Source organism: Glaciimonas sp. OK215 (assembly GCF_057787885.1).
Window position 1 is genome coordinate 6,148,961 of the sequence record NZ_CM173544.1, and the last position, 220,151, is coordinate 6,369,111.

The 220,151-nt window shown below is 56.4% G+C and carries 206 protein-coding genes, 1 pseudogene and 2 riboswitches (1 of these 209 cut by a window edge); of the genes and pseudogenes, 108 read left to right on the forward strand and 99 right to left on the reverse strand.

Features of this window, described 5'->3' with window-relative positions; translation table 11 throughout:
* The 9 genes from AC3CHX_RS28435 to AC3CHX_RS28475 all read right to left on the reverse strand — a co-directional run.
* Nucleotides 1–857, reverse strand: partial view of an MFS transporter gene (locus AC3CHX_RS28435; RefSeq protein WP_488631281.1) — the 5' portion only. It extends 427 nt beyond the left edge of the window; 857 of the gene's 1,284 nt are visible here — the first part of the coding sequence; its start codon is at nt 855–857; its stop codon lies beyond the left edge, outside the window.
* A 71-nt stretch (nt 858–928) separates the two neighbouring features.
* Nucleotides 929–1,879, reverse strand: coding sequence for a sugar kinase (locus tag AC3CHX_RS28440; protein WP_488631282.1), 951 nt, complete (start codon nt 1,877–1,879; stop codon nt 929–931).
* Nucleotides 1,880–1,926: 47 nt separating this feature from the next.
* Nucleotides 1,927–2,703, reverse strand: coding sequence for a sugar phosphate isomerase/epimerase family protein (locus tag AC3CHX_RS28445; RefSeq protein WP_488631283.1), 777 nt, complete (start codon nt 2,701–2,703; stop codon nt 1,927–1,929).
* 253 nt (nt 2,704–2,956) lie between these two features.
* Entirely contained in the window at nt 2,957–4,021 is a 1,065-nt protein-coding gene (locus AC3CHX_RS28450) for a LacI family DNA-binding transcriptional regulator (RefSeq protein ID WP_488631284.1), read from the reverse strand.
* A 146-nt stretch (nt 4,022–4,167) separates the two neighbouring features.
* Nucleotides 4,168–4,905, reverse strand: a complete 738-nt coding sequence (gene arsH, locus AC3CHX_RS28455; protein ID WP_488631285.1) for an arsenical resistance protein ArsH — start codon at nt 4,903–4,905, stop codon at nt 4,168–4,170.
* Nucleotides 4,871–5,302, reverse strand: coding sequence for an arsenate reductase (glutaredoxin) (arsC, locus tag AC3CHX_RS28460; RefSeq protein ID WP_488631286.1), 432 nt, complete (start codon nt 5,300–5,302; stop codon nt 4,871–4,873). Before arsC ends, arsH begins: the two co-directional genes overlap by 35 nt.
* 25 nt (nt 5,303–5,327) lie before the next feature.
* Nucleotides 5,328–6,395 (reverse strand): ACR3 family arsenite efflux transporter, encoded by a 1,068-nt coding sequence (arsB, locus tag AC3CHX_RS28465; RefSeq protein WP_488631287.1) that lies wholly within the window; start codon nt 6,393–6,395, stop codon nt 5,328–5,330.
* Between the two features lie 64 nt (nt 6,396–6,459).
* Nucleotides 6,460–6,795, reverse strand: a complete 336-nt coding sequence (locus AC3CHX_RS28470; protein ID WP_488631288.1) for an ArsR/SmtB family transcription factor — start codon at nt 6,793–6,795, stop codon at nt 6,460–6,462.
* 114 nt (nt 6,796–6,909) lie between these two features.
* Nucleotides 6,910–9,540: a PepSY domain-containing protein gene (locus tag AC3CHX_RS28475; protein WP_488631289.1), complete on the reverse strand. Its 2,631-nt coding sequence runs from the start codon at nt 9,538–9,540 to the stop codon at nt 6,910–6,912.
* A gap of 152 nt (nt 9,541–9,692) precedes the next feature.
* Between AC3CHX_RS28475 and AC3CHX_RS28480 the strand changes: the two genes are divergently transcribed.
* On the forward strand, nt 9,693–10,301 hold the full coding sequence (locus AC3CHX_RS28480; RefSeq protein WP_488631290.1) for a DNA-3-methyladenine glycosylase I: 609 nt from the start codon (nt 9,693–9,695) through the stop codon (nt 10,299–10,301).
* Nucleotides 10,302–10,410: 109 nt separating this feature from the next.
* Here AC3CHX_RS28480 and AC3CHX_RS28485 read toward each other — a convergent pair whose 3' ends face one another.
* Both AC3CHX_RS28485 and AC3CHX_RS28490 read right to left on the reverse strand, forming a co-directional pair.
* Nucleotides 10,411–11,844, reverse strand: a complete 1,434-nt coding sequence (locus AC3CHX_RS28485) for an NAD-dependent succinate-semialdehyde dehydrogenase (RefSeq protein WP_488631291.1) — start codon at nt 11,842–11,844, stop codon at nt 10,411–10,413.
* Nucleotides 11,845–12,177: 333 nt separating this feature from the next.
* On the reverse strand, nt 12,178–13,608 hold the full coding sequence (locus AC3CHX_RS28490) for a catalase (RefSeq protein ID WP_488631292.1): 1,431 nt from the start codon (nt 13,606–13,608) through the stop codon (nt 12,178–12,180).
* A gap of 286 nt (nt 13,609–13,894) precedes the next feature.
* Here AC3CHX_RS28490 and AC3CHX_RS28495 point away from each other — a divergent pair, with 286 nt between their 5' ends.
* Entirely contained in the window at nt 13,895–14,410 is a 516-nt protein-coding gene (locus AC3CHX_RS28495) for a BON domain-containing protein (RefSeq protein WP_488631293.1), read from the forward strand.
* A gap of 179 nt (nt 14,411–14,589) precedes the next feature.
* Nucleotides 14,590–15,306: a pseudouridine synthase gene (locus AC3CHX_RS28500; RefSeq protein WP_488631294.1), complete on the forward strand. Its 717-nt coding sequence runs from the start codon at nt 14,590–14,592 to the stop codon at nt 15,304–15,306.
* 82 nt (nt 15,307–15,388) lie between these two features.
* Here the strand turns inward: AC3CHX_RS28500 and AC3CHX_RS28505 are convergent, their stop codons facing one another.
* On the reverse strand, nt 15,389–15,772 hold the full coding sequence (locus tag AC3CHX_RS28505; protein WP_488631295.1) for a carboxymuconolactone decarboxylase family protein: 384 nt from the start codon (nt 15,770–15,772) through the stop codon (nt 15,389–15,391).
* Between the two features lie 53 nt (nt 15,773–15,825).
* Nucleotides 15,826–16,728 (reverse strand): acetylglutamate kinase, encoded by a 903-nt coding sequence (argB, locus tag AC3CHX_RS28510; protein WP_488631296.1) that lies wholly within the window; start codon nt 16,726–16,728, stop codon nt 15,826–15,828.
* A gap of 285 nt (nt 16,729–17,013) precedes the next feature.
* On the opposite strand from argB, the gene AC3CHX_RS28515 reads away from it, so the two are divergent.
* Entirely contained in the window at nt 17,014–17,208 is a 195-nt protein-coding gene (locus tag AC3CHX_RS28515) for a cysteine-rich CWC family protein (protein WP_488631297.1), read from the forward strand.
* Here the strand turns inward: AC3CHX_RS28515 and AC3CHX_RS28520 are convergent, their stop codons facing one another.
* The 3 genes from AC3CHX_RS28520 to AC3CHX_RS28530 are packed head-to-tail and all read right to left on the reverse strand — an operon-like array spanning nt 17,209 to nt 19,608.
* On the reverse strand, nt 17,209–17,934 hold the full coding sequence (locus AC3CHX_RS28520) for an SPOR domain-containing protein (RefSeq protein WP_488631298.1): 726 nt from the start codon (nt 17,932–17,934) through the stop codon (nt 17,209–17,211).
* Between the two features lie 19 nt (nt 17,935–17,953).
* Complete coding sequence (locus AC3CHX_RS28525) at nt 17,954–18,730, reverse strand: type III pantothenate kinase (protein WP_488631299.1); 777 nt, start codon at nt 18,728–18,730, stop codon at nt 17,954–17,956.
* A gap of 2 nt (nt 18,731–18,732) precedes the next feature.
* On the reverse strand, nt 18,733–19,608 hold the full coding sequence (locus AC3CHX_RS28530) for a biotin--[acetyl-CoA-carboxylase] ligase (RefSeq protein ID WP_488631300.1): 876 nt from the start codon (nt 19,606–19,608) through the stop codon (nt 18,733–18,735).
* A 108-nt stretch (nt 19,609–19,716) separates the two neighbouring features.
* Between AC3CHX_RS28530 and AC3CHX_RS28535 the strand changes: the two genes are divergently transcribed.
* From AC3CHX_RS28535 to AC3CHX_RS28580, 10 genes are all read left to right on the forward strand, one after another.
* Nucleotides 19,717–20,847: an MlaE family ABC transporter permease gene (locus AC3CHX_RS28535; RefSeq protein ID WP_488631301.1), complete on the forward strand. Its 1,131-nt coding sequence runs from the start codon at nt 19,717–19,719 to the stop codon at nt 20,845–20,847.
* Nucleotides 20,847–21,644, forward strand: coding sequence for an ABC transporter ATP-binding protein (locus tag AC3CHX_RS28540; protein WP_488631302.1), 798 nt, complete (start codon nt 20,847–20,849; stop codon nt 21,642–21,644). Before AC3CHX_RS28535 ends, AC3CHX_RS28540 begins: the two co-directional genes overlap by 1 nt.
* A gap of 21 nt (nt 21,645–21,665) precedes the next feature.
* Complete coding sequence (locus tag AC3CHX_RS28545; protein WP_488631303.1) at nt 21,666–22,613, forward strand: MlaD family protein; 948 nt, start codon at nt 21,666–21,668, stop codon at nt 22,611–22,613.
* 19 nt (nt 22,614–22,632) lie between these two features.
* On the forward strand, nt 22,633–23,250 hold the full coding sequence (locus AC3CHX_RS28550) for an ABC-type transport auxiliary lipoprotein family protein (RefSeq protein WP_488631304.1): 618 nt from the start codon (nt 22,633–22,635) through the stop codon (nt 23,248–23,250).
* Nucleotides 23,251–23,363: 113 nt separating this feature from the next.
* Entirely contained in the window at nt 23,364–24,491 is a 1,128-nt protein-coding gene (locus AC3CHX_RS28555) for a VanZ family protein (RefSeq protein ID WP_488631305.1), read from the forward strand.
* Nucleotides 24,492–24,544: 53 nt separating this feature from the next.
* On the forward strand, nt 24,545–24,901 hold the full coding sequence (locus AC3CHX_RS28560) for a (2Fe-2S) ferredoxin domain-containing protein (RefSeq protein ID WP_488631306.1): 357 nt from the start codon (nt 24,545–24,547) through the stop codon (nt 24,899–24,901).
* Nucleotides 24,902–24,905: 4 nt separating this feature from the next.
* On the forward strand, nt 24,906–25,541 hold the full coding sequence (locus AC3CHX_RS28565) for an alpha/beta hydrolase (RefSeq protein WP_488631307.1): 636 nt from the start codon (nt 24,906–24,908) through the stop codon (nt 25,539–25,541).
* Nucleotides 25,542–25,776: 235 nt separating this feature from the next.
* Complete coding sequence (locus AC3CHX_RS28570) at nt 25,777–26,931, forward strand: D-alanyl-D-alanine carboxypeptidase family protein (protein WP_488631308.1); 1,155 nt, start codon at nt 25,777–25,779, stop codon at nt 26,929–26,931.
* Nucleotides 26,932–27,156: 225 nt separating this feature from the next.
* A complete protein-coding gene (locus AC3CHX_RS28575; protein ID WP_488631309.1) occupies nt 27,157–28,005 on the forward strand; it encodes a D-amino acid aminotransferase in 849 nt (282 codons plus the stop codon).
* Between the two features lie 75 nt (nt 28,006–28,080).
* Complete coding sequence (locus AC3CHX_RS28580; RefSeq protein ID WP_488631310.1) at nt 28,081–28,362, forward strand: DUF493 family protein; 282 nt, start codon at nt 28,081–28,083, stop codon at nt 28,360–28,362.
* A 60-nt stretch (nt 28,363–28,422) separates the two neighbouring features.
* Here the strand turns inward: AC3CHX_RS28580 and gcvA are convergent, their stop codons facing one another.
* Nucleotides 28,423–29,337: a transcriptional regulator GcvA gene (gene gcvA / locus AC3CHX_RS28585; protein WP_488631311.1), complete on the reverse strand. Its 915-nt coding sequence runs from the start codon at nt 29,335–29,337 to the stop codon at nt 28,423–28,425.
* Nucleotides 29,338–29,522: 185 nt separating this feature from the next.
* On the opposite strand from gcvA, the gene AC3CHX_RS28590 reads away from it, so the two are divergent.
* A complete protein-coding gene (locus tag AC3CHX_RS28590; RefSeq protein ID WP_488631312.1) occupies nt 29,523–29,843 on the forward strand; it encodes a DUF2917 domain-containing protein in 321 nt (106 codons plus the stop codon).
* Nucleotides 29,844–29,891: 48 nt separating this feature from the next.
* On the opposite strand, the gene AC3CHX_RS28595 is transcribed toward AC3CHX_RS28590, so the two are convergent.
* Complete coding sequence (locus AC3CHX_RS28595; protein ID WP_488631313.1) at nt 29,892–30,488, reverse strand: IMPACT family protein; 597 nt, start codon at nt 30,486–30,488, stop codon at nt 29,892–29,894.
* A gap of 111 nt (nt 30,489–30,599) precedes the next feature.
* On the opposite strand from AC3CHX_RS28595, the gene lipB reads away from it, so the two are divergent.
* The 4 genes from lipB (at nt 30,600) to AC3CHX_RS28615 (ending at nt 33,486) form a co-directional block, all read left to right on the forward strand.
* On the forward strand, nt 30,600–31,247 hold the full coding sequence (lipB, locus tag AC3CHX_RS28600; protein WP_488631314.1) for a lipoyl(octanoyl) transferase LipB: 648 nt from the start codon (nt 30,600–30,602) through the stop codon (nt 31,245–31,247).
* Nucleotides 31,248–31,275: 28 nt separating this feature from the next.
* Entirely contained in the window at nt 31,276–32,292 is a 1,017-nt protein-coding gene (gene lipA / locus AC3CHX_RS28605; RefSeq protein WP_488631315.1) for a lipoyl synthase, read from the forward strand.
* 72 nt (nt 32,293–32,364) lie between these two features.
* The gene (locus tag AC3CHX_RS28610) at nt 32,365–32,763 is read left to right on the forward strand and encodes a hypothetical protein (protein ID WP_488631316.1); all 399 of its coding nucleotides are present in this window, start codon (nt 32,365–32,367) and stop codon (nt 32,761–32,763) included.
* Between the two features lie 51 nt (nt 32,764–32,814).
* Nucleotides 32,815–33,486: an N-acetylmuramoyl-L-alanine amidase family protein gene (locus tag AC3CHX_RS28615; protein ID WP_488631317.1), complete on the forward strand. Its 672-nt coding sequence runs from the start codon at nt 32,815–32,817 to the stop codon at nt 33,484–33,486.
* On the opposite strand, the gene pxpA is transcribed toward AC3CHX_RS28615, so the two are convergent.
* The 10 genes from pxpA to AC3CHX_RS28665 all read right to left on the reverse strand — a co-directional run bounded on the left by pxpA (nt 33,487) and on the right by AC3CHX_RS28665 (nt 42,469).
* Complete coding sequence (gene pxpA / locus AC3CHX_RS28620; RefSeq protein ID WP_488631318.1) at nt 33,487–34,347, reverse strand: 5-oxoprolinase subunit PxpA; 861 nt, start codon at nt 34,345–34,347, stop codon at nt 33,487–33,489.
* An 11-nt stretch (nt 34,348–34,358) separates the two neighbouring features.
* On the reverse strand, nt 34,359–35,351 hold the full coding sequence (locus AC3CHX_RS28625) for a 5-oxoprolinase subunit C family protein (protein WP_488631319.1): 993 nt from the start codon (nt 35,349–35,351) through the stop codon (nt 34,359–34,361).
* Nucleotides 35,348–36,028 (reverse strand): 5-oxoprolinase subunit PxpB, encoded by a 681-nt coding sequence (gene pxpB, locus AC3CHX_RS28630; RefSeq protein ID WP_488631320.1) that lies wholly within the window; start codon nt 36,026–36,028, stop codon nt 35,348–35,350. Before pxpB ends, AC3CHX_RS28625 begins: the two co-directional genes overlap by 4 nt.
* A 116-nt stretch (nt 36,029–36,144) precedes the next feature.
* Nucleotides 36,145–36,672 carry a TlpA disulfide reductase family protein gene (locus tag AC3CHX_RS28635; protein WP_488631321.1) on the reverse strand — a complete coding sequence of 176 codons (528 nt, stop codon included), beginning with the start codon at nt 36,670–36,672 and terminating at the stop codon, nt 36,145–36,147.
* A 105-nt stretch (nt 36,673–36,777) separates the two neighbouring features.
* The gene (locus tag AC3CHX_RS28640; RefSeq protein WP_488631322.1) at nt 36,778–38,739 is read right to left on the reverse strand and encodes a M48 family metalloprotease; all 1,962 of its coding nucleotides are present in this window, start codon (nt 38,737–38,739) and stop codon (nt 36,778–36,780) included.
* Nucleotides 38,740–38,790: 51 nt separating this feature from the next.
* The gene (locus AC3CHX_RS28645) at nt 38,791–39,381 is read right to left on the reverse strand and encodes a LemA family protein (RefSeq protein WP_488631323.1); all 591 of its coding nucleotides are present in this window, start codon (nt 39,379–39,381) and stop codon (nt 38,791–38,793) included.
* 156 nt (nt 39,382–39,537) lie between these two features.
* Nucleotides 39,538–40,179 (reverse strand): BON domain-containing protein, encoded by a 642-nt coding sequence (locus tag AC3CHX_RS28650; RefSeq protein ID WP_488631324.1) that lies wholly within the window; start codon nt 40,177–40,179, stop codon nt 39,538–39,540.
* Nucleotides 40,172–40,768 carry a phosphoheptose isomerase gene (locus AC3CHX_RS28655; RefSeq protein ID WP_488631325.1) on the reverse strand — a complete coding sequence of 199 codons (597 nt, stop codon included), beginning with the start codon at nt 40,766–40,768 and terminating at the stop codon, nt 40,172–40,174. The genes AC3CHX_RS28650 and AC3CHX_RS28655 overlap by 8 nt, the downstream gene beginning before the upstream one ends.
* Nucleotides 40,769–40,880: 112 nt before the next feature.
* The gene (locus tag AC3CHX_RS28660) at nt 40,881–41,303 is read right to left on the reverse strand and encodes a YraN family protein (protein ID WP_488631326.1); all 423 of its coding nucleotides are present in this window, start codon (nt 41,301–41,303) and stop codon (nt 40,881–40,883) included.
* A 17-nt stretch (nt 41,304–41,320) separates the two neighbouring features.
* A complete protein-coding gene (locus AC3CHX_RS28665) occupies nt 41,321–42,469 on the reverse strand; it encodes a penicillin-binding protein activator (RefSeq protein ID WP_488631327.1) in 1,149 nt (382 codons plus the stop codon).
* A gap of 11 nt (nt 42,470–42,480) precedes the next feature.
* Between AC3CHX_RS28665 and rsmI the strand changes: the two genes are divergently transcribed.
* Entirely contained in the window at nt 42,481–43,395 is a 915-nt protein-coding gene (gene rsmI / locus AC3CHX_RS28670; protein WP_488631328.1) for a 16S rRNA (cytidine(1402)-2'-O)-methyltransferase, read from the forward strand.
* A 58-nt stretch (nt 43,396–43,453) separates the two neighbouring features.
* Here the strand turns inward: rsmI and AC3CHX_RS28675 are convergent, their stop codons facing one another.
* Both AC3CHX_RS28675 and AC3CHX_RS28680 read right to left on the reverse strand, forming a co-directional pair.
* Nucleotides 43,454–44,899, reverse strand: a complete 1,446-nt coding sequence (locus AC3CHX_RS28675; RefSeq protein ID WP_488631329.1) for a sigma-54 dependent transcriptional regulator — start codon at nt 44,897–44,899, stop codon at nt 43,454–43,456.
* A gap of 349 nt (nt 44,900–45,248) precedes the next feature.
* Entirely contained in the window at nt 45,249–45,545 is a 297-nt protein-coding gene (locus AC3CHX_RS28680) for a hypothetical protein (protein ID WP_488631330.1), read from the reverse strand.
* Nucleotides 45,546–45,587: 42 nt separating this feature from the next.
* Between AC3CHX_RS28680 and AC3CHX_RS28685 the strand changes: the two genes are divergently transcribed.
* Nucleotides 45,588–47,486, forward strand: coding sequence for a potassium transporter Kup (locus tag AC3CHX_RS28685; protein WP_488631331.1), 1,899 nt, complete (start codon nt 45,588–45,590; stop codon nt 47,484–47,486).
* 72 nt (nt 47,487–47,558) lie between these two features.
* Here the strand turns inward: AC3CHX_RS28685 and trmB are convergent, their stop codons facing one another.
* Together trmB and AC3CHX_RS28695 are read right to left on the reverse strand one after the other, a co-directional pair.
* Nucleotides 47,559–48,239 (reverse strand): tRNA (guanine(46)-N(7))-methyltransferase TrmB, encoded by a 681-nt coding sequence (gene trmB / locus AC3CHX_RS28690; RefSeq protein WP_488631332.1) that lies wholly within the window; start codon nt 48,237–48,239, stop codon nt 47,559–47,561.
* A gap of 108 nt (nt 48,240–48,347) precedes the next feature.
* Nucleotides 48,348–48,605, reverse strand: a complete 258-nt coding sequence (locus tag AC3CHX_RS28695) for a BTH_I0359 family protein (protein ID WP_488631333.1) — start codon at nt 48,603–48,605, stop codon at nt 48,348–48,350.
* A 402-nt stretch (nt 48,606–49,007) separates the two neighbouring features.
* Here AC3CHX_RS28695 and AC3CHX_RS28700 point away from each other — a divergent pair, with 402 nt between their 5' ends.
* Nucleotides 49,008–49,634, forward strand: coding sequence for a tRNA-uridine aminocarboxypropyltransferase (locus AC3CHX_RS28700; protein WP_488631334.1), 627 nt, complete (start codon nt 49,008–49,010; stop codon nt 49,632–49,634).
* 16 nt (nt 49,635–49,650) lie between these two features.
* Here AC3CHX_RS28700 and AC3CHX_RS28705 read toward each other — a convergent pair whose 3' ends face one another.
* From AC3CHX_RS28705 to AC3CHX_RS28715, 3 genes are all read right to left on the reverse strand, one after another.
* On the reverse strand, nt 49,651–51,189 hold the full coding sequence (locus tag AC3CHX_RS28705; RefSeq protein ID WP_488631335.1) for a YifB family Mg chelatase-like AAA ATPase: 1,539 nt from the start codon (nt 51,187–51,189) through the stop codon (nt 49,651–49,653).
* A 22-nt stretch (nt 51,190–51,211) separates the two neighbouring features.
* Nucleotides 51,212–51,454 (reverse strand): accessory factor UbiK family protein, encoded by a 243-nt coding sequence (locus AC3CHX_RS28710; protein WP_488631336.1) that lies wholly within the window; start codon nt 51,452–51,454, stop codon nt 51,212–51,214.
* A 135-nt stretch (nt 51,455–51,589) separates the two neighbouring features.
* Nucleotides 51,590–52,048 carry a GNAT family N-acetyltransferase gene (locus AC3CHX_RS28715; protein ID WP_488631337.1) on the reverse strand — a complete coding sequence of 153 codons (459 nt, stop codon included), beginning with the start codon at nt 52,046–52,048 and terminating at the stop codon, nt 51,590–51,592.
* A gap of 345 nt (nt 52,049–52,393) precedes the next feature.
* On the opposite strand from AC3CHX_RS28715, the gene AC3CHX_RS28720 reads away from it, so the two are divergent.
* The 14 genes from AC3CHX_RS28720 (at nt 52,394) to AC3CHX_RS28785 (ending at nt 69,171) form a co-directional block, all read left to right on the forward strand.
* Nucleotides 52,394–53,209, forward strand: coding sequence for a TorF family putative porin (locus tag AC3CHX_RS28720; protein ID WP_488631338.1), 816 nt, complete (start codon nt 52,394–52,396; stop codon nt 53,207–53,209).
* Nucleotides 53,210–53,220: 11 nt separating this feature from the next.
* Nucleotides 53,221–53,559 (forward strand): P-II family nitrogen regulator, encoded by a 339-nt coding sequence (locus tag AC3CHX_RS28725; RefSeq protein WP_488631339.1) that lies wholly within the window; start codon nt 53,221–53,223, stop codon nt 53,557–53,559.
* Nucleotides 53,560–53,575: 16 nt separating this feature from the next.
* Entirely contained in the window at nt 53,576–55,117 is a 1,542-nt protein-coding gene (gene amt / locus AC3CHX_RS28730; RefSeq protein WP_488631340.1) for an ammonium transporter, read from the forward strand.
* 403 nt (nt 55,118–55,520) lie between these two features.
* Nucleotides 55,521–56,819, forward strand: coding sequence for a glutamate--cysteine ligase (gene gshA, locus AC3CHX_RS28735; RefSeq protein WP_488631341.1), 1,299 nt, complete (start codon nt 55,521–55,523; stop codon nt 56,817–56,819).
* A 31-nt stretch (nt 56,820–56,850) separates the two neighbouring features.
* Entirely contained in the window at nt 56,851–57,801 is a 951-nt protein-coding gene (gene gshB / locus AC3CHX_RS28740) for a glutathione synthase (protein ID WP_488631342.1), read from the forward strand.
* A 163-nt stretch (nt 57,802–57,964) separates the two neighbouring features.
* Nucleotides 57,965–58,369, forward strand: coding sequence for a PTS sugar transporter subunit IIA (locus AC3CHX_RS28745; protein WP_488631343.1), 405 nt, complete (start codon nt 57,965–57,967; stop codon nt 58,367–58,369).
* A 76-nt stretch (nt 58,370–58,445) separates the two neighbouring features.
* Nucleotides 58,446–58,715, forward strand: a complete 270-nt coding sequence (locus AC3CHX_RS28750; protein ID WP_488631344.1) for an HPr family phosphocarrier protein — start codon at nt 58,446–58,448, stop codon at nt 58,713–58,715.
* 165 nt (nt 58,716–58,880) lie between these two features.
* Complete coding sequence (ptsP, locus tag AC3CHX_RS28755; protein ID WP_488631345.1) at nt 58,881–60,641, forward strand: phosphoenolpyruvate--protein phosphotransferase; 1,761 nt, start codon at nt 58,881–58,883, stop codon at nt 60,639–60,641.
* Nucleotides 60,642–60,952: 311 nt separating this feature from the next.
* The gene (metX, locus tag AC3CHX_RS28760; RefSeq protein WP_488631346.1) at nt 60,953–62,140 is read left to right on the forward strand and encodes a homoserine O-succinyltransferase MetX; all 1,188 of its coding nucleotides are present in this window, start codon (nt 60,953–60,955) and stop codon (nt 62,138–62,140) included.
* On the forward strand, nt 62,137–62,739 hold the full coding sequence (gene metW, locus AC3CHX_RS28765; protein ID WP_488631347.1) for a methionine biosynthesis protein MetW: 603 nt from the start codon (nt 62,137–62,139) through the stop codon (nt 62,737–62,739). The genes metX and metW overlap by 4 nt, the downstream gene beginning before the upstream one ends.
* 110 nt (nt 62,740–62,849) lie before the next feature.
* Entirely contained in the window at nt 62,850–64,097 is a 1,248-nt protein-coding gene (locus AC3CHX_RS28770; RefSeq protein WP_488631348.1) for an AmpG family muropeptide MFS transporter, read from the forward strand.
* Between the two features lie 210 nt (nt 64,098–64,307).
* The gene (locus AC3CHX_RS28775) at nt 64,308–66,230 is read left to right on the forward strand and encodes a PrkA family serine protein kinase (RefSeq protein ID WP_488631349.1); all 1,923 of its coding nucleotides are present in this window, start codon (nt 64,308–64,310) and stop codon (nt 66,228–66,230) included.
* A 137-nt stretch (nt 66,231–66,367) separates the two neighbouring features.
* The gene (locus AC3CHX_RS28780) at nt 66,368–67,633 is read left to right on the forward strand and encodes a YeaH/YhbH family protein (RefSeq protein ID WP_488631350.1); all 1,266 of its coding nucleotides are present in this window, start codon (nt 66,368–66,370) and stop codon (nt 67,631–67,633) included.
* Nucleotides 67,630–69,171, forward strand: a complete 1,542-nt coding sequence (locus tag AC3CHX_RS28785) for a SpoVR family protein (RefSeq protein ID WP_488631351.1) — start codon at nt 67,630–67,632, stop codon at nt 69,169–69,171. Before AC3CHX_RS28780 ends, AC3CHX_RS28785 begins: the two co-directional genes overlap by 4 nt.
* A 72-nt stretch (nt 69,172–69,243) precedes the next feature.
* On the opposite strand, the gene guaD is transcribed toward AC3CHX_RS28785, so the two are convergent.
* The 4 genes from guaD to xdhA all read right to left on the reverse strand — a co-directional run bounded on the left by guaD (nt 69,244) and on the right by xdhA (nt 75,686).
* Nucleotides 69,244–70,572, reverse strand: a complete 1,329-nt coding sequence (gene guaD / locus AC3CHX_RS28790) for a guanine deaminase (protein ID WP_488631352.1) — start codon at nt 70,570–70,572, stop codon at nt 69,244–69,246.
* Nucleotides 70,573–70,691: 119 nt separating this feature from the next.
* Nucleotides 70,692–71,762, reverse strand: coding sequence for a xanthine dehydrogenase accessory protein XdhC (xdhC, locus tag AC3CHX_RS28795; protein ID WP_488631353.1), 1,071 nt, complete (start codon nt 71,760–71,762; stop codon nt 70,692–70,694).
* A 28-nt stretch (nt 71,763–71,790) separates the two neighbouring features.
* Nucleotides 71,791–74,160, reverse strand: coding sequence for a xanthine dehydrogenase molybdopterin binding subunit (xdhB, locus tag AC3CHX_RS28800; protein WP_488631354.1), 2,370 nt, complete (start codon nt 74,158–74,160; stop codon nt 71,791–71,793).
* A gap of 29 nt (nt 74,161–74,189) precedes the next feature.
* Nucleotides 74,190–75,686 carry a xanthine dehydrogenase small subunit gene (xdhA, locus tag AC3CHX_RS28805; protein WP_488644960.1) on the reverse strand — a complete coding sequence of 499 codons (1,497 nt, stop codon included), beginning with the start codon at nt 75,684–75,686 and terminating at the stop codon, nt 74,190–74,192.
* Between the two features lie 363 nt (nt 75,687–76,049).
* Here xdhA and AC3CHX_RS28810 point away from each other — a divergent pair, with 363 nt between their 5' ends.
* The gene (locus AC3CHX_RS28810) at nt 76,050–77,351 is read left to right on the forward strand and encodes an NCS2 family permease (RefSeq protein ID WP_488631355.1); all 1,302 of its coding nucleotides are present in this window, start codon (nt 76,050–76,052) and stop codon (nt 77,349–77,351) included.
* 39 nt (nt 77,352–77,390) lie between these two features.
* Here AC3CHX_RS28810 and AC3CHX_RS28815 read toward each other — a convergent pair whose 3' ends face one another.
* Nucleotides 77,391–78,608, reverse strand: a complete 1,218-nt coding sequence (locus AC3CHX_RS28815; RefSeq protein WP_488631356.1) for an RNA-guided endonuclease InsQ/TnpB family protein — start codon at nt 78,606–78,608, stop codon at nt 77,391–77,393.
* A gap of 21 nt (nt 78,609–78,629) precedes the next feature.
* On the opposite strand from AC3CHX_RS28815, the pseudogene tnpA reads away from it, so the two are divergent.
* Nucleotides 78,630–79,057 (forward strand): annotated as a pseudogene (gene tnpA, locus AC3CHX_RS28820) (IS200/IS605 family transposase).
* A gap of 107 nt (nt 79,058–79,164) precedes the next feature.
* On the opposite strand, the gene AC3CHX_RS28825 reads toward tnpA, so the two are convergent.
* The gene (locus AC3CHX_RS28825) at nt 79,165–79,848 is read right to left on the reverse strand and encodes a Crp/Fnr family transcriptional regulator (protein WP_488631357.1); all 684 of its coding nucleotides are present in this window, start codon (nt 79,846–79,848) and stop codon (nt 79,165–79,167) included.
* 169 nt (nt 79,849–80,017) lie between these two features.
* Here AC3CHX_RS28825 and AC3CHX_RS28830 point away from each other — a divergent pair, with 169 nt between their 5' ends.
* Nucleotides 80,018–81,655 (forward strand): acyl-CoA synthetase, encoded by a 1,638-nt coding sequence (locus AC3CHX_RS28830; protein WP_488631358.1) that lies wholly within the window; start codon nt 80,018–80,020, stop codon nt 81,653–81,655.
* 61 nt (nt 81,656–81,716) lie between these two features.
* Here AC3CHX_RS28830 and metH read toward each other — a convergent pair whose 3' ends face one another.
* The 3 genes from metH to rocD form a co-directional block, all read right to left on the reverse strand.
* Entirely contained in the window at nt 81,717–85,475 is a 3,759-nt protein-coding gene (gene metH / locus AC3CHX_RS28835; protein WP_488631359.1) for a methionine synthase, read from the reverse strand.
* Nucleotides 85,476–85,692: 217 nt separating this feature from the next.
* On the reverse strand, nt 85,693–86,550 hold the full coding sequence (locus AC3CHX_RS28840; protein ID WP_488631360.1) for a dimethylarginine dimethylaminohydrolase family protein: 858 nt from the start codon (nt 86,548–86,550) through the stop codon (nt 85,693–85,695).
* Nucleotides 86,551–86,585: 35 nt separating this feature from the next.
* Nucleotides 86,586–87,821 carry an ornithine--oxo-acid transaminase gene (rocD, locus tag AC3CHX_RS28845; protein ID WP_488631361.1) on the reverse strand — a complete coding sequence of 412 codons (1,236 nt, stop codon included), beginning with the start codon at nt 87,819–87,821 and terminating at the stop codon, nt 86,586–86,588.
* A 129-nt stretch (nt 87,822–87,950) separates the two neighbouring features.
* On the opposite strand from rocD, the gene AC3CHX_RS28850 reads away from it, so the two are divergent.
* From AC3CHX_RS28850 to AC3CHX_RS28860, 3 genes are all read left to right on the forward strand, one after another.
* Nucleotides 87,951–88,418 (forward strand): Lrp/AsnC family transcriptional regulator, encoded by a 468-nt coding sequence (locus AC3CHX_RS28850; RefSeq protein ID WP_488631362.1) that lies wholly within the window; start codon nt 87,951–87,953, stop codon nt 88,416–88,418.
* A 109-nt stretch (nt 88,419–88,527) separates the two neighbouring features.
* Nucleotides 88,528–89,166, forward strand: a complete 639-nt coding sequence (locus AC3CHX_RS28855; RefSeq protein WP_488631363.1) for a cysteine hydrolase family protein — start codon at nt 88,528–88,530, stop codon at nt 89,164–89,166.
* A gap of 2 nt (nt 89,167–89,168) precedes the next feature.
* On the forward strand, nt 89,169–89,558 hold the full coding sequence (locus AC3CHX_RS28860) for a tautomerase family protein (protein WP_488631364.1): 390 nt from the start codon (nt 89,169–89,171) through the stop codon (nt 89,556–89,558).
* 8 nt (nt 89,559–89,566) lie between these two features.
* On the opposite strand, the gene AC3CHX_RS28865 is transcribed toward AC3CHX_RS28860, so the two are convergent.
* Nucleotides 89,567–90,469 (reverse strand): LysR family transcriptional regulator, encoded by a 903-nt coding sequence (locus tag AC3CHX_RS28865; protein ID WP_488631365.1) that lies wholly within the window; start codon nt 90,467–90,469, stop codon nt 89,567–89,569.
* Between the two features lie 83 nt (nt 90,470–90,552).
* Nucleotides 90,553–91,566: a BMP family ABC transporter substrate-binding protein gene (locus tag AC3CHX_RS28870; protein ID WP_488631366.1), complete on the reverse strand. Its 1,014-nt coding sequence runs from the start codon at nt 91,564–91,566 to the stop codon at nt 90,553–90,555.
* A gap of 299 nt (nt 91,567–91,865) precedes the next feature.
* Between AC3CHX_RS28870 and AC3CHX_RS28875 the strand changes: the two genes are divergently transcribed.
* A complete protein-coding gene (locus AC3CHX_RS28875; RefSeq protein ID WP_488631367.1) occupies nt 91,866–92,633 on the forward strand; it encodes a class II glutamine amidotransferase in 768 nt (255 codons plus the stop codon).
* 47 nt (nt 92,634–92,680) lie between these two features.
* On the opposite strand, the gene AC3CHX_RS28880 is transcribed toward AC3CHX_RS28875, so the two are convergent.
* Nucleotides 92,681–93,454, reverse strand: a complete 774-nt coding sequence (locus AC3CHX_RS28880) for an exodeoxyribonuclease III (protein ID WP_488631368.1) — start codon at nt 93,452–93,454, stop codon at nt 92,681–92,683.
* A 374-nt stretch (nt 93,455–93,828) separates the two neighbouring features.
* On the opposite strand from AC3CHX_RS28880, the gene pyrE reads away from it, so the two are divergent.
* Nucleotides 93,829–94,494, forward strand: a complete 666-nt coding sequence (gene pyrE / locus AC3CHX_RS28885) for an orotate phosphoribosyltransferase (protein ID WP_488631369.1) — start codon at nt 93,829–93,831, stop codon at nt 94,492–94,494.
* Between the two features lie 41 nt (nt 94,495–94,535).
* Nucleotides 94,536–95,225, forward strand: coding sequence for a DUF4124 domain-containing protein (locus AC3CHX_RS28890; RefSeq protein ID WP_488631370.1), 690 nt, complete (start codon nt 94,536–94,538; stop codon nt 95,223–95,225).
* 62 nt (nt 95,226–95,287) lie between these two features.
* On the opposite strand, the gene gatB is transcribed toward AC3CHX_RS28890, so the two are convergent.
* From gatB to gatC, 4 genes are all read right to left on the reverse strand, one after another.
* Nucleotides 95,288–96,751 carry an Asp-tRNA(Asn)/Glu-tRNA(Gln) amidotransferase subunit GatB gene (gene gatB, locus AC3CHX_RS28895; RefSeq protein ID WP_488644961.1) on the reverse strand — a complete coding sequence of 488 codons (1,464 nt, stop codon included), beginning with the start codon at nt 96,749–96,751 and terminating at the stop codon, nt 95,288–95,290.
* 45 nt (nt 96,752–96,796) lie between these two features.
* On the reverse strand, nt 96,797–97,315 hold the full coding sequence (locus AC3CHX_RS28900) for a hypothetical protein (RefSeq protein WP_488631371.1): 519 nt from the start codon (nt 97,313–97,315) through the stop codon (nt 96,797–96,799).
* 20 nt (nt 97,316–97,335) lie between these two features.
* Nucleotides 97,336–98,802, reverse strand: a complete 1,467-nt coding sequence (gene gatA / locus AC3CHX_RS28905; RefSeq protein WP_488631372.1) for an Asp-tRNA(Asn)/Glu-tRNA(Gln) amidotransferase subunit GatA — start codon at nt 98,800–98,802, stop codon at nt 97,336–97,338.
* A 200-nt stretch (nt 98,803–99,002) separates the two neighbouring features.
* Nucleotides 99,003–99,305, reverse strand: coding sequence for an Asp-tRNA(Asn)/Glu-tRNA(Gln) amidotransferase subunit GatC (gene gatC / locus AC3CHX_RS28910; RefSeq protein ID WP_488631373.1), 303 nt, complete (start codon nt 99,303–99,305; stop codon nt 99,003–99,005).
* 377 nt (nt 99,306–99,682) lie between these two features.
* On the opposite strand from gatC, the gene AC3CHX_RS28915 reads away from it, so the two are divergent.
* The 6 genes from AC3CHX_RS28915 to AC3CHX_RS28940 all read left to right on the forward strand — a co-directional run bounded on the left by AC3CHX_RS28915 (nt 99,683) and on the right by AC3CHX_RS28940 (nt 106,879).
* Nucleotides 99,683–100,726: a rod shape-determining protein gene (locus AC3CHX_RS28915; protein WP_488631374.1), complete on the forward strand. Its 1,044-nt coding sequence runs from the start codon at nt 99,683–99,685 to the stop codon at nt 100,724–100,726.
* Between the two features lie 171 nt (nt 100,727–100,897).
* On the forward strand, nt 100,898–101,935 hold the full coding sequence (gene mreC / locus AC3CHX_RS28920; protein WP_488644962.1) for a rod shape-determining protein MreC: 1,038 nt from the start codon (nt 100,898–100,900) through the stop codon (nt 101,933–101,935).
* A complete protein-coding gene (gene mreD / locus AC3CHX_RS28925) occupies nt 101,932–102,444 on the forward strand; it encodes a rod shape-determining protein MreD (RefSeq protein ID WP_488631375.1) in 513 nt (170 codons plus the stop codon). Before mreC ends, mreD begins: the two co-directional genes overlap by 4 nt.
* Nucleotides 102,445–102,506: 62 nt before the next feature.
* Entirely contained in the window at nt 102,507–104,489 is a 1,983-nt protein-coding gene (gene mrdA / locus AC3CHX_RS28930) for a penicillin-binding protein 2 (RefSeq protein ID WP_488631376.1), read from the forward strand.
* Nucleotides 104,490–104,526: 37 nt separating this feature from the next.
* Nucleotides 104,527–105,639, forward strand: a complete 1,113-nt coding sequence (gene rodA, locus AC3CHX_RS28935) for a rod shape-determining protein RodA (protein WP_488631377.1) — start codon at nt 104,527–104,529, stop codon at nt 105,637–105,639.
* Between the two features lie 154 nt (nt 105,640–105,793).
* Nucleotides 105,794–106,879 (forward strand): septal ring lytic transglycosylase RlpA family protein, encoded by a 1,086-nt coding sequence (locus tag AC3CHX_RS28940; RefSeq protein WP_488631378.1) that lies wholly within the window; start codon nt 105,794–105,796, stop codon nt 106,877–106,879.
* A gap of 39 nt (nt 106,880–106,918) precedes the next feature.
* Here the strand turns inward: AC3CHX_RS28940 and AC3CHX_RS28945 are convergent, their stop codons facing one another.
* The 7 genes from AC3CHX_RS28945 to AC3CHX_RS28975 all read right to left on the reverse strand — a co-directional run bounded on the left by AC3CHX_RS28945 (nt 106,919) and on the right by AC3CHX_RS28975 (nt 113,137).
* On the reverse strand, nt 106,919–108,322 hold the full coding sequence (locus AC3CHX_RS28945) for a hypothetical protein (RefSeq protein ID WP_488631379.1): 1,404 nt from the start codon (nt 108,320–108,322) through the stop codon (nt 106,919–106,921).
* Between the two features lie 136 nt (nt 108,323–108,458).
* A complete protein-coding gene (locus AC3CHX_RS28950; RefSeq protein WP_488631380.1) occupies nt 108,459–109,280 on the reverse strand; it encodes a hypothetical protein in 822 nt (273 codons plus the stop codon).
* Between the two features lie 13 nt (nt 109,281–109,293).
* Nucleotides 109,294–110,049 (reverse strand): C39 family peptidase, encoded by a 756-nt coding sequence (locus AC3CHX_RS28955; RefSeq protein ID WP_488631381.1) that lies wholly within the window; start codon nt 110,047–110,049, stop codon nt 109,294–109,296.
* A 133-nt stretch (nt 110,050–110,182) separates the two neighbouring features.
* Nucleotides 110,183–110,995 carry a cell surface protein gene (locus AC3CHX_RS28960; protein ID WP_488631382.1) on the reverse strand — a complete coding sequence of 271 codons (813 nt, stop codon included), beginning with the start codon at nt 110,993–110,995 and terminating at the stop codon, nt 110,183–110,185.
* A gap of 125 nt (nt 110,996–111,120) precedes the next feature.
* Nucleotides 111,121–111,891 carry a cell surface protein gene (locus AC3CHX_RS28965; RefSeq protein WP_488631383.1) on the reverse strand — a complete coding sequence of 257 codons (771 nt, stop codon included), beginning with the start codon at nt 111,889–111,891 and terminating at the stop codon, nt 111,121–111,123.
* Between the two features lie 74 nt (nt 111,892–111,965).
* Complete coding sequence (locus AC3CHX_RS28970; RefSeq protein ID WP_488631384.1) at nt 111,966–112,598, reverse strand: hypothetical protein; 633 nt, start codon at nt 112,596–112,598, stop codon at nt 111,966–111,968.
* Entirely contained in the window at nt 112,595–113,137 is a 543-nt protein-coding gene (locus tag AC3CHX_RS28975) for a hypothetical protein (RefSeq protein WP_488631385.1), read from the reverse strand. Before AC3CHX_RS28975 ends, AC3CHX_RS28970 begins: the two co-directional genes overlap by 4 nt.
* 620 nt (nt 113,138–113,757) lie before the next feature.
* Here AC3CHX_RS28975 and phnC point away from each other — a divergent pair.
* The 5 genes from phnC (at nt 113,758) to AC3CHX_RS29000 (ending at nt 118,032) form a co-directional block, all read left to right on the forward strand.
* On the forward strand, nt 113,758–114,603 hold the full coding sequence (phnC, locus tag AC3CHX_RS28980; RefSeq protein ID WP_488631386.1) for a phosphonate ABC transporter ATP-binding protein: 846 nt from the start codon (nt 113,758–113,760) through the stop codon (nt 114,601–114,603).
* Nucleotides 114,604–114,691: 88 nt separating this feature from the next.
* Nucleotides 114,692–115,669: a phosphonate ABC transporter substrate-binding protein gene (gene phnD / locus AC3CHX_RS28985; protein ID WP_488631387.1), complete on the forward strand. Its 978-nt coding sequence runs from the start codon at nt 114,692–114,694 to the stop codon at nt 115,667–115,669.
* Between the two features lie 3 nt (nt 115,670–115,672).
* On the forward strand, nt 115,673–116,476 hold the full coding sequence (gene phnE / locus AC3CHX_RS28990; RefSeq protein WP_488631388.1) for a phosphonate ABC transporter, permease protein PhnE: 804 nt from the start codon (nt 115,673–115,675) through the stop codon (nt 116,474–116,476).
* Between the two features lie 113 nt (nt 116,477–116,589).
* Nucleotides 116,590–117,072 carry a GNAT family N-acetyltransferase gene (locus AC3CHX_RS28995; protein ID WP_488631389.1) on the forward strand — a complete coding sequence of 161 codons (483 nt, stop codon included), beginning with the start codon at nt 116,590–116,592 and terminating at the stop codon, nt 117,070–117,072.
* A gap of 93 nt (nt 117,073–117,165) precedes the next feature.
* Nucleotides 117,166–118,032 (forward strand): D-hexose-6-phosphate mutarotase, encoded by an 867-nt coding sequence (locus tag AC3CHX_RS29000; RefSeq protein WP_488631390.1) that lies wholly within the window; start codon nt 117,166–117,168, stop codon nt 118,030–118,032.
* Between the two features lie 37 nt (nt 118,033–118,069).
* On the opposite strand, the gene phnN is transcribed toward AC3CHX_RS29000, so the two are convergent.
* The gene (gene phnN, locus AC3CHX_RS29005; protein ID WP_488631391.1) at nt 118,070–119,377 is read right to left on the reverse strand and encodes a phosphonate metabolism protein/1,5-bisphosphokinase (PRPP-forming) PhnN; all 1,308 of its coding nucleotides are present in this window, start codon (nt 119,375–119,377) and stop codon (nt 118,070–118,072) included.
* A 186-nt stretch (nt 119,378–119,563) separates the two neighbouring features.
* Here phnN and phnG point away from each other — a divergent pair, with 186 nt between their 5' ends.
* The 7 genes from phnG to AC3CHX_RS29040 all read left to right on the forward strand — a co-directional run bounded on the left by phnG (nt 119,564) and on the right by AC3CHX_RS29040 (nt 125,478).
* The gene (gene phnG, locus AC3CHX_RS29010) at nt 119,564–120,040 is read left to right on the forward strand and encodes a phosphonate C-P lyase system protein PhnG (RefSeq protein ID WP_488631392.1); all 477 of its coding nucleotides are present in this window, start codon (nt 119,564–119,566) and stop codon (nt 120,038–120,040) included.
* Nucleotides 120,037–120,648, forward strand: coding sequence for a phosphonate C-P lyase system protein PhnH (phnH, locus tag AC3CHX_RS29015; RefSeq protein WP_488631393.1), 612 nt, complete (start codon nt 120,037–120,039; stop codon nt 120,646–120,648). Before phnG ends, phnH begins: the two co-directional genes overlap by 4 nt.
* Before the next feature lie 48 nt (nt 120,649–120,696).
* Entirely contained in the window at nt 120,697–121,860 is a 1,164-nt protein-coding gene (locus AC3CHX_RS29020) for a carbon-phosphorus lyase complex subunit (protein ID WP_488631394.1), read from the forward strand.
* Nucleotides 121,860–122,768 carry an alpha-D-ribose 1-methylphosphonate 5-phosphate C-P-lyase PhnJ gene (locus AC3CHX_RS29025; RefSeq protein ID WP_488644963.1) on the forward strand — a complete coding sequence of 303 codons (909 nt, stop codon included), beginning with the start codon at nt 121,860–121,862 and terminating at the stop codon, nt 122,766–122,768. The genes AC3CHX_RS29020 and AC3CHX_RS29025 overlap by 1 nt, the downstream gene beginning before the upstream one ends.
* Complete coding sequence (phnK, locus tag AC3CHX_RS29030; RefSeq protein WP_488631395.1) at nt 122,765–123,550, forward strand: phosphonate C-P lyase system protein PhnK; 786 nt, start codon at nt 122,765–122,767, stop codon at nt 123,548–123,550. Before AC3CHX_RS29025 ends, phnK begins: the two co-directional genes overlap by 4 nt.
* Nucleotides 123,551–123,558: 8 nt before the next feature.
* Nucleotides 123,559–124,284: a phosphonate C-P lyase system protein PhnL gene (phnL, locus tag AC3CHX_RS29035; RefSeq protein ID WP_488631396.1), complete on the forward strand. Its 726-nt coding sequence runs from the start codon at nt 123,559–123,561 to the stop codon at nt 124,282–124,284.
* A gap of 69 nt (nt 124,285–124,353) precedes the next feature.
* Nucleotides 124,354–125,478 (forward strand): alpha-D-ribose 1-methylphosphonate 5-triphosphate diphosphatase, encoded by a 1,125-nt coding sequence (locus tag AC3CHX_RS29040; protein ID WP_488631397.1) that lies wholly within the window; start codon nt 124,354–124,356, stop codon nt 125,476–125,478.
* Here AC3CHX_RS29040 and AC3CHX_RS29045 read toward each other — a convergent pair whose 3' ends face one another.
* Both AC3CHX_RS29045 and dsdA read right to left on the reverse strand, forming a co-directional pair.
* The gene (locus AC3CHX_RS29045; protein ID WP_488631398.1) at nt 125,479–127,791 is read right to left on the reverse strand and encodes a penicillin-binding protein 1A; all 2,313 of its coding nucleotides are present in this window, start codon (nt 127,789–127,791) and stop codon (nt 125,479–125,481) included.
* A gap of 35 nt (nt 127,792–127,826) precedes the next feature.
* Complete coding sequence (dsdA, locus tag AC3CHX_RS29050) at nt 127,827–129,155, reverse strand: D-serine ammonia-lyase (RefSeq protein ID WP_488631399.1); 1,329 nt, start codon at nt 129,153–129,155, stop codon at nt 127,827–127,829.
* A gap of 99 nt (nt 129,156–129,254) precedes the next feature.
* Between dsdA and AC3CHX_RS29055 the strand changes: the two genes are divergently transcribed.
* Nucleotides 129,255–130,196: a LysR family transcriptional regulator gene (locus AC3CHX_RS29055; protein ID WP_488631400.1), complete on the forward strand. Its 942-nt coding sequence runs from the start codon at nt 129,255–129,257 to the stop codon at nt 130,194–130,196.
* Nucleotides 130,197–130,215: 19 nt separating this feature from the next.
* Here the strand turns inward: AC3CHX_RS29055 and fmt are convergent, their stop codons facing one another.
* Complete coding sequence (gene fmt / locus AC3CHX_RS29060; RefSeq protein ID WP_488631401.1) at nt 130,216–131,169, reverse strand: methionyl-tRNA formyltransferase; 954 nt, start codon at nt 131,167–131,169, stop codon at nt 130,216–130,218.
* A 70-nt stretch (nt 131,170–131,239) separates the two neighbouring features.
* Nucleotides 131,240–131,770, reverse strand: a complete 531-nt coding sequence (gene def / locus AC3CHX_RS29065; RefSeq protein ID WP_488631402.1) for a peptide deformylase — start codon at nt 131,768–131,770, stop codon at nt 131,240–131,242.
* Nucleotides 131,771–132,032: 262 nt separating this feature from the next.
* Between def and AC3CHX_RS29070 the strand changes: the two genes are divergently transcribed.
* From AC3CHX_RS29070 to AC3CHX_RS29085, 4 genes are all read left to right on the forward strand, one after another.
* Nucleotides 132,033–133,106, forward strand: coding sequence for a LysM peptidoglycan-binding domain-containing protein (locus tag AC3CHX_RS29070; protein WP_488631403.1), 1,074 nt, complete (start codon nt 132,033–132,035; stop codon nt 133,104–133,106).
* 67 nt (nt 133,107–133,173) lie between these two features.
* Nucleotides 133,174–134,340, forward strand: coding sequence for a DNA-processing protein DprA (gene dprA, locus AC3CHX_RS29075; protein WP_488644964.1), 1,167 nt, complete (start codon nt 133,174–133,176; stop codon nt 134,338–134,340).
* 214 nt (nt 134,341–134,554) lie between these two features.
* On the forward strand, nt 134,555–135,034 hold the full coding sequence (locus AC3CHX_RS29080; RefSeq protein WP_488631404.1) for a Smg family protein: 480 nt from the start codon (nt 134,555–134,557) through the stop codon (nt 135,032–135,034).
* A 290-nt stretch (nt 135,035–135,324) separates the two neighbouring features.
* Nucleotides 135,325–137,973 carry a DNA topoisomerase III gene (locus tag AC3CHX_RS29085; protein WP_488631405.1) on the forward strand — a complete coding sequence of 883 codons (2,649 nt, stop codon included), beginning with the start codon at nt 135,325–135,327 and terminating at the stop codon, nt 137,971–137,973.
* A 94-nt stretch (nt 137,974–138,067) separates the two neighbouring features.
* On the opposite strand, the gene AC3CHX_RS29090 is transcribed toward AC3CHX_RS29085, so the two are convergent.
* From AC3CHX_RS29090 to AC3CHX_RS29100, 3 genes are read right to left on the reverse strand one after another with little or no spacing between them, the layout of a single operon-like run.
* Complete coding sequence (locus AC3CHX_RS29090; protein WP_488631406.1) at nt 138,068–139,105, reverse strand: L-idonate 5-dehydrogenase; 1,038 nt, start codon at nt 139,103–139,105, stop codon at nt 138,068–138,070.
* 13 nt (nt 139,106–139,118) lie between these two features.
* Nucleotides 139,119–139,904 (reverse strand): SDR family NAD(P)-dependent oxidoreductase, encoded by a 786-nt coding sequence (locus AC3CHX_RS29095; RefSeq protein ID WP_488631407.1) that lies wholly within the window; start codon nt 139,902–139,904, stop codon nt 139,119–139,121.
* A gap of 42 nt (nt 139,905–139,946) precedes the next feature.
* Entirely contained in the window at nt 139,947–141,299 is a 1,353-nt protein-coding gene (locus AC3CHX_RS29100; protein ID WP_488644965.1) for a GntP family permease, read from the reverse strand.
* A 418-nt stretch (nt 141,300–141,717) separates the two neighbouring features.
* Here AC3CHX_RS29100 and gntR point away from each other — a divergent pair, with 418 nt between their 5' ends.
* From gntR to AC3CHX_RS29115, 3 genes are all read left to right on the forward strand, one after another.
* Entirely contained in the window at nt 141,718–142,767 is a 1,050-nt protein-coding gene (gene gntR, locus AC3CHX_RS29105) for an HTH-type transcriptional regulator GntR (protein WP_488631408.1), read from the forward strand.
* A gap of 95 nt (nt 142,768–142,862) precedes the next feature.
* Complete coding sequence (locus AC3CHX_RS29110; RefSeq protein ID WP_488631409.1) at nt 142,863–143,273, forward strand: OsmC family protein; 411 nt, start codon at nt 142,863–142,865, stop codon at nt 143,271–143,273.
* A 13-nt stretch (nt 143,274–143,286) separates the two neighbouring features.
* Nucleotides 143,287–143,871 carry an NADPH-dependent FMN reductase gene (locus tag AC3CHX_RS29115; protein WP_488631410.1) on the forward strand — a complete coding sequence of 195 codons (585 nt, stop codon included), beginning with the start codon at nt 143,287–143,289 and terminating at the stop codon, nt 143,869–143,871.
* Between the two features lie 48 nt (nt 143,872–143,919).
* On the opposite strand, the gene AC3CHX_RS29120 is transcribed toward AC3CHX_RS29115, so the two are convergent.
* From AC3CHX_RS29120 to pip, 3 genes are all read right to left on the reverse strand, one after another.
* Complete coding sequence (locus AC3CHX_RS29120; RefSeq protein ID WP_488631411.1) at nt 143,920–144,432, reverse strand: methylated-DNA--[protein]-cysteine S-methyltransferase; 513 nt, start codon at nt 144,430–144,432, stop codon at nt 143,920–143,922.
* Nucleotides 144,429–145,982: a DNA-3-methyladenine glycosylase 2 family protein gene (locus AC3CHX_RS29125; RefSeq protein WP_488631412.1), complete on the reverse strand. Its 1,554-nt coding sequence runs from the start codon at nt 145,980–145,982 to the stop codon at nt 144,429–144,431. The genes AC3CHX_RS29120 and AC3CHX_RS29125 overlap by 4 nt, the downstream gene beginning before the upstream one ends.
* 66 nt (nt 145,983–146,048) lie before the next feature.
* Nucleotides 146,049–147,017, reverse strand: a complete 969-nt coding sequence (gene pip, locus AC3CHX_RS29130; protein ID WP_488631413.1) for a prolyl aminopeptidase — start codon at nt 147,015–147,017, stop codon at nt 146,049–146,051.
* A gap of 211 nt (nt 147,018–147,228) precedes the next feature.
* On the opposite strand from pip, the gene rbsD reads away from it, so the two are divergent.
* Nucleotides 147,229–147,621, forward strand: a complete 393-nt coding sequence (rbsD, locus tag AC3CHX_RS29135; protein ID WP_488631414.1) for a D-ribose pyranase — start codon at nt 147,229–147,231, stop codon at nt 147,619–147,621.
* 47 nt (nt 147,622–147,668) lie between these two features.
* A complete protein-coding gene (locus AC3CHX_RS29140; protein WP_488631415.1) occupies nt 147,669–147,887 on the forward strand; it encodes a DUF3717 domain-containing protein in 219 nt (72 codons plus the stop codon).
* A 13-nt stretch (nt 147,888–147,900) separates the two neighbouring features.
* Here AC3CHX_RS29140 and AC3CHX_RS29145 read toward each other — a convergent pair whose 3' ends face one another.
* Nucleotides 147,901–149,436, reverse strand: a complete 1,536-nt coding sequence (locus AC3CHX_RS29145) for a B12-binding domain-containing radical SAM protein (protein ID WP_488631416.1) — start codon at nt 149,434–149,436, stop codon at nt 147,901–147,903.
* A gap of 355 nt (nt 149,437–149,791) precedes the next feature.
* Between AC3CHX_RS29145 and AC3CHX_RS29150 the strand changes: the two genes are divergently transcribed.
* The 3 genes from AC3CHX_RS29150 to phaP all read left to right on the forward strand — a co-directional run bounded on the left by AC3CHX_RS29150 (nt 149,792) and on the right by phaP (nt 152,563).
* Nucleotides 149,792–151,033, forward strand: coding sequence for a patatin-like phospholipase family protein (locus AC3CHX_RS29150; RefSeq protein ID WP_488631417.1), 1,242 nt, complete (start codon nt 149,792–149,794; stop codon nt 151,031–151,033).
* A 14-nt stretch (nt 151,034–151,047) separates the two neighbouring features.
* Entirely contained in the window at nt 151,048–151,824 is a 777-nt protein-coding gene (locus AC3CHX_RS29155) for a M15 family metallopeptidase (protein WP_488631418.1), read from the forward strand.
* Between the two features lie 178 nt (nt 151,825–152,002).
* On the forward strand, nt 152,003–152,563 hold the full coding sequence (gene phaP, locus AC3CHX_RS29160; protein ID WP_488631419.1) for a TIGR01841 family phasin: 561 nt from the start codon (nt 152,003–152,005) through the stop codon (nt 152,561–152,563).
* Nucleotides 152,564–152,675: 112 nt separating this feature from the next.
* Here the strand turns inward: phaP and AC3CHX_RS29165 are convergent, their stop codons facing one another.
* The gene (locus tag AC3CHX_RS29165) at nt 152,676–153,593 is read right to left on the reverse strand and encodes a LysR family transcriptional regulator (RefSeq protein ID WP_488631420.1); all 918 of its coding nucleotides are present in this window, start codon (nt 153,591–153,593) and stop codon (nt 152,676–152,678) included.
* Nucleotides 153,594–153,841: 248 nt separating this feature from the next.
* Between AC3CHX_RS29165 and ygiD the strand changes: the two genes are divergently transcribed.
* Entirely contained in the window at nt 153,842–154,648 is an 807-nt protein-coding gene (gene ygiD / locus AC3CHX_RS29170) for a 4,5-DOPA-extradiol-dioxygenase (protein WP_488631421.1), read from the forward strand.
* A gap of 127 nt (nt 154,649–154,775) precedes the next feature.
* Here ygiD and AC3CHX_RS29175 read toward each other — a convergent pair whose 3' ends face one another.
* Nucleotides 154,776–156,386, reverse strand: coding sequence for an NAD(P)/FAD-dependent oxidoreductase (locus tag AC3CHX_RS29175; RefSeq protein WP_488631422.1), 1,611 nt, complete (start codon nt 156,384–156,386; stop codon nt 154,776–154,778).
* A gap of 270 nt (nt 156,387–156,656) precedes the next feature.
* Between AC3CHX_RS29175 and AC3CHX_RS29180 the strand changes: the two genes are divergently transcribed.
* Complete coding sequence (locus tag AC3CHX_RS29180) at nt 156,657–156,971, forward strand: YXWGXW repeat-containing protein (RefSeq protein WP_488631423.1); 315 nt, start codon at nt 156,657–156,659, stop codon at nt 156,969–156,971.
* 89 nt (nt 156,972–157,060) lie between these two features.
* Here the strand turns inward: AC3CHX_RS29180 and mnmC are convergent, their stop codons facing one another.
* The 3 genes from mnmC to AC3CHX_RS29195 form a co-directional block, all read right to left on the reverse strand.
* Complete coding sequence (gene mnmC, locus AC3CHX_RS29185) at nt 157,061–158,851, reverse strand: bifunctional tRNA (5-methylaminomethyl-2-thiouridine)(34)-methyltransferase MnmC2/FAD-dependent 5-carboxymethylaminomethyl-2-thiouridine(34) oxidoreductase MnmC1 (protein WP_488631424.1); 1,791 nt, start codon at nt 158,849–158,851, stop codon at nt 157,061–157,063.
* 150 nt (nt 158,852–159,001) lie between these two features.
* A complete protein-coding gene (locus tag AC3CHX_RS29190) occupies nt 159,002–160,417 on the reverse strand; it encodes a hypothetical protein (protein ID WP_488631425.1) in 1,416 nt (471 codons plus the stop codon).
* 129 nt (nt 160,418–160,546) lie between these two features.
* A complete protein-coding gene (locus AC3CHX_RS29195; RefSeq protein WP_488631426.1) occupies nt 160,547–161,557 on the reverse strand; it encodes a TraB/GumN family protein in 1,011 nt (336 codons plus the stop codon).
* Nucleotides 161,558–161,603: 46 nt separating this feature from the next.
* Here AC3CHX_RS29195 and AC3CHX_RS29200 point away from each other — a divergent pair, with 46 nt between their 5' ends.
* The 7 genes from AC3CHX_RS29200 to AC3CHX_RS29230 all read left to right on the forward strand — a co-directional run bounded on the left by AC3CHX_RS29200 (nt 161,604) and on the right by AC3CHX_RS29230 (nt 168,897).
* Nucleotides 161,604–162,335: a pyrimidine 5'-nucleotidase gene (locus AC3CHX_RS29200; protein WP_488631427.1), complete on the forward strand. Its 732-nt coding sequence runs from the start codon at nt 161,604–161,606 to the stop codon at nt 162,333–162,335.
* A gap of 36 nt (nt 162,336–162,371) precedes the next feature.
* Complete coding sequence (gene slmA / locus AC3CHX_RS29205) at nt 162,372–162,947, forward strand: nucleoid occlusion factor SlmA (RefSeq protein ID WP_488631428.1); 576 nt, start codon at nt 162,372–162,374, stop codon at nt 162,945–162,947.
* A gap of 82 nt (nt 162,948–163,029) precedes the next feature.
* A complete protein-coding gene (locus AC3CHX_RS29210; RefSeq protein WP_488631429.1) occupies nt 163,030–164,202 on the forward strand; it encodes an ABC transporter substrate-binding protein in 1,173 nt (390 codons plus the stop codon).
* Nucleotides 164,203–164,292: 90 nt separating this feature from the next.
* The gene (locus tag AC3CHX_RS29215; RefSeq protein ID WP_488631430.1) at nt 164,293–165,348 is read left to right on the forward strand and encodes a branched-chain amino acid ABC transporter permease; all 1,056 of its coding nucleotides are present in this window, start codon (nt 164,293–164,295) and stop codon (nt 165,346–165,348) included.
* Between the two features lie 23 nt (nt 165,349–165,371).
* The gene (locus AC3CHX_RS29220; protein ID WP_488644966.1) at nt 165,372–167,150 is read left to right on the forward strand and encodes a branched-chain amino acid ABC transporter ATP-binding protein/permease; all 1,779 of its coding nucleotides are present in this window, start codon (nt 165,372–165,374) and stop codon (nt 167,148–167,150) included.
* Nucleotides 167,143–167,901: an ABC transporter ATP-binding protein gene (locus tag AC3CHX_RS29225; RefSeq protein ID WP_488631431.1), complete on the forward strand. Its 759-nt coding sequence runs from the start codon at nt 167,143–167,145 to the stop codon at nt 167,899–167,901. The genes AC3CHX_RS29220 and AC3CHX_RS29225 overlap by 8 nt, the downstream gene beginning before the upstream one ends.
* Before the next feature lie 105 nt (nt 167,902–168,006).
* Nucleotides 168,007–168,176: riboswitch (FMN riboswitch) on the forward strand.
* Between the two features lie 184 nt (nt 168,177–168,360).
* A complete protein-coding gene (locus AC3CHX_RS29230) occupies nt 168,361–168,897 on the forward strand; it encodes a 6,7-dimethyl-8-ribityllumazine synthase (RefSeq protein ID WP_488631432.1) in 537 nt (178 codons plus the stop codon).
* A gap of 71 nt (nt 168,898–168,968) precedes the next feature.
* Here the strand turns inward: AC3CHX_RS29230 and AC3CHX_RS29235 are convergent, their stop codons facing one another.
* From AC3CHX_RS29235 to gpmA, 4 genes are all read right to left on the reverse strand, one after another.
* Nucleotides 168,969–169,718: a HesA/MoeB/ThiF family protein gene (locus AC3CHX_RS29235; protein ID WP_488631433.1), complete on the reverse strand. Its 750-nt coding sequence runs from the start codon at nt 169,716–169,718 to the stop codon at nt 168,969–168,971.
* 109 nt (nt 169,719–169,827) lie between these two features.
* Entirely contained in the window at nt 169,828–171,327 is a 1,500-nt protein-coding gene (locus AC3CHX_RS29240; protein ID WP_488631434.1) for a S41 family peptidase, read from the reverse strand.
* 3 nt (nt 171,328–171,330) lie between these two features.
* Entirely contained in the window at nt 171,331–172,815 is a 1,485-nt protein-coding gene (locus AC3CHX_RS29245; RefSeq protein WP_488631435.1) for a murein hydrolase activator EnvC family protein, read from the reverse strand.
* A 50-nt stretch (nt 172,816–172,865) separates the two neighbouring features.
* The gene (gpmA, locus tag AC3CHX_RS29250) at nt 172,866–173,612 is read right to left on the reverse strand and encodes a 2,3-diphosphoglycerate-dependent phosphoglycerate mutase (RefSeq protein ID WP_488631436.1); all 747 of its coding nucleotides are present in this window, start codon (nt 173,610–173,612) and stop codon (nt 172,866–172,868) included.
* Between the two features lie 127 nt (nt 173,613–173,739).
* On the opposite strand from gpmA, the gene AC3CHX_RS29255 reads away from it, so the two are divergent.
* The 5 genes from AC3CHX_RS29255 to AC3CHX_RS29275 all read left to right on the forward strand — a co-directional run bounded on the left by AC3CHX_RS29255 (nt 173,740) and on the right by AC3CHX_RS29275 (nt 176,695).
* Entirely contained in the window at nt 173,740–174,141 is a 402-nt protein-coding gene (locus tag AC3CHX_RS29255) for a rhodanese-like domain-containing protein (RefSeq protein WP_488631437.1), read from the forward strand.
* 18 nt (nt 174,142–174,159) lie between these two features.
* The gene (gene grxC / locus AC3CHX_RS29260) at nt 174,160–174,423 is read left to right on the forward strand and encodes a glutaredoxin 3 (protein ID WP_488631438.1); all 264 of its coding nucleotides are present in this window, start codon (nt 174,160–174,162) and stop codon (nt 174,421–174,423) included.
* 72 nt (nt 174,424–174,495) lie between these two features.
* Nucleotides 174,496–175,011 (forward strand): protein-export chaperone SecB, encoded by a 516-nt coding sequence (gene secB, locus AC3CHX_RS29265; RefSeq protein ID WP_488631439.1) that lies wholly within the window; start codon nt 174,496–174,498, stop codon nt 175,009–175,011.
* 95 nt (nt 175,012–175,106) lie between these two features.
* Nucleotides 175,107–175,541, forward strand: a complete 435-nt coding sequence (locus tag AC3CHX_RS29270) for an SH3 domain-containing protein (protein ID WP_488644967.1) — start codon at nt 175,107–175,109, stop codon at nt 175,539–175,541.
* A 155-nt stretch (nt 175,542–175,696) separates the two neighbouring features.
* A complete protein-coding gene (locus tag AC3CHX_RS29275) occupies nt 175,697–176,695 on the forward strand; it encodes an NAD(P)H-dependent glycerol-3-phosphate dehydrogenase (RefSeq protein WP_488631440.1) in 999 nt (332 codons plus the stop codon).
* Nucleotides 176,696–176,757: 62 nt separating this feature from the next.
* On the opposite strand, the gene hslU is transcribed toward AC3CHX_RS29275, so the two are convergent.
* The 9 genes from hslU to AC3CHX_RS29320 all read right to left on the reverse strand — a co-directional run bounded on the left by hslU (nt 176,758) and on the right by AC3CHX_RS29320 (nt 186,946).
* Nucleotides 176,758–178,110, reverse strand: a complete 1,353-nt coding sequence (gene hslU, locus AC3CHX_RS29280; RefSeq protein WP_488631441.1) for an ATP-dependent protease ATPase subunit HslU — start codon at nt 178,108–178,110, stop codon at nt 176,758–176,760.
* Between the two features lie 98 nt (nt 178,111–178,208).
* Nucleotides 178,209–178,745 (reverse strand): ATP-dependent protease subunit HslV, encoded by a 537-nt coding sequence (gene hslV / locus AC3CHX_RS29285; protein ID WP_488631442.1) that lies wholly within the window; start codon nt 178,743–178,745, stop codon nt 178,209–178,211.
* A gap of 304 nt (nt 178,746–179,049) precedes the next feature.
* The gene (locus AC3CHX_RS29290; RefSeq protein WP_488631443.1) at nt 179,050–180,282 is read right to left on the reverse strand and encodes an STAS domain-containing protein; all 1,233 of its coding nucleotides are present in this window, start codon (nt 180,280–180,282) and stop codon (nt 179,050–179,052) included.
* 956 nt (nt 180,283–181,238) lie between these two features.
* Nucleotides 181,239–181,643: an RNA polymerase-binding protein DksA gene (gene dksA, locus AC3CHX_RS29295; RefSeq protein ID WP_488644968.1), complete on the reverse strand. Its 405-nt coding sequence runs from the start codon at nt 181,641–181,643 to the stop codon at nt 181,239–181,241.
* Between the two features lie 324 nt (nt 181,644–181,967).
* Nucleotides 181,968–183,044, reverse strand: a complete 1,077-nt coding sequence (locus AC3CHX_RS29300) for a CobW family GTP-binding protein (RefSeq protein ID WP_488631444.1) — start codon at nt 183,042–183,044, stop codon at nt 181,968–181,970.
* 70 nt (nt 183,045–183,114) lie between these two features.
* Entirely contained in the window at nt 183,115–183,732 is a 618-nt protein-coding gene (locus AC3CHX_RS29305; RefSeq protein WP_488631445.1) for a Fur family transcriptional regulator, read from the reverse strand.
* A 110-nt stretch (nt 183,733–183,842) separates the two neighbouring features.
* Complete coding sequence (gene xerC / locus AC3CHX_RS29310) at nt 183,843–184,844, reverse strand: tyrosine recombinase XerC (protein WP_488631446.1); 1,002 nt, start codon at nt 184,842–184,844, stop codon at nt 183,843–183,845.
* 24 nt (nt 184,845–184,868) lie between these two features.
* Nucleotides 184,869–185,537 carry a DUF484 family protein gene (locus AC3CHX_RS29315; RefSeq protein WP_488631447.1) on the reverse strand — a complete coding sequence of 223 codons (669 nt, stop codon included), beginning with the start codon at nt 185,535–185,537 and terminating at the stop codon, nt 184,869–184,871.
* 206 nt (nt 185,538–185,743) lie between these two features.
* The gene (locus tag AC3CHX_RS29320; protein ID WP_488631448.1) at nt 185,744–186,946 is read right to left on the reverse strand and encodes a porin; all 1,203 of its coding nucleotides are present in this window, start codon (nt 186,944–186,946) and stop codon (nt 185,744–185,746) included.
* 534 nt (nt 186,947–187,480) lie between these two features.
* On the opposite strand from AC3CHX_RS29320, the gene AC3CHX_RS29325 reads away from it, so the two are divergent.
* Nucleotides 187,481–189,160 carry a tetratricopeptide repeat protein gene (locus AC3CHX_RS29325; protein WP_488631449.1) on the forward strand — a complete coding sequence of 560 codons (1,680 nt, stop codon included), beginning with the start codon at nt 187,481–187,483 and terminating at the stop codon, nt 189,158–189,160.
* A 66-nt stretch (nt 189,161–189,226) separates the two neighbouring features.
* Here the strand turns inward: AC3CHX_RS29325 and dapF are convergent, their stop codons facing one another.
* Genes dapF through AC3CHX_RS29340 form a run of 3 tightly spaced genes read right to left on the reverse strand, consistent with a single transcriptional unit; the run spans nt 189,227 to nt 191,878 of the window.
* Nucleotides 189,227–190,093, reverse strand: coding sequence for a diaminopimelate epimerase (gene dapF / locus AC3CHX_RS29330; RefSeq protein WP_488631450.1), 867 nt, complete (start codon nt 190,091–190,093; stop codon nt 189,227–189,229).
* A gap of 52 nt (nt 190,094–190,145) precedes the next feature.
* Complete coding sequence (locus AC3CHX_RS29335; RefSeq protein WP_488631451.1) at nt 190,146–191,015, reverse strand: LpxL/LpxP family acyltransferase; 870 nt, start codon at nt 191,013–191,015, stop codon at nt 190,146–190,148.
* Entirely contained in the window at nt 191,012–191,878 is an 867-nt protein-coding gene (locus tag AC3CHX_RS29340) for a lysophospholipid acyltransferase family protein (RefSeq protein ID WP_488631452.1), read from the reverse strand. Before AC3CHX_RS29340 ends, AC3CHX_RS29335 begins: the two co-directional genes overlap by 4 nt.
* Before the next feature lie 236 nt (nt 191,879–192,114).
* Between AC3CHX_RS29340 and metK the strand changes: the two genes are divergently transcribed.
* From metK to metF, 5 genes are all read left to right on the forward strand, one after another.
* Nucleotides 192,115–193,272, forward strand: a complete 1,158-nt coding sequence (metK, locus tag AC3CHX_RS29345; protein ID WP_488631453.1) for a methionine adenosyltransferase — start codon at nt 192,115–192,117, stop codon at nt 193,270–193,272.
* A 230-nt stretch (nt 193,273–193,502) separates the two neighbouring features.
* Complete coding sequence (locus AC3CHX_RS29350; RefSeq protein WP_488631454.1) at nt 193,503–194,582, forward strand: AI-2E family transporter; 1,080 nt, start codon at nt 193,503–193,505, stop codon at nt 194,580–194,582.
* Between the two features lie 123 nt (nt 194,583–194,705).
* Nucleotides 194,706–194,781: riboswitch (S-adenosyl-L-homocysteine riboswitch) on the forward strand.
* Nucleotides 194,782–194,807: 26 nt separating this feature from the next.
* Nucleotides 194,808–196,241 (forward strand): adenosylhomocysteinase, encoded by a 1,434-nt coding sequence (ahcY, locus tag AC3CHX_RS29355; RefSeq protein WP_488631455.1) that lies wholly within the window; start codon nt 194,808–194,810, stop codon nt 196,239–196,241.
* Between the two features lie 183 nt (nt 196,242–196,424).
* Nucleotides 196,425–196,769, forward strand: coding sequence for a phage holin family protein (locus AC3CHX_RS29360; protein WP_488631456.1), 345 nt, complete (start codon nt 196,425–196,427; stop codon nt 196,767–196,769).
* Nucleotides 196,770–197,609 (forward strand): methylenetetrahydrofolate reductase [NAD(P)H], encoded by an 840-nt coding sequence (gene metF, locus AC3CHX_RS29365; RefSeq protein WP_488631457.1) that lies wholly within the window; start codon nt 196,770–196,772, stop codon nt 197,607–197,609.
* A 101-nt stretch (nt 197,610–197,710) separates the two neighbouring features.
* Here the strand turns inward: metF and AC3CHX_RS29370 are convergent, their stop codons facing one another.
* A complete protein-coding gene (locus AC3CHX_RS29370) occupies nt 197,711–198,316 on the reverse strand; it encodes a 5-formyltetrahydrofolate cyclo-ligase (RefSeq protein ID WP_488631458.1) in 606 nt (201 codons plus the stop codon).
* Nucleotides 198,317–198,346: 30 nt separating this feature from the next.
* Between AC3CHX_RS29370 and AC3CHX_RS29375 the strand changes: the two genes are divergently transcribed.
* The 4 genes from AC3CHX_RS29375 to AC3CHX_RS29390 all read left to right on the forward strand — a co-directional run bounded on the left by AC3CHX_RS29375 (nt 198,347) and on the right by AC3CHX_RS29390 (nt 203,216).
* Entirely contained in the window at nt 198,347–200,323 is a 1,977-nt protein-coding gene (locus AC3CHX_RS29375; RefSeq protein WP_488631459.1) for a lytic transglycosylase domain-containing protein, read from the forward strand.
* Between the two features lie 73 nt (nt 200,324–200,396).
* Nucleotides 200,397–201,098, forward strand: a complete 702-nt coding sequence (locus AC3CHX_RS29380; RefSeq protein ID WP_488631460.1) for a glutathione S-transferase family protein — start codon at nt 200,397–200,399, stop codon at nt 201,096–201,098.
* A gap of 70 nt (nt 201,099–201,168) precedes the next feature.
* The gene (locus AC3CHX_RS29385; protein ID WP_488644969.1) at nt 201,169–202,410 is read left to right on the forward strand and encodes a multifunctional CCA addition/repair protein; all 1,242 of its coding nucleotides are present in this window, start codon (nt 201,169–201,171) and stop codon (nt 202,408–202,410) included.
* 89 nt (nt 202,411–202,499) lie between these two features.
* Nucleotides 202,500–203,216, forward strand: coding sequence for a GNAT family N-acetyltransferase (locus tag AC3CHX_RS29390; protein ID WP_488631461.1), 717 nt, complete (start codon nt 202,500–202,502; stop codon nt 203,214–203,216).
* Nucleotides 203,217–203,247: 31 nt separating this feature from the next.
* On the opposite strand, the gene AC3CHX_RS29395 is transcribed toward AC3CHX_RS29390, so the two are convergent.
* Nucleotides 203,248–203,763: an Lrp/AsnC family transcriptional regulator gene (locus tag AC3CHX_RS29395; RefSeq protein WP_488631462.1), complete on the reverse strand. Its 516-nt coding sequence runs from the start codon at nt 203,761–203,763 to the stop codon at nt 203,248–203,250.
* A gap of 164 nt (nt 203,764–203,927) precedes the next feature.
* On the opposite strand from AC3CHX_RS29395, the gene hppD reads away from it, so the two are divergent.
* From hppD to AC3CHX_RS29410, 3 genes are all read left to right on the forward strand, one after another.
* Nucleotides 203,928–205,043 (forward strand): 4-hydroxyphenylpyruvate dioxygenase, encoded by a 1,116-nt coding sequence (hppD, locus tag AC3CHX_RS29400; RefSeq protein WP_488631463.1) that lies wholly within the window; start codon nt 203,928–203,930, stop codon nt 205,041–205,043.
* Nucleotides 205,044–205,092: 49 nt separating this feature from the next.
* Nucleotides 205,093–205,986 (forward strand): phenylalanine 4-monooxygenase, encoded by an 894-nt coding sequence (gene phhA, locus AC3CHX_RS29405; protein WP_488631464.1) that lies wholly within the window; start codon nt 205,093–205,095, stop codon nt 205,984–205,986.
* Nucleotides 205,987–206,409: 423 nt separating this feature from the next.
* Nucleotides 206,410–210,048, forward strand: coding sequence for an indolepyruvate ferredoxin oxidoreductase family protein (locus AC3CHX_RS29410; protein WP_488631465.1), 3,639 nt, complete (start codon nt 206,410–206,412; stop codon nt 210,046–210,048).
* 156 nt (nt 210,049–210,204) lie between these two features.
* Here the strand turns inward: AC3CHX_RS29410 and queC are convergent, their stop codons facing one another.
* The 3 genes from queC to AC3CHX_RS29425 form a co-directional block, all read right to left on the reverse strand.
* A complete protein-coding gene (gene queC / locus AC3CHX_RS29415) occupies nt 210,205–210,906 on the reverse strand; it encodes a 7-cyano-7-deazaguanine synthase QueC (protein ID WP_488631466.1) in 702 nt (233 codons plus the stop codon).
* 123 nt (nt 210,907–211,029) lie between these two features.
* A complete protein-coding gene (locus tag AC3CHX_RS29420; protein ID WP_488631467.1) occupies nt 211,030–211,794 on the reverse strand; it encodes a DUF3108 domain-containing protein in 765 nt (254 codons plus the stop codon).
* A gap of 77 nt (nt 211,795–211,871) precedes the next feature.
* Complete coding sequence (locus tag AC3CHX_RS29425) at nt 211,872–212,957, reverse strand: DUF3108 domain-containing protein (protein ID WP_488631468.1); 1,086 nt, start codon at nt 212,955–212,957, stop codon at nt 211,872–211,874.
* 193 nt (nt 212,958–213,150) lie between these two features.
* Here AC3CHX_RS29425 and AC3CHX_RS29430 point away from each other — a divergent pair, with 193 nt between their 5' ends.
* The 4 genes from AC3CHX_RS29430 (at nt 213,151) to rfaE2 (ending at nt 217,158) form a co-directional block, all read left to right on the forward strand.
* Nucleotides 213,151–214,461: a branched-chain amino acid ABC transporter substrate-binding protein gene (locus AC3CHX_RS29430; RefSeq protein WP_488631469.1), complete on the forward strand. Its 1,311-nt coding sequence runs from the start codon at nt 213,151–213,153 to the stop codon at nt 214,459–214,461.
* A 131-nt stretch (nt 214,462–214,592) separates the two neighbouring features.
* Nucleotides 214,593–215,414 carry a PhaM family polyhydroxyalkanoate granule multifunctional regulatory protein gene (locus tag AC3CHX_RS29435; protein WP_488631470.1) on the forward strand — a complete coding sequence of 274 codons (822 nt, stop codon included), beginning with the start codon at nt 214,593–214,595 and terminating at the stop codon, nt 215,412–215,414.
* Nucleotides 215,415–215,706: 292 nt separating this feature from the next.
* Complete coding sequence (locus AC3CHX_RS29440) at nt 215,707–216,573, forward strand: ferritin family protein (RefSeq protein WP_488631471.1); 867 nt, start codon at nt 215,707–215,709, stop codon at nt 216,571–216,573.
* 105 nt (nt 216,574–216,678) lie between these two features.
* The gene (gene rfaE2 / locus AC3CHX_RS29445; protein WP_488631472.1) at nt 216,679–217,158 is read left to right on the forward strand and encodes a D-glycero-beta-D-manno-heptose 1-phosphate adenylyltransferase; all 480 of its coding nucleotides are present in this window, start codon (nt 216,679–216,681) and stop codon (nt 217,156–217,158) included.
* Nucleotides 217,159–217,265: 107 nt separating this feature from the next.
* Here rfaE2 and AC3CHX_RS29450 read toward each other — a convergent pair whose 3' ends face one another.
* Genes AC3CHX_RS29450 through AC3CHX_RS29460 form a run of 3 tightly spaced genes read right to left on the reverse strand, consistent with a single transcriptional unit; the run spans nt 217,266 to nt 219,038 of the window.
* Nucleotides 217,266–217,736, reverse strand: a complete 471-nt coding sequence (locus AC3CHX_RS29450; RefSeq protein WP_488631473.1) for a copper chaperone PCu(A)C — start codon at nt 217,734–217,736, stop codon at nt 217,266–217,268.
* 53 nt (nt 217,737–217,789) lie between these two features.
* Nucleotides 217,790–218,272, reverse strand: a complete 483-nt coding sequence (gene trmL, locus AC3CHX_RS29455; RefSeq protein WP_488631474.1) for a tRNA (uridine(34)/cytosine(34)/5-carboxymethylaminomethyluridine(34)-2'-O)-methyltransferase TrmL — start codon at nt 218,270–218,272, stop codon at nt 217,790–217,792.
* A 13-nt stretch (nt 218,273–218,285) separates the two neighbouring features.
* Nucleotides 218,286–219,038, reverse strand: coding sequence for a ComF family protein (locus AC3CHX_RS29460; protein WP_488631475.1), 753 nt, complete (start codon nt 219,036–219,038; stop codon nt 218,286–218,288).
* Nucleotides 219,039–219,174: 136 nt separating this feature from the next.
* On the opposite strand from AC3CHX_RS29460, the gene AC3CHX_RS29465 reads away from it, so the two are divergent.
* On the forward strand, nt 219,175–220,137 hold the full coding sequence (locus AC3CHX_RS29465) for a methyltransferase domain-containing protein (RefSeq protein ID WP_488631476.1): 963 nt from the start codon (nt 219,175–219,177) through the stop codon (nt 220,135–220,137).
* The last annotated feature ends 14 nt before the right edge of the window (nt 220,138–220,151 follow it).

Below are 220,151 nucleotides of genomic sequence, written 5' to 3' on the forward strand. Positions count from 1 at the left end.
AGCAACATGGCGATGATGGCGGCCAGATAGGGGACTGCCGATAGCCAGCCGGTTTCGACCATGCTGATGGCCGAAGCGTTTTTCAGGATGGATGGCAGCCACAGTACGAAGCCGTACACGCCGATACTCCAGCAGAAATACTGGGCGCACAGCTTCATCACTGCCGGCGACTTGAATGCCTCGGCGTAATTCCGTACCGGCTTCATCGCGGCCTGTTCGCGCTCGAGCGCTGCCTTGATGTCGGCTTTTTCCTGGGGCGATAGCCAGGTCGATTCGGCCGGTTTATCCTGCACCACAAACCACCAGATCACGGCCCAGACAATCGCCGGAACACCCTCGGCGATCATCATGTGACGCCAGCCGAAACTGTTCACCAGATAACCCGACAGGATCGACATCCACAGCACCGTGACCGGATTGCCGAGGATCAGAAAGGTATTCGCACGTGAACGTTCGGTTTTGGTGAACCAGTTGCAAATGTAGATCAGCATCGCCGGCATGACCGCCGCTTCGACCACGCCGAGCGTGAAGCGGATCGCCATCAGCATCGGAATGTTGCTGACCATCCCGGTCAGTGCGGCGCAAGCGCCCCACAGCACCAGGCTCCAGAAAATCATTTTCTTGACGCTGCCGCGCTGGGCATACATCGCGCCCGGAATCTGAAAGAAAAAATAGCCGAGAAAGAACAACGCACCGATCAGCGATGAGGTGCCATGCGTGATGCCAAGGTCGTTATTGATACCCGCAGCGGCGGCAAAGCCGTAATTGGCGCGATCCAGATACGCCAGGCTGTAGGTGATGAATATGATCGGCATGATGTACCACCAACGCCGTGCTGCTAATTTTTTTGTCTCCATGATTTTCTCTTGGTTGTGTTCGGTTATGTATAAACGCGAATGTTCCGATTTTTACTGCGTTGCCTGCTGCATCAGGCAACCAATAATTCTTCCTGCTCCAGCTTGGCCCGGGTCGGCAATCCTTCACTATCGCCAATCACTTGAATGGCCATGCCGCCGATGCGGTTGCCGCGCGCTACCGCAAACGCAATGTCGCGTCCTTCGAGCAAGGCGCTGACTACTCCGACCGCAAAGCCATCGCCCGCCCCTACCGTGTCCACCACCTTGGCGACCGGCTCTGCGGATATGGTGCTTTCATGTTCTGCCGTACGCACATAAGCGCCTTCCTTGCCCAGCTTGATGATCACCCCTTTGGCACCCAGCGCCAGATAGAAGCCGGCAATCTCGCGCGGCGTATTCAGTCCCGTCAGAATGCGCCCTTCTTCCAGTCCCGGCAGTACCCAGTCGGCGTACGAGGCCAGGGTATTCAAGCGCTCTATCATGAGCGCACGTGAGGCCCACAGCGTCGGCCGCAAGTTGGGATCGAAGCTGATGCTCTTGCCTGCCGCGTGCATTTGTTGCGCGATATACACGGCCAGTTCGAACGATGTGTCGGAGATCGCCGGCGCTACGCCGGACAAATGCAGATGACGTGCCGCGCCGAAATATTCGGCGTTGTAGTCGGCCAGCGACAGATGGCTGGCGGCCGAGCCCTGGCGAAAATATTCGATTTGGGGATCGCTGCCGTCGTCGCTGCGCGACTTCAGTTGAAAGCCGGTGCGATGGCGTGCATCGACGGTCACCGCGCCGGTATCGATGTTTTCGTCGGCCAGCGTTTTCAGCACAAAGCGGCCGAAGGAATCGGCACCGACCCGGCTGGCCCAGCCGACTTTAAAACCTAAGCGCGCCAGGCCGATGGCGACATTGAGTTCCGCACCGGCGGCGCGTTTGACGAAGGAAGTGACGTCGCCCAGATCGCCGGGTTCGGTGGCGACGAACAGCGCCATTGCTTCGCCATAGGTGACTACATCAAGTGCTTGCATATTGCTCTCCAACTTAATTTTAATAATGGAAATTCGCGGCACGCCACTCAGGCCGCGCGTAACGTACGTAATTGAGCGACATGCTGTCTTGCGCTGGGGCCAATACCCGCATCGGGCAGAGGATATTCAATCCCGCGCGGCGCGGCTGCCGAGAATACCGCCAGACAGCTGCGCCAGTAATCGAGCGTTCCTGCGTCCGGGGCCGCCGCAAAGCGGCGCATGCCCTCGCCCTGTACGCCCTTGCAGTGGATGTAATGCACATGTGCTGCCAGTTGTTGCGCAGCTTGCAACGGATCTTCGCCGGTCCATAGCCAGTTGCCGATATCGAATGTCATGCCGACTGGAATACGTGCGGCGCTGCAGAGGGCGAAGAAACCGGCAAAGTGGGCGATCCGGCCGCCGGACTGCAATTGTCCGTTTTCGACCAGCAAGGCGACCTTGGTCGTAGCCAGTGCGGCACGCAAGGCGTGGACGTCGAGATGACCCGGGTAGTGTCCGAGTTGCAGTTTGAGAAAGAGAGCGTTCAAGGAAGCAGCCTCAAGCAGCAGGTCGCCAAGTTCGGCCAGATTCAGCCGGCCGTCTTCGAGAAATAACGGTGCCGGTGCCGAATACACGGCATACAGTCGATGGCTGCGGATGGTAGCCGCCAATGCCTGCAAGGCAGCGACGCCATGGCACAGCGGATCGTGGAATAGCTCACGCCGGATCTCGATACCGTTGGCGCCCGCCGCCGCCGCCAGCGGCACTATCGCTGCATGGCCATGTTTGATGACGTGGTCTGCGCCGTAGGCCGAAGCTACGACAACAATGTTGGGTAATTGCAAAACTGTCTCCTGATTTGCCGGGCGGAACCGATTTGGCGCGCTGCGGCGGATGTTGCGGGTTTCTTTTTATTATTATTTACTGCCTGAAAGTCTTTTCATGTTGCCGTCACGGGGATTGGAACCGATTCCATAACGAGTTCCATATACTGCTGTGAATATTTCTATATTGTCGAATGTTTCATAGTTGAAATAAAGAAATATGCACGTAAATTGTTTGGAACCGGTTCCAAGATAGTCCGCAAAAAACCCTTCGTCAAGGTTTTTTTTGTGACGCCACGTCCAACGTCGAGCTCCGTACCTTTAACTCGCCGGGGAAACTCAGCACCCGCGCTGCCGGCGTGGCGCCGTCGATGCGCTGAATCAGGAATTCGACGGCGGCATGGCCGATATCGAAAGTCGGCTGGCGGATGCTGGAGATATCCGCGCCTGCCAGGCCGGCCCATTCCGGATCGTCAAAACCGAGCAGGCCGAGATCTTTTGGCCATTCGGCACCCAACTCGCGCAACGCCAGCGCTACCCGCAACAGCACGCGTCCGTTGCTGGCCAGAATGGCGGTACGGCGCGTAGCGGCGCTGGCCAGGCACAAGCGCAATGCGGTATCCAGCGTTGCCGCCTCCCTCAGGTCGACTTCCGAGGTCACGCTGATACATTTTCCGGCGCTGGCATCCACCAGTTTGCGCATCGCGCGCTGGCGTTCCAGGCGGCTGCTGATGAGGCCGATCGGTTCGGTGATGAAATGAATCGCGCCGTAGCCCTGATCCATCAGATGTTGCGTCGCCAGGCTGGCGGCCTGGTCATTGTCGAGCCCGACCATATCGCATTTGACGCGGTTGGCGCGCCGGTCGATGAGTACCAGCGGCACGCCGGTACGGCTGATCGCTTCCAGGTCTTCCTCCGGCAGCGCGATCGGGTTGACCACCAGGCCTTCCACCCGATAGTTGGTCAGCAATTCCAGGTAGCGCTGTTCCAGCTTGAGTTCATTGGCCGAATTGCACAGCATCAGCATGAAGCCGTGCTGCTGACAGGCTGCCTCGACGCCGCGCATGACTTCGACCGAATACGGATTGGTGATGTCTGCGACCACCATGCCGACCAGACGCGTGCGGCCGCGCTTGAGCCCGCGCGCCATTTGATTCGGCCGAAAGTCGAGCTGGTGAATGGCGCGTGCGATGCGCTTGTGCAACTCTTCCGACAGCGCATCCATTTCGCCGTTGAGGTAACGCGAGACACTGGTCTTGCCGACTTGTGCTTCGCGTGCAACATCGCTGATGGTGGCGCTACGGGGGCTGCCGGATGCGGCGCTGGATTTTTTGATCATGGTCTGGTGGGTGACGGCAGAACTGTTTTGCCGCGCCTATTATTCCATGCCTGCCTGCGCTTGTATGTAGCGACGGTGTGCCAGTTCGTTTCGGATGAGACTGGTCGTGGTGATGCGTGCAAATGCCCCCTTACCTGTTCCTATGCTCAGATTGCTTTTTGATTCACGCGCTTGCTTAACTCTTCCGCGCTTTCTTTGCGCTCGCTGTAGCGGTCCACCAGAAACGACGACACATCGCGGGTGAGCAAGGTGAATTTGAAAAGCTCTTCCATCACGTCGACCACGCGCTCGTAGTAGGCAGAAGGCTTCATGCGGCCCGCATCGTCAAATTCCAGAAATGCCTTGGCAACTGATGACTGGTTAGGGATGGTGATCATCCGCATCCAGCGGCCCAGTATGCGCATTTGATTGAGCGCATTGAACGACTGCGAGCCGCCGGAGACTTCCATCAGGGCCAGCGCTTTGCCCTGGGTCGGACGCACCGCGCCGATCGACAGCGGAATCCAGTCGATCTGGGCCTTCATGATGCCGGTCATGGCGCCGTGGCGCTCCGGCGAGCACCAGACCATGCCTTCGGCCCATTGCGCCAGCTCTCTCAGTTCCACGACCTTGGGATGGCTGTCCGGTTCGCCGTCCGGCAACGGCAAGCCGCGCGGATCAAAAATCCTGACTTCGCCGCCCATGGCCTCCAACAGGCGAGCGGCTTCCATCGTCAGCAAACGGCTATACGATTTCTCGCGCAACGACCCGTACAGCAGCAGGAAACGCGGTGCATGCGTCGAACGTGCGACATCAGAAAAATCGGCTGCGACCGGCTTGCGGAAGAGCTCAGCGTCTATGTTCGGCAATTTAAGCAGATGGTGTGACACGTTGTCCCTCCGCATTGATGACGACTTCGCCATCTTCTTTCGTGAACGGCCCCTTTTGCGGCAGCGGCAGGATATCGAGCACCAGCTCGGAAGGACGGCACAGGCGCGTGCCATTCGGCGTGACCACAAACGGCCGGTTGATCAGGATCGGATGGGCCAGCATGGCATCGAGCAGTTCGGCATCCGTCAGATCAGGGTTGTCCAGGCCCAGTTCTGCGTACGGCGTTCCCTTTTGCCGGATAGCGTCGCGTAGCGCCAGACCCGCATCCGCAATCAACCTGGCGAGCGTCGCTGGCGACGGCGGATGCTGCAGGTATTCGATGACTTCGGGTTCGACACCCGTATTGCGGATCAAGGCCAGCGTGTTGCGCGAAGTGCCGCAGGCGGGATTGTGGTAAATCGTTATTTTCATGGGTCGACTTTCTTAGAAATGTGGATCAGCGTCTTTCGTACCAACCTTGTGTCCGGTTCACGATGCCGACAATCAGCAGCATGACGGGCACTTCGATCAATACGCCGACAACGGTGGCGAGTGCTGCACCGGATTTAAATCCAAACAGGCTGATCGCCGCTGCCACCGCCAATTCAAAGAAGTTGGAGGCGCCGATCAGTGCCGAGGGACAAGCGATAGAGTGCTTTTCACCGACAACTTTGTTAAGCCAATAGGCCAGCGCGGAATTGAAAAAGACCTGTATCAGGATGGGAATGGCCAGCAACGCGATGACCAGCGGTTGTTCAATGATCGCATTGCCTTGAAATGCGAACAGCAGGACCAGTGTGAGTAACAGCGCCGCGACCGACCACGGCTGAATACGTTCCATCACCCGGTCGAAGCCGGCCTGTCCACGCCGCAGCAAGGCTTGGCGCCAGACTTGCGCGATGACTACGGGAACGACGATATACAGTATCACCGACGTCAGCAGCGTGGCCCACGGCACCGTGATGCTCGACACGCCCAGCAGCAGCGCGACCAGCGGTGCAAATGCGAACACCATGATCAAGTCGTTCAGCGCGACTTGCGACAGCGTGAAGTATGGATCGCCGCCGGTGAGGCGACTCCACACAAACACCATCGCCGTGCATGGCGCTGCCGCCAACAGAATCAATCCGGCCACGTAAGAATCCAGCTGCGCGGCCGGCAGGAACGGTGCGAACCAGTGCCGGATAAACAGCCAGGCGAGAAATGCCATCGAGAACGGCTTGACGGCCCAGTTGATGAATAAGGTGACCCCGATACCGCGCACATGCCCCCTTACCTGATTCCAGGCGGCGAAATCGATCTTCAGCAACATGGGAATGATCATCACCCAGATCAACAGCCCGACCGGCAGATTCACTTTGGCGATTTCCAGTACGCCGATGGCCTTGACCGCATTCGGAAAGCCCTGCCCGAGCAAAATGCCGGCAACAATACAGAGCGCTACCCACACGGTCAGATAGCGTTCAAAAAAATTCATGGATGCAGCTGCGGCGCGCTTGCCGGTCACTTCACATTGGGCGGACATAAGGCTTCACGAAAGAAAACGGGATAAAGGAGGAGGTACGGGTACGCAATATTTACGCTAGCGCTCAGACAGGGATTTCTGCCGGATGCCGACATGCGGCGGTCGGCGAACACACATTGCCGCCGCAGCAGTTTTCGGTAAGGAAGCCGACCAAGCCATTCATCGTGTCGAAATTGGCGGAATAGATCACGAAGCGTCCCTCATGGCGAGATCTCACCAGTTGCGCATGAGACAGTTCCTTGAGGTGAAACGACATTGAAGAGGGCGAGATAGACAACTGCTCGCCGATCTTGCTGGCCGCCATGCCTTCCGGGCCGACTTGCACCAGCAAGCGGAACACCGCCAAGCGGGACTCTTGCGCGAGCGCGGCGAGCGCGGAAATCATGTTCTTCGTTTCCATGGCAACCTTACATTACGATTTAACGATTCAATTATTATTTAACTGTTTGAATAATGCAAGCATCTCCACAAATATCTCTGTTGCTGTCCAGACCACATGATGGTTACTTATTTCTCAGTACACATCCCGCCGATAACGCCCGGCCGCAATCAAGTCATCCAGCGCGGCCTGACCGAGAATCTCGGTGAGCGTGCGGTCTATCCCCGCGGCCATGCCGTCCAGGCTGCCGCAGACATAAATGACCGCGCCCCGATGCACCCATTTGCGTAATTTATCCGCCGCTGACCGCAAGCGATCTTGCACATAGATCCGTTCCGGCTGGTCGCGTGAAAAGGCGAAATCCACCCCCGACAGGGTGCCGTCGGCCAGCCAGTTTTCGATTTCATCGCGATACAGAAAATCGTGCGCATGATTGCGTTCACCGAACAACAACCAGTTATTTTGCCGCTCCTGCTGCGCCCGCGCCCGCAAATGGCCGCGCAAACCGGCGAGACCGGAGCCATTCCCGATGAAGATGCAGGGTGCGTCGGAACTGACCAGTTCGAAGCCGGGATTCGGCAGCAGGCGCATTGCGATTTCGCTATCAAGTGGCGCATGTTCGGTAAGCCAGCCGGATGCCAGGCCGAGGCCGTCTTCGTGGCTGATCTGGCGCACCAGCAGATGCACGCGGCCATCTTCCGGAATCGAGGCGATCGAATAGCGGCGGGTGCCCAAGGGCTGTAATTGATCGGCCAGTTGTTGCGGCGTTGTTGGCAATATGCGCTTGCCGGGATGCGGCAGGATGCTACCTGCCAGCAACTCCGCCAGCGTCAATTGCCGGTCGCCATACCGGACCATTCTAGCGCCGTCCAGCGCCAGTCGTTGCAGGAAAAAGTCGATGCGCTCGGGCGCATGGCGCGGCGCGACTTCAACCAGTGCGCCTGACGGCCAGCTCGCCTGACTTTGATCCGGAGGAGAAAATTCAAGATGAAAAATCGGATCGCCCTGACTGCCGGGATTGCATAGTTGGCGCTTGCTCAGGCGCCACGGCTGATAGCTGGAGGGCGGATGGGGATAGTCGGGGCTTGAATGCAAAGTGATTGGCGTGCCAGTCAATCGGCCAAGGGCCTGTTGCCATCGCGTCAACGCAGCGCCGTCGCCATTGTCGACTTCTATCATCGGGAAAAATGTCTGTGCTCCCTGACTCTGGAACCAGTGATCAAGGGTATGGCCGAAACCGCAGAATTGCGGATAGTTGCGGTCGCCTAACGCCAGGATGCCGTACTGCAGATGCGCTAGCGCCGGGCCCGATTGTTGCGCCAACTGCCGCGCAAAGCGGCGCGCGCTATCGGGGGGATCGCCTTCGCCGAAGGTACTGACGACCAGCAGCACCCGATGGAAGTGGCGCAAGCGCTCTGGGTCCAGCGTCGTCAACGGCTGGATTGCAACCGGCACGCCAGCGGCTTGCAATGTGCCGGCACTGCGCAAGGCAATGCTTTCGCTCAGGCCGGACTGGCTGGCGAAGGCGATTAGCAGCGTGTCGCCCGCGCGCACACCGCCGGGGCCGAAAGCAAGCCCGGCACGTTCGGCTTGCACCGCGCGCTGTTTACGTCGCCGGTCGAGATACAGCAGCCAGCCGGTAATGCCGAACAGCGGCAGGCCAAGACTGGCGAGTGTCATGATGATGCGGCCGGGCAAACCGAAATACGACCCCATGTGCAGCGGGTAAACGCTGTCCAAGAGTTGGCCGCCGGCAGACTTGTCGGCATACCGTTCGAGCCGGGTAATTTTTCCGGTCAGCGGCTGCACCAGCATTTGATTGCGAGCGCGTTCGTGCGGCGGATTGGCGTCAAGATAGGTGATTTGCACCGGCTTGCCAGGCTGCTCGGGCAGGCGCAGGCGCGCGCTGCTGTAGCCGGCGGTTTTTGCCGTTTCCTGCAGAAATACTTGCCACGTCAGCACCAGGTCCGGCGCGGAAGTTGCCGTGTCGTCGGGTTTTGGGGCTTGTGCAGTGGTTTGATCCGCGCTATCCGCAGGTGCTTTCTTGTTGCCGGCCGCCTGCTTCGGCTGCATCTGTTGAGCCCGTGGCATTTCACCTGCCAGCCAATTTGCGCCATCCCTGAACCAGTCAAAGGTCCAATACAAGCCGGTCAGGCTGAGCAGCAGATACATGAGCAGCGCCCAGGTACCAAATACCGAATGCAGGCTCCACAAAAATGCGCGACCGGTGCGCGAGAAATCGAGTGTGATCCAGTTGCGCCATGCCAGCGGACGACGCGGCCAGCGCAAATAGAGTCCGGATAGCGCCAGCACGATCAGGCATAGCGCGGCACTCCCTGTCAGCACTTTACCGAGCTCCGAGGAGACGAGTAACCAGCGATGCAAGCGTTCGATGAACTGGAAGAAATCGTTGCCCTGCAATGGCGGCAGCAGGTCTCCGGTGAGCGGATCCAGGTAGCGCAGTTCACCGCGCCTGGCCCCGGCTGGCGGCGCAAAATTGACGCGTGCCGAGACCTGCGGATCGGCGAAGACGGTCAGCTGTGCAACGCTCCGGCCTGGTTGCGATGCTTGCAAGTGCCGGATCAGTTGATCAGGGCTAAGTGGCGTACCGGTCGCGGACGCCGTTGTCATCACACCGGGATTCAGCAGGTCCAGCAACTCGTCCCTGAAAGACAATATTGCACCTGATAGTCCAACAACCATGAGCACGGTGCCGGCCGTGATGCCGATGAACCAATGCAGTTGAAACAAGATTTTCTTAAACATGTTTGGCAAGGAAATAGAACGATATTTGTCCGCCATTATATGTGAGATGGGAATCATTATCATTCGTATTGGATGCCTGCACATACGGCATTGCTGTAATACGTTCAGTCATGCGTTAGCATTGACGGCTATTCCCGGCTATCCTCACAACCATGACGAACAAGAATTCAAAGCAACCAGGACCCATCGATAGCCCACCGCGTTGTGCGTGGGCCAATCTGAAGAATCCGCTGTACCTCGACTATCACGACGAAGAGTGGGGCGTGCCTTGTCACGATGAAATACGGCTGTTCGAGATGCTGAATCTGGAAGGTGCGCAAGCCGGTCTGAGTTGGGAAACCGTCCTCAACAAGCGCGCGAACTACCGGGTTGCCTTCGATGGCTGGGATGCCGCCAGGATCGCCCGCTACGATGCGCACAAGGTAGCCGAGCTGATGGCGAATCCCGGCATCATCCGCAATCGTCTGAAAATTGCGGCAACCATCAATAACGCCCAGGCTTATTTGCGCTTGCGCGATGAGGTCGGTGGGCTGGATGCTTTTTTGTGGGCTTACGTCGAAGGCAAGCCGTTGCAGGGCAACTGGTCCGGCGCCAATCCCAGCCCGGCGAAAACACCGTTGTCGGATCGCATCTCAAAAGATCTGCTGAAACGTGGTTTCAAGTTTGTCGGTTCGACGATTATTTATGCCTACCTGCAAGCGGTCGGCATCGTCGACGATCATACGATGGCGTGCTTCCGGCATCATGCAGGCTTGAAGTAACAAGCCGTCAATCCGACCGCAGCGAAACGCCTTCTTCGATGGAAAAAGGCTCCTCGCTGCGATTGGAATGATGACGAAATGGCTTGAGTCGATTAACTTATCAATCGATTCAAATATCCAGCTGCGAAACGAACTTGGTATTCAGATAAGCTTCGATTGCTTCCGAACCGCCTTCCGAGCCATAGCCGCTATCCTTGATGCCGCCGAACGGTACTTCCGGCAGTCCCAGGCCCATGTGGTTGATCGAGATCATGCCGCTGGCAACCCGCGCAGAAATCGCGTGTGCGGTTTTCTGCGAACCGGTGAACGCATATGCCGCCAGGCCATATGGCAGGCGATTCGCTTCGGCGATCACTTCATCCAGCGTGTCGAACGAGTTGATCAGCGCCAGCGGGCCGAACGGCTCCTCGTTCATCGCCCGCGCCTGCAGCGGCAGGTTGGTCAACACGGTTGGTTCGAAGAAATTGCCCTTGCTGCCGATGCGTTTGCCGCCGGTGCGCAGTTGTGCGCCGTGCTTGAGCGCATCGGCAATCAATTCTTCCATCGCGACCACGCGGCGGCTGTTTGCCAGGGGCCCCATCGTGGTGCCGGCGTCCATGCCATTGCCGACCTTGAGCGTGCTGGCTGCGCTGACGAACTTGTCGACGAAGCGTTCGAACACTTCTTTCTGCACCAGGAAGCGGGTCGGCGATACGCAGACCTGACCGGCGTTGCGGAATTTTGCCGCCGCCAGACTTTTCGCCGCGGTATCGATATCCGCATCGTTGAAAACAATTGCCGGACCATGACCGCCCAATTCCATCGTGGCCCGCTTCATGTGCTGACCGGCCAGCGCCGCCAACTGCTTGCCGACCGGGGTCGAGCCGGTAAATGAAATTTTCTGAATCACCGGATGCGGGATCAGGTATGCCGAAATTTCCGCCGGGATGCCATACACCAGATTGACGACGCCAGGAGGAATCCCTGCGTCGGCAAATGCACGGATTAATTCCGCCGGCGAAGCCGGGGTTTCTTCCGGGGCCTTGACGATGATGGAGCATCCGGCTGCGAGCGCCGCAGACAACTTGCGGACGACCTGATTCAGCGGGAAATTCCATGGCGTAAATGCCGCAACCGGACCGACCGGCTCCTTGATGACCATTTGATAGGCGCCGGGCACCCGCGCCGGAACCAGGCGGCCGTAAGCGCGCCGGCTCTCTTCGGCAAACCAGTCGATGATGTCGGCGGCACTCAGCGTTTCCATTCTGGCTTCGGCCAGCGGCTTACCTTGTTCGCGGGTCATCAATTCGGCGATTTCCGGCGCGCGCTGGCGCAGCAGATCTGCGGCCTTGCGCATGATTTTCGAGCGCTCGAAAGCGCTGGTGTTGCGCCACACCTCAAAGCCACGCTGGGCGGCGGCGAGCGCGGCATCCAGATCGGCATGATTGGCATGCGGAATACGACCGATCTCTTCATCGGTAGCAGGATCGATGACGGCTAACGACCGTCCGGATTGGCTGGGCAGCCATTCGCCGTCAATAAATAACAATACGTCTTTGTACATGACATTGCTTTCAAAAATTGGGGGAAAGGAATACAGCAGGGATTATGCAAAATACGGAACATCATGCAAACAAGCGGAAACGAAAGCAGGGCGCGCATGGTGCAGACTGCGACACCGGTCCGAGCCGACGATTCTATACCTGCTGAGCAAAGGCTGCCGGCCGGCCCGGTAAACCCTGAACTTTGCATGCGCCTTTTGAATTTGTGGCGTCCACGAACATTTTATGCAAACACCTTTTGTGCGTGTTTTCCGACAGATAAAAATCGCCTGTAACAGGTTTGCTACAGGCGATTTTTTATGAGCCCCTACGGGGCGATGCCTTCGTTGAATATCCTATTTCGCCAGCAGCGCCCTGGCAACCCCGGCACCGTAGGCCGGATCGGCCTTGGTACAGTTGGCAATATGCCGCTCCTGTATTTCTTTCGCAGCGCCACCGACAGAGCGTGCCGTGTTGTCGAATAAGACCTGCTGCTGGGCTGGCGTCATCAGGCGGAACAGCGCACCCGGCTGCGAATAATAGTCGTCATCGACCCGATGATTCCAGTGATCGGCCGCCCCTTCAAGCGCGAGCGGCGGTTCGGCAAAGTCCGGCTGTTCCTGCCATTCGCCCTGGCTGTTCGGCTCGTAGCCGATGGCGCCGCCGCTATTGCTGTCGACGCGCATCGCACCGTCGCGGTGATAGCTGTTGAACGGACACTTCGGCGCATTCACCGGGATCTGATGGTGATTCACGCCGAGCCGGTAGCGATGCGCATCGCCATACGAAAACAAGCGCCCTTGCAGCATCTTGTCGGGCGAAAAACTGATGCCGGGAACCACGTTGGCGGGAGAGAACGCCGCTTGCTCGACTTCCGCGAAATAGTTCTCCGGATTGCGGTTCAACTCCATCACGCCGACTTCGATCAATGGATAGTCCTTGTGCGGCCAGACCTTGGTCAGGTCGAAGGGATTGATGTGATAAGTGCCGGCTTCTTTTTCCGGCATGATCTGGATAAACAGTTTCCAGCGCGGGAAATCCCGCTTCTCGATACTGTCGAACAGATCGCGCTGCGCACTCTCGCGGTCCGACCCAACCAGTGCGGCGGCTTCTGCGTCGGTCATGTTTTCGATGCCCTGCAATGTCTTGAACGTGAACTTGACCCAGTGGCGCTGGTTTTGCGCATTGATGAAACTGAAGGTGTGGCTGCCGAAGCCATGCATATGCCGGTAGGAACGCGGCAGGCCGCGATCGCTCATCACAATCGTGACTTGATGCAACGCTTCCGGCAGCAAAGTCCAGAAATCCCAGTTGTTATCGGCACTGCGCAAATTGGTTTTCGGATCGCGCTTGACGGCCCGGTTCAGGTCCGGGAACTTCAGGGGATCGCGCAGGAAGAACACCGGCGTGTTGTTGCCGACCAGATCCCAGTTGCCCTCTTCGGTATAAAACTTCAGCGCGAAACCGCGGATGTCGCGTTCGGCATCGGCCGCACCGCGTTCGCCGGCGACGGTGGAGAAACGCGCAAACATCTCGGTTTTTTTGCCAATCTCGGAAAAGATCCTGGCTTTGGTGTATTGGGTGATGTCGTGGGTGACGGTGAAGCTGCCGTAGGCGCCGGAGCCTTTGGCATGCATGCGGCGTTCAGGAATGACTTCGCGGTCGAAATGGGCCAGCTTCTCGAGAAACCAGACATCTTGCAAGAGCGCCGGTCCGCGCGCTCCGGCAGTCTGGATATTCTGGTTGTCGACGACAGGTGCGCCGGCTGCAGTGGTCAGCTTTTTCATGGGATTCCTTTTTCAGGCAAGTTGGTTTAGGGAGCTGAAATAACAACTTGGCTTCCTTTCGCAAAGAACATGCCAGGCGGCAATATCCCGGGAAAACTGGCGTTAATTCTTTTAATGCCATTAGAAAATCAATTAATTCCCTTTAAAATCAGGCACTAACAACACGCATATCGATCCAGTTTGCATGTGTGGAATTTCGTTGATTCGGCTATTGGCACGTTACGTGTAACGTGACGCCAGGGAGCATCCCTCCTCCTCCTGGGAGCTTATTTGAAGGAATGCAAGGATGATGCAGCACCAAAGAATGTCGATATTGCCAGCCCTGGTGATGACGCTGGCGACGGTTGCGGCCGCCGCAGCGGACACAACGCTGAAAAACTGGTTCAACGACCCCTTCATCCAGGTACGGAATGCGATCCCCGCTTGTCCGCTCCCGCTCGGTCCGATGACGACCGCAGATGAAGCGCGCAAGGAGTCGCATTGGCGGGCCGAACGCGGCACCAGCTGCTGGTTGGCCGGACAGTGCAGCAAGCCGAATTCTTATGCTTACGATGACGGCATCGCCAAGTCTGTTGCGGCGCACTTTGCAGCAGACCCGGTGTTTGCCAGGAGCAGTTTGTGGCTCACGGTCCAGCGCCGTTTTGTCTGGGTGGAAGGGTGTGCCGACGATCCATCGATTACCGCTGGCGCGCTCGAAGCATTTGTGCGGGCGGAACCGGATGTGGAAAGAGTGATAGTCAACCTGATGCAGGTCGGCGCGGGTGACGGCCATGTCCCGTATCCGCTTGCGCCGCGGCCGTGAGGGATCTTTCGCCGCACGCTTCAAATTTGCAGTTGGTTATGGGGGATATGCAAATAATTTGCGGCTTCCTGTGTATGATCCAGGGTTCAATTTCTGAGCGCTAAACCAAACCTGCAATATCAGAAAAAATAGCTATTGGTATTTCTATAATTTATTTGCAGCAGGCTTCCATTACACGCATGAGCAAACTAACCCTAGACCGCATACTGCAATCGCAGGGTGTCGGCACCCGCAAATATTGCCGCACATTGATAGAAGATGACGAAATCACCATCAATGGCGAGATTGTTAACGACTACCGCTGCAAGCTCGATACGGACGGATTGATCTTCGTCCTGTTCGGTGAAGAATGGGTATATCGCGAGCGCGTGTATATCGCCCTGCATAAACCGCCGGACATCGAGTGCTCGCGCAAGCCGAGCCACCATCCGGGCGTGCTGAGTATTTTGCCGGAGGAATTCACCTGGCGCGAGTTGCAACCGGTCGGTCGGCTGGATCATGACACCACCGGCTTGTTGCTGATGTCGGATGACGGCACCTTTATCCATGCCCAGTCTTCGCCCAAGCGTCACGTCCCTAAAGTGTATGTCGCCACCACCCACGATCCGGTCACGCCGGAACTGGTGACGCAATTGTTGGGAGGCGTGCAATTGAACGATGAACCCGCCCCGTTGGCGGCGGTAAGCTGCAAGATGATCGACGACAAGCATATCGAGATCATCCTGGAACAGGGCAAATATCATCAGGTCAAGCGCATGCTGGCGGCAGCGGGAAATCACTGCGTAGCGCTGGAGCGCACTGCGATTGGCGGATTGACGCTGGCGTCGCTGGAACTGGAAGAGGGCGATTGGTGCTATCTGGAGCCGGAGCAACTGGCGTTGCTGGTGCCCGCATAAGGAAGGTTACGAGGAATTCATTCCTTGCCGCCATCTGGGAAATGCCAATCTCATGGCGGCCAGCCGCCATGCCGGATGGTGATTATATGGTTGATGGCAGGACATCCTTCAGAACCTCCTGGGCCGCACGGAACGCATCAACGGCGAGAGGTACTCCGCAGTAAACCGTTGCGTGCAGCAATACTTCCCGAATTTCCTCCATGGTGGCACCGTTGTTGAGTGCTCCACGCACATGCCCCTTGAGTTCCTGAGTGCGGCCCAGGGCGGTCAGCATGGCCAGCGTGACCAAGCTGCGGGTCTTGAAATCCAGCCCCTCCCGGCACCAGACGGTTCCCCAGGCATTGCGCGTGATGTACTCCTGCAGCGGACCAGTGAATGCATCGGCATTGGCAAAAGCCTTTTCCACGAATTCCTCGCCCATTACCTTCTTGCGTGCAGACAAACCATCTTCGAATTGCTGATCCATGGTGCATTCTCCAGTTCTTTTCGCCTAGGCCCTGCGCCGTTTAACCCATGCTATTAATGCGAACGTATCATGGTGCCGAACGCCTGTTCGCTCAATACTTCCAGCAACAGCGAATGTTCGATGCGGCCATCGATGATGTGGACCGCATTCACGCCCGATTTCGCGGCGTCGAGTGCCGAAGAAATCTTTGGCAGCATGCCGCCGGAAATGGTGCCGTCTTCAAACATTTCATCGATTTCCCGCGCCGACAGATCCGTCACCAGATTGCCCTGCTTGTCCTGGACACCGGCGATATTGGTCATCATGATGAGTTTTTCCGCGTGCAGGATTTCGGCAATCTTGCCGGCGACGACATCGGCATTGATGTTGTACGCCTGACCATCCGCACCGAAGCCGATCGGTGAAATGATGGGAATAAAGGCATCGTCCTGCAACGCTTTTACCACTGCCGGATTGATGGCTTCGATTTCGCCGACGAAACCGATATCCAGGAATTGTCCCGGATTCTGCTTGTCCGGCATCTTCATTCTGCGGGCGCGGATCAGGCCGCCGTCTTTGCCGGTCAAGCCGACCGCCTGGCCGCCGTAGTGATTGATCAGCATCACGATATCCTGCTGCACTTCACCGCCCAATACCCATTCAACCACTTCCATGGTTTCTTCGTCGGTGACGCGATGGCCCTGGACGAAAGTGCCTTGCTTGCCGATCTTTTTCAGCGCGTTTTCGATTTGCGGACCGCCGCCGTGGACCACCACCGGATTCATGCCGACCAGTTTCAGCAAGATCACGTCCCGCGCGAAGCCGTGTTTCAGGCGCTCTTCGGTCATCGCATTGCCGCCATATTTGACGACGATGGTTTTGCCGTGAAATTTTCGGATATACGGTAAAGCCTCGGCCAGAATTCCGGCTTTTACTTTTGGAGCAATGTTGGCGAGTTCATCGGTCAAGTCGAGCATGGCATGTCCTGCGAGAAAGTCTTGAAAGGGTGGACAGAGAACCGAGTGTAAGTGTGCGGCCAAAGCGGCCAAAGCAAAGCACAAATAGGAGCGCGGCGAATGGGCGCGATTTTACATGGAAAAGTCGCAGCTTGTTGGGTGCAACTTAGCAGCTTGTTTGGATAAAATGCAGAAACAGGATCCGGATCGGCTTGTGAACCCCCGGACTGGCGCTGCCATCTTAAGAAATGGCGATTCCGGCATTTCCATTCGACAACATTGTCGTTGATCCAAGGACCAGCTTTCATGGCGCAATGTCCCGCTTGCCAGCGGCAATTTATCTGCGGTGCCGAGTCGTCCAGCGCATCCGCCTGCTGGTGTCTTGCGCTGCCGCCGCTATTGCCGCTGCCGGCAGCAAGCCGGATGGCGGCACCAGCCGCCTGTTATTGCCCGGCGTGTTTGCAGAAATTGTTAATCTCAATGCAACATCAGGCTGAATAATTAGCCGCAGCTACGTATTTCCTGACGCGGGAAGCCGACTTTGATCTTGTCGAATTCAGCCTTGGCCTCCGCATTCAACGCACGCAACTGGAATGCGACTTTGCCGGCAGCCGAGTTACGCGCCGCTACCCGGGTTCCGCCCAGGCCTTTTTTTGCCAGCTTGGCGACCTGTGTATTGGCCGCTTCTTCGGTTTTGAAAATGCCTAGCGATATGCCGTAATGGATGGACGGCGCATCCTGCACCACAAAAAAGTCGGTGATACCGAGGTCGTGTAATTCTTCGGCCTTTTTGTCGGCAGCTTCTTTGCTGCCGAGCGAAGGCAGGTACACCATATAGCTGGCGACTTCCGGCACTTCGCGACGTCTGGCGCTGATCGCTGGCAGGAGCTCTGCCAGCTGGCTGGCAAATCTGCGCGCTTCGGCGGCACCGAAATTACCGATTTCGGTACAGGCCAATACCGGCGCTGCAGGTGCCGCCGGCGCAGTAGCGCTGCCTGCAGTTCCGGCCGGGGCGGGATCGCCGGCTGCGACCGCGGGTGGCGTCGGCGCGCTGCTGCGGCCGCCCGGTTCGGTGGCCGCCAGCAATTTGATTTTGTCCGCTTCCAGCTGATTGCCGAGTCGCCCCGGCTCTCTGCCTTCAGAGTAGATGCCGTCCAGATAGCCGCGTTGCAGCGCGAACAGGCCGGCATTCAATAACAACAGTAAACAGAAAATGAATTTCAACATGGATATGGTTAGCTCGGCGTTAGTTTTCTTCGGCAATGCTGCACCAAAGTCCGGTCAGGACCAAATGATTGATGGTCTCGCATGGCAGCGGCAGGTACGGCGCAATCACCCCGGCGCTACCGCCCGCCAGAATACATTTAATTTGTATTTCCGGATTGTGCTGGCGCTGTAAAGCCATCGCCTGGGTAATCGCACCAACTTGCGCGGCGATGCAGCCGCTGATAATCGCATCGTCGGTATTGTCGGCAAATGCCGCAGTGACGATGACATGATCGATGATCAGCGGCAATTGCGCGGTGCCGTGCGCCAATGCGTTCGCCATCAAGCCCAATCCCGGCAAGATCATGCCACCGATAAACAGCCCATCGGCGCTGATCGCATCAATGGTGGTCGCGGTACCGCAGGTTGCCAGCAATAGCACTTGTTGTGGAAATAGCCGATGGGCGCCGATCGCCGCGGCAAAGCGGTCGCAGCCAAGTTGTGCCGGATTGCGGTAAGCATTGCGTATCCCTGCCAGTTGCGGCAGCGAGGCAAACCATTCAGGCAGAACATTGTTGCCGAAGGCAGCCTGCAGCAGTTGCTGCAAACGTTCACCGACGATGCTGCCGGCGACGTTGGAAATCAGCACCCGCGCTACCTCAAGGCCGCGCCACAGGGCTTCCAGATCAGCCATTTCGGCATGCGCCACCGAACCGTATTCGCGCCAGACCGGCGCAGTTTGCGGGTCAGCGCCGGGCGCATCCGTCAGGGCCCATTTAATTCTTGTGTTGCCAGCGTCGATTAACAATATTCCCATTCTTACATTTCCTTTACGCGCAGCGAGATGTCGCCCGCCATGACGGCAATCGGTTGATCGTCATGTGCGGGTTGCAGCAAGAAACGACCGATCTCGTCGATCCCCAGCGCCGTGCCTTCATGCAAGACCCGGCCTTGATCCAGAATGACGACTTGCTGACCGGCATAGGCGTGAAGCTGGTTCCAGCGCGCGACAAACGGACTCAGGCCATGTTGCTGAAACTGTTGCAGGGCTTGCCTCAGGCCGCGCAGCAATTCAGCCATCAACACAGCGCGGTCAAAGTCGGCCGGAACCGGCAAATTGGCGACGCGGCGGCCGAGTTGCTGTTGCATCTCGGTTGGCAGCGCCAGATTGATCCCTACACCGATCACCGCCCATGCGCTTTTGTCGCTGTTGACGCCATTGGCGCTGGCGGTTTCGATCAGGATGCCGCCCAGTTTGTCGCCAGCCAGCAGCAAGTCGTTCGGCCATTTCAAGCGGATGCCGAGATCGGTCTCCATGCCCGCTGATGCCAGGCAGGCGTTTAACGCGGTGACAATCGCCACGCCGACTGCCAGCGGCAATCCGACCAGCTTTTGCAGCGGCTGGTCAAAGCGCCACGCCAGCGAAAACATCAACGCCGCCGACGGTGCCGACTGCCAGGTCCGGCCGGCGCGGCCACGGCCGGCGGTTTGCTGCTCGGCAATCAGCAGCGCCGGCGTGGTCAGCGTGTCGGCAGCCTGCGCCGTTTGTGCCGTTTGCGAGGTTTGCGAGGTTTGAATACGCGCCAGCAAATCGGCATTGGTCGAGCCGGTTTCGGCCACCACCTCAATCGTGATCTGATCGGGGTGCAATGCGGAAAATGCAAAGATACGCTCTGCGGAAAGTAAGGAAGTCATGCCGCGCATTGTAGCGGGATGCTTGCTGACTTGGCTGGATACAGGTCTTTTTTGTGTAAAAGTCATCGCTGGCGAGATTTTGTATCGATTCTCACATAAACTTGCGTGATGCCGAATCCCGATATCCCAGCCCCCGCTCTTGCGCTCACCGATGGTACGACGGTTATCGCCAGCGGTAACTGGCAGGTACATGCGCTGACGCAACCGGGCGTGATGCGGTCGCTGCAAGCGGCCTTCAAAAGACTGGCCAGCCAGGCCGGACAGCGCACCCTGCGCTGGGATTTGTCGCAAGTCAGCGCAATCGATCATATTGGCGCGCAAATGTTGTGGAATGCCTGGGGCAAGGCGCGTCCGGCCGAACTGACTGTTCCACGCCAGCAAAGGGATTTCTTCAAGCGACTGGAGGATGCCGGGCCGCTGGTGTTGCCACCCACGCCGCCATGGCGGCGCTTGTCTGTCGTCGTCTATGACTGGTGGTGCGTCGCGTTCGATCATGTGAGCGGTTTCATTATGCTGCTTGGTCAATTTGTGCTGGATGTGATGCGCATGCTGCGCCTGCCGCAGCGGGCTCCGTGGAAAGAAATTTCGGCACATATTTATCATGTCGGTTTTCAGGCGCTGGGGATTACCGCCATCGTCGGCTTTCTGATCGGCGTGGTGCTATCGTTTCTCTCAGCGCAGCAACTGCATACTTTCGGCGGCGACATCTATCTGGTGAATATCCTGGGGATGAGCATCATCCGCGAACTCGGGCCATTGCTGGCGGCGATTCTGGTGGCCGGCCGCTCGGGTTCCTCCATCACTGCGCAGCTTGGGGTAATGCGGGTGACGCAGGAACTGGATGCGATGGAAGTCATGGGTTTGGCGCACGGTTTCCGTCTGATTCTGCCGCGCGTGATGGCGTTATTGATTGCGATGCCGCTGCTGGTGATCTGGACCGATGCGATGGCGTTGCTGGGTGGAATGATGGCGGCGCAGTTGCAGCTGGGATTGTCGCCGAGCTACTTCCTGCAACAGTTGCCGGGAGCGGTGCCGTTGCCGAATTACCTGATCGGTCTTGGTAAAGGCGCGGTGTTTGGCGGACTGATTGGCATGGTCGCTTGTCATTTTGGCTTGCGCATCGAACCCAACACCGAGAGCCTCGGTCGTGGCACGACCACCTCGGTGGTGAGCGCGATTACCATCGTGATTCTGGCCGATGCAGTATTTGCGATCCTGTTTAGCGGCGTGGGGTTCTGATGACCAGGTTGCTGCACAATGCGCCAGCTGTACCAGCCGCGCCAGCGGTGATACAGGTTGAAAAACTCCGGGTGCAATTCGGGCAGAGCGTGATTCTTCAGGATCTGGATCTGACTGTCGCGCAGGGCGAAATCGTTGGAATAGTCGGTGGTTCAGGCTCTGGGAAAACCACGCTGCTGCGACAAATTCTGGGTTTGAATCGACCAAGCAGCGGCAAGATCTCGGTGTTCGGCACCGGTCTTGGCCGGGCCAATGTCGATCAGATGGCGGCGTTGCAAAACCGCTGGGGCATGTTGTTCCAGATGGGGGCGCTGTTTTCGGCGCTGACGGTGATGGATAATGTGGCGTTGCCGCTGCGTGAATTGCGCGCGTTGCCGGAAAACCTGATTAAGGATGCGGCGCTACTCAAATTGCAACTGGCTGGCATAGGTCCCGAGCACGCGCTGAAAATGCCCTCCGATATATCGGGCGGCATGATAAAACGGGTTGCCCTGGCGCGGGCCTTGGCGCTGGAACCGGAATTGTTGTTCCTGGATGAGCCGACTGCGGGTCTCGATCCAGCCTCCTCGGCGGCTTTTGTCGAATTGATTCTGTCGCTGCACAAGGATATGCGCCTGACCGTGGTGATGATTACCCATGATCTGGAATCGTTGCTGGCGATGTCGACCAGAATCGCGGTGCTGGCCGACAAGCATGTGCTTGCCTATGACACCCCGGAGCAGGTAATGAAGGTCAAACATCCGTTTATCGAAAATTTCTTCCTCTCGGCACGGCACGAGCAGGACACAGTGGGTTAGGGCGCAGCATGGAAACGCAGCATGGAAAATAAGGCACATGCATTAATGGCCGGCTTGTTTACCGTCGCCTTATTGGTGGCGGCGATCTTCGGCGTCATGTGGTTCAACAGCGACCGCGTGGCGCGCGTGCCGTATGAAATCGCCACCAAGTTGTCGGTGCCCGGACTCAATCCACAGGCCGATGTGCGGTATCGCGGCCTCGATGTGGGGAAGGTCGATGCCATCGTTTTCGATCCGAACAGCCCCGGACAGATTCTGATTCGCCTGAAAATCAATCCCGATACACCGATGACCCGTGCGACTTATGGTACGTTGGGATATCAGGGCGTGACCGGGATTGCGTACATACAGCTGGACGATGATGGCAGCAATCCGGCCAAGCTGTCGAGTAGTGCCAGTCAGCCGGCACGCATCGATCTGCATCCCAGTCTGTTCGACAACATCCAGACTAAAGGCGCGGCAATTCTATTGAAGGCGGAAGAAACCGTGGCCAAGCTAAATGGTCTGCTCGATCCCGCAAATCAAAAGATCATGGTGGCCGCGTTCAGCGATGTCAGTAAAACCGCCAACGCGTTCGAATCGATTCCACATCAGTTGCAGCCAACCCTGGCCAAGCTGCCGGCGATGACCGAGCAGCTGAACCAGGCGCTGACGTCGATTACCGCGCTGTCTGGCAACATGACCGTACTGAGCCGCAATCTGAATGCGCTGACCGCCCGGTTGCAGACCCCGGATGGTGCCGTCTCGACATTGTCGGGTACAGTTCAGAACGTTGGGTCGGTCGCGGATAGCGTTCAGTATGATGCACTGCCGCGCTTCAATACCCTGACTACGGAAGCGCGCTCGTCGATGCGCGCGTTGAACCAGACGCTGGATAACTTTAGCCAGCAGCCGCAAAGTATTTTATTCGGCAGCAAAGGATTGCCGCCTGGCCCGGGCGAAGCGGGCTTCACCGCGCCAACCGAATAAGACAGGGATAAGGAAACCTATGCAAAAGCGCAACAGACTTGGGATTTCAGCTACCGCCATCATCGTCGCAATCCTGCTGACCGGCGGTTGTGCCACTAAGGCTGGCTCGTACACGCAGTATGATTTCGGTCCGTTGCCGAGCGCCGCTGCGAATCCGGGTGGCGCGGCGTTACCGGCGGTGAGTCTGGCGGACGTCAATTCGCCGGCCTGGCTGGACAACACTATGATGATGTTCCGGTTGGCATATGCCAACGACTTGCAGCCGCGTCCGTATGCGACCACGCGCTGGACCATGCCGCCGGCGCAATTGTTCAGCCAGCGCCTGAAGGCCCGTATCGGTCAGGCCGGCGGTACTGTTGTGTCGGTTTCCGATGGCGCGATAAATATTCCGGTGCTGCGGATCGAGATGGATGACTTCAGTCAGACCTTCGACAGCGCCTCGCACAGTGTCGCGCAGGTGGCGCTCCGTGCGTCGTTGTTCAATGGCCGTAACTTGCTGGCCCAAAAGACCTTTAGTCGCCAGGTCGCTACGCCGACTGCGGATGCCGCCGGCGGCGCCCGTGCTTTTTCCAGTGCCAATGACGCATTGATCGATGACTTGATGCGTTGGCTGGCGAGCTTGCCGGTAAAGCAATAGCGACGCGCCACACAAGCTATCAATCAAGCGGCCAACGCCGCTCCGAACCACGCTAATCGAATGGTGCCTTATGCTGATGCAGTATGGTGTGATGGAATGAGGGCAGAACCATAATGACCGGTTCGCAGTTATCACCGCAGCGTCGCTCGTCGGCGTTTGCGCGTGTCAGTTTATTGATTTATCTGCTGTTGATTGTCTATGCCAGTTGGTATCCCTTCAGCGGTTGGCGCGATGTCGGACTGGCGCCATGGGCGTTCCTGTCGGCCCCGCTGCCGCACTACTGGACCCTGTTCGATGTCTGGACCAACGTTGCCGGTTACCTGCCGCTGGGACTGCTGACGGTACTGGTGCTGCCCCGCAAAATACCCGCTGTGGCGGCGGTCTTGCTGGCGACCTTGGCAGGCATCTTGTTGTCCGGCACGATGGAAGCGGTACAGACCTATCTGCCGACCCGGGTATCATCCAATCTTGACCTGTTGACGAATAGCTGCGGCGCGCTGTTGGGTGCCGTGTTGGGGGCTGTTTTTCGGAACCGTTTTGGTCCGGAGAGCAAGCTGCTGCAGCTGCGCGAGCGTTGGTTCAATCACGAAGCCAGCCATGGCATGGTCATGATTGCCCTCTGGCCGCTGGCGCAGTTGGCGCCATTGAGCCATTTGTTCGGCTTTGGGCAAATCACGACGATGTTGTCGAACTGGCTGACTGACTGGTTTGAGCAGCCGACTGATCTGGCCGCCTGGATGACCGGCGACGCGCAACTGACAGCCGGGCAATACTGGATGACGGAAGCGGCGATTACCGCCTGTGGCCTGACCGGCGCCGGCTTGACGCTGCTGATCCTGTTACGCAAAAGCGCCCCGAAAGTCAGTCTGACGGCGCTACTGATATTGACGACTTTGCTGGTCAAGACGTTTGCTTCGGCATTGCTGTTCACGCCTGCGAATGCGCTGGTCTGGCTGACGCCGGGCGCAGCTGCCGGCTTGTTGGCGGGTGTCTTCATCTTGATAGCGTTGGGGTTTGCAGCGCAGCGTCTGCAGCGCTGGATGGCCGGATTGGCGGTCACGATCAGCTTGCTGATCGTGAATGTGGTGCCGGACAATCCGTATTACACAGAAACGCTGCAAACCTGGTCGCTGGGTAAATTCCTGAATTTTAACGGTGCGGCGCAGTTTTTAGCGCTGTTGTGGCCGTTTTTCACGCTCTGGTTTTTATTCCATCCAATGCACCGCGTGAAACGAAAATGACACCGGTGTATGATTCCGGCTTACATTTTCAGTTTTCTTAAGCACATCCAGCCATGAGCGATACCCCAAGCGACAATGCCGGTGAGACTGCGTCCGCAGCACCGTTTTATAAACACCATGTCTTTTTTTGCCTGAACCAGCGTGCTCCCGGTGAGCGCACATGTTGTGCGAACCACGGCGCACAAGCCGCGCAGGAGCACGCCAAGCGCCGCATCAAAGCGCTTGGCCTGGCGGGCGAGGGCATGGTCAGAATCAATAAAGCCGGCTGCCTTGAGCGCTGCGAAGAAGGCCCGGCATTGGTGATTTATCCAGAGGGTGTTTGGTACACCTATGTCGACACCGAAGATATCGATGAAATCATCGACGTGCATATTGTCGGTGGAAAAATTGTCGAACGCCTCAAAATTTAATGCCATGAACGCTCAGACTCAATCTTTTCTTATCAGCGGCGCAGTTGGCCAGCTTGAATGCGCACTGGACCTTCCGGATGCCGAACGATTCCCCACGCCGCGCGGCCTGGCGCTGGTAGCGCATCCGCATCCCTTATTCGGCGGCAGCATGGACAACAAGGTCGCGCACACATTGGCGCGCGGGTTTCTGGCGCTGGGTTATGTCGCGGTACGGATGAATTTTCGCGGTGTCGGCAAGTCGGCCGGCGTCCATGACGAAGGTCGTGGCGAGACCGATGACATGGCCTTGCTGTTGGCGCATATGCGTCGGCAATATCCTGATTTGCCGCTGGCGCTGGGCGGTTTTTCGTTCGGCACATTCGTGCAGGCGCAGTTGCAGCAGCGTTTGCTGGCTGCCGGTACGGCGGCAGAACGGCTGGTGCTGGTCGGCGCTGCCGCCGGTAAATGGCCGATGCCGACGGTGCCGGCGAACAGCATTTTGATCCATGGCGAGCTGGATGAGACGATCCCGTTAAGTGCCGTGTTCGAGTGGGCGCGTCCGCAGGATATCCCGGTAATCGTGATTCCCGGTGCCGATCATTTTTTTCATCGCAGGTTGCAACATATCAAGAACTTGATGGTCGAAATGTGGCATCGCTGAGATGCCATTGGCGAAACCATCGTGTGCCGGGTTTGCTGCGCTTCTTGGCTGCATGGTTTGGGCTCAAAATAGTTGCTAAAGTTATATTGAGTAACTGGCGGGGCTATAATTCCGGCTTGGTTGTTTCGCGTGGTTCTTTGCTTACTGGTTCCGCTTCCCTTTTCATCCGCCCGATAGCTGCTGTTGCGGTCTGTCGTGCCAACGTCCACTAATTCGATTTCATCAATCCACATCCATGAAAAAAATATTCGCAGCGTTAGCTGCAACCCTCTTTTCCGCTACCGTTGCTTTCGCCCAGACGCTGCCATCGCCGACGGTCGCTGCCAAGTCCTGGTTACTGCTGGATACCACCAGCGATCAGGTAGTGGCATCGCAAGATCCGGATATGCGCGTCGAACCGGCGTCGCTGGCCAAGATCATGACGGCGTATGTCGTATTCGACGCCCTCAAGGACAAGAAACTGACGTTGAACCAGATGGTCAACGTTTCGGTACGGGCCTGGAAAGTCGATCCCAGCAGCTCGAAAATGTTTATCGATCCGGCTACGCCAGTGTCGATTAACGACCTGTTGTACGGCCTGATGGTGGTGTCGGGTAACGATGCCGCAGTGGCACTGGCCGAAGCGGTTTCCGGGACTGAAGATGCATTTGTGGTGCAGATGAATCGCGAAGCGCAACGCATGGGCATGAAATCCACGCATTTCGGCAATCCGCACGGTTTGCCTAGCGCCGACACCTATACGACTGCGCGTGATCTGGCGACGCTGGCAGCGCACGTGATCGTCGATTTCCCGGAATTTTACAAAATCGATTCGACCAAGAGTTTCACCTACAACAAGATCAAGCAGCCCAACCGGAATCGCCTGTTATGGCTGGATCCATCGGTTGATGGCATGAAGACCGGTCATACCAGCAGCGCCGGTTACTCCATCATTGCTTCCGCCAAGCGCCCCAACGGCACTGGCGAGCGTCGTTTCCTGGCAGTTGTGGTAGGAACCAATTCGGATCAGACGCGTACGCAAGAAGCGCAAAAATTGCTGAACTGGGGCTTCCAGAACTTTGACACCGTGAAGCTGTACGCCAAGGGCCAGGCGGTAGCAACACCGCAGGTCTGGAAAGGTGCGAAGAACGAGATCAAGGTTGGGTTCAACCGTGATATTTTCGTCACCGTACCGAAGGGCGTGGCGGAAAAAATCAAGCCGGTGCTGGAGCGTACCGATCCGTTGATCGCGCCGATCAACCAGAACAGCAAGGTTGGCACGTTGAAGGTCACGGTGGATGGCAAGGTCCTGACAGAGTTGCCGGTGCTGGCGCTGGAAGAAGTGAATCAGGCCAGCATTTTTGGCCGGATCTGGGATTCGATGCGCTTGTTCTTTAAAAAGAAGAGCTAAACAACTTGCTGGAGATGATGCCTTTCAATTAAGGAACGCCTGAATCTCTGTCAGGACCTGGTGCAGGCAAGCGATGCAGGAAAACGGCAGCTCAGGCTGCCGTTTTCTATGGCGCTGCGGTTTGTCGCGAGCGATCAACGCTGTCATTTCGCATACTTTTTTTGCATACTGTGTCTATCCTGCCTGTGCCAGAATTGCTGCTCATACTCTTTCAGGAAAGTTGCCATGCCAGATCCCCTCGTCTATTTGAATGGCGTCATGACGCCGCTGTCTGAAGCGCGCATCCCAGTGCTGGATCGCGGCTTTATTTTTGGCGATGGCGTGTACGAGGTGATTCCTATCTATGCGGGCAAGCCGTTCCGCGCCGCACATCATATAGCGCGGTTATTTCGTAGTCTGGCCGCGATCGGTATTCCAAATCCGCATAACCAGGAACAGTGGATGGCGTTGATCAACCAGGTTGTGACAGCGTTTGGGAATGCCGATCAGATGGTCTACATTCACGTCACGCGCGGCGTCGCCAAACGATCCCACGCATTCCCGAAAGAGCCGCTGACGCCGACGGTTTTCATCATGACCAATCCGCTGGTGCTGCCGAGCGCTGCCATGCGCGCCAACGGCGTATCATGCGTATCTATGGAAGATCAGCGCTGGCTGCATTGCGAAATCAAGTCGATTTCATTGCTGGGCAATGTGCTGGCGGCGCAGAATGCGGCTGAACACGGCGTGGCGGAAGCTATTCAGTTCCGCGATGGGTTTTTGACCGAAGCATCGTCGTCCAACGTCTGGATCGTCAAGCATGGCAAACTGATGGCGCCGCCGAAGGATAATCTGATTCTGGAAGGGATACGCTACGGTTTGATCGAAGAATTGTGCGCCGCAGGCGGCATTCAGTTCGAGGCGCGCCGGATTCCCCGTGCCGAAGTATTCGAGGCCGACGAAGTGCTGCTGTCGTCGGCGACCAAGGAAATTTTGCCAGTGACCGCAATTGACGGCAAAACTATTGGAAATGGCCAACCAGGCCCCATTTACAAGCAGTTATACCAGGCTTATCAAGGAGCGAAAGCGGCTTGACGAGGCCTGGTTGAAGCCTTCCCCAAGGCGGCATGCAGAATGTTCATGTCGCCTGATTACTATAGAGCGACAACCATGAACATGCCAACCATTCGTCCCGAAGACAGCCTGATCGTATACCCGAGCGATTTTCCCATCAAAATCATGGGACCCACGCACGACGCCTTTGCAGAAACTATCGTCGGCGTGGTGGTGCAACACGATCCGACGTTTCACATGGGCAAGCTGGAAGTGCGGCCATCGGCGAAAGGCAATTACACCGGGTTGACTGTTACGGTGTGGGCCACCAGCCGCGAGCAACTTGATAATTTATACCGTGAACTATCGGCACATCCGATGGTGAAGATTGTGATGTAGCTTTCGCGCTTGAAAACGTTATCGCAAAGTCAAAAGATAGGCGCAAAGCAGTTGGTCGGGTTATTCCGGCCAGCTGCTTTGTGCTTTAAATTGCGCTATTTCCTGCAGTAGCCAGCTGTGAAAGGCTTTCACCTGCGGCTTGTGCATCGCTTCTGGCGGGCAGGCAAAATAATACGAATTCGGACAGCGCACCACCACATCGAACAACCGCACCAGATCACCGGAGGCGATTTCCTGTAGCGCAATCGCATGCCGCGTCAAGGCGATACCCAGTCCGTCCGATGCCGAGCGCAGCAGCATCGATGCATCTTGAATTCTCAAGCCGCCGCTAGGTTCCGGCAGCGCAATGCCGGCTGCGGCAAACCATGGCTGCCAGGATTCCTCCGCATCCATGCGCAGCAGCGTGCATTGCCCCAGCTCTTGCGGCGATGCCGGCAAGCGGCCTTGCCGGTAATGCGGGCTGGTCACCGGATAATAGTAGTCGTCCATTAACTTTTCGACCATCATCCCCGGATAGCGGCCAACCCCAAAACGGATGCCGACGTCAATCTGCTCCCGCACCAGATCCTGCAACTGGCCGGATGATTGCAGGATCACTTCCGTATCCGGATGCAAATCGATAAATTTCCACAAGCGCGGTGCCAGCCAGCGCGCGGCAAACGACGGCAATGCCGAAATGGTCAGGCGCTTTTGCCTAGCGTCGACTTTCATGGCATCTGCGGCGAGCGCGATTTCGGTCAGCGCTTTGCGGATCGTGGTGGCAAAACGCTGACCCTGCTCGGTAATCGTAATGCGCTTGCCGTGGCGCGTGAACAACGTCACCCCCAACTCTTCCTCCAGCGCACGAACCTGATGGCTAATCGCCCCTGGTGTCAGGTGCACTTCCTCGGCGGCGCGCGAGAAACTGTCATAACGGGCTGCCGCCTCGAACGCGCGCAACGCAGAGAGATTCGGGAGTTTACGTAGGTCGGCCATGGCTCAGGGGTATTTCTATGTGAATAAAATTGGTAAGCAGAGGGAAAACTACTCGTTTTGTTCCGGGCTGACTGCCGACTAGAATGTGCTGGCAGGATCGGTATTTACTTTCATCCGTATTGTCGGATGGATGACTTGCCGAGCCCGTGTTTAGCAATATACCAGCAGTCCACCGGAGAAGCATAATGGGAAAATTATTCACTAAAGAGGTTAAGCAATCGCTGGCTATCGAGGCCGGCCAGGTGTTGTCCATACAGGCAGAAGTTGCAAAGACGTTGCAAATTACCTGCGGCCGCCTCTGGATCACCGTCTCTGGGCACAGTGATGATTACTGGCTGGGCGCCGGTCAGTACCTGAACGTTGCGGCCGGTAGCCATGTGGTGCTCGAAGCCGACCAGGGCCGCAGTGTGGTCGAAGTGCGACAACAGTCGCCAGGCGCCGTTGCTGCCGCACGGGCTGGTCATCGTCAGCCGGTCATGGTCTCCGGTAAGCTGCAATATCGCTAACCGTTACGCTTTTCCGCCCGACCAGACCCGGTGTGCCCAAGTCGGGATTTATTCGGCGTTGTCCTCTAGCCATGTCAGTGCGCCATGACAAGCCTCATTCGCTTCTCGCCGTAACGCATCCGCTGCGGCGAGTGGCAATGAAAAGCTGAGATTGACCATATCGCCATGCGCCACATCGCCCAAGGTTGCGCCGCGTTGTTGCAGCAAGCGGCGCAAGGTCCCTTCCAGCGCATACGGCAGCACCGCGCACAAGGTCGTGGTGGCGACCAATTCGATTTTTTCAGCGCCCAATAACGCCTGTGCCACCGCATCGGTGTACGCGCGCACCAGGCCGCCGGCACCCAGACGGATGCCGCCGTAGTAACGCACTACCACCGCCAGTACCTGTTCCAAATTATGATGACGCAATACATTCAACATCGGCAAGCCAGCAGTGCCGCCGGGCTCGCCGTCGTCCGACGCACCGGAATGACCGCCGGCCAGCAAGGCCCAGCAAACGTGGGCGGCATCCGGATGTTCAGCGCGCAAGCGGGCCACTTCGGCCAGCGCTTCCGGGCGTCCGCCGATGGCGCTGACAAAGCCGATGAAGCTGCTTTTCTTGATGTCGATTTTGCTATGCGCCGGTTGGGCTAAGGTGAATGCCATGTCGAATGCAAGTTGATAACGCCAGGAAAACGGCCGTCGTTGTTTTTGTGTCGCCCCGAATTTACGCCAAGATGACGACGGTGACTACTGATTTTCGGTACACTGCCACCTATGTCGTTCTCTACTTCTCCCCAAATCATTCAGCGCGGCGTCGAGCCGTATCAAGTCAGCTTTGATGCCATGCGCGCTTTTACCGACGCCCGCACTGCCGATACGCCCGATCAGCTGTGGATAGTCGAACATCCGCCGGTGTTTACGCTCGGCCTTGCTGCCGATCCCGGCCACGTGCTGGCACCCCACGATATTCCGGTTGTGCAGACCGATCGCGGCGGTGAAGTCACCTATCACGGTCCTGGTCAGGTGGTGATTTATCTGCTGATCGACCTGCGCCGCAAGCGCAGCGAAAGCCGCATATTTGCGCGCGAATTCGTGCAAAGTATCGAGCAGTCGGTGATCGAGACGCTGGCGGCGTATAATCTCGCCGGTGAGCGCAAGCCCGGCGCACCCGGTATTTACGTGACAGCAGGCCCGTGGCAAGGTGCCAAGATCGCGGCGCTCGGCTTGAAAATTCGCGCCAGCGGCTGCACGTATCACGGCGTTTCGCTGAATGTTGCCATGGATTTAAGTCCGTTTTCCTGGATTAATCCATGCGGCTACGAGGGCTTGGCGACTGTCGATATGAAAATGCTGGGCGTTGATGCCGCATTGCCTGCCGTGCAGTTGGCACTTGCTCACAAACTGATTGAACGCCTCAGCTGATGCTTCTCCACCGAAAATTGCTTAGACCATGACAACAGAAACCACTCCGCCGCACGCTGTCGAATCTGCCTCTCCCGCTGCCTACAATCCGCTGGAGAAACAAAAGGGTGCCAGCAAGACCGCGCGGATTCCAATCAAGATCATCCCCATCGAACGCCTGAAAAAACCGGACTGGATACGCGTCAAGGCCGCTTCGCCATCGACCCGATTCTACGAAATCAAGGACATCCTGCGCGCCAATAGTCTGGTCACGGTATGTGAAGAAGCCAGCTGCCCGAATATCGGTGAATGTTTCGGTAAAGGCACCGCGACCTTCATGATCATGGGTGACAAATGTACGCGCCGTTGCCCGTTCTGCGATGTCGGCCACGGTCGCCCGGACCCGCTGGATGTCAACGAGCCGGAAAACCTGGCGAAAACCATCGCTGAGCTGAGGTTGAGTTACGTCGTCATTACCAGCGTTGACCGCGACGATTTGCGCGATGGCGGGGCCGGTCATTTCGCCGAATGTATCCGACGCGTACGCGAATTGTCGCCGAACACCCGGATTGAAATCCTGACACCTGATTTCCGTGGCCGCATGGACCGTGCGCTGGAAATTCTGAACGCAGCACCACCGGATGTCATGAACCACAATCTGGAAACTGCGCCGCGCCTGTACAAAGAAGCGCGTCCCGGTTCGGATTACGAGTATTCGTTGAATCTGCTGAAGCGTTTCAAGGCACTGCATCCACAAGTACCGACCAAATCCGGCATCATGGTTGGTCTTGGTGAAACCGACGAAGAAGTGTTGCAAGTCATGCGCGACTTGCGTGCCCATGACGTCGACATGCTGACCATCGGCCAGTACCTGATGCCAAGCGGCAATCACTTGCCCGTGCGTCGCTACGTGCACCCGGACACCTTCAAGATGTACGAAGAAGAAGCTTACAAAATGGGCTTCGTCCACGCCGCAGTCGGCGCGATGGTACGCAGTTCGTACCATGCAGATGAGCAGGCGCATGATGTGCTGGCGTCGTCATCTGCGCAGGCATTGAGCAAATGAGCGTAGTGCGAAGTTGATGAAAATGCGCGCCGAAATATAAATTCCCATTTTCGGCGCGGGCAGTCTCTGAGAATGAAACTTGCTATGCGGACAGCACTCTCGCTTGCTTTCTTGTCGGTAACGCTATTGGCTGGGTGCGGAACCAGCCCAAAGAAAGCGGTTTTCACCACTATGACTTGTGATCAGCATGAGACCGTGGCACTGAGTTTCAATAGTGTTGCCGCGCAAGTGTTTGATACCGGTTACGCACATGCAGCCGAGCCGACGATGGCTTTGGCCCAGCTATTTCTTATAAAAAATGGCGGCCCCGATGACTACTCCATCAAAATAAATACTGCTGAAAAAGGCTATAGCGACAATCTTATCGCTGCCAACAGTAAGGGCTGTGATACCTCTGCCTATGCGATAGCGCCGATCAGCGAATTTGAAAAGCGCAGTAATGCGCTTGTCGCCGCGAAAAAGAAACCGTGATCTGAGCACCGGCGTCAGGTTGTGTGATCGGAAGTTGTTTCAAGGGACAGCATGCGCAAATGTATTGCCATCATAATATTTCTGATCGCATCCGGCAGTCTGTTTGCGGCCACCATCGTGCTGGATACCGGGCATACGGCGGCACAGCCGGGAGCGATTAGTTCGGGCGGTAAAACCGAGCATGATTACAATCGGCAACTGGTTGCCGCACTGAAACCGCTATTGGTGGCGCAAGGCTACCAGGTGATTGACGTTGCAGCGTCTGGCATGGATACCTCGTTGGCGGCGCGCACTGTTGCCACGTCAGCCGCCGAGTTGTTTATTTCGATCCACCACGACTCCATGCCGCAAGAGTGGATCAGCGCCGGGCGTGCTCGGGAGTTTTCCGGTTTTGCGCTGTTTGTCTCGGAGAAAAATCCGTTTCTCGAGAAGAGCCTGATGTGTGCCCAACGTGTTGGGGCGGCGCTGATTGCTGCCGGCGAACATCCGTCGCTGTATCATGCAACGCCGGTGAAAGGTGAGAACCGGCCGCTGCTGGATCGGCAGTCAGGCGTGCATCAATTTGATGATTTGGTCGTGCTACGGACGGCGCAATCACCGGCGATATTGCTGGAGGTCGGCGTGATCGCCAATCCGGACGAGGAACAACGTCTGGCACAACCTGAGTTTGCTCAGCGGATGGCCGCTGCCATCCAGCGCGGCATTCGTGATTGTGTCGATTGATTAACGCAGCAAAGGAAACAGCGAGAAACGGTCCGCAACAGATGGCGTCTCAGGTCCACCCCGGGCCGTGACGGCAATACCTTCCTGCTCCAGATGCGCGCGGATACGCCGAGCGAACGCCAGCGCATGCGCACCATCGCCATGCAGGCACACCGTGTGCGCTGTCAACGGGACCCAGCTACCGTCTATCGCCTGCACCTTGCCATCCCGCACCATGTTCATGGTTTGTGCCAGCGCGCGTTCTTCGTCTTCGATCAGGGCGCCGGGTGTGCCGCGTTTGACCAGACTGCCATCGGGGTTATATCCACGATCGGCAAAAACTTCTTCGACTGCGGTCAAGCCTGCGCGTCTTGCCGCGGCTGTCAGCGCGCTGTTGGCCAGGCCGAACAGCGCCAGCGAAGGGTCAAAATCGCGCACCGCAGCAACGATCACGTCGGCCAGTTTGGCGTCGCGTGCGGCCTGGTTATACAAGGCGCCATGCGGTTTGACGTGTGCCAGGCGTGCGCCCTGTGCCTGGGCAATCGCGGCCAGTGCGCCGATCTGGTACAGCATGCCGCTGTAGATTTCCTGCGCTGGCAACTGCATCTCGGTGCGGCCGAAATTGGCGCGGTCCGGAAAGCTGGGATGGGCGCCGATGGCGACGCCATGCTGTATCGCCCAGGCGACCGACTGTTGCATCAGCAAGGCGCTGCCGGCATGCCAGCCGCAGGCGATATTCGCCGAGCTGATCAGTGCCAGCAAGGCTTCATCACTGGGGCCGCCTTCGCCGAGGTCGGCGTTCAGATCGATGCCGAAGCCGGCATCGATTGTCAATGCCGGTTCACTGATTAATTTCGTCGCTTTTTTTGGGGTTTTCGCCATCGCTCACTCCATCATTTTTTTGCCGGGCGCAGCCACGTCATGGCCAGGTCAATTTGTTCCAGATACAGCGTTTCCTGATGCAGCTCCTGGCGCGCCTGTTCGATATCGGATTCGACAAACTGCAGCGTGCGATTAAAACGAAGTTGCGCAAGTCTGGCTAGATCTGCCGCGATCACGACGCCGATTATTGGATAGCCGCCGGTGGTTTGGGCATCCGCCATCAGGATGATCGGCTGACCGGCCGGCGGTACCTGGATCACACCGGGCAAGACCCCGTGCGACAACATGTCTGCACTCTTCTTGATTTTCAATTCCGGTCCCGACAAGCGAAAGCCCATACGATTGCTTTGCGGCGTCAGGGTCCACGGACTGCCCCAGAACGCACGTTGCGCAGCTACCGTGAAGTGTGCATATTCCGGACCTGGAATCACCCGGATCGGCATTGGCGAGGCAGCGCGTGATTCGGAATCGATGCTGTACCAGCTTGGCGCGCGGACGCCAAACGGCGGCGCCAAACGGACAACTGATGTGGCCGGATCCAGTGTTGCCGTCGTCAGCCGGTCGCCTTCGAGCAGGGCGCGGCCGTGGTGGCCGCCGAATCCTGCCGCCAGGTCGGTCGCACGTGAGCCAAGCTGCACGGCAGCGTCTATGCCGCCGGCGACGGCAATGTAAGAGCGCATGCCGTCCCGTGCAGCCTCCAGTGTCAGGGTCTGACCGGCGCGTACCGGTACGCTCCACCACGGCCACACGCATCTATCATCCAGCGTCGCCGCAAAATCGGCGCCGCCCAGGGCAATCCGTGTGTCGGCGGTAAAGCGCAAGACACAAGGGCCGAGTGTGATTTCCAGTGCTGCCGCATCGATGGCGTTGCCGACCAGTTTGTTGGTGATGGCCAGTGCGACCCGATCCAGCGCGCCAGCCTGGCAGATGCCCAAATGACGAAAGCCGCTACGGCCCAGGTCTTGTACCGAATTCATGCGCCCGGAGCGGATGACGTCGATCATGGCAACACCTGCGTCGCCACAAAGCGGACGTGGTCGCCCGGTTGCAGCAGGGTCGGCGGCTGGGCCGACGGATCGAACAGGCGCAAGTCCGTGTGGCCGATGAGTTGCCAGCCACCGGGTGAAGCGGCAGGATAGATCGCGGTTTGGCTGCCGCCGATGCCGACCGAACCGGCTGGCACCACCAGCCGCGGCTCGCTGCGACGCGGCGTGGCTAATAGCGGATCAAGGCCGCCCATATACGCGAAGCCCGGTTGAAAACCGAGGAAATAGACGATGTAATCGGCACCGGTATGGCGCGCGATGATTTCCGCTACCGACAGTCCGGTGTGTTGCGCCACCACCGGCAGATCGGGGCCACGGTCGCCGCCGTAAATCACCGGGATATCGATTTGACGTCCGTTCTTGTTGATGGCGGTCGTTGTATGCCATGCGCTCTGCAATTTGTCGGCCAGGTCGCCGCTATCGGCAACCAACGGGTCAAACAGGATCGTCAGGTTGTTCATGCCGGGTACAACGTCACGGATGTGCGGCCACGCCGATGCCTTGGCTGCGATGGCCCACAGACGTTGCTGGCAATCCAGCGTCGCGCGCGATCCGGCATTCATCACCAGGGCGCCTTCGCCTAGCGCTTGGATATCCGGTTGGTGCCGGACAGGTTGAAGCTTGGACTGGGTCATCGCACACATTTCTTTCTGCACGCGGCTGGTTGGTAAAGAGGTTTTTTCTCGGCTGCACAATAAAAAAGGCGCTCGGGTAATTCCCCCTGCGCCTTTTTTTATCGCCAGATTACTGATCAGGCTGCCAGCGCCTTGTCCAGTAACTGATGCAATTCAGCGAATGCAGGTTCCCCAACATAACGTTTGATAATGTTGCCTTGTTTGTCGATGATAAAAGTGGTTGGCGTCAGTCTGACATCGCCGAATGACTTAGCCAGCTTGTCGTTGGTGTCGAGCGCGACCTGGAACGGCAGGCTGCGGGTCTGGACAAAATTCAGAACGTAATTAGGCGGGTCGTAGCTCATGGCGACCGCGACGAAATCCAGGCCCTGGGCTTTGTATTTATTATAAGTTTCTATCATTTTTGGCATCTCACCGACGCAAGTAGTGCAACTGGTGGCCCAAAAATTCACCATGACGACTTTGCCGCGCAGGCTTTTCAGCGAGACTTGTTCACCTTGCAAGTTGGTGAAGCTGACGTCGGGCGCAGGATTTTTGTGGGACAGCGACAACGTCACGAACAAGCCGATAGCCGCTGCCACGATCACAGCTGCGAGCTTTATCCAAAGCCGCTTGCGCGGTACGGCATCTACTTGAGATTGCATAAAAGTCCAATACGGGTGAGACCGGAAGATGTTCATTATAGTCATCTGCCTGCAGCTCTGCTGAATACTACGCAAGCATTTCAATTAGGCAACTATTTTAATTGCTTAACTTTCAAATTGCCATGGATAAGCGTGGTAGGTCGCGGCCACCGCTGGCGGAACCGGCGCCTCGATGCCGGCACAAATCGCCCGCAGGATATCGGCACTGGCAATTTCCAGCAGCGAACCGGTGTCGGTGGCCGCCAGCAGCGCCTTCACCAACTGCGGTTTCGCCAGCGGCGCCAATTGATTGGCGCGATCCAGCGCCCGTTGCACGGCGGGAAATTTGATTGCTGCAGCGGCGTGGAATTGGGTTGCGCTCAGGCCGAGTTGCGGACAGATGTCGGCCCCACGCATGAACGCCTCGATACCTGTGGTGTGTTGCGTGGCGGATGGCGTTACGGCCACATGGGCCACCAGTGACAACAGTAGCGCCACTTCCTCTTTTAACAGCGCCAAGCGCTCGAATAGTATCGGCGTGATGCGGCCGGCACGCGGCGCCAGGCGGCGTGCCAATACTGTTTGCAGCACAAATTCGGCCAGTGTGAAGCGCTGGTCGGCGGCGATCAGCGTATCGACTGTCGACAATAATTTGATTCGCTCCGGTGGCGTCAGTTGACGTAGTGCCGGCATCGCCAGATCGACCAAAGGCAGACGGGCGCTGCGCGGCAATTGCGACATCGACTCCGCCAGCAGCGTGGTCAAAGCGACTTGCTGCGGCGCTTCGCGATGCAAAGCGGCGAGTTGCAACTGGCGTTCCTCGCCAGCGCCCAGGAGTAACGCATACACGAGAGCCTTGGCGGCGACCGGATTGCGGACTGCGTCATCGAGTTGCGGCGGCAATCGATTGCCGCCGATCGCGTTGTGCCCAAATTCCTGGGTTGGCGTTGCAGCGGTTGGTGCGCCGATTTCAGTGCCGCCGGCAGCCAAACCTGATGCGGCAAAAGGAAGGTCCGGCAGCCGTTCCAGCGGTTCAGCAAGCGGCACCGATAATTCGGGCGCTGCAAGCGGTTCCATATTTCTGCCGTAAATCCGTTGCAGCCGTTCTTTCAAAGGCGGATGGGTGGCAAACCAGCCATCCAGCAAACCCGGCCGGGCGGTGCTGAGGAACAGGTGGGATAACTGTTCGGCGTTCGGATGATCGATTTGCGAGCCGAGTTTTTTTGCGCTGCCGAGACCACCGATTTTACGTAGCGCACCGCCGATGCCTTCCGGGTTGCGGGTGAACTGGACGGCACTGGCGTCTGCCAGGAATTCTCGCTGGCGCGATACTGCGGACTTGATCAGGCGGCCGAAAAAGATACCGATGTAGCCAACCGCATACAAGCCCATACCCATGGCGATCAGCACAAGTTGCACGGGTGGACCTTTGTCGTCGCTGCTGCGACCGCTCCAAGTGCGACCTGAAACATTCATCAGTTGCAGGCCAAAACCGGCAATCATCTGTATCCCGAACAGGACGCCGATCAAATGCACATTGAGTCGCATGTCGCCGTTCAGAATATGGCTGAATTCATGGCCGACCACGCCCTGCAACTCGTCGCGGGTCAGTCGATTCAATGTGCCGCGGGTCACGGCGACCACCGCTTCATTGGGGTTGTAGCCAGCGGCGAAAGCGTTGATTGCGTCTTCCCGTTCCAGTAAATACACCTTGGGACAGGCGATGCCGGACGCCAGCGCCATTTCCTCCACCACATTCAGCAGTCGCCGTTCCTGCATATCGCGCGTCGCCGGCGAGACGATTCGGCCACCCGACATTTGCGCGACAGCATCGCCGCCATCGCGCAGGTTGAAACTTTGGATCAACGTGCCGCCAATAATCAGCGCCAGCGTGACGACAGAGTTGGTGGCGAAAAATCCTTTCGGGAAGATAATCGCGGCACCTGCATGGCGATGAAAGCCCCAGATCCAGATCAGGCCCATTACCAGATTCACCGCCAGCACGATGGCGATCACGGCCAGCACGAAGAGTGTTACCAGTGTGCGGGTCTGGCGTCGCGCATGGTCCTGCTGTTCAAAGAAATTCATCTGCCAATCTACCGATACGAAGACTTAAGCGCGACATCCGGGGAATCTAGGTTAAAACGCGACCTTGACGGGCTGCCGCTCGATCGGGGCTTCGGTCGCTTGCAATAGCTCTGCCGTTTTGAAGGTGAACATGTTGGCGATCACCGAGCCTGGGAATTGCTCGAGTGACGTGTTGTACGTCATGACGCCGTCGTTGTAGGCCTGGCGCGAAAAAGCGATGCGGTTTTCGGTAGAGGTCAGTTCTTCGGTCAACTGCATCATATTTTCGTTTGCCTTGAGGTCGGGATAGGCTTCCGATAGGGCGAACAGACGACCGAGACTCGAAGTCAGCGTATTTTCGGCCACCGCCATTTGCTGCACGGCGGCTGTATTGCCGGCGTCGCCGCCGACTTTGGCGTTTGCGCTCACCGCCTGCTGACGCGCGGCGATGACCGCTTCGAGGGTTTCGCGTTCGTGCCTGATGTAACCTTTGGCGGTCTCCACCAGATTTGGAATCAGGTCGTAACGCCGTTTCAGTTGTACGTCGATTTGTGCAAAGGCGTTTTTGAAACGATTACGTAAGCTGACCAGGCGGTTGTAGGCACCTACCGCCCAGAATACGATGACTGCAACGATTGCGAGCAGAACTAGGACTTTCGTCATGGCTTCCCCAAAAAAAATAGCCGCCGGGCAAATTGCCCAGCGGCTAAAGTTATATGACAGGAATCGGAAAAGCAACAAAAACCCAATGAAGGTCTGCAGCAGCGCTACGTTTTGGTCAGCCCGGCGTCCTGTTTCGCGCTGACCAACCGCTCCGTCTTACTGTCGCGGTGCCGACGATAATTGCGTCAACTCGTCTTCAGTCATGTATTCAAAAGCCTTGACGACTTTTTGCACCCCGCTGACACCCGCTGCGATTTCTGCAGCACGGGCAGCTTCACGCTCGGTAGCGCGACCCATCAAATAGACAATCCCGCGTTCGGTGACAACTTTGACGGCGTTGCCGAAAACATCCTTGGCATCCAGCAGCGAAGCCTTGACTTTGCTTGTGATGAAGGCGTCGTTAGAGCGTTCCGAGAAGCTGGATGGCTGGCCAATTGCCAACTCGTTCAATACCGAACGCACGCCTTCGATCGACTTGGCTTCCCGTTCTGCAGCATCTTTGGCGGCTTCGTCGCGGACTTCGCCGGTCAGCAGCACTTTACGATTGAAACTGGTGACATTGATGTGGCTGGGGTCGCCGACGACGCCGGGAATCCGTGCTTCGCCTTTGATCGCGATGGCTTTGTCATCCGTTTGTGCGCCCAGCGTACGACGATCAGTTGCCGCCAGTCCGCCCACCACTGCGCCGCCAAGCAGCACGCCGACACAGCCCTGCAAGCCCAGCGCCATCGCGCCGCACAAGGCGACTGTCGCCAACGGGCGGCGCAATGCATTCCAACGGCTTTGTACACTAATCATTCACATCTCCTCCAAATAAAGCGACATCGATGCCGTCGCATAAGCAGTGTATTGTCAGCAGATGGACTTCCTGGATGCGCGCGGTGCGGTCATGCGGCACACAGATATGCACATCTGCCTCTGTCAGTCTCTGGTTCATGGCACCGCCGCCTTTGCCGGTCAATGCCACTACGCGCATATCGCGTTCCAGCGCAACATCAATCGCCGCCAGGACGTTGGCCGAATTGCCCGAGGTCGTAAATGCCAGCAGCACATCGCCAGCTTGTCCAAACGCCTGCACTTGTTTGGAGAAGATTTCGTTGTAGCTGTAATCATTGCCGATCGCGGTGATGATCGAGGTGTCGGTGGTCAATGCCATCGCTGGCAGCGGCAACCGCTCGCGTTCAAACCGGCCTACCAGTTCGGCAGCGAAATGCTGACTGTCGGCAGCGGACCCGCCATTGCCGCAACAAAGAATCTTGTTGCCGTTGGACAGCGCAGAAAACATTAGTTCAACTGCAGCGGCAATTGGTTGCACTAATTCCGCAGCAGCGTTGGATTTGAGTTCGGCACTTTCTTGGAAATGCGCCAGGATGCGTTGATTGATCATGATGTGGCTGTCTATAGAAGAGTTAAGTAGGGTAGCAGATCGTGCCGCCGCCAGGCGTTATTCGTGTTTACGCAGGTGTTGGCCCGTGCGCCAGGCGCAGAATTGCAGAATATCAGGCGTCGAACGCATTTTTTATCCATTCGGTGACGTCGCCGTCGATCGCGACGACGTCAAAGCGGCAGGCGGGCGGTTGCCGGTAACGCTGCAAGAAGTGCTGTGCGGCGAGAATCAGACGGCGTTGCTTGCCGGCGGTGACACTCGCTGCCGCACCGCCGTGACGCTGGTTGGCGCGCTGCCTGACTTCGACAAACACCAGTGTTGCCGATTCCGGCGGATGGTTCACGCCGCCGGTATTGTCTGACATGATCAAATCGATTTCACCGCCTTTGCAGCGAAAATTGCGTGCAATCAGTTTTAATTGACGCTGCTGCAAATAATCCAGTGCAGCGTCTTCTGCCAATTGTCCGCTAATCTGGCGCGCGCTGCGACGTTCCGGAAGCAGCGAACGCAGTGTGAGCGCGTTAAGGATTTTCATGGCGTATGTTTATCGGTTTAGCGATCTTCAAGTGGCACCACAACGCCATCCTGATATACCGCTGTCGGTTCGGTGCGCTCGAAAGCCGGGATACCGGCACCGAAACCGATAGTCAGTCTGCCCGTGGCGCCATTGATCCGGAACGCCGGATGGCGTGCAGCGACCTCGCGTGCAACATTGAATGCATCGATGCCGAGTGCATACAGCCGGTCCAGATCGGCATTGCGCGCGCGCCCGTCGCTGACCGCCAGGCGCGGATAGATCATCGTGGCAGGATTGTCAGGTTGCAGGAGCCACGGAATATCCAGCAGCCGGACACCGTTCAGTTCCGTCATGCGATTGCCGTCATTCCCGACTTGCGAATTCAATTGCGAAATCCCGTACATCGGCATCCCGGTGCCGACTGCACTGCGTACCTGCAGGGCCTGATCGGCGCTCAGCGCAACAAACAGGGCGCGCGGATTTTCAGTTTGGATGCGTTCATTGAGTTGTAGCAGAGCGTTAGGGTTAACCTTACCGCGTGCCATGCCGAGTGTCATCACTTCCGAATCCACGCCAACGCTGGCGGCCTGCTGTACAAACGCAGCGGCAACACGGCGCTGCCAGCTGGTGCCGGTGGCGATTACGAAGACTTTGCCCACGCCTTGCTCAGTGCCGACCCAATTTGCAACCTGACGTGCTTCGGCCTCGAACGACAAGCCGATCGGCAGTAGTTGCTGGGGCAATCTGACCTCTTTGTCAGCGGATAACTCCGGTAGCGTCAAGGCGATGGTCGGTTTGCTGATCTTGCCGCTCTGGACGATTGCGGTGATGCCGGTACGCGATAAGGGACCAATCAGGATATCGAACTTCTCGCTCGCGGCGAGATAGGCGGAGAGCATGTCGGCCGGGGTGTCGGCAGCTTCGATGACGGTAACGGCGAGGCGGCTCCTATCGTGTTCATACGCCGCCAGAAAGCCGCTGCGCAGTGCATCGGCGGCGTTGCCTAGCGGTCCGGAACGTGCAGGTAACAATAAGGCAACGCTCGCCAGCGGAATCCGGCCATCGCCGCTATCATTGGCGACCGGCTCCGCTACTGTTGTGTTTGCCGGCGCAGCCGGGCACAATCCGTGCAGCATGACACCTGCCAATACCAGCAACAACGGCTTCGCCCACTTGTATAACATCGATAACTCCCATGACTGATCAATCTGCCAGCACCCTTCTTACCTTACCGATTTTGTCGGAGGTTGTTCAGCAAGCGTATCCGGCGTCGACATTATATGTGCTTGCTACGCCGATCGGAAATGTCTGTGATATCAGCCTGCGCGCGCTGCACGTCCTGTCGCTGGTGGATGCGGTCGCTTGTGAGGACACCCGGAATACCGCGCATTTGCTGAATCGCTATGGTATTTCCAAGCCATTGCTGGCGGCGCATCAACATAATGAACATGAAGCCGCCGAAAAAATCGTGGCCAGGCTGCAGGCCGGCGAGCGCATCGCGCTAGTATCTGATGCCGGTACGCCCGCGGTTTCCGATCCGGGTGCGCGGATAGTCGATGCGGTACTAAAGGCGGGTTTGCGGGCGCTGCCATTACCGGGACCATCGGCCGCGGTCACTGCCTTGTCCGTCAGCGGACTGTTGAACGACCAATTTCATTTTGTAGGTTTTTTGCCGAGCAAAGCGCGTCAGCGTGAAACTGTCCTGGCGGGTTTGGCCGGTGTAGCGGCGACGCTGGTGCTGTATGAAGCACCGCACCGGATTACAGAGACCGTTGATGCCTTGCTACAGGCATTCGGTCCGAACCGCCAGATCGTGCTGGCGCGTGAATTGACCAAACTGTTCGAGACCGTTCACCGCTGCCCGCTGGCACAGGCGCCGGCGTGGCTGGCGGCCGATCCGATGCGGCAAAAAGGAGAGTTCGTGATCCTGATCGAGTCGCCGCCGGTAGTGGTCGACGATGCCGCCGAAGGCGATCGGATTCTGAAAATTCTGCTGGCGGAATTGTCGGTGAAGCAGGCCGCAACGCTGGCTGCGCAAATCAGCGGGCAAAAGAAAAACGCCCTGTATGAACGGGCGCTGGCGTTGAAAGGGGCGGAAGCTGCAAAATAGTGCCGGCGGGTAACTAATCACTGTAAATCCTTGTGCAGCGTCCTGACGACGGAACCGATTAATGTTGCTTGCCAGCCTCATTCTCAGGAAGTGGCGGCAGTGCTTCAGTCGTCGCTGCGTGGCTAATGTCGTATTTTTCCATCAGCCGATACAGCGTCACGCGCGATACGCCGAGCAAATCGGCGGCGCTGGAAATCCGGTTGCGGGTTTGCGTCAGTGCCCGTCCGATCATGATGCGTTCCGCAGTGGCGCGCGCCTGCTCCAGCGACATTAGCTGTGCCAACTCTTGCGGCCGTTCGAAGCCCAGATCTTCCAGCTGGATAAAACGACCTTCCGCCATGACGACCGCGCGCTGCACCCGATTCATCAGCTCACGGACATTGCCGGGCCAGTGATGACGCAATAACGCATCAAGCGCGTTTTTGGAAAAGCCACGCAAGCTTTTATTGTGCTGGCGGGCGAATTTTTCAAAGTAGTGGCGCGCAATGATTTCGATATCCTCGCCGCGCTCCGCCAGTTTTGGCGTGCTGATGTTGACCACGTTGATGCGGTAATACAGATCTTCGCGGAAGCGGCCCTGCGTCACCGCTTCGGCCAGGTTGATATGGGTGGCTGCAATGATGCGTACGTCGATCGGCAAGGTATCGGTGCCGCCGACCCGCACGATGGTCTTTTCTTGCAGGAAACGCAGTAAATTGACTTGCATTTCGAACGGCATGTCGCCTATTTCATCCAGAAACAAGGTGCCGCCCTGGGCCGCTTCAATCCGTCCGATCTTGCGTTGGTTGGCACCGGTGAAGGCACCTTTTTCGTAGCCAAACAATTCCGATTGAAATAATTGCGGCGCGATCGCGCCGCAATTGACGGCAACGAACAGCGCTCCCCTGCGTCCTGACTGGCGATGAATCGATAGCGCGGCCAATTCTTTCCCGGTACCCGACGGTCCGGTAATCAATACCGCGGCGTCGGTCCGGGCCACCTTGCGAATTTGTTCAAACAAACGGTGCATCGCTGGAGTACGTCCGACCATGGTCGAGTCGGCATCGTTGGTCGCGCTGGCGCCATCCAGTTGCGACGGCGTATCGCGTTTCAAATCGCGCACGAATGCCATGCCCCATGCGTGGCGCAAGGTCAGCATCAGGTGGTCGGGATTAACCGGAAATGTCACGAAGTCGAACAGGTGTTCGCCGATGAAATCGCGCACAATCGGGCTAGCGATTTGCGCTTCTGCGATCAAGCCGACCCAGGATATTTTCTGCATGGTCAGAAATGGCCGCAGCGACTCTGCCGTGCGCAGTTCGTCAGCGTGCTGCAAAATCAGAATGCCGACCCGACAACCGCTTTGAATCGCTTTATGCGCGCGCTCTATGGTTGGCCGTTCGATCAGGCCGATGCCGCAATTGGTTAATGTTGCCGCGTACGGGCAAGCTGGTTCGGCATAACTGGACGGGCGTAAAACCAGTACCGATTGATTGAGCGGTATTGCATTAGAAACGTAAAGCATGATACATGCTCCCTGATTCTGCCTCTTTCCTATTGATTCGTCTGGCGTTGCACGCATTCTTGAGCGGGACGCACCCATCTTTGTGGGACTGTGGCGTGCACTTCGGTTGTGGCGATCAGCGCAAGCTTGGATGACTACGCATGCTGTGCTACCGTACGATCAATTTTCCTTGTAACGATCTTCCGTGATCGGATGATTAAAATCTGATTGCAATCATGGCACTTCCAGATACCGTACTTACCGCGTGTCGGTAGTACTGCAGGTGGATTCGAGCTTATTCTGATTCGAGACGTTTAACAATGTCTATGTGGTAATCTTTTTGGCATTGTCGGTAAATAGGGACGTCGGCTTAACCTATGCATGATGTGCGGAAAGTGTTGCTGTCAGGCATGTCCGGAGGGGATAAACGTTCAGAGCCAACGACGATAGGAATAATCTGTTTTTGAGTGGTTTTGCACCCCTTGGCGCCATCGCAATTTGAATTGCAAAAATAAGCAAGACTATTACGATGTATTTTTGCAACGGTTTTCTCAGTCATAGGTAGTTGGTGTTCCGGTTCGAGGGTAGAATCCGCCACTTTGTGCAGTTCATCAGCAATCAATAGATTCTGCAGGGCAATGCAACGGTGCAAGTGACGCAACAACATGTGCACGCTCCACTTGTCGTTGCCATAGATAAGAAAGAAACCATGAGCAATACGCAAAGTCGCGACGCCGCATTTACCTCGGCCCGTTTACATGTGATCACCCTGGGGGCCTTGGGTGTGGTGTTCGGCGATATCGGCACCAGTCCGTTGTACGCCCTGAAAGAAAGTTTCAGCCCGGAGCATGGCGTTCCATTTTCTTCGGTTGCAGTGATGGGCATCATTTCGATGCTGTTCTGGGCCATGATGATCGTGGTGACGCTGAAGTATATTTATTTCGTGATGCGTGCCGACAATAATGGCGAAGGTGGTGTGCTGGCATTGATGGCACTCGCATTGCGCACTGCAAAAAGCGGCTCGCGTTGGGCCAAGTGGTTAATGATGCTGGGTGTGTTTGGCGCCTGCATGTTTTACGGTGACGTGGTGATTACGCCAGCCATTTCGGTGTTGTCCGCAGTGGAAGGGCTGGAAATTGCGACACCGGCGTTGTCGCACTTCGTGATTCCGCTGACCGTGACGATTCTGGTCATCCTGTTTTTGATCCAGCGTCACGGCACCTCGGTGGTCGGCAAAATGTTCGGCCCGGTGATGTTCTTGTGGTTTCTGTCCCTCGGCTTGCTGGGGGCCTATAACGTGGTCAAGGCGCCGCAGATTCTGGCGGCAATCAATCCCTACTATGCCTACAAGTTTATGGAGCTGCACGCGCAACTGGCGTTTGTTGTGCTCGGTTCTGTCGTGCTGGTACTGACCGGTGTTGAAGCGCTGTATGCCGACATGGGCCACTTTGGGATCAGGCCGATTCGTTTTGCGTGGTTGTACACGGTGATGCCGTGCCTGATGTTGTGTTACTTCGGCCAGGGCGCCAACTTGCTTGTGAATCCTGCTGCGGTGTCGAATCCTTTCTATCTGATGGTCCCGGATCAGTTGCTGTTGCCGATGGTGATCCTTTCTACCTTTGCTACGGTGATTGCATCTCAGGCAGTGATTTCCGGTGCGTTCTCGCTGACCAGCCAGGCGATTCTGCTGGGCTTTGTGCCACGCATGCGGATTCTTCATACGTCTGAAGACGAGCGCGGCCAAATCTACATCCCGATGATCAACTGGATGTTGCTGGTGTTGGTTGTTGCGGTGGTACTGGCATTCAAGAAGTCGGACAATCTGGCGGCAGCCTATGGTGTTGCGGTGACCGCTACCATGCTGATCACGACTATTCTGGCAGCGGTCGTGATGCGTACTCTATGGAAGTGGCACCCGTTGTGGGTGGCGCTGGTCATCGGCGCGTTCTTTATTGTCGATTTCGCGTTCTTCGCAGCGAATCTGATGAAGATTCCTGACGGCGGCTGGTTCACCATACTGCTCGGTGTGGTCTCGTTTTTCCTGCTGATCACATGGTATTCAGGCCGCATGCTGTTGCGTGAACGCAGTCAGGATGAAGGGATTCCGCTGGAGCCATTCATCGAAGGCTTGCTGGCCCATCCGCCGCATCGGGTCGACGGTACTGCGGTCTTTATGACCGGCAACGTGGCGACGGTGCCAGTGGCGATGCTGCACAATCTGAAGCACAACCGGATTTTGCACAAACGTGTTTTCTTCCTGAAAATCAGTATCTGGGACGTGCCGTATGTTGCGGACAACAAGCGCTTGACGCTGAAAGAAATGGGTGGCGAGGTTTATCTGCTGCGCGCAGCTTTTGGTTTCAAGGAAGCGCCGGACGTCAACACGGTGATGGAGCTGGCCAACAAGCAATTCGGTCACGAGTTCGATTTAATGGACACTTCGTTCTTCCTGGCGCGCGATACGATCGTGCCGAGCAAGCTGCCTGGCATGTGGTTGTGGCGTGAAAAATTATTCGCCTGGATGTATGCCAATGGCGCCAAGCCATCCGACTTCTTCCATATTCCAATTAATCGGGTGGTTGAGTTGGGGACCAAGGTTGAAATTTGAACTGTTGCAGGAATGAAAAAGGGAGCCGTCGGCTCCCTTTTTCATGGTCGCTTGGCAGTCGATCATACGAAGTTAAGGAGTGCCAAGCGCAACCTGACAACGCCACAATGCATGACCCGAGGCCAGATATTTATGTTCGAACGGCGTGATGGGCGTATCGGTCCCGAAAGCCTCACTGTCGACTTTCCGGCCGCTTAGCTGGGTCAGCGCAGCGGCACATTCCTGCACATAAATTTGCCAGTTGCTACGGCACTCAAGTACACCGCCTAGCGCCACTATTGTCGGGAAAATCGGATGACCGTGCCAGCGTCGCGTGAACTGCCCAATCTTTGGCCAGGGGTTGGGATAGAGCAGGTATTGACGCGCCGGGAAAATCTTTGCGGCGCGTAGCAAACGCCAGTAATCCACCAGATTTGCCCGAAGCCGGATGAAGTTTTGCGGCTGTGGCTGCGGACCCGGCCACAGTGTATTGCGCGCTACCCGATCCGCAGACTGATCGATGCCAATCACGAAATGATCTGGATATTGCGCCGCCAGATGCATGCTCGACAGGCCGACGCCACAGCCTGCATCCAGGATCAACGGTAAAGCGCCGGCCATGCGCCATGCGGCAATACTGGTGTCGAATGCGGTTTGGTTGTAGGCACTGACAGGTTTCAGGAACGGATGGCTTGCATGTTTGGCGACAGTCGCCGCCAGTTGATCGTGCACGCCGGTTTGGGCACTGTGTATAGGGCTGGAGTTTGCGTGCATGAAGAAAAGCCGGCCTTGGGCCGATGCTGCAGAAGCTTGGTTAAAACCGGTCCTGCGGGTGCAGGAGCCGGTGCGCTGTCCGTGTTGCTGAGCGATTACTGCGTTACGTTACTGTAACGTAACAGGCTGACTCATCAATGAGTCGTAGTTGCCGAGGAAGGCATCGATATCTTCGATACTTGGTTCCGAGGCAATCAGTTCTTCAACCCCTTGACGGAAAAATTCTGCCAAAGCACCGGCAATGAAAATTTCGCGTTTGAAGGATTTGTCGACAATTTCGTAGCCGCCAAAGCGCAAGGCTTCTCTTTGCTCATCGGCACCGAATTCAACGACGCTGTATTGGTCACTGTTGTAGATCAGGTTCATATGCGCTCCCGGTAAAGTTAGACAGAAGGTGATGATCGATAAGCAGTTTTCAAGCCAGCCCGAGTAAATATTGTGGTGCGCTCCTTTTTACAGGGTCAAGACGATCGGTTTTAAGATCATAAGATCAAGCCATCGATTTCCATACTACGCTTCAGCCCATTTTTGTCACGCAATAAATGCAAAACGTTAACTTAAATTGCAACCGGATGTGAGCGGACTGCGATTTATCCCAAAACCGTCAAAGTAATGCGCCAAAGTGCCAGGTCGGCAGATCCTGAGTCCGCGAGTCGTTAGAATAGTGGCGTTGCCGGCAAGCATTGCAGTGAATTCAAAAATGGCATGGTTCGCTGAATCACCCTTGCGATCAGCATCAATATTAAAAATGATGAGAATGTTAATGTAATGTCTGTCAATAAAGCCCTCACGTCGCGCCCGCAATGCGCGCGCTGCACGCGCCCGCAAAGTCACTGTCTGTGCGCGCTGATCCCACAACTCGATAGCCGCACCCGGATATTGCTGCTGCAACATCCAGGCGAAGCAAGCCACGCGTTGAACACGGCGCGCCTGGCGGCGCTTGGCCTGATCAATGTTGAACTGCTGGTGGGCGAAGTATTTGCCGATTTGCCAGCGTTGCTGGCGCGGCCGGGATATCAGGCCTGCCTGTTGTTTCCCGGCGAAGCTGCGCAGCCACTGGCCGACTATGCTGTGCAAGTCAGCGCGCAGCCCTTGCTATTGGTTGTGCCGGACGGTACCTGGCGTAAGGCACGCAAGCTGTTGCACCGCAATCCGCAGTTGGCCGCCTTGCCCCGCATCGCGCTGCCAGCGGGGTTGCGCTCACGCTATCGCCTGCGAAAAGCGCCCATGCCCGGCGCACTGTCGACGCTGGAAGCAATTGTTTGTGCTTTGAATCTTCTCGAAGCACCGCGTAAATTCGATGCGTTGTTAACGCCTTTTGAAGCGTTGATCGACCGGCAAATCGCGGCAATGGGGGAACAAACTTTCCTGCGCAATCACGCTGAATCCATATAGTTTGGTTGCACTCACTTTACTTCTCTCGCAACGCCCGCCGGTACTGAATTGCTTCCGCCACATGTGCCTTGGCGATAGCCTCGGAGTCCGCCAGGTCGGCAATGGTGCGGGCAATTTTTAACACCCGATGGTAGCCGCGCGCCGACCAATTCAGATGCGTCATTGCGGTTTGCAATAATTTCTCCCCATCAGCATCGGATTTGCAATGTACGTCGATATCGTTAGTTGATAGCGCATGATTGCCCTTTCCCTGCCGCGCAAGCTGGATCGCATGAGCCCGCCCGACGCGCGCAGCAATCGCGCTGGATGGCTCGCCATCGGCTTGTTTTTGCAATTCATCATGGCGTAACGAACCGACCTGAATCTGCATGTCGATACGATCTTGCAGCGGACCGGAAATTTTGTCCTGATAGCGCCCGATATGGTCTGGTGTGCAGCGGCATTTATTTGAGACATGACCAAGATAACCGCACGGACAGGGATTCATTGCAGCGATCAATTGAAAACACGCAGGGAAATCGGCCTGACGTGCAGCGCGTGAAATAGTAATCCGACCAGATTCGAGCGGTTCGCGCAGCACCTCTAAAACGCGCCTGTCAAACTCGGGCAATTCATCCAGGAACAGGACCCCGCGATGCGCCAATGAAATTTCCCCGGGACGCGGGGGGCTGCCGCCGCCGACCAGGGCTACGCCGGATGCGGTGTGATGCGGTGCTCTGTACGGTCGCACCTTCCAGCCGCTACTGGAAAAACCGCTGGTCAACGATTGCACCGCAGCCGACTCTAACGCCTCCTGATTTGTCATCGGTGGCAGAATCCCTGCGAAGCGCGTCGCCAGCATCGATTTTCCAGTGCCGGGAGGACCGATCAGCAACGCGCTATGGCCGCCGGCCGCGGCAACCTCAAGCGCGCGTTTGGCCTGCAGTTGACCTTTGACGTCGCTGAAATCGAGATAGTGTGGTGGCCGTATCTGCGGTGCGGCGACGTGGCGGCTTAATTTTCCTTCAGCGTCTTTGGAAGAAAAATGGGCGCACACATGCAGCAGGGAGTCGGCGGGAAAAATGGCGGCATCGGTGACCAGCGCTGCTTCGTCGGCATTCTGGCGCGGCAGGATAAATGCGCGCTGCTTTTTAGGGTGATGGTCGGGATTGCTGCCCGCTGTGGCGGTCATTGCAAACGTCATCGCCAATGCGCCGCGAATTGGGCGCAGTTCGCCAGAGAGCGAGAGTTCTCCGGCGAACTCATATTGATCGAGTAGGTCGGCCGGCATTTGCCCCGATGCCGCCAGAATACCGAGGGCGATCGGCAGATCGAAGCGGCCTGATTCTTTGGGTAAGTCGGCCGGTGCCAGATTGACAGTAATTCTGCGTGAAGGAAATTCAAAACGCGCGTTTTGCAGCGCGGCACGGACCCGGTCTTTGGATTCCTTGACCTCGGTTTCCGGCAAACCGACGATCGTAAAAGATGGCAGCCCGTTCGCCAGGTGCACTTCAACCGTGACTTCCGGCGCCTGCATGCCTGCCAGCGCCCGGCTTTTTAATACCGCCAGCGTCATCGATGTTGCCGGTGGCGCATTTTCATGGACGCTTCAATTGTGCTTCGAGTTCGGTGACGCGGGCTTCCAGTGCTTCCAGTTTTTCGCGGGTCGTTGCCAGCACCTGCGCTTGCACATCAAACTCTTCACGGGTGACCAGATCGAGTTTCGAGAAACCGCTACTCAGCATCGCCTTGACGTTTTTTTCGATGTCTTTGGCTGGCGAGTTTTCGATCGCCTGGTTAATCTTGGATTGCATGTCTTCAAAAAAATTGGGCTTGCTCATGATGTTCCTCTGGATGCTAAAAATGGGTAGGAACAAAAATGATACCCCATGCGACTGCAGGTGACGTTGAAAGTTGACGTGCCTCTTAAGGCAATCTCTAGCGTGCGGCACGAACCAATATGCTGTCCATCCGCGCTAATCCAGCCGTTTTCGGTATTGCACGAAGCCAGGGCGTTCCGCGATCCGGTCGTAAAGTTGCATCGCGGTGTCGTTGCTCTCATGCTTCAGCCAGTGCACGCGTGAACAATTGGCCGCTTTTGCCGCCGCATACACATGTTCAATCAATTGGCGGCCGATACCGCCGCCGCGCTGGTGCGCGGCGACGAACAGGTCCTGCAGGTAACAGTAATTGCCCACGGTCCAGCTTGAGCGGTGAAATATCCAGTGCACCAGACCGACCGCCTCGCCGTCCACCAGTGCCAGTGCGCCGAACATCGGCTCATCCGGATCAAGCAAGCGGCGCCAGGTTAGCTGGCTGGTGCTTGCCCCAATCTCGACTTTGTAAAAAGCCTGATAACCCTGCCATAACGCCAGCCATGTTTGCTGGTCGGAGGTGGTCAGCGGGTGGATGGTGATTTTTGCTGGTACTGACATATTGGCATCTCCTGATAATCCGGTTTTAGTATCAAACAGGCATTTGCTATCTTAGGAGACAAGCCGATCCTGTGAAAGAGCCACGCTATTCACAATTTACTAGTCCAGCCTGGTGCTTATTTGTGCACCGAAGTAGTGCGCACGCAGTCGATGTGCTTCCCTATGGTGCAAAAAGCCGCTGTTGTTGCTTCAACAGGAGGAGATGGCTTGGGTTAAACACAAAAACGATTATAAATGGCGGCAAAAGCACCTACAACACGTTGGCATGGGTCCTGCTATAGAGAGTTTGAACTTTACCGCCTCTCCATTTTTTCATATTAATTACATACTCAACAGGGATAAACGATGAAAAAGCTGACTCACAAGCTAATACTTGCCACCGCAGTAGCAACAACATTGGTTGTCGGTTTTGCCCATGCAGACGATGCAGTTCCAGCTCCGGCTCCGGCTGCTGCCGCAGCGCCCGTGCCGGATAATCAGGTCGCTTATAACATCGGCGTGGTAAATGACTACCGTTTCCGCGGTATTTCGCAAACCCGCTTTGATCCGGCTGTGCAGGGTGGTGTGGATTACACCAACAATCCGACCGGCCTGTACGCAGGTACCTGGTTGTCTAACATCAAGTGGATCAAGGATGCGGTGAATAGCGCCGGCGGTAACGGCAAAGGCCCTATTGAGTGGGATCTATACGCAGGTAAGCGCGGTGATCTGCCTGGCGGGTTTACCTATGACGTCGGCGGTCTGTATTATTACTATCCCGACAATAACTTAAGCACTATCGCCAAGAATGCCGATACCTTCGAGTTGTATGGTCAGCTCGGCTACGGTCCGGCTTACTTCAAGTATTCGCACGCGCTGACCAACTTGTTCGGCACGGTCGATAGCAAGAACAGCGCTTATTACGATCTCGGTGCGAATATCGATGTCGGTGCCGGTGTCACACTGGGCTTGCATTATGGTCACCAAACAGTCGAACACTTCAGTTTTGCCAGCTATAACGACTGGAAGGTCGGCGTTAGCAAAACCTTTGACAGCCTGTATGGCGTGACTCTGGGCGCAGCATTTGTCGGTACCGATGCCAAGAATGGCGCGTATGTCAGCCCCGATGGTAAAAATCTCGGCAAAAACGGCGTGGTCTTCTCTCTCGCAAAAACTATCTAACTGAGGCCAATATGAAACTGATCACTGCGATTATCAAACCATTCAAGCTGGACGAGGTGCGCGAAGCGTTGTCGGCTATCGGCGTGCAAGGGATTACGGTCACAGAGGTAAAAGGTTTTGGCCGCCAGAAGGGGCATACCGAGTTGTATCGCGGCGCAGAGTATGTCGTCGATTTTTTGCCGAAAACCAAAATTGAAGCGGCGGTGGATGACGGGATTCTGGAGCGCGCGGTAGAAGCGATCGAAACGGCAGCACGGACCGGCAAGATCGGTGACGGCAAGATATTCGTTTTCGATTTGCAGGAAGTTATTCGTATTCGTACCGGTGAAACCGGCAAAGATGCCATCTAAGAAGGGGATAGTGAAAATGAATATCAAACGAAAGATTGCCGCGTTTCTGGCACTTGGCGCGCTGACGCTTACGGTCGGTTTCATGCAGCCAGCTTCTGCCGCCGATGACGCTTCGGCGTCAGCTGCGGCCGCCAGCGCTGCCAGCGTGGCGGCAAGTGCGGCTTCGACGGCTGCACCTGCTGCTGCCGTGGCGGCTGCTCCAGCTGCCACAGCAGCAGCGCCTGCGGCTGCGGCTGCAGCACCAGCGGTACCTAACAAAGGCGACACAGCCTGGATGCTAACGTGTACCGCCTTCGTGATTTTGATGACGTTGCCGGGTCTCGGCCTGTTCTATGGCGGCCTGGTCCGTAGCAAGAACATGTTGTCGGTGCTGATGCAATGTTTTACCATTTTCTCGCTGGTGATTGTGCTGTGGGTCGTGTATGGCTACAGCATTGCGTTCACCGAAGGGAATGATTTCTTTGGCGGCTTTAGCAGGCTGTTCCTGCGTGGCATGACGCCTGACTCGCTGGCGGCAACCTTCAGCAAAGGCGTGGTATTGCCGGAGTTCGCCTTCGTCGTGTTCCAAGGTGCATTCGCCGCAATCACCTGTGCGCTGGTGATCGGTGCATTTGCTGAACGTGCGAAGTTCTCGGCGATCCTGCTGTTTACCGTGCTGTGGTTCACTTTCTCTTACCTGCCGATCGCGCACATGGTGTGGTTCTGGCCTGGCCCGGATGGTTACACCGACGCTGCTGCTGCGGCAAAACAGACGGCGCTTGGCGGCTGGCTATTCCAAAAAGGCGCGCTGGATTTCGCCGGCGGTACCGTGGTGCATATCAATGCCGCGGTTGCCGGCCTGGTTGGCGCTTACGTGATCGGCAAACGCGTAGGCTACGGCAAGGAAGCCTTCAAGCCACATAGCCTGACATTGACCATGGTTGGTGCTTCGTTGCTGTGGTTCGGCTGGTTTGGTTTCAACGCCGGCTCCGGTCTGGAAGCCAACGGCGGTGCAGCACTGGCCTTCATCAACACGCTGGTTGCAACAGCTGGTGCGGTGCTGACCTGGAGCCTGGGCGAGTGGGTTGGCAAAGGTAAGCCTTCCATGCTGGGTGGTGCCTCGGGTGCTGTTGCGGGTCTGGTCGCGATTACGCCGGCTGCGGGTTTCGTCGGTGTGGGCGGCGCCCTGGCGCTGGGTTTGATTGCGGGCTTTGCTTGTTTGTGGGGCGTGACCGGCTTGAAAAAAATCCTCGGTGCGGATGACTCGCTGGACGTCTTCGGTGTGCATGGCGTGGGCGGTATCCTTGGCGCATTGCTGACCGGCGTGTTCGCTGCGCCTAGCCTCGGCGGCACTGGTATTTATGACTATGTTACCAACGCTGTCGCCCCTGACTATTCGATTAGCGGTCAAGTCTGGATTCAGTTGCAAGGCGTGCTGACTACCGTGATCTGGTCCAGTGTGGTGGCGTTCATCGCTTTCAAACTGGTCGACATCGTGATCGGACTGCGTGTCACGGAAGAAGAAGAGCGCGAAGGTCTGGATATTTCCAGCCACGGCGAATCGGCTTATCACGGTTAAGTGTCGGTAGCCAACCGGACACGGTTTGGTCCGGCGGCGATTTGGTAGTTGGTACTGATGAGTTGTTTTAAGTAAATAAAAGCGCCCTGATCAGGGCGCTTTTTCACGTTTGGGGCTTTAAAAACGTCAAATTGCCCTAATGTTATCGACTCTGCGTGGTTGATCTCAGCGTCCGATACCTGGCTTTCGCGCGGCGGAATACGGCAATTCCCGTTAAAATCGAGGTCATTCAAGCACAGCCGAGGCTTGATAAACAAGCACCGCCGGCGCTTAAAAGCGTGCAATCGTGCGGGTAGCGTGTGACTGTGTTGATTGAAGAAATATTCAATGTAATCAATGTCTTATCGACACCTTGAGGCGGTCATCTGCTGTTTCCGGGTTATATGAAAGTTTAAGAATTTCTATGGTTCCGCACCTCGTCACCGCCCTGAACGGCCCGCTACTTGATCTCGAAAAGAAAATCCTCACCGCCACGCCGGCGATTGAGCGTTGGTTTCGGATGGAGTGGCAGGAGCACACGCCACCGTTTTATTGCTCGGTCGATTTGCGTAATTCCGGCTTCAAACTGGCCCCGGTGGACACCAACCTGTTCCCGGGTGGATTTAATAATTTGTCACCGGAAATGTTGCCGCTAGCGGTGCAGGCCGCCATGGCGGCGATTGAGAAATATTGTCCGGATGCAAAGAACCTGCTGCTGTTGCCGGAGTTGCATACCCGCAACACGTTCTATTTGCAGAATGTTGCGCGCCTGATGCAAATTTTCCGTCAGACTGGCTTGAATGTGCGGCTCGGATCGCTATCCGACGATGTTACCGAGCCAGTGACGATTGAATTGCCGGATGGCACGACCGTGACGCTGGAGCCGTTGGAACGCTCGCAAAACGGTCGTCGTCTGGGGTTGAAAAATTTCGATCCATGCACGATTTTGCTAAACAATGATCTGTCGTCAGGCATTCCGTCAATACTGGAAAATCTGAATGAACAAAACGTTTTGCCGCCGTTGCATGCCGGCTGGGCCGTGCGCCGCAAGAGCAACCATTTTGCCGCCTACGATGAGGTGGTGAAAAAATTCGCGAAACTGGTCGACGTCGATCCATGGATGCTGAATCCGTTTTTCGCCAAATGCGATCAGATCAACTTCCAGGAACATGTCGGTGAAGATGCGCTGGCATCGAGCGTCAGTTCGCTGCTGTCCAAGATACGCAAGAAGTACAAGGAATACGGCATCAAGGAAAAGCCATTCGTGATCGTCAAAGCCGATGCCGGAACTTACGGCATGGGCATCATGAGCGTCACCGATGCCAGCCAGGTCAAGGAGCTGAACCTGAAGCAGCGCAACAAGATGTCGGTTGGCAAAGAAGGCCTGGCCATCCATGACGTTATCATTCAGGAAGGCGTGCACACCTTTGAGCACATCAACGACGCGGTAGCCGAACCGGTGGTGTACATGATAGATCGCTACGTGGTTGGCGGCTTTTATCGGGTTCACGCCGAGCGCGGCATCAATGAAAACCTGAATGCACCTGGTGCGCATTATGTGCCGCTGGCGTTTGCCCAACAACATGCGCTGCCTGATTTGCTGGCCAAGCCGGGCACTACCGCGCCTAACCGTTTCTACATGTACGGTGTAGTGGCGCGCCTGGCGTTACTGGCGGCGTCGCTGGAAATGGAAAAAACCGATCCGAATCCGGAAATCTACTAACGAAGTAAAACAACAAGACCAAGGCTCGATAATGAAAATTGCTTTTCTCGCCGATCCGCTCGACAGTTTTAAAATCTACAAAGATTCAACCTACGCGATGATGGTCGAGGCCGCCAAACGCGGCCACACGATCTACGCGTTCGAGCAAGAAGACATGGCGCTGGAGAGCGGCATCGTGACCGCCAACGTCGCCCGCATGACGCTGACCGGTGACGACAAGGATTGGTATCGCGCTACGGCACCGAGCACGATGTTCTTGTCGGAATTCGATGCGATCCTGTTGCGTAAGGATCCGCCGTTCGACATGGAATACATCTACACCACGTATCTGCTGGAGCTGGCGGAAAAGCAAGGTGCGCACGTCTTCAACAAACCGCAGGCCATCCGCGATCACAACGAAAAACTGGCGATTGCACAGTTTCCGCAGTTTATCTCGCCGACCCTGGTGACCCGTGATTCGGCGCGTTTGCGCGCTTTCCACGATGAGCATCAGGATGTCATCCTAAAGCCACTGGATGGCATGGGTGGCGCGGGTATTTTTCGCGTCAAGCCGGATGGAATGAATCTCGGTTCCATCATTGAGACGCTGACCAACAACGGTCGTCAGACCATCATGATCCAGCGCTTCATCCCGGAAATTGTGGCTGGCGACAAGCGTGTCTTGGTGATTGGCGGCGAAGTCGTGCCGTATTCGCTGGCGCGCATTCCGCAAGGAACCGAAGTTCGGGGTAATCTGGCCGCTGGAGGTTTGGGCGTGGCGCAGCCGCTGACCGCACGTGAGCGTGAAATCGGCGAAGCACTCGGTCCGGTGCTGGCGAAACGTGGTCTGTTACTGGTAGGATTAGACGTGATTGGCAACTATTTGACTGAAGTGAATGTCACCAGTCCGACTTGCTTTCAGGAAATCATGCAGCAAGCGGGTTTTAACGTGGCAGAAATGTTTATTAACGCTCTGGAAGCAGCCGTTCAGGGTAAAACTTAAGTGACTTTCATTCAGCGATCTTCGATGGTCGGCCGGGAACACGGCCTGTAAGTTGTCGGTTGCGTACCGGCCCTATGTCGAAAGCGCCTAAACTTACAGCGAAATGTGCCACTCTGGCACATTATTTGCACTTGTCCGCATAGCGGGTCTGGTATTAAAAATTATGGTCGGTATTCTTTTATTAACCCATTCGCCGCTCGGGCAGGCTTTTATTGCCGCGGCGTCCCATGTGTTTCGACAGACGCCGGAGCGTTTCGAGGCGATTGATGTGATTGCCGATCAGAATACGGCCGAAGTCCAATTGCTGGCCAAGGAGGCAGTGGCGCGGCTCGACGATGGCTCTGGCGTGCTAGTGATCACCGACGTGATGGGCGGTACGCCGTCGAATTGCACGCTGCCGTTATGCAGCGGCACGCAGACGCAGGTTATTGCCGGGATCAGTTTGCCGATGTTGTTGCGGGCGCTCACTTATCGTAACGACACGCTGGACGTAGTCGCTGAGATGGCGCTGGCGGGTGGTCAGGGCGGCGCTGTCCGGGTCGATAATCGGGTGCGTGTATCTCATTAAGTGTCATTCATTTATTGGCAATTAGGCAATTTCTCTGCAATAGTTGGCATTCACCAAATAATTAAAAAAGAAACTCATGATTCAACAAGAAATCGAAATCATCAACAAATTAGGTCTTCATGCACGTGCATCGGCTAAATTCACGCAACTTGCCAGTAAATTCAAATGTGAAGTCTGGATGACCCGCAACAAACGCCGTGTCAATGCCAAGTCCATCATGGGCGTCATGATGCTGGCAGCGGGCAAGGGCAGCAACATCTTATTGGAAGCCGACGGCCAGGATGAAAAAGAATGCTTCGATGCGCTCAATCAGCTGATACAGGACAAGTTTGGCGAAGGCGAATAATTCGCCTTCGCACTAAAAAGAGAACTGTGGCGATAACTGTGCTGTACGAGGCCCGAGGTTGTTGAAGTATGGTCTGCAGTCATGCTCTTCGTTTCGATTTCTAATGCGAATTGAAATAAACCTGTTCAATCGTTCTTAGACACCATTTTCCTGCAGGCTGAACAGATGGCATCCTTTTCCTTACATGGCATTCCGGTTTCGCGCGGTATCGCGATTGGTCGTGCGCATTTAGTTGCGCCGGCGGCGATGGACGTCAAGCATTACCTGGTATCGGAAACGCAGGTCGAGGCGGAAGTGCGGCGATTAGGGAACGCCGTCGATACGGTACGCAAAGAGTTGCAAACCATCCGTAGTGACTTGCCTAAAGAATCGCCGGCAGAGCTGGGCGCTTTTATCGATGTGCATCTGCTGATTCTGGCCGATCCGATGCTGGCCGAAGTCCCGCTTGAGATTATTCGTCAGCGTCAGTACAACGCCGAATGGGCGCTGGTGACGCAGATTGATGAAGTGTCGGCACAATTCGACGAGATAGAAGACCCCTATTTGCGTGAGCGCAAGACCGATATCCAGCAAGTCGGTGAACGGTTACTGAAGATATTGACCGGCACAGCCACGACGCTGCCGGAAGTCAATGGCGATAGCGCCGCGATCCCGAATATTATCGTCGTCGCCCATGATATTTCTCCGGCTGACATGTTGCAGTTCCGCGATCGTGCCTTCGCCGGCTTCATCACTGATCAGGGCGGCCAGAATTCTCACACTGCCATCGTTGCCCGCAGCCTGGATATCCCCGCCGCGGTGGGGATGGATCATGCCTCGTTGCTGATCAGGCAGGACGACTGGATCATCATTGATGGCTCGGCAGGGGTGGTAATCGTCGATCCGCCGCCACCGGTACTGAATCAATATCGTGAGCTGCAAGCGCAGCAAATGCGGGCGCGCAGAAAGCTTGGCAAGCTCAAGAAAACGCGCGCGGTAACGCTGGATGGCACAGAGATCACCTTGCTGGCGAATATTGAGCTGCCCGATGATTGTGCGCCAGCCATGGAATCGGGTGCCAACGGTGTCGGGTTGTTTCGCTCTGAATTTCTGTTTATGGGACGGATCGGTGACCAGCAGCGGTTGCCGACCGAGGATGAGCAGTTTGCATCGTATAAGCAGGCGGTGGTTGCAATGAAGGGGCGTCCGGTGACAATCCGGACGCTGGATGTCGGTGCCGACAAGCCGCTGGATGCGGGCGAGCAGACTGCGCTGAATCCGGCGCTTGGGCTGCGCGCAATACGTTATTGTCTGGCGGAGCCGCAGTTGTTTTTGACGCAGTTGCGGGCCATTTTACGGGCTTCTGCCTTCGGTCCGGTCAAGTTGCTGATCCCGATGCTGGCGCATGCATTTGAAATTGACCAGACCTTGTCGTTGATTGCGCAAGCCAAGCAGCAATTGCGTGATGAGAAGATCAAGTTTGATGAGGGCATGAAGATCGGCGCCATGATAGAAATTCCAGCTGCCGCTTTGGCGCTGCCGATGTTCATCAAGCGCATGGATTTTCTGTCGATTGGCACCAACGACTTGATTCAGTACACGTTGGCGATTGACCGCGTCGATCATGAAGTGTCGCACCTTTATAATCCGTTGCATCCGGCGGTGTTGTACCTGTTATCGAGCGTGATCGCGATGGGTCGAAAAGCTGAAATCCCGGTTTCGGTGTGCGGAGAAATGGCTGGCGACATCAAATACACGCGGCTGCTGCTCGGCATGGGATTGCTGGAATTTTCGATGGACCCGATCCATTTGCTATCGGTAAAGCAGGAAATTTTGAATAGTGATCTGGAGAGTCTGATGGCGCAGACCAGAAAAATTCTGCGCACTACCGAGCCAAGCGCGATTGCGGCAGCGGTAAACCAGATGCGGCAGATGCATTGTACTTAAGGAAACTTTTAAAAGTTATCAAAGTACCCTCCCGATGTTGTGCACTGCCGGTTTGACGGCGGCTCTCGACTTGGTTATTCTAGTGCGGTTGTTAAGTTAAATTAAGTAACAGCGAACAGCGCCGATTTGAACGGTCTCACCACCTCAGCTTGCGGGCGCGTGGCATTTCCAGTGGAAATGTCGAATAAATACGGCTAAAGCGAGCTTGAAGTACAAGCCCCTGATTTAGCCCGATGAGCGCAAGCTTTCGGGCTTTTTTATTGTCGGTAGGAAATAACCAAAGTCATCAACCACGTCGCTATCATCACACCATGTCTCAAGTAACAGTCACACCACTATCCATGCAATTTGCGACACCGCTAAGGCTGCAGAGCGGTGCGTCGCTGGCGGACTACACGCTGGTGTATGAAACCTATGGAACCCTGAACGCCGACAAGTCCAACGCGGTACTGGTCTGTCACGCCTTGAATGCCTCGCACCACGTCGCCGGCAAGTACGCCGGTGATGAAAAGAACGTTGGCTGGTGGGACAACATGGTGGGCCCCGGGAAGTCGCTGGATACCGATAAATTCTTCGTCATCGGCGTGAATAATTTAGGTTCATGCTTTGGTTCGACCGGGCCGATGCATAGCGATCCGGCCACAGGTAAGCCGTATGGCGCGAATTTCCCGGTGGTCACTGTCGAAGATTGGGTGCAGGCGCAAGCGCGCCTGGCTGACGCACTCGGAATCGTGCAGTTTGCCGCCGTCATGGGCGGGTCGTTGGGCGGCATGCAGGCGCTGGCCTGGAGCTTGATGTATCCGACCCGCTTGCGGCATTGCGTGGTGATCGCCTCGACGCCAAAACTGTCGGCGCAAAACATTGCCTTCAATGACGTTGCACGGCAGGCGATTCTGACCGATCCGGATTTTCATGGGGGTGATTATTACGCGCACGGCGTGGTGCCGAAAAACGGCTTGCGGGTGGCGCGCATGGTTGGCCACATCACTTATCTGTCGGATGACGACATGGCCGAAAAATTTGGTCGTGATTTGCGTTCCGGCAGCTATCAGTTCGGTTTTGGCATTGATTTTGAAATTGAGTCGTATTTACGTTATCAGGGCGACAAATTCTCCGAGTACTTTGATGCCAATACCTACCTGTTGATCACCAAGGCGCTGGATTACTTTGATCCGGCAGCGGAATGCGGTGGCGATCTGACTGTTGCGCTGGCAAAGACGCAGGCCGAATTCCTGGTGGTATCGTTCATGACGGACTGGCGCTTCTCACCGGAACGCAGTCGCGAACTCGTGCAGGCGCTGGTGAATAACAAGCGTCGCGTCAGCTATGCCGAAATCGATGCGCCGCATGGTCATGACGCTTTCCTGTTGGAGGATGCGCGCTACCAGAATGTGGTGCGAGAGTATTACAACCGGGTCTGGCAACAACTCAACCAAAACAGCATGCCGCAAACTGGTGCCGGCCTGGCGTCAGAGAATGGTGTAGGGGCGACCGTATGAATTTTGATCAACTGAGCGGCCTGCGGCCTGATCTGGCGTTCATTGCACATTGGGTGCGGGAACAGTCACAAGTGCTGGATCTCGCCTGCGGCGACGGCGTCATGCTCGATTATTTGCAAAGCGACAAGCAATGTTCTGGTTATGGCGTTGAAATCGATGACAGCAAGATTCCCCCTTGTGTGTCGCGTGGGGTGTCGGTGATTCAGCAAGATGTGGAGACCGGACTGGCACTGTTTTCCGATAATGCGTTCGATACCGTGCTGTGCTTGTCGGCGCTGCAAATGATGAAGAACGTCGAGGGCGTCTTGCGCGATATCGCCCGGGTTGGCCGCGAAGCGATTGTGTCGTTCCCTAATTTTGCCTACTGGCCACATCGGCTGGCACTGTTGCGCGGTCGTATGCCGGTGTCGAAATTGTTGCCATACGAATGGTATGACACTCCTAACCTGCGCTGCGCAACGATCAAGGACTTTGAGGCATTGGCGAACGAAGTCGGGCTTGAGGTGCTCGAATGTGTTGCGTTGCATGATGGTCGGCCGGTAACGTTTCTACCGAACTGGCGCGGTAGTCTGGCGGTATTCCGCTTCCGCAAGAAATAAGACAACGTCGGCTAAATTTGTGCGGTGCCGCAGCAGCGCGCAGATAACCTCAGCTATACAAATAACATGCAAATTCAGCGCATATAACGTCCCGCTATGCGGGCGCATTCATGACCTTAACCTCAAATCCCTGGCACCACTATCTCAACCGGCGCATGCTGATTTGCGTTTTTCTCGGCTTCAGTTCCGGCTTGCCGCTGTTTATTCTTCTTAGCCTGTTGCAAGCCTGGCTCGCCAAGTCAGGGCTGAATGTGAAGTCGCTGGGATTGTTTGCACTCGTCATGTTTCCATACACCTGGAAGTTTCTATGGTCTCCGCTGATGGACCGTTTTCACTTCGGCCGTATGGGTCGGCGCCGCGGCTGGATGGCGTTGACACAGGTGACGTTGTTTATCGCCATCGGCGGCATGGGGATGCTCGATCCGATAACGCAATTGTCCGCAATCGCAGCGATAGCATCGGTCGTCGCATTTCTATCGGCCAGCCAGGACATCGTGATTGATGCCTATCGGCGTGAAATTCTTCCAGACAGCGAGCAAGGTTTGGGTAGCGCCATCCACGTCAACGCCTACAAGGTTGCGGGCATGGTGCCGGGCGCGCTGTCTTTGGTGCTGGCCGATAGGATGGCTTGGCACGAGGTGTTCTGGATTACTGCTGCATTCATGTTGCCCGGACTGCTTTGCACTTTTCTGATCAACGAGCCGAAAGTGTATGGTGATCCGCCAAAAAATATACGCGAAGCGGTGCTGTTGCCATTTCAGGAGTTTATTGCGCGCAATGGTTGGCAGAGCGCGTTGTGGGTACTCGGTTTTATTTTTCTGTACAAGCTGGGCGACAGCATGGCGACTGCGCTGGCGACCAAGTTTTATATCGATCTCGGCTTTACGATGACACAGATCGGCGCCATTTCGAAAACCACCAGCCTCTGGGCCAGTGTTGCCGGCGGCATCATCGGCGGTATCTGGATGGTAAAGATTGGTATCAACCGGGCGTTATGGATTTTCGGTGTGGTACAGGCAGCGACGATTCTCGGCTTCGCGTGGTTGGCAAATGTCGGCGCTGAGCCGCTGGTGCTGGCAATCGTCATCGGCGCTGAAGCATTCGGTGTCGGCCTCGGTACAGCCGCTTTCGTGGCCTACATCGCACGAACTACCGATCCGCGGTATACCGCCACCCAATTTGCGTTGTTCACCAGCCTGGCAGCAGTTCCGCGCACCTTTATCAATTCTTCCGTGGGTTACATTGTCGCTGACACCGGCTGGTTTACATTCTTTATTGTATGCTTTGTGCTGGCCTTGCCCGGCATGCTGTTGCTGCCGATAGTCGCACCCTGGAATGAGAAAGTACCGGAAGAATAAAAGTCCGCAGTGAGGTCTGTAATGCCTGATTACATAAATTCTCTGTTGCATCGAAGGAAAAGAGATAGAATCAAAAGCGTGGAATCTTCTTCTGTTAAATACTGTGAGAGCAACAGTTTGCAAATGAACTGTTAAGATATCCAAGAGGTCAAATTCAGTAGGCATTGTGTGTTCAATCTGTTTTCGCAACATCGTTGATGCGGGGGTGATATGGATATCTACAGCAGCTTTGCGAGTCGGTTCGACAAGACCAGAGAAGAAGAGTTTTCTCTTGAAGAGTATCTGACGCTTTGTAAGAACGATCCCACTGTGTATGCGACGGCGGGCGAACGCATGCTGATGGCGATCGGTGAGCCTAAAAAGGTAGATACGCGTCAGGATCAATTGTTGTCGCGCATTTTCGCCAACAAGGTGATCAAGGTTTATCCGGCCTTTAAAGAATTTTATGGCGCCGAAGAAGTGATCGAACAAGTGGTCGCTTATTTCCGTCACGCCGCGCAAGGCCTGGAAGAAAAAAAGCAAATTCTGTATTTGCTGGGTCCTGTCGGCGGCGGTAAATCATCCATCGCAGAGCGCCTGAAACAATTGATGGAGCACGTGCCGTTCTATTCCATCAAAGGTTCGCCCGTCAATGAGTCGCCGCTCGGCTTATTCGATTATGACGAAGACGGTGCGATTCTGGAAGAGCAATACGGAATCCCGCGGCGTTACCTGAAATCCATTCTGAGTCCCTGGGCGGTAAAACGGCTGCATGAATTTAACGGTGATATCCGTAAATTCCGGGTGGTCAAACGTTACCCCAACATGTTGCGGCAAATCGCGATTTCCAAAACCGAGCCAGGCGACGAAAACAATCAGGACATTTCCACGCTGGTCGGCAAAGTCGATATTCGTAAGCTGGAGCAATACTCGCAGGACGATGCCGATGCTTACAGCTACTCTGGCGGCCTGTGCTTGTCGAATCAGGGCTTGCTCGAATTCGTCGAAATGTTCAAGGCACCGATCAAGGTTTTGCATCCATTGCTGACCGCGACGCAGGAAGGCAACTTCAAAGGCACCGAAGGTTTTGGTGCAATCCCGTTTGACGGCATTATTCTGGCGCACTCCAACGAATCCGAGTGGAAAGCGTTCCGTAACAACAAGAATAATGAGGCGCTGCTGGATCGTATCTATATCGTCAAAGTACCTTATTGCCTGCGCGTTTCAGAAGAGATAAAGATCTACGAGAAACTGATCCGCCACTCATCGCTTGCCAGCGCTGTTTGCGCACCGGGAACGTTAAAGATGATGGCGCAATTTTCGATCCTGACGCGTCTTACCGAGCCGGAAAATTCCAACATCTTTTCGAAAATGCAGGTCTACGATGGCGACAATCTGAAAGACAGCGATCCTAAAGCCAAGTCGTTTCAGGAGTATCGCGACTATGCCGGTGTCGATGAAGGTATGACCGGGGTGTCGACCCGCTTTGCGTTCAAGATATTGTCGCGTGTTTTCAACTTCGATTCGTCTGAAATCGCGGCCAATCCGGTGCATTTGATGTATGTGCTGGAGCAGCAGATCGAGCGCGAACAATTTCCGCAGGAGCTGGAACAGAAATACCTCTCGTACGTCAAGGATGTGCTGGCTTCGCGTTACGCGGAATTCATCGGCAAAGAGATTCAGACCGCTTACCTGGAGTCGTATTCCGAGTACGGACAAAACGTGTTTGATCGTTACGTGACCTACGCCGACTTCTGGATTCAGGATCAGGAATTCCGTGATCACGACACCGGAGAAAGCTTTGACCGGGCAGCCCTGAACGCCGAACTGGAGAAGATCGAAAAGCCTGCGGGTATCAGCAATCCGAAGGATTTTCGTAACGAGATAGTGAATTTTGTTCTACGCGCCAGGGTCTCGAACGGCGGCAAGAATCCGCTCTGGACCAGTTATGAAAAGCTACGCGTCGTGATCGAGAAGAAAATGTTCTCGAACACGGAGGATCTGCTCCCGGTGATTTCGTTTAATGCGAAAGGCTCGGCCGACGAGATGCGTAAGCATGAGGATTTTGTGAATCGCATGGTGACCAAAGGTTATACACCTAAGCAAGTAAGGCTTTTGTGCGAATGGTATCTGCGGGTACGGAAATCGTCGTAACGACGATGCAGATCTGCGGTGTACTGAACGAACTGGAGCTGAGCAGGGCTGCCGTCTGGTAATTCCGGTATCGATTGTTAGCAATCAGCGATACCGGTGGCAGCTCCCCAGATGCATTCCGAGCAGGAGGCTGTACCGTGTTGCATCAGATAATTGACCGCAGACTAGCTGGCAAGAACAAGAGCATTGCCAACCGTGAACGTTTCTTGCGCCGTTATCGTAACGATATCCGGCGTTCGGTGACGGAGGCAGTGCGCGATCGCGGCATCACCGAGATCGAAAATTCCAAAAGCATTACCATCCCCCGCAAAGATATTTCCGAGCCGGTGTTTCGTCATGGTCCGGGCGGTACGCGCGAGATGGTGCATCCTGGCAATCAGGATTATCTCCAGGGCGATCGCATCGCGCGTCCGGATGGCGGCGCTGGCGGCGGTGGCAGCGCAGCCAGCGATCATGGTGAAGGCCAGGATGATTTTGTATTCGAATTGACGCGCGAAGAATTCATGCAGTACTTCTTCGAAGACCTGGAGTTGCCGCGTCTGATCAAGACCAATCTATTGGCGGTCCCAAGCTGGAAGAATATGCGCGCCGGCTACTCTACCGACGGCTCTCCCAACAATATCGATATCGTCCGATCGTTGCGCAGCTCGCTGGGACGACGCATTGCGCTGGGTTCGCCATTGGTGGCCCGATTGCACGAACTTGAAATTCTGATGGAAGCATTGAAAGCCGATAACGAAGATCGCGGTGAGGAAATCCGCCGCCTGGCGGAAGACATTCATCTGCTGAAAGGGCGTATCTGGCGCATCCCCTTTATCGATCCCTTCGATTTGCGCTATGTCAATCGCATCAGGCAGCCGCAGCCGTCGAGTCAGGCGGTGATGTTTTGCGTAATGGATGTGTCAGGATCGATGGATGAGCAACGCAAGGATCTGGCCAAACGGTTTTTCATCCTGTTGTATTTATTTCTGACGCGCAATTACGAAAAAATTGAAGTCGTCTTCATTCGCCATCACACACGCGCTGACGAGGTTGACGAAAATACTTTTTTTCATTCGCAGGAAAGCGGCGGCACGGTGGTCTCGAGCGCGCTGGAATTGATGACGAAGATCATTGACGAGCGCTATCCGCCCAGTGAGTGGAATGTCTATGGCGCGCAGGCGTCCGACGGTGACAACTGGAATGATGACTCACCCAAATGTCGGCAAATACTTGAGCAGAAAATTTTGCCGAAGTCGCGTTATTTTGCCTATATTCAAGTGGTTCCCGAAGAGCAGAATTTGTGGACGGAGTATGAGCAGATAGCGCCGGATTATCCGCAATTCGTACTCAAGAAAGTCCAGTACGCCAGCGATATCTACCCGGTATTTCGTGAGTTATTTGAAAAGCAGGTGACCGTATGAATGCACGTACGGATATTAAACAGCGCAGATCGCCACTACCTTGCCCTTCCGACTGGACCTTTGAACTGATCGAGCAATATAACGTCGAGATAGCACGCGTCGCGGCAGCCTACAGACTGGATATTTACCCGATTCAACTGGAAATCATTACCGCCGAGCAAATGATGGACGCCTATGCCTCATCCGGCATGCCGGTCAATTATCGGCATTGGTCGTTCGGTAAGCATTTTATGTCGACAGAGCGCGATTACAAGCGTGGGCAGATGGGCCTGGCCTACGAAATTGTCATCAATTCGAACCCCTGCATCGCGTATTTGATGGAAGAAAATACCATGACGATGCAGGCGCTGGTGGTGGCGCATGCGGCCTATGGACATAACTCCTTCTTCAAGGGTAACTATCTATTCCAGTTGTGGACTGACGCCAACGCGATTATCGATTACCTGGTGTACGCGCGCAATTACATTGCCGAATGTGAAGAGCGTCATGGATTCGCTCGGGTTGAGGAGTTGCTTGATTCCTGTCATGCGTTGATGCATTACGGTGTCGATCGCTATAAGCGCCCGCAACATTTGTCGCTGCTAAAGGAGCAGGCGCAGCGCCGCGAACGAGAAGAGTACATGCAGTCGCAGATAAATGAGCTATGGCGCACTTTGCCGACCAGGAAGGGGGAGGCCGCAACTCAGGGAGAAGGCCGTTTTCCGCCGGAGCCGCAGGAAAATTTGCTGTATTTTGCGGAAAAGAATGCCCCGCTGCTAGAGCCTTGGGAACGCGAAGTGATACGCGTGGTACGCAAGGTTGCGCAGTATTTTTATCCGCAGCGGCAGACGCAGGTAATGAATGAGGGCTGGGCCACATTCTGGCATTACACCTTGCTCAATACGCTCTATGACGAAGGGTTTTTGACAGATGGCTTCATGATGGAGTTTTTGCATTCGCATAGCAACGTCGTGTATCAGCCGCCGGTGACCAAATCGTATTACAGCGGGATTAATCCGTATGCGCTGGGCTTTTCGATGATGAGCGATATTCGCCGTATCTGCGAACAGCCGACCGACGAAGACCGTGCGTGGTTTCCACAGTTGGCGGGAACGCCATGGCTGGATGCGATGCATTACGCGATGCGGAATTTCAAGGATGAGAGTTTTGTGGCGCAATATCTGTCGCCTAAATTGATACGCGATATGCGCTTATTCTCGGTGCTTGATGATGAGAATCGCAGTGAGTTGGAAGTGTCGGCGATTCATAACGAAGCCGGTTATCAGTACGTACGGGAAACCTTGTCGCGCCAGTACGACATCAATCATCGTGAGCCGAATATCCAGGTATGGTCGGTGAATACGCGTGGCGATCGCAGCCTGACTTTACGCCACTTCCGCAGCGATGGACGACCGCTAGGCGACAATACCGATGAAGTGTTGCGACACATGGCGCGGCTGTGGCAGTTCGATGTGCATCTCGAAAGTGTGGATGACAGCGGCAATGTGCTGCGGCGGTATGAGTGCGTCAGCAATAATCGGTATACGTTGCGGTCTTGATCGCCGGGCGTAAAAGAAAAAGCATGCAACGAAAGGATGGGTGGAGCATCATCGCTTCACCCATCCTTCGTTTTAACGTCGGTAAACCTGTTTGCCGGCCGCATAGGTCGCCGCAATGCTGCGATCGTCACCTAGCAATGCAATCGCAAACAGCAACTCCTCCAGGCTTTCGGTATTCGCACTGCGCCGCGCCAGCAATGGTGTCGCTTGCGGGTCCAGGACGATGAAGTCAGCCTCGGCGCCGGCGACAAAGTTGCCGATGGTGTTTTCCAGTTGCATGCTGCGGGCGCCGCCCAGCGTCGCCAGGTAGAACATCCGCAAGGCCGGCAGGAAGGTGCCGCCCATGCGCGCTACCTTGTAGGCCTCATTCATGGTTTGCAGCATGGAAAAGCTGGTGCCGCCACCGACGTCGGTCGCTAATGACAGCGGCACCTGCAAAGCGTCGGCACGCTCAAAATCGAACAGGCCGCTGCCAAGAAACAGGTTGGAGGTCGGGCAGATCGAGATCGCCGATTGTGTTTCCGCCATGCGCCGGCGATCGCCATCGTCCAGCCAGATGCAATGTGCGTACATCGAGCGTGGGCGCAGCATGCCGTATTTATCGTAGACATCCAGATAGCTGCGCGCTTCCGGGAACAGCGATTTTACCCAGGCCACTTCGTCGGCATTCTCGGCGACGTGCGTTTGCAAATAGGCGTCCGGATAGGCACGCGCCAACTCACCCGCCAGTTGCAATTGGGCATTACTGGAGGTGGGCGCAAAGCGCGGGGTGATCGCGTACAGCTGGCGACCGCGTTTGTGCCATTTCTTGAGCAGATCTTCACTTTCGCGGATACCGCCTGCGGCGCTGTCCTGCAGGAAGTCAGGGCAGTTGCGGTCCATCAACACCTTGCCTGCCACCATCCGCAGATTACGTGCTTCGCTTTCGCTGAAAAAGGCGTCGACGGACTCCGGATGGACAGTGCAATACACCATCGCGGTGGTGGTGCCGCAACGCAATAGCTGATCGAGGAAGAAGTCGGCAACATTGCTCGCATGGGCCGGGTCGCTGAACTTGCGCTCGGTCGGGAAGGTATATTTCTCCAGCCACGGCAGCAGGCCCGGCGACGGCGATGCGATCATGTCGGTCTGCGGATAGTGGACATGGGTATCGATAAAGCCGGGCATGATGATTTTGCCGCGATAGTCGTGTATTTCCTGCCCGTCCCGCAGCGTCCCCTTCAAGTGCTGATAATCGCCGGCAGCGACCACGTGACCGTCTTTGATCAGAAGCAGGCCATCTTCATGCCACGAATACGCGTGGGCCTGATGCGCCGGGTCCGCGGTAAAGTGCAGCACGCTGGCGCGGTAAGCCTGAAGTTCTGCGTTGTCGGAATGAGTTGGGTTGTCGCCTGCGGCCATGAGATACGTCCTTTAACTAACAATTGCTATGTTTAATTCGTTGCTTTTTACTGCGAATTTATTTTGAATATTCGCTACCCGTTCCTATTTGGCGATAGCGCATTGCCACATCTGCATTTTCAGGAGGCATGACTGAGCATTCGCACAGTTTCCTGAGTTGAGGTCGCGGGCAATTCGCGCCCGCTGCGCTCCCATACTTGCAGGAGTTGCGCCGTCACGGAGGCGGCGATGACGGCCGGTTCCTTGCCAACAATGCCGGGGATGCCTATCGGGCATACCATCTCGGCCAACCGTTGCGGCGTGATGCCGCGTTCCTGCAAGCGATGTTCAAACTGCATCCGTTTTGTTTTCGAGCCGATCAGGCCGAACCAGGTCACATCGTTCCGGTGCAATATCAGTTCCGACAAGCGTTGGTCGAGTGCGTGGTTATGGGTCATGACCAGAAAGCTGGAGCCAGGCGGCGCGCTGGCGACCAGTGCTTCCGGTACGTCGGTTGCCTCTATCGTGACGTTGGCAGGCTGAAGGTCGGGAAACATTTCCTCGCGCTCGTCGATCCAGGTGACGCGGCAAGGCAAGTCTGCCAATGCTCTGACAATGGCGGCGCCGACATGACCGGCGCCAAACAAGAACAATTGCGGACGCGGCGCCAGGCAGCCATCCAGCAGCCAGCGCTGCCCCGCCGCATCGCGTATCACCGTGGCACCCTCAACCAGCGCAGGCAGGGCGGGAAGCATGCCCGGTCCATGCAGGCGTTGGCCTTGCTCGTCGCACAGACTGGTCACGGTTGCGCTATCCAACGCTACCAAACGCCAGCTATCCTGCGCCTTGCCCAGGCGCAGTTGCAGATAGTTGAAATACTCGGCGGTATTCGCGTCGACGCGTTCGAAAGCCAGATGCACCACACCGCCGCAGCATTGGCCTAGCGATGGGCCCAATGGGAAGCGTTGCAGGCGCCGCTCGCTCGAAAGGGTGGACGCTTCCAACAACATCTCACGCGCGACTTCGATGGCGCGCAGTTCCAGGTGCCCGCCCCCGATGGTGTCGAACTGCGCCAACGGTGTCACCACCATTTTGGCGCCCGGTTCACGCGGTCCCGAACCCTCCACCTGCGCCACCGTGATTAAAATCGCCGCGGTGGCTGGCGTCGGTTGTTTCATTAGAGTAGTTAGTGCATTTAACCAGGTAGTCATGGCAGCTTGCCTTTATCGGTGCTGATATTCAGGCAGCAGCTGCCATGTTATCGACCGCAGTGATCGCATTCAATATTGCTTCGCTGGTGGCCGGTGCTTTTAGCGGCGGGTTAAAACGATGATCGGCAATACTGGAAATCGCATCGCGGATCGCGAAAAAAACCGAGAACGGCAGCAGCAGCGGTGGCTCGCCGACGGCTTTGGAGCGATGGATGCTGTCTTCGACGTTGCGGTTCTTGAACAGCTTGACGCGGAAATCCTGTGGGCAGTCGGAGATGCCGGGTATCTTGTAGGTCGATGGCGCGTGGGTCATCAGCTTGCCGTCCTTGTTCCACCACAATTCTTCGGTCGTCAGCCAGCCCATGCCCTGAATGAAAGCACCTTCAACCTGGCCGATGTCGATGGCCGGATTGAGCGACTGGCCAGCGTCGTACAGAGCATCTGCACGCAGCAGTTTCCACTCGCCGGTGAGCGTGTCGACCATCACTTCGGAGACCGACGCGCCATAGGCGAAATAAGAAAACGGATGGCCGGTCATGGTTTTCGGATCCCAGTGCAGCCCGGGGGTAGCATAGAAACCGTCCGACCACAATTGCACCCGTGCCAGATAAGCTTTTTGTGCCAGATCGCCAAATGCCATCGCATGTTCGCCGAGATGGACTGCGCCGCCCGAGAAAGTCACGGCCTTGGGATCGCCGTTATGCAATTTGGCAAAGAATTCGGCCAATCGTTGACGGATGGTATGCGCGGCGTCCTGCGCTGCCTTGCCGTTCAGGTCGGCACCGGTCGACGCTGCGGTAGCCGACGTGTTGGCCACCTTGCTGGTATCGGTGGCAGTGACCCGTACCAGTGCCAGCGGAATGCCGAGCTCGTGCGCCACCACCTGCGCCACCTTGGTATTGATGCCTTGCCCCATTTCGGTGCCGCCATGATTGACCAGGACCGAGCCATCGGTGTAGACGTGCACCAGCGCGCCAGCCTGGTTGAAGTGCGTCACGTTGAAGGCAATGCCGAATTTCACCGGCGTCAGCGCCAGGCCTTTTTTGAGCACCGGGCTGCTGGCGTTGAAGGCGCTGACAGTCGCACGGCGTTGCCGATATTCGCTGCTGGCTTCCAGTTCAGCGACCAGTTCGTGGATGACGTTATCGACCACTTTCTGGCCGTATTGGGTGACGTTGCGGCCTTCTTCGTCGTTGCGGCCGTAGAAATTCAGCTTGCGGATATCGAGCGCGTCGCGTCCCAGGTTGCGGGCAATCTCGTCGACGATGTATTCGATCGCAATCGCTCCCTGCGGGCCGCCAAAGCCACGGAAGGCGGTATTCGACTGGGTATTGGTTTTGCCGCACATCGCCTTGATGTCGACATCGGAGAGGTAATAGGTATTGTCGAAATGGCAGACTGCGCGGGTGGCGACCGGCGCCGACAAATCGGCGGAATAACCTGCGCGGCTGACCATATCGACCCGTGCCGCGACAATCCGGCCGGCATCGTCATAACCGACTTCGTAGTCGTAATGAAAGCAGTGACGCTTGCCGGTCACCATCATGTCGTCGTCGCGGTCGGCACGCAGCTTGACCGGCCGTTTCAGCTTGTGCGCCGCGATTGCCGCAACAGCTGCCCATAATGCCGATTGGGACTCCTTGCCGCCAAAGCCGCCGCCCATGCGTCGGCATTCGACCACGATATTGTGCGAATGGACGCCCAATGCGTGCGCCACCACGTGTTGCATTTCGGTCGGGTGTTGCGTCGAACACAACACCAGCATGCCATTGCTTTCCTTTGGAATCGCGTAGGAAATCTGGCCTTCCAGATAAAACTGTTCCTGACCGCCAACGTATAACTGACCGCTGACGCGATGCTTTGCCGTTTCGAAAGCTTGTTGCGCATCGCCGCGCGTCAGGCGCATCGGCGGCAACACATACGACTTTGCGGCGTGCGCCGCTTGCGGCGTCAAAATCGCTGGCAGCTCGTCGTAGTCGACGACCGCTTTACGGACGGCGCGGCGAGCATTGTCGTGCGTGTCGGCGATCACCGCGAACATCGGCTGGCCGATATATTCGACCAGGCCATCGGCCAGGATAGGATCGTCGTGAACGATCGGGCCGCAATCGTTGGTGCCGGGAATGTCGCTGGCGACGTAGGCGGCGACCACACCGGGGGCAGAGCGCACCGCATCCAGATTGATCGAGCGGATCCGGGCATGGGCCTTTTGTGACATGCCGAGCGCGGCATGCAGCGTGCCTTGCGCTTCCGGGATGTCATCGGTATAGGTTGCCTCGCCCAATACGTGCAGGATCGCGGATTCGTGCGGATGCGACTGGCCGACTTCGGCCCAGGCGGAAGCATCGGTCGGATCTGCGAGATTGTCTTTCAAAAAAGCGTCGGTTTGCGTATTCATGGTGTCTCTTCCTTAATTCCGGATGGCGCTCAAGCGCATGCAAAGGCATTTACTTGATCGGTCCGCAGCGGTGTATCGGCACGGGTTTCCAACCAGAAGCGACGTAACAGGTTCTGTGCTGTTTTCATGCGGTAGTTGCTTGACGCACGCATATCGGACAGCGGTGCGAAATCTTCTGCCATCAGCGCCATCGCCGCTTTCAGCGTGGTCTCATTCCACGGCTGGCCCAGCAGAGCCGCTTCGGCCTTGGCGGCGCGCTTCGGCGTTGCTGCCATACCGCCGAAGGCGATGCGGATTGCGCCGATCACCGGACCGTCCATGATCACGGAAAACGCCCCGCATACCGCGGAAATATCCTGATCGAAGCGCTTCGCCAGTTTGTAGGTGCGGAACTGCATGTCGGCGCGCGGTAATGGCACCCGTACGGCTTCGACGAACTCATCCGGCTGCATGTCCTTTTTCATGTAATCCAGGTATAGCGACTCCAGCGGCATCACGCGTTGACCGGCCGGTCCGCGCAGCACCACTTGGGCGTTCAGTGCGATCAGCCATGGCGGCGAATCCCCGATCGGCGAGCCATTCGCGACGTTGCCGCCCAGCGTGCCGGCATTCCGGATCGGCAGCGAGGCGAAGCGTTGCCACATTTCGTCCAGCTCCGGGTAGTGTTTGCTCAATGCACCGTAAGCATCGTTCAATGTCACGCCGGCACCGATTTCAAGTTGGCCGTCTTTCGTGGTGACACTGGCAAGTTCGCTGACCTGACCCAGGAAAATGATGTCGCCCAGATCACGCATCTGCTTGGTAACCCACAGGCCGACGTCGGTCGAACCTGCCAGCATGCGTGCTGCCGGATAGGCGGCGCGGATGGCGGTCAACTGGGCCAGGGTGCGTGGTGCGTAGAAATTCTGGCCGCCGTGACTATAAGTAAACATTTCGTCCCGTTGCAGTCCTTGCAAGGCATGCTGCAAGCTGTCGCGGTCAAAATTTACCACTGGCAATTCGCCCATGCGATGCGCCGCATCAATGATCGGACGATAGCCGGTGCAGCGACACAGGTTGCCGGACAACGCCACATCGATTTCCTTGCGTTGCAATGGCTGCCATGCTGGCGTGACGGAAGTTGCTGCCGCTGACGGCGCATGTTGACAGCCGTCATGTTGCAGATACAAATCCCACAGCGACATCACAAAACCAGGCGTACAAAAACCGCACTGTGAACCATGGCACTCGACCAATGCTTGTTGCACAGGATGCAAGGCACCGTCGTCCTGCTTCAGATCCTCAACTGTAAACAGTGCTTTGCCATCCAGCGTCGGCAGAAACTGAATGCAGGAGTTGACCGATTTCATCTGGACGCCATCGGCACCCATTTCACCGATGACGACCGTACAGGCACCGCAATCGCCTTCTGCGCAACCTTCCTTGGTACCGGTGCAATGCAGATCTTCGCGCAGATGCTGGAGGATGGTACGGGTCGGCGCAGCCTGGTCAACGGTATGTACCTCGCCGCGGTAAAAAAAGCGAATCGGGCTGCTGGCTGAACTGGCTGAACTTGATGCTGCTGTATTAGCGCACGAAGCGGAATTTTGGATGGCAGTAGACACGAAAGTCTCCAATCTGATTTATTTATGGTCGCAGATTAGCAGCCGCACTACTTATTGAGATCCACATACTTATGATGTCCACTATTTGCAGAATGAAATAGCGGTGGTATTTATTGTTTATTTATATGTTAAGTGACAATATTCATCTCATCAGTATGGCGTTAGCACTTGTCTAGCTGTTTGGTTCCCAATACGGTGCATATCATCAAGCGGAAATAGCGGTTATTTGTCAGAACGCAAATATTGTGCCTATCGCCTCTAAATAATAATCAGGGGGAAACAAAAATGGAATTTCTGGAGAAATTTTTCAAGCTAAAAGAAAACGGTACCGATGTGCGTACCGAACTGATCGCCGGTCTGACTACCTTCCTGACGATGGCGTATATCATCTTCGTCAACCCGACTATCCTGGGTGACGCCGGCATGCCGAAGGATTCGGTGTTCGTCGCGACCTGTATCGCGGCCGCCCTCGGTACCCTGATCATGGCCTGCTATGCCAATTATCCGATTGCGCTGGCGCCCGGCATGGGCCTCAACGCTTACTTTGCCTACACGGTGGTCAAGGGCATGGGCGTACCTTGGGAGGTGGCGCTGGGCGCAGTCTTTATATCCGGCTGCCTGTTCCTGATCATCAGTCTGGTCGGGGTGCGGGAGATCATCGTCAAAGGCATTCCGGCCAGCATACGGATTGCCATCACCGCCGGTATCGGCTTATTTCTCGGACTGATTTCACTCAAGACCGCCGGTATCGTGGTGGCTAACCCGGCGACCTTTATCTCGATGGGGGATCTGCATAAAATCCCGGCGATTCTGGCAATCGTCGGCTTTCTGATGATCGTGGTGCTGGACCGGTTCAAGGTCAAGGGCGCGATCCTGATCGGTATCGTGACGATTACGATACTCAGCTTCTTTATCGGCGGGAACAAGTTCATGGGAGTATTTTCCTTGCCGCCGTCAATCTCGCCAACCCTGTTCAAACTCGACATCATGGGCGCGCTATCGATGGGGGCGCTGAACATCGTACTGGTGTTTTTCCTGGTTGAACTATTCGACGCAACCGGCACCATGATCGGCGTTGCTACGCGTGCCGGTCTGGTCAAGAACGGCAAGATGGAGCGCTTGAACAGAGCCTTGCTGGCCGACAGTGCGGCGATTGTTGCAGGTACTTTTCTCGGTACGTCGAGTACCACCGCCTACATCGAAAGCGCGGCCGGCGTACAGGCGGGCGGCCGTACCGGACTGACGGCACTGGCGGTTGCCGTACTGTTCCTGGCCAGCTTGCTGATTGCCCCGCTGGCGGGTGCGGTGCCGGGCTATGCGACGGCGCCGGCACTGTTTTATGTTGCCTGTCTGATGCTGCGTGAAGTCACGCATCTGGATTGGGATGACAGCACCGAAAGTGTGCCGGCAGTGATCACGGTACTGATGATGCCGTTCACCTATTCGATCGCCAACGGGATTGCCTTCGGTTTTATCTCCTATGCGGCACTGAAGCTGTTCACCGGGCGTTTCAAGGAAGTCAAAATGGTCGTGTGGATTATTGCTGCGGTATTCTTGTTCAGGTTCATTCACCTGGGCTCCGATTGACATCCTCGCCGCCCCGAAGGACGGAGACTCCTACGGCGCTCAAGCAAAAGCTGCTTGAGTCGCTTCGATGGGTTCCTGCTTCGCAGAGCGGCCTGACTGCGCCGGGTCTCCACAGGCTAACAAGCGGTATCCCCGCTCTAAAACATTCACCGCGCCGACGACATCGGCGTGATTTTCATATCCGCAATCGACGCACACAAATTTCGCCTGTGTTTGCCGGTTGTCTTTCGCTACGTACGCGCAGCATGGGCAAGTGCGGCTGGTGTTGTGGGGTGGCACGGCAAGCAGCGTACCGCCGTTCCACGACACCTTATAGTCCAGTTGCCGTCTGAACTCGCCCCAGCCTTGATCCAGGATGGCGCGGTTCAGGCCGGACTTTTGTTTCACCCTCTTGCCGTGCTGTTCGCTATTGCCTTTCGATGACCTGGACATGTTCCGTACCTGCAAATCCTCAATGCATACGAGCGCGTGGTTTTGGCTGATCGTTGTTGTGGCTTTGTGCAGGAAGTCTTTGCGGGCGTTAGCGATGCCGGTGTGAATCTGCTGGACTTTGGCTTTCGCCTTGTTCCAGTTATTGCTGAATTTAACCTTGCGGCGCATGCGGCGCTGGTAACGCGCCAGCCGCTGCTGATGCTTCTTGAAGCTGTTGAGCGGCGCAATGTAACTCGCATCGCTCAGTGTGGCGAAACGGGCAATGCCAACATCGATACCGATCGCGATAGTCGCTGTTGGCAGTGGCTGCGCCACCTCCCGTTGCGTCTGTATCGACGCAAACCACTTGCCACCCGATTGACTCACTGTGACATTGCGTAACTCGCCCAACACGTCCCGGCTGTTGCGATAACGCAGCCAGCCGAGTTTCGGTAGAAAGAGGCGGTTATTGTCCTGATCGAGCTTGATCTGTTTTGGGTCGGGGTAGCGGAAGCTGTCCCCGCTGCCTTTTCGCTTAAAGCGCGGAAAGCCGGTACGCTTGGCGAAGAAGTTCTTATAGGCTTTTTCCAAGTCCTTCAAGGCATGCTGCAATGACTGTGAAGGCGCGCCCTTGAGCCATTCTTGATCGGCCTCGCGCTTCCAAACGGGTAGCTTTGCCGCCATCGCCACATAGCCGATGAATTTGTTCCCGGCCGCGTGATTTTCCTTTTGCAGCACCAGCGCTTTGTTGAATACGAAGCGACACGACCCGGCGAAGCGGCGCATCGCGCGCTGCTGTTCGCCGTCTGGCATGAGTTCGTACTTGAAGGCTTGGAGACGTTCCATGGAGAAATTATAGTTTTGCGTATGAGCAATGACAACGCTCTTCTCCATGGAAGGTAAGTGTTTTCCTTATGCATATGCATATGCATGTGCATTTGGTCTTTGTGACGAAATACCGCCCTGAAGTCTTCACGAAAGAGATGCTGGATGACCTGCGCCCGATGTTTGCCAGCGTCTGCACGGACTTTGAGGCAGAACTGGTGGAGTTCGACGGCGAAGAGGATCACGTCCACCTGTTGGTGAACTACCCGCCTGAAGTGGCCGTATTGAAGCTGGTCAACCGCCTGAAGGGAATATCCAGCCTGCTTGTCAGGAAGAAAAACTATCCAGGCATCAAGAAGAAGCTATGGGGCGGCGCTTTGTGGTCGCCCAGCTATTTCGCCGGTAGCTGCGGTGGTGCACCTCTTGCAGTGATCTGCAACTACATCGAACAGCAGCAAACGCCGCACTAAAGTCAACAGCAAGGACGGTTACGCCGTCCGTGCTATCCATCGCCGCCCTGAGCGACGAGGTTTTTCGTGCACCCCGAATAAAACGCAGTTGCACAGGTGGCGCTTCATCACAATTCCGCCAGACCGAAGCGCCGCAATCCTTCCAGATCCACCACGCGTATCGATTGATATGAGGTCGTCACCAGATGCAGTTCGGTGAGCTGCTTCAAGGCCTGATTCACCCGTTGACGGGACAGGCCGGTCAGCAAGCCGATTTCTTCCTGAGAAAACTCAAGTACCGCCATCGTCCGAGGGTACAGCACCGGATGAAACAATTGCGCAAGCGCTTGCGCCACCTGCGCATCGGTGCTCAGCAGGCGGCTATTTTGCACGCTGGCGATGAACTCGCCCATGCGTTCGTTGAGTTGACGAATCACGAAGGCGGAGAACGGCAGGCTTTCGGCCAATAAGGTGTGAAAAGTCTGTTCCGGGATCAGCATGATGTCGGCGTCGCGCACCGCAATCACATCGTATTTGCGCAATTCCCGTTTGATCACACTGCCTTCACCGGCCCAGCCGCCGGCCGGCACCCCGGAAAAGGTACAGCTGCGGCCATCCAGACTGTAAATGGCAAGCTTGATCAGGCCGCTGTGCACGCCTATCCAATAGCGGGAAAGCTCACCACGCCGCGCCACAAATGCACCGGAAGCAAAGTTCTGCACAACGACGGTTTTTGCGACCAGAGCCTGATGCGCTGAAGCAAGCGCCGGAAACCATGCATGCATGGAAAGTTTATCAACGATGTTCAACATGGCGACTGCGATTGAAGTGTCAGAAACATAAGTTTTCTATCCGGTAGGGCCATACGATCAACCTGTCATCTGAATGACAAACAAAATAGCCGGCAAGTGATAGCCTGAATGCGTACACAATAATAAAGCCCCCATCGCGGTAACGGTGATATTCCATCAGGAGACAAACATGGCAGTTGATTACGACTCTGGCCTCGGTAAAAATACGGCCAATTTTGTAGCGCTTACCCCCATCGATTTCATCGCCCGCGCCGCCGAAGTGTACGGCGACCGGCTGGCGATCGTCCATGGGCCGCTTCGACAAAACTGGCGCCAGACCTATCAGCGCACCAGAAAACTCGCCAGCGCCTTGGTTAAATTAGGCGTCAACAAAGGCGATACCGTCGCCGTCATGTTGCCGAATACACCGGCGATGGTCGAAGTCCATTTCGGCGTGCCGATGGCTGGCGCGGTGCTGAATGCCTTGAACATCCGGCTCGACTTGTCTTCGCTGGCGTTCATGCTGCGGCACGGCGAAGCCAAAGTGCTGGTGGCGGACTCTGAGTTCGCTGAGCTGGCGGCGCAACTTGCGCAACTGATTCCCGACCTGTATGTCATTGCCGTGCATGACTTGCTTGGCCCCGAAGATGCGCACCCGTTTGGGGACATCGATTACGAAGCGTTGCTGGCGACCGGCGATGCCGATTTCGCCTGGCAGCCGCCCGCCGACGAGTGGGATGCCATCGCGCTGAACTATACCTCCGGCACCACCGGCGATCCGAAAGGCGTGGTGTACCACCATCGCGGCGCGGCGTTGAATGCGGTATCGAATATTCTCGAATGGGACTTGCCGAAACACCCGGTGTATCTGTGGACCCTGCCGATGTTTCACTGCAATGGCTGGTGTTTTCCGTGGACCATTGCCGCCCGTGCCGGCGTCAATGTGTGTTTGCGCAAGTTTGAGCCGAAGCTGGTGTTTGACCTGATCAAAACAGAAAAGATAACCCACTATTGCGCGGCCCCGATTGTGCATGCGGCACTGGCCAATGCGCCGAGCGCCTGGCGTGACGGCATACAAGGCGTGGTGCGTGGCATGGTCGCGGGTGCGCCGCCGCCGGCCTCGGTACTGGCCAAGATGGAAGAGATGGGCTTCGATCTGGTCCATGTCTATGGCTTGACCGAGGTGTATGGTCCGGCAGCAGTCTGTGCCGAACAAAGCGGCTGGAGCGATCTGAGCGTGCATGAGCGTGCCGGCATGAAGTCGCATCAGGGCGTGCGCTATCACCTGCAATCTGCGGTCGCAGTGTTGAACCCGGCATCGCTGCAGCCGGTCGCCGCCGATGGCATCGAAATCGGTGAGATCATGTTCCGCGGGAATATCTGCATGAAGGGCTATCTGAAAAACGAAAAAGCCACGCAAGCGGCCTTTGAAGGCGGCTGGTTTCACACCGGCGATCTGGGCGTGTGTACGGCGAACGGCTACATCAAGATCAAGGACCGGAGCAAGGACATCATCATTTCCGGCGGGGAAAATATTTCCAGTGTCGAAGTGGAAGAAGCGCTGTATCAACACCCCGACGTGCTGGTCGCCGCCGTGGTGGCGCAGCCGGATGAAAAATGGGGTGAGACCCCGTGTGCTTTTGTTGAACTGAAAGAGGGTGCGACGGTGAGTGCGGAGGAATTGATCGCTTTTTGCAAAACTATTCTGGCAGGATTCAAGGTGCCTAAAGCCGTCTACTTTGGTCCTGTGCCGAAAACATCCACCGGCAAAATTCAGAAATTCGAATTACGCAAACGGATGCATTCAAACGCCGCGATTGACGTGTAAATACGCCAGGGCTTCAGACCAGATTGACACACTCTGAAGCCCTCGCGCTATGGCAGCGCTGTTACAGGTTCGGCGCCAGCCAGCGTTCGACTTGTTCCTTCGGCACAGCGCGTCGCTGCGCCATGTCATTGACCTGATCATCGGCGATCTTACCGACCACAAAATACTTTGATTCCGGATGGGCCAGATAGAAGCCGGATACCGCTGCGCCCGGGAACATCGCGTACGACTCGGTGACCTGCATGCCGATTTCGTCGCATTGCAAGACCTTGAACATGTCGGCCTTGACGGTATGTTCCGGGCAGGCCGGATAGCCGGGCGCCGGGCGGATACCGCTGTAGCCTTCCTTGATCAGCGCTTCGTTCGACAAATCCTCGTCGGGAACGTAACCCCACAAATCCTTACGCACCCGTTCGTGCAGATATTCGGCAAACGCTTCGGCCAGGCGATCGGCCAGCGACTTCAGCATGATCGACGAATAATCGTCATGCGCATCCTCGAAACGCTTCTCGTATTTCTCGATGCCGATCCCGGCAGTGACGGCAAACAGGCCGATGTAATCGGCGATCCCGGATGATTTCGGTGCGATGAAATCGGCCAGGCATTGATTCGGCCGGGCGATGCCGTCGATGACGGGTTTGACGGTTTGCTGGCGCACACCGTAGTAGGTGAAGGCGACCTGCGTACGGGTGTCGTCGGTGTAGATTTCGATGTCGTCGTCGTTGACGGTATTCGCCGGCAGCAGCGCGATGACGCCATTCGCCGTCAGCCAGCGGCCGTCGATGACTCGCTTCAGCAAGGCCTGACCTTCTTCAAAGACTTTGCTGGCGGTTTCACCGACGACTTCATCCGTCAGGATAGCCGGATACGGTCCCGCCAGATCCCAGGTCTGGAAGAACGGGCCCCAGTCGATATAGCGTGCGAGGGCACCCAGGTCGACATTCTTGAAGACGCGACGACCGATGAATTTGGGCTTTACCGGCGCGAAGTCGAGCTTGGTGCGATTCGCGCGCGCGTCTGCCAGCGTCAGCATCGGCACCGCTTTTTTATTCGCATGCTGGACCCGGATGCGTTCGTAGTCGACGGCGATTTCGTCGATGTACTGATCGCGCTGTTCCGGCGTCAGCAGCGATTGCGCGACCGACACCGAACGCGATGCATCCGGCACGTAGACGACCGGGCCTTCGTAATTCGGGGCAATCTTGACTGCGGTGTGGGCGCGGCTGGTGGTCGCGCCGCCGATCAGCAGCGGCATTTTGACGCTGCGGAAATAGGGGTCGCGTTGCATTTCCTTGGCGACGTGGGCCATCTCTTCCAGCGACGGCGTGATCAGGCCGCTGAGACCGATGATGTCGGCGTTCTCGGCTTTTGCCATCGCCAGGATTTCGGAACACGGCACCATCACGCCCATGTTGACGACTTCGAAGTTATTGCATTGCAGCACCACCGAGACGATGTTTTTGCCGATGTCGTGGACGTCGCCCTTGACGGTGGCGATGACGATTTTTCCCTTGGGTTTGGCGGCGATACCGGTGCGCTCTTCGTCGAGCCGCTTTTCTTCTTCGATGAACGGAATCAGATGTGCAACGGCCTGTTTCATCACGCGTGCCGATTTCACCACTTGCGGCAGGAACATCTTCCCCTGGCCGAACAGGTCGCCGACCACGTTCATGCCATCCATCAACGGTCCTTCGATGACGTGGATCGGGCGACCGCCATTGCCCAGCAATTCCTGACGCGCTTCTTCGGTATCTTCGACGATCCATTGCGTGATGCCCTGCACCAGCGCATGCGACAAACGCTGTTGCACGGTACCGTTGCGCCATTCCAGCGTTTCTTCTTCCTTCTTCGCGCCGGCCTTCAGGGTTGATGCGATCTCGATCATGCGTTCGGTCGCATCTTCGCGCCGGTTCAGCACGACGTCTTCGACCCGCTCGCGCAACTCGGCGGGCAGGCTGTCGTACACGCCGACCATGCCGGCGTTGACGATGCCCATGGTCATGCCGGCCTTGATCGCGTGATACAGGAACACGGTATGGATCGCTTCGCGGGCAGGATCGTTGCCGCGGAAGCTAAAGCTGACGTTGGAAACGCCGCCGCTGATCTTGGCATACGGCAGGTGTTGATGGATCCAGCGGGTGGCGTTGATGAAATCTACCGCGTAGTTGTTGTGCTCTTCGATACCGGTCGCAATTGCAAAAATGTTCGGATCGAAAATGATGTCTTCCGGCGGGAAACCGACTTGCCCGACCAGGATGTCGTAAGCGCGTTTGCAAATCTCGATCTTGCGTTCATAGGTATCGGCCTGGCCTTTTTCATCGAAGGCCATGACGATCACTGCCGCGCCGTAGCGCCGGCACAAGGTGGCCTGACGCACAAACTCCGGCTCGCCTTCCTTCATCGAAATCGAATTGACGATGGCTTTCCCTTGCACGCATTTCAGGCCAGCCTCGATCACCGACCACTTCGACGAGTCGATCATCAGAGGCACGCGTGCGATGTCGGGTTCGGAGGCGATCAGGTTCAGGAAGCGGGTCATCGCCGCCTGTGAATCCAGCATCGCTTCATCCATATTGATGTCGATGATCTGGGCGCCGTTTTCGACCTGCTGGCGGGCGACCGTCAGCGCTTCGTCGTATTGCTCGTTCAGAATCAGGCGGGCAAAAGCTTTCGAGCCGGTGACGTTGGTACGTTCGCCGACGTTGACGAACAGCGAGCTGGCGTCGATGGTGAACGGTTCCAGGCCGGACAGGCGCATTTCATGGGTGGTTTCCGGGACCGCGCGCGGCGCAATGTTGGCGACGGTGTCGGCAATCGCTTGAATGTGCTGTGGCGTGGTTCCGCAGCAACCGCCGGCGATGTTGACGAAGCCGCTGTCGGCGAAATCTTTCAGCAGCGATGAAGTGACATCCGGGGTCTCGTCGAAACCGGTATCGCTCATCGGATTGGGCAAACCGGCATTCGGATAAATGCAGACAAAGGTGTCGGCGATCTTGGCCAGTTCTTCGGCATACGGCCGCATCAATGCAGCGCCCAGTGCGCAGTTGAGGCCAACCGTCAGCGGCTTGGCGTGGCGGACCGAATTCCAGAAAGCGGGCACGGTTTGACCCGACAGAATACGACCCGACGCATCGGTGACGGTGCCGGAAATCATGATCGGCAAACGCAGGCCGGATTCTTCGAAGAAGGTATCGATCGCAAACAATGCGGCTTTACAGTTGAGCGTGTCGAAAATGGTTTCGACCAGCAGCACATCGGCACCGCCTTCGACCAGCGCGCGGGTTTGTTCCAGATACGCCGTCGCCAGTTGATCGAAGGTAACATTACGCGCGGCCGGGTCGTTGACGTCGGGCGAGATCGATGCCGTTTTCGGCGTCGGGCCAAGCGCGCCGGCGACGAAGCGCGGCTTGTCCGGCGTCGAATATTTATCGCAGGCTGCCCGCGCCAGGCGCGCGGATGCGACGTTCATCTCATACGCCAGATGCGCCATGTGGTAGTCGTCTTGCGCAACGGTAGTGGCGCCGAAGGTATTGGTTTCGATCAGATCGGCACCGGCGGCCAGATACTGTTCATGGACTTCGCTGATGATGTGCGGTTGCGTCAGCGACAGTAATTCGTTGTTGCCCTTGACGAAGAGTTCGCGTCCCGGACCCTGGAAGGCGACGAAACGACCATTCGGGCCGCCGCGATAATCTTCTTCCGTCAGCTTGTATTGCTGGATCATGGTGCCCATCGCGCCATCCAGAATCAGGATGCGTTGCGCTAGCAACTCGCGCAGGCGGGTTTCGGTGGAAGAGGTGGCGGTGGCGTTGGGCTTCATGGGCTTACTCTAGTCTGTATGCTGAAATTAGCTGATCTTGACCCGCTATCAAAAATGCAAAAAACCCGGTCGCAGGAAGCGCCGGGTCGAGCATGCGGTGGATGGCGGAAATTATACGTTAAATCAAGGGGTTATGTATTTTGAAACAGTACTTTGGGAGCAGCGTCCATTTCTTTGTTTCGCAAAGGAAAGTAAGTAACGGACGGCAACCTTCCAATTACACCGCTGCCGCTTTCTCAAGCACCGGTTCATTCAGTTTCAGGGTCAGGCATTTGGCGGCGCCGCCGGCTTTCAGAAATTCGGTGAGTGGCGTTTGATGTACCGTGTAACCATGCGCGGCGAGCATTGCCGTCAATGCTTCCGAACCGCGGTTCAGGAAAATGTGGGCGCCGCTGTTGACGGTGTTGCAGGCAAAATCCAGCGCATCGGCAGTGCCGACGATCAAACGGCGATGGGCCGGGATGCGTGCTTCAATCGCCGCTTGCGATGCGGCGTCGAAAGCGTCCGGGAAATACAGCGTGTGGCCGCCATCGAGCGGGCAGAAGCAGGTGTCGAGATGGTAAAAACGCGGATCGACCAGGCGCAGCGGTTGTACTTCGATATCCAGCATGCGCGCCAGGGGTTCGGCGCAAGCCAGGTCGGAACGATGGCCATGGCCAAACCATAGCAAGTCGTCGTGACGATCCAGCAGTGCATCGCCGGCGCCTTCAAATGGCAATTCCGGTGGGGTTTTCAATACGTCGAAACCATGCGCGGCGAACCAGTTTTCAAAATGGATTTCTTCGGCCTGCCGTTCAACATGGCGGAATCTGGAGAGCACCACTTTTTTCCCGCGCACGACGCCGCCGTTGGCGGTAAATACCAGATCGGGCACGCCCGCCTTCGCCTGCATGCGCAGGATATTTGCCACGGCTGAAATTTTGGCGACCAGTGCATCCCATTGTTGTTGCGCGACGCTGCGGTTGCCGAGTGCGACATTGCCATCCATCCATGGATTGATGACATACGACACTTCGAAATGATCCGGCGCGCACATCAGGAAAGTGGCTTTTGCCGAGGTTGACGTTTTGATCAAGGCGGTATCCCCCATGTGATCGTGCGCGTGCCGGGTCATGCGTAGCTGGTTTCCGCCGCTGCGGTGGCGATCGGCAGCGCGGCGAACGCCTGGTTAATGATGTTCAGTCCGGTTTCTATTTCGCCGGCGCTAATGGTCAGCGGCGGTGCGAAGCGCACCACGGTGTCGTGTGTGTCCTTGGACAGGACGCCGAACTCTAGCAGCAGTTCGCAAAATTTGCGGGCGGAGATAATTGCCGGGTCCAGTTCGACCCCGATCAGTAAGCCTTTGCCGCGCACCGCGCGTATCGCCGGATGCTGAATGGCGCGTAGCCCGCTTTGCAAGCGATGTCCCATGCGCTCCGCGGCGTCGGCTAAACGATCGTCGCGCAGCAGCAACAGCGCGGCATAACCGACTGCAGCGGCGAGCGGATTGCCGCCGAAAGTGCTGCCGTGGTCGCCGGGTGTAAACACCGCCATGACGTCTTCGCGGGCCAAAAATGCCGAGACCGGCAACAGGCCGCCGCCGAGTGCCTTGCCGAGGATCAAGCCATCGGGTTTGACATTCTCGTGGTCGCAGGCCAGCAGCTTGCCGGTACGGCCCAGGCCGGTTTGTACTTCGTCGCAAATGAGCAGGACGTTATGCCGCGTGCAAATTTCGCGGCACGCTGCCAGGTAGCCGTCGGGTGGCACGATGATGCCGCCTTCGCCCTGGATTGGTTCAACCAGAAAAGCCGCCGTGCGAGGCGTGATCGCCGCTTCCAGCGCTGCCGCATCGCCGAACGGTATCGAGACAAAGCCGGGCCCGAACGGGCCGAAGCCGTCACGGTATTGCGCTTCCGATGAAAAGCCGATGATGGTGGTGGTGCGGCCGGCAAAGTTGCCGTCGCAGACGATAATTTCAGCACTCTGATCGGCGATTCCTTTGACCTTGTGGCCCCATTTACGGGCCGCCTTGATGGCGGTTTCGACGGCTTCCGCACCGCTGTTCATCGGCAAGGCTTTTGCCTGACCGGTCATTTTGCAGAGCAATTCCAAAAATTGGCCGAGCTGATCGGTATAAAACGCCCGCGACGTCACCGCCAGCCGATTCGCCTGGCGGGTGAGCGCCGCCACCAGCGTCGGGTTGCTGTGGCCGAAGCTGACCGCCGAATAGGCCGACATCATGTCGAGGTAGTGTTTGCCGGCCTCATCCACCAGCCAGACGCCGCGGCCGCTACTGAGAACGACGGGCAGCGGTTGATAGTTATGCGCGCAGTAGCGATGTTCCAGTGCGATAGCTTGATTTTTCATGATGTGCTCCGGTCCCTGTTTATGCTTTGCTTATGCTTACATGATAGGCACAAAACATAGAAATATTTCTGCATAATGAAGCATGGATTTCAACTTAAGTGCATGAATCGTGCATAGATGAGGATGAAAATGGAAAAACTCGATCGGTACGACCGGATTTTGCTGCGCACGCTGCAGTCCAAGGGACGGGCATCGAATGTCGAACTGTCGGAGCAGGTTAATCTGTCGGCGCCACAGTGCTATCGGCGCGTGCAGCGGCTCGAAACCGAAGGTGTTATTCGTGGCTATGCGGCGCAGGTGGAACCGGCGGCGATTGGTCTCGGCGTCACGGCCTTCGTCAGCCTGAATATTGCGCGCGAACAATTCACACAGGTTCGCAAGCTGGAAAAGGCGATTCGCGCGTTCCCGGAAATTCTCGAGTGCTACACCATTTCCGGCGATTTCGACTACTTGCTGAAAGTAGTGGCGAGCGATTTGAAGTCGCTGTCGGGGTTTCTGACCGACCGCCTGATGCAGGTGCCGGGGGTGGCAGGTGTCAAATCGATGGTTTGCCTGGAAGAAATCAAACCGCCGAGTCCGTTACCCTTGCCGGATTGACTGTGCTGCATTAGTGCTGAATTCGCACAAATCCTGTGTTGCCGGATGGCTATGTTTCGGGCGCTTGCGTGGCTAAGCTGTGTACTCCAACTCACCAAACGGAGATCGCATGAGCACCCTAGCCAGTAATCTGAGCAACAGCCGCACCATTCGCGCCATCACCGGTGCCGCCGTCAGTACCCGTCTTGATGCCAGGGCGACCGCGCTGATCGCGATCGATTTCCAGAACGAATATTTCATCGGAAGACTGCCGATTCCTGACGGTCTGGCGGCGCTGCGTAATGCAAATCGCCTGATAGCCATGGCTGACCAGCACGGGATGCCGGTGTTTCATATCCAGCAATGGAGTCCTGTTACGCGGCCGCTGTTTACGCAGGACAGCGTGATGGCTGAAATCCATCCGGACTTGCAACGCGCCTCGCACCATGCGGTCATCCGCAAAAATTTCGCCAGCGCTTTTGCCAGCACCGATTTGCAGCAGCAATTGCTGGCACGGGGTATCAAGACGCTGATTATCAGCGGTTTGATGACCAACAATTGCGTGGCTGCTACCGCCTTCGACGGCGCCGCCCACGGCTATCAAAACATCATCGCCAGCGATGCCAGTGCGACCCGTGCCCTCGACGTCTGGGACGGCAGCGTGATCGACCACAAGGATCTGCATCGCGCCGTGCTGACGGGGCTGTCGGATGCTGTTGCCGAAATCCGTACTACCAACGCAATTCTCGAACTCACGATAGAAAGCTGATCATGCCCATCCTTACCGTACTGCTATCCACTGTCCCCGACAGCGCCGTCTCCGCCGAGGTAGCCGGCACCCTGTCCAGTCTGACTGCCGACATCCTGCACAAGAAGCCGGAACTCACCTCCATTGCTATTGCGCATATCGATCCGGCGCACTGGTTCGTCGGCGGTACGAGTCTGCAGATGCAACGCAAGACCAGTTTCTTTCTGGATATTCGTATCACCGACGAAACCAATACCGCTGACGAAAAGGCGTCCTATATCGCGGCGGTGTTCAAGTCGATGGCGAATTTGCTGGGCGACCTGCACCATGAGAGCTATGTGCACGTCCACGATGCGCGGGCGGCGGCATATGGCTATGGCGGTTTGACGCAGCAACAGCGGGCGGTGGCATGACGGCAGCGTCAATCCCAGCGCGGCGTCAGGTACCAGTTGCCGGCAAACTCGACAAAAGCGCGTACTTTCGGCGACAGGTGCCGGTTTTGCGGATACAACACATACAGCTCGCGCGGCTTGAGCGTGAAGGCCGGCAGCACGTGCACCAGATCGCCGCGCCGTAAATCTTCGTGGACGATGAACGACCCGCTGGCAGCGATACCCAACCCGGCCAGCGCCGCCGCGCGCAGAGCGATGCCGGTGTTGGCTTGCAGGTTGCCGCGCACGATGACGGGATGTGGCGTGCCGTCGGCTGCGCTGAAATGGAACTCATTGGGTTTTTGCGCCAGCGAATAGGTCAGGCAATTGTGGCGCACCAGATCGGCGGGCTGCTGCGGGTTGCCATGTTGTTGCAGATAGGCGGGCGAGGCGACCAGCAGCATTTCGCTGACGGCCAGTCGCCTGGCAATCAAGCTTGAATCCGGTAATGCGTGGGTCAGGCGCAAGGCAACGTCAAAGCCTTCTTCAATCAGATCGACAAGGCGGTCATTGCAGACCAGGTCAACCCGCAGTTGTGGATGCGCAATGATGAATTGCGGCAACCATTGCGCCAGTTCCATCGTGCCGAACGCTTGCGGCGCATTGATGCGCAGCAGGCCGGACGGACGCGCCTGATGGGCCGAGACCGCCTGCGCTGCGTCATCCAGTTGATCGAGTATTGGCTTGCAGCGCGCGTAATATTCCTGGCCGGCTTCGGTGAGTGCGAAGCGGCGCGTGGTGCGATTGAGCAGTTGTGCGCCTAGCTGTATTTCGAGTTGACGTACCTGACGTGAAACGATCGTGTGCGATTGATTCAGTTCGGCCGCCGCCGCGGTGAAGCTGCCGGATTCCACCACGCGCCGGAAGGCGCGCATCGCTGCCAGTTGATCCATGATGCCGGGCTCCGCAAATCGTCAAAAAAGCAACGCTATCAGATTCACCCGGCACTTGCTATGGGCGGCTCTTTCAACAGGCCCTAATCCACCTTAAGTTTGCCGCTCATGATGGCGTTACCGGTGTCCCGCAATTTTAGAATCACCGGACGTTGGCGCAGGATGGCACAGTCGGAATACGCGGCATCCAGTCCCAGTCCGGTCAGCGAGACCGCGCCTTCCTTGAGGCCGACATCGAAGCGCGTTGCGTTTGAACCATTGACGATGGCACCGACCGCCAACGCAATGGCGGTATCGGCATGGACTTCAACATTGTCGAGAATCCTGCCCGTCAGTTGCGAGCACTGGTCGATGCCGCTGCCGATGGCCTTGGCTTTCGGCTGGGTCGCCAGCGCTTTGAAGATCCCGGCATTGCCGGCAGCGGCAGCTGCAAAAATCACATCGACGCCATCCGCCAGCATGGTTTTTGCGTGCGCTTCCGCGCGTGCCGGGTCGTTGAACGGTTGCGCGCCATCGACCCATAAGGTGTGGTGGATGGTGACGGTGGGACTGGCAGCGTGAGCGCCGGCAATGAAGGCCTCGGCATTTTTACGCCGCAGCGCGGTGTCGATCGCGCCTATCATGCCGATCCTGGCGTTGCCTGAACTGAGCGCTGCTTCCATGCCGGCCAAATAGCTGGCTTCCGTTTCACGGAAGGAAATGCAGGTCAGGTTTGGCGGCGACTTGTCGAGGCAGTGTTCCAGAATCACAAAGCGGGTTTGCGGCGCGGCACGCGCAGTGCTGTCGAGCAGCTCGCGAAATTCATAACCGATCATCACCACGATTTTGGCGCCTTGCTTGACGGCGTTGTCGAGTTGCTGCTGACGACCGGCCCGCGTCGGCTGACTTTCCAGCGTACTGGCCTGCAGCTGGTAGAGCAGTGCCGCCTGTTTGATGCCGCTGGTGCCCTGTGCCAACAGTGCATCATCATTTTGCGGCACCGGACGCACGTAGATAATCCTGGATGGTTCGGCAGCGCCGGCAGTGGTGAAAATCAGTAGTATGGAGAGCAGCAACCAGCCACAGCGGCGCAGTGGCATATTAGTAAACAGCGACATTGTCTTCCCCTTTTGTTATAAGCGACCGGATGTTGCCGGCACGCAATGGTGGTCCATAGTGGGGCAAAGCGGGGAGGCGAGGTGTTTGTCGCCAGAATAGGAGATATAGTCGCGAACTTATAAGCGCCGCTCGTGTAGGGAGTTCGCGGTTGTGCCTGCGGATTTGACGGGAGCGGCGCAACGCACGATATTTCTTTTCTTTTGACAACCTTCGCGTGGTAACGTTATAAGCCTGTATTTCGCATTATCGATCCTTTGTCAGGCGTATTTTTTTATCCCTATTCTTGATCTGAAAAATCATGTGTCAGCTACTTGGAATGAACTGCAATGTGCCGACCGACATTGTGTTCAGCTTTACCGGATTTGCCACGCGTGGCGGCCAGACCGACCATCATAGCGACGGTTGGGGTATTGCCTTTTTTGAAGGCAGCGGCGTGCGTCATTTCGTGGATTACCAGGCGGCAATCGCGTCGCCGGTGGCGGAGTTGATTCGTCGTTGTCCGATCAAATCGAAAAATGTCATCGCGCATATTCGCAAAGCCACACAGGGCCAGGTGTTGCTTGAAAACTGTCATCCGTTTGTGCGCGAGCTGTGGGGGCACTATTGGGTATTCGCGCATAACGGCGATTTAAAGGAGTTTGCGCCGCGTCTGAATGGGGCGTTTCGGCCAGTCGGCAATACGGATAGTGAATTGGCGTTTTGCTACATTTTGCAGGAGCTGCGTCATCGTTTCGGCGAATCCTTGCCGAATACTGCGGAATTGACGACCGCCTTGCAAGAGCTGACCAGCGAAATCGCCAAACACGGTGTTTTTAATATGCTGCTGTCAGATGGTTCGGCGCTGTTCGCCCATTGCTCGACCAATTTGTATTACATCATTCGTCAGTTTCCGTTTGCCGAAGCCAAGTTGTCGGACGAAGAAGTGACCGTCGATTTTTCACAAGTGACAACGCCCAAAGATCGGGTAGCCGTGATTGTGACTGCGCCGCTGACTACCAACGAAGTGTGGACGCAGTTTGGCAAAGGCGATTTGAAAGTGTTTGTCGAGGGCCTGGTGCAAGTGTAAATATTGGCGGCGGGTGCGCCTCCTGCTTACATCATTGAATTTATCGCTCAGGCATCCGCATAATCGATCGTCAGCGGCGCATGATCCGAAAAGCGCTCATCCTTGTAGATGGCCGCCGCATGCGCTTTGGCGGCGATACCGGGGGTCGAGATGTGGTAATCGATACGCCAGCCGACGTTCTTGGCCCAGGCCTGGCCGCGATTGCTCCACCAGGTGTATTGCTCGGCGCGGGGATCGATTTTGCGGAACACGTCGACCAGCTCCACTTCATCGAACAGTTGGGTCAACCAGGCGCGCTCTTCCGGCAAAAAGCCCGAATTGTTTTTATTCCCTTTGAAGTTCTTCAGGTCGATCTCCTGGTGGGCGATGTTCCAGTCGCCACAGATGACGACTTCACGGCCGCTGGCTTTGAGTTCCTGCAAATGCGGCAAGAAGGCTTCCATGAAACGGAATTTTGCCAGTTGGCGCTCTTCACTGGATGAACCGGATGGGCAGTACAGCGAAATGACGGTCAGTTCGCCGAAATCACATTCGACATAACGTCCTTCGGCATCGAACTCAGGATTGCCAAAACCGATTCGTACCGCGTTCGGGGTGCGTTTGCTGTACAGGCCGACGCCAGAATAGCCCTTCTTTTCGGCGTAATGAAAATTACCGAAATAACCTGCCGGCGCCAGCATTTCAGGCGACATGTCCGGTTCCTGGGCCTTCAGTTCCTGCACGCAAATGAAGTCGGCGGATTGCTTGGCCATCCATTCAAAAAAGCCTTTTTTGGCGGCAGAGCGGATTCCGTTGAGATTGGCGGAGATAATTCTTGGCATAGTTGAAAGAGTCGAAATAAGTGCGTTAAAGGAAACAGCGAGGAAACAGCGAGGAAACAGCGAGGAAACAGCGAGGCAATAGCGAAGATACAACGAATCGATAGCCGCATTCGCAGACGCATTAGGATAACCGATTCGGCTGCGGCGGCCCATGCGCACGGCGGAGTGGGTTGCTGGGTGGAATGCATGTCCCGTGGGGGAGACGGTTGTGCGACTTTCCGATAGTTGTTGATGGCACAGTGCTTGCATTTGCTGCCTAATGACGTGAACACCATTTAAAATGACGGCTAGGCGTCGCTTTTCAGGGTCAAAGCGACAAAATTTGTCACCGCATGCGTTACCTTAATGGTCACATTCTTCGTCTGGAATATATTTTGAATAATTTACGTCAACAATTTATCGAGTTTTCGGTCGCCACCGGTGTTCTCCGATTTGGCGAATTCGTGACTAAGGCCGGGCGTACTTCGCCTTACTTTTTCAACGCCGGTTTGTTTAATGAAGGCGCAACGCTGGCGCAGCTGGCACAGTTTTACGCGCGTACCTTGCTGGACTCCGGTGTCGAGTTCGACATGCTGTTCGGGCCGGCTTACAAAGGCATTACCTTGGCCTCCGCGACTGCGGTAGCGATGGCAGCCGAGGGTCGGAACGTGGCGTTTTCGTATAACCGCAAGGAAGCCAAGGATCATGGCGAAGGCGGCACGATCGTCGGTGCCAAGTTGCAGGGGCGGGTGGTGATTATTGATGACGTGATTTCGGCCGGTACCTCGGTGCGGGAATCGGTCGCAATGATCCGCGCTGCCGGCGCCACGCCATGTGCGGTGCTGATCGCGCTGGATCGGATGGAGCGTTCGGGCAAGGACGATGCACTGTCCGCGCAATCGGCGGTGCAGGAAGTGGGGCGTGAGTTCGGTGTGCCGGTGATTTCGATCGGCAATCTGGACGACTTGCTGGAGTATATCTCGGGTGCCGGCGCCGACCCGCAGCTGGCGCAATACAAAGCCGCTGTGGCGGCTTATCGGACACGTTACGGCGTGGCCTGACTTTGCGGGCTGGTGTGTTGTATTAAATTGTGGATAAGTGCATGAATCGTCGCGTAAAAAAACATCTTTTGTTGCATCTTATGCAGCGTTGCACAAGCGTGCCCGGCTTGCCATCGCGCGCAGCTTTTACGTTGTTGTTGATTTCTGCGCTGCCGCTGCTGGCGCATGCGGAGATTTATTCATGCAAGGATAGCGCCGGACGCACCATCACCTCTGATCGTCTGACGCAGGAATGTGCCGACCGGGCGGTCCGGGAGTTAAGCAATACCGGCCTGGTCAAGCGTGAGATTCCAGCGCCGTTGAACGCCGAGCAAAGGCGCCAGTTGCAACTGCAAGAAGAAAAACGGCAGGCTGCCGCCGCCGCGCTGGAGCAGCAGCGCCAGCAGGATAGGGCGCTGCTGTCGCGCTATCGCAGCGAGAGCGATATTGCCACATCGCGCCGCTACTACCTGGACTTGTCGCAGGACATGATCAAACGCGATAAGGAGTGGATAGTGGATGCGGAAAAACAGTTGAAAGCGACGCAGGTCGAGACTGAATTCTATAAGAATAAAAAGCTGCCAGCGGCTTTACGCGTCAAGATCGACGATGCTAACCGGGCGATTCAATATGGCAGGAAAAACCTGAACGAACATCAGGTCGAGGCGGCGGGGATCAACGCCAAATTTGACGATATGTTGAAACGCTACCGTGATCTGACCCGCAGCCAGTCGAGCGCTGCCGATCGTTAAGCGCGTTGAAAGAATATAAACCAGGTCAGAAGGCATTGCGCTTTCCGACCTATAGCATTGCCTTAAGCGGTCAGTTTTTGCTTGAGCAACTCAGTCAGTTGTGCCGGGTTTGCCTTGCCTTTGCTGGCCTTCATGGCTTGACCGATTAGGGCGTTGAAGGCCTTTTCCTTGCCGGCGCGGAATTCTTCGACCGATTTGGCATTCGCAGCCAATACGTCGTCGACGATTTTTTCCAGTGCGCCGCTGTCGGAAATCTGTTTCAGGCCTTTGCTTTCGATGATCTCGTCGGCCAGCGTATCTTGTGCTGCCCTGGCTTCCCACATCGCTGCAAATACCTCTTTCGCAATCTTGTTGGAAATGGTGCCATCGGCGATACGCTGTAGCAGCAACGCAAATTGCGTGGCGTTGACCGGTGCGGCGCTGATGTCGACGCCTTCACGGTTAAGGGTCGAGGAGACATCTCCCATCAACCAGTTGGCGGCCGGCTTGGCTTGTTCTTTGCCTGCTTTGGCGACCACCGCTTCGAAATAAGCCGCCATGGCCTTCGATTGCGTCAATACAATGGCATCGTATTCCGACAGCGCGTAGTCGCGCACAAAGCGTCCACGCATCGCCGCCGGCAACTCCGGCATCGTCGCGCGTACGCGCTCTACCCATTCGGCAGCGATCACCAGCGGCGGCAAATCCGGGTCCGGGAAGTAGCGGTAATCCTGCGAATCTTCCTTGCTGCGCATTGAACGCGTTTCTTTTTTATCGGGATCGTACAGACGGGTTTCCTGGCGAATGGTGCCGCCGTCTTCGATGGTTTCGATCTGATTCCGGACTTCGTAATTGATCGCTTCTTCGAGAAAGCGGAACGAGTTCAGGTTCTTGATTTCGCGGCGTGTGCCGTATTCCTTTTGGCCGAGCGGGCGTACCGAGACGTTGGCATCGCAACGGAAAGAACCTTCTTGCATGTTGCCGTCGGAAATGCCCAGCCACATCACCAGCGCGTGCAATGCCTTGGCGTAAGCAACCGCCTCGGCAGCGCTGCGCATGTCCGGCTCGGTGACGATTTCCAGCAGCGGCGTGCCGGCACGATTCAAGTCGATGCCGGTCATGCCCTGATAGTCCTCGTGCAGCGATTTACCGGCATCTTCTTCCAGGTGGGCACGGGTCAATTGCACCGAGCGGACTTCACTCTTGCCATCTTTTTCGAGGACGAACGAGACCTTGCCGCCTTGCACCACCGGGATTTCAAACTGACTGATCTGGTAGCCTTTCGGCAGATCCGGATAGAAGTAGTTTTTGCGCGCAAAAATGGATTGCGCTGCGATCACCGCATCGACCGCCAGGCCAAACTGAATGGCGCGTTCGACCGCACCGCGATTGAGTACCGGCAATACGCCCGGCAGCGCCAGATCGACCGGACTGGCCTGGGTGTTGGGCTCGGCACCGAACTGGGTGGAAGCACCGCTAAAAATTTTAGATTTGGTCGAGAGTTGCGCATGCGTTTCCAGACCGATCACGACTTCCCACTGCATAATTTCCTCGCTTAGTTTTATGTGCGGATGCTGTCACATTACCCGCACTTACTCTTCATAACGGCAACTGCCGGTTTTTAAATCCACCGATAGTTCCGTAAAGTTTATTCTTGAACCACACAACACCGGGCAGCTCGGTTTGATACTTAAGGTGTCGCCATCGCGCTGCAGGCGGATGCTGCAATTCATGCCATGGTTGAAGAAATCGTAACCGCGTCGTTGCCGTGCCGCGGCTGCATCTTTCAGGGTGACGCGCCAGCTGTCTTTACCGCCGTCCCGGCTCGCTTCAACCACCGGCTCGTCGCTTTCGTCGACACTGCAATCGAAACCATGCAAGGTCCGGTATTGCGCGGACTCCCAGCGAAAAGCTTCCACCTTATTGCCATTCAAACGTATTTCACCACCGTCGGCGTAAATCACTTTTTCGCCATCTTCATCACGGGTCGCGTTGCAAACAAATTTGGTTTGCAATTGCTGCGCGTGCGCCGCCGTCGATAGCAGCGCCAAGCCTGGCAACAATACCATTGCATGCAGATAACGCAGGGAAAAGTGGCGGACGACGCGCATGGCCGGCTCTGTGGTTGCGGTTAGTCCGGCGTGCGCAGATGCCAGTCGGTCACGCGCTGATACTGATGCGCGACGTTGAGCAACCTGGCTTCGTCAAAATAATTACCGATGATTTGCAAGCCGACCGGACGGCGTGCATTCTTTTCTCCCTGACCGAATCCGCATGGAATCGACATGCCGGGCAAGCCTGCCAGGCTGGTCGACAGCGTGTAAATGTCGGCCAGATAGTTAGCCACCGGATCGTCGGCTTTCGCTCCCAGATCCCACGCCACCGTTGGCGATACCGGGCCCATGATGACGTCGCACAGGCGGTTCGGGCCGGTCAGCGCATTCTGGAAATCCTGCGCGATCAGGCGGCGAATTTTTTGCGCTTGCAAATAGTAGGCATCGTAATAGCCGTGCGACAGCACATAGGCGCCCACCAGGATGCGACGCTTGACTTCTTCGCCGAATCCCTCGGCACGCGACTTCTGATACATGTCGGCCAGGTCTTTGTAATCGGCTGCGCGATGGCCGTAGCGCACACCGTCGAAGCGGCTCAGGTTGGACGAGGCTTCGGCCGGTGCAATCACGTAATACACGGGAATCGACAGCTCGGTTTTCGGTAAGGAAATATCGACCAGGACCGCACCAAGTTTTTCATACTCGCCGAGTGCCGCACGCACGGCTTGCTCAACGTCCGGGGCCAGGCCGCTACTGAAATATTCGCGTGGAATGCCGATGCGCAAACCTTTGATGTCGTTGTCCAGAACGCGCGTGAAGTCTTCTTTTTGACGTTCCAGGCTGGTCGAATCGCGTGGATCAAAACCGGTCATGGCATTCAGCAACAGGGCGCAATCCTCTGCGGTTTTAGCGATCGGGCCGGCCTGATCCAGTGACGAGGCAAACGCAATCATCCCGAAGCGCGAGACACTGCCGTAGGTTGGTTTGATACCGGTGACGCCACATAGCGAAGCCGGTTGACGGATCGAACCGCCGGTGTCGGTTGCCGTGGCGGCCGGCGTCAAACGCGCGGCGACTGCCGCCGCTGACCCGCCCGACGAGCCGCCAGGAATCGCGGTTTTATCCCAGGGATTTTTGACCGGGCCGAAGTAGGAATTTTCGTTGGATGAACCCATCGCAAATTCATCGCAGTTCAGCTTGCCCAAGTGGACCATGCCGGCATTTTTGAAATGCTCAACCACGGTTGCATCAAATGGACTGACGTAGTTTTCCAGCATCCTGGAGCCGGCGGTTGAACGCCAGTCGCGTGTCACAAAAATATCCTTGTGTGCGATCGGCAAACCGGTCAATGGCGTGCTGTCATTTTGTGCCAGGCGTTGATCCGCGGCGCGTGCCTGCTGCAACGTTAATTCCGGATCGACGTGCAGAAATGCATTCAGATCACTTTGCTGGATACGCGCCAGAAACTGCGTTGCCAGTTCCACTGACGAAATTTTCTTTTCGTGTAACAGCGTCGACAGTTGTTTGAGAGTTTTGGTATGCATGTGATGGAAACCTGCGGGGTGAAGGTTGGATTGAATATCTTGCCGTACACGCACCAGTCGGGACTGGCCAGTGTCGCAAGTGTTCAACATGTCCTAAGGAATTCTGCCGGTGAGTGTTATCTAATTAACCCCGGCTTGCAATTTTATTCAATTTGGCGCTGGGTGAAACGACACCTCTTTATCCTATGTTTTATAGGCATTTATTCGATAACTTTCGGCACCAAATAGAGGCCGTCCTCGGTTGCCGGTGCGACGCGCTGATAATCGTCGCGGCGATTGGGTTCGGTCACGACGTCATCGCGCAGGCGCAGCGCCAGATCGGTCTGCAGCGCGGCAATGGGGTGGCTCAACGGCTCGACACCGGTGGTATCGACGGCGCGCAACTGTTCAACCAGGGAAAAGATGCCGTTAAGCTTGTCTAAGGTGGACGCGGCTTGGTCTTCGGTAAGCTCAAGGCGTGCCAGATTGGCAATGCGTTTAACGTCGGAAAGGTCTAGTGACATGATTTTTGGTGGCGCACCGGGCGCGGCTGAAAAGTGTTGTATGAAAATGCATTAATGTCGGTAAAAAATTCTTAAAACATTGTAAAAGGCAAGCATTTCTAGCCTTTTGTCGATCAATCTGATTCAAATTATAAGGTAGAATGTCGGGTCCATGCCGCATGTAGCAGAAGTGCAGCTTTAAAAACCGCAGTAAAACAGACCAGGTCGGACCGACGGTGTTGCAAATCCTGCAGCCGTGCCGAGGTGCAGTGAGCATCACAGATCCGGGATGGGGTCGTGCAGCAGGTTTTTAGAGGTCGCTGAAGTGGCCATGTGCAGACACTAGATACCCCCTATAAAACGCTTAGGCGCACCATTGTTGCGCATCAGGACAATTCATGTTTGGATTTTTACGCAGTTACTTTTCGAACGATCTGGCGATTGATCTGGGTACCGCGAATACGCTGATTTATGTACGTGACAAGGGCATTGTTCTTGACGAGCCGTCAGTCGTCGCAATCCGCCAGCAAGGCGGCCCCAATGGCAAGAAAACAATTCAGGCGGTAGGTCGGGAAGCCAAACAGATGCTGGGTAAAGTCCCTGGCAATATCGAGGCGATCCGGCCTATGAAAGACGGCGTGATCGCCGATTTCACCGTCACCGAGCAAATGCTCAAGCAATTCATCCGCATGGTGCACGACACCAAGATGTTCAAACCCTCCCCGCGCATCATCATCTGCGTTCCTTGCGGTTCGACCCAGGTTGAGCGCCGCGCGATTCGCGAGTCGGCACTGGGTGCCGGTGCTTCGCAGGTATTTCTGATCGAAGAGCCGATGGCAGCTGCAATCGGCGCCGGTTTGCCGGTTTCCGATGCGACCGGTTCAATGGTGGTGGATATCGGCGGCGGTACGACCGAAGTCGGCATCATCTCGCTGGGCGGCATGGTCTACAAGGGTTCGGTACGCGTTGGCGGCGACAAATTTGACGAAGCCATCGTCAACTACATCCGCCGCAACTACGGCATGCTGATCGGCGAGCAAACTGCAGAAGCGATCAAGAAGGCGATCGGTTCCGCTTTCCCCGGTTCGGAAGTCAAGGAAATGGAAGTCAAGGGCCGCAACCTGTCGGAAGGCATTCCCCGTTCGTTCACTATTTCCAGCAATGAAATTCTGGAAGCGCTGACTGATCCGCTTAACAACATTGTGTCGGCAGTCAAAAATGCATTGGAGCAGACACCGCCGGAACTGGGTGCAGACATTGCCGAAAAAGGCATGATGCTTACCGGTGGCGGCGCTTTGCTGCGTGATCTGGACCGCCTGCTGATGGAAGAAACCGGCTTGCCGGTGATTGTTGCCGAAGATCCGCTGACCTGCGTGGTACGTGGTTCCGGCATGGCGCTGGAGCGGATGGACAAGCTGGGTTCGATCTTCTCTTACGAGTAATTCACACAGATGACGCGTGCTGCCCACCTCCCGACTTCGGTTCTGAGGCCGGGCGCCAGTGGCTGGGCCGGGTGTTTCCGGACTCGGCCATTAGTGTTAGCTAGCGCGGTCGTGATGCACATCGTGATGCATATTCCCCAATCTTAGTAACTGATAAACCGTTTGCCATTGATGGAATACAGCCCGCCGCCACTCTTCAAGCAAGGCGCTTCGGCACGCGTGAAGGCGATCGTGTGCACTTTGCTGGCAATAGCGCTGCTGATCGCGGATTCGCGTCTGCATGCGCTGACACTGCTGCGGCAGGCCGTCGGCACAGTGCTTTATCCGGTACAAGCGGTGGCGCTGATACCGCGCGACGCTACCTTTCGCATGGTCGACTATTTCTCTTCGCTGTCCTCGGTGGAGAAAGAAAACCGGGAATTGCGCAACCAGCAGGCTGCGCGCGCGCAGCAATTGCAACAAGCCCAGTTGCTGGCGGCAGAAAACGCCCAGCTGCGCAAATTGCTGGGCGCACAACAGCAACTGCCGGTGAAATCCGTGATGAGCGAAATTCTCTACGATGCGCGCGATCCGTTCACGCGCAAGGTGGTGATGGATCGTGGCTCGCAACATGGGGTCCGGGCCGGTCAGCCGGTGATCGACGATGCCGGTATTGTCGGTCAGGTCACACGGGTGTTCCCGTTTACCTCTGAAATCACGTTGCTGACCGACAAGGATCAGGCGATTCCGGTGCAGGTGTTGCGGAATGGTTTGCGCAGCGTTGCTTATGGCCGTGGTCAGTCCGGGTTCCTGGATTTGCGTTTCATGGCGGCCAATGCCGATATTAAAAAAGACGACGTGCTGGTGACCTCCGGTATCGACGGTGTTTATCCTCCTGGTCTGGCGGTGGCGAAAGTGGTGCTGGTTGAAACCAAATCGGCCGACGCTTTTGCGCACATCGTTTGCGAACCGGCCGCAGGGATCGACCGGCACAAGCAATTGCTGATTTTGCTGGTCGATCCGAATCCGGCGCCACGTCCTGACGATGTGGTCAAACCAGGGAATGGGAAAGTCGACACCTTGAGCAAACGCCGTTTGACCGACAGCCCCAGAGAAAAGGCGCAAGAGGCGGCGAAAGAAGCCGACAAGGAAGCGAATAAAGATGCCGCGAAAAATGCCGCCCGGGTCGCCAACGCACCGCGCAAAAATCCGCAGGAGGGTACCCAATGAACCGTCCGCACTATATTTTATTGCCGGCTAATCCGCTGTTTATTGCGCTGACGTTGCTGCTGGCATTCTTTCTGAATTTACTGCCCTGGGGGCAATGGCCGGGCGTGCCGGATTTTGTCGCGCTGGTGCTGGTGTTCTGGAGTATTCATCAACCGCGCAAGATCGGTATCGTTATCGCATTCTGCATGGGGCTGTTGATGGATGTTCACGATGCAACGCTACTAGGGCAAAGTGCCTTGTCCTACACGCTGCTCTCGTATTTCGCGATCATGATCCATCGGCGCGTACTGTGGTTTTCGCCGCTGGGCCAGGCCCTGCACATATTTCCGCTGCTATTGTTGACCCAGGCGCTGCAGCTGGTGTTACGGATGATCATTAGCGGCAAGTTTCCCGGCTGGATGTATTTCAGCGAAAGCGTGATCAGCGTGCTCTTGTGGCCGCTACTGAGCTGGATGTTGCTGGCACCACAACGGCGAGCCATTAATCGTGATGACAACCGTCCGATTTAATTACCTTTGCCGGTTCGCGGCCTCGGCTACTCTCTGCGCCAACATCTGACGGCGCAATACCCATGACAGAATTTAAGAACACTGAACGCGAGCTACATAACTTCCGGATGCGGATCACCGCTGTGGTGGTGTTCGTGCTGTTTTGCTTTTCGCTCCTGGTGGCGCGTTTCATCTGGCTGCAGATCGTGCGTCATGAAACCTATGCGGCGCAAGCCGAGGAAAACCGGATTTCGTTAGTGCCGGTGGTGCCGAATCGTGGCTTGATCATGGATCGCAACGGCGTCGTGCTGGCGCGCAACTATTCTGCCTATACGCTGGAAATTACGCGCTCCAAGATCAACGGCAAGCTGGAAGACGTGATCGATGATTTGGCGAAGCTGATCGATATTCAGCCCAAAGACCGGCGTCGTTTCAAGAAATTGATGGATGATTCGAAGAGCTTCGCCAGCTTACCGATCCGGACCCGGCTAACCGATGAGGAAGTGGCCAGGTTTACGGCACAACGTTATCGCTTTCCCGGCGTGGATGTACAGGCGCGCCTGTTCCGAGAATATCCACTGGGCGACGTTGCTGCGCATGTGATTGGCTACATCGGCCGCATCAGTCAGAACGACGCCGACGCCATCGACGACAGCGACGACGCGGCCAACTACAAGGGCACCGATTACATCGGCAAAGAAGGTCTCGAAAAGAGTTACGAGAGCCAGCTGCACGGCACCACGGGTTACGAGGAAATTGAAATTTCGGCCAGCGGACGTGCCGTGCGCACCTTGTCGCGCACCTCGGCGACCCCTGGCAACAATCTGATTCTATCGATTGATATCGAGTTGCAGAAAGTGGTGCAGGAAGCGTTTGGCGATCATCGCGGTGCGCTGGTGGCGATTGATCCGGCTACCGGCGATATTCTGGCGTATGTGTCGCAGCCAACCTACGATTTGAATCTGTTTGTCGACGGGATTGACCAGCAGAGCTGGAACGAGCTGCTCAATTCGCCGGACCATCCGTTGATCAACCGGCCGATGAACGGCACCTATCCGCCGGGATCCACCTACAAGCCATTCATGGCACTCGCCGCGCTGGAGCTGGGCAAGCGCACGCCCCAGCAAGCCATTCGGGATCCGGGATTTTTCACGCTGGGCAGCCATCGTTTCCGCGATGACAAGGTGGGCGGGCACGGTGTGGTCGACATGTACAAGGCGATCGTCGATTCCTGCGATACGTATTTCTACATGGTGGCGAATGACTTGGGCGTCGATGCGATTCATGACTTCATGAAACCGTTCGGCTTCGGTCAGATCACCGGCATCGACCTTGAGCATGAGCGGCGTGGCCTGTTGCCGTCGACAGAATGGAAGCGCACTGCCTACAAGACAGCGGCGCGTCAGAAATGGCAGGCGGGCGACACCATTTCACTTGGCATCGGCCAGGGCTTCAATGCCTTCACACCGTTGCAAATAGCGCATGCGACTGCCACGCTGGTAAATAACGGCATCGTCATGAAGCCGCATCTGGTCAAGATTCTTGAAGACGGCGTCAGCCATCAGCATACCGAGACGGTGCCCAAAGAAAGTTTCCGGATTCCGTTGAAGCAGGCAAATATCGATGTCATCAAGCGCGCGATGGTGGGCGTTACCCACGAAGGTACTGCGGCCCGCGTATTTGCCGGAGCCGGCTACGAGTCGGGCGGCAAAACGGGTACTGCGCAGGTATTTACCATCAAGCAAAATGAAAAATACAATACCCATGCAGTGGGCGAACGCTTCCGCGACCATGCGTTGTACACTGCTTTTGCACCTGTCGACAAGCCGCGCATCGCCATCGCCGTGATCGTCGAAAACGGCGGCTTCGGTGCGGCGGCGGCAGCGCCAATTGTACGTAAGGCGCTGGATTACTATTTGCTGGGCAAGCGCCCTGGCGACAAGGATAAGCCTGGCGTGACCATGCCCGCATCGGATGAGCAGCCGGCGGCTGACGAGGTCAAGGCCGGGGCGGGCGACGATGAAAGCTACAAACCCGGCGCCGAAACTGCCGGCAATCGGGAGTGAAGCGCTGTCGCTTCTGTCCCCTATTTAGAACTAAACAATGAATCTGTCCGACAAACATTCCTGGTGGCGTCTGATCAAATCGCATGTTGCGATATTTGATGGATCCTTGTCGCTGATTATTTTTCTGATTTTGTCGGTCGGGATCGTGACCTTGTACTCGGCCGGGATCGATTTCCCGGGGCGGGTCGAAGATCAGCTGCGCAATATTCTGGTGGCGTTCGTGGTGATGTGGGTCGCGGCCAGCATACCGCCGCAAACCCTGATGCGCTTCGCGGTGCCGATATATAGCGTCGGCGTGGCGCTGCTGATTGCGGTGGCGCTGTTCGGGATAGTCAAGAAAGGCTCACGGCGCTGGCTGAATTTTGGGGTTGTGATCCAGCCTTCCGAGATTATGAAAATCGCGATGCCGCTGATGCTGGCATGGTACTTCCAGAAGCGCGAAGGCATGATCACCTGGCGCGACTACGCCGTTGCAGCGCTGTTACTGGTGGTGCCGGTCGGTCTGATTGTCCGGCAGCCGGATCTGGGTACCGGCACGCTGGTGCTGGCAGCCGGATTTTATGTCATCTTTTTGGCGGGTTTGTCCTGGCGTGTTCTGATTGGTCTGGCGCTTGCCGTCGGCGCCAGCCTGCCGGTAGTATGGACCGTGCTGCATGACTATCAGCGCCAGCGGGTGATGATGTTGATCGACCCGACTTCCGATCCGCTCGGCAAAGGGTTTCACATCATTCAGTCCACCATCGCGGTTGGTTCCGGCGGTGTGTTTGGCAAAGGTTGGCTGAAAGGCACCCAGTCGCATCTGGAATTTATCCCGGAACGCACCACGGATTTTATTTTTGCGGTGTTCTCGGAAGAATTCGGCCTGATCGGGAATGGCGTGTTGATATTCCTGTATATATTGCTGATCGGTCGTGGTTTGATGATCGCGGCCAACGCACCGACCATGTTCACGCGTTTGCTGGCAGGTTCCATCACGATGATTTTCTTCACCTACGCCTTCGTGAATATGGGCATGGTCAGTGGTATCCTGCCGGTGGTCGGGGTGCCGCTGCCATTCATGAGCTACGGTGGTACCGCCTTGGTGACGCTGGGACTCGGCGCCGGGATTTTGATGAGCATACAGCGGCATCGTAAATTAATTCAGACTTGATGTTTAGTTACGTAAACGATGCGGTCATCGACCGCAGTCGCTCCGCGGTTATTTTTGCTTTCTTGTGAACTTAGTCTGACCCGGCGTGATCCATAAACGTCCGCCTGTTTTGTTGTCGGCATTTATCCGATCCATCCGATTGCCAAGGAGCGTCATGTCATTTCGTAGCGTCAATTGCAACCATCGCAACCGATATTTCCACCTGCGCGGGCTGAGTTTGAGCGCGTTGGCGCCATTGCTGATTGTGGCCGGTTGCAGTACCACGCCGCCAGCGTCGGAATCGAACCCGGCTTCCGTGACGAAGAGCAAGCCATCGAAATCCGCTCGTACCACACCCGCACTGCCCGCCGCCGGTTCTGGACGCGGCGGCTATTACAAGGATGACGGCCCCGGTGATGATATTCCGGAAGGCTTGGAGGATGTCGCCGATGCGGTTCCCACCGTTGAGCCATATTCGCGTACCGGGAACAAGCCGTATGTCGTGTTTGGAAAAACTTACACGCCGCTGACCGCTGACCGGCCGTTCACCCAGCGCGGGATTGGTAGCTGGTACGGCAAGAAATTCCACAAGCAACGGACTTCTTCCGGTGAACCGTACGACATGTACAAGATGACCGCTGCCCACCCGACGCTGCCGATTCCCTCCTACGCCCGAGTGACGAATCTGAAGAATGGCAAGCAGGTGATTGTGCGCATCAACGATCGTGGGCCGTTTCACTCCAGCCGGATTATCGATTTGTCCTACACGGCGGCACTGAAGTTGGGTTATTTGGGGAGCGGTAGCGGTGAGCTTGAGGTTGAGCGCCTGCTGCCGGCCGACATCCTTGCGCTGAACAAGCAGCCAAAGAATGCCGCCCCCGGCGCGATCGAGAGTGCTTCCGCTGCGCTGACGCCCGGCGCCGCGGATAGCGTCATGCCGGAATCAAGACCGCTTCATGGGAAACTGCTGAGTCAGTTTAACGACGGCACCGAAACGCCGGCAGGAGAGCGGCTGCGGGATCCTGCGGCGCAAGGCTATTACCTGCAGCTTGGCGCTTTTTCCCGGCAACCGAATGCCGAGGTGGCGCGGCAACGGTTGTTGCAGCAATTACCGGACGTAGTGAGTTCCCTGGAGAATGTCGCGGTTGGCGGTGTCTATCGCTTGTATGCGGGACCGTTTACCAGCCGTGCGGCGGCGGAGGATGCTGCATTGCAGGTGCGGCAGCGGGCTACCGTGACGGTAATCGTAGTGCAGAGGTAACGACTATTCAGCGGGCGGCGATCGCTCATCGCCAGCCTGTCAGAACGAATACGGGAACTTGACCCCTACCGAGAAATTCGGTGCGTCCGGTGTCAAGCCGACTGACAGCGTACCGACCATGGTCAGGTTTTTGCTGAGCTGATTGGTCAGGCCGACGTTGAACGAGGCGGCGTTTTGATCGCTGCCGACTTGCCGTATCCATGCGCCGCCCTGTGCACGCAACGACGAATTCTTTTGGATGAGCTGTGAGTAGGCGAAACTCATCGACGATTTTTCATTCAGCGCCAACGCGAAACCTGTACCGAATGTCCATGCGTTGCCCAGCCTGACATCGCCGGCAACCGTGGTGCCGACCGTTGGCGACAAGTCGCCGACGCTGCGTTGCAAATTGTAGGTGTAGCCGAGGTTGGAGAACAGGACGATAGGGTCGTAGGTCTTCAATACGGACAGGCCGACCGAGGTGCTAAAGACGCCGTTGCCGGTAGGCTGTTTGGTTGGCACGACCAGATTGTTATTGTTGGGGTCGGTATTTTGCAGGTACTTGATGCCGAATGGCGAGACGCCGGTTGGTGCGCGCAGACGCACACTGGCAATCCAGTCGAGATCGTTCGGTGACGCTTTTTTGAACTGGTAATACACACCGGCATTGACGTCGCCGAGTGCTGTAGTGCTGTTGCGAGCGTCGCTGAATGCGTCGCCGGCGCCACCCGCGCCCGGGGAAATATAGTTCGAGCTGCGATACACCAAAGGCACGTTCAAATCGAGACTGATGCGATCGGTGACACTCCAGCGTCCGGTCAGATCGTATTGCAGCTGGTCGGTTTTGGTTTGTTGCAGGTTGATCTTGCCAAGTACGATGGCGTCGAGCGCCAGGAAGCCGCTGACGATCAGATTGCGCTTGTCGTAATGGGTGTAGGTCAGGCCCTGTTCAAACGAGAATTTGTTCTCGAACAGCGGGATGCCCTGGGTACTGGTGATGGCCTGCGCCTGTACTGTTGAGGTGCCGGCGCTATTGCCGGCTGTACCTGGCTGGGTCGGTTGATCGGTTGCGGCCGGGCTAGCCGGACCAATGCTGTCGGCGCCTGGCGTTGCGGCCTGAGCCTGGCCCGCTTGCGCCACCATGGCAAAGCCGGCGGGATTGGGTGCGGCACCGCCATTGACTTGGGCAATGGCTTTCGACAGCGTGGGATTTTCGGAAGGCACGCCGCGCCCGCGCACATGGGCGAGGCTGGCGTCAGCGGTGTGTTGCGCTATCTCGGTTTCCAATTTGGTGATGCGCGTTTCCAGGCGTTGAATCGTTCGCTGCTGCTGTTCGAATTTTTCCGTTAACAGACGCACTGTGGCAATTGTTTTATCAATATCCTCAGTGCTCGCACCCCATGCCGCCAACGGTAGCAGCCAGGTCGCGCAGGCCGCTACATTTACCATTTTCCGCGTATTCATGTTGCCCCATGTGTAGTTGTGTCAGGCAATCCCGACACATACAATGACTGAGTAGATTTTGCTTGTCAATTCCCCTTATGCATCTGTTGCGCATTGGTGGCATTGTCAGACCGTATTTTTATGTCCTGTCAGCAGATTATTTTCCCCGTAAGGCGTTGATTGCACTGCTAAATCCCTGCGCCGCCAGCTGGCTGCCGGTGAGCGGACGCATCTGGATCTGCAGTTGCATCTGGTTGATGATTTGCTGTTGATTCGCATTGATCTGGATACTTTGCTGCAGGTTACCCAGACCGGCTGCGTTAACTTGTTGCTGGGCGAGGCCGGCTCCCGGTACGCTGAGCGTCAGCTCGATACCGTTACTGCCGATATTGGCGCTGGCCTGGGCACCGTTAGCTGCGGTGTAGGTAGCGTTGGCAGCGCCATTGGCCGTACCGCTGTTGATGGCGGGGGTACTGCTGATATCGATGCCGGTGCTATTTACTGCGCCGTTGCCGTCACCGGCGATTTGTACCAGTTGCGAGACCCCGTTGACGCTGCGTATTCCGCTGCCGCCATACACGCTACCGGTAGTGACCGTCGGCGTAGCATTTTGCGGACCACTGATGCTGGCCTGCGTATGGATGCTGGACTGTGCCGGGTTGCTGCCGTTGGGCAAGGTGATCGAGACATTGGCCTTGCCTTGCAAATGCTGTCCGTTGGCCGTCTGCCAGCTCGACAGCATATTGATCGTCATGCCGACGACGTTGCCGGCAATGGTGAATTTGCCGGCCACGGCCGCCAGTTGCTCGTCATCGAGTAATTGCGCCTCGCCGCAACGGCCTTGCGCACTACATACCTTAAGCGTGCTGGCTTGACCGATGGCGGGCAATGCCAGTAACAGCGCCAGCGTCAGTCCGCTGGCAAGCCTGCCGGTCAATTGGCGGCTCTGGCAAACAAGATTGCCATGAAGTGCGCACATGATGCGTTCTCTCTTAAAAGGAATCCAGGCCGACTAAGCCGAACTCCTGTTGTTGTGGCAGTACGCGCGTTGCCAGCCCGGCCCGATAATGCGCTGCCACCGACTTGCTGGAATCGAGCAGCGGATTTTCCTGGCGGATGCCATCCCCTACGACCGCGAATACGATGCCGTTCCACGACGGCGTAAATTCTTCTAATGGCATTTGCCGATTGCCGAGCGCCGGATCGGCAATGTAAATGGTGTTGCCTTCAACATGTTTAATGACCACGAAGTGCGAATAACCGCGCACATTTTGTAACGCGATCACAGGAATTTTTATCGCCCGCAGACTATTCGCATCGATTTTATAGCCGCGTCCGCGCAGGCCGACGCGCTCGACATAGTTCTTCATGTCGAGTAAGGAAAAGCCACGCTGCTGAACTACTGCCGCATCGGTATGCTTGAGCATATCTTCGATGATCTCGTTTTCTCTTGTGGTGCTGCCGAACACGTTTTGCAATATGGTCGCGAGTGCAGCGGCGCCGCAAGTGAAATCGCGGTCCTGGCGCACCATGTTGTTGTAGCGCATGTCGCGCCAGGTCCGTACCGGCAGCTTCAGCTGGGTCAGGCCGGGCACTATGCTGCCGATGGCGACCGGCTTGGAGAATGCCGGGTCTGGGTCAGTCTGTTGAGCGAGATAGCCGGGAGCAGCCGTTTCATCGGCCATGGCAGCGCCTGTCAGCAACATTGCGGCACTACATAAACTGCTCATCAGGAGGCGCGTCAACATGATGTATCCGTTAGAAAAAAGTCCCACCAGCACTTGCGCGACCAAGTACCGGTGGGTAGGGAAACGGAACGTCGAGGACAACGTTCCGTCGATCAATCTATCTTGTCGCGATAGTGCTACACCAAGCTGCAAATCAAGGATGGCCACCAGCGCAACCGCAATTGCCGTTGGTTGGAGGAGTCACTGGTGCGCCACCTTGTGTTACCGAAATCGACAGGCTGTTATGTTGCAGGTTGCCGACACCGGCTGCAACGTTGGCGCCGGCATTGCCCTGGACGTGACCCAGTGCGCCGCTCAGCGTGGCCTCGTTAGCCACTCTCCAGGGATCATCCCCTGAAAAATTGATAGCGATCACTTGTTGATTCGAGCCGGTTGCCGTAGCCAAAGTACCGCTGGTGTTAACCGAAGCGGCCAGTTGGTTATCCTGCAGATTGCCTTCGCCAGCGGCGACGTTGGCGCCCAGATTGCCCTTCACACCGTTCAACGCATCATGCATGCCGGCGTTGTTTGGAGTGTGATGGGAGCTGCTTCCATTCACCCCGGTAATCTGCGTCGAGAATGTTTGCGCCGCTGCAAACACGACGCCGCCGTCGATCGCCGACAGTGCGACTTCGTTGTCTTGTGCGTTCCCGCTGCCGGCCGCCACGTTCAGGCCCAGATTGCCCTGGGCGCCGTTGCCGGACCCGTCATCTATCGTGGCGTAATTGGTGCCGAAGCTGGACCCAGACATGTTGCCGATGGCGAGTTGGCTATTCTCGGTAACGGCTTTTGATTCCGATGAGACGGGAATCTTGCCGAATACGTGCGCACTACCGTCGACATCGATGTCGTTGCTGATTATGCTGTGGTTGCCAATGAAGACAGAATTTGGCGGCGGGCCTGCCAAGGCAGCTGCCGAAGCGGTCGATAGCACCGCGGCAGCAACTGCAAGGTTAAAAATGCTCACTTTATCCCCCCTGAACGCCAGTCGCGAAATGCCTGCGCACCGCCAGCGCCACCTCTACAGAGTCCCCCCATCGAAGCGGCGTGGCGAATGTCGATTCCTGGTGCGTAGTCGTACTCCGATGATGGCTATTTACCTGAAGCGACTGCAATCGACAAGCTGTTGTGCTGCAGATTGCCGAAGCCGGCCGCTACGTTGGCGCCGATGTTGCCTTGTCCGCCTGCCAGTGCACCATGGCTAATCGAAGCGTCGTTGTCGACGTAGCTGTTGCTGTTGGAAATCTCGTTAAATGCGCTCACTTGCTGGTTCGAGCCGGTTGCCATAGCCAAAGTACCGCTGGTGTTGACCGAAGCTGCCAATTGGTTGTCTTGCAGATTGCCGGCACCTGCTGCCACGTTCACGCCGACATTGCCTTTGACACCTGCGAGAGAGTCGCTGATTTTGGCGTTGTTTTCGGCGTTACTTGAAATCATGCTGTTCACCACCGAAGTCTGGGTCGAGAAGGTTTGTGCAGCGGCGAACACCATGCTGGCGTCGATAGCCGACAGGGCGACTTCATTGCTTTGGGCATTGCCCGCACCGGCCGCAACGTTGATGCCGAGGTTACCTTGGGCACCATTGCCTGAACCGCTATCTACTTTGGCCTCATTCTTGCCACCTACGGAATAGGTGTTGTTGCCCAATGCGGATTGGGAATTGTCGAGAATTGCTTTTGATTCCGATCCGACATAAATCCAGCCGTCTACATGCACATCACCTTCGACTGCCACATCATTGCTGATGAAAGTGTGGTTGCCAATGAAGACAGGATTGCCTTGGTGGTCTTGTCCTCCCGCCAGCACAGCGCCGGAGAACGTGGTTGCCAGCATTGCTGCCAGGGTAAGTGGAACAAGTTTCATCACAACCTCCTTGAGTGTATTTCTATAGTGAGAGACTGACCATTTAAGACGGACTACGGACTGCTACGGCGGTACTACGGCACACTCACGTGGAGTATGAAAATATTGGCCGTGCTGTTCAACGACCCGGCCAACTGACTCACCTGAACGACGCCGCGCGCGCCGATGAAAGCCGAGTCGGCGATCTCCGCCTTCTTCCCCTTCGACGTCACGGTATCCACGGATGAACCATTCGGCAGCTGCGATGAAGCGCTGACCTGACCCAACTGGTCTATCGACACTTCAGAATGTGTTGCAACCGCCAGCGCCGCCATATTCACCTGGGTGTTCGCGCTGCCGCTTGCCTGGTTTACCTTGATCGCGCCGCTGGCGCCCTGGAACGCGCCGGGACCTATGCCAGTCAGTGCCGTGCCGGGTACGTTGGCATCGCCGGCATGGCTGAGCGCCGCTAGTTGTTTGCTGTACAGTTGCGCGGCACTCGGTGCGTCGCCTATCGCGATCGCGGTCATGTTGGCCTGCGCATTGCCATTCCCGGCACCCAGGTTGATGCCGATGTTGCCGCTGCTATGCGACAGCGCATTATCGGAAATAACGGTTTGCCAGAGCGGCACCGGCTGTACGAACTGGGCCTGGGCTGAAGCCGGGATCAGCAACAGGGGCGCCGCCAGCGCTGTCAGCGTGATGGAGAAACGGCGGGCGCGCATCATCTTGCGCCAGGCATGATGTTCGTCAGGCTGCTGAGCGGCGCCATGCCGCGCATGATCGCGCCAGCCACACCGCCGGTGGCGCCGCCAGCGCCGACCAGAACTTGGGGCACCGTGTTATCGATGGTCGAGGCGTTATTCCCCAGCGTGCTTGCCAATGAGCCTGTCATCGCACCGTTAGCGGCGGTTACGCCGTTCGCCGATTGACTTTGGCCATTCACGTTCCCCATCACCGCATCGCTGAGCGTTTCCGGTGCGGTCGAGACCTCGGTTGGCGTGCCGATATCGCCGATACGAAAGGCGTCGTGTGCCGGAATTGTGCGCAGGACTACAATGTGTCCGCCGGAGTCGTCCGCATGTGCGCGGAGCGGAAAAAACGCCTGTGACAGCAGCACTGCGCCGATCAGTAATCCAGTGATGAGATGCGTTTGATGGATATGACGGATATGACGGATCTGCGCGTTTTGCCGATTGGTTTTTTTATTCCAGGCATGGATCGTGCAGGAACAATCATCCATGCGCACGCGCTGTATCCGCTTCATGATTGCTGCCTCCCCGGCATCAATAACTTTTTTGCGACATTGTTCTTGAATCACCATATGCCGTATCGCAAAAACCATGCCAATCTCGCAATACGTTGATTTGCCGTACTAATTCCATTTGGCGGGGATTTTTTTGGCAACTTTCGGTCCGCGAGTGTTGCATTGACGATGCAAGGCAAGCTGCGTCAGATGCCGGTCTGCTGAAGCGCGTGTAGCGCTTTGGGGGATATGCAAGGTAGGGCTGGAACGGCCGACAAGGAAAAATGCCGGTGCTTTGCCAAGGCAGGAATTTTTGTCAAAAAACGTATCGGACGTGACACAGGAAAACTCCGCGATCTGCCATTGGGATCGGCTGCGATGCATTGCCGGCCGGCATTCTTCTTGTCGGTTTTGCCGCTACAGCAGGTAAAGCCGGGCGTTGGAGCGCTCCGCTACAGCCTGATTTTCAGCGCCACGTGCGACAAAAAATCAGGCAGTCCGCAAGTGTCACGTTCGCTTGCAATCGTGTTCTTTGTCGACAAAACACAATCTTCAATGTCACCGAAACGTCACGCAACGTTCACACGCCGGACATATTTGGTAGTGATACTTCGGCCATTCGTTGTTCTTGGGACTACGCAATGGTTGAAATTATTAGTTTGTCGAAAACATTCCGCGGCGGTTTTAAAGCGTTGAATCACGTCAGCCTGTCTTTCAAATCCGGAGAAATGGTGGCGCTGATTGGGGCTTCCGGTTCCGGCAAATCGACCTTGTTGCGTCATCTGTCCGGCCTGATGGCGGCCGATGCCGGTGGCGGTGAAGTACGCGTCGACGGTCAGCCGGTACAGCGGAATGGCGTGATCGATCGCAATATCCGCGCGGTGCGCGCCAACGTCGGGTTCGTTTTCCAGCAATTCAATCTGGTCGGCCGCTTGCCGGTGTTGACCAACGTGCTGACCGGCGGCCTGTCGCGCATGCCGCTGTGGCGCAGTTGCTTCAAAATCTTCAGCGCGGAAGAAAAAGCGCTGGGGATGGAAGCACTGGCGCGCGTGGGGATTTCGGACCACGCTTACAAGCGGGCCTCGGCCCTGTCCGGCGGTCAGCAGCAACGTGCTGCCATTGCCCGCAGCATCGTTCAAAAAGCCCGCATCGTACTGGCCGACGAGCCGATTGCATCGCTGGACCCGGAGTCGGCACGGCGCGTGATGCAAACACTGGCGGATGTCAACCGCGAGGACGGTACCACCGTGATCGTGTCATTGCATCAGGTCGATGTCGCCTTGCGTTTCTGCCCGCGCACGGTGGCGTTGAGCAAAGGCCGCGTGGTGTATGACGGTCCGTCCAGCGCATTGACCGAGCAAATGTTGCGCGACCTGTACGGCACCGAAGCCGAAGATATTTTAGGTGGATCGAACACCTTGACGCGTCCCAGGATCGATGTCCCGACCCTGTTCGATACGGCAACTGCGATGGCTGCGGTGGCCTGAAATTGCGTCGCCCGCAAGATGGTGTAAATGATGCAAGTTAGCTGACAGCAACAATCCCACTGTTTATCCTTCTATCAAGGTACTTATCATGTTTAAAAAAATCATTGCCGCCACCACGATGGCCTTTGCCGTGTTCGGCGCCGGCGCGGTGCATGCACAAGACGCTGAAAAGACAATTAACTTCGGCATCATCTCGACCGAATCATCGAAAAACCTGAAGCAGGACTGGCAGCCGGTACTGGATGAAATGAGCAAAAAGCTGGGTATGAAGGTGAATGCCTTCTTCGCGTCCGACTATGCCGGCATCATTGAAGGCATGCGCTTTGGCAAAGTCCAGATGGCGTGGTTCGGTAACAAGTCGGCGATGGAAGCAGTCGATCGCGCCGGCGGTGAAGTGTTTGCACACGTCGTCAATCCAGATGGCTCGGAAGGCTATTACAGCATGGTCGGCGTGCAGAAAGACAGCCCGATCAAAAGCATCGACGATGTCCTGAAAAATGCGAAGAACCTGAACTTCGGTATCGGCGATCCGAATTCGACCTCCGGCTACCTGGTGCCGAGCTACTACATTTTTAAAAAAAATAACGTCGACTCAAAGACCGCATTCAAAACCATTCGCAGCGCCAACCACGAGTCCAATATTCTTGCCGTTGCCAACAAGCAAGTCGATGCCGCCGTATTTGCTTCCGACACCCTGGATCGTATTACCGCGCGCCAGCCGGAGACTGCCGGCAAAGTGCGGATTGTCTGGAAATCACCGCTGATCGCCGCCGATCCGCTGGTATGGCGTAAAGATTTGCCGCCGGCAACCAAAAGCAAGATCAAGGATTTCTTCCTGAGTTATGGCAAGACGGGACCGAACGCCGCACAAGAAAAAGCGCAATTGGAAAAACTCCAATTCAGCGGTTTCAAAGATTCCAGCGATGCGCAATTGAAGCCGATTCGTCAGCTTGAATTGTTCAAGGATAAAAGCAGGATTGAAGCCGACAGCAACCTGAATGTCGATGAGAAGAAGGCCAGGCTGGACGACATCAACCGGCAACTGAACGCACTGGCAAAAGCGTAAAAAATGACAACGCTAGCACCAATGCGCACCGCCGGCGCGCTGCCAACGCCTCCCAGGCAATCGATAGCGCGTACCCTGTTTTGGGGGGTGCTGGCGGCGATCCTGATCGCTTCCTGGAAGGGTGCCGACATGCGGCCGCTGGAGTTGCTGCGTGATGGCGGCAACATGGCAACCTACGCCGCCAGTTTTTTTCCACCGGATTTTCATGACTGGCGTATCTATCTGGAAGAAATGCTGGTGACGTTGCAGATCGCCGTGTGGGGAACTGCTTTGGCGGTGGTGTGTGCGGTGCCGTGCGGTTTGCTGGCTTCGTCGAATATCGCCCCGCCCTGGATCAGCCAGCCGGTGCGCCGCTTGATGGATGCCGCACGCGCGATCAACGAAATGGTGTTTGCGATGCTGTTCGTGGTGGCGGTTGGATTGGGGCCGTTTGCCGGGGTGCTGGCATTGTTTGTGGCAACCACCGGGACCTTATCCAAACTGTTTTCCGAGGCAGTCGAAGCGATTGACCCGCAGCCGGTTGAGGGTATCCGCGCAACCGGTGCGCATGCACTCGAAGAGATCGTGTTCGGCGTGTTGCCGCAAGTCATGCCGCTGTGGATCTCGTATGCGCTGTATCGCTTTGAGGCGAATGTGCGTTCCGCAACGGTGGTCGGCATGGTGGGCGCCGGCGGTATCGGGGTGATTTTGTGGGAAGTGATTCGCAGCTTTGAATATGCGCAGACTTGCGCGGTGCTGTTGATGATCGTGGTGGCGGTGACGGTGATTGACCTGGCATCTTCGCGCTTGCGCAAGTTGTTTATTTAACCTTCCAGGTTGTTTGAGACCAAGGCCGGGATTGCGTCCGACCGTGGTCCCAACAAACTGCTATTCTGGAGGGCGCATGCATTGACCTATTCACCCATTCGCCCGCTATTTTTATGACACTCTCCGCCACTGGCAGTGCGCCGCCCCCGCACATCGAAGTACGACCGGCAACCATCGACGATGCCGCGACGCTGGTCGGATTGCTGGCCGAAATGGATGATGCACCGACGCGTGACGCGCTCCTCGATGCCGAAGGCGCCCGCCAGATCATGGCGCGCATGGCGGCCTATCCCGACTTCCGCGCGTTCCTGGTATTCGCCGATGGTGTCGCCGTGGGCACTTTCAGTTTGCTGATCTTTTGCAGCCTGGCGCACGAAGGCTGCAAACAAGCCGTGCTGGATGCGGTCGTCATCCGGCGTGGCAGCCGAGGTCAGGGAATCGGTAGCGTGATGCTGGAACAGGCCTGCAAAATTGCGGGCGACGCCGGTTGCTACAAAATCGCACTATCGTCGAATCTGCAACGCATGGACGCGCATCGCTTCTATGAAACCTATGGCTTCAAGCAACATGGGATAAGTTTTGCATTGGCGCTGTAATGCCTGGATGCAACCGGCGCGCATCAATCAGCGTTGTTTTGCTTGATAATGGCGCGTAATTTTGCCATCGATATCAACCGAAAGTCAGAACATATGTATCCCGATCAACACCAGGAAATCAATCCGGCAGAACCCAAGCTGCCGAACGATCTGCATACCTTCACTGCCGCAGACGGCGCGCAAATTTCCCTGTCATTGCATGGTGCCCACGTTTGTTCCTGGCGGACCGCCGACGGCATCGAACGCTTGTACCTGAGCGGGCTTACCGACTGGCGTTCGACTGCCGCGATTCGTGGCGGCATTCCGCTGATCTTCCCCCAGTTCGCCAGCCGCGGACCGTTACAGAAGCATGGTTTTGCGCGTCTCAGTACCTGGGTGTTGAGCGACTCTTCGGTGCGCCGGAATGGCGACGGGTTTGTTCACCTGACGTTGCGTGATTCGGCCGAGTCGAGATTGCAATTTCCGTATACGTTCAAACTGGACCTGCACATTACATTTTCCGGGAAGGCGCTCAATACGGAATTGTTCGTCACGAATACGGACGCGCAGGCGTTTGAATTTACCTGCGCTTTACACACCTATCTATCAACCGGGATTGCGCAATCGTCGATCCGTGGGTTGTCCGGATGTCGTTATCAGAATGGCGTTGTCGATAGCCATCTGCACTTCGACCGCAGCGGCTTGCTGCATATCAATGACGAAGTCGACAGCCTGTTTTTTCAGGTGCAAAGCCCGGTTGAACTGGTCACCGACGACGCTGCGGTGAAGGTGCAACAGGCCGGCTTTTCGGATGTCGTGGTCTGGAATCCGTGGGCAGCGGGGTGTGCAAAAATTTCCGACCTGGAAAACGACGCCTATCAACACTTTGTTTGCATCGAGTCGGCCGCAATCGAAAAGCCGGTGACGCTGGCCGCAGGCTTGCAGTGGCGCGGGCATCAGCAACTCACGGTTTGCCCCTGATTTTTTCCGGTTCGCCAAAAAAAAAGTGCCACGCCGTTTAACGTGATGTGGGCAGGACTTGAAAAATTTCCAGCAGTTGACGTCCGGCCACTTCAATCGGTCCGCTGTTGTCGATGCGCGTGACGCCATCAGCTTCTTCGGCGCTGAATTGCGCTATCCGCTGCATGCGCTGTTCCAGCGCTGCGCCGGTTTCACGCTGGCGGCTTTGCATGCGTTGCCTGATCAGTTCAGGATCGGCGGCTATCCAGAGGATCTGTGCCTGCGGGAACAGGCGGCGCAGTTGCGGCAGGTATTCGCGCGAGCCGTTGACGACGACGTCGCGTCCCGCCTGCAACTCGGCTTGAATACCGCGATGAATGCCGTAACAGGTGCCGTTGGCTTGCCACATCATGCTGAAATGGCCGCTCCCTGCGCGTTGCCGGAATGCATCCTGTGTCATGGCTTCGTGCGCTTCGCTGGCATGTGCCGGACGGGTGATGCTGCGCCGCGCAAACACCAGGCTGGCGTTCTCCGGCAGTTGCGTCTTCACCCATTCCAGCAACGCATCTTTGCCGACACCTGATGGGCCGACCACAAAATACAGGCGGCCAGCCGGCGGCAAGCCGGAGGCTTCGTCGCGATGCAAAGCGGGATGGGTTGAGAATGGCAAGCGCTTCCATACCGTCAGCGGCGCACCTGGCGCCGATTCTTTAAAAATAGTCAGGCCATCGATCGTCAATGGCGTTGCCAGCGCGTTGGCAAAACATGCGGCGGCGGCAGCGCGGATCGCTGCTACGGTATCGTCATGGAGCGTCGTCAATGCGTCGGTCAGCGTCAGGTGAAAACGGTATTCGTCTTCGGTATACGGATAGCCCCAGCGCGCGATCAGCGCTTCGTGGCGTGGACTCAACGCGGCGCTGCGGCGCCTGGATAACTCTGCCGCCGACGGTGCGGCTCTTAGCAGATCGAAGTAACTGACGCAGCGCATGGCCAATGCATTGAGTTGTTCCTGGCTGCTGCGGTCCGTCGTTTGCAGCGCCAGGAATTTCCCCAACGCGCAAATGCCGACATCTGTTACCTGAAGCGCTTGCTGTGCGCTGGCAAAGGCTTGCGCCATCGCCAGCAGATGCTGTTCCGAAAAGCCTTCTGCCAACCGAAACGGGGCTTTTAACGTAGCGTGAAAGCCGTAGCGGCGCGCATCTGCCGTTATCTGCCGGAGTCCGGCCGCTGACATGCCCGCGACGCCTGGCTGGCGGCAATCGACGCCCGTCTCGGCGTCGCGCCCCAGCCAATGACTGCCGGCAGCCCACCAGCCGGAGGTCGTCGCCGGTGCGAAATAGAGTGCGTAGCGTGCGGTGTCGGTCATCGGAAAAGGGCGCTCCATTGCGCGTAAAAAGAGAGGTGATGGCTTGCCTTGCCGGGACAATTTTGCGTAAGTCCTATAGTCTAAGCACTGATTATTACCGCTTATTGACATTGTTGCAGGGTGTCTTTTGTCGACGATAACCTGGAATGTCATCAAGCTTTAATATTCCGATGTTCCAATGCAGCTATGGAATCTCAATCAAACGCCACAACCCGCCCAGCGCGTGCGCACTGGATCTCGGTGCTGGCCAGGGCGCCTGGCGCGGTCCTGGCCGAAGCGGTCAGCGCATATATCCAACAGCACGGCTCTCTTCCTTCTTATGTCTGGCTACGCCGGCCTGAAATCGGGCTGGCCATGGTGCGGGCGCGCACCGGCGGCAGCGGTCAGCAATTCAATCTGGGCGAGATGTCGGTAACGCGTTGTGCGTTGCGTTTGTCATCCGGTCAGATGGGCGTGGCGTACGTCGCCGGTCGCGATGCGCAACACGCGGAATGGGCGGCGCTGTTTGACGCACTGCTGCAAAGCGACACAGCAGCGCAGGCCGAACAATGTGTACTGCGCCCTATCGAGCGGGCAATAGCGGCACAACGCGCTGTCACCGAAGCCCGCGCAGAAGCCACCAAGGTCGATTTCATGACCATGGTGCGAGGAGAAAACGCATGAACGCCGGCGCGGAAAACAATCTTTTGCCAGCCTGGGATAACCCCGTTCATGATGCGCAATCGACCTTTCGTTCGCTGCTGCAAGCCTTGTCTGAGCCGGGTTTGATCCAAACCGTGACAGTAGCTATGCAGAGTCCTGCGCCGTTGTACCTGTCGACCACGGCACTCTGTCTGGCATTGGCTGATTTCGAGACCGCAGTCTGGCTGGATCGTGAGGCCAACAACGCCGTACTTAACGCGTATTTGCGTTTCCATTGCGGTTGCCGCCTGGTCGACGATACGACCGAGGCAACATTTGCCGTGATCACCGATCCGCGTCAATTGGCCGCCGCAAACGCGCTGGAAAAATTCTCGCAGGGCACGATGGAATATCCGGATCGGTCGACCACCGTATTGGTGCAGGTGCCGAGCTTGAGCGAGGGGCCGACACGCTATTTGTCCGGCCCCGGGATCGCGCATCGGCATGCCTTTAACATCGGCGGTTTGCCGGATAACTTCGGGTTGACGTGGCAAAAAAACAGCGCCGGATTTCCGCTTGGGGTTGATCTGGTGTTCTGCCACGGATCACGCATTCTCGGCCTGCCGCGCACGACCAATATTGTTGCTTGAGCGCTGCACAGGGAATCCGCAGCGTAATGGCGAAACAGGAGTAACGACATGTATGTCGCAGTCAAAGGTGGCGAAAAAGCCATTGAAGAATCGTACCTGGCATTGGCCCGCGCCCGCCGTGGCGACACCGCGCTGCCGGAGTTGTCGGTTGCGCAGATCCGTGAGCAAATGCCGTTGGCAGTCGCACGCGTGATGACCGAAGGGTCGTTGTATGACCGGGATCTGGCGGCGCTGGCGATCAAGCAGGCCAGCGGCGATTTGCTGGAAGCGATTTTCCTGTTGCGTGCGTATCGCACGACACTGCCGCGACTGCTCTCGACGCTGCCGCTGGATACCGCAAAGATGGTGATTGAGCGGCGGATTTCCGGCACCTTCAAAGATGTGCCTGGCGGTCAGATTCTGGGCGCGACCTACGATTACACCCAGCGCTTGCTGGACTTTTCGCTAGCCGCTGAATCTACATTGCAGGTAGCAAGCGCTGTGCCGCAAGCGGCCGCAACCACTGCCCTGAACGTGAAAGAAGCGCAGCGCAGCATGCCGCGGGTGCTGGACTTCCTGAATGCCGAAGGATTGATCGAGCAGGAGCTGATTCCGGACGGCGACCCGGCACCCGGCGACTTGACGCGCGATCCGCTGGAGTTTCCCGCGCAACGTGATATTCGCCTGCAAAATCTGGCCCGTGCCGATGAAGGCTTTGTGCTGGCAATGGCGTATTCGACGCAGCGCGGTTATGCGAACAGTCATCCTTTTGCCGGCGAGATCCGGCACGGCAAAGTCAGCGTTGAAGTGATCCCGGAAGAGCTCGGTTTTGCCATCGACATCGGCGATATTGACATCACCGAGTGCCAGATGGTGAACCAGTTTGCCGGTTCGCATACCGAGCCTGCGCGTTTCACGCGTGGTTACGGATTGACTTTTGGCTACAACGAACGGAAGGTGATTGCGATGGGGTTGATGGATAGAACCTTGCGTTGTCAGGAGTTGGGCGAAGAGGCCAATTCGCCGGCGCAAATGGCCGAGTTTGTGCTGTACCACTCGGACAACGTTGAAGCGTCCGGCTTTCTGCAACATTTGAAGCTGCCGCATTATGTCGACTTCCAGGCTGAACTCAATCTGATACGCGCGCTGCGTCGTCAGACTGACGCTGCAAAAATTGACGTCGACAAGCAATTTTCCGACGCGCCGCTATCCGCTACGCAGAAAGCCGCATGATGGATGCCGTAGTCGATCAAGCGCAGCATGCGCAAGCCGCCACGCAACCGGAAGCCGGCTACAACTTCGCCTATCTGGACGAACAGACCAAGCGCATGATTCGCCGTGCAATCTTGAAGGCGGTAGCGATTCCCGGTTACCAGGTGCCGTTCGGGGGCCGTGAAATGCCGCTGCCGTATGGCTGGGGCACGGGTGGAATTCAAGTCACCGCTGCGGTGATAGGACGGCATGATGTGTTGAAGGTGATCGATCAGGGGTCGGACGACACCACCAATGCGGTGAATATCCGGCGCTTTTTCCGCCGTACGACAGGTGTCGCGACGACGGAAAGAACCACCGAAGCAACCCTGATCCAGACCCGTCACCGGATTCCGGAAACGCCGTTGTCGCCTGGCCAGATCATGGTCTATCAGGTACCGATTCCCGAGCCGCTTCGCTGGCTGGAACCGAGCGAACAGCAGACCCGCAAGCTGCATGCGATGGCCGACTACGGCTTGATGAGCGTTGAACTTTACGAAGACATTGCGCGGTTGGGCAAGATCGCCACCGCTTACGATTATCCGGTGGTGGTCAATCAGCGCTACCTGATGCGGCCTTCGCCGATTCCAAAATTCGACAATCCGAAACTGGATCGCAGCCCGGCCTTGCAACTATTCGGTGCCGGCCGTGAAAAACGGATTTACGCAGTCCCGCCTTACACGCCGGTCAAGAGCCTGGACTTTGAAGACCATCCATTTGAAGTTGAACGCTGGGAGCACAGTTGCAGCTTGTGCGGCTCTGGCGCAAGCTTCCTGGACGAAGTCATCATCAATGACCAGGGCGCGCGCATGTACGTGTGCAGCGATACCGATTATTGTCAGCAGCGGGTTGCCTCTCAGTCATCCGCCATGTCGCGCGAGCCGTCATGATTTTTACTCTATCTGCGCCATTGCTCGCGGCCGAAAATCTGAGCAAGCGTTTCGGTGCCATTGCCGCTTGCGAGAATATCAATCTGCAACTTTACCCCGGCGAAGTGTTGGGCATCGTTGGCGAATCCGGTTCCGGCAAAAGCACTTTACTGAACTGCCTGGCCGGTCATCAAGTGCCGAGTGCCGGCCGCGTATTGTTTTCGACCCGTCATGAAGGCGTGGTTGATCTGTATCAGATCAGTGAAGCACGGCGCCGCCTGTTGTCGCGTACCGATTGGGGATTTGTGCATCAAAGTGCGCGCGATGGCTTGCGCGCCAATGTGTCGGCGGGCGCCAACGTCGGCGAGCGCCTGATGGCGATCGGCTCACGGCATTACGGACAGATTCGTGAAGAGGCATTGGGCTGGCTGGAACGGGTCGAAATCGACGCCGGCCGCATCGATGATTTGCCACGGCATTTCTCGGGCGGCATGCAACAGCGCTTGCAGATCGCACGCAATCTGGTGACCAGGCCACGCCTGATTTTTATGGATGAACCGACCGCGAGCCTGGATGTGTCGGTGCAGGCACGCTTGCTTGATTTGTTGCGCCAGCTGGTTTCGCAATTACATGTCGCCGCGGTGATCGTCACGCATGATCTGGCGGTTGCCAGGCTGCTGGCACATCGCCTGATGGTGATGCGTCAGGGCCAGGTTGTGGAACAGGGTTTGACCGATCAGGTGCTCGACGATCCGCAACATCCTTACACGCAATTATTGGTGTCGTCGGTATTGCAGGCTTAGGAAACAGCATGAACCAGCACAGACGTATCGAAGTACGAAAACTCTCGAAAGATTTTACCTTGCACCTGCAAGGCGGTTTGCATATGCCGATTTTTTCCGACGTCGACATGGATGTGGATGCCGGCGAATGCGTGGTGATTCACGCCCCGTCCGGCGCCGGCAAGAGCACCTTGCTGCGCTGCCTGTATGCGAACTATCGCGCCAGCAGCGGCAGCGTGAAGATTCGCCACACGACGCCGGATGGCGCTGACTGGGTTGATGTGGCGAATGCATCGGCGCAGCAGATACACGCAGTCAGGAAAGCCACATTGGGCTTCGTCACGCAATTTTTGCGCGTGATTCCACGCATTTCCACGCTGGATCTGGTGGCGGAGCCGCTGCTGGCCAAAGGTGTGGACGCCGAGGAAGCGCAAGAGCAAGCCAAAGCCTGGCTGTCGCGCCTGAAAATTCCTGCGCGTCTGTGGCAAGTGCCGCCGGCGACATTTTCCGGCGGCGAACAGCAACGCGTGAACATCGCGCGGACCTTGATCAGTGATTTTCCTGTACTGTTGCTGGATGAACCGACCGCGTCGCTGGATGAAGGCAACCGCGACACGGTCATCGCCATGATTCACGAAGCGTGTGAGCGTGGCACCGCAGTGGTCGGCATTTTTCACGACGAACATGTACGTCGCGCCTTGGCCACCCGTTTGTTTCCGCTGGCGGCGGTGCATGCGGTCGCGCTGGTTGCCTGAGTTTACGTAAAGTTATACCGGGTTTTATTCGCAGCTAATGACGTTCTCTATTTTAGTTTCACATCCATCATGATCACTATCCGCAACGCCCGTATCGTCACTGCGCAAGAGCAGTTTATCGGCAATCTATCTGTTGCAGCGGACACTATCGACGGCATTTCAGCCGGCGCTTCCAACATTGGCGAGGATTGGGAGGGCGACTATCTGCTGCCTGGATTGGTCGAGTTGCATACCGACAATCTCGAAAAGCATTTGATGCCGCGTCCGAAGGTGAACTGGCCGATCCTGCCGGCCATCATCGCGCATGACGCCCAGGTTGCTGCGGCCGGGATTACCACCGTGCTGGATGCACTCGGCGTCGGCGATATTGACCCTGAAAGCGTACGCAGCACTTTGCTCGCACCGTGCATCGTGAATTTGCAGCGTGCGCGTGCCAGCGGCGTATTACGGGTCGATCACTATTTGCATTTACGCCTGGAGCTGGCAGAGGAAAATCTGCTTGAACTGTTTTCGCCATTTCTCAATGATCCAAGGTTGAAGCTGGTGTCCTTGATGGATCACACGCCGGGCCAACGGCAATGGACCGACCTCAGTCACTTTCGGGTCTACACCACCGGAAAACGCGGATGGAGCAATGAAAAAGTCGATGCGATGCTGGAGCAATTACTGGCGCGGCAAATACGCTATGCCGCCGAGAATCGCCGGCACATCGTCAAGAGTTGCAATGCGCTTGGAATGCCGCTGGCGACGCACGACGACACTACCATTGAACATGTCGCCGAAGGCGTTGCCGAAGGCATCGGCATTTGCGAGTTCCCAACCACCCTCGTGGCTGCGCAAGCCGCACGGCAGCATGGCTTGGGCATCATCATGGGCGCACCGAATGTCGTCCGGGGCGGTTCGCACTCCGGGAACGTCTCGGCGACCGAGTTGGCGCGTGCCGATTTGCTCGACGTCCTGTCATCGGACTACGTGCCGGCCAGCTTGTTGCACGCGGCATTCATGCTGCAGAAAGACGGCTTTAATCTACCGAAATCACTGAATACGGTGTCGCGCAATCCGGCCCGCATGATCGGTTTCGAGGATCGCGGCGAAATTGCGACGGGCTTGCGCGCGGATTTTTTACGGGTACGCGTGGTCGATGATATTCCTGTGGTGTTGCAGGTGTGGACAGGCGGGCGGCGCGCGGTCTGACTAGGACTGGCGATCGGCGACGCCGTCGCCGTCAGCATCGCTGCATTGATAATTGCTGCGGATGAAGGAAAAATTGTTCTGCATGCAGTTGCCTTGCAGGTATTCGGCGTAGACATAATCGGTTCCGTCATGGATCAGTCCGGCAGGCATCGCGGGAATTTGTTCTGGGCGTTCGCGCAAGGCTTGTCCCATATACCGTTTCCAGATCGGCAGCGCATAGATTGCGCCGCTGCGATTACCCAGGCTTTTCGGTTGGTCGTAGCCGACCCACACCGTGGTCGAGATACCGCCGCCGTAACCGCTGAACCAGGCATCGCGTACGTTGTTGGAGGTGCCGGTTTTGCCCGCCAGATCGGCGCGTCCCAATGTCAGTGCCGAATGCCCCGATCCTTGCGATACGACACTGCGTAAAAGACTGTCGCTGAGCCATGCATTGCGCGCCGAGATGATCTGCCTGGCTGCCGCGGCGGCGTCGCTTTCACCGTCATACAGGGTGTTCCCATCGCGGTCCGTTACCCATGCGACAAGATAGGGCGCGCGATACCACCCGCCGCTGGCAAATACATTGAATCCCGCGCTCAATTGCAGCGGCGTGACAGCGCCGGCGCCTAGCGCCAGCGTGAGCGAGGCTGGATTGCGCGCCGTCTCGAATCCGAAATGCATCGCGAATTGCTGCACGTATTGCGGTCCGGTTGCTTCGATCAGGTTCACGGCGACCATGTTTTTCGAGCGGGCAAAGCCGCGTCGTAGCGTGATGAAGCCCTCGTAATTTTGAGCGAAGTTGCGCGGATGCCATACACTCGCTCCGGTTTCTTCCTTGCTGAGAATACGCCGCGTGTCATCGACCTGCGTTCCCGGAAAGTAGCCTTTTTCGAAAGCGGCAGAATACAGGAAGGGTTTGAATGCCGAGCCGGGCTGCCGGTATGCCTGCGTGGCATGATCGAATTTGTTGCGTTGATAATCGAAGCCGCCGACCAGTGCCAGGATCGCGCCGCTGCCGACGTCGAGCGAGACGAGCGCGCCTTCCATCTCCGGCAATTGCGTCAGTCGCCATTGGTCGGTGGATGATTGGTTCACGCGGATCACCGACCCCTCGACAATCTGTCCGATCTGTTGCGCCGTCAGGGTCTTGTCGCCGATTTTCTGTTTTGTTCGCGACAGGTGAACCAGACGGCCGTCTGACAATGCCGCATCGATGGTCTGCGATCCTATGGACGACACTACGGCCGCGCGTAGTTCGCCGCTGTCCGGATGCGCCGCCAAGGTTTGCCGGATCAGGCGCGTACGTTCCTTGCCGTCGACCAATTCGATGCGCCCCTCAGGTCCCAGATAACCGCGTGCGTTCTGCATGGCGATCAACTGGTCGCGCAACGATGAATCGGCCGCGCGTTGCTTCGGCATGTCCAGCGTCAGATGCAGCGTCAGACCTCGGCTATAGGTGTCATCGCCATAACGGGCTGCCGCCCACTGTCGCGCCAGTTCTGCGGCGTGCGCGGCTTCGCGCACGCCGTTGTTGCTGCGGGCGATCAAGGCCAGCGGTTCGGCCAGCGCGTGCCGGTATGCCGCTTCATCAATGTATCCCAGCGCCAGCATGCGCTCCAGAATGTAGTGTTGCCGCTGTGTCGCGCGAATGGGATTGATCATCGGATTGTAGGCCGACGGTGCTTTCGGCAAACCTGCCAGCAACGCTGATTCGGCCAAGGTCAGGCGATCCAGCGATTTACCGAAATAAATCTGGGCCGCAGCTGCAAAACCATAGGCCCGTTCGCCGAGATAGATTTCATTCATGTAAAGCTCAAGCAGCCGGTTCTTTCCGAATCGTGTTTCCAGCTTGTAAGCCAACAGGATTTCGGCGAATTTGCGCGTCAGGGTCTTTTCATTGCTCAGGTAGAAGTTGCGCGCGACCTGCATTGTAATGGTGCTGCCGCCTTGCATCTGACGTCCAGGTAGCACATTGGCCAGCATCGCCCTGACAATCCCCATATAATCCACTGCGCCATGCTCGTAAAAACGGGCATCTTCAATTGCCAGCAACGCCTGCCGCTGCTGCATCGGAATCTCAGCAATGGGCCAGACGTCGCGGTGCTCCGGGCCATATTCGGCCAGCAGTTCGCCGTCTGCAGAGTAAATGCGCAGCGGTTCGGCAGCCCGGTAGGACGCCAATGCGTCAACCGGCGGCAATTGTTGCCAGACCGACCATGCAGCGAAAGCGATGGCCATGCAAGCAGCGCAACTGAGGCCGATCAGCACACCGACGGCAAAGCGAATGCATTTTTTGATTTGGGCCTTGCGTCGATGGTGTTTCGTACTCAACAGACTATCTGGTTCCGACGGAACAGAGTTTCTCTTCATGAGCATTGTCTGGTTATCCGTGCATTTGACAGGCGAGCAGCCGCATAGGATTGAAACCGTCGATGTTCCTCTGTCGGCACCAGAGATCCGCCCGTGGCCCATATCACGTGCGTAGCGCTTGTCATGTCCAGATTATTGTTAAGAACGTATTCGCGTCCCTCATATGAATCAGCAATCCAACCCGGCCCGCTCACGCCGGCTGCCGCCGAAGGTTCCAGTTCAATTCCCATCGTCTTCTTTATCAGCAGCAGGTGCTCGTAGAGCCGATCGTCGGTCACCGTGTAGACGCCGGACAGCTGAGAAACCATCAGCGGACTAACAAGAGGCGAGGCCAAACCGACCGCCAAGCCATCGGCTTCAGTACGGTTATCAAGCCCGATGTCGACAACAGACGTTGGCTCGTCGCAACCGGCTGCCAATTGCACGAGCATGCACGGCGAAGCGACAGGCTCTGCAAAAAAACAATGCACATTTCGCCCGTAAATTGCCTTGAGGCCGAAAGTAAGTCCTCCGGGGGCGCCGCCGACGCCGCAAGGCAGGTAGATAAAAAGGGGATGCGATCCATCTACGATGCGTCCGGCGTGGGCAAGTTGCGCCGCCAGGTGCCGAGCGCCAGCGGCGTAGCCAAAAAAGAGCATCTGCGAACGTTCATCGTCGACAAAGTGGCAACGGGAATCAGTCGACGCTTGCGATCGTCCGGCTGCCACTGCATCCGCATAGTCGCCTTGGTGCTCTACGATCCGGACACCCCTGCTGCGCAAGCGCTCCTTCTTCCATAACTTTGCGTCTGTCGACATATGGACGACGGTCTTGAAGCCCAATGCCGCAGCCATCAGCCCTATGCTGAGTCCCAGGTTGCCCGTGCTCCCGACCGTGACCGCGTATTGAGAAAAGAGTTCGCCGGCAGCCTTTGACGCCAGTAAGCGAGAATCGCCGTGATTTTCAAGAAGTCCTCGCTCTGCGGCTAATGACTCGGCCAGAGCGAGCACCTCATGAAAGCCGCCCCGAGCTTTGATCGAACCGGCAATAGGCAATGCATCATCACGTTTAATGAACCATTTACCGTCATCTGGATCGGTATGGCCGAGAGCATGTTGCAGGCATTGGGCCGACTCGAGGTTCGACTCAACCTTGCCGGCGCTATGTGCGAGCTCCGGGAACAGACATGCCATCAAAGGTTCACAGCGCGCCAGCCTTGCTTCGGCGGCGATGATCTGCTCCAGCGACGGCGCATTAGAGGGCAAGGCAGAGCCGATATAAGGATTTAGCCATAATAATGGGAGCTGAGATTGTAGTTTCTCAAGCAATGCAGTAGATTCAATCATAGCGATGGCCGATAAGCAGGTGTTTAACATCGCCTCATCGTAAAACCGAACTCCTGGACGAAAAAGCACGAAATCCTAATAGGGGGATTAGCCCAACTAATGTCTATGCAATTAGATTCCTCAATATTGAGAGCGCTGCGGTGCTTTGAAGCGGCAGGCAGGCAACTGAGTTTTACCAAGGCTGCCCAGACTCTGAATTTGACGCAAAGCGCGGTGAGCCAGCAAATTCGTCATTTGGAAGATCGCCTGGGTTACGCGCTGTTTGTTCGGCAGCCGAGCGGTTTAATAATGACGCCCAATGGCGAGATACTTTTTCAAACCACTTCAAACGCACTTGCAGAGATCGAGCACACGCTTCAACAACTGGGTATCGCCACAGCGCCTTTGCAGGTAAATTGTCTTCCGTCGCTGGCGCTTCAATGGCTGGTTCCCCGGCTGACAGAGTTCCAGCGTATACAACCCACGGTTTCCGTCCGTCTCAAAGCGGAGTTTCAAACAGTAGATCGTCAAGCCATGAATTCGGACGGCATCGACGTCGCCGTTCGCTACGATCCAGTCGATTACAGCCACATGCATTCTGAAATACTCATGGATGAATATCTGGTCGCGGTTGCGACGCCGGCTTATCTTGAAAATAATCCGCGCTTCGCCTCCGGTGAATCGCTCGATGGCGTGACGCTCTTGCATGATGCGGCTCCCTGGGCCGATGCGCCTGAGTACATCGAGTGGCGTACCTGGGCGGAGGAAATTCGGCCGGAATGGGCAGGCAAGCTCGACGGCCCTCAATTTAATCTTTCCAGTCTTGCACTTGGCGCTGCGCGCATGCATCAGGGCGTGGCAATGGGGCGGTTCGCCCTTGTTTATGACGATCTCAAAAGCGGCCGGCTGGTAGATGTTTTAGGAAGAAGTGTTCAGGCGCCGGCGCGTTACATGCTCCTGTCCCGCCAGCCTGGGGATCGCCGCGTCGCGGCTTTTTCAGATTGGCTAAGAACCGAATGCAAACATTTCGACGAAGAGAGAACAAGGCTGCTGTCCGCGTAATACCTGGCATTAAGCCGATTTAATCAAACCGCCCGTCCGCCATCGAAAACGCCCGCAGAAACTCGCTGGCCGGCAAGCGCTTCCCGCCCGGCTTCTGCAATACATTCAGTCGCAAGGCGCCACTGCCGCAAGCGACAACAACACCATGTTGCGGATCGGCACTGACAATCTGGCCAGCGCTGTGATTGCCATGTTGCGCGACAACGTCGGCATCCCATATTTTTAGGGTCACTCCGCCGAATGCGGCAAACGCACCGGGAAACGGATTAAATGCCCGGATTTTCCGATCCAATACGTCGGCTGCCAGAGTGAAGTCGAGCGCCGCTTCTTCCTTGCTTATCTTGGCGGCATAGGTGACCCCGGTTTCCGGTTGGGGCGTCGCCGGCAATCCGTTTTGCTCCAGCTTGCGGATGGCTTCCACGATCATTTTTCCGCCCAGTTCAGCCAACTTGTCGTGCAGACTGCCAGTCGTGTCGTCGTCTTCGATCGCTATTTTTTCGATCAGCATCATCGGGCCGGTATCCAGGCCCTGTTCCATTTGCATGATGGTGACACCGGTGGCGCTGTCGCCGGCTTCGATGGCACGATGGATCGGCGCGGCACCGCGCCAGCGCGGCAGCAGGGAGCCGTGGATGTTGATGCAGCCATGGGGCGGGATCGTCAGGACGCTCTGCGGCAGAATCAGACCATAGGCGGCGACTACCATCACGTCGTGCGGAGTGGTTTGCAGCAGCGTGTGGGCGTCTTGCGCGATCGCGGGATATTTGCCGTCCAGTCGTAGCGAGACGGGTTGGGCTACCGGGATGTTGTGCGCGAGTGCGAACTGCTTGACCGCGGAGGCCTGCAACTGCATGCCACGCCCGGCGGGGCGGTCGGGCTGGGTCAGCACCAGCGTGATTTCGTGACCGGCATCGTGCAGCGCTTTAAGCGCAACGGCGGCGAATTCGGGGGTACCGGCAAAGATAATTTTCATGGCGGGATTTTATTACGAATGGAAAAAGGGCTGCATTAAATTTAATGCAGCCCTTTTTCCATTCGTTCTGTCAGCGGCTGGCGTATTGCTTTTCCCGCTTCAATTCCCGTTCTTCCTTGAGCATCTTCGCCTTGATGCGGTTGCGTTTCAGCGGCGATAGATATTCGACGAATACTTTTCCCTTTAAATGATCCATCTCATGCTGAATACAGACGGCCAGCAAGCCGTCGGCTTCGACTTCAAATGGTTTGCCATCGGCGTCGAGTGCGCGCACTTTGACGCGGGCCGGGCGTTCGACGCCGTCGTATACGCCAGGTACGGACAGGCAACCCTCGTCGTAAATCTGTTTTTCTTCGCTGACCCAGAGAATTTCAGGGTTGATGAAAACCCGCAGATCGCTGCCGGTATCGGAGGTATCGATGACGACCAATTGTTCGTGCACATCGACTTGCGTCGCCGCCAGACCAACGCCGGGCGCTTCGTACATCGTCTCGGCCATGTCAGCAATCAATCGCTTCAGACGGTCGTCAAAAGCAGTCACCGGCCTGGCAATCTTGTGCAGGCGGGAATCGGGGTAACGCAGGATATTTAATAGGGACATACGGCTCTGGACGACAATAAGGCGGTTTGGAAATAGTTTATCTCTTGCTAGTTTCAGCGTTTATGGGCAAAATTTGATGCGCTTTGGCAAGTATTTTGGCGACCATGACGCGTGCTTGCACCATCATTTTACGCGCTGATCGATTTTGTCGTGATCTCCTAGTCTTTACGTACTTGCCTGACTAGTGAATTATCGAATAGAAGGTAGGCATGTTCGGTTTTCGCCTTGCCTCCCATTTAATGCCATATCCACCGGAAACAACATGAAAAAGTTTAGCACAGCTGCACTCCTTCTCGCTTTTGTGGCTGGTGTTGGCGTTTTGCCAATCTCATTTGCGCAATCGGCTGCACCCGCGCGCTGTGCGTTTTTGCCGAATGCACCGGATCAGCATGTGGTGGTGCGGGGCGATACTTTGTGGGGGATTTCCGGAAAGTTTTTGCAGAATGCATGGTGCTGGCCGCAAGTATGGGGCATGAATCGCGAAGAAATTCATAATCCACACTGGATTTATCCGGGACAGATTGTTTATTTTGACCGCGCCGCAGGTCGTTTGCGCCTCGGAACGCCAACTGGCGGGGCGGCGGATTCAACCAGATTATCGCCGCAAATGCGGGTAGAGGGCCTGGGACGCGAAGCGATCTCTGCGATTCCTGCCGACATGATCGGACCGTTCCTGTCGCAACCGCTGATTATCGAAGACGATGAATTAAACAACGCGCCACATATCGTTGCGGTGCAGGAAGGCAGTTTGAATTTGGGGCGCAATGACCGCGCATACGTGCGTGGCGACCTCAACGGCGGCACTTCATTCCAGGCCTTCCATCCTGGCAAGCCGTTGAAAGATCCGGTGACAGGCGAGGTGATTGCCCATGAAGCGGTGTATCTGGGAACGCTGAAACTGGAGCGCACCGGTAAAACAGAAAATGAGGCGGATACCTTCCGCGTCGTCGAGTCGAAGGAAGAGATGGCCGTTGGCGATCGTCTGGTGGCGTTGCCGATTACGCCGATTCTGAACTATGTCCCGCATGCGCCGACGCGCGATGTGAATGCCCGCATTGTCTCGATTTATGGCGGCGTCGCGAATGCCGGTCAGAATCAAATCGTCAGCATCAACCAGGGAACGGAAGACAGCATCGAGGTCGGCAACGTGTTGCAGTTATACCGGCTCGGTAAAGTTATCGCCGATGCCGGCGACGCTAAAAAGCCGGTCAAACTACCGGACGAGCAATACGGCAGCTTGTTCATTTTCCGGGTTTTTAAGCATATTTCGTATGGCCTGATCATGCAGGTGCGCGATACAGTAGACGTCGGCGATATTGCCCGGTCACCAGAATAAGCGCTTGTCAAACGAAAAACCCACCCACAACCCAGGTACGCCATCTCATCCACCCGGCCAGTCCCGGATCGGTCAGCCTTCATTGGCGACCGATCTGGCAGATTGGCTGAGGCTGGAACAAACCGCCGGGGTCGGCCCCGACACGGCGCGTCGCCTGCTGGCAGCCTTTGGCTTGCCTGCCAATATTTTTTCAAGTCCGCTTTCCGTTCTTCACAACGTGGTGCCGAACAAAATCGCGCAGGCATTGCTGGCACCGTTATCGGACCTGACCGAACAGCGCATCGAGCGTACATTGGCGTGGGCGCAGCAAGCGGGCAATCGGGTCCTGACGCTGGCCGATAGGGACTATCCGCCGGCATTGCTGGAGATCGCCGATCCGCCGTTGCTCCTGTATGTGAAGGGCCGGGTCGAACTGCTGGCGCGAGCGTCGCTGGCGGTGGTTGGCAGCCGCAACGCGACGGCGCAGGGAAGCGCAAATGCCGAGCGTTTCTCGGAGATTCTCAGCCAACGCGGGCTGACTATTATTTCCGGTCTGGCGCTAGGCATAGATAGCGCCGCTCATCGCGGTGCCTTGCGTGGTTTGGCGGGCAGCCTTGACGGCGGCAGCACGGTGGCCGTGATCGGCACCGGCGCGGATATCGTTTATCCGGCACGTAACCGCGCTTTGGCGCACCAGATTGCCGCTGCCGGCTGTATCGTAAGTGAGTACCCGCTCGGGATGCCGGGCATGGCAGCCAACTTCCCACGTCGCAATCGGATTATTTCCGGTCTTGCGTCCGGCGTTCTGGTCGTGGAAGCAGCCGCCCGCTCCGGCTCGCTGATTACCGCCCGGCTGGCGGCGGAGCAGGGCAGGGACGTTTTTGCGATTCCCGGGTCGATCCACTCGCCGCTGTCGAAAGGAGCGCACCAGTTGATTAAACTGGGGGCCAAGCTGGTCGAGTCGGCGCAGGATATTCTGGAGGAAATGGGGCCATATCGCGCACACGTCGGCTCCGGCCCGAATGAAGCCAGACCATCTGAATTAATCGCGCAGGCAGTCATCCGGGAATTTGCCGTGCCGGATACTGCCAGAGATCAACTGCTGGCAGCGCTTGGATTCGATCCTGCGGGCCTGGATATGCTGGCGGCGCGCAGCGGTATGGACATGGCGCTGTTGAGTGCGCAGTTGTTAACGCTGGAACTGGAGGGACTGGTGGAGATGCTGCCCGGCGGAATTTATCAGCGAATCGGATAAATGGCCTGACGATTGCACTAAACCGATGTTGTTATGACACTTTCGGCAGCATTCGTTAAATCCTGCGATACTTGGGCTAATTAACAAATGGATGAAGGTCGTTTGAGTTAATTTTTTAGCAAGTCGGCGATGTTGCGGCAGCGTATGATCCGTCAAGCTTAGTCGCTGGTTTTAGCAGCTTGTATTAGTCCAATCTTAGCGATACAGTAGATCCATGTTTGAAGTCCTAGTTTACCTTTACGAAACTTATTACCGCCCCGATGCCTGCCCCGAACCTGAGGCCTTGGTCAAGAAGCTGTCGGCAATCGGTTTTGAAGAGGAAGAAATCTCCAAAGCCCTCGGTTGGCTGACCGATCTGGCCGAAACCAATCACGAGTACGCCGACCGCTACCCGCAGCAAACCGCGTTTTCATTCGGCATGCGTATTTACGCGCCGCAGGAAATGGATGCACTCGGCACCGCAGCGATTGGTTTCATCCAGTTTCTGGAGTCGGCCAAGATGCTCAATCCGGTGCAGCGCGAAATCGTCATCGAGCGCGCGCTGGCGGTCAGAGAATCGCCCGTGTCGCTGGACAAGCTCAAGGTCATCGTGCTGATGGTGCTCTGGAGCCAGGGCAAAGAGCCGGACGGCTTGATGTTCGATGAGCTGTTTCTCGACGACGACGAGGATCCGGAGCCCCGTCTGCTGCACTGAATCCGGGATTGCCTGGTCCTTCCGCACTGCCCCGCGAGCAACTCAACGTTTGCTGCGCTTGCGATTTCCCCAACAACCCGCTTATCATTGGCCGCTTATTCACCGATGAGTGCCATGCCGGCTGCTATAGTATGAGAGGGTTGCCATTTGGCAACGCGCCTGCCGGCTTCGACAACGCCTGATTTTGCATGCGTATCGAGCGGCATTCACGGAACATTTCACCAAGCATTTAGCTGAAAAATGCGCTGACTCATAAGCCGGGAAAGCGCGCCACTTTCGAGACCATATTTATGAGCAAGACCCTCATCATCGCCGAGAAACCTTCTGTCGCGAACGACATCGCGAAGACCCTCGGCGGCTTTACCAAGCACGATGAGTACTTTGAATCCGACGAATACGTGCTGTCATCGGCCGTCGGCCACCTGCTGGAAATCGCTGTTCCGGAAGAGTTCGATGTCAAGCGCGGCAAATGGACCTTTACCCATTTGCCGATGATTCCGCCGTACTTCGCGTTGAATCCGATCGCCAAGACCGAATCGCGACTGAAGGTACTCAACAAACTGATCAAGCGCAAAGACGTCACCGCACTGATCAACGCCTGCGATGCCGGGCGCGAGGGTGAATTGATTTTCCGCCTGATCGCGCAACACGCAAAAGCCAAACAGCCGGTCAAGCGACTCTGGCTGCAATCGATGACGCCGGGCGCGATTCGCGACGGCTTCGCCAATTTGCGCGCCGACGAAGACATGCTGCCATTGGCCGACGCAGCACGTTGCCGCAGCGAAGCCGACTGGCTGATCGGTATCAACGGTACCCGCGCGATGACCGCGTTTAACTCGAAAGAGGGCGGTTTCTATCTGACCACCGTCGGCCGCGTGCAAACGCCGACGCTATCGATCGTGGTCGAGCGTGAAGAGAAAATCAAGAAATTCGTCTCGCGCGACTTCTGGGAGGTGCGTGCCGAGTTTATTTGCGCGGCCGGCATTTATGAAGGCCGCTGGCTCGATACCAAGCACAAAAAAGATGAGAATGATCCGGAGAAGCGCGGCGAGCGTCTGTGGAGCCTGGCAGCGGCTGAATCGATCGTCGCCGCTTGCCGCAACAAGCCGGGCAACGTCACCGAAGAATCCAAGCCGACCACGCAAATGGCGCCCGGCTTATTCGACCTGACCAGCCTGCAGCGCGAGGCTAACTCGCGCTTTGGTTTCTCTGCCAAAAATACGCTTGGCCTGGCCCAGGCGCTGTACGAGAAGCACAAGGTGCTGACCTATCCGCGTACCGACTCGCGTCATCTGCCGGAAGATTATCTGAGCACGGTCAAGCAAGCGCTGGAAACCGTGTCCGAGAACCACAACTATCAGCAGTTCGCAGCACAGATTCTGAACAAGGGCTGGGTCAAGCCGAACAAGCGGATTTTCGACAATTCCAAGATCAGCGATCACTTTGCGATCATCCCGACCACCCAGGCACCGAAGAATCTGTCGGAGCCGGAACAGAAATTGTACGACCTGGTAACGCGCCGCTTCATGGCAGTGTTTTTCCCGGCCGCGGAATTTCAGGTGACCACGCGGTTTACCGAGGTCTCCGGTCATCAGTTCAAGACTGAAGGCAAAGTCATGATCAATCCCGGCTGGCTGGCGATTTATGGCAAGGAAGCCGCCGACGAGAAAGATTCGGAAAACAACGGCACGCTGGTCGCGGTGGCCAAAGGCGAGAAGGTCAAGACGGAAAAAGTCAGTGCCCACGGCCTGGTGACCAAACCGCCTGCGCGCTACACGGAAGCCACGCTGCTGTCAGCGATGGAAGGCGCCGGCAAGCTGGTCGACGATGGCGAGTTGCGCGAAGCGATGGCGGGCAAAGGTCTGGGCACGCCGGCAACCCGCGCGGCGACCATTGAAGGCCTGATCTTCGAAAAATACCTGATACGCGAAGGCCGGGAAATGATACCGACGGCCAAGGCGTTTCAGTTGATGACGCTGTTGCACGGGCTGGGCGTCAATGAATTGACCGAACCTGAATTGACCGGTGAGTGGGAATACAAGTTGTCGTTGATGGAAAAAGGGCAGATCACGCGCGAAGAATTCATGCGTGAAATTGCGCAGATGACACAGACCATCGTCAAGCGCGCCAAGGAATACGACAACGACACCATCCCGGGCGATTATGCGACGCTGGTAGCGCCCTGCCCGAATTGCGGCGCGGTGGTGAAAGAAAATTACCGCCGTTTCGCATGCACGAAGTGCGAATTCTCGATGAGCAAAACGCCGGGTAGCCGTCAGTTTGAAATTCCTGAAGTTGAAGAATTGCTGACGAATCGGACCATCGGTCCGCTGCAAGGTTTCCGCTCCAAGATGGGACGTCCGTTTGCAGCCATCCTGAAGATCAGCCGCGACGAAGAGATCAAGAATTTCAAGCTGGAATTCGACTTCGGCCAGAACGATGAAGAAGGCGAGGACGGCGAAGGCGTTGACTTCAGCGGCCAGACCCCGGTCGGCCCATGCCCGAAATGCGGCAGCGGCGTGTATGAAATGGGGCTGGCGTATGTTTGCGAGAAAAGCGTTGCCAAGCCGAAGGCCTGTGATTTCCGTAGCGGCCGGATTATTTTGCAGCAAGAAATCTTGCCCGAGCAAATGGCGAAATTGCTGAATGACGGCAAAACCGATTTGTTGCCGGGCTTTGTTTCACAACGCACGCGGCGGCCGTTCAAGGCATTTTTGGTGAAGGCTAAAGACGGCAAAGTCAGTTTTGAGTTTGAAGAGCGCAAAGCCAAAGCACCGGCCAAAGGCAAGGCGAAAGCCGCTGCCGCGGAAGGCGAGCCGGATGTAGAAGCCACGACCAAGACAGTGGCGAAAGCCGTCGTCAAGAAAGTCGCAGCCAAGAAGCCGGCGGCCAAAAAAGCGGTGGTTAAGCGGGTAGTGGCGAAAAGTAAAAGCGCATAGCGCTATTCTCGATGCCGGGTAAATTGACAAAGCCGCCAGTGTTTGCACTGGCGGCTTTTTTCGAATCCATTCGGCGACTTCGTGAAATCGGTCTTCAGTTGAAGCTTAACTGCACCTTCATCATCTTCGAGCGGTCGCCGGCAATCTCGAAGGCCTCCACCGATTTCTCAAACGGATAGGTCGCCGAGATCAGCGGCTTCACATCGACCAGGCCGTTGTTCATCAATTCCACCGCCAGCGCGAATTCTTCGTGGAAGCGGAATGCGCCGCGCCATTCCAGTTCCTTGCCGACCAGCAGATTGGCGGGAAAGTTGATGTCGCCGCCCAGGCCGACCTGCACGATGACAGCGCCCGGACGCAAGGCGTCGAGCGCGCCGCGCAAGGCTTGCTGGTTGCCGCTGACTTCGAACAACACGTCGAAGCTGCCCTTGTCCTTGGTGAAGGCAGCCAGCGCGTCCGGCTGTTGTCCGACGTCGATGGCTTGATCGGCGCCGACCTTGAGCGCGGTTTCCAGTGGCATCCTGGCGACATCGGTCACGGCAATCTGCAAAGCGCCGGCACGCCGCGCGGCAATCACGGTCAAGGCGCCAATCGGGCCACAACCGGTGACCAGCACGCGCTTGCCCAACAGCGGACCCGCGCGGCGCACGGCATGCAAGGCTACCGCCAACGGCTCGGCCATCGCGGCTTCGCCATCGCTGACGCTTGCGGCGACGACGTGCGCCTGCGAGCGCTCGATCACGATTTCCTGACGGAAGGCGCCTTGCACGTGCGGCATGCGCATCGCGCTGCCGTAAAAACGCATGTCCAGGCAGTGGTTTTGCTTGCCTTCCTGGCAGTATTTGCACAGGCCGCAAGGACGGCTGGGGCTGATGGAAATGCGCGTGCCCGGCGCAATGTCGCTGATGGCAGCACCGGTCTCGGCGATGACGCCGGCCACCTCGTGTCCCAGCACCATCGGTTCCTGGATGCGCACGGTGCCGAAACCGCCGTGATGATAATAGTGCAGATCGGAGCCGCAAATGCCGCCGGCCTTGACCCTGACTTTCAGTTGCTGCGGCTGCAGTTCGCCGGTTTCCAGTTCTTGTATGCGCAAGTCGTGCGGCGCATGAATGACAATCCCTTGTTGCATGATGGAGCCCTCTCTATAAAGTTGCAGTGACGCCGCCATCGACGTACAGGATATGACCGTTGACGAACTTCGATGCATCGCTGGACAAGAACACCGCAGCGCCGATCAGGTCTTCCACATTGCCCCAGCGGCGCGACGGCGTGCGTCCGACCAGCCATTCGGTAAATGCTTTATCGGCGACCAGCGCAGCATTCATGTCAGTCTTGAAATAACCCGGCCCCAGGCCGTTGACCTGCAAGCCGTATTTGCCCCAGTCGATCGCCATGCCCTTGGTGAACATTTTCACTGCGCCTTTGGTCGCGGTATAGGGCGCGATGTTCGGACGCCCCAGCTCGCTCTGCACCGAACAGATATTCACGATCTTGCCGCGGCCGCGTGGAATCATGCGTTGCGCGACCGCCTTGGCGGTATAGAACACGCTGCTGAGATTGGTCTGGATCAGGTCGTGCCAGTCGGCATCCTTGAACTCTTCCAGCGGCGCGCGCCGCTGGATGCCGGCATTGTTGAACAGGATGTCGATGGCGCCGATATCGCTTTCTATCTTTGCTACCGCGGCCTCCACCGAGGCCGACGACGTGACGTCGAAACTGGATTCGTGGATCGTGTAACCTTCGGCGCGCAATTGCGCAGCCACGCGCGCCAGCTTCTCCGCATCGCGGCCGTTGAGGACGATCGCGGCACCGGCGGCAGCCAGGCCGCGCGCGAACGCCAGGCCGATACCGCCGCTGGAACCGGTAATCAGCGCAAGCTTGCCGACCAGCGAAAAACTTTGCAAACCTGCGGGTAGTGTTGCCGTCATTCTGCCTCCTTGGGTGTGGTCGTGGTGATGGCGCGTAGCGTCTTACACGACCAAATTGAGCAACATGATGAGGATGATGGCAACCACCGAGATGATTGTTTCCATCACTGTCCAGGTCTTGAACGTTTCGCTGACGCTCATGTTGAAGTATTCCTTGACCAGCCAGAAACCGGCATCGTTGACGTGCGACAACATCAGCGATCCGGCACCGGTCGCCAGCACCAGCAGTTCGCGGTTGGTGCCGGGGATCAAGGTCACCAGCGGTGCCACGATGCCGGCGCCGGTAATCGTCGCCACGGTCGCGGAACCGGTCGCCACCCGAATCACGCCGGCCACAAACCAGGCCAGCAGCAAAGGCGAAATCTGCGCATGCACGGCCAGCTGGCCGATTGCGGTGCCGACGCCGCTGTTGACCAGCATTTGCTTGAAGCCGCCACCGGCGCCGATGATCAGCACAATCGCCGCAGTCGGCGCCAAACTCTGCTCGACAAATTTCAAAACTTGGTGACGCGTGAAGCCGCGCGCCGTCCCAAAAGTGTATAGCGACAGCAGCAGCGCCGCCAGCAAAGCCACGATCGGATTACCGATAAATTCCATCAGGTCGCGCAGGCCGTTGCCTTCCGGCAGTGCCACATCGACGAAGGTTTTCAGCAGCATCAGGAACACCGGCGACAACACGGTAATCAGGGTAATGCCGAAGCCCGGCAAGTTTTTCGTTTCAGGCTCGCGCGCCAGTTGATCCATCAATTCATCGGACGGTTTGACGTCGACATACTTGGAGATGAAAGCGCCGAACATAGGGCCGGCGATGATCACTGTCGGCAAGCCGACCACCAGGCCGTAGAAAATGGTCTTGCCGATGTCCGCGCCGAAAATGCCGATAGCCAGCAATGGTCCCGGATGCGGCGGCACCAGGCCGTGCATTACCGAGAGGCTGGCCAGCATCGGCATGCCGATTTTGAACAGCGGCACGCCGGAACGGCGGGCGACGATAAACACCAGCGGGATCAGCAGCACGAAGCCGATTTCGAAGAACAGCGGAATGCCGACCAGGAAGGCGCCTATCATCATCGCCCAATGCACGCGCTCCTTGCCGAAAGCGCGCACCAGTGTTTGCGCGATCCGGTCTGCGCCACCCGACTCTGCCATCATCTTGCCGAGCATGGTGCCCAGGCCCAGCACGATGCCGACAAAGCCGAGCACGCCGCCGAAACCGTCCTGGAACGACTTGACGATCTTTGGCAAGGGCATGCCCGAGATCAGGCCGAGAAAACCGGAAGTGATGATTAGCGCGATGAAAGGATGGATGCGCAAACGCGTGATCATAATGATCAGCGCCAGAATCGCGAGGAATGCGTTCAACAGCAATGTCGAGTCGTTACTCAAGCCCAGCATGGGAAGGTCTCCAAAGTTGAAAGGCACGCGGGCCATGATCGCAAACGAGATCGCCCGCTCGCCGCCAATGCCATGCCTGTCATCCTCCTGGAATTCATGCATGTCTCTGACGGGGTCGCCGATCGCGCCGTATCCGGCACAGCGTGTTCACTATCTTGCGTAGTGTTTTTAGGAAATATGATGCAACGCAAAGATTGATTGGAATACGGATGTTAGCGTTAACATTGGCTGCGATGATAGCGCTCCCAAAAATTATATGTCAAATCATTTTTATGAATATGATGCAACTGTTGCGATGCCACGGACACAAGAAGCAGAATAAAAAGAATGCGGACAAGGGCTGTTGCTGTTACAGCGAACCGGCTATCGAGTGTCCTGAGCGTATGATGGCCGCAAAATTGGATATACTCACCAAACCATGAGCCAGCCCGCTGCCGCAAAAACTTCAATCAAGCCAGCCAAAGGAAGCCGCACGACCGGCCGCGTCACCATCGTCGACGTGGCGCAACAGGCCAGGGTCAGCGCGATGACCGTCTCGCGGATGCTGAAAACACCTGAACTGGTACAGCAGGAACTGCGCGACCGTATCGCTGCGGTGATCAAGGCGCTCGGCTACGTTCCCAGCCAGGCTGCCAGCACGCTGGCGTCGGCGCGTTCTCAGGTGATCGGCGTGCTGGTGCCTTCGCTGACCAATGCGGTTTTCATCGAAACCTTGAGCGGAATTCGCGACTATTTGTCGCAGGCCGGCTATCAGTTCCTGATCGGCGAGACCGGTTATTCGAAAGCCAGGGAAACCCAACTGATCTCCACTTACCTGGCGTATGCGCCGGATGGCTTCCTGCTATCCAGCGTGGACCAGCACGACATCTTGCGGCAACAGTTGACCACCGGCAAACTCCCCGCCGTGCGCATGTTTGACCTCGGCAAGAGCAATAGTGATATGACGGTCGGTTTTTCGCAGACCAAGGCCGGCTATGCTGTGGCCCGGCATTTGATCGAACGGGGTTATCGCCGCCCCGGTTTCCTGGCGGCGCAGCTCGATCCGCGCATGATGAAGCGCCGCGAAGGATTCCGCAAAGGCTTGCTGGAAGCGGGACTGGACCCGAATGTGGAAGCGCTGCTGCCGACGCCGACCACGGTCAACATGGGTGCGCAATTGCTGAGCCGCATCCTGGCATTGCATCCGGATTGCGACGCCGTCTTTTGCTGTAACGATGATCTGGCGCTGGGCGCGCTGTTCGAATGCCAGCGGCGCGGCATCAAGGTGCCGCAGCAGATGGCGATCGCCGGCTTCAACGACTTGTCGTGGGCGGCCTGCGCGACGCCGTCGATCACCACCATCGTCACGCCGCGCTACGACATCGGCTACAAGGCGGCGGAATTACTGATACGCCAGCTAAAAGGCGAGAGTATAAAAAAGGCCCGCCTCGATCTCGGCTTCCAGCTGGCTGTGCGTGAAAGTACCTAGCTTATGAATTTTCAAGATGCCGTGACCGTTATCCGTCAGCGCCAGTCCGGCGCGCTTTTTCGTCCCACTTTTGGAGCAAGAATGGAGAACATGCGATGACCATTTCCACCGTCCGCGCCGTCAGCGGCAATATTCCTTATACCGTGACGTTGACGGACGACACGGGGCACCAGTGGCTGGGCGATGAGCCGGTCGAACGCGGCGGCGCCGATGCCGGGCCTTCGCCCGCGCAGCTTTTGCTGTCCAGCCTCGGCACTTGCACAGTCATCACACTGCAGATGTTCGCGGCCCACAAACAGTGGCTGCTGACGGGCGTTGCGGTGGAGTTGCAGTTCAATCCGAACGGCAAGCCCGCCGCCGGCACCACTGAAATTACCCGGCACATCACCCTGCAAGGTGATCTGAGCAGTGAACAAAACGAACGCCTGCTGCAAGCAGCCAATGCCTGTCCTATGCACAAGGTATTGAGCGGCGCAATCCGTATCGCCACCGAACTCTCTCAATGACAAGGAGCCTCACATGACCACCCCCGTCAAAATCCTAGGCATTTCCGGCAGCTTGCGCCGCCAATCATTTAACACCGCGTTGCTGCGGGCGGCGCAAGCGCTGGCCGGTCCCGACATTGAGCTGGACATCGCCACGCTGCATGGGATTCCGCTTTACGACGGCGACCTGGAGCAGCAGGAAGGCGTGCCGCAAGCTGTGCGCGACCTCCAGGCCCGCATCATGGCCAGCGATGCCTTGTTGCTCGCCACGCCGGAATACAACAACGGCATTCCCGGCGTCTTCAAAAACGCCATCGACTGGCTGTCTCGCCCGCCAGCGGAGATCGCTGCGGTCTTTGGCAATCGTCCCGTCGCGATTATCGGTGCCTCGCCCGGCGGGTTCGGCACGATCCTGGCCCAGAACGCCTGGCTACCGGTGCTCAGAACGCTGGGCGCCCGCCACTGGGCCGGAGGCCGCCTGATGGTCTCCCGGGCAAACAAGGTATTTGACGAAAGCGGCGCGCTGACCGATGAGGGCACGCGCAAGCAGCTGCACGACTTCTTGCAAGGTTTCGAGCAGTTCGTCCAAGCCACCGAAGTTCGGTTAAGCAGAGGATGATGAAAGTGCTGCAGCCCGTCGCGCTGCCAATCCGCCGTGCCAGCAGCGCTAAGCTTGTTTAGATTGTTCGTGCCGCAACAGAAACTGCTTACGCTCCAGTCCACCGGCATAGCCGGTCAGCGCGCCTGAAGCGCCAAGCACGCGATGGCAAGGCACAATAATCGACACCGGATTGCGGCCAATCGCCGTGCCGACCGCGCGCACGGCATTGGCTTTACCGATTTGTTCCGCATGGCGGCCATAGGTGGTCGACTGACCGAACGGGATGGCGATCAAAGCCTGCCACACCGCTTGTTGAAACGCCGTCCCGCACAATGCCAGCGGCAGGTCGAATTGCTGGCGGGTACCTGCAAAGTATTCGTTGAGCTGCTGTGCCGCCAGTTGCAGATGCGGATGCTCGGGCGCGTGCAGCCAGCCGTCCTTGCCTTTGAAATGGCGATGTTTTTCAAAATATATCCCGCTGATGCCAGCCTCGGTCGCGGCGATTAACAGCTTGCCGAGCGGGCTGCCAAGCTCGTCGTAATACGTGGCGTCGGCGGTTTTTCCTGTGCTTATGCTCATAGTGAGTGCCATAGAAGTAGTGCTGCGTAGCCGCGCCAGGGTGCCCATGGTCGCGCGATGGCAGCGAGTTGTTTTTCGGTAAGGCGGCCGCCGGTTGTTGCCAGCGCTTTTTGTAGCCCCAGATCACCGGCCGGAAACGCATCCGGAAAACGTAAAGCGCGCAGGGCGATGTAATGCGCGGTCCAGTTGCCGATGCCGGGTATCGCAGTCAATTGCGCGATTGTTTCCTCCAGGCCCGCGCCGGGTTTGATGCGCAGTTTCCCCTCAGCCGCGTATTGCGCCATATGCCGTATGGTCTGCGCGCGCGATGTCGGCACGCCGATGCTCGCCAGCTCGGAAACCGGGAGTGTCGCCAACACGCCGGCCTCGGGGAAATGATGCGTCACCGCTGGAAACGGCGTCTCGGCCACTGCGCCAAAGCGGCTCACCAGGCGTGCGGTCAAGGTAGTGGCGCCGGCAACGCTGACTTGCTGTCCCAATATCGCCCGCACTGCCAGTTCAAATGGCTCGAAGGTGCCGGGAACGCGGATACCAGGCTGTGCATCAAGGAGGCCCGCAAGCGCAGGATCCAGTCTCAGGTGCGCCGCAATCAACGCCGGATTGGCATCGAGGTCAAATTGATTGCGTAGCCGCGCCAGCAGCGGCATCAGCAGCGGCGCCAGGCTGGGGGCGACATCCAGCTCCAGCTGGCGCTGTTTGGCCAGATGCGTGACGCGTAACCAGCCGCTGACATTGTCGATGCGTATGCTGCGCAGATAAGCGGGGCGGGCTTGCGCCAGCTGTACCGACTCGACACCGGCGATCAGGCGCGGCTGCAGATAAGCCAGCATGTGTTCCCAGGCAAACGGTGGTCGATACGCCAGCCGCACCGTCACCACATCGACTGCGTCGGGCACCGAAGCTGTCTCGCCCTGTGTGTGTTGCCGGCGCAGCGCAGTCGGCGCCATCCCGTAACGCGCATTGAATAAAGCATTGAAGCGCCGCACACTGCCAAAGCCTGCGGCGTCGGCTAGCGCGGTCATCGATAAACCGGTTTCCTGGAGTAGTTTTTTTGCAAATAGCAGACGCTGGGTTTGCGCCAGTTCGATCGGCGTGACGCCGAAGTGCTGGTGTAAAACCCGGCGCAACTGGCGTGACGACAGACCCACTTCGGCCGCCAGGTGTTCGAGGTCGCCGCCATCTTTGCCGTCTTCGCCGTTGTGATTGAGCGCACCGGCGGCGATGCGTTGCCAAACCGCGTAAGCCAGATTCTGCTGTACAGCGTACGGTGCCAATTCCGGCCGGCAGCGCAGGCAAGGGCGAAAACCGGCCGCTTCTGCAGCGGCGGCACTTGCATAAAAAGTACACGAAGAAGGGCGCGGCGTTTTGGCGCTGCAGATCGGGCGGCAGTAGATGCCGGTGGTGTTGACGCCAACGAAAAAGACGCCGTCGAAACGGCTGTCCTTGGCCGCCAGCGCACGGTAGCAGCTCTCATCGTTGAGCGCGCCGGTAGCAGCGGCCGACTGAGTCGTTGTGATACTTTCCTGGCGGTCCGGGAGTGCAGTTTTCATGTGCCATTTATACGCCCTGCAACGGGCACCGTCTAGCCGTTTTCGGACATCTATATGGGCTGTTCCTTAGATCTGGCCGAACCGATCAGTCGCCTCAATCAAGTAATGCAAGATGCCCGGCTCGGTCACCGCGTGCCCTGCATCGGCAACCATGATGAGCTCACTGAGCGGCCACGCCTGATGCAATTCCCATGCGGTTTGCGGTGGGCAAATGGCGTCGTAGCGGCCTTGCACGATGACCCCGGGAATGCCGTTGAGCTTGCCCGCATTCTGAATCAATTGATCCGGCGTGAAAAATCCTGCATTCACAAAGTAGTGATTTTCGATGCGGGCGACGGCCAGCGCATGATGTGCTTCGGCAAACTCTTCTACAAATGCCGGGTTCGGCAGCAGGGTGGCCGCCTGCCCTTCCCATCTGCTCCAGGCTTGTGCCGCTGCCAGTTGTATCTGCTGATCGCCGTGATTCAATAGCCGGTGATAGGCGCACATCAAGTCGCCACGCTCAGCTTCCGGCACCGCTGCCACAAATTCTTTCCATGCTTCCGGAAAAATCATCGAAGCGCCGCTTTGATAGAACCAGTCGAGTTCCAGCTGTCGCGCCGTAAAAATACCGCGCACGATCAATTCGGTCACCCGCTGCGGATGGGTCTGGGCGTAAGCCAGCGCCAGCGTGCTGCCCCAGGAACCGCCGAACACTTGCCAGCTCTCCACCCCAAGCAGTACGCGTAGTTTTTCGATATCGTCGACCAGATGCCAGGTGGTATTCGCCTCCAGGCGGGCGTGCGGCAGACTGCGCCCGCAGCCGCGCTGATCGAAAAGCACAATTCTGTAACGCGCGGGATCGAACAGCCGCCGGTGATTTTCGCTGCAACCAGAGCCGGGGCCGCCATGCAGAAAAACCACCGGCTTGCCGTGTGGATTGCCGCATTCTTCCCAGTAAATCAGGTGACCGTCGCCCACGTCCAGCATGCCATGCTGGAACGGCTCGATAGCCGGATAAAAACTACGCAATACATTCGCACTTGAATTCGTCATGTCCATTCCTTGATCTGCGGTTCTGAGGTTCGCTGCTAGCAACAATAACTGAAATAGGCCGGAGCGGCGAGAGGCGCCGCGTATCAAGTGCAGCGTGAAATGCCTGTTAGGTATGCGTTACACTTGATTTCCCCCTGTTGCTGGTAGCGAGTTGCTGTCAGCGGCGGCATCCACCCTGCCATAAGCATTCAATAAGAAGCGGACTGCCAACATGAAGAAAACTCCTCTGCTAAACATCGCCTTGTCGCAATTGATCGCGTCCCTCGGCCATGGCGATATGGTAGTGATCGGTGACGCAGGCTTGCCGGTACCGGACGGTGTGCCACGCATCGATCTGGCGCTGACGCGTGGTATCCCTGGCCTGATCGACACCTTGAACGCGGTGTTGAGTGAAATGCAGGTGGAACATCATCTGCTGGCCGATGAGTTGGCGCGTCACAGTCCGCAGCTGGCAGCCCGGATCAATGCCCTGGGCTTGCCCGACAAGCGGATGTTGCCGCATACTGAATTCAAGCGTCTGACGCAAGGCGCGCGCGCGATCGTCCGGACTGGCGAGTGTGCGCCGTATGCGAATATCATTTTGGTTGCCGGCGTAGTGTTTTAGGTCGTCTCAGTTGGCAAACGGTAAAATTCCACGGGTACAATACCGCCATGAATATTTCATTGCCTGAACTCGAAGAAGCCATCAATTACTGGCGTCTGCAGCGCCCCGCGATTGGCGAGGAATGCGCACTGTCACCAGAGGTGAATACGCTGGCGAGCGTGTATGCGTTGATGATTTTTAATCAAGTCGGCAGCGTCTCGCTGGAGGCCATAGATGCGGTTTCGCAACAGTTGATCGCCGCATGGCGCAGCCAGCGGAAAGCCTGATTCCATTTTTAAATCAAGCGCTCAAATGACGTGCCTGTCGTTGCGGCGCCACCGACTGTGCGGGTTCTTTGGCGCTAACCGGCTTTGGCGCAGCGGCCGAGGTATTCGCCGGCTTCGGCGGCTGACCCGCGTAGTCGGTGCTGAGCACTGCGTTCACGCTCGCTTCGCTTAATCCCTGCAGGCGCAACCACTGTCCGACCAGGCCCGCCAGCCGGTCCATTGCGATCCGATGGGTGGCATCGGTTTTAGCATATAGCCAATCCGAAAATGCCATGAAGCTGAAAAACGGCGTAGCGCCGAGAATGATCGGCAAGGTGTGGGCAAAGCGGCCGGAATTGGCGACCAGATCCCAGTAACGCGAAAATCGCACCAGCCGCTGCATGGTACTGAAGTCGATGCGATCGGTAGCGAGGATGGTGTAGGGGGGATGCGGATCAAAGACCAGGCCGAAGGTCTGGGTATGGCGAATGATCGGGGTGCCGCGCAAGCGCTTCAGTATGCCGAACTGGATTTCATGTGGTTCCAGTGCGACCAGCTGATCGAAGCCGCGGGCGAAGCTATCGACATCTTCGCCAGGCAGGCCGGCGATCAGGTCAACGTGCAAATGGGCATGCGATTCCTGGATCAGCCAGCGTATATTTTCGGCGGCTTTCTGGTTGTTTTGTTTGCGGCTGACCAGCACCTGGACTTCAGGATTGAAACTCTGAATCCCGATTTCAAATTGCAGCGCGCCGGCAGGGAATTTGGTGATGGCTTCCTTCAACGCATCCGGTAAATGATCGGGGACCAGCTCAAAGTGCGCAAACACCGGATCGTCGGGATTGGCAGCCAGCTTATCGAGGAAAAACTGGAGTATCTTCAGACTGGTTTTGACGTTCAGATTGAAGGTGCGGTCGACGAACTTGAACAAGCGGGCGCCGCGCGCATGGAGCGACTCCAGCTCCGCCAGAAAATTCTCGAGGCCGAACGGCCAGGCGGTCTTGTCCAGCGCCGACAAGCAAAATTCGCATTTGAACGGACAGCCGCGCGACGCTTCGACATACAGCGTGCGGTGGGCGATATCGTGATCGCTGTAGAGGGAATATGGCAGCGTGATATCTTCCATCGGCGGTTGCTTGCCGATGTGGGTTTTCATCAGTGGCTTGGGACCGTTGACAATTTGCCGGCATAGCTCCGGGAAAGTGACGTCGCCCCAGCCGGTCACGAGGTAATCGGCGAGTTTGACGATCTGTTGCTGTTCGGATTCGTAGGACACTTCCGGTCCGCCCAGCACGATCACGATCTCGGGCGCCACGCATTTCAGCATCGCCACCACTTTGGTGCTTTCTTCGATATTCCAGATGTAGACGCCGAAGCCGATGATGGTGGTGCCGCCGTCTGTAGCTCTGTGCGCCAGCAGTTTTTCGACGATATCGGTGGTTTTTGCGCCGATCACGAATTCATGCAGCTGGGTGTCGTCGCGCAGATCGCCCATGTTGGCTTGCAGGTAGCGCAGGCCGAGCGAGGCGTGGGAATAGCGGGCGTTGAGGGTAGACAGCAGGATGGTCATGATGGGGGCTAGGGTAGATGGGTGCGGACGGGCGCAATAAGTCGTGATTTTACGCGTCTTGGAGCGGAGCACGTTTTTGGGAGGGGCGGCACCGGATTAGTTGTATCATCGGCCATGCTGCCGTTTCGTCGCTGATTTTATTGGGCATGGGGTGTTTGTACCGGGTTCCCTGATTCAGCGGCATCATGAATTTATCTTTGACAGAATTGGTGAAACAGATGTTAACGAACTATGTTGTGGTTGGGTTAGAGCTGAGCGTGGTGGTGATTATCGGGCTGGCGATTTACCTGATCAGGAAGAAGTGAAAGCAAGTCGGTTAAGATAAGCGCTCTATCCCTACGAAGAATGGCGCCACATGACCAATAAAGCCACCACCAAGATTCGGGCAAGCGCACAGCCTGCTGCGAAACCGGCAGCGGCCGGACCCGGCAACGTCAAAACCCAAACCAAAGCCGCGGATAACCCGGCTGTCAGCCCGCCACGCGTGGTGCTGGTGCTGCAAGGTGGCGGTGCGCTTGGGGCATATCAGGCCGGCGTCTATCACGCCATGCATGAGAACAACCTGACGCCGGACTGGGTGGTGGGAACCTCAATCGGTGCGATCAATGCCGCGATCATCGCGGGCAACCGGCGCGATCTGCGCCTATCGCGTCTGAAAGAATTCTGGGAGTCGGTCTCGCACAAGGACCTGGTCGATATGGCCAAGGTTCCGGATGCCGTGCGGCAGAACAGTACCTGGTGGACCACGCTGGATACGGTGCTGCGCGGCGTGCCGGGATTTTTTACGCCGCGGCCGCTGAATCCGTTCGCGCTGGGCTGGCCGGTGGAGCCGGAGCAGGCGAGTTTTTATGATACCGGGGCGCTGGCCGAAACCTTGGGGCGGCTGGTTGATCTGGATTTTCTGAATTGCCCCGACAGTATCCGGCTGACCGTCAGCGCGATGAAAGTTACCAGCGGCAATCTGGTCTGTTTCGATTCCGAACAACGCCAGATAGGGATTGAGCACATCATGGCCAGCGGTGCGTTGCCACCCGGTTTCGCACCGGTCCGCGTCGACGGCGACTTGTATTGGGATGGCGGCTTGTATTCCAACACGCCGCTGGAAATCGTGCTCGACGATCAGGACGATCGCACCGACCGGCCGCGTGTCGATACGGTTTGCGTGATGGTCGATCTGTGGAGCGCTGACGGTGACGAGCCGCGCACGCTCGATGAGGTGCAGACGCGACAGAAAGATGTCACGTTCGCCTCGCGCTCGCAACGGCATATCGAAAACTATTTGCGCATGCACCAACTGCGTCGCACGGCCCGCTTGCTATACAACAAATTGCCGGTAGCAGAGCGCAGCAAGTCCGACCTCAAGGAATTTGCAGGACTCGCCGACGACAGCACCATCCACCTGGTGCGTTTGCGGTATGGCGGTCATGACTGGAACATGGCGTCGAAGGATGTCAATTTCTCCCAAGGCTCTGTGCAGTGGCGCTGGGAGCAAGGCTATCAGGATGCGATGCAGGCGATACAACGCGCCAGTATTGAGATGTTTGGCAAAACCGATGCGGGACTGGTGATACATGATTTGAGCGCGGTAGCCGTGTGATCGGAAGCCGGCATTTGCGCGCTCTGATGTTGCTGCTTGCCGGCGTTGGTTGGGCTGCTGCTGCGGCCCCGGACGCCGAATTGACGCCGGTCGACAGCGCACGCTGCACCCGCCTTCAGGAAGAGCATGTTATGCGGCCGGGGACGCCGGTGCGTTGTTCACAACTGCAGGTGCTGCGTTTCTCTTATGTCGACTTCGACGGCCGGATGCATGATGACGGTGAAATCATGGTGATGGCTGCCGTTGCCCCCCAGGTACAAACCATTTTCAAGTTGCTGCTTGAGCGCCGTGTGCCATTGGCGCGTGCGCGTCTGATGGCCAATTATCACGGCGACGACGCCGCCTCCATGGCCGACAATAATACGTCTGCCTTCAATCATCGGCCGATCACCGGCGGCATCGCAGTTTCGTTGCATGCTTATGGCCTGGCGATCGATATCAATCCTCTGCAAAACCCTTATGTGCGGCGCGATGTCCAGGGATTGGCCGAAGTCAGTCCGCCTGCCGGCAAACCTTACGCAACGCGTCTGCCACACCGTCCGGGGATGGTGGATCAGCAGGTGGTGGATATTTTTGCCGCGCATGGCTTCCCGATTTGGGGTGGCGACTGGCGGCAGCCGATTGATTATCAACATTTTCAAGTCAGCCGAAAAATGGCGGAACGCTTGGCCGCACTGCCACTCAAACAGGCACGGGTATATTTTGAAAACAGCATTCTGGTTTATCGCCGCTGTCTGCTCAGCAAGGGAAAGACGTTTGATGCAAGGAAAGTGTGCGCGCTTGCGGGATAAGCGTTGTTGTGGGATAAGTACGCTGTTAGGTGACAATTGTTAATTATTAAAACGATATTTGTTGCGTTGCACAATAATTCTTGACACCAAGATTTCTGTATGTAAAATACGCATTGTTGCAGCGCACCATTTGGTCGCTGACCGTAAGTAGCATTCCTCTTAATTTAAGGAGAAGACCATGTTTTCATTCCAAGAGCAGTTTTCCGCAGCGACCAAAGCCCATTTCGAAGCGCAATTAGCATTGCTGAACACGCTGACCACCAAAGCCTTCGAAGGCGTTGAAAAAGTCATCGAATTGAACATGAGTGCCGCCAAGGCATCCATGGAAGAGTCGAGCGCTTCCGCCAAGCAACTGCTGGGCGCGAAAGATGCACAGGAATTCATGTCGATTTCGGCATCGCAAGCCAAGCCCGGCGCTGAAAAGGCAGCCGCTTACGGTCGCGACCTGCAAGGCATCGCGTCCGGTACCCAGGCAGAATTGACCAAAGCCGCTGAAGCGCAAATCGCAGAAACCAGCCGCCGCATCAATGCCCTGATCGATGAAGTCAGCAAGAATGCGCCAGCTGGTTCGGAAAATGCCATCGCCATTCTGAAATCCGTGATCGGTAACGCCAACGCCGGTTACGAGCAACTGACCAAATCGGCCAAGCAGGCAGTAGAAACACTGGAAGCGAATCTGAACAACGCAGCAACCCAGTTCGCGCAAACAGCTGATAAGGCTAGTCGCAGCAAGAAGTAATTTTCGGCAGTACAAAATAAATGCCGCATAGCTTGCTATGCGGCATTTCCATTTGTGATGGCGCCTGCCGACCGCAGGCGGCAACCGCCTCGCGATGCATTGGTCTGCGACATCAATCCGCCGGCAGATCGCGATCCCAATACGGTGTGTCGCCAAACTGTTCCGCCAGAAAATCGACAAAGGTACGGACCTTGGCGGACAGATGCTGGCGGCTCGGGTACACCGCGTGTATAGACAGCTCCTCATTGTGATACTTCGGCAATAGCGGGACCAGGCGTCCGCCGCGCACATCGTCGCCGACAATGAAAGATGGCTGTCGAATAATCCCCATCCCGGCCAGAGCCGCTTCCCGCAGCAGGTCGCCGTTGTTGGTATGGAGTCCGCCCTTGACGCGCACCGCATAGGTTTTCCCATCCCGTAAAAAGCGCCATTCATCGCGTGGCGTCGAGTACGCATAATTCAGGCAGGCATGATTTTCAAGGTCCGCCGGATGTTGTGGCACCCCATTTTTTTCAAGATAGGCCGGAGCCGCGCACAGCAGAATCCGGGCGGGCGCAATTTTGCGCGCGACCAGACTCTGGCCTTGCAGCTTGCCGATCCGGATCGCCAGGTCGTAACCCTCGTCGACCAGATCAACTACCCGATCCGAGAGCGACACATCCAGCGCCACATGTGGATAGCGCTGCGCATACAGCGGCAACACGCGGCCCAGATGATTGACTGAAAATGACACCGGCACGTTGATGCGCAATATTCCGGTCGGGCTGGCGGCACTGGTGTTGGCGGCCATCGCCGCTTCCTCCAGATCGAACAATACCTGGCGACTGCGTTCCAGATACGCGGCGCCGGTATCGGTGAGGCTCAAGCGGCGGGTGCTACGGTTGAACAGGCGCGCATGCAAGTAAGTTTCGAGGTCGGCAATATGGCGGGTCACCGACGGATTCGACATATCCAGCGCGCGCGCCGCACCCGACAGACTGCCGCTGTCGGCGACTTTGACAAAGACCTTCATCGATTCAAACAGATTCATCGCCGCGCCTATTATTTTGAAATCCGGAATGATCATTTTCTGTTATACGTATTTTTCTTTCAATCCGAAAAATATACAGTGCTTAACTTGGATGTGGGTTTACGGATTTGCTGAATATTTTGATATCAAATTCATATCAACTCATGATGCGCATGGCGTCATGCAATAGCTAGCTTGCGCCAGCTGTTCCACCCACATCGACTTAGCGCGTAATATTCATCACCACCATCATCAGCGGAGAAATTGAGATGAGCAAAGTTGTTCCGACCCGCATGCCAGCGATATTTTTCGGTCACGGCAGTCCCATGAATGCCGTGCAAGACAACCGTTACACCGCCGCATGGGAGCAGTTGGGAGCCAATGTTGCAGCGCTGAAACCCAAAGCGATTCTGTCTATCTCGGCCCATTGGTATACCCATGGCACGAGTGTCACGGCGATGTCGTTCCCGAAGACCATCCATGATTTTGGCGGCTTTCCGCAGGCCTTGTTCGATATTCAATATCCGGCTGCCGGCGATCCGGCTTTGGCTGCGCAGCTGCGTGATTTGCTGGCGCCGCTTGAGGTCGGGATGGATCACTCCTGGGGGCTCGATCACGGCACCTGGTCGGTGTTGGTCAAGGCGTTTCCACAGGCCGACGTGCCGGTGATTCAGTTGAGTATCGATGCCACCCAGCCGCCGCAATTTCATTTTGATCTGGGACGCCGACTGGCGCTGTTGCGCGAGCAGGGCGTGTTGATTATCGGCAGCGGCGACGTGGTGCATAATCTGCGCCTGATGAACTGGGATCCGACGGCGCCGGCCCATGATTGGGCGGTGCGTTTCAACACGCGGATTCGAGAGAGTTTATTGCGTGGCGATTTGCAGCAAGTGGTGGATTACGCGGCGTTGGGACAGGATGGCAAGTTGGCCGTGCCGACTGCCGAGCACTTTTTGCCGTTGCTGTATGTGATCGGTGCCAAGCATGACGATGAGTCAATAACTATCCCGGTCGACGGGATTGACATGGGGGCGATCAGTATGATGTGTGCGGTAGTTGGGGCTGCAGGGAATTGATCCGGTCGTTACTTGTTCCTTCGGCCTGGATACCGGTTCCGGAAAATCCTTCATCGCATCGATTGAGCGCAGACACCGAACTTCAGGTTTGTGCATGGAGTTCGGTGTCTGCGCTGCGCCATTTCCTTTAACTGGTTTTGCTCGCCATGCTCAGCGCCACCGCTTCGGCCACGCGGATGCCGTCAATGGCTGCCGACATAATGCCGCCGGCATAACCGGCGCCTTCGCCCGCCGGGAACAAACCGACAGTGTTCAGGCTTTGCAAGGTGTCGTCGTGGCGTTTGATGCGCACCGGGGACGAGGTGCGGGTTTCGACACCGGTCAGCACCGCATCGGCCATCGCAAAGCCGCGAATCTGTTTATCGAACGCCGGTATTGCTTCACGCATTGCGGTGATCGCGTAATCCGGCAAAGCAGTGCTCAGGTCGCCCAGATGGACGCCGGGTTTGTAAGACGGCAGCACGCTACCGAATTCGGTGGATGCGCGACCGGCAAGAAAGTCGCCGACCAGTTGTCCCGGCGCGTCGTAATTGCTGCCGCCGAGTTCGTAGGCACGTGTTTCCCAGTGCTGCTGGAGGGCGATCCCCGCCAGCGGATGGCCCGGATAATCGGCTGGCGTGATGCCGACCACGATGCCGCTGTTGGCATTGCGTTCATTGCGCGAGTATTGGCTCATGCCGTTGGTGACGACGCGTCCTGGCTCGGATGTCGCTGCGACCACGGTACCGCCAGGGCACATGCAGAAGCTGTAAACCGCACGGCCATTGGCGCAATGGTGCACCAATTTGTAATCCGCTGCGCCGAGGAGCGGATGGCCGGCGCTGGGACCGAAGCGGCACTTGTCGATCAGCGATTGCGGATGCTCGATCCGGAAGCCGAGTGAAAACGGTTTGGCTTCGACATACACACCGCGCTCGTACAGCATCTGGAAAGTATCGCGCGCGCTATGGCCGATCGCCAGTACCACGTGATCGCTGACGATGGTTTCACCGCTGGCCAGAACCACGGCGCGGATTTGACCATTCTCGATTTCCAGGTCCTGGACTTTTTGCTGAAAACGGAATTCTCCGCCCAACTCTTCAATCGACGCGCGCATTTGCTCGACCATCTTGACCAGACGGAAGGTGCCGATGTGCGGCTTGCTGACATACATGATTTCATCCGGCGCATCGGCCTTGACGAATTCGGTCAGCACTTTGCGGCCGTAATGCTTGGGATCCTTAATTTGGGTCCACAGTTTCCCATCGGAAAAAGTGCCGGCGCCGCCTTCGCCAAATTGCACATTCGATTCCGGCTGCAACTCGCGTTTGCGCCATAGTCCCCAGGTATCTTTGGTACGTTCACGCACGGCTTTGCCGCGTTCCAGAATAATCGGCCGAAAACCCATCTGCGCCAGAATCAAGGCCGCAAACAGACCGCAGGGGCCGGTTCCGATCACCACCGGACGCGATTTTTCCGCACCGCTGGCGTGCGCAACAAATTTGTACAGCATGTCGGGGGTGCTCGTCACATGTTTATGCGCCTTAAGACGTTGCTGCACTACCGCCTCTTCCCTGACCTCGACATCGACTGTATAGGTCAGGATCACCGCGTTCTTTTTGCGCGCGTCATAACTACGACGGAAAATCGTGAAGCCCAGCAAGGCTTCAGGCTTAATCCCCAGCCGTTCGAGAATCGCGCCATGGAGCGCGTCTTCCGAGTGGTCGAGCGGGAGTTGTATTTCGTTCAATCGCAACATGGATGTTCCGGTAATCTTGATGAATTGTTGGTGCCGTCGTCATGGGATGGATGCGGGTATGCGTTGCAACGGCAAGATGGCTGCCATTTTACCTTAGGGGCCTGTTGATTCGGCTTTTACGGAAGCGTTCGGAACAGGTGTTTCAAACTGTGTCAAAAATGCCGTAAAACCCGCTATGCGTATATATTTGGAAACAAAAAATTACAGCTTCTGCTAATTCTTTAGCCTATATTTCCAATCGTGACTTGGCCAACTTAAAGGAGGTTTCTCATGAAGTTCAAATCGATTCTTGGCGTCGGCTTGCTCGCCATCAGTGCCGGGTTCATGGCACCGCTATCGCAGGCGCAGGCGCAGGTTGTTGTCGGGGTGCAAGTAGCGCCGCCGCCACCACGGTATGAACCATTGCCACCGCCGCGCGGCGGCTTTGTATGGGCGCCGGGTTACTGGCGCTGGAATGGCTACCGCCACGTCTGGGTTGGCGGCCAATACATACGGGTCCATCGCGGCTATCGTTACCGTGCGCCACGTTGGGAGCAGGGGCCGCGCGGTGACTGGCGGTTTCGCGAATACGGCTGGGAGCGATAAAACACCGATGGTTGGCCCTCGCACGTGGGCCTGGCGGCAAAGTCAAAAGGAGCGCCTTTGAGCGCTCTTTTTGTTTCCTGAGTTGGTGTCTATGGTGCGCCGCGTCGCCGTTGCGCTTTCAATAAGAAGCGTGCAGGGTCCAGCGCCGCGGCCAGTTCGGCCTCAATCGGCAACGGCTCGCCATTCAATTTCGCTGCCAGCAATTCCGCCGAGAGCGGTGCCCAGATCAAACCGCGCGAGGCATACCCCAGCAAGCCATATAGCCCCGGCAAACGCGGTATGTCTTGCAGGCGCGGTTCGCGCAATGCGGATTTTGCCTGCGTATCCGGCAGTGCGCCGACTAACGGGAGGCGGTCGCTTGAAACACAGCGAAAGCCAACCCGGCCGGCCAGTGGCAGTTGCGCCGGATCGGCTTGCCAGTCGGGCAGGATGTTGATTAGACGGGCAAGGTTTTCATCCTGGCTGTTTTGCCGCAAGTTCGCTTCATGGTCATCGTCATAGGTCGCGCCTATGCTGCAAACGCCGTTTGCGGCAGGGGTCAGATAGCCATCGCCGCAGAGGACCTGCGCAATCCTGGGGGCGCTGTCTGCGTTGACATACGTGACCTGGCCGCGGATGGCTGTCAGCGGCAAGTCGCAAGTCTGGGGAAAACCGATGGCACCCATCCCGTTCGCCAGAATCACTACCGGCGCGCTGGCAATCACAGCGCCATTGTTGTCGCATGCCTGCCAGCCGCCGGCCGTTTTTTTCAGCGTGCTTACCGACCGATTGAAATGCGTGTGCAAACGCGCGCCGCAAGCTTGCAGCAAGGCCTGACACAAGCTGTGCGGATGCACCCAGCCGCCGCCCGGGAACAGCCAGCCGCCACTACTGACGGTGGTTCCCAGCAATGCGCTGGCCGCTGGCTGCTCCATCCACTGCGCATATTCGGCGGGGAAATTTGCCTGTTGCGACCATCCTTGCTGGGCGCTTGCATGGGCGGGATCGCGCGCAACTTGCAGCACGCCGCACGCCGCACCGGAGAAGGCATTGCCGATCCCGCCCAGACTGTGCCAGACATGGCGTGCGAAAAGATAGGCGCTGCGGCTCAGGCGTGAGGTCGGATTGTCGTCTCGGGACAATAACGGCATGAAGATGCCGGCGGCGTTGCCGGATGCTTCTTGCGCTATAGCGGGATGACGTTCGATCAATGTCACTTGCCAGCCGCGTAATGCCAGTCGCTGACAAGCGGCAGCACCTGCCAATCCGGCGCCGAGAACAATGGCGTGGCGTGGGTTGGAAACGGTATCGGTGCGGGCAGGCGAGGGTTGCCAGCGCGGAGCGAAACAAGCATGCGCAGTAGCTGACTTTGCCGTAGCCGTGCTTTCAAATACAAATCCGGTCTGTTCCAGCACTTTCTGCTTGCCCTCGGTGAGGGCGGAAATAGTCAGTTTCGCCTGCGCCGTCGCCAATCTTCCCAGTCTCGCCAGCACAGGCAACGGCCATTCTCGCGTTGCCGCGCCGACCACATAAAAGGCATCGATAGCGGCATCGATCTGGCGCAGACATGCGCTGCTGTTGCCAAACATCAGCGTCAGTACGATGTGATCCCGTTCCAGATAGAGGCGATGGAAGCCCGGCATCAATGACGGCCAGACTGCGCGCAGTGCGTCGGAGAGTGTCGACCATTGCGGCCAGGCTGCGTGTTCCCGGATCAGCTCTGCGATCGATAAGGGCGCTGGCAGCAGCGCCAGGTAGTGCAGCTGCTGCGGTCGTGCTGGATCGTCGCGCCATGCCTGCCAGGTTGCGAGGAAATGCCGGCCGGATTCAAATGCGGTATCGAGGATGGTATAGCGATCCTGCTGGAACCAGGCTGCAACAGGGGGCTGGACGTCGCTCATTGCGGCGTGATCGGAATTGTCAGGTGCGCGCACGATTGGCGGCAAAGGTGGGGGAGGCTTGTGCATCCGATGAGTGTAACTAATTTCCAGCCCGGCGAGGCAGCAACCCGTAGCGGAGCCCATGCACCAACGCCCGCAGGCAAGTCTCGTCTAGACACGCGGCTGCGCTACCACGCTTTCCGCCGCAGCGTCCGCCGTATTTCCCCAGGCAGTTTGGCTGGCAACGATACCTTCCGACGGCTTGCTCATGTGATGTTGCGTTTCAAGCGTCAGGCGGTATGGTGCGCGCAGCGCCGTGCTGAGCGTGCTTTTGTATATTCCTCCCGCAAGGTGTTTTCCCCAATGGTTTTCCGGCGCCTCGCTGGACAGAAATTTGCCATCGGTTGCGACCTGAATATGACGGTGTTCGAGGAAATCCTGCAATGCATCCCGCGACGCTATGTTCGTGTTTTTAAAAGCGGCGATCAATTCTTTGGATGCTGCAATGCGACTGAGCAGCGGCGTGCTGCAAACTGAAAAAAGCAGTTCCATTTTCTTCAGTTGCGGCAAAACGTCTTCGGCGTTGCAATGCCGGAATTGCTCCCTGAGCGCAGGCAGCGCTGTTTTGAGTTGGTCGAGTTCGATGGCGAAGAGTTTGTTGCGCGCTGCCGTGCCGACGGTGCTGACGATGGATCGCATGCTATCGGAGCCATTCTGCACCAGTCGTAGCAAGCCGCGCCATGACGCAGGCGTTGTGCCGCCGCCCGTCATCTCGGCACTCCATAACAGGCCTCTTGCCACCGGCAACGTTGCATTGAGCAAGGTAAATAGCGTGGAAACATCCCGCCCTTTTTCTGTGCATTGCAGTGCGCTGCGTTTAACGGCGTCCCATTGCGACGCGTTTCTTACCGGCGATGTCGTCGCCTGATCTTCCTGGCAGGCAGCGAGCAGGGCGGCGCTTGCTGTCACGCGTTTAACGAATTCGTCGACCAGGTGGTGCCGTTTTAATGTCGGATAGCTGAGGCTCGTCGTTACCAGCGCCTTGCTCCACTCGATCAGAGCCAAACTCCAGTCGGCAGCGAGAGTGCCGGCAGGATGATTCGCCGCACTGAAATCGTCGCGACTTCGCTCTTCCTCGGACATCAATGCAAAGGTAATGGTTGCCAGCAGCGCGGCACTGGTCGCCAGCGATATGCCATCACGCCATAGACGGAACTTCAGTCCCTGGTCTCCGGTTCGCTTTAATTCGTCGAGAAATGTATCGAGATTTTGGAAAACGGCATCCAGATCGGCGTCGCATGTTGCGTTAAGGGGGGCGGCGTGCTTCAGAGCGGTGTCTGCACGATCGAATTCCGGCCGGTAAAAAGTCTGCGACAAGCCGGTTGTATTGCATGCGCACTTGAAGGCTTTGGCAAAACACCGTTCAAGATCTCGTTGTTCGGGGTTCCCGCAAGCGGCAGCAGGCTCCAGCGGGATGACCGTCTGCGCGCCCTGGCATTGTTCGTTGATGGCGGGTTCGTCATGAACTTCGTGTTGCCACTGGTTGACGAACGTAGTCGGTGGGCTTGCATGCGAAATTCCGGGCATCTTTATTCCTTAGAATTTTTCAATACAGCATTGTTGCCCCCCGCCCCTGAAAATGTAAATAAGCCGAATGACGCAGTCGTACCAAGGCCGTCAATGAAACCGCCGGTGCCTATACCGCGGTGACCGCGTCTAATAGGTCCGCTGCACGATGTAGCCGCGTTGCCGCAACAACGTCGGTACGCTGGCGTCTCCCACCAGATGCAGCATGCCGATGCCGGCAAACGTGGTGTTGGCGGAGTGGAGCAATTTCTCGACCGCGTCGGCCAGCGCCGGATTACGTCCGTCAAGTAACGCCCGCTGGACGAATTTTCCGCTAAAGGTGTCGTCGTCGGTCATCTCTTTCAACAGTTTTTCCAGGCCAGTCAGATCGCCGCTGCGCCACAACGCCACCAATGCGAGCGCCTTGCGCGCTCGTACCGGATCCTGCAAATCGTTGACGGTGTCCTGTAAAAAGCGGGTTTGATCGAAGATCGACAAATTACCTAGCAGCGACAACTGATATTCGACGCTTTCCAGTCCGACCAACGGTTTGTGTTGCGCCTGCGCATAGCTGGAAAGGTAGTTGTCTACGCCTTGTTCCTTATGCATGCCGTTGCCGGCATATTCCGCTATCGTCAGCACCGTAGCCAGCAGCCATGGTTTCATGCGCACGACTTCGGTCGCACTCATGCGGTATTTTGCCAGCAACGCGTTGACCTGTTGCTGTAGCGCTGCCGGCATATCTTGTGCAGATGCGCTGTCGTTCGGATATAACGCATATTGCTGTATGAGTTGGCCGACTGCCTGCGTATCGCTGGCATCGATTTCGATCGCGATACGGGACGACTTCCGCAGCGCCGCCATGACCGGCGGCGCGAGCGGGAAAAAGTCAGCCTGGCCGACATGGATGGTGCCGAACAGATAGGTGGTATGGCCGCCGCGCTCAACCTTGAAGAGTGCGCCGCCCTGTCTTGCCGTCGGGATTGGCGTAGACGCATTGCTGCCGACATCCTTTGCCAGGGTTGACGCAGCATACAGCGCTGCGAGAAAAAACGGGATCAAATAGTGTGGACGGCAACGTCGATCGGCACGCTGACCGATGCGTGGCGCACAATACCTATTAAACCGACAACGCAAACTGACTATAATCTGGCGCAGCACATGTTCTCCCTGATGCCTGGCATCTGACTAAACTTTTAAAAAAACCGTGGCAAATACTACACCGCTCTGGTTGTTCGATCTGGACAATACCCTGCATAACGCTTCGTACGCGATTTTTCCGGCGATCCATGACAACATGAATCGCTTCATGGCGCGCGTGCTGGGCGTGGATGGCGTCGACGCCGATACGGCCACGGTGGATGCCGTGCGGGCCGACTATTGGCGGCGCTATGGCGCCACCTTGCTGGGTCTGGTCAAGCATCACGAAGTACGGACTGAAGATTTCCTGCGCGAGGCCCATAGCTTTGAGGATCTGTACGGCATGATCCGGGCCGAGCGCGGCTTGATCAGTTTGCTCAAGCGTTTGCCCGGCCGCAAGATCTTGCTGACCAATGCGCCGCTACGCTATTCCCGCGACGTCATGCGCCATTTGCGCCTTCAGCGTCAATTCGGCAAACATATCGCCATCGAGTCCATGCATGTGCATCGGCAACTCCGGCCGAAGCCGTCGCCCCATTTATTACGCAAGTTAATCGCGCGCGAACGCATCCCGGCCCATCGCTGTATTTTAGTGGAAGATACCATCGCCACCCTGAAGACTGCCAAGCGGATCGGCATGCGTACGGTGTGGGTGACCGGCTATTTGCCTGAAACTCCCAAAATGTCGGTGCAGAGCGGTCAGTTATTGCAGCCAAATCTGACAAAGCGCACCGGCTACGTCGATGTCAAAGTAAAATCCGTGCGGCGCCTGGCGGATAACCTTCATCGGCTACGCTAATTTTCAACAGATCACTGACTGACACGACGATACGATATGGCAACAACTAAACCTGGCGAACGTAAGCTGCAGATCCTTCAAATGTTGGCGACGATGCTCGAGCAACCCAAAGGTGAAAAGATCACCACTGCCGCGCTGGCAGCCAAACTGGAGGTGTCGGAAGCCGCGTTGTATCGCCATTTCGCCAGCAAGGCGCAGATGTTTGAGGGCTTGATCGATTTCATTGAATCCAGCGTGTTCGGCTTGATCAATCAAATTACCGAGCAGCAGGAAAAGGGGTTGTTGCAGGCCCAGGCTGTGGCGCTGATGCTGTTGAATTTTGCCGAGCGCAATCCCGGCATGACGCGCGTCATCATCGGTGAGGCACTGGTAAACGAGGATGAACGCCTGCAGTTACGCATGAACCAGTTTGTAGACCGGGTTGAACTGGCGCTGAAACAGGCGTTGCGGATCGCCGCCAGCCAGGGTGAGGCCAGCGAGCAGGAGGCGACTATCCGCGCCAACATACTGACCAGTTTTGTCCTTGGCCGCTGGCAACGGTTTGCCAAGACGCGCTTTCAGCACAAGCCATGCGACGACGCGGCGCAACAAATCGCCTTGATTCTGGTGTGATCGCATTTTCCAAATTCATTCACTCGTCCGGCACGCGCGCCAACGGCGTGGCAAAAATCCGGTCATCACAAGGAGTTTAGGTATGAAACAAGCCTGGTTGGGATGCGCCCTTTCCGCCGCAGTTGCATTGATGCTGACTGCCGGCGTCGGCAACGCCTTCGCCCAAATCAAGGTCGGCGTCAGCGTTTCCGCCACCGGCCCTGCTGCATCGTTGGGCATTCCCGAAAAAAACACTTTCGCGCTGCTGCCGAAGCAGATCGCCGGCCAAAAAGTGGAATACATCGTATTGGACGATGCGACCGACACGACTACCGCTGTCAAGAACGCGCGCAAGCTGATTACCGAAGATAAGGTCGATTTGCTGATCGGCTCCACCACGACGCCCAATTCGCTGGCGATGAGCGACGTGGCAGCTGAATCCGCTACGCCGATGATTTCGATGGCTGCCTCGGCCTCGCTGGTCGAACCGGTCGATGCCAAGCGCCACTGGATTTTCAAATCACCGCAAAACGACTCGCACATGGCGACCGCGATCGTTGCGCACATGGTTGACGCCGGCGTGAAGACCGTCGCCTTCATCGGCTTTTCCGATGCCTACGGCGAAGGTTGGTACCGCGAATTTTCCAAGCTGGCCGAGCTGCGCAAGATCAGGATTGTCGCCAACGAACGTTTTGCGCGCCCGGATACCTCGGTCACCGGGCAAGTCCTGAAAATCGTCAGCGCCAATCCGGATGCGGTGCTGATTGCCGGTGCCGGCACGCCTGCCGCGTTGCCGCAAAAGACCCTCAAAGAGCGCGGTTACAAAGGCAAGATTTATCAAACGCATGGCGTTGCCAACAATGACTTCCTGCGCGTTTGCGGCAAGGATTGCGAAGGCACCTTCCTGCCGGCGGGACCCTTGCTGGTGGCTGAACAGCTGCCGGACAGCAACCCGGTCAAGAAGTCGGCAATGGCGTATCGGAGCGCCTACGAAAAAGCCTATGGCGCAGGCAGCGTCTCGACCTTCGGCGGCCACGCCTGGGATGCGGGGCAGCTACTCGCGGCAGCAACGCCGGCAGCCCTCAAAAAAGGAGCGCCGGGCAGCAAGGAATTCCGCGCCGCCTTGCGGGATGGCATCGAAGCCATCAAGAACCTGCCGGTGTCGCATGGCATCGTCAACATGAGCGCAACCGACCACGTCGGTTACGACCAGCGCTCGCGGGTGATGGTCGAAGTGGTTGGCGGCAAGTGGAAGCTGCTGGGCGCTGCCAGGTAGCAGGGATAGGGTTACAGAGATACATTTAATCAATTTTGTTGCCGCTGGCCCGGGTTCCGGCACCGGCGGCAATTTCATTTCAGGCCCGCTATGGACTTATCGATTGCCGCGATCCTGGCGCAGGATGGCATTACCGGTGGCGCTATCTACGCGTTGCTGGCACTGGCGCTGGTGCTGGTATTTTCAGTCACCCGCGTGATTTTCATTCCGCAGGGCGAGTTCGTCGCATTCGGCGCCCTGACCATGGCGGCGCTGCAGGCGGATCGTTTTCCGCTATCGGCAACATTGCTGGTGCTGCTGGGCATCTTCAGCTTTGCGCAGGAAGCCTGGTCCATTTTCAGCACGTCCGAGTCGCGCCTGAGCGCCGCTCGTAGCATTCCCCTGGCATTCCTGAAATTCGTGTTGTTGCCGATCGCCATCTATGCGCTCGCCCGTTGCTACGGTCATCCCGATTTGCCGATGGCGCTCCAGGTCCTGCTGACCTTGTTGATCGTGGTGCCGATGGGGCCGATGATTTACCGGCTGGCGTTTCAACCGCTGGCCGAGGCCAGCACGCTGGTGTTGCTGATCGTCGCGGTTGCGGTGCATTACGCGCTGATTGGTATCGGCCTGTTGATGTTTGGCGCTGAAGGTTCACGCACCATGCCGTTTTCGGACGCGCGTGTTGAGATCGGCGGCCTGGTGATTACCGGCCAGAGCGTGGTGATCGTCGGCGTTTCCGGAGCGCTGATCCTGGCACTGTATATTTATTTTGAGCGGACCTTGTCGGGCAAAGCATTGCGCGCGACCGCGGTCAATCGTCTCGGTGCGCGCCTGGTCGGCATCGGCACCACGCAGGCCGGGCGCCTGGCATTTACGCTGGCGGCGGCGCTTGGCGCGTTGTGCGGGGTACTGATCGCGCCGCTGACCACGGTGTATTACGACAGCGGGTTCCTGATTGGGCTGAAGGGGTTTGTCGGCGCGATTATTGGCGGCCTCGGCAGTTATCCGATTGCCGCCGCCGGTGCTTTGTTGGTCGGCTTGCTGGAATCGTATTCGTCATTCTGGGCCAGCGCCTTCAAGGAGGTCATCGTGTTTACGTTGATTATCCCGGTGCTGTTGTGGCGCTCGCTGACCAGTCGGCAGGTCGATGAGGGAGATCAATAGTGCGCAAGTTTTCCTGGTCCTTGATGCTATTGCCGGCCTTCGTGGCCGTTATCGCGTTGCTGCCGGTTCTACCGACCCCGGAATACTGGATTACGCTGGCCAACTACATCGGCTTGTACTCTATCGTCGCGCTGGGCCTGGTATTGCTGACCGGGGTCGGTGGCCTGACTTCCTTTGGCCAGGCCGCCTTCGTCGGTCTCGGCGCGTATTCCAGCGCCTATCTCAGCACCCGGTTCGGTCTGTCGCCGTGGCTAGGGTTGCTGGCCGGCCTCGGCGTGACGATGATCGCCGCGTTTTGCATCGGCGCAATCACGATGCGGCTGTCAGGTCACTATCTGCCGCTCGGCACGATCGCCTGGGCGCTGTCGCTGTTTTATTTGTTTGGCAATCTGGATTTCCTTGGCAAGTACGATGGGCTGAACGGCATTCCGTCGATAGACCTGTTCGGCATCACGCTCGATAACGGGCGCAAGATGTATTACCTGATTTGGGCGGTGCTGCTGGTGGCGTTGCTGGGTGTGCAGAATTTGTTGAATTCGCGGCCGGGACGGGCGATACGTGCGTTGAATGGCGGCGGCGTCATGGCTGAGGCAATGGGTGTGAATACGGCCTGGATCAAGATCGTGATTTTTGTGCTGGCAGCGTTGTTGGCGAGCGTCTCCGGCTGGCTGTATGCGCATCTGCAACGGGCGGTAAATCCGACCCCGTTCGGCCTGAATGCCGGGATCGAATATCTGTTCATGGCGGTGGTGGGCGGTGCCGGCTACGTCTGGGGTGCGATTCTTGGTTCGACCTTGTTGACGCTGCTGAAGGATCAGCTGCAATCGTTGCTGCCGAAACTACTCGGGTCGAACGGCAATTTTGAAACCATCGTCTTCGGCATATTGATGGTGCTGCTGTTGCAGCGTGCGCGTGAAGGGCTATGGCCTTATCTGCGTAAACTGCTGCCGCCAAAACAGCATGCGCTGGCGCCCGCCGCCGCACCGGCATTGACCATGCGCGCCAGGCATGGCGCGGGCGAAGTCGTGCTGGAGGTCGCACGCGCACGCAAGCAGTTCGGCGGTCTGGTGGCGGTCAACGACATCGGGTTCAGCGTCGCGGCGGCAGAAATTGTTGGCTTGATCGGCCCCAATGGCGCGGGTAAATCAACCATGTTCAACCTGGTCACGGGCGTGTTGCCGCTGACCAGCGGTTCGGTTAAATTCCGTAGCCACGGCGAGCTGCAGCAAATAGCCGGTTTGTCGTCACGCCAGATCGTGCGTCGCGGCATCGCCCGCACGTTCCAGCACGTACGCTTGTTGCCGGCCATGACGGTACTGGAAAACGTCGCGATTGGCGCCCATTTGCGCGGCAAACACGGTGATGTCACAGGCATTGCCACCGGTCTGTTGCGTCTGAATAAAACCGAAGAGAACGGTCTGTTGTTTGAGGCAAAAACGCAACTCGAACGCGTCGGTCTGGGCCATCTGTTATACGAACAAGCCGGTAGTCTGGCGCTGGGGCAGCAACGCATCCTGGAAATCGCCCGCGCACTATGCTGCGACCCGACTTTGCTGCTACTCGATGAACCGGCAGCAGGTTTGCGTTATCAGGAAAAGCAGGCGCTGGCAGCGTTGCTGCGCAAACTGAAAGCGGAGGGCATGAGTATCTTGCTGGTCGAGCATGACATGGACTTCGTCATGACGCTGACCGACCGTCTGGTCGTAATGGAGTTTGGCAGCAAGATTGCCGAAGGTTTGCCAGCCGAGGTGCAGCAACATCCGGCCGTGCTGGAAGCCTATCTGGGAGGGATTGATGACTAACGCACCCAACAACCCGGTACTCGAAGTCAGCGACTTGAATGTCGCTTACGGCAAAGTCGAAGCGTTGCATGGCGCCACAATACAAGTCGGCGCAGGCCAGATAGTCACCGTCATCGGCCCCAACGGCGCGGGTAAATCGACCATGCTGAATGCGCTTGCCGGCGCCATGCCGAACAACGGCAGTGCGCGCGGCAAAGTACGCTTGCTCGGCCACGACATGGATGGCGTGCCAATCGAGGCGCGGGTCGCCCGTGGCATGTCCCTGGTGCCGGAAAAGCGCGAGTTATTCGCCAGCATGAGCGTGGAAGATAATTTGCTGCTGGGCAGCTATCGGCGTTACAAGACGCGTGAGAGCGGCTACGCTGACCAGTTATCGGTGGTGTACGATCTGTTCCCGCGACTGCAGGAACGGCGCCGGCAGCAGGCGGGTACGCTGTCTGGCGGCGAGCGTCAGATGCTGGCGCTGGGACGGGCATTGATGGCCAAACCGCAGCTGTTGATGCTGGACGAGCCCAGCCTCGGTCTGGCGCCGCTGATCGTCAAGGAAATTTTTCACATCATCGTGCGTCTGAAACAAACCGGCGTTGCCATCCTGCTGGTCGAACAAAACGCACGAGCGGCGTTGCAGGCGGCGGACTATGCCTACGTACTGGAAACCGGTGACATGGCGATGCAGGGCCCGGCCGCGCAGATGGCGAGCGATCCCAGGGTGATCGCTGCGTATTTGGGCTTAGCGCAAAAGACTGCTTGAGAATGGCGCCACTGCAGCGGCAAATCAATGCGCGGCTGCAGCAATCCGGCAAGTATGATAAATTCTTGCCTCGGCTATGCGTTGTACTTGTACACGGATAGCCGTATACGTTCTCAGGGCGGGGCGAAATTCCCCACCGGCGGTAATGGCACGCAATGTGTCTAGCCCGCGAGCGCTTGTCAAGAAGACCATGTTTGTATGGTCAGCGACAAGGTCAGCAGACCCGGTGTGATTCCGGGGCCGACGGTCATAGTCCGGATAAAGAGAGAGCGGGATACATTTAGGAACTTGCTCAAGATCGGCAGTCGCAGCTGGCGTTGACGGAATATCCGCTACGTTGATGCGCGTTGTAACAGATCGAGAGCTGGTTCCGGGCGGTGCTTGCGCACGTCTTGGCTATCCCTATCGATCCAATACGCCCTGTTTTTTTATGCACGATCTAAAAACAGGAGTAGTCAAATGCTGCAACAATTAGCCGTCACAACATCCAAAGTTCAAGCAGGTCAGCGCATCGCCTTCGTCCAGGCGGGTTGGCATCGCGACATCGTCGATCAATGCCGTCTATCTTTCATTTCTGAAATGGCCAGTCTCGGTTACGCCGAATCCGACATCGATTTTTTCGAAGTCGCCGGTGCCTTTGAAATTCCATTGCATGCCAAGTTGCTGGCCAACAGCGGCAAGTATGCTGCCGTCGTCGCTGCCGGCCTGGTGGTTGACGGTGGCATTTATCGCCATGAATTCGTGGCCCAGGCGGTGATCTCGGGACTGATGCAGGTGCAGCTGGAAACCGGCGTACCAGTGCTTTCCGCTGTGCTGACGCCGCATCATTTTCACGCCGGCGAAGAACATCAGAAATTTTTCTTCGAACATTTTCTGGTGAAAGGTGCGGAAGCGGCAAGAGCCTGCGCCTCGACGATTCGTGCGCTGCGTGAATTGCGTACGCCGCCTGGCAGCGCGCAAGCTGCAAATGCTCCTCAAGCATTGCACACAGCCTAGGTTGCGGCGATCACCGGTCGTCTATGTAGATGGCTGGTGACCCGGCGGCGGCTTGGTTTGCCCTTAAGGATTTAATGTCCGCCGCACACCTGGCAATTGGTATCGCGGGCCACCTTGATCCGCATCCATTCCATGCTGCGCGCGTCCAGCATCAGCAAGTGCCCCGCCAGCGACGTGCCAACCCCGATAATCAATTTCAATGCCTCAGCCGCTTGCATGCTGCCGATGATGCCGACCAGCGGCGCGAACACGCCCATGGTGGAGCATTGCGCTTCTTCAAATTCGCGATCCGGCGGGAACAGGCAGGCGTAACACGGCGAACTTGCCGAGCGTGGATCAAACACGCTGATCTGGCCATCAAACTGGATTGCCGCACCGGATACCAGCGGGACCTTGTGCGCGACGCAGGCACGATTGACGGCGTGGCGGGTGCTGAAATTGTCGCAGCAATCGAGCACCACATCGGCGCTGCCGATCAGTTCGCTCAAGCGGGCCGCGTCGGCCCGTTCAGCCAGGCAGATGATGTTGATGTCAGGGTTGATTTGCGTCAGTGCGGTTTTTCCGGATTGCACTTTGGGTTGGCCGATGCGTTCGCTGGTATGCAGGATCTGGCGCTGCAAATTGGTCAAATCCACCGTGTCGTTGTCGACCAGCGTGATGGTGCCGACGCCGGCCGATGCCAGGTACAGCGCCGCCGGCGAGCCCAGCCCGCCGGCACCAATGATCAGCGCATGCGCCGCCAGCAGTTTTTGCTGACCGTCGATGTCGATTTCATCGAGCAGGATATGACGTGAGTAGCGCAGCAGCTGTTGATCGTTCATGGTGTCGAGCTATATATTGAGCTAAAAAAAGGATAAAAAAAGCCGCATCAATCTCGATGCGGCTTAAGTGTAGCGTGGTAGCGTGCGCTAGAACAAACTGCAAAGCCGATTAATTTTTATCGTCTTTTTTGATGTCGCCATCCTTGCTGCCGTCTTTCTTGCCATCTTTTTCCGAAGACGCATCTTTATCGATTTCAGACTTTGGTTTGGCTTTCGCCAGTTGTACCGGTAAGCCCTTCAAATAATTCAGCGCCTGCGTCAACTGGAAGTCGTCTTTGGCACCGAATTCCAGTGGTTTACGTTTTTTCGCCAGTGCAATCAGGCGTTGCTCCTCTTCCAGCTCGTCTACCTTTGGCGCCGCGGAGGGCGCGGTTTCTTTATCCTTATCGTTGGTCAAATGCTTGGTCAGGTCAGACTCGCGTACGCGCAGGCCTTTGAGCAAGTCGCCGTCAGCATATTCATCCACCAGCATATCCGGCACGATACCCTTGGCCTGAATCGAGCGGCCATTTGGCGTGTAGTAGCGCGCAGTGGTCAGCTTGACCGCAGTCTGGCGATCGGGTGGCAGGGCGACGATGGATTGCACTGAGCCCTTGCCGAAGGTTTGCGTTCCCATGATGGTGGCGCGCTTGTAGTCCTGCAGTGCACCGGCAACGATTTCAGAGGCCGAAGCGGAGCCGGTATTGACCAGCACTACCATCGGAATCTTTTTCAATGCCTCAGGCAATTTTGCCAGCGCGTCCATGCCCGGGCCAGATGCGTAGAATTCCGGTTTGGCGTAAAAGGTTGCTTTTGAGCTTGGCAATTGGCCATTGGTGGTCACCACCACCACATCTTTTGGCAAAAATGCCGCAGAAACACCGATCGCACCCGGCAGCACGCCGCCCGGATCGTTACGCAAGTCGAGCACCAGACCCTTCATTTTCGGATCTTCCGCGTACATCGCCGCGATCTTCTTGGCCATGTCGGCGACGGTCGGTTCCTGGAATTGCGTGATGCGCAACCAGCCATAACCAGGCTCCACTACCTTGGCTTTCACGCTTTGCACGCGAATTTCCTGGCGCGTGATGGTGACGACGATGGGCTTGTCTTCGTCTTTGCGGGCGATGGTCAGCTTGATCTTGGTATTCGGTTCGCCGCGCATGCGCTTGACGGCCTGATCCAGTGTCATGCCCTTGACCGGCGTCGCATCGAGACGCGTGATCAGATCGCCGGCCTTGATTCCGGCGCGGTAGGCGGGGGAATCCTCGATCGGTGAAATCACTTTGACGTAACCGTCTTCCATGCCGACTTCGATGCCGATGCCGACGAATTTCCCCTGGGTCATTTCGCGCAGCTCTTTGTAGCCTTTTTTGTCCAGGTAGGACGAATGCGGATCGAGTGAGGCGACCATGCCGGAAATTGCTTCAGTCAGCAGTTTTTTGTCGTCGACCGCTTCGACATAGTCGGACTTGATCAGTCCGAATACGTCAGCGAGTTGCCTGACCTCTTCCAATGGCAATGGCGATGTCGCACTCTTCTGCGCAATTGCATCAAACTGGATCGAGGCGGCGATGCCTGCGACCACGCCTAAACCGATTAGGCTGATATTCTTGAGCTTACTTCCCATGTTTCACCTAGTAGTTACCCATCCGATGGGGTCAAACGCACGGCCCTGATGCCGAATTTCAAAGTATAAACCCGATTGTTCATTGCCGCCGCTGTTACCTGCGCCGGCAATTACATCCCCGGCTTTGACAATATCGCCTGGACGCTTCAATAGTGCCTGATTGTTACCATAAATGGTCATGTATTGATTGCCATGATCAATAATGATCAAATTACCAAAACCGCGCAACCAGTCAGCAAAGGCGACCCGACCGGCAGCGACTGCCTTGACCTCGCTACCTTCCGCGGCGCGGATAAACAGGCCTTTGGTTGGCGGGCCATCGCCATGCTTGCTGCCGAAGCGACTTATCAGATCGCCACGTACCGGTAACCGTAACAGGCCGCGCAATGCGGCAAACGGCTTGCCATATGCGACCTCTTGCGGACTGGCCTCCGGGGCCGGGTCATGGCGCGCCGCTGGCACGGCTGGCGTTAGCGCTATCGCTACCGGCACTGGCGGCTGATCGTCATCGATAGGGTCCGGTTTAAAGGCTGGCGCTTGCGCCTTAGGGTTTTGTCGCGCTGCGGGCGGGCTTGGTTTTTTGGCCACGGCGACGCGCTGGCGCTGACGTTCCTGCTCGCGCGCGGCTTGTGCCTGGGCTTTTGCCAGCGCTTGCGCTTGTGCTTTGGCCAGTTGCTCCTGGCGGCGTTTTTCACGGATGGCAGCTTCGGCCTTCGTTTGCTCTTCGATCAGTACTGCCAGCTTGTCGACCAGGCCAGCCAGCCGTTGTTCGTCGCGCGCAGTCTTGCCGGCTTCCTTGCGTTGCGTGCTCAGTTTGCTGGAGAGCTGCGTCAGGAGCCCCGCCCGTTTGGCTTTTTCTTGTTCCAGCAGCGCTTTCTGATCGCGTTGCTCCTGGGCGATTTCGTCGAGGTCATCCTTGGCGTTCTGCGTCTCGCTCTGATTGGCCTCGACCGCTTGCAAGTTGGTGCGCAGCTCTTCAATCAGCTTGGCCTGGGCTTTTGAGACGTAGCCCATGTATTGCAATTCGCGGTTAATCTGGTTGGGATTGTCGCCTGATAGCAATAATTTGATGCGATCTTCGTTGCCGGCGATGTATTGCCGGCGCAGCAAGGTTGCCATTTGCGTTTGTTGGGCGGCGACGGTTTTACTTAGCTCATCATGTTTTTTGGATAATTTTGCTAATCTGGCTTGGGTCTGCTGTTGCTCGTCGCTGAGGTCGAACAGCGAACGATTTGCTTTCGAGATGGCCGCTTCGGAATCTGCCAGCGCATCGGCGGCGTTGTCTTTCGCCGTCTCGGTCTGGTTGATGTCGCTCTTTAAGGCATTCAATTTTTGCTGGAGTTCAGCGCGCTCGGCTTCGGCCGCCTGCTTTTGTTTGCTGCGTTCGGTGACTTTTGGCGTTGCCGCGGCGTTCACGGCTGGCACGCACGCCAGCATAACGGCAAGCAGCGCCGTTGATGCAGCTGCTTGCCGTGCTCTATGCCGCATTCGGTGCCCAGTTGCCAGGGTCGGCCGAATCAATCTCATCAGGGCGATATTTATTGCGCTTTCCCCTGATTCGCAACCGCGTGCATCGCTGCTGCGATGGCGGCCTGATCGCCCAGGTAGTAGCTCTTGATCGGTTTCAGATCGGCGTCCAGTTCATAGACCAGTGGTTGACCATTTGGAATATTCAGTCCGACGATATCGTCATCGCTGATACCGTCCAGCATCTTGACCAGCGCGCGCAGGCTGTTGCCGTGGGCCGAGATGATGATGCGCTTGCCGCTGCGGATGGCGGGCGCGATAGAGTCGTTCCATGCCGGCAGCACGCGCGCCACAGTGTCTTTCAGGCATTCGGTGAGCGGAATTTCTTCGCGCTTCAGATGGGCGTAGCGTGGATCGTTATACGAGGCGCGGGGATCCGTTTCCTCCAGCTTGAGCGGCGGTGTGTCGTAGCTGCGGCGCCATATCATGACTTGTTCTTCGCCATATTTGGCGGCCGTTTCTGCCTTGTTGAGTCCTTGCAGCGCTCCGTAGTGCCGTTCGTTCAGACGCCAGTCGTGTTGCACTGGCAGCCACATCAAATCCATTTCGTCGAGGGTGCCCCACAGGGTACGGATTGCGCGCTTGAGTACCGAGGTGTAGGCCAGATCGAAGCTGAAACCGGCTTCCTTGAGCAGCTTGCCAGCCTGTTTGGCTTCGGCCACGCCTTTTTCGGTGAGGTCGACATCGACCCAGCCGGTGAAGCGGTTAGCCAGATTCCAGGTGGATTCGCCGTGGCGCATCAATACGATTTTATACATGGTGAGAGGACGGGAGTAGTGAAAAAAGGGGGACAGAGAAAATCAGTGCATGCGGGCCAATACGAATTGGATGGCGCTACAGCTTCTATTTTATAATGGCGGGATTAACTAATACCATTGGATAACTGTGAAATTCTTGATTGATAATATTTTTCTGCTCGGATTGGTCATTTTGTCAGGCGGCGCGCTGGTATTGCCGCTCTTGCAACGACGTGGCAACAAAGTAACAACATTGCAAGCAACTCAGCTCATCAACCAAGGAAAGACACTGGTGCTGGACGTGCGCGACGCTGAAGGCTTTGGTGCCGGCCATTTGATTGACGCCAAAAACATTCCGCTGAAAGACCTGCCACAACGCTTGGTCGAGATAAATAAATTCAAAGCGAAGAACGTGATTGTAGTCTGCCAGACTGGCACGCAATCGGCCAAAGCCACCGCACAATTGGTTAAGGCAGGCTTCGAACAGGTCTACAGCCTCGACGGCGGCATTGCCGGCTGGCAATCCCAAGGTCTGCCGACCATCAAATAACGTCAATAAGAGAAGCCCATGAATGCCCATGTTTTAATGTACAGCACCGCTGTTTGCCCATATTGCACGCGTGCTGAACAGTTGTTGAAATCCCGCGGTGTTGAGAGTATCGAGAAGGTGCGGATCGACCTCGACCCGCAGCAGCGCGACGCAATGATGCAAAAAACCGGACGTCGTACCGTCCCGCAAATTTATATTGGCGACACCCATGTCGGTGGCTTCGATGATTTGAGCGCGCTTGATCAGGGTGGTAAGTTACTGCCTCTGCTGCAAGGCGCTTAAGAACCTGTTTGCGCAGTACCCAGTCTATGGATGGCGAATACCATCCATCTTTAAATTTACTGAAAGAGTTTTATGGCCGACGAAATTAAACAAACTGAAAATACCGAGTCAAATGATCAGCCAGTGTTTCAGATTCAACGTGTGTATCTGAAAGATTTGTCGCTTGAGCAGCCAAACTCGCCAGCTATCTTTCTGGAGCAGGACGCGCCACAAATCGAAGTAGCGGTCGATGTCGGTGCCGAAGCATTGGCTGAAGGCATTTTCGAATCGACCGTGACGATTACCGTCACCGCCAAGATCAAGGACAAGGTCGCGTTTCTGGTTGAAGGCAAGCAGGCCGGTATTTTTGAAGTGCGCAATATTCCAACCGAGCAGCTGGACCCGTTGTTAGGTATCGGTTGCCCGAACATCGTTTATCCGTACCTGCGTGCGAATATCGCTGACGCGATTACCCGCGCTGGTTTCCCGCCGATTCATCTGGCCGAAATCAACTTTGAAGTGTTTTATCAGCAGCGCTTGCAGGCGCTGGCGGAACAACAAGGCAGCAAGGACAGTATCGCGGTAGATGGCAGCAGCGCGATCAACTAAGAACCTGTGAAGCTGCGAGGACTGTGGGTTGCAGCTGGCCTGCAGCCCGCGTAGCAACTGGAGACGATGGAATGAAATTTGTACGCGTAACCGGTATGGTAATGGCGTCGGTACTGACAGCTTTTGGGGCGGTCAACGTGGCGCATGCGCTTGACTTCAAGACGGTCGGCGCGGCACCAGTTATTCTTTACGACGCACCGTCCGAAAAGGGCCGACGCGTTGCCGTCGCACCACGTGGCATGCCGGTCGAAGTGGTGCTGACCTATGGCGAGTGGACCAAGGTGCGCGATGCGAGCGGCGACTTGTCATGGGTGCAGTCCAAGGGACTGGCCGGCAAACGCAATCTGCAGGTCAAGGTCGCCAATGCCAAGATCCGCACGAACCCGAATGACGCGGCAGCGCAGGTATTTAGCGCCGACAAAGGCGTGTTGCTGGAGTTGGTCGAACCAGTGGTGTCCGGCTGGGCCAAGGTACGCCACCGTGATGGCCAGACCGGCTATGTAAAAGCCGCTGAGGTGTGGGGGAGTTGAGATAACTGCCCAGGCAGGCGCGCCAATATATTTGGCCCACCGATCCCAGTACCAACGTCAGTCGACGGCCTTCGTCAACACAGCGGCAGCAATTGCTGTAAGTATCCATCCCTATTCTTATCTGATTGGCAGCTGTGTCTATTGATTCCTCATCCATGAATATCACCATACTCGGCGCTGGCGCATGGGGCTCCGCGCTGGCCATCGCGCTAGCGCAGCGCCACAACGTATTGTTGTGGGGGCGTAATCGGGAAACGATGAGCGCTGCGTCAAAGCAGCGTGAGAATGTCACCTATTTACCCGGTTTCGGCTTGCCGGACAATTTGATCGTCAGTGCCGATTTCGAGCAGGCGATCGCTCATGTCAGCGCAAGCGACAGCATGCTGATTGTCGCTTCATCGGTTGCCGGCTTACGTTCTTTGGCGCAGCAATTGCAGGGTCTGCCGTTGCCGAATATCGTCTGGCTGTGCAAAGGTTTTGAAGAGCAGACGCGGTTGTTGCCGCACCAGATCGTGCGCCAGGTGATGGGAAATGCAATTCCTGCCGGAGCACTTTCAGGACCCTCGTTTGCGCAGGAAGTGGCTCGTGGCCTGCCTTGTGCGCTGGCCATCGCAACCGACCATCCGGCACTCTCCGAGCGCGTCGTGGCAGCGGTGCATGGCGGCAATATTCGCGTGTATTCGACCGATGACATGGTCGGCGTCGAAGTCGGCGGTGCGGTCAAAAATATTCTGGCGATTGCGACCGGTATTGCTGATGGCCTCGGTCTCGGCTTGAATGCGCGGGCAGCGTTGATCACCCGTGGCTTGGCCGAAATCACGCGACTTGGTATCGCGCTTGGCGGTCGCAGCGAAACCTTCATGGGCCTGTCCGGTGTCGGTGATTTGATCCTGACCTGTACCGGTGATCTGTCGCGCAATCGCAAGGTCGGTCTGGGGCTGGCCCAAGGAAAGAGTCTGGAGGTAGTGGTGGCGGAATTGGGTCACGTCGCTGAAGGTGTTCGTTGTGCAGCGGCTGTGCGGACATTGGCGCAGGAACGCGGCGTGGATATGCCGATTACCAATGCGGTTGCCGGCGTGCTGTTTGACGGCGACTCGCCGCGCGCGATGGTGGAACTGCTGCTGGCGCGTACTCCGCGCGAAGAGTCTGCCTAAATCATAAAAAAACGCAGGATGGGAAGCGCAATGCTCCACCCATCCTGCACGGTGCCGATTTCCTACAGCACGTAGCGCGATAAATCCTCATTCACCGCCAGCTCTCCGAGCCGCTGATCGACATAGGCGGCGTCGATCTTCAACGTTTTCTCGCTGGTGCTGGTGGCCGCAAAAGAAATCTCTTCCAGCATTTTTTCCATCACGGTATGCAGGCGACGGGCACCGATATTCTCGGTTTTTTCGTTGACCGAAAAAGCGATTTCAGCCATCCGTGTAATACCTTCCTGCACAAACTCCAACTTCACGCCTTCGGTTGCCAGCAGCGCTTCATACTGGGTAGTCAGGCAAGCGTCGGTGCCGGTCAGAATCCGTTCAAAATCGGCAATTGACAGCGAGTCGAGCTCAACCCGAATCGGGAAGCGGCCTTGCAGTTCCGGGATCAAATCCGATGGTTTGGCCAGATGAAACGCTCCCGATGCGATGAACAGGATATGATCGGTCTTGATCATCCCGTACTTGGTGTTGACGGTGGTGCCTTCGACCAGCGGCAACAGATCGCGTTGCACACCAGCGCGCGAAACATCGGCGCCGCCGGTTTGCGAACGGTTGGCAATCTTGTCGATTTCATCCAGAAACACGATACCGTTTTGCTCGACGTTAAAGATGGCTTTTTGCTTCAGATCATCTTCGTTGAGCAGTTTCGCAGCTTCTTCTTCGACCAGGAATTTGAGCGCTTCCTTGATCTTGACCTTGCGGCTTTTCTTGCGGCTGCTACCCATGCCGGAAAACATCGACTTGATCTGCTCAGTCATTTCTTCCATGCCCGGCGGCGCCATGATTTCCATGTGTGGCGAGCTTTCCGCCAATTCGATTTCGATCTCGCGGTCATCCAGAGAGCCTTCACGCAGACGTTTGCGGAACGTCTGACGGGTGGTGTTGCCTTTGTCTTTGGCATCGCCATCGACGGTCGTATCCTGCTCCGGATGGAACCCGAAATCGCGCGCCGGGGGTACCAGAATATCGATCACCCGGTCCTCTGCGGCATCTTCGGCACGCGTACGTACCTTGCGCATTTCCAATTCGCGGGTTTGCTTGATGCCGATGTCGATCAGGTCGCGGATGATGGTTTCTACATCGCGACCGACGTAGCCGACTTCGGTGAATTTGGTTGCTTCAACTTTGATAAACGGCGCATTCGCCAACTTGGCCAGACGGCGCGCGATTTCGGTCTTGCCGACGCCGGTGGGGCCTATCATCAAAATGTTCTTTGGCGTGATTTCGTGACGCAGTGGCTCGGCAACTTGCTGCCGCCGCCAACGGTTCCGCAGCGCAATCGCTACGGCACGCTTGGCTTTGTCCTGGCCGACTACGTGTTTATCGAGTTCAGAGACGATCTCTTGCGGTGTCATGTTCATATATTTTCGGTTCTGCGTAAGTTCCGGTTCGCACCAAATGAGAGCGGGGCAGTATCGATGCTGTTGCGCACAACGCTCTTCATCCGGCCGGACCGTAATTAGTCGAGGGTTTCGATAATGTGTGATTGATTAGTATAAATGCAAAGATCACCCGCAATCACGAGCGATTTTTTGACGACTTCAGCGGGTGACAGATCAGTGTTTTCCTGCAGCGCCTTGGCCGCAGATTGCGCGAAAGTGCCGCCTGAGCCAATTGCACCGATGCCGTCGGTTGGTTCCAGTACATCACCGTTACCGGTAATCACCAGGGTGGTCTCACGATCCGCCGTGAGCAGCATTGCTTCGAGTCGCCGCAACATCCGGTCAGTGCGCCACTCCTTGGCTAAATCAACCGAGGCCCGCATCAGATTGCCCTGATGCTTCTCCAACTTTGCTTCAAACAGATCGAGCAGCGTGAAGGCATCTGCGGTACCGCCAGCGAAACCAACCAGTACCTTGCCTTGATACAGCTTGCGCACTTTGCGCGCAGTGCCTTTCATCACGACATTGCCGAGCGTGACCTGACCATCACCACCCAGCGCAACGATGTTGCCGCGTCGTACTGAGAGGATGGTGGTGCCATGAAATTGTTCCATTTTGCTTGCCTCAAAAAAGCGGACCGAGCGTGTGGCAGTTGGACGAACTGGACGAATCGGACCAGACATGCGGCGCCCGGATGTCGGACGTCGTCGCATGTGTTTGCTGGCGAGTAACAACTCGGCGCGTATTCAAAAAAATGGGGGCGGCAAGCGTGATTACAAGCGTCGATTTATCGCAAATTAGTATCGTTTAATATCGTTGCATCAGTGTCGGGGTGCTCGACCGGTAAATTTTGGTGCGGCAAGAAGCTGTTGGGCCAACCCATGACCAATCAATCGGCCAATCAGTTATGACGAATGATTAATTCTTGCGCGGGTAAATACTGACAACATCCTGCAGCCCCATCACTTTAAACAGGGCCGCAACCAGATGATTCACCTCGTGAAACTCGATCTTTTTACCTTGACCAATAAGGGGCAGCAGCCCATTGATCAGTTGTCCGGCGGCGTTGAAATCAACCCTAATCAGGCGAGAACAATCGATAAACGTCGGATTGTAGCTGTTCGCATGGGTCTGAATCTGGGACAGCAGTTCGTCGAGGCGTCCTTCGATCAGGACAGGCATCAGCAAATGTTGCTGGTTACTCACATATTGGTGGTTGCTGGCCGCCTCGTCATCGGTTGCAGTCGTGACTTTGGTCGCAGGCGCAACGAAGGGCGGTGGAGATACCTCGAAGGTGATGCTGTAATCGATGCTGACATCTTCGAAAGCTTGCTCGTTGTTTAATAAATGCAGAATTTCGAGCAGCAATAACCATGGTGCAGTGGTTTCGTCGCGTCGGCCGACTTGCAGAATCGCGCGAATCTTATCCGCCAGTTCCGTGGTGCCGACCAGAATCAGGTCGAGCCCTGATTTTTGCAGTTTCTTTAACATCCGTAACAGCAAACCGCAGCCGATCGGATCGACGGCAGTGATACGGGTGAACTCGAGACGCAATGCCGCATGGCTGGTACTCAGTTTCTGTGCGCGCTCCAATTGTTTGGTGATATGGGCATCAAGCTTGCCGGAGAAGGGAATTACCGGAGTTGCATCGGCTTTCTCGGGTATATCAATCGGGTTGAGTGTGAGTTGTTCGTCCCAGGTCGGTGGCGATGATTCAAATTTGTGCGCAAAATCGACCGACAGATCGTCGAACTGCTGTTGTTTGCCGTTGATTCGATATAGGTCTAGCAACATCCACCAAACCGCGTCGGTGGCAGTGCCAAGATTGTCTTCCTGAATCGCTTGTTCGAGTAGTTGTTCAGCGATATCGGATTGCGAGTTGGCAAACAGCACAGCGGCTTCTTCTACCACGGCCGGTGTGTCTGAGACCGACACTTCAATACTTCCGCTTCTGATGTCGCCAGCCGTAAAATCGGTCGTTCTGCTGATCATGGCAAGGGGGGCATCATTGCGTGAGCCTGCTACTTTTGCGTGGGTATTGCCGGCGGTATCCAATGGCACTGTATTGACTGAAGTCGGTGGATTGACAAAATCCGTGGACATTTCCGATTCAATTGCATCGATTTTCATTGCCGTCGTATTGGGCGCCATTTCACTCTGTTGCACCGCTTCAGGCTCACGCTCAGCCACATTGGTGTTGCCAGGCCGGATCGAAACGGGACCTTCTGCTGTGGACGTGCTGTCATCCCCAGCAGCATTGCCGTTCTGACGAGTGTGTTTGCCAAAAAGCGAGAAAATCCCCACGTTGATCCTAAGCGGTGAGTTGATGGTCGTTGACGTGCGCCGATAAAAGCAGTTGTAATTTAGTGTAGTCGGATATGAGTGTCTTAACAGTACGCACTGCCTCATTTTTAGGTGCGAAGCTGATGTTTCTGTTATGACGTTGGCTCCCTTTTACCCCCGCTTAGTGGTTTTAGAGGCGACCGAACAGGCGTGAAATACCTTATAAATTACGCCTGCTAAGGTACCACAAAGCGGAGCCGCTAACATTCATCCGGGCATGATTAGTTAAGAATGAATATTAGCCCTTTTGAAGATATTTAAAATTTGCCGCGCATACCCAAAATAAAACTGCGTCCAGGTAATGGTGCCGCGTTCTTCAATACCGAAGTTACCGGGCGAATGTGCTGATCCGGAAGGTTTTTAGCCAGCGCGAACCATGTCATTTTTATACCGTCATCGCACGCAACACATGAATGCTGCTTGCCGGACTGCCGTCAATCAGGCGCTTTGAGGGTGCAGAGAGCTTGCGGTGCCAGTGCTAATTCTGGCTAGTGTTGCCTGTGGCCAGGCGGCGTGGAGAATATTGTGGATCAGCCCAGCCATTGGGCAAACAGGATCGCCAACCCTAATAGCGGCACAATGGCTATGTGTTGACGCAGCAGGCGTTGGCGCGTTCTTGATCGCGGGAGATGGCCCGACATCCATCGGGAGTTACAACAGAGACATAAGAATTATACAAATACCGTCAGCAAATCCTTACGCGACGCAATGGGCGAGCGCAGGGCTGAAGCGCAGCCTGACCGGATATGTATCCGGTCAGGCGATTAATCGCCGTATAACTTCTGTTTCAACTCACGCCGTTGTTGTGCTTCCAGCGACAGGGTTGCAGTTGGCCGTGCCAGCAAACGCGGGATACCGATAGGTTCGCCGGTTTCTTCACACCAACCATACTCGCCGGCATCAATCGAGGCTATCGACTGTTGTACTTTTTTTAGCAATTTGCGTTCACGATCACGCGTACGCAATTCCAGCGCGTGCTCTTCCTCAATCGTGGCACGGTCTGCCGGGTCCGGCACCAGCACGGTTTCGCGCAGATGTTCAGTGGTTTCTCCAGCGTTTTTCAGCAGATCAATTTCCAGCTGTTTTAGACGCGCTTTGAAGAACGCCAGTTGTGCCTCGTTCATGTAGTCCTTTTCGCTCATCGTTAAGATTTGCGCTTCGGTCAACAGGGGGACATCAGGGGTCGGTTTGGTTGTTTTGGTAGCCACTTCGCTTACTTTCGATACGACGTATTTTTCAATTTTATCCGTTAATTCAGTACTTGAGGGCAAGATATTTGCAATGCCCTTATTGTTGCCTGTACTGGATCTGGCCGTTTGGAGTTCTCTTTCTTTGTGGCAATGTCACCAATTCTATCAAATGCTGTGGGAGATGCCTTTTAACAATTGAAGCCGCTTTTTGTTGCCACCACGATCACTTTTTGTCGGTCAAGGATTTTACAACAAGTTTGCTGTCAAAGCGTTCAGGATTCCCTCGCGTAAAACTGCCATAGTTTATACCAGACATTGCTCCAAACCGCGAATAAAGATGTCTTTTGGAAGCTTCTTGCCGATGAAGACCATTTTGCTGCTGCGTATTTCATCATCGGCCCATTTTCCGCCGACATCGCTGCCCATAATTTGATGCACGCCCTGAAATACCACTTTGCGATCGGCGCCATCCATCAACAGTACACCTTTGTAGCGCAACATGCGCGGGCCATAGACTTGCACTATGCCGCCCAGAAATTCATCCAGTTTGGCGGTGTCAAACGGCCGTTCACTTTTGAAAACGAAGGCTGCGATGTCGTCCGGGTGATGGGCATGGTGGTGATTGTGGGTGTTGTGTTGCTGTTCGGCGTGCGCATGTTCTTGCTGATGTGACGGATGCTCGCAATCGCTGCCGTTATGCTCATGGTCGTCGTGGCTTTCTTCCGTGGCGAGGAAGTCAGGATCGATTTCCAGTTTGGCATTCAGATTGAAGCCACGGATATCCAGGATTTCGTCGATCGGCGTGAACGCAGGGTCGAGTCGGATAATGGCCGCACGAGGGTTGATGCGGGTCAGGCGTGCGCTTAACTCAGCCACTTCAGATGCGCTCACCAAATCAGTCTTCGACAGCAGCAGTTTGTCGGCAAAGCCGACCTGGCGTTGTGCTTCTTCTTGCTGGTCGAGTTGCTGCATCGCGTGTTTGGCGTCCACTACGGTGACAATTGCATCGAGCATGTAGTGCATTGCGACTTCATCGTCGACAAAGAAGGTTTGTGCGACCGGGCCTGGATTAGCCATGCCAGTGGTTTCGATTACCACGTGGTCAAACTGCAATTCACCAGCATCGCGGCGACGCGCCAGCGAACTCAGGGCGACAATCAAATCGCCGCGTACGGTACAGCAAATGCAACCGTTGTTCATTTCGATGATTTGCTCTGTGCTGTCTTGCACCAGGATTTCATTGTCGATATTTTCCTGGCCGAATTCGTTTTCGATGATGGCAATTTTATGGCCATGTGGCTGCTGCAAGATGCGATTCAACAGAGTGGTTTTGCCCGCGCCAAGAAAGCCGGTAAGGATAGTGGTCGGAATGAGTGCCATGGGGTTATTGAGCGTAAATTTGCTTAAATGGAAATGGTAGGAGTGTGATGAGCAGCTCGATGCGGAGCGTTTAATGCGCGCAATCAGCGCACCAGCCTTTGATCGTCAGTTCGATGTCGTGGCCTTCGAAGCCTTTGCCGAGCGAGTCCTGCAAGGCTTGCTGTAAATGTCGCCGCAGCATGGCAGGGGATGCCGTAGGGGCTGCTTCTCCTGTCTGCTCGGTCATGACTGGCGCCAATACATCGCCTAAAAATCCCGCTTCGCCGCTGCCATCCAGGCAGAATACCTTTGCACAGCGGGTGCATTTGAAATGACCGTGTTGATGTTGCGCATGCTGTGTGGGATCGGTAGAGGTGGACTCGGTATGTTCGGCACCGGCGCTGTAGAGGAATACGCGGTCGTCACCAGCGATTTTATGGGCCAGTCCAGCATCGGTCAGGCAATCGAGAGCGCGATACAGGGTGACGCGATCCATCTCTACAAATAAATCCTGCATGTCCTGATGCGACACCGCGCAGCGTGCTTCCAGTAACGCTGTCAACACTTTCACGCGGGCACTGGTGATGCGCACTGACGCCAGTCGCAACTGCTCTTCTGCCAGCACTGCTGCTTGCGAACGCGGCGCGGCGCGGCCTGTTTTCGGGGGGATTTCTGCTGCGCCGGATTTAGGTTTGATGTCAGTGGTCATGCCAGGATGCGTGGAATGGTAGTCGGTAAATATCGATTATGCCCCAAATTGCAATTGAGTTGCATATTTCGGCTGGAATAGTCCGGCTGCATCCGCCTGGTGCACATGGATTACTTGTTCGGGACTTTTTTTGCGCGCGGATGAGCGGCGTCATACACTTGCGCCAGGCGCTGGAAATCAAGCGATGTGTAGACCTGGGTGGAAGCGATTGATGCGTGACCGAGCATCTCCTGCACCGCCCGTAAATCCCCCGATCCTTGCAGGACGTGCGAGGCAAATGAATGGCGCAGTACATGCGGATGGACGTCGGTTGGAATACCGAGTGCCTGTGCGTGGGCTTTTAGCCGCAGCTGAATCACGCGCGCCGACATGCGGCTGCCGCGCTCTGTCAGAAAGAGCGCGAACGTATCGTCGCTCTTCACCAATGTGTTGCGCAGCGCAAGCCAGGCGGCAATCGCTTGCAATGCCGGTTGTCCGACCGGGACACTGCGTTTTTTGTTACCTTTGCCGGTGACCATCACCTCAGTCGCGTCAAAATCGATCCAGCCGGCCGACACATACCCTGCCTGTTGTGTGTAGCGCACATCCAGTCCGGCCAATTCGGACACCCGGAGTCCGCTTGAGTACAACAATTCGAACATGGCACGGTTGCAGGCGGACAATGTGGAGCCGCTGTCGCCGAGCGGATTGGCACTCGCGACCAGACGTATCGCATCGTCGGCACCAAGTGCTTTTGGCAGCGGCTTGGCACGCTTGGGCGCCTTTACTCCTTCGACCGGATTGCTGGCGAGCGTGGTTTGCTCCGCGAGCCAATCGAAAAAACCACGCCAGGCGGAAAGTTTGCGCGCAATCGAACGTGCATTCAGGCCGCGAGAATGTAGTTGTGCGGCGAACTTGCGTATATGAGAGTGGGTGATGGTACTGAAGTCCAGGCTATCTTGGGTGCTCTCGCTGAGTGCGCGACTCAGTGAGAGCAGTTCGGCCAGATCGCGCGCATAGTTGCTGACCGTATGCGGCGATAACTTGCGCTGACTGACCAGGCTCGACAGATAGGCGTCAACGTGCACTGAACATTTGACTTGCTGGCAACTCAGGTTGCTGTCACCGCTCATGTTAAATCTGATGCATGTGATGCGTTATGCGAGCAGGCAGGTCAGCGCGGCGCTGGCTGTATCGCCTATCTTGCTGAGAAAATCGGTCGCCATATCGGGGCTAAAGCGGTGTCGGTCCGGCGAGCACATCACCAGCAATCCGAAAGCGCCGGCCGCCGCGTCGACGCGCAACGGCAGCATCGCAATCGATTGAATTTCGCTCGGATGCTCCAGCCAGGACGCGGCTTCAAAATCATTATTGTTGCCGCAAAAAGGGACGCTCAAGCCATTCGCAAAAAGCTTGGAGTCGGCAGATGCCGGCGCTGCAAACCAGGTATGCGAAAATTCTTCCGCGACGTTCCAGATGCGGATAGTAGCTTGCGGCACGTTAAATATCTTCTGCAAACCGGCTATCAGGGTATGTGGCATATCGACATCGTTACGCGCCAGCAGCAGGCTGCGCGACCACGCTTGCAGTTTGTCGGTGATGCCGTCGTTTTCCTGTGCGTTACGTGCCATGTCAGCAAGGCGCAGGTCTTGCACCTTGATTTTTTCACGCAATATTTCCATCTGACGCTCTTGCAGCGAAACGGCACGACCGAGCAATGGGCTGGTCAGTTTGATTTTCCCCAATAATTCAGCGTGTTCTTCAAAGAAATGAGGCGTTTCGGCAAGATATTGTGCGACGGTATCGGGATCCAGATGGCTGCTCATGGTGTGCTTGTGTCTTGAGAGGAGTGATAATGAATGACCGAGAGTATCACCGCTATCGCAATGAATGACAACTATCGCCGGTATTGCAGTGTTGTCGTTATTTCGTCCTGAAAATAACAAAGGACCCACATGAAAAATCATGTGGGCCCTTTGAATTTCTAATTAAGTAAGCATTTCCGCGTTGCCACGGATTTGACTAACTTATATTAGAACTTGTGACGGATACCAACAGTAACTGCAGTTTGGCTCTTGCTGCTGTCGCTGTAGCTATTGGTTGTATCGCCTTCAACGCCTGGGTTGTTAGCGTCTTTTGCGCGCAGGTACGAAGCGAAGGCATACAGGTCAGTACGCTTCGACAGGAAGTAGTCAGTACCCAGATTGAATTGGGTCAACTTGCCCTTAGGCGCACCAGCATCAACGAAAGTCAGCTTGCTGTATTGAACACTCGCCAACAGATGCAAAGGTTCTGTCAACGCGTAGTTAGTACCCAGTTCGAAGATGTCAGCTTTGCTGTTGTTGATACCGCCGATAGAAAATGCGGAAGGCGAAGTCAGCGTTATTGTTGTTGGTGTTACGCTAACAACACCAATAGATGCAAGTGGTTGCTTAACGCGTGACCAGTTACCGTACAGACGTGCTGGACCAACTTGATAGCTAGCGCCGAGACTGAATGTCTTCAGTGCTGTATCGCCTGGGTTACCTGCAGTGAAAATAGTACCGTTGTTCAGAGAAACATCGCTAGGCGTAGTGCCTTTTTTCGATTGATAGTAAGCAGCAAACAAGCCGAGTGGGCCGTTAGCGTATTGACCACCCAGACCGAACGATTGGCCGTTCGAAGTTTGACCGGCAGCTTCGCCGAAACCGTAGATCGCGCTAGCAGTGAAGCCAGCCAGGTTTGGCGAGTTGTAACGGATCGAATTGTTGGTACGTGTACCTTCCAAACGGTCCAGATTGTGGCCAACTGCACCAGTTACGCCACCGAAATCTTGAACCGAAGTCCATTGGCTGACATCGTCCAGGACGTCAGTTTGACGACCCAGCAGAACTGTACCGAAGTTGTCGCCGCTCAGACCAACGACCGATTTACGACGGAACAGATTGGTCGAACCTTTGTCGCCTTGCAATGCGCCAGTGTCATTGGCAAAACCAGTTTCCAATTGGAACACTGCCTTCAGACCGCCGCCCAGATCTTCAACGCCTTTGAAACCCAGACGCGAGCCTTGGATAATACCGGAGTTAAGGGCGACTTTACTAGCAGTCGGGCCGTTCACTGTATTAGAAGTCGTAGCCACTTTATTTGTATAAGTAACGCCAGTATCAACGATACCGTAGATAGTTACCGAGCTTTGAGCTTGTGCTGCACCTGCGATTGCGCCGAGTACGGCCAGTGCGATTAGTGATTTCTTCATTTGACGTCCTTTATTTGAAAATCTGACTTTAAGGATCCGTACATCTGTCGGATGGGTGAACATTAAGGGGTCCTGCCGGCTATGCAGGTGGTTTGGTCTTCTGCAGTGCAATAAATTGGTCGAAATTGATGGCGCTTGATAAATGTGTTGTATTTATGTGACATAAAATCGGAGGGCGGGCAAGCCCGGTCTTTCAATGTTCCCCCGCCATTTGTTGCTTCTTACTGTTTGCTGCTGATTGGGCGAGATAGATATTACCTATCAACAAAAAAAGTGCACTATATTTTCTGTTTTTCTATTGGAGATTTAATAGATTAGATGAAGTTGGTGATTTATGTTGTTTTTTGGCAGCTGTTTATGACATTTATGACTTGGGTTATGATTTTTTTTGGTCGTGCCGGTTCGGTTGGCGACCGATCCCGGCAGGAAAATCGATGTGTTGTATTAAAGATGCGAACTTTGTTGAAAATCTTTGTCAAATAAAAGATTCTTTATTTATCGGAGATAATTTACGCTTTTGCGTGACGGGTATTTATGGCTAAACGGGAAGACTTGGCGATTATTCGTGCTGCGCGCGCCGGGCAGGGGGCTGCACAGCTGGCGCTGGGAAAGCGCTACCTGTTTGGCGGCAACGGATTGCCGCAGAGCTTGCCGACGGCATTGCACTGGCTGGATCGCGCGGCGCAGCAACAGGAGGTCGATGCCTGGATCATGATCGGCAGTCATATTCCGCTCGATGTCGCGCGTGCTGCCAGCAATCGGCTCGATCTATGTGTCTGGTATGAGCGCGCTTTTGACGCTGGTATCATGCAGGCCGGCCTGGTGCTGGCTCAACTGGTGTTGAGCGGCAACGTTCCGCTCCACGAGCGTGGCGCATTACGTGCTTTTGGTGAGAAGGCGATGAAGGCGTTGGAAGCGGCGGCGCATGCTGGTATCGCAGAGGCTCAGTGGTTGTTGGCGCAGCACGCAGCGAGAGCTGATGTGACTGAGACGGCGCAGGCAGGTGTTCAGAATGGCGCAAGCGCGTCCAATTCGAACGATGTTGAGGACACGAACGGCAACGCCGGCACGCGCGTACCGGAAGCGGACACCGGTACGACGTTTGAATGGACCTCGCGGGCTGCAGAGGCCGGCGTCATGCAAGCGCAACATTCGCTGGCGCAGATCGCCTGGGATAAACAGGACTGGCCGGTGTTTTTAGAGCGCGCCTTGCCACTAGCGCGTACCGTTGCGCAGCAATATGGCGGGGAATTGGTGCAATTGCATGCTCCTTCGGAAGCACTGGCACGTCAATTGGGCGAAGCCAACCTGGTGTTGTTGACCCGTTGCGCGCGGGCATTGATGGCGACCACCGGTTTCGATGCCAACGAGGTTCAACAATTTCTGGAACTGGCGGCGTCCGCTGACGACAAGGCGGCGCAGCTGGATTTGGGCTTATGGTATGCACGGATGGACAGCGATGGCGAACGCATCGTGGTCGGCGCGGGTTCTGCCAACTATAAAAAAGCGATACGCTGGCTGACGCAGGCGGGGGAGCGCGGTCTGGCCGATGCCTGGTACGCGTTGTCGCGGATATATCTGAAGTCCGAATTTTCTCAACGCAATCTGGTCGACATGCAGCGTCATCTGGAGCACGCCGCTGAAATGGGGCATCGTGCCGCGCAATTGGAATGTGGTGTGAGCGCCTGGCGCAATCGACGCGAAACATTGGCGAATGACGTGCAAGCGGTCTACTGGTTGCAGAAAGCTGCAGCGCAAGGCAGTGCAGAAGCGCAGAAGTTACTGGCAAAAATTGCCGATCGCGCACAACCGATGGCGTGGGCGCTGATCGCCAAACAACAGCTGACGCGTGAGTTGGTCGCAGCCCATCCGTTCCTGGCTGCGCGTATCGAACTCGCGTTGTTATTCGGCTTAAGTCGGCCCGAAGCGTTATTGCTGGATTTGAATCAGGCCGATTGCGGTCACTGTCTGGCGGTGGATATTCGGACCTGCTACGCCCGTAGCAAGCGGCGCCTCGTGCTGATTGAAACGGGGGACGAGCGCCAGGCGTTGAACCGGCTGGCGCGACTGTTCGAAGATGTCGATTGTGGTCCGCATGGGCCCGAGGGAAATTACCGGCAGCGGCTGTATCGTTTCAAGACAGCGTTGCCGGCATTGGAGCTGGCAGAGTCCGCGAATGATGACGGTGGGCAGTTGGCCGAGGCCAATGGTTAGCGATTGTTAGCTGCACGGTCAAGCCCCTATTATATTTTGCCGGGCTTGCGCTCGGAAAATACACGTTTAAATAACGTCGCTGCCTATTTCGATTTCGCCTTCAAACACCGTGACTGCCGGTCCTGTAAGTTTGACCGGCTGATCGACACCGTCCCACGCTATCGATAGTTCGCCGCCGTGGGTTTGCACTTTTACCGGCGAGTCCAGCAAGCCGCGCCGGATACCCGCCACCACTGCGGCGCACGCGCCCGTGCCACAAGCCAGGGTTTCGCCGGCGCCGCGTTCAAACACCCGCAATTTGATCTGATGCCGGTCAACGATCTGCATAAACCCGGCGTTGACGCGGTTGGGGAAGCGTGGATGATGCTCGATCAGCGGACCATCGGCGAGCACCGGCGCCGCTTCGGTATCGCCGACCACCTGAACAGCATGCGGATTGCCCATCGACACAACCGAAAACAACACGCGCTTGCCGTTGATATCGAGCGGCCATAATGCGTCAGCGCCTTGTCGCTCGGCTTGTAGCGCACTGGCATCGAACGGTACCGCTGCAGGCGCCAGAACAGGCGCACCCATGTCAACCGTAATGCAGCCATCCGCTTCCAGCACGGGTTCGATCACGCCAGACATGGTTTCGACTTTGATCGAGCGTTTTTCGGACAGACCTTTTTCGATGACGAACTTGACGAAGGCGCGGGCGCCGTTCCCGCACTGTTCGACTTCACCGCCATCGGCGTTATAAATCCGATAGCGAAAATCGACGCCTGCCGCTTGCGGTTTTTCAACCACCAGCATCTGATCGGCGCCAACGCCAAAGCGACGGTCGGCCAATGCCTGCCATTGCGCTGGCGTGAAGTTGATTTTCTGGTGGATCGCATCAATGACGATGAAATCGTTACCGGCGCCATGCATCTTGGTGAATTTGAGTTTCATTTCGTGATTATAGAACTGCCAGGTGAAAATTGGTGTGGTGAATTCCGGCCGATCAATATGGGCCGGGCTCGCCCTGCGGTCTGGTTTTGAAGCGTTTATGTGCCCAGAAATATTCTGCCGGCGCTTCCAGTACCCGCGCTTCTATAAATGCATTCATCCGCCGCGTCGCTTCGATCATGTCGTCGCCGGGATAGTTTTCCCAGGCAGGATAAAAGGTGACTTTCCAGCCTTTGTAGCCGGGCAAGAAAGTTGCAATCATCGGTACCACGCTGGCTTTGGTGGCGGCAGCAATTCTGGCGGTAGCGGTTAGCGTCGCTGCAGGAATGCCAAAAAACGGCACGAATTCGGCATCCTTGTTGCCGAAATCCATATCCGGCAGCATGATGAACGGTAATCCTTCGCGCATCGCGCGGATGATCGGTTTGACACTCTGTTCACGGGTGAATAATTTCACGGGACGAAAGCGCGAACGGCCTTTGAGCAAGGCGGCATCGATCACCGGATCCTGCTGACGCGTGTAGATGGTGCAAATCGACAACGACGAATTCAGTACCAGCGCAATGCCAGGAATTTCCAGGCAGACAAAGTGCGGGCACAGCAAAATTGTCGGCCCGGCTCGCAAAGTGTCGAGTGGCAAATCGGATTCGATTTTAATCAGCCTTTTGAGTCGCGCTTCGGAGGCCCACCATAATACGCTGCGTTCCAGGGCGCTACGCGAATACGCCTGGAAATGACGTCGTGCCAGTGCTACGCGCTCTTGTTCCGGCATGTCTGGGAAACACAATTTCAGATTGGTCAGCGTGATGTGGCGACGTGGTTTCATGATGATGAACAGCAGCGAACCCAACGCTTCACCGATAGGGCCGAGTATCCACAGCGGGAGCCAGTGGGTCAGCCACAATAGGAAAATCAGTGCCCTCATGCCTGTTCCTGCTTTCTTGCAGTCGTGCTGGTCGGCGCGCTGACTCCAGGCGGCGTTTTGTAGCGGTTGTAACTCCAGATATATTGTGCCGGGCTACGTGCGATGAGCTTTTCCATAGCGGTGTTGATCGCACGCGCTTGCTGTTCCGGCGTCTCGCCCAGTTTTTCCTCAAACGGTACAAAGCGAATCACAAAACCGCGGCCGAACGGGAGTCGCTCCGCATACGAAAGAATGATGGGCGCGCCGCTCATTTGCTGCAATTTGGCCGACAAAGTCATGGTGTACGCCGGTTTACCAAAGAAGTCGGCCCATACACCTTCACCATTTTGCGGTACCTGATCGGGCAGCAAGCCGATAGCCTGGCCTTTTTTGAGCGCCTTTAGCAAAGCGCGTACGCCAGTCAGGTTGGCCGGAGCCAGGAATAAATTGTGACGTGCGCGGGCACCTTCGATCAACGGTTTTAACGCAGCTTGACGCGGAGGGCGGTACAGCGCAGTAAGCGGGGTTTTGGCGGCAATTGCCTGTGCAATAATTTCGAAACAACCCAGATGCGGCGTCAAAAATATGACACCGGTTTTGGCGTCGAGCGCTGCTTGTGCCAATTCCCAATTCTCGATGCTTGCGGTACGTAAAACCTTCTCTGGCGCAGCACACCAGACGAAGGGTAGCTCGAACATGCTTTTTCCCGACTCGCGGATCGCCTGCGACAAATGACGTTGATAGCCAGCCCGGCCAAGGTTGTCTTTTAGTTTGCGCCGATAGGAGGGCGACACCAGATAAACCAGCCAGCCGATGGCAGCGCCGATTGCGTGCAACGCAGATAATGGCAGCTTTGATAATAATTGAAAGAGTGTGACAAGCATCGGATGGGAGAAAGAGGGCGTTTTGCCGAAATTTTGTAAAAGGCGTAAAATAGCACATCGCCGCACTGACCAAATAGTCTGTGTGACAAGTTGCACACGAGTTGTGTAACAAGATTCACCCGCCGAGTTAATAGACAACTTGCGAAGCGGTATACAAATTTCGCTAAAGCGTCGCAGGCTCTACAGTAGGACTGCGGCAAGGTCACCACTGTATCTCTTTTTAGCAGGAGCCTGTCATGGCACACGAGTACCTCTTCACCTCTGAATCCGTTTCCGAGGGACATCCCGACAAAGTCGCGGATCAGATTTCCGATGCAATTCTCGACGCAATTTTCACCCAGGATCCGCATGCGCGCGTTGCTGCCGAAACGCTGGTGAATACCGGTCTGGTCGTTTTGGCCGGCGAAGTCACTACCCATGCCAATGTCGATTACATCAACGTTGCACGCGAGACCATCAAGCGCATCGGCTACGACAATGCCGATTATGGTATCGACTACAAGAGCTGTGCGGTGCTGGTTGCGTATGACAAGCAATCGCCGGATATCGCCCAGGGCGTTGATGAAGGCAAGGGACTCGATCTCGATCAGGGCGCAGGCGACCAGGGGCTGATGTTCGGCTATGCTTGCGACGAGACCCCGGAACTGATGCCTGCAGCGATTTATTACGCGCATCGCATCGTCGAGCGCCAATCGCAGTTGCGCAAGGATGGCAGGTTGCCTTGGCTGCGTCCGGATGCGAAATCCCAGGTGACCTTGAAGTACGTCGACGGCATTCCTGTGGCAATCGACACTATCGTATTGTCAACGCAACATGCCCCGGAAATGCTGCACAAGGCGATCGAAGAAGCTGCGATCGAAGAAATCATCAAGCCGGTGGTGCCGAAGGAATGGCTGCAAAATACGCGTTATCTGATCAACCCTACCGGTCGCTTCGTCGTCGGCGGACCGCAAGGCGACTGCGGTTTGACCGGCCGTAAAATCATTGTCGATACCTACGGCGGTGCTGCGCCGCATGGCGGCGGCGCTTTTTCCGGTAAAGATCCATCGAAAGTCGATCGTTCCGCCGCATATGCCGGCCGTTATGTCGCCAAGAATATCGTCGCCGCTGGCCTGGCCAGCCGCTGCCAGATTCAGGTGTCGTACGCCATCGGTATCGCCAAACCAACTTCAGTGATGGTCACCACTTTCGGCACCGGCAAGATCAGCGACGAAAAACTGGCACAACTGGTGCTGGAACATTTCGACCTGCGCCCCAAAGGCATCGTGCAAATGCTGGATCTGCTGCGCCCGATTTATGAAAAGACCGCCGCGTACGGCCACTTTGGTCGCGAGGAGCCGGAATTCAGCTGGGAGCGGACCGACAAGGCCGCGCTGTTGAAAGCTGCTCTGTAATTTCGCAGCGCCAGTAGGCAATGTGACGGCAATTAGCGCGAGACGGCAAGGCCTGTTCTCGCGTTTTTCATATGTACTGACGGGCATCAGCCGGAGCGGTGCAAAATGCCCATTCCAAATGATGCTTTGCGGGCGCTCAACGACTTGCTACACTGCATCGTTCCGTCACCAACGGCCATCAACAGCACAGGCACCATTGCTCGTGCTTATCGCGTTCCGGTAGGTTTACTATGGCCTCATCCAAACTCTCTGCCCGTCAGGAGCTCGCTGCCCGCAAGTCGTGGCCGCCGAAGCTTCGTCCAGTCATCAGTAGCGTGTCGTCATTTCGAATTGCAGCATGGCTGATCGGGATCACCGCCTTGGCGCTGGTGTTGCTCTTGCATTTGCTGACTGCCTTATTGGCCGGGTTGCTGGTATACCAACTGGTGCGCTCGCTGACACCGTTGATTCAGCGTCGGTTGACTAGTGAACGCTCACATTTAATTGCCGTGGTGTTGTTGTCGGCAATCATTATCGCCATGCTGACCGGGGTGATCCTTGGGTTGATGGCTTTCTTCCACGGCGGCCCTGATCGCATGCTGGTGATCCAGACCAAGCTAATGGAAGTGATTAATCAGGCGCGGAGCCAGGTGCCGATCTCCCTGCAGCGATATGTGCCGGACGATATTGAAAATACCCGACAAATGGTCACAGAGTGGATAGAGTCACATAGCGGTGAACTCAGGCTGGCGGGCAAAGAGGCGATACAAGTCTTTATTCACATCTTGATCGGTATGGTGTTGGGAGCGATGGTGGCGCTGAATGCGGAACATCCACTGCCGGTGTTGCAACCGCTGAGTGCAGAATTGCTGGAGCGGGCAAGGTTGCTGGGCGATGCTTTTCGACGCGTGGTATTTGCCCAGATCAAGATATCGTTGCTCAACACCACGCTGACGGCGATTTTCCTGCTAGTGGTATTGCGGCTGGCTGGCGTGCATCTGCCACTCACCAAAACCATACTTGTGGTCACTTTTTTGGCTGGTTTGCTGCCAGTGATCGGTAACCTGATTTCGAATACGCTGATCGTACTGGTAGCGCTGTCGGTATCGTTATACGTGGCGCTGGCGGCGCTGGTATTTCTGGTATTGATTCACAAGCTGGAATACTTCCTGAATGCCCGCATAGTCGGCTCGCAAATCAATGCCCGTAGCTGGGAATTGTTGCTGGTGATGATATTGGCGGAGGCTGCTTTCGGCTTTCCGGGCCTGGTGGCGGCACCGATTTATTATGCGTATATCAAGAGTGAGCTGCACGAAATGGGCTGGGTTTGAGACTGTTAGAGACGAGCCAGTACAACGTCAAAATACCCGGTCATATTTGTGCCGTCCCGGATTCGGAAGAATCAGATCGCAAAGCACTGAAAACTGCGGCATTTTGATTTAAAATAGCGGCTTCGTGCCAAGGAGCGTTGCGACAGACTCCGTCTGCCAGGCTTGGTGCCGTGTCTATCTGCAACTGCGCTCACGTTACTTTTTTTCTAACGAAAGGAGGGCGTGATGCACGCCGCTGTAATGAATTCAATCCCTACATCTACCGCTTCCCCGGATTACATTGTTGCTGATATCAGCTTGTCCGGCTGGGGCGATAAAGAAATCAAAATCGCTGAAACCGAAATGCCTGGCCTGATGGCAATTCGTGAAGAATTTGCCGCTGCGCAACCGCTCAAAGGTGCGCGCATCACAGGTTCGATCCACATGACGATCCAGACCGCTGTCCTGATCCAGACTTTGGAAGCGCTGGGTGCCAAAGTGCGTTGGGCATCTTGCAACATCTACTCGACACAAGACCATGCCGCTGCTGCGGTCGCTGCCGCCGGCACGCCGGTCTTCGCCTTCAAAGGTGAATCGCTGGATGAGTACTGGGAATTTACGCACCGCATTTTTGAATGGCCGGGCGAACAGCAAGCCAACATGATTCTGGACGATGGCGGCGATGCGACCTTGTTGCTGCATCTGGGTACGCGTGCAGAAAAAGACGCATCGGTGCTGAACAATCCGACTTCCGAAGAAGAAATCTGCCTGTTCAATGCAATCAAGAAAAAACTGGCGACATCGGGCAACTGGTATTCGACGCGTCTGGCGCAAATCAAGGGCGTCACCGAAGAAACCACGACTGGCGTGCACCGTTTGTATCAAATGCACAAAGAAGGAAAATTGGCTTTCCCGGCAATCAATGTGAATGATTCCGTTACCAAATCCAAGTTCGATAACCTGTACGGCTGCCGTGAATCGTTAGTCGACGGCATCAAGCGTGCAACTGACGTGATGATCGCCGGTAAAGTGGCTGTCATCGCCGGTTACGGCGATGTAGGCAAGGGTTCGGCGCAGGCAATGCGCGCGTTGTCGGCCCAGGTCTGGGTGACAGAAGTCGATCCTATCTGCGCGTTGCAGGCAGCGATGGAAGGCTACCGCGTCGTGACCATGGATTACGCCGCCGAACACGGCGATATTTTCGTCACCTGCACAGGCAACTATCATGTCATCACGCACGCTCACATGGCGAAGATGAAAGACCAGGCGATTGTCTGCAACATCGGTCACTTCGACAATGAAATCGAAGTCGCCGCGCTCAAGCAATACACTTGGGAAAACATCAAGCCACAAGTCGACCACATCATTTTCCCTGACGGCAAACGCATCATCCTGCTGGCCGAAGGCCGTTTGGTCAATCTGGGCTGCGGCACCGGCCATCCATCGTATGTGATGAGCTCGTCGTTTGCGAATCAAACCATCGCGCAGATCGAATTGTTCGCCAACACGGAGGCCTATCCAGTCGGCGTATATACACTGCCGAAACATCTGGATGAGAAAGTTGCACGCTTGCAGTTGAAGAAACTGAATGCGCAATTGAGTGTGCTGACAGAAGAGCAGGCGGCGTATATCGGTGTGAAACAAACCGGCCCTTACAAGCCGGAACACTACCGCTATTAATAGCAACCAGGGCGCAACGGCGGAGTGTTATCCGCCGTGTGTGATACCGGCATAAGCCATAGTCGACGCAGGACATGTCGGCGTCTCATCCAGATTATGCGCGGGAAGGCACTACGCTCGTCCGGCCTGCTTGACGCGAGACGGCATCAATGTGTTTTACGATTTACAAAACGGGAGAAACGCATGCGTTTACTGCTTACCTGGTTGATTAATGCGCTGGCGCTACTGGCAGTGCCGTATTTGATGCATTCGGTGTCGGTTGACAGTTTTGGTGCAGCATTGATTGCCGCCCTGATCCTCGGTTTCGTCAATACGCTGATTCGTCCGATCCTGCTGGTGCTCACTTTGCCGGCGACCGTGTTGACGCTAGGCTTGTTCATTTTCATTATCAACGGCTTGATGTTCTGGATAGTCGCACAACTGGTTGGCGGCTTTCATGTTGCCAGCTTCTGGGCGGCGGTCGGCGGCGCTATCGTATACAGCATCGTGTCGTGGGCCTTGTCTACTTTGTTACTGAAAAAAAACTAAATGTCTCAAAAAAATTTCAGCATTGAGTTCTTCCCGCCGAAAACGCCGGAAGGCGCCGAAAAATTACGCGTGACCCGCGCCAAGCTGGCTGAACTGCATCCGAAATATTTTTCGGTAACGTTTGGCGCTGGCGGTTCAACCCAAAAAGGTACGCTCGATACGGTGTTGGAGATTCGTCGTGAAGGTCATGACGCCGCTCCGCATTTGTCCTGTCTCGGAAGCTCGCGCGAATCATTGCGCGCGATACTGGCGCAGTACAAAGATAACGGCATCAAGCGTCTGGTAGCGTTGCGTGGTGACGCGCCAAGCGGTTACGGCGCGATGGATTTTTCGTCTAGCGAATTTCGTTATGCGAATGAGCTTGTCGAATTCATTCGGACCGAAACCGGTGACTGGTTTCATATCGAAGTGGCCGCTTATCCGGAAATGCATCCGCAGGCAAAGTCTCCGCAGGACGATGTGCTGCGGTTTGCGGACAAGGTAAAAGCGGGCGCCAACGGTGCCATCACGCAGTATTTTTACAATACCGATGCGTACTTCAGGTTTGTCGAGGAAGCGCAAAAACTGGGCGTTGCAGTGCCGATTATTGCCGGCATCATGCCGATCACCAACTATTCTCAATTAATGCGTTTCTCGGATATGTGCGGCACCGAGATCCCGCGCTGGGTCCGCCTCAAGCTGGCCGCTTACGGTGACGATACCGAGTCGATACGGGCGTTTGGTCTCGACGTCGTGACGCAGTTGTGCGAGCGCTTGCTGGCCGGCGGTGCGCCGGGATTGCATTTTTACACGCTCAATCATGCCGCTGCGACGACGGCGATCTGGCAACGCTTGAAGTAGCAAGTTGGACTCGGACAGGACGCCTGGCAGCTGACTGCGGGAACCGGGGGACGTACGGGCAAGGGTTGGGCTTCGCAAGCGCAACGCCCGTCTCCCCAGATTTATAAAATCCCGGTTTCGGTAAAGATCATGTCCAGCGCAATATCGTGGGCCGCGCCGTCAAAATCCACCAATCCACACGCATAGCCAATTCCGACGGTCGCCGGACGTGGATCGATGGCCAGCGTGCGGTCGTAAAATCCACCCCCGTAGCCAAGTCGCAAGCGCTCCCGATTAAAGCCGACGCACGGGATCAGCAATGCCTGTGGGCTGACCACCTCGCCGCTGGCAGGGATCGCGACCCCGAAGCCGTCTTTAAGCATGGCGTCGCCCGGCGTCCAGTTGACGAACCTTAGCGGAGCGTCTTTACCCACCACGACCGGCAGCGCCAGCCGCACGCCGTGCGCGGTCAATTGGGCATATGCCGGACGTAAATCCGGTTCGTTGCGGATCGGCCAATACACGCCCAACACGACCTCGGGATTGGCGCTCGCAAATCGCGTGGCCCAGTCGACCACGCGTTCGCCAATTCTGGTATCGAAGTCAAGGCGCGCGCGTTCTGAAATGGCTTTGCGCGCAGTCAATAACGCGCTGCGCAAAAGTACCTTTTCGGCCCCGCTTTCAGGGCTTGAGTCATGCGCATCGCATGCTATGCTAGAGGTCGTCATTCGCACTCGCAGATAGAGGATTGTTAAGGTATGAATAGAACGAAATTCGCAACAAAGTGGGCCGCCGGGATTGCATTTGCAGTTGCTGCCGCGCTCACTTTATCGCCTGCGGCGAGCGCGCAACCACGCGTGCTCAGCGCCGCCAGTTACGGCAGTCAGGACGACGCGTTTCTCGCCTTGCGCGATGCTATGCGCAGCAACAAGACTGACAACGTCGACGACCTGGCGTCCGCTTTAAGCAATTATGACATTCCTTCGTATGTTGATTATTATCGCCTGAAGCCACGCATCAAGGATCTGGTCGCGCCGGAATCCGAGATTCTTGACTATCTGAAGCGTTATGACGGTACCGCCATTGCTGACCGTTTGCGTAACGACTGGTTGCTGGAGCTGGGCAAGGCAGGTATCTGGAATACTTTTGACCAGCAATATCCACTGTTTGTACTGGATGACGATACCCAGCTGAAATGTTACGCACTGACTTCGAAGGCGTTAAAAGGCGGCAATGCCGCTGACGATGCGCGGGCGTTGCTGACTACACCCAAGGATTACGGTCAGGGTTGTACCGACCTGATTGGGACCCTGGCACAAAACGGTCAATTCACCCAGACCGATTTATGGTTTCAAGTGCGCCTTGCTGTCGAGTCCGGTTATGGCGTCGTCGCCCGTCGCCTGGCGCCATTTATGGATGCTACCGATGCGCAAATAGCGCAGGCGATCGATCGGTCGTCTGCGGTAGTTGCACGCGGCCCCGGTGCTGATCGTACTGGCCATGAGCTCTTCATCGTGGCACTAGGCCGGGTGGCTAAAAATGAGCCGTCACAAGCTGCCGCTGCATTAATCGCGATTGCGGATCAGTTGATTCCAACCGAACGCGCGCTGGGCTGGGCCCAGATTGCGTTGCAAGCGTCATTGAAGCTTGATCCGCAAGCAGCCGATTACTGGCGCGCCGCAAAGGGCGCACCGCTGTCGATGGATGGCTATCAATGGAGTGCGCGCGCTGCGTTGCGTGCGGGTGACTGGAAACTGGTCAGAAGCAGCATCGAGGCGATGCCGCAGTCGTTGCGCGATGATCCGGCATGGGTTTATTGGCTGGGACGTTCGCTGATGGCCGACGGGCGCAACGAACAGGCGCAAAAACTATTTCAGTCGATTGCCGATCAAATCAATTTTTATGGTCAGCTGGCACTCGAAGAGCTGGGGCGAAAAATCGTCGTGACCTCAACCCCGGCCTCGATCACCGCGACCGAACTGGCGCCGATGCAAAAGAACGCCGGCTTCCGTCGCGCCTTCCGCTTTTTCGATATGAGCCTGCGTTTTGAAGGCACCCGCGAATGGAACTGGGAGCTACGCGACATGACCGACCGCCAATTATTGGCGGCTGCCGAGTTTGCGCGTCAGAGTGACGTACTCGACCGGATGGTGAATACTTCTGATCGAACCAAAAACGAGATCGATTTTACCCAGCGTTTTCCGTTCCCGCATCGCGACATCATGACCGTCAACACGCAGGCGCTTGGACTTGATATGGCGTGGGTGTATGGCTTGATTCGGCAGGAGTCGCGTTTCGTCAAAGATGCGCATTCGCATGTCGGCGCCTCGGGTCTGATGCAGTTGATGCCAGCGACGGCGCGCTTTGTCGCAAAAAGAATTGGCGTCAGCGGTTTCACTGCGGATCAAGTTAACGACGTCAATACCAATATCCTGCTTGGTACCAATTATTTGAGTATGGTACTCAACGATCTGGATGGCTCGTTGCCGATGGCAACCGCAGCCTATAACGCCGGTCCGGGACGCCCGCGCTCATGGCGTTCAACATTACCCGGCAATGTTGAAGGGGCGATTTTCACAGAAACGATTCCATTCAGCGAAACCCGAGGTTATGTCAAGAATGTGCTCTCCAATGCAACCTATTATGCGGCGCTGTTTGAGGGACGTCCACAATCGTTGAAGGCACGTTTGGGGACTGTGGCACCGAAAGGTTTTACGGAGTCGGCATTGCCGTGAAACGAACGCGGCGGGCGATACGAATAGGTGATACTGATAATCTTTAGCAACCCGACATTCAAGAAGGTAACGTATGCAAACTACAGAACGCGATGCAACTCTCTCTGAAGTATTGAAGAAGGCCGGTAACGCCGGCATGACGCTAGTGATCGGCAACAAGAATTATTCGTCATGGTCGATGCGGCCGTGGGTCGCGCTGAAGGCATTCGGGATTCCATTTAACGAAGTACGCATTTTGCTGGACCAACCGACTACCGCGACTGAAATTTCGCGGTATTCGGCGGCCGGCAAGGTGCCGGTGCTGGTGGTTGGCGACCTGCAGATAGGGGATTCTTTGGCGATTTGCGAATATCTGGCCGAGCAATTTCCGGATTTGGCGATGTGGCCCAAAGACGTTGCGGCGCGTGCGATTGCCCGGTCTGTTTGCGCCGAAATGCATTCTGGCTTTATGGGCATTCGTTCTGCGATGTCGATGGATATTCGCGCCAGTCATCCGGGGCAGGGCCGCACGCCTCAGGCGCAGGCGGATATCGGACGTATTAGCGAGATCTGGGAAAACTGCCTTTCTGACTTTGGCCATCACCAATTCCTGTTTGGCGATTTCTCGATTGCCGATGCATTCTTCGCGCCGGTCGCCATGCGCTTCCTTACCTACGGTGTCTCGTTGGCCCCGGCGTTGCAAGCTTATGTCGAGCGCGTACAGGCCCATCCTGCAGTTGCGCAATGGGTGCGTGAAGCAACCGAAGAAGTGGAAGTTTTGCCGAATCACGGCTGATGGTACAGGCGCTGATTTCCGCCGGAATTCAGCGCGCAGTGTTGAATCGCAGTTTTGAATATGCATGTCGATGAAAATCTTTGTAGTTGGCGGCGCGGTGCGCGATGAGTTACTCGGTCTGGCAGTAAAGGATCGCGATTTCGTGGTGGTTGGCGCCACCCCGGAAGACATGCTGGCGCGCCGCTTTCGTGCGGTCGGTAAAGATTTTCCGGTATTTTTGCATCCGGACACGCATGAAGAATATGCGTTGGCGCGGACCGAGCGCAAGACCGCGCCCGGCTACAAGGGGTTTGTATTTCATACCGATCCTGACGTTACGCTGGAACAGGATTTAATCCGCCGCGATCTGACTATCAATGCGATGGCACGCGCCGATGATGGCACCTTAGCCGATCCTTTCGGTGGTCAGAAGGATTTGCAGGCGCGCGTGTTTCGTCACGTATCCGCTGCCTTTTCCGAGGACCCGGTGCGCATCTTGCGGGTTGCCCGATTCGCCGCGCGCTTTACCGAATTTTCAGTTGCGCCGGAAACCAACGCATTGATGCAGCAGATGGTAGCGGCGGGTGAAGTCGATGCGCTGGTGCCGGAACGGGTCTGGCAAGAGTTGTCGCGCGGCTTGATGGAGGCGCGTCCGTCACGCATGTTCGAAGTGCTGCGTGCGTGCGGCGCATTGGCAAGAATTCTACCTGAGCTCGATGTGTTGTGGGGCGTGCCGCAGCCGGAAAAGCATCACCCGGAAATCGACACCGGCGTGCATGTGATGATGGTGATCGATACCGCCGCCAAAGAAAATTATCCGTTACCGGTGCGCTTTGCTGCCTTGATGCATGATCTTGGCAAGGGCGTTACACCTGCGGCGGAATGGCCTGGCCATCACGGTCATGAAGGACTTGGCGTGAAGCTGGTCGAGCAGGTTTGTCAGCGCCTCAAAGTCCCGAGCGAGGCGCGCGATCTGGCGGTGATGACAGCCCGTGAACATGGCAACGTCGGCCGCGCTTTCGCGTTGCGCGCCGGTACCATCGTCACCTTGTTCGGGCGTTGCGATGCATTTCGCAAGCCTCAGCGGTTTATCGATATGCTGCGGGCCACGGAATGCGATTATCGTGGCAGAACCGGTTACGGCGAGCGACCGTTTCCACAACGCATCTATTTACAGGCGGCGCTGACTGCGGCGCAATCAGTCAACGCGGGGGTGATCGCAGGTATGTTCGAGCAACAACCGCAACGCATACCGGAGGCGATTCATGCCGCGCGGACTGCGGCAGTTGACGTGCTGGTCCAGGCGCAGCGCAACAAGTCCGGCAACGCTTAAATACACATCGCAACGCTGTTTTACAATGGCCTGACGACTTATTCCCGGGCGCCGTCCGGTGCCAGTTTTTCCGACAGAGAGAAGCCAAGATGACATCGACCGATAGTGCGACGCTTTCCGGCAACGACGGCTCCGGAAAACCTGTTGGCGGCGCGGAGAACAAGCCCGTCGTCAAAATTCAACGACCAACCATCTTCGTCAAAGAGTTGTCGCGGCCTGCGCGCAAACGGCTGTTGCGGCATTTTCTGGCATTGGACAGCGGCGACCGGCTATTGCGTTTCGGTTCGGTATTGCCGGATGAATTGGTGACGCGTTACGTCGAAAATCTGGATTTTTCCCGCGATACTATTTTGGGTGTGTACGACCGCAAATTGCGACTGCTTGGCGTCGGCCATCTGGCTTTCGCCCCGCGCGAGGCATTGCCGTCGATGCGTGCGGCGACAACCAAGGAGCGCGTCGCCGAATTTGGCGTCTCGGTGTCGGCTGCCGCACGCGGCATGGGCGTCGGTACGCACTTGTTTGCACGTGCCGCGATCCACTGCCGGAATGCCGATATCGACACCTTGTACATGCATTGTCTGTCATCGAACAAGGTCATGATGCATATCGCTAAAAAAGCCGGGATGGCGATCCACCGCGATTATGGCGAAGCCGATGCGTATCTGAAGTTATTGCCAGCCAGCCCGGCCACGGTGATTCAGGAAGCGATGCAGGAGCAGGCAGCCACGCTCGATTACACGCTGAAAGCCAACGTGCGCGCTGCCCTGAAATGGCTGAGCAATCTGCCCGGGGTCAAGCGCGATTAGCTTGTCGACCTCACTTTTATTACTGCGGCTGTTACAGCAGCGGTAATGCCGTCGTATCCTTCAGACGTTGCAGCGCGAAGCTCGATTTGACATCCAGCACTGCCGGGTGGCGCAGCAGCGTTTCCATCATGAAACGCGAAAAGTGTGCCATGTCTTCGACGTGAACCCGCAGCAGATAATCCATTTCTCCTGTCATCGCATAGCAGGCCACCACCTCCGGCCAATGCGTCACCGATGCCGAAAAATCAGCGCGTGGCGAATGCGTGACAGCCGTGCCGGAACGGCCGCTGCCGCTGACTTGGGAGGTGCCGTGCTTTTCCAGGCGGACGTTAACGTAGGCCAGCAGTCCCAGGCCAATTTTGTCCGGCGCCAGCAACGCGACATATTGTCGAATGACGCCGGCTTGCTCCAGTCGCTTGATTCGCCGCAAGCAGGGCGAAGGCGACAAGTTGACGCGTTCGGCGACCTCCTGATTGGTCAGGCGCCCATCTTCCTGCAATATTGCCAAAATCTTACGATCAGTTTTATCCATCTCGACAGCAGCCATAAAACACCCAAAATTTCACTATTTAAGCAATATTACTTCTGAATTCTGCGTTTATGCGGGGATATTTGCAATTTCCTGCCGACCGCTCGCACCTATACTGATCTTAATAACAGACGTATTTGCGCTGCATTTACCGTATTTGTAACGACTTTCAGGAGACAGGCATGGACTTTCAACCTTGGGATAATCCTATGGGTACCGACGGCTTCGAATTTATCGAGTACGCGGCTCCCGATCCCCAGGCGCTCGGCGCGTTATTTGAAAAAATGGGTTTCACGGCGATTGCCCGTCATCGTCACAAAGCAGTCACCCTGTATCGTCAAGGCGATATCAACTTCATCATCAATGCCGAACAGGATTCGTTCGCGCAGCGTTTTGCACGTCAACACGGCCCATCGGTCTGTGCGATTGCACTGCGCGTCAAGGATGCGGCGTTTGCCTACAAGCGCGCACTGGAATTGGGCGCATGGGGCTTTGATCATCACACCGGGCCAATGGAATTGAATATCCCTGCAATTAAAGGTGTCGGTGATTCACTGATTTATTTTGTCGATCGCTGGCGCGGCAAGGACTCTGTTGGCGGGATTGGCGATATCAGCATTTACGACGTTGATTTCGTTGCGATTCCTGGCGCTGAGGTGCAGCCGGCCGGTTGTGGCCTGACTTATATCGATCACCTGACGCATAACGTGCATCGCGGCCGCATGAAAGAATGGGCCGATTTTTACGAGAATCTGTTCAACTTCCGCGAAATACGTTATTTCGATATCGAAGGGAAATTGACCGGATTGAAATCCAAGGCCATGACCTCGCCTTGCGGGAAGATCCGGATTCCGATTAACGAATCCTCTGACGATAAATCACAAATCGCAGAATATCTCGATCTGTATCACGGCGAAGGCATTCAACACATTGCGCTGGGCACCGATGATATTTACACCAGCGTGACCGCCATGAAGGCGCGTCAGGTTGCGTTTCAGGACACTATAGAAACCTACTACGATATCGTCGATCGGCGCTTGCCTGCGCATGGCGAGCGACTTGAAGATTTGAAGCGTTTGCGGATTCTGATCGATGGCAACAGCAATGCCAGCAAGCGCGAATTGCTGTTGCAGATATTTACCCAAAACGTGATTGGCCCGATCTTTTTCGAGATCATTCAGCGCAAGGGCGATCAGGGTTTTGGTGAAGGCAATTTCCGCGCACTGTTCGAGTCGATCGAGCTGGATCAGATCAAGCGCGGCGTGCTGAAGGACGAGCGCCAGATGTCTGCCGACTGAGTTCGTCATACGCCGGTATCCAGTCGCCAAGCTGCTTTTTAGGAAATTGATGATGAACAAGAGTGTAAATATGGAAGTCGACACCGACGATTTTTTCGCCACCGTCGCCGAGAAATCGGACGGTGCGGGGCTCCGCGGCGACTACAGCAAAATCGACGCCCAGTACGTGGTTGCGCAGGAATGGGAGACCTACACACCGGAACAGCATGCGTTATGGCGACGGTTGTATCAGCGTCAGGCCAAGTTGATTCCCGGACGTGCCTGCGATGTCTTTATCGAAAGTCTGGCGCGCCTGGATATTGCCGATGGCATTCCCAATTTCGAGCGCCACTCGGCGTTGCTATTCAAGGCTACCGGCTGGCGTTTGGTCGCGGTGCCGGGTCTGGTGCCCGACTATACGTTTTTTGAGCACCTGGCAAATCGCCGCTTTCCGGTAACGGTCTGGTTGCGCGAGCCGGAAGAGTTTGACTATATCGTCGAGCCAGATGTTTTCCATGATTTTTTTGGTCACGTGCCATTGCTGTTCAATCCGACTTTTGCCGACCATTTGCAGGAGTACGGCAAAGGTGGCTTGAAGGCGCTGAAAGTTGACGGGCTGGCGATGTTGGCGCGTCTGTACTGGTACACAGTTGAATTCGGCCTGATCCAGAGCCCGCTGGGTTTGCGGGTATATGGCGCAGGTATTTTGTCCTCTGGCGGAGAAATTGAGCACTGCCTGACCAGCCCGGCGCCGCGCCGTATTCCGTTTGATCTCGAGCGCGTCATGCGTACGCTGTACAAAATCGATTCTTATCAGGAAACCTATTTCGTGATTCGCGATTTTCAGCAATTATTCGAAGATACTGCGCCAGACTTCACCCCGCTTTATCAGAAGCTGAAATCACTGGAGCCGCTACCCGCGAATGTGTTGCAGGTAGGCGAGATTAATCTTCCACATAACTAAATTCGCCACAACGGACGCGCAATAGTAGACGAACAATCATGCCGTATAAATAAAAAAAGCGGACTCTGCCGTGGAGAGCAGAGCCCGCAACTAGTGATAAAAGGGAACACTAGAGGGAGGAATGTCTGAAGCGACTGGTCCAGGGGGAGGTCTTCAGTCACTTCAGACAAGGCTCCATTACACGCCTTGCCCAATCGCTTTTCCACCTGAATTACGCCTTGTTACAGTTGTTACGTAATGCCGGAATTTACCTGCATTCCAGCTTAATTGTTGGGGTGTGCATTGAGCTGCGGAGCGGCTTATGCTAAGGTAGCAGCCGAACTAAAGAAAGAGCGATTTACCCACAAGGTAACTACGTTTTGACCGCGCTGGTAGACCGCCGCGCAGTGCAATCAAAAACATAATTTTTGGCACGGAGACTGAATGAACGCACCACTCGCGGCAGAATTGCTGCCCACTGACTCGCCTCAAGCGAGCACCCCCGATTCTTCCCCCATTTCCCTGGACGATAAATTTACGCTGGAGCGCGGCCGTGCCTTCATGACTGGCACACAGGCGATCATACGATTGCCAATGCTGCAACATCAGCGTGATGTCATGGCCGGATTGAATACCGCCGGCTACATCACCGGTTATCGCGGTTCTCCATTGGGCAGCGTCGATCTGACGGCCGCCAAGGCAAAGAAGCACCTCGATGCGCATAACGTCAAATTCCACCCCGGCATGAACGAAGATCTGGCGGCGACCAGTGTCTGGGGTACACAGCAGGTCAATTTGTTTCCCGGCGCGAAGTACGACGGCGTATTCGGACTGTGGTACGGCAAAGGCCCCGGCGTCGATCGTTGCGGCGACGTCTTCAAACACGCCAATATGGCGGGTACTTCGCAACACGGCGGTGTGCTGGTACTGGCAGGCGATGACCATGCAGCGAAATCGTCCACCACCGCGCATCAAAGCGAACATATCCTGAAGGCCTGCGGGATTCCGGTGCTGTATCCGTCTTCGGTGCAGGAATACCTCGACTACGGCATGCATGGCTGGGCCATGAGCCGTTATACCGGTTTGTGGGTGGCGATGAAATGCGTGACCGATCTGGTGGAGTCCGGCGCGTCGGTCGCGCTCGATCCCGGCCGTGTGCAAATCGTCTTGCCGACCGATTTCGAATTGCCTGCGGACGGTTTGAATATTCGACTGCCGGATACCGTGCTGGGACAAGAAGCACGGATGAACAATCACAAGTGGTATGCCGCGCTGGCGTATGCGCGTGCCAACAAGCTGAATCGGATTATCTGGGACAGTCCGCGCGCCAAGATTGGCATTATCACCGCGGGTAAGTCTTACCTCGATACGCGTCAGGCGCTGGCCGATCTCGGCATTGACGAGGAGATTGCGCGCGATATCGGCATTCGTTTGTTTAAGGTCGGCATGACCTGGCCGCTGGAAGCCGAAGGCGTGCGCGAATTTGCGCAGGGACTGGAAGAAATCCTGGTGGTGGAAGAAAAGCGCCAGATTCTCGAATACCAACTCAAGGAAGAGTTGTACAACTGGCGCGACGATGTGCGGCCGCGCGTGGTGGGCAAATTTGATGATACCGGTGAGTGGAGCAATCATGGTGCGGGCCATGGAGATTGGCTGCTACCCGCGACCTACGAACTCAATCCGGCGCAGATCGCAAGGGCGATTGCGACGCGGATTTCAAAATACTTTGCCGGCCATCCGGTCGAGCAACGCGTCAAGGAACGGGTCGCCTATCTGGAGGCCAAGGAAACGCTGTTGAATATCAGCAGCAAGCCGGATCCAAACAAGGATCGTGTGCCGCATTTTTGCTCCGGCTGTCCGCATAACACCTCAACCAAATTGCCGGAGGGAAGCCGCGGGCTGGCTGGTATCGGTTGCCATTACATGGTGTTGTGGATGGATCGCGAAACATCGACTTTCACGCATATGGGCGGAGAAGGTGTCAACTGGATCGGGCAGGCGCCATTCACCAGCGAAAAACATGTGTTCGCCAATCTTGGCGACGGCACCTATTTCCACTCGGGTTTGTTGGCGATCCGCGCTGCGGTAGCGGCCAAAGTCAATATTACCTACAAGATTTTATTTAACGATGCGGTAGCGATGACCGGTGGCCAGGCCTTTGATGGCCCACTCGATCCGGCGATGATCTCACGGCAGATCGCGGCAGAAGGCGTGTCGCCGATTATCGTTGTGACAGACGAGCCGGATAAGTATCCGTCCGCAACCGATTGGGCGCCCGGCGTCACTATCCGTCACCGCAGCGAACTGGATGCGGTGCAGCGGGAATTGCGCGAAATCAGCGGCACTTCGGCAATGATCTACGACCAGACCTGCGCTTCGGAAAAGCGTCGTCGCCGGAAACGCAATGAATATCCGGATCCAGCCAAACGCGCTGTGATCAACGAGGCCGTCTGTGAAGGTTGCGGCGACTGCAGCGTGCAGTCGAATTGCCTGTCGGTGGAGCCGCTGGAAACCGAATTTGGCCGTAAACGCCAAATCAATCAGTCGTCCTGTAACAAGGACTTTTCCTGCGTCACCGGTTTTTGTCCAAGCTTTGTCACGGTTGAAGGCGGCCGTTTGAAGAAACCGGTAAAAGTTGCCGCCAAGCCGGCGTCAGCGACGGTTGCCGGAACGGTGGCGAGTTTGCCGCCGCCGCTATTGCCAACCACTGAAAAGCCATACGGCATTCTGGTCACCGGCATCGGTGGTACCGGTGTGGTGACCATCGGTCAGATTCTGGCGATGGCCGCGCACGTTGAAGGCAAGGGCTGCTCGGTACTCGACATGAGCGGTCTGGCGCAAAAGGGCGGACCGGTGATGTCGCACGTGCGTCTGGCCGATCATCCGGACGACATCTATTCGACGCGTGTCGGTACCGGCGACGCCAATCTGGTCATCGGTTGCGATGCGATTGTCACCGCGAGTCGTGATGCGTTGTCGCGCATGGGTGAAGGACGAACGTTTGCGGCGATTAATGCGACGCGTACGCCGACTGCGGCGTTTGTGAAGAATCCGGACTGGCAGTTCCCGGATGCGGCTGCCGAGCAGGATATTCGCGCTGCCTGCGGGAGCGAACGTGTCGAATTTGTTGATGCCGGCAGAATCGCGACGGCCTTGATGGGGGACGGCATCGCCACCAATATGTTCATGTTAGGTTATGCATGGCAAAAAGGTTGGGTACCGCTGACCGAGGCATCGTTGCTGCGGGCGATTGAATTGAATGCATTGCAAGTCGACTTCAATAAACAGGCCTTCGTTTGGGGGCGCACGGCAGCTTGTGATCCGGTCGGATTGGCGCAGAGTACACGGATGAGCGATAGTCCGGCACAGGTGATCGAATTTAAACGGGCGCCATCGCTGGATGATGTGATTGCACGTCGCGTCGCCTTCCTGAGCGCTTATCAGGATGCCGCGTACGCAGAGCAATATCGTACATTTGTCGCACGCGTACAGCATGCCGAGCGTCAATTGCATCCAGAGGATGGCGGTCGTGGCGCCTTGCGACTGAGCATGGCGGTGGCCACCTATCTGTTCAAGCTGATGGCCTACAAAGACGAATATGAAGTCGCGCGTTTGTATACCGACGGCGCTTTCAACGCAAAAATTGCCGGCATGTTCGAGGGCGACTACAAGCTTAAATTCCACCTGGCGCCACCGCTGTTTGCCAAGCGCGACGCCAAGGGGCATTTGATCAAGCAGGAATTCGGTCCATGGATGATGCGTGCATTTGGCGTGCTGGCAAAATTCAAGTTCCTGCGCGGCAGCAAGCTGGATGTCTTTGGGTATACCACAGAGCGTCGGGAAGAGCGTGAGCTGATCGCGCACTACCGTCAAACGATCGAAGCGCTGCTAGCGCGATTGACATCGGAAAACCTGGCTGACGCAGTAGCAATTGCCAGTATTCCGGAAGAGATTCGCGGCTATGGTCATGTCAAGGATAGGCATTTGGTTGCGGCACGACTGAAGGAGCAGCAGTTGATCAGTCAGTTTGATCATCCATCGGCGCCAGTGACAAAAGCGGCGACACGCTCGATAGCTGCGTAACTTGTTGTAAATAAAAGATGGCCGGGATATCCGGCCATTTTTTACTTCTGGAAGCAGGTTCAACTTCGCGGTCGTTGGTGCGAAAAGAGGGGAAGCTAAAGGTAAAGGAGTTATGGTGACGCTATTGCAATAGTATTTGTAGAATAATCCCAAAACCTACCTGGAAACGAATTGCTGATAACCGCGTGCCCGCAACGCGCATGCCGGACAAGTGCCGCAGCCATAGCCCCAGTCATGTAAGGCACCGCGCTCGCCCAGATAACAAGTATGCGTATCGGCGCGAATCAGATCGACCAGCGCATCGCCGCCAAGATCCTGCGCCAGCTTCCAGGTCTCCGACTTGTCGATCCACATCAACGGCGTTTCCAGTTTGAGCCGGGTTGCCATGCCGAGATTCAGCGCGACTTGTAACGCTTTCATGGTGTCATCCCGGCAATCCGGGTAACCGGAAAAATCGGTTTCACACATGCCGCCGACCAGAACGTCGAGACCGCGTCGATACGCCACGGTTGCCGCGACTGTCATGAATAACAGATTGCGACCGGGGACAAAGGTGTTCGGCAAGCCGTTTTCCTGCATGACGATTTCGACATCTTCCGTCATCGCGGTGGCAGAGATTTTTGAAATGAGCGACAAGTCGATCATGTGATCTTCATCGAGCTTACGGTCCCATTCCGCCGATTGCGTACGTAATTTTTTGAGCAATATCGGGCGCTGCGTCAGTTCGACGGCATGGCGCTGGCCATAATCGAAACCGATGGTTTCAACCCGATCGTAGCGGGAGAGTGCCCAGGCCAGGCAAGTCGTGGAATCCTGGCCGCCGCTAAACAGAACCAATGCGCCGCTTGAGATAGTCATATAGGTATATTGATAAGAATGAATGCAGGAATGATTATCGATTTTCTCATATGCAAGAAATATCAGGCCGCCAAACAACATATACCAACGCGACGATCTGAATGCAAGCGTCGGTGATTGTCGCTATTTATTGATTTTGTCGAGAGTCTGATCGACAAAGTCATTATTCGGATCGGTGAAGCGTATGCGTATTGGATACCATTCAAGTGATGGCGCCAGCCAGATATCGAGTTGCTGTTCTTTTGCGTCCGCTGGCGGCTCTCTGAAGATATGCAATGCATCTATTTCACCTGCGCCGGTAGTGATTTTTTCATGTTTAATCACTTTGAAGGTCCATGCTTCGGCGTCGCGTTGACCCGCGACGAAGAACACCCATTCCGAGCCAGGCTTGAATTGCCGTGCGGCGGCACGCGCGACCGCAACCAATTGCCAGACAATGCTGGTGCGGTCCTGTTCGCCACCTTTCAGGGGATAGGAGGCATCGGATTGAGAGAAGCTGATGGTGCCGCCGCTCGCTGCCCGATTGAACGTCGTGGTAGTGCTTTCTTTACGGAAGCGCTGGTCGATGAATTGCGCTGGCGCCAAGCCATAGTCGTCGATCTTGCCGTCGCTTTTCGCCTCCAGGATTTTGCCAAAGAGCATGGCACGCGTGACCGCATCAACGCTAAATTCCCGGCCGTCCGTTTGCCATTTGACCAAGGCGTCGCCATTGATCGACAACCCGCTCTGTCTGGCTCTGATTGAATAATTCAAATCAGCCGAAGGCGGCAAATCGAATTTACGCTTAATCGCAGGGTGATCTGTGGGTGCCGCCGATACACAGATGAACGCACTGCAGAGCAGGGCCGCAATGGTAATACGCGGAATGGAATGCAAGCAAATTTTCATAAAACTCTTTTAAAAATAGTGGTCGGTAGAAATCGACCGAAGACCGATTCACGCTGTCGGGATTATGTGGCAAACAGTCAGCCGGGTGCTGCTGATGGATCGAGCCGCTTGAGCTTGGTCAGCGACATGTCCAGGTAGTCGCCATTGTTTTCGGTGTAGCGCAATTTGACCGGATACCATTGTTGTTGCGGTGCCAGCCAGATATCCAGTGTTTTTTCGTACGATCCTTGCTGCGGCTTGCGGGCCAGGTGCCAGGTCGCCACGGTACCGGCGCCAACCGTGATTTCTTCCTGGCCGAGGATTTGAAAATGCCAGGTTTCGGCATCCCGGTCGCCCGCAACAAATAAATCAATGACGCCGCCCGGCACCATTTTTCCGGCGTCACCACGTCCTATGCTGGCCAATTGCCAGACGATACTGGCGCGGTCCTGCTCGCCGCCGGTGCGTGGGTAGCTGTTGGTGGAGGCGGAAAAAGTGATGGTGTTGCGTTCCCGCTGAAAGTGCGTATTGGTTGCTGATTTGCGAAACTTCTTTTCCGTATACAGCAACGGTGCCACGCCAAAGCCATTGATCTCGCCTTCGCTTTTAAAATCCAGTGCGCTAATGAACAGCACTCCGGCTTCGCCATTGATGGTGTAGCTGCCGCCATCGGTTTGCCAGGTGATTTTGCCGCTGCCGAAGTAGGTTTGCCCTTTTTTCAGCGCCTGCACATCGTATTTCAATTCTGCGGAGGGCGGTGGTTTGGTCTCGTAGTGGACAGCGCTCGGCTGCGCTGGCTTGACCTCAGGCGCAGATGCAGGCTGCGCCGGCGCGCTGGACGTATTGCCGCTGGTTGTCGTTGGTTCTGAGCCGCTATCGGTGGCTGGTTCTACGCTGTTTGTCGCGTCGCCGGTGGTGATAGGCGTAATCGTTTCCCTGATTGGCGTATCCGGCACCTGCGGTTCCGGCGCTGGCTGCGGTCTGGCGGCGGCTTTTGGGGCTTTACGCGTCGCTGGCGCAGGCTTTGATGGGACCGCTTGTGGCGCCAGCAGCGGTTTGACCACTGGCGGCAGTGGTTTTAGCTCTGCCATGACGATGGTTGGTTGCTGGGGGAGCGGTTCCGGCTGCCCAAACTTGCCGCTGCCCCAGTCGATCAAGAACACATGCAGCAGAATCGAGATCACGAGCACTATCAGCCAGCGTCGTGATGCCGTGCGGGTGGGCTGAGAATTGCGCGTGCGTCTGCTTGTATGCGGGGAAACCGTGGTCATCCGCGTAGTGTAAACGCAGGGCTGCAATGATGCCATCCTGATGCCAGCCTTAGCCCCCGATAAAGACGTAGAATGTTGGCTCTTTAAGCACATAACATTGATTCTGATGCGCAATTGCCTAAGTAATATTTTCTTAAAAGTGCTGGTGTCAGCGCTGACGCTGGCAATCTGCGGCACCGCCCACGCGACTTCGGTTAGTCCGGCTGCGGCTACGCTGGCACCAATTAACCTCGGCATGATCGAGGGCATGTCCGGCCCGTTTGCGAATGCAGGCGAGGCGGTTGAGCGGAATATTCGTTTCGCGATTGAGCAGGTCAACGCGCGCGGCGGCGTCAAATTGCCGGACGGCCGTCACCCGCTGGCATTGACGGTTTTCGATAATCAGCAAGGCGTCGAGGACTCGCTGGTGCAACTCAAAAAATTGACCGACCAGCGGATGCCATTTGTATTGGAAGGCAACAGCTCGGCGGTAGCGGCGGCGCTGGTGGACGCGGTTGACAAGCACAATCGGCGGGCCGCAGACAATCGGGTATTGTTTTTGAACTACTCGGCAGTCGATCCGGTGCTGACCAATGAAAAATGCAGCTATTGGCATTTCCGCTTTGACGCCAACGCCGATATGCGCATGCAGGCGCTGGTCCAGGTCATCAAGAGCGACCGGCATTCCAGGCGCGTGTATATCATTGGTCAGGATTACAGCTTTGGCCGACAGGTGGCCAGGGCGGCGCGTCGGCAATTGACGCAGGCGCGACCCGACATTGTCATCGCTGGCGACGAATTGCACCCGGTTGGGAAAGTAAAGGATTTTTCTCCGTACATCGCCAAAATTCGCGCCAGTGGTGCCGATACCGTGATTACCGGCAACTGGGGCAATGACCTGACTTTGTTGGTGAAGGCTGCCAAAGAATCTGGACTGAACGTGAAGTTTTATACGTTTTATGCAAATAGCCTAGGGGCGCCGGCGGCGATAGCTGACGCTGGTGTGGGTAGTGTGCGTGCCGTCGCAGAATGGCATCCGAACGCAGCAGGAGCGGCTAAAAATTCTGCCGGCGATGCCTTCTATCGCAGCTTCCGGTTACGTTATCCGCAACCGAAGGATGACTATTTGTTTTTACGCATGGACGTGATGATCGATATGCTGGTGAGCGCAATCGAAAAAGCGCGCAGCACCGAAGCTGGAGCGGTTGCCAGGGCGCTCGAAGGCGCACAATATAAAAGTCGTTTTCATGAAGCCGGCATGCGCGCTGCGGACCATCAACTGATCCAGCCGTTATATGTGGTGGTGATGCAAAAATTTGCTGATGGCGGTATCCAGTTCGATAATGAAGGGAGTGGCTACGGCTTCAAGACAGAACGCTATTTCCCCGCAGCTGCTACCGCCTTGCCGACCAGTTGCAACATGCAGCGGCCCGGATAATGGGGAATATCGTATAGTGCTTGCAGGATAAATTGTTGATTCTTTGCCAGACGCTTACACAGTCAATGTGCGGCAGTTTAGTATGCGAAGTTAGCTGGAAAATTTACAGAATATCTCTGGAGGAGATTCGTATGAGCAATCCTAATATTCCCGGCGTTGATGCCATGTACAACAGCGTCGACTTCATCAAAAAAATGTGGACCGACATGGGTGTGCCGGGCATGGTGGTGCCGATTATTTCAGTCGAGGAAATTGACAAAAAAATCACCGATTTGAAGGCAGTTGAAGGTTGGCTCAGTTTGAATTTGAACATGCTCCGCACTACGATACAGGCGCTCGAAGTACAAAGCGCAACGTTGTCTGCGTTGAAGTCGATGGGCGCAATGAACATGTCGACCGCAGCCAGCAGTGCATCTGCTGGATCTTCGACGGCGGAAAGCGCCGCCGACGGTGCAGCCGCATGGGCCGCAATGGCCTCGCAATTTCCGTTTTCGTTTATGACGGAAAGATCCAAAGCGGCAGATGAAGCCCCGCCGCAGCCAGTTGTTGAGCCGATCGTCGAGCCAGAGCCAGAGCCAGAGCCAGAGCCGGCGCGGGATCAGGAACCGACGCCACAAAATTCAGCCAGCGATCAGCCGGCTGACATGCCGGATACGCAAGCGCCGTTCGCCAATTCCGGTGCCTGGTGGGATGTTCTGCAAAACCAGTTCAAGCAAGTGGTTAGCAGTGTCATGGCAACCGAGGTGGCCAAAGCGCCTGTTGATACACCGAAATCCACGGCCAAGCCCAGAGCGACACCCAAGGTGAAAGCGACCTCGGTAAAGACGAGCGCCAAGGCAGGTACCAAAGCCAGCCCGAAAACGGCAACGCGTGCTGCTCCCAAAGCGCCACCCAAAACCGAAGATGCCAAATCTGCATCCGCGCCTCGCAACAGGAAAGCTGCGACTAAGTAATGCATCAATACCAGCTGCCGTAATTGATCGACTTGATCGACTTGATCGCTTGCCGATTGCGAAAATGATGTATTTGACAATGTCGTTGGCGTGAATCCACAGCCGCCCGATCGGGGAATAAATTCACAGGTGAAATCGATGAAGCATTCCACATCATTTCTTGACGTTGGCCGGGACAGATGGCCGTTTTTAGAAAATGTGGTATTGAAACTGACTGATCTAGGGCTTATAAATAGGTTGCCAAGTCAATTCTTGGTAAAATCAAGGACTTAATCCAACTTGTAAGGTATGTATGCTGTATCCAGAATTGTTTAAATCGCTGGAACAAGTCCGATGGAACATGGAGACCGACATTCCATGGGACAAGTTCGAAGCTTCCCAACTATCAGACGAGCAGGCTCAGACGATTCGCATGAATGCGATTACAGAATGGTCAGCGCTGCCTGCAACAGAGATGTTCTTGCGTGATAACCACGGCGATAGCGATTTCTGCGCATTCATGTCGGTGTGGTTTTTTGAAGAGCAAAAGCATTCGCTGGTGTTGATGGAATATCTGCGTCGTTTCCGGCCAGAGTTGGTGCCGACCGAAGAGGAGCTGCACAATGTGCGCTTTGAGTTCGATCCAGCGCCACCGCTGGAAACGCTGATGATGCATTTCTGCGGCGAAATCCGTCTGAACCACTGGTACCGTTGCGCCTCCGACTGGCACACCGAGCCGGTGATCAAGCAAATTTATAAAATCATTAGCCAGGATGAAGCCCGTCATGGTGGCGCTTACCTGCGCTACATGAAAAAGGCACTGGTTGAAGTGGGTGACAGCGCCTCGGCGGCATTCGCCAAGATTGGTGTCTTGATGGCCTCTGCTCGCCGTACCGAAAAGCCGTTGCATCCGACTAATCTGCACGTCAATCAGGCATTGTTCCCGAACGACACAGTCCAAAGTCGTTTGCCGGATCCGGAATGGCTGGAGCGCTGGCTCGATGAACAGATCAAGTTTGACGGCGTATGGGAAAAGAAAGTGGTCGATCGCATTCTGCACAATTTGTCGCTGTTGTTTGAGCGTAGCTTTGAGACCGTGCAGGAGCTGAATCGTTACCGCAAGGAAATCGTTGCGCGACTGGCTGAGCAGCCGGTCGCACCACCTGCCGTAGCGGTTTGATTCATGTGACGTCGGTGATTGCTTAAGGCTGCCGATAGCAACGATTCAACCTATTCAGAGCCGCAAATCATTGCGGCTTTTTTATTGCTGTTTTGCATGAGTGCTATGGCTAAATTCGAACAAAAAATCTGTACGCGAGCCGAATTGCGCGCCCGCATGGCCGTGTTGCCGCAGCCGGTGGTGCTGACCAATGGCGTTTTTGATATTTTGCATCGCGGTCATGTGACCTATCTGGCGCAGGCGCGGGAGGAGGGTGCATCGCTGGTAGTGGCAGTGAACACCGATGCTTCGGTCAAGCGCCTGGGAAAGGGCGATGACAGGCCAATCAACACTTGTGCGGATCGGATGGCGGTATTGGCAGCGCTGGAAGCGGTCAACCTGGTGGTGGATTTCGACGAAGATACGGCGCTGGAAGTGGTGCAGGAAGGGCAGCCTGGGGTTTACGTCAAAGGCGGCGATTACCGGATGGATGCGATTCCGGAAGGGCAGGCGGTGCTGGCTTACGGCGGCAAAGTCGTGGCGATCGCCTTTGAGCATGATCGTTCGACTAGTAAATTATTGTCCAAGGTCCGCCAGAGTTCTTGATTGCCCGGCTTGACGTGCTTCGGGTTTGCCATAGGCTAGTTGCCAGCCCATGACGGCAAGAAAGGCAGGCTAGCCTGTCTTTCCTTTCCATCGCATTGCGGTTAGCGTTAATGCGCTGCTTCAGGCTGCTTGCCCTTCAGGGCATCGACACTGACAAAAACTTCAATCTTTCCAGCCTTCCGGAAGGTCAGCGTCATTGGAAATTTGTCGCCCACTTTGAGTGGTTGGGTGAGTCCCATCAGCATGATGTGGTAACCACCGCCGGGTGCCATGGTGACGGTGCTCATCGGTTTCAATTCGACCTCTCCGACTTCGCGCATTTTCATGACGTTGCCATCCATCTTCATCTCATGGATCTCGACCGATTTCGCGGCAGGAGAGGTGGCGCCAAGCAGTTTGTCACCTTCGTTGCCAGTATTTTCCACGCTCAGATAGGCGCCACCGCTAGACTGGCCGGCAACGGTTGCGCGCGCATACGGATGGCTGATTTTTAGTGCGCCGATTTTGTACTCGTGGGCATAAGCAGATGCGCTGAATGCCAGTGCAAGGAAGGAAATGGTGAGAAGGCGTGAAGACATGAGAATCCTTTGATTAATTTAGGAAAAGCATAGCGCGAACGTGACATGGATGTTCAGGCGCCTCCGGCAAAGCCGTTTTGACGCCATGCTTCGTAGACCACGACTGCAACGGTATTCGACAGATTCAAACTGCGATTATCCGGACGCATCGGTAGCCGGATACGCTGTGTCGCCGCAAACGATTCGCGCAAGACAGGATCGAGTCCGCGCGTTTCCGACCCGAACACGAATATATCGCCGGGCTGAAACGCGATGCTGGCAAATGGTGTGGAGCCGTGCGTGGTCAATGCGAACATCCGGCTTGGGTCATAGCCCGCTTCTTTTTCCATAGCGCTAATAAAAGTGGACCAGTTGGGATGCACCTTCATGCTGGCGTAGTCATGATAATCAAGTCCGGCCCGCCGCATCTTGGCGTCGTCAAGCGGGAAGCCAAGGGGCTCGATCAAGTGCAACTGCGCGCCGGTGTTGGCGCACAGGCGAATAATATTGCCGGTGTTCGGCGGAATTTCAGGTTCAACCAGTACGACGTGAAACAACGTTGTTCTCCTTCTATTTAGGTAATGTCCTGGCAAAGACGAAATTGGTGACGCGCACCGCCCCGAAGCGCTTTAGCGTTCGGGCCAGCTCGTTCAGTGTTTCACCGGTCGTCATCACATCGTCTACCACGCCGATGTGACGCCCGCGAATTTGTGCAATCGCCTGCGGCGGTACGATGAACGCTTTGCGCAAGTTGCGGCGGCGTTCGTCCGGATGCAGTTTTGCCTGCGCGCGGGTATCGTGATGGCGCTTTATCAGTGCCGGCTGCAACGGAACGTTCAGCAGGCGCGATAGCGGTTTGGCGATTTCCAGAGACTGATTAAAGCCACGTTCGGCCAGCCGCTCAGGACCGAGTGGCACCGCAGTCAATAGGTCTGGCAGGTTAGCCACCATAGCCGGCCTTCGCAGCAAGGCATCACGCAGCATCCTGGCAAATATCGGTGCCAATGCCAGTTGACTGCCAAACTTTAACGCCAGCACCAACTGGTCGGCCGGTGCGGCATAGTCGATTGCAACAATTGAAGCGTCAAAAGCGCGCCGCTGCTTCAGGCAGTCGCCGCATAAGTTGGCCGCTTTACTTTCAATTGCGGGTAAATGATTTGCACACCGCTGGCAACGCGTTACCTCGTGCGAAAAATATTTCTGGTCGCAGCCATTGCAAATCACCTGCCGACCGATATGTCCGCATAGTGCACAGCAGGACGGCATACCCGCCAGCAGGCGAGCGGACATCTGTTGCGACCAGCGGAGTAGAGGAGCAAGCATCAGTGATATCAGGTCAGTAAGTGAGTGGCGCAGCACGAACGCGTTACGATGCCGAGCATTGAGTGCGCGCATCACGTATTCGGCAACGGTGTAAACTGAGCCGATTATCGCATTTCATTTTGACTTCCTGATTTTAATGCCAATCTCATCCTCTTCTAATACGCCTTCGCCTCATATTAATAACGACGCCAATCTCAGCGCGCCGATAGACCTGTATCGGGTCCGTGAGTTGTTCGCGCAGCCTGCGCGGATTCGCGAGTCCGAATTTTTGCGCCGCGAGATTTCGACACGGATGCATGAGCGCCTGGCACTCGTAAAGATAGCGCCCCAGCGAGTGCTGGATGCCGGATGTGGCGATGGTCCGGATATCTATACATTACAGCAGCGCTTTGCTGAGGCCCGAATACTCGGGTTGGATGCATCGTTCGGCATGTTGTCGGCAGCGCAAGACCAGCAGCAGGCAGCGCAGTCTTCGGTGAATCGCTTGCTGAAGAAGTGGTTACCTATTAAGAGTAATGGTCTGGAATCCGATCTGCTCTGCGGCGACTTCGCGGCGCTACCTTTGGCGCGGGATGTGGTTGATCTGGTCTGGTCAAATCTGGCGCTGCACTGGCACCCGCAACCGGATCGGGTCTTTGCGGAATGGCGGCGGGTGTTAAGAGTCGATGGCTTATTAATGTTTTCCTGCTTCGGCCCGGATACGTTCAAGGAGTTGCGTGGAGCATTTTCCGCAGTAGACGATGCCCCGCATATATTACCGTTCGTTGACATGCATGATTTTGGCGACATGCTGGTCAACGTCGGCTTCTCGACGCCGGTAATGGACATGGAAACGATCACGGTGACATATGACACCATTGAGAAACTACTTGCCGATGCGAAGGCCTGCGGCGGTAATCCGTTAGCGACACGAAGTCGTGCTCTACTCGGCCGCGCAGCATGGCAACGCTTGGTTGACGCGCTAGAAGCAACTCGGCGAGCCGACGGTAAGTTGCCGCTGACATTTGAAATTATCTATGGCCACGCGTTTCGTCCGGCGCCCAGAAAGACGGCTAGCGGCGAGTCCGTGGTGCGCTGGGATCTGGATAAAAAAAGATAAGTTAATTTATTTAA

Excerpts from the sequence above, each read along its gene's own strand:
- AC3CHX_RS28440 (WP_488631282.1), bottom strand. The coding sequence starts at position 1,879 with ATGCAAGCACTTGATGTAGTCACCTATGGCGAAGCAATGGCGCTGTTC.
- AC3CHX_RS28450 (WP_488631284.1), bottom strand. The coding sequence starts at position 4,021 with ATGATCAAAAAATCCAGCGCCGCATCCGGCAGCCCCCGTAGCGCCACC.
- arsH (WP_488631285.1), bottom strand. The coding sequence starts at position 4,905 with ATGCGGAGGGACAACGTGTCACACCATCTGCTTAAATTGCCGAACATA.
- arsC (WP_488631286.1), bottom strand. The coding sequence starts at position 5,302 with ATGAAAATAACGATTTACCACAATCCCGCCTGCGGCACTTCGCGCAAC.
- arsB (WP_488631287.1), bottom strand. The coding sequence starts at position 6,395 with ATGTCCGCCCAATGTGAAGTGACCGGCAAGCGCGCCGCAGCTGCATCC.
- AC3CHX_RS28470 (WP_488631288.1), bottom strand. The coding sequence starts at position 6,795 with ATGGAAACGAAGAACATGATTTCCGCGCTCGCCGCGCTCGCGCAAGAG.
- AC3CHX_RS28475 (WP_488631289.1), bottom strand. The coding sequence starts at position 9,540 with ATGTTTAAGAAAATCTTGTTTCAACTGCATTGGTTCATCGGCATCACG.
- AC3CHX_RS28480 (WP_488631290.1), top strand. The coding sequence starts at position 9,693 with ATGACGAACAAGAATTCAAAGCAACCAGGACCCATCGATAGCCCACCG.
- AC3CHX_RS28485 (WP_488631291.1), bottom strand. The coding sequence starts at position 11,844 with ATGTACAAAGACGTATTGTTATTTATTGACGGCGAATGGCTGCCCAGC.
- AC3CHX_RS28490 (WP_488631292.1), bottom strand. The coding sequence starts at position 13,608 with ATGAAAAAGCTGACCACTGCAGCCGGCGCACCTGTCGTCGACAACCAG.
- AC3CHX_RS28495 (WP_488631293.1), top strand. The coding sequence starts at position 13,895 with ATGATGCAGCACCAAAGAATGTCGATATTGCCAGCCCTGGTGATGACG.
- AC3CHX_RS28500 (WP_488631294.1), top strand. The coding sequence starts at position 14,590 with ATGAGCAAACTAACCCTAGACCGCATACTGCAATCGCAGGGTGTCGGC.
- AC3CHX_RS28505 (WP_488631295.1), bottom strand. The coding sequence starts at position 15,772 with ATGGATCAGCAATTCGAAGATGGTTTGTCTGCACGCAAGAAGGTAATG.
- argB (WP_488631296.1), bottom strand. The coding sequence starts at position 16,728 with ATGCTCGACTTGACCGATGAACTCGCCAACATTGCTCCAAAAGTAAAA.
- AC3CHX_RS28515 (WP_488631297.1), top strand. The coding sequence starts at position 17,014 with ATGGCGCAATGTCCCGCTTGCCAGCGGCAATTTATCTGCGGTGCCGAG.
- AC3CHX_RS28520 (WP_488631298.1), bottom strand. The coding sequence starts at position 17,934 with ATGTTGAAATTCATTTTCTGTTTACTGTTGTTATTGAATGCCGGCCTG.
- AC3CHX_RS28525 (WP_488631299.1), bottom strand. The coding sequence starts at position 18,730 with ATGGGAATATTGTTAATCGACGCTGGCAACACAAGAATTAAATGGGCC.
- AC3CHX_RS28530 (WP_488631300.1), bottom strand. The coding sequence starts at position 19,608 with ATGACTTCCTTACTTTCCGCAGAGCGTATCTTTGCATTTTCCGCATTG.
- AC3CHX_RS28535 (WP_488631301.1), top strand. The coding sequence starts at position 19,717 with ATGCCGAATCCCGATATCCCAGCCCCCGCTCTTGCGCTCACCGATGGT.
- AC3CHX_RS28540 (WP_488631302.1), top strand. The coding sequence starts at position 20,847 with ATGACCAGGTTGCTGCACAATGCGCCAGCTGTACCAGCCGCGCCAGCG.
- AC3CHX_RS28545 (WP_488631303.1), top strand. The coding sequence starts at position 21,666 with ATGGAAAATAAGGCACATGCATTAATGGCCGGCTTGTTTACCGTCGCC.
- AC3CHX_RS28550 (WP_488631304.1), top strand. The coding sequence starts at position 22,633 with ATGCAAAAGCGCAACAGACTTGGGATTTCAGCTACCGCCATCATCGTC.
- AC3CHX_RS28555 (WP_488631305.1), top strand. The coding sequence starts at position 23,364 with ATGACCGGTTCGCAGTTATCACCGCAGCGTCGCTCGTCGGCGTTTGCG.
- AC3CHX_RS28560 (WP_488631306.1), top strand. The coding sequence starts at position 24,545 with ATGAGCGATACCCCAAGCGACAATGCCGGTGAGACTGCGTCCGCAGCA.
- AC3CHX_RS28565 (WP_488631307.1), top strand. The coding sequence starts at position 24,906 with ATGAACGCTCAGACTCAATCTTTTCTTATCAGCGGCGCAGTTGGCCAG.
- AC3CHX_RS28570 (WP_488631308.1), top strand. The coding sequence starts at position 25,777 with ATGAAAAAAATATTCGCAGCGTTAGCTGCAACCCTCTTTTCCGCTACC.
- AC3CHX_RS28575 (WP_488631309.1), top strand. The coding sequence starts at position 27,157 with ATGCCAGATCCCCTCGTCTATTTGAATGGCGTCATGACGCCGCTGTCT.
- AC3CHX_RS28580 (WP_488631310.1), top strand. The coding sequence starts at position 28,081 with ATGAACATGCCAACCATTCGTCCCGAAGACAGCCTGATCGTATACCCG.
- gcvA (WP_488631311.1), bottom strand. The coding sequence starts at position 29,337 with ATGGCCGACCTACGTAAACTCCCGAATCTCTCTGCGTTGCGCGCGTTC.
- AC3CHX_RS28590 (WP_488631312.1), top strand. The coding sequence starts at position 29,523 with ATGGGAAAATTATTCACTAAAGAGGTTAAGCAATCGCTGGCTATCGAG.
- AC3CHX_RS28595 (WP_488631313.1), bottom strand. The coding sequence starts at position 30,488 with ATGGCATTCACCTTAGCCCAACCGGCGCATAGCAAAATCGACATCAAG.
- lipB (WP_488631314.1), top strand. The coding sequence starts at position 30,600 with ATGTCGTTCTCTACTTCTCCCCAAATCATTCAGCGCGGCGTCGAGCCG.
- lipA (WP_488631315.1), top strand. The coding sequence starts at position 31,276 with ATGACAACAGAAACCACTCCGCCGCACGCTGTCGAATCTGCCTCTCCC.
- AC3CHX_RS28610 (WP_488631316.1), top strand. The coding sequence starts at position 32,365 with ATGAAACTTGCTATGCGGACAGCACTCTCGCTTGCTTTCTTGTCGGTA.
- AC3CHX_RS28615 (WP_488631317.1), top strand. The coding sequence starts at position 32,815 with ATGCGCAAATGTATTGCCATCATAATATTTCTGATCGCATCCGGCAGT.
- pxpA (WP_488631318.1), bottom strand. The coding sequence starts at position 34,347 with ATGGCGAAAACCCCAAAAAAAGCGACGAAATTAATCAGTGAACCGGCA.
- AC3CHX_RS28625 (WP_488631319.1), bottom strand. The coding sequence starts at position 35,351 with ATGATCGACGTCATCCGCTCCGGGCGCATGAATTCGGTACAAGACCTG.
- pxpB (WP_488631320.1), bottom strand. The coding sequence starts at position 36,028 with ATGACCCAGTCCAAGCTTCAACCTGTCCGGCACCAACCGGATATCCAA.
- AC3CHX_RS28635 (WP_488631321.1), bottom strand. The coding sequence starts at position 36,672 with ATGCAATCTCAAGTAGATGCCGTACCGCGCAAGCGGCTTTGGATAAAG.
- AC3CHX_RS28640 (WP_488631322.1), bottom strand. The coding sequence starts at position 38,739 with ATGAATTTCTTTGAACAGCAGGACCATGCGCGACGCCAGACCCGCACA.
- AC3CHX_RS28645 (WP_488631323.1), bottom strand. The coding sequence starts at position 39,381 with ATGACGAAAGTCCTAGTTCTGCTCGCAATCGTTGCAGTCATCGTATTC.
- AC3CHX_RS28650 (WP_488631324.1), bottom strand. The coding sequence starts at position 40,179 with ATGATTAGTGTACAAAGCCGTTGGAATGCATTGCGCCGCCCGTTGGCG.
- AC3CHX_RS28655 (WP_488631325.1), bottom strand. The coding sequence starts at position 40,768 with ATGATCAATCAACGCATCCTGGCGCATTTCCAAGAAAGTGCCGAACTC.
- AC3CHX_RS28660 (WP_488631326.1), bottom strand. The coding sequence starts at position 41,303 with ATGAAAATCCTTAACGCGCTCACACTGCGTTCGCTGCTTCCGGAACGT.
- AC3CHX_RS28665 (WP_488631327.1), bottom strand. The coding sequence starts at position 42,469 with ATGTTATACAAGTGGGCGAAGCCGTTGTTGCTGGTATTGGCAGGTGTC.
- rsmI (WP_488631328.1), top strand. The coding sequence starts at position 42,481 with ATGACTGATCAATCTGCCAGCACCCTTCTTACCTTACCGATTTTGTCG.
- AC3CHX_RS28675 (WP_488631329.1), bottom strand. The coding sequence starts at position 44,899 with ATGCTTTACGTTTCTAATGCAATACCGCTCAATCAATCGGTACTGGTT.
- AC3CHX_RS28680 (WP_488631330.1), bottom strand. The coding sequence starts at position 45,545 with ATGTTGTTGCGTCACTTGCACCGTTGCATTGCCCTGCAGAATCTATTG.
- AC3CHX_RS28685 (WP_488631331.1), top strand. The coding sequence starts at position 45,588 with ATGAGCAATACGCAAAGTCGCGACGCCGCATTTACCTCGGCCCGTTTA.
- trmB (WP_488631332.1), bottom strand. The coding sequence starts at position 48,239 with ATGCACGCAAACTCCAGCCCTATACACAGTGCCCAAACCGGCGTGCAC.
- AC3CHX_RS28695 (WP_488631333.1), bottom strand. The coding sequence starts at position 48,605 with ATGAACCTGATCTACAACAGTGACCAATACAGCGTCGTTGAATTCGGT.
- AC3CHX_RS28700 (WP_488631334.1), top strand. The coding sequence starts at position 49,008 with ATGTCTGTCAATAAAGCCCTCACGTCGCGCCCGCAATGCGCGCGCTGC.
- AC3CHX_RS28705 (WP_488631335.1), bottom strand. The coding sequence starts at position 51,189 with ATGACGCTGGCGGTATTAAAAAGCCGGGCGCTGGCAGGCATGCAGGCG.
- AC3CHX_RS28710 (WP_488631336.1), bottom strand. The coding sequence starts at position 51,454 with ATGAGCAAGCCCAATTTTTTTGAAGACATGCAATCCAAGATTAACCAG.
- AC3CHX_RS28715 (WP_488631337.1), bottom strand. The coding sequence starts at position 52,048 with ATGTCAGTACCAGCAAAAATCACCATCCACCCGCTGACCACCTCCGAC.
- AC3CHX_RS28720 (WP_488631338.1), top strand. The coding sequence starts at position 52,394 with ATGAAAAAGCTGACTCACAAGCTAATACTTGCCACCGCAGTAGCAACA.
- AC3CHX_RS28725 (WP_488631339.1), top strand. The coding sequence starts at position 53,221 with ATGAAACTGATCACTGCGATTATCAAACCATTCAAGCTGGACGAGGTG.
- amt (WP_488631340.1), top strand. The coding sequence starts at position 53,576 with ATGAATATCAAACGAAAGATTGCCGCGTTTCTGGCACTTGGCGCGCTG.
- gshA (WP_488631341.1), top strand. The coding sequence starts at position 55,521 with ATGGTTCCGCACCTCGTCACCGCCCTGAACGGCCCGCTACTTGATCTC.
- gshB (WP_488631342.1), top strand. The coding sequence starts at position 56,851 with ATGAAAATTGCTTTTCTCGCCGATCCGCTCGACAGTTTTAAAATCTAC.
- AC3CHX_RS28745 (WP_488631343.1), top strand. The coding sequence starts at position 57,965 with ATGGTCGGTATTCTTTTATTAACCCATTCGCCGCTCGGGCAGGCTTTT.
- AC3CHX_RS28750 (WP_488631344.1), top strand. The coding sequence starts at position 58,446 with ATGATTCAACAAGAAATCGAAATCATCAACAAATTAGGTCTTCATGCA.
- ptsP (WP_488631345.1), top strand. The coding sequence starts at position 58,881 with ATGGCATCCTTTTCCTTACATGGCATTCCGGTTTCGCGCGGTATCGCG.
- metX (WP_488631346.1), top strand. The coding sequence starts at position 60,953 with ATGTCTCAAGTAACAGTCACACCACTATCCATGCAATTTGCGACACCG.
- metW (WP_488631347.1), top strand. The coding sequence starts at position 62,137 with ATGAATTTTGATCAACTGAGCGGCCTGCGGCCTGATCTGGCGTTCATT.
- AC3CHX_RS28770 (WP_488631348.1), top strand. The coding sequence starts at position 62,850 with ATGACCTTAACCTCAAATCCCTGGCACCACTATCTCAACCGGCGCATG.
- AC3CHX_RS28775 (WP_488631349.1), top strand. The coding sequence starts at position 64,308 with ATGGATATCTACAGCAGCTTTGCGAGTCGGTTCGACAAGACCAGAGAA.
- AC3CHX_RS28785 (WP_488631351.1), top strand. The coding sequence starts at position 67,630 with ATGAATGCACGTACGGATATTAAACAGCGCAGATCGCCACTACCTTGC.
- guaD (WP_488631352.1), bottom strand. The coding sequence starts at position 70,572 with ATGGCCGCAGGCGACAACCCAACTCATTCCGACAACGCAGAACTTCAG.
- xdhC (WP_488631353.1), bottom strand. The coding sequence starts at position 71,762 with ATGACTACCTGGTTAAATGCACTAACTACTCTAATGAAACAACCGACG.
- xdhB (WP_488631354.1), bottom strand. The coding sequence starts at position 74,160 with ATGAATACGCAAACCGACGCTTTTTTGAAAGACAATCTCGCAGATCCG.
- AC3CHX_RS28810 (WP_488631355.1), top strand. The coding sequence starts at position 76,050 with ATGGAATTTCTGGAGAAATTTTTCAAGCTAAAAGAAAACGGTACCGAT.
- AC3CHX_RS28815 (WP_488631356.1), bottom strand. The coding sequence starts at position 78,608 with ATGGAACGTCTCCAAGCCTTCAAGTACGAACTCATGCCAGACGGCGAA.
- AC3CHX_RS28825 (WP_488631357.1), bottom strand. The coding sequence starts at position 79,848 with ATGTTGAACATCGTTGATAAACTTTCCATGCATGCATGGTTTCCGGCG.
- AC3CHX_RS28830 (WP_488631358.1), top strand. The coding sequence starts at position 80,018 with ATGGCAGTTGATTACGACTCTGGCCTCGGTAAAAATACGGCCAATTTT.
- metH (WP_488631359.1), bottom strand. The coding sequence starts at position 85,475 with ATGAAGCCCAACGCCACCGCCACCTCTTCCACCGAAACCCGCCTGCGC.
- rocD (WP_488631361.1), bottom strand. The coding sequence starts at position 87,821 with ATGAAAAATCAAGCTATCGCACTGGAACATCGCTACTGCGCGCATAAC.
- AC3CHX_RS28850 (WP_488631362.1), top strand. The coding sequence starts at position 87,951 with ATGGAAAAACTCGATCGGTACGACCGGATTTTGCTGCGCACGCTGCAG.
- AC3CHX_RS28855 (WP_488631363.1), top strand. The coding sequence starts at position 88,528 with ATGAGCACCCTAGCCAGTAATCTGAGCAACAGCCGCACCATTCGCGCC.
- AC3CHX_RS28860 (WP_488631364.1), top strand. The coding sequence starts at position 89,169 with ATGCCCATCCTTACCGTACTGCTATCCACTGTCCCCGACAGCGCCGTC.
- AC3CHX_RS28865 (WP_488631365.1), bottom strand. The coding sequence starts at position 90,469 with ATGGATCAACTGGCAGCGATGCGCGCCTTCCGGCGCGTGGTGGAATCC.
- AC3CHX_RS28870 (WP_488631366.1), bottom strand. The coding sequence starts at position 91,566 with ATGTCGCTGTTTACTAATATGCCACTGCGCCGCTGTGGCTGGTTGCTG.
- AC3CHX_RS28875 (WP_488631367.1), top strand. The coding sequence starts at position 91,866 with ATGTGTCAGCTACTTGGAATGAACTGCAATGTGCCGACCGACATTGTG.
- AC3CHX_RS28880 (WP_488631368.1), bottom strand. The coding sequence starts at position 93,454 with ATGCCAAGAATTATCTCCGCCAATCTCAACGGAATCCGCTCTGCCGCC.
- AC3CHX_RS28890 (WP_488631370.1), top strand. The coding sequence starts at position 94,536 with ATGAATCGTCGCGTAAAAAAACATCTTTTGTTGCATCTTATGCAGCGT.
- AC3CHX_RS28900 (WP_488631371.1), bottom strand. The coding sequence starts at position 97,315 with ATGCGCGTCGTCCGCCACTTTTCCCTGCGTTATCTGCATGCAATGGTA.
- gatA (WP_488631372.1), bottom strand. The coding sequence starts at position 98,802 with ATGCATACCAAAACTCTCAAACAACTGTCGACGCTGTTACACGAAAAG.
- gatC (WP_488631373.1), bottom strand. The coding sequence starts at position 99,305 with ATGTCACTAGACCTTTCCGACGTTAAACGCATTGCCAATCTGGCACGC.
- AC3CHX_RS28915 (WP_488631374.1), top strand. The coding sequence starts at position 99,683 with ATGTTTGGATTTTTACGCAGTTACTTTTCGAACGATCTGGCGATTGAT.
- mreC (WP_488644962.1), top strand. The coding sequence starts at position 100,898 with ATGGAATACAGCCCGCCGCCACTCTTCAAGCAAGGCGCTTCGGCACGC.
- mreD (WP_488631375.1), top strand. The coding sequence starts at position 101,932 with ATGAACCGTCCGCACTATATTTTATTGCCGGCTAATCCGCTGTTTATT.
- mrdA (WP_488631376.1), top strand. The coding sequence starts at position 102,507 with ATGACAGAATTTAAGAACACTGAACGCGAGCTACATAACTTCCGGATG.
- rodA (WP_488631377.1), top strand. The coding sequence starts at position 104,527 with ATGAATCTGTCCGACAAACATTCCTGGTGGCGTCTGATCAAATCGCAT.
- AC3CHX_RS28940 (WP_488631378.1), top strand. The coding sequence starts at position 105,794 with ATGTCATTTCGTAGCGTCAATTGCAACCATCGCAACCGATATTTCCAC.
- AC3CHX_RS28945 (WP_488631379.1), bottom strand. The coding sequence starts at position 108,322 with ATGAATACGCGGAAAATGGTAAATGTAGCGGCCTGCGCGACCTGGCTG.
- AC3CHX_RS28950 (WP_488631380.1), bottom strand. The coding sequence starts at position 109,280 with ATGTGCGCACTTCATGGCAATCTTGTTTGCCAGAGCCGCCAATTGACC.
- AC3CHX_RS28955 (WP_488631381.1), bottom strand. The coding sequence starts at position 110,049 with ATGTTGACGCGCCTCCTGATGAGCAGTTTATGTAGTGCCGCAATGTTG.
- AC3CHX_RS28965 (WP_488631383.1), bottom strand. The coding sequence starts at position 111,891 with ATGAAACTTGTTCCACTTACCCTGGCAGCAATGCTGGCAACCACGTTC.
- AC3CHX_RS28970 (WP_488631384.1), bottom strand. The coding sequence starts at position 112,598 with ATGATGCGCGCCCGCCGTTTCTCCATCACGCTGACAGCGCTGGCGGCG.
- AC3CHX_RS28975 (WP_488631385.1), bottom strand. The coding sequence starts at position 113,137 with ATGAAGCGGATACAGCGCGTGCGCATGGATGATTGTTCCTGCACGATC.
- phnC (WP_488631386.1), top strand. The coding sequence starts at position 113,758 with ATGGTTGAAATTATTAGTTTGTCGAAAACATTCCGCGGCGGTTTTAAA.
- phnD (WP_488631387.1), top strand. The coding sequence starts at position 114,692 with ATGTTTAAAAAAATCATTGCCGCCACCACGATGGCCTTTGCCGTGTTC.
- phnE (WP_488631388.1), top strand. The coding sequence starts at position 115,673 with ATGACAACGCTAGCACCAATGCGCACCGCCGGCGCGCTGCCAACGCCT.
- AC3CHX_RS28995 (WP_488631389.1), top strand. The coding sequence starts at position 116,590 with ATGACACTCTCCGCCACTGGCAGTGCGCCGCCCCCGCACATCGAAGTA.
- AC3CHX_RS29000 (WP_488631390.1), top strand. The coding sequence starts at position 117,166 with ATGTATCCCGATCAACACCAGGAAATCAATCCGGCAGAACCCAAGCTG.
- phnN (WP_488631391.1), bottom strand. The coding sequence starts at position 119,377 with ATGACCGACACCGCACGCTACGCACTCTATTTCGCACCGGCGACGACC.
- phnG (WP_488631392.1), top strand. The coding sequence starts at position 119,564 with ATGGAATCTCAATCAAACGCCACAACCCGCCCAGCGCGTGCGCACTGG.
- phnH (WP_488631393.1), top strand. The coding sequence starts at position 120,037 with ATGAACGCCGGCGCGGAAAACAATCTTTTGCCAGCCTGGGATAACCCC.
- AC3CHX_RS29020 (WP_488631394.1), top strand. The coding sequence starts at position 120,697 with ATGTATGTCGCAGTCAAAGGTGGCGAAAAAGCCATTGAAGAATCGTAC.
- AC3CHX_RS29025 (WP_488644963.1), top strand. The coding sequence starts at position 121,860 with ATGGATGCCGTAGTCGATCAAGCGCAGCATGCGCAAGCCGCCACGCAA.
- phnK (WP_488631395.1), top strand. The coding sequence starts at position 122,765 with ATGATTTTTACTCTATCTGCGCCATTGCTCGCGGCCGAAAATCTGAGC.
- phnL (WP_488631396.1), top strand. The coding sequence starts at position 123,559 with ATGAACCAGCACAGACGTATCGAAGTACGAAAACTCTCGAAAGATTTT.
- AC3CHX_RS29040 (WP_488631397.1), top strand. The coding sequence starts at position 124,354 with ATGATCACTATCCGCAACGCCCGTATCGTCACTGCGCAAGAGCAGTTT.
- dsdA (WP_488631399.1), bottom strand. The coding sequence starts at position 129,155 with ATGATTGAATCTACTGCATTGCTTGAGAAACTACAATCTCAGCTCCCA.
- AC3CHX_RS29055 (WP_488631400.1), top strand. The coding sequence starts at position 129,255 with ATGTCTATGCAATTAGATTCCTCAATATTGAGAGCGCTGCGGTGCTTT.
- fmt (WP_488631401.1), bottom strand. The coding sequence starts at position 131,169 with ATGAAAATTATCTTTGCCGGTACCCCCGAATTCGCCGCCGTTGCGCTT.
- def (WP_488631402.1), bottom strand. The coding sequence starts at position 131,770 with ATGTCCCTATTAAATATCCTGCGTTACCCCGATTCCCGCCTGCACAAG.
- AC3CHX_RS29070 (WP_488631403.1), top strand. The coding sequence starts at position 132,033 with ATGAAAAAGTTTAGCACAGCTGCACTCCTTCTCGCTTTTGTGGCTGGT.
- AC3CHX_RS29080 (WP_488631404.1), top strand. The coding sequence starts at position 134,555 with ATGTTTGAAGTCCTAGTTTACCTTTACGAAACTTATTACCGCCCCGAT.
- AC3CHX_RS29085 (WP_488631405.1), top strand. The coding sequence starts at position 135,325 with ATGAGCAAGACCCTCATCATCGCCGAGAAACCTTCTGTCGCGAACGAC.
- AC3CHX_RS29090 (WP_488631406.1), bottom strand. The coding sequence starts at position 139,105 with ATGCAACAAGGGATTGTCATTCATGCGCCGCACGACTTGCGCATACAA.
- AC3CHX_RS29095 (WP_488631407.1), bottom strand. The coding sequence starts at position 139,904 with ATGACGGCAACACTACCCGCAGGTTTGCAAAGTTTTTCGCTGGTCGGC.
- AC3CHX_RS29100 (WP_488644965.1), bottom strand. The coding sequence starts at position 141,299 with ATGCTGGGCTTGAGTAACGACTCGACATTGCTGTTGAACGCATTCCTC.
- gntR (WP_488631408.1), top strand. The coding sequence starts at position 141,718 with ATGAGCCAGCCCGCTGCCGCAAAAACTTCAATCAAGCCAGCCAAAGGA.
- AC3CHX_RS29110 (WP_488631409.1), top strand. The coding sequence starts at position 142,863 with ATGACCATTTCCACCGTCCGCGCCGTCAGCGGCAATATTCCTTATACC.
- AC3CHX_RS29115 (WP_488631410.1), top strand. The coding sequence starts at position 143,287 with ATGACCACCCCCGTCAAAATCCTAGGCATTTCCGGCAGCTTGCGCCGC.
- AC3CHX_RS29120 (WP_488631411.1), bottom strand. The coding sequence starts at position 144,432 with ATGAGCATAAGCACAGGAAAAACCGCCGACGCCACGTATTACGACGAG.
- AC3CHX_RS29125 (WP_488631412.1), bottom strand. The coding sequence starts at position 145,982 with ATGAAAACTGCACTCCCGGACCGCCAGGAAAGTATCACAACGACTCAG.
- pip (WP_488631413.1), bottom strand. The coding sequence starts at position 147,017 with ATGACGAATTCAAGTGCGAATGTATTGCGTAGTTTTTATCCGGCTATC.
- rbsD (WP_488631414.1), top strand. The coding sequence starts at position 147,229 with ATGAAGAAAACTCCTCTGCTAAACATCGCCTTGTCGCAATTGATCGCG.
- AC3CHX_RS29140 (WP_488631415.1), top strand. The coding sequence starts at position 147,669 with ATGAATATTTCATTGCCTGAACTCGAAGAAGCCATCAATTACTGGCGT.
- AC3CHX_RS29145 (WP_488631416.1), bottom strand. The coding sequence starts at position 149,436 with ATGACCATCCTGCTGTCTACCCTCAACGCCCGCTATTCCCACGCCTCG.
- AC3CHX_RS29150 (WP_488631417.1), top strand. The coding sequence starts at position 149,792 with ATGACCAATAAAGCCACCACCAAGATTCGGGCAAGCGCACAGCCTGCT.
- phaP (WP_488631419.1), top strand. The coding sequence starts at position 152,003 with ATGTTTTCATTCCAAGAGCAGTTTTCCGCAGCGACCAAAGCCCATTTC.
- AC3CHX_RS29165 (WP_488631420.1), bottom strand. The coding sequence starts at position 153,593 with ATGAATCTGTTTGAATCGATGAAGGTCTTTGTCAAAGTCGCCGACAGC.
- ygiD (WP_488631421.1), top strand. The coding sequence starts at position 153,842 with ATGAGCAAAGTTGTTCCGACCCGCATGCCAGCGATATTTTTCGGTCAC.
- AC3CHX_RS29175 (WP_488631422.1), bottom strand. The coding sequence starts at position 156,386 with ATGTTGCGATTGAACGAAATACAACTCCCGCTCGACCACTCGGAAGAC.
- AC3CHX_RS29180 (WP_488631423.1), top strand. The coding sequence starts at position 156,657 with ATGAAGTTCAAATCGATTCTTGGCGTCGGCTTGCTCGCCATCAGTGCC.
- mnmC (WP_488631424.1), bottom strand. The coding sequence starts at position 158,851 with ATGAGCGACGTCCAGCCCCCTGTTGCAGCCTGGTTCCAGCAGGATCGC.
- AC3CHX_RS29190 (WP_488631425.1), bottom strand. The coding sequence starts at position 160,417 with ATGCCCGGAATTTCGCATGCAAGCCCACCGACTACGTTCGTCAACCAG.
- slmA (WP_488631428.1), top strand. The coding sequence starts at position 162,372 with ATGGCAACAACTAAACCTGGCGAACGTAAGCTGCAGATCCTTCAAATG.
- AC3CHX_RS29210 (WP_488631429.1), top strand. The coding sequence starts at position 163,030 with ATGAAACAAGCCTGGTTGGGATGCGCCCTTTCCGCCGCAGTTGCATTG.
- AC3CHX_RS29215 (WP_488631430.1), top strand. The coding sequence starts at position 164,293 with ATGGACTTATCGATTGCCGCGATCCTGGCGCAGGATGGCATTACCGGT.
- AC3CHX_RS29220 (WP_488644966.1), top strand. The coding sequence starts at position 165,372 with ATGCTATTGCCGGCCTTCGTGGCCGTTATCGCGTTGCTGCCGGTTCTA.
- AC3CHX_RS29225 (WP_488631431.1), top strand. The coding sequence starts at position 167,143 with ATGACTAACGCACCCAACAACCCGGTACTCGAAGTCAGCGACTTGAAT.
- AC3CHX_RS29230 (WP_488631432.1), top strand. The coding sequence starts at position 168,361 with ATGCTGCAACAATTAGCCGTCACAACATCCAAAGTTCAAGCAGGTCAG.
- AC3CHX_RS29235 (WP_488631433.1), bottom strand. The coding sequence starts at position 169,718 with ATGAACGATCAACAGCTGCTGCGCTACTCACGTCATATCCTGCTCGAT.
- AC3CHX_RS29240 (WP_488631434.1), bottom strand. The coding sequence starts at position 171,327 with ATGGGAAGTAAGCTCAAGAATATCAGCCTAATCGGTTTAGGCGTGGTC.
- AC3CHX_RS29245 (WP_488631435.1), bottom strand. The coding sequence starts at position 172,815 with ATGCGGCATAGAGCACGGCAAGCAGCTGCATCAACGGCGCTGCTTGCC.
- gpmA (WP_488631436.1), bottom strand. The coding sequence starts at position 173,612 with ATGTATAAAATCGTATTGATGCGCCACGGCGAATCCACCTGGAATCTG.
- grxC (WP_488631438.1), top strand. The coding sequence starts at position 174,160 with ATGAATGCCCATGTTTTAATGTACAGCACCGCTGTTTGCCCATATTGC.
- secB (WP_488631439.1), top strand. The coding sequence starts at position 174,496 with ATGGCCGACGAAATTAAACAAACTGAAAATACCGAGTCAAATGATCAG.
- AC3CHX_RS29270 (WP_488644967.1), top strand. The coding sequence starts at position 175,107 with ATGGTAATGGCGTCGGTACTGACAGCTTTTGGGGCGGTCAACGTGGCG.
- AC3CHX_RS29275 (WP_488631440.1), top strand. The coding sequence starts at position 175,697 with ATGAATATCACCATACTCGGCGCTGGCGCATGGGGCTCCGCGCTGGCC.
- hslU (WP_488631441.1), bottom strand. The coding sequence starts at position 178,110 with ATGAACATGACACCGCAAGAGATCGTCTCTGAACTCGATAAACACGTA.
- hslV (WP_488631442.1), bottom strand. The coding sequence starts at position 178,745 with ATGGAACAATTTCATGGCACCACCATCCTCTCAGTACGACGCGGCAAC.
- AC3CHX_RS29290 (WP_488631443.1), bottom strand. The coding sequence starts at position 180,282 with ATGGCGCCCAATACGACGGCAATGAAAATCGATGCAATTGAATCGGAA.
- AC3CHX_RS29300 (WP_488631444.1), bottom strand. The coding sequence starts at position 183,044 with ATGGCACTCATTCCGACCACTATCCTTACCGGCTTTCTTGGCGCGGGC.
- AC3CHX_RS29305 (WP_488631445.1), bottom strand. The coding sequence starts at position 183,732 with ATGACCACTGACATCAAACCTAAATCCGGCGCAGCAGAAATCCCCCCG.
- xerC (WP_488631446.1), bottom strand. The coding sequence starts at position 184,844 with ATGAGCGGTGACAGCAACCTGAGTTGCCAGCAAGTCAAATGTTCAGTG.
- AC3CHX_RS29315 (WP_488631447.1), bottom strand. The coding sequence starts at position 185,537 with ATGAGCAGCCATCTGGATCCCGATACCGTCGCACAATATCTTGCCGAA.
- AC3CHX_RS29320 (WP_488631448.1), bottom strand. The coding sequence starts at position 186,946 with ATGAAGAAATCACTAATCGCACTGGCCGTACTCGGCGCAATCGCAGGT.
- AC3CHX_RS29325 (WP_488631449.1), top strand. The coding sequence starts at position 187,481 with ATGGCTAAACGGGAAGACTTGGCGATTATTCGTGCTGCGCGCGCCGGG.
- dapF (WP_488631450.1), bottom strand. The coding sequence starts at position 190,093 with ATGAAACTCAAATTCACCAAGATGCATGGCGCCGGTAACGATTTCATC.
- AC3CHX_RS29335 (WP_488631451.1), bottom strand. The coding sequence starts at position 191,015 with ATGAGGGCACTGATTTTCCTATTGTGGCTGACCCACTGGCTCCCGCTG.
- AC3CHX_RS29340 (WP_488631452.1), bottom strand. The coding sequence starts at position 191,878 with ATGCTTGTCACACTCTTTCAATTATTATCAAAGCTGCCATTATCTGCG.
- metK (WP_488631453.1), top strand. The coding sequence starts at position 192,115 with ATGGCACACGAGTACCTCTTCACCTCTGAATCCGTTTCCGAGGGACAT.
- AC3CHX_RS29350 (WP_488631454.1), top strand. The coding sequence starts at position 193,503 with ATGGCCTCATCCAAACTCTCTGCCCGTCAGGAGCTCGCTGCCCGCAAG.
- ahcY (WP_488631455.1), top strand. The coding sequence starts at position 194,808 with ATGCACGCCGCTGTAATGAATTCAATCCCTACATCTACCGCTTCCCCG.
- AC3CHX_RS29360 (WP_488631456.1), top strand. The coding sequence starts at position 196,425 with ATGCGTTTACTGCTTACCTGGTTGATTAATGCGCTGGCGCTACTGGCA.
- metF (WP_488631457.1), top strand. The coding sequence starts at position 196,770 with ATGTCTCAAAAAAATTTCAGCATTGAGTTCTTCCCGCCGAAAACGCCG.
- AC3CHX_RS29370 (WP_488631458.1), bottom strand. The coding sequence starts at position 198,316 with ATGACGACCTCTAGCATAGCATGCGATGCGCATGACTCAAGCCCTGAA.
- AC3CHX_RS29375 (WP_488631459.1), top strand. The coding sequence starts at position 198,347 with ATGAATAGAACGAAATTCGCAACAAAGTGGGCCGCCGGGATTGCATTT.
- AC3CHX_RS29380 (WP_488631460.1), top strand. The coding sequence starts at position 200,397 with ATGCAAACTACAGAACGCGATGCAACTCTCTCTGAAGTATTGAAGAAG.
- AC3CHX_RS29385 (WP_488644969.1), top strand. The coding sequence starts at position 201,169 with ATGAAAATCTTTGTAGTTGGCGGCGCGGTGCGCGATGAGTTACTCGGT.
- AC3CHX_RS29390 (WP_488631461.1), top strand. The coding sequence starts at position 202,500 with ATGACATCGACCGATAGTGCGACGCTTTCCGGCAACGACGGCTCCGGA.
- AC3CHX_RS29395 (WP_488631462.1), bottom strand. The coding sequence starts at position 203,763 with ATGGCTGCTGTCGAGATGGATAAAACTGATCGTAAGATTTTGGCAATA.
- hppD (WP_488631463.1), top strand. The coding sequence starts at position 203,928 with ATGGACTTTCAACCTTGGGATAATCCTATGGGTACCGACGGCTTCGAA.
- phhA (WP_488631464.1), top strand. The coding sequence starts at position 205,093 with ATGATGAACAAGAGTGTAAATATGGAAGTCGACACCGACGATTTTTTC.
- AC3CHX_RS29410 (WP_488631465.1), top strand. The coding sequence starts at position 206,410 with ATGAACGCACCACTCGCGGCAGAATTGCTGCCCACTGACTCGCCTCAA.
- queC (WP_488631466.1), bottom strand. The coding sequence starts at position 210,906 with ATGACTATCTCAAGCGGCGCATTGGTTCTGTTTAGCGGCGGCCAGGAT.
- AC3CHX_RS29420 (WP_488631467.1), bottom strand. The coding sequence starts at position 211,794 with ATGAAAATTTGCTTGCATTCCATTCCGCGTATTACCATTGCGGCCCTG.
- AC3CHX_RS29430 (WP_488631469.1), top strand. The coding sequence starts at position 213,151 with ATGCGCAATTGCCTAAGTAATATTTTCTTAAAAGTGCTGGTGTCAGCG.
- AC3CHX_RS29435 (WP_488631470.1), top strand. The coding sequence starts at position 214,593 with ATGAGCAATCCTAATATTCCCGGCGTTGATGCCATGTACAACAGCGTC.
- AC3CHX_RS29440 (WP_488631471.1), top strand. The coding sequence starts at position 215,707 with ATGCTGTATCCAGAATTGTTTAAATCGCTGGAACAAGTCCGATGGAAC.
- rfaE2 (WP_488631472.1), top strand. The coding sequence starts at position 216,679 with ATGGCTAAATTCGAACAAAAAATCTGTACGCGAGCCGAATTGCGCGCC.
- AC3CHX_RS29450 (WP_488631473.1), bottom strand. The coding sequence starts at position 217,736 with ATGTCTTCACGCCTTCTCACCATTTCCTTCCTTGCACTGGCATTCAGC.
- AC3CHX_RS29460 (WP_488631475.1), bottom strand. The coding sequence starts at position 219,038 with ATGCTTGCTCCTCTACTCCGCTGGTCGCAACAGATGTCCGCTCGCCTG.
- AC3CHX_RS29465 (WP_488631476.1), top strand. The coding sequence starts at position 219,175 with ATGCCAATCTCATCCTCTTCTAATACGCCTTCGCCTCATATTAATAAC.